Source organism: Persicirhabdus sediminis, assembly GCF_016595495.1.
GTDB classification, from domain to species: domain Bacteria; phylum Verrucomicrobiota; class Verrucomicrobiia; order Verrucomicrobiales; family Akkermansiaceae; genus Persicirhabdus; species Persicirhabdus sediminis.
Map to the genome: position 1 here is coordinate 403,673 of NZ_JAENIM010000039.1, position 219,266 is coordinate 622,938.

175 protein-coding genes, 1 tRNA gene and 2 riboswitches (1 of these 178 cut by a window edge) are annotated in these 219,266 nt (G+C 50.1%); of the genes, 86 read left to right on the top strand and 90 right to left on the bottom strand.

Features of this window, described 5'->3' with window-relative positions:
* From JIN82_RS09170 to JIN82_RS09185, 4 genes are all read left to right on the top strand, one after another.
* Positions 1-5,819: the 3' portion of an NPCBM/NEW2 domain-containing protein gene (locus JIN82_RS09170; RefSeq protein WP_200311328.1), read on the top strand. It extends 1 nt beyond the left edge of the window; the window shows 5,819 of its 5,820 coding nt (coding positions 2-5,820); the start codon is cut by the window's left edge — 2 of its three bases fall inside, at positions 1-2; the stop codon is at positions 5,817-5,819.
* Between the two features lie 310 nt (positions 5,820-6,129).
* A complete protein-coding gene (locus tag JIN82_RS09175; RefSeq protein WP_200311329.1) occupies positions 6,130-11,970 on the top strand; it encodes an NPCBM/NEW2 domain-containing protein in 5,841 nt (1,946 codons plus the stop codon).
* A 135-nt stretch (positions 11,971-12,105) separates the two neighbouring features.
* Entirely contained in the window at positions 12,106-13,155 is a 1,050-nt protein-coding gene (dinB, locus tag JIN82_RS09180) for a DNA polymerase IV (RefSeq protein WP_267906520.1), read from the top strand.
* Between the two features lie 70 nt (positions 13,156-13,225).
* Positions 13,226-13,891, top strand: a complete 666-nt coding sequence (locus JIN82_RS09185; RefSeq protein WP_200311331.1) for a hypothetical protein — start codon at positions 13,226-13,228, stop codon at positions 13,889-13,891.
* Between the two features lie 35 nt (positions 13,892-13,926).
* Here JIN82_RS09185 and JIN82_RS09190 read toward each other — a convergent pair whose 3' ends face one another.
* Positions 13,927-14,820, bottom strand: coding sequence for a Ppx/GppA phosphatase family protein (locus JIN82_RS09190; protein WP_200311332.1), 894 nt, complete (start codon positions 14,818-14,820; stop codon positions 13,927-13,929).
* Positions 14,821-15,070: 250 nt separating this feature from the next.
* On the opposite strand from JIN82_RS09190, the gene JIN82_RS09195 reads away from it, so the two are divergent.
* On the top strand, positions 15,071-15,892 hold the full coding sequence (locus JIN82_RS09195; protein ID WP_200311333.1) for an SPFH domain-containing protein: 822 nt from the start codon (positions 15,071-15,073) through the stop codon (positions 15,890-15,892).
* Between the two features lie 60 nt (positions 15,893-15,952).
* Positions 15,953-16,435 carry a TFIIB-type zinc ribbon-containing protein gene (locus JIN82_RS09200; protein WP_200311334.1) on the top strand — a complete coding sequence of 161 codons (483 nt, stop codon included), beginning with the start codon at positions 15,953-15,955 and terminating at the stop codon, positions 16,433-16,435.
* Between the two features lie 66 nt (positions 16,436-16,501).
* On the opposite strand, the gene JIN82_RS09205 is transcribed toward JIN82_RS09200, so the two are convergent.
* The 3 genes from JIN82_RS09205 to JIN82_RS09215 all read right to left on the bottom strand — a co-directional run bounded on the left by JIN82_RS09205 (position 16,502) and on the right by JIN82_RS09215 (position 19,351).
* Positions 16,502-16,855, bottom strand: a complete 354-nt coding sequence (locus JIN82_RS09205) for a hypothetical protein (RefSeq protein ID WP_234041885.1) — start codon at positions 16,853-16,855, stop codon at positions 16,502-16,504.
* A gap of 61 nt (positions 16,856-16,916) precedes the next feature.
* The gene (locus tag JIN82_RS09210) at positions 16,917-17,486 is read right to left on the bottom strand and encodes a hypothetical protein (RefSeq protein WP_200311336.1); all 570 of its coding nucleotides are present in this window, start codon (positions 17,484-17,486) and stop codon (positions 16,917-16,919) included.
* Between the two features lie 320 nt (positions 17,487-17,806).
* Positions 17,807-19,351 carry a glucose-6-phosphate isomerase gene (locus tag JIN82_RS09215; RefSeq protein ID WP_200311337.1) on the bottom strand — a complete coding sequence of 515 codons (1,545 nt, stop codon included), beginning with the start codon at positions 19,349-19,351 and terminating at the stop codon, positions 17,807-17,809.
* Between the two features lie 131 nt (positions 19,352-19,482).
* On the opposite strand from JIN82_RS09215, the gene aqpZ reads away from it, so the two are divergent.
* From aqpZ to JIN82_RS09235, 4 genes are all read left to right on the top strand, one after another.
* Positions 19,483-20,181 carry an aquaporin Z gene (aqpZ, locus tag JIN82_RS09220; protein ID WP_200311338.1) on the top strand — a complete coding sequence of 233 codons (699 nt, stop codon included), beginning with the start codon at positions 19,483-19,485 and terminating at the stop codon, positions 20,179-20,181.
* 348 nt (positions 20,182-20,529) lie between these two features.
* On the top strand, positions 20,530-22,425 hold the full coding sequence (locus tag JIN82_RS09225) for a PKD domain-containing protein (protein ID WP_325099486.1): 1,896 nt from the start codon (positions 20,530-20,532) through the stop codon (positions 22,423-22,425).
* Positions 22,426-22,773: 348 nt separating this feature from the next.
* Positions 22,774-24,855 carry a PKD domain-containing protein gene (locus JIN82_RS09230; RefSeq protein WP_234041886.1) on the top strand — a complete coding sequence of 694 codons (2,082 nt, stop codon included), beginning with the start codon at positions 22,774-22,776 and terminating at the stop codon, positions 24,853-24,855.
* Between the two features lie 236 nt (positions 24,856-25,091).
* Positions 25,092-28,208 carry a PKD domain-containing protein gene (locus JIN82_RS09235; protein WP_200311341.1) on the top strand — a complete coding sequence of 1,039 codons (3,117 nt, stop codon included), beginning with the start codon at positions 25,092-25,094 and terminating at the stop codon, positions 28,206-28,208.
* Between the two features lie 77 nt (positions 28,209-28,285).
* On the opposite strand, the gene JIN82_RS09240 is transcribed toward JIN82_RS09235, so the two are convergent.
* Positions 28,286-31,333 (bottom strand): efflux RND transporter permease subunit, encoded by a 3,048-nt coding sequence (locus tag JIN82_RS09240; protein WP_200311342.1) that lies wholly within the window; start codon positions 31,331-31,333, stop codon positions 28,286-28,288.
* Positions 31,330-32,457: an efflux RND transporter periplasmic adaptor subunit gene (locus JIN82_RS09245; protein ID WP_200311343.1), complete on the bottom strand. Its 1,128-nt coding sequence runs from the start codon at positions 32,455-32,457 to the stop codon at positions 31,330-31,332. Before JIN82_RS09245 ends, JIN82_RS09240 begins: the two co-directional genes overlap by 4 nt.
* Positions 32,458-32,594: 137 nt before the next feature.
* Between JIN82_RS09245 and JIN82_RS09250 the strand changes: the two genes are divergently transcribed.
* The gene (locus tag JIN82_RS09250; protein ID WP_200311344.1) at positions 32,595-33,182 is read left to right on the top strand and encodes a TetR/AcrR family transcriptional regulator; all 588 of its coding nucleotides are present in this window, start codon (positions 32,595-32,597) and stop codon (positions 33,180-33,182) included.
* 111 nt (positions 33,183-33,293) lie between these two features.
* Here the strand turns inward: JIN82_RS09250 and JIN82_RS09255 are convergent, their stop codons facing one another.
* The 5 genes from JIN82_RS09255 to JIN82_RS09270 all read right to left on the bottom strand — a co-directional run bounded on the left by JIN82_RS09255 (position 33,294) and on the right by JIN82_RS09270 (position 36,104).
* Entirely contained in the window at positions 33,294-33,641 is a 348-nt protein-coding gene (locus tag JIN82_RS09255) for a P-II family nitrogen regulator (protein WP_200311345.1), read from the bottom strand.
* Between the two features lie 100 nt (positions 33,642-33,741).
* Positions 33,742-33,927: a hypothetical protein gene (locus JIN82_RS17210; RefSeq protein ID WP_234041887.1), complete on the bottom strand. Its 186-nt coding sequence runs from the start codon at positions 33,925-33,927 to the stop codon at positions 33,742-33,744.
* A gap of 12 nt (positions 33,928-33,939) precedes the next feature.
* Positions 33,940-35,103, bottom strand: coding sequence for a DNA-processing protein DprA (gene dprA, locus JIN82_RS09260; RefSeq protein WP_200311346.1), 1,164 nt, complete (start codon positions 35,101-35,103; stop codon positions 33,940-33,942).
* A 56-nt stretch (positions 35,104-35,159) separates the two neighbouring features.
* Positions 35,160-35,750 (bottom strand): YdcF family protein, encoded by a 591-nt coding sequence (locus JIN82_RS09265; RefSeq protein WP_200311347.1) that lies wholly within the window; start codon positions 35,748-35,750, stop codon positions 35,160-35,162.
* A gap of 81 nt (positions 35,751-35,831) precedes the next feature.
* Positions 35,832-36,104 carry a type B 50S ribosomal protein L31 gene (locus JIN82_RS09270; RefSeq protein WP_200311348.1) on the bottom strand — a complete coding sequence of 91 codons (273 nt, stop codon included), beginning with the start codon at positions 36,102-36,104 and terminating at the stop codon, positions 35,832-35,834.
* Positions 36,105-36,577: 473 nt separating this feature from the next.
* Here JIN82_RS09270 and JIN82_RS09275 point away from each other — a divergent pair, with 473 nt between their 5' ends.
* From JIN82_RS09275 to JIN82_RS09305, 7 genes are all read left to right on the top strand, one after another.
* The gene (locus tag JIN82_RS09275; RefSeq protein WP_234041888.1) at positions 36,578-37,240 is read left to right on the top strand and encodes a 3D domain-containing protein; all 663 of its coding nucleotides are present in this window, start codon (positions 36,578-36,580) and stop codon (positions 37,238-37,240) included.
* 74 nt (positions 37,241-37,314) lie between these two features.
* Positions 37,315-37,941 (top strand): endonuclease III, encoded by a 627-nt coding sequence (gene nth / locus JIN82_RS09280; protein ID WP_200311349.1) that lies wholly within the window; start codon positions 37,315-37,317, stop codon positions 37,939-37,941.
* 147 nt (positions 37,942-38,088) lie between these two features.
* A complete protein-coding gene (locus tag JIN82_RS09285; protein ID WP_200311350.1) occupies positions 38,089-38,517 on the top strand; it encodes a hypothetical protein in 429 nt (142 codons plus the stop codon).
* 69 nt (positions 38,518-38,586) lie between these two features.
* Positions 38,587-39,429, top strand: coding sequence for a prephenate dehydrogenase (locus JIN82_RS09290; RefSeq protein WP_200311351.1), 843 nt, complete (start codon positions 38,587-38,589; stop codon positions 39,427-39,429).
* A gap of 25 nt (positions 39,430-39,454) precedes the next feature.
* Positions 39,455-40,126 (top strand): (d)CMP kinase, encoded by a 672-nt coding sequence (gene cmk, locus JIN82_RS09295; RefSeq protein WP_200311352.1) that lies wholly within the window; start codon positions 39,455-39,457, stop codon positions 40,124-40,126.
* 20 nt (positions 40,127-40,146) lie between these two features.
* Positions 40,147-40,755, top strand: a complete 609-nt coding sequence (locus JIN82_RS09300; protein ID WP_200311353.1) for a lysophospholipid acyltransferase family protein — start codon at positions 40,147-40,149, stop codon at positions 40,753-40,755.
* Positions 40,756-41,570: 815 nt separating this feature from the next.
* A tRNA-Sec gene (locus JIN82_RS09305) sits at positions 41,571-41,665 on the top strand.
* Between the two features lie 186 nt (positions 41,666-41,851).
* Here the strand turns inward: JIN82_RS09305 and JIN82_RS09310 are convergent.
* The 13 genes from JIN82_RS09310 to JIN82_RS09370 form a co-directional block, all read right to left on the bottom strand.
* A complete protein-coding gene (locus tag JIN82_RS09310; protein WP_200311354.1) occupies positions 41,852-42,853 on the bottom strand; it encodes a nucleotidyl transferase AbiEii/AbiGii toxin family protein in 1,002 nt (333 codons plus the stop codon).
* Positions 42,850-43,461, bottom strand: a complete 612-nt coding sequence (locus JIN82_RS09315) for a DUF6088 family protein (RefSeq protein WP_200311355.1) — start codon at positions 43,459-43,461, stop codon at positions 42,850-42,852. Before JIN82_RS09315 ends, JIN82_RS09310 begins: the two co-directional genes overlap by 4 nt.
* A gap of 140 nt (positions 43,462-43,601) precedes the next feature.
* On the bottom strand, positions 43,602-46,844 hold the full coding sequence (locus tag JIN82_RS09320; protein ID WP_200311356.1) for a type I restriction endonuclease subunit R: 3,243 nt from the start codon (positions 46,842-46,844) through the stop codon (positions 43,602-43,604).
* A gap of 10 nt (positions 46,845-46,854) precedes the next feature.
* The gene (locus JIN82_RS09325; RefSeq protein ID WP_343221740.1) at positions 46,855-47,214 is read right to left on the bottom strand and encodes a four helix bundle protein; all 360 of its coding nucleotides are present in this window, start codon (positions 47,212-47,214) and stop codon (positions 46,855-46,857) included.
* A 65-nt stretch (positions 47,215-47,279) separates the two neighbouring features.
* Positions 47,280-48,323, bottom strand: coding sequence for a virulence RhuM family protein (locus JIN82_RS09330; RefSeq protein ID WP_200311358.1), 1,044 nt, complete (start codon positions 48,321-48,323; stop codon positions 47,280-47,282).
* A gap of 74 nt (positions 48,324-48,397) precedes the next feature.
* Positions 48,398-49,021, bottom strand: coding sequence for an SEC-C domain-containing protein (locus JIN82_RS09335; protein WP_200311359.1), 624 nt, complete (start codon positions 49,019-49,021; stop codon positions 48,398-48,400).
* The gene (locus tag JIN82_RS09340; protein ID WP_200311360.1) at positions 49,006-49,989 is read right to left on the bottom strand and encodes a CBASS cGAMP synthase; all 984 of its coding nucleotides are present in this window, start codon (positions 49,987-49,989) and stop codon (positions 49,006-49,008) included. The genes JIN82_RS09335 and JIN82_RS09340 overlap by 16 nt, the downstream gene beginning before the upstream one ends.
* 2 nt (positions 49,990-49,991) lie before the next feature.
* On the bottom strand, positions 49,992-50,591 hold the full coding sequence (locus JIN82_RS09345; RefSeq protein ID WP_200311361.1) for a Cap15 family cyclic dinucleotide receptor domain-containing protein: 600 nt from the start codon (positions 50,589-50,591) through the stop codon (positions 49,992-49,994).
* Positions 50,588-51,970: a restriction endonuclease subunit S gene (locus JIN82_RS09350; RefSeq protein WP_200311362.1), complete on the bottom strand. Its 1,383-nt coding sequence runs from the start codon at positions 51,968-51,970 to the stop codon at positions 50,588-50,590. The genes JIN82_RS09345 and JIN82_RS09350 overlap by 4 nt, the downstream gene beginning before the upstream one ends.
* 59 nt (positions 51,971-52,029) lie before the next feature.
* Positions 52,030-53,721, bottom strand: a complete 1,692-nt coding sequence (locus tag JIN82_RS09355; protein WP_200311363.1) for a type I restriction-modification system subunit M — start codon at positions 53,719-53,721, stop codon at positions 52,030-52,032.
* A 623-nt stretch (positions 53,722-54,344) separates the two neighbouring features.
* Positions 54,345-55,022: an HAD family hydrolase gene (locus JIN82_RS09360; protein ID WP_200311364.1), complete on the bottom strand. Its 678-nt coding sequence runs from the start codon at positions 55,020-55,022 to the stop codon at positions 54,345-54,347.
* 643 nt (positions 55,023-55,665) lie between these two features.
* Positions 55,666-56,442 carry a DUF6933 domain-containing protein gene (locus JIN82_RS09365; protein WP_200311365.1) on the bottom strand — a complete coding sequence of 259 codons (777 nt, stop codon included), beginning with the start codon at positions 56,440-56,442 and terminating at the stop codon, positions 55,666-55,668.
* A gap of 5 nt (positions 56,443-56,447) precedes the next feature.
* Positions 56,448-57,434, bottom strand: a complete 987-nt coding sequence (locus JIN82_RS09370) for a hypothetical protein (RefSeq protein WP_200311366.1) — start codon at positions 57,432-57,434, stop codon at positions 56,448-56,450.
* A 144-nt stretch (positions 57,435-57,578) separates the two neighbouring features.
* Here JIN82_RS09370 and JIN82_RS09375 point away from each other — a divergent pair, with 144 nt between their 5' ends.
* From JIN82_RS09375 to JIN82_RS09400, 6 genes are all read left to right on the top strand, one after another.
* A complete protein-coding gene (locus tag JIN82_RS09375) occupies positions 57,579-58,337 on the top strand; it encodes an outer membrane lipoprotein-sorting protein (protein ID WP_200311367.1) in 759 nt (252 codons plus the stop codon).
* Positions 58,338-58,571: 234 nt separating this feature from the next.
* Positions 58,572-58,713: riboswitch (cobalamin riboswitch) on the top strand.
* A 35-nt stretch (positions 58,714-58,748) separates the two neighbouring features.
* The gene (locus JIN82_RS09380; RefSeq protein WP_200311368.1) at positions 58,749-60,674 is read left to right on the top strand and encodes a TonB-dependent receptor plug domain-containing protein; all 1,926 of its coding nucleotides are present in this window, start codon (positions 58,749-58,751) and stop codon (positions 60,672-60,674) included.
* A gap of 317 nt (positions 60,675-60,991) precedes the next feature.
* On the top strand, positions 60,992-61,795 hold the full coding sequence (locus JIN82_RS09385; RefSeq protein ID WP_200311369.1) for an ABC transporter substrate-binding protein: 804 nt from the start codon (positions 60,992-60,994) through the stop codon (positions 61,793-61,795).
* Between the two features lie 102 nt (positions 61,796-61,897).
* The gene (locus tag JIN82_RS09390; protein ID WP_200311370.1) at positions 61,898-62,701 is read left to right on the top strand and encodes a hypothetical protein; all 804 of its coding nucleotides are present in this window, start codon (positions 61,898-61,900) and stop codon (positions 62,699-62,701) included.
* A gap of 272 nt (positions 62,702-62,973) precedes the next feature.
* Complete coding sequence (locus JIN82_RS09395; protein ID WP_200311371.1) at positions 62,974-63,297, top strand: helix-turn-helix domain-containing protein; 324 nt, start codon at positions 62,974-62,976, stop codon at positions 63,295-63,297.
* A complete protein-coding gene (locus tag JIN82_RS09400; RefSeq protein ID WP_200311372.1) occupies positions 63,297-64,547 on the top strand; it encodes a type II toxin-antitoxin system HipA family toxin in 1,251 nt (416 codons plus the stop codon). The genes JIN82_RS09395 and JIN82_RS09400 overlap by 1 nt, the downstream gene beginning before the upstream one ends.
* Before the next feature lie 33 nt (positions 64,548-64,580).
* Here the strand turns inward: JIN82_RS09400 and JIN82_RS09405 are convergent, their stop codons facing one another.
* Positions 64,581-65,189 carry a 3'-5' exonuclease gene (locus JIN82_RS09405; RefSeq protein WP_200311373.1) on the bottom strand — a complete coding sequence of 203 codons (609 nt, stop codon included), beginning with the start codon at positions 65,187-65,189 and terminating at the stop codon, positions 64,581-64,583.
* A gap of 383 nt (positions 65,190-65,572) precedes the next feature.
* On the opposite strand from JIN82_RS09405, the gene JIN82_RS09410 reads away from it, so the two are divergent.
* Positions 65,573-65,854 (top strand): hypothetical protein, encoded by a 282-nt coding sequence (locus JIN82_RS09410; RefSeq protein ID WP_200311374.1) that lies wholly within the window; start codon positions 65,573-65,575, stop codon positions 65,852-65,854.
* A gap of 9 nt (positions 65,855-65,863) precedes the next feature.
* Positions 65,864-66,550 carry a hypothetical protein gene (locus tag JIN82_RS09415; protein WP_200311375.1) on the top strand — a complete coding sequence of 229 codons (687 nt, stop codon included), beginning with the start codon at positions 65,864-65,866 and terminating at the stop codon, positions 66,548-66,550.
* A 133-nt stretch (positions 66,551-66,683) separates the two neighbouring features.
* On the opposite strand, the gene der is transcribed toward JIN82_RS09415, so the two are convergent.
* Together der and JIN82_RS09425 are read right to left on the bottom strand one after the other, a co-directional pair.
* Complete coding sequence (gene der, locus JIN82_RS09420; protein WP_200311376.1) at positions 66,684-68,054, bottom strand: ribosome biogenesis GTPase Der; 1,371 nt, start codon at positions 68,052-68,054, stop codon at positions 66,684-66,686.
* Positions 68,055-68,356: 302 nt separating this feature from the next.
* Positions 68,357-68,932, bottom strand: a complete 576-nt coding sequence (locus JIN82_RS09425) for a CDP-alcohol phosphatidyltransferase family protein (protein ID WP_200311377.1) — start codon at positions 68,930-68,932, stop codon at positions 68,357-68,359.
* A 161-nt stretch (positions 68,933-69,093) separates the two neighbouring features.
* Between JIN82_RS09425 and JIN82_RS09430 the strand changes: the two genes are divergently transcribed.
* Complete coding sequence (locus tag JIN82_RS09430; RefSeq protein WP_200311378.1) at positions 69,094-69,564, top strand: peroxiredoxin; 471 nt, start codon at positions 69,094-69,096, stop codon at positions 69,562-69,564.
* A 1,023-nt stretch (positions 69,565-70,587) separates the two neighbouring features.
* On the opposite strand, the gene JIN82_RS09435 is transcribed toward JIN82_RS09430, so the two are convergent.
* The 3 genes from JIN82_RS09435 to carA form a co-directional block, all read right to left on the bottom strand.
* Entirely contained in the window at positions 70,588-70,878 is a 291-nt protein-coding gene (locus JIN82_RS09435; RefSeq protein WP_200311379.1) for a hypothetical protein, read from the bottom strand.
* 251 nt (positions 70,879-71,129) lie between these two features.
* Positions 71,130-72,398: an adenylosuccinate synthase gene (locus tag JIN82_RS09440; RefSeq protein WP_200311380.1), complete on the bottom strand. Its 1,269-nt coding sequence runs from the start codon at positions 72,396-72,398 to the stop codon at positions 71,130-71,132.
* Between the two features lie 21 nt (positions 72,399-72,419).
* Positions 72,420-73,574 carry a glutamine-hydrolyzing carbamoyl-phosphate synthase small subunit gene (gene carA, locus JIN82_RS09445; protein WP_200311381.1) on the bottom strand — a complete coding sequence of 385 codons (1,155 nt, stop codon included), beginning with the start codon at positions 73,572-73,574 and terminating at the stop codon, positions 72,420-72,422.
* Positions 73,575-73,868: 294 nt separating this feature from the next.
* Between carA and JIN82_RS09450 the strand changes: the two genes are divergently transcribed.
* From JIN82_RS09450 to JIN82_RS09465, 4 genes are all read left to right on the top strand, one after another.
* Entirely contained in the window at positions 73,869-74,066 is a 198-nt protein-coding gene (locus tag JIN82_RS09450; RefSeq protein ID WP_200311382.1) for a DNA-directed RNA polymerase subunit omega, read from the top strand.
* A 40-nt stretch (positions 74,067-74,106) separates the two neighbouring features.
* A complete protein-coding gene (gene smpB, locus JIN82_RS09455) occupies positions 74,107-74,565 on the top strand; it encodes an SsrA-binding protein SmpB (protein WP_200311383.1) in 459 nt (152 codons plus the stop codon).
* Between the two features lie 189 nt (positions 74,566-74,754).
* Positions 74,755-75,321, top strand: coding sequence for a CAP domain-containing protein (locus JIN82_RS09460; protein ID WP_200311384.1), 567 nt, complete (start codon positions 74,755-74,757; stop codon positions 75,319-75,321).
* 75 nt (positions 75,322-75,396) lie between these two features.
* Positions 75,397-76,011, top strand: a complete 615-nt coding sequence (locus JIN82_RS09465; protein WP_200311385.1) for a ribonuclease HII — start codon at positions 75,397-75,399, stop codon at positions 76,009-76,011.
* A gap of 64 nt (positions 76,012-76,075) precedes the next feature.
* On the opposite strand, the gene JIN82_RS09470 is transcribed toward JIN82_RS09465, so the two are convergent.
* Both JIN82_RS09470 and JIN82_RS09475 read right to left on the bottom strand, forming a co-directional pair.
* Positions 76,076-77,104 (bottom strand): quinone-dependent dihydroorotate dehydrogenase, encoded by a 1,029-nt coding sequence (locus JIN82_RS09470; RefSeq protein WP_200311386.1) that lies wholly within the window; start codon positions 77,102-77,104, stop codon positions 76,076-76,078.
* A gap of 115 nt (positions 77,105-77,219) precedes the next feature.
* Positions 77,220-77,702: a BAR domain-containing protein gene (locus tag JIN82_RS09475; RefSeq protein ID WP_200311387.1), complete on the bottom strand. Its 483-nt coding sequence runs from the start codon at positions 77,700-77,702 to the stop codon at positions 77,220-77,222.
* Between the two features lie 202 nt (positions 77,703-77,904).
* Here JIN82_RS09475 and JIN82_RS09480 point away from each other — a divergent pair, with 202 nt between their 5' ends.
* Positions 77,905-79,029, top strand: a complete 1,125-nt coding sequence (locus tag JIN82_RS09480; RefSeq protein WP_234041889.1) for an AI-2E family transporter — start codon at positions 77,905-77,907, stop codon at positions 79,027-79,029.
* Between the two features lie 145 nt (positions 79,030-79,174).
* Here the strand turns inward: JIN82_RS09480 and lipB are convergent, their stop codons facing one another.
* Positions 79,175-79,837, bottom strand: a complete 663-nt coding sequence (lipB, locus tag JIN82_RS09485; protein ID WP_200311389.1) for a lipoyl(octanoyl) transferase LipB — start codon at positions 79,835-79,837, stop codon at positions 79,175-79,177.
* A 369-nt stretch (positions 79,838-80,206) separates the two neighbouring features.
* Here lipB and JIN82_RS09490 point away from each other — a divergent pair, with 369 nt between their 5' ends.
* Both JIN82_RS09490 and JIN82_RS09495 read left to right on the top strand, forming a co-directional pair.
* Positions 80,207-82,099 (top strand): MFS transporter, encoded by a 1,893-nt coding sequence (locus JIN82_RS09490; RefSeq protein WP_200311390.1) that lies wholly within the window; start codon positions 80,207-80,209, stop codon positions 82,097-82,099.
* A gap of 185 nt (positions 82,100-82,284) precedes the next feature.
* Positions 82,285-84,282 carry an ATP-dependent helicase gene (locus JIN82_RS09495; protein ID WP_200311391.1) on the top strand — a complete coding sequence of 666 codons (1,998 nt, stop codon included), beginning with the start codon at positions 82,285-82,287 and terminating at the stop codon, positions 84,280-84,282.
* Positions 84,283-84,318: 36 nt separating this feature from the next.
* Here JIN82_RS09495 and JIN82_RS09500 read toward each other — a convergent pair whose 3' ends face one another.
* Positions 84,319-87,015, bottom strand: coding sequence for a sulfatase (locus JIN82_RS09500; RefSeq protein WP_200311392.1), 2,697 nt, complete (start codon positions 87,013-87,015; stop codon positions 84,319-84,321).
* Positions 87,016-87,434: 419 nt separating this feature from the next.
* Between JIN82_RS09500 and JIN82_RS09505 the strand changes: the two genes are divergently transcribed.
* Entirely contained in the window at positions 87,435-87,620 is a 186-nt protein-coding gene (locus JIN82_RS09505) for a hypothetical protein (RefSeq protein ID WP_200311393.1), read from the top strand.
* Positions 87,621-87,734: 114 nt separating this feature from the next.
* On the opposite strand, the gene JIN82_RS09510 is transcribed toward JIN82_RS09505, so the two are convergent.
* Positions 87,735-88,166: a DUF3127 domain-containing protein gene (locus JIN82_RS09510; RefSeq protein ID WP_234041890.1), complete on the bottom strand. Its 432-nt coding sequence runs from the start codon at positions 88,164-88,166 to the stop codon at positions 87,735-87,737.
* A gap of 63 nt (positions 88,167-88,229) precedes the next feature.
* Between JIN82_RS09510 and JIN82_RS09515 the strand changes: the two genes are divergently transcribed.
* From JIN82_RS09515 to JIN82_RS09525, 3 genes are all read left to right on the top strand, one after another.
* A complete protein-coding gene (locus JIN82_RS09515; protein ID WP_200311394.1) occupies positions 88,230-88,706 on the top strand; it encodes a M50 family metallopeptidase in 477 nt (158 codons plus the stop codon).
* 233 nt (positions 88,707-88,939) lie between these two features.
* Positions 88,940-91,714 (top strand): bifunctional aconitate hydratase 2/2-methylisocitrate dehydratase, encoded by a 2,775-nt coding sequence (locus tag JIN82_RS09520; RefSeq protein ID WP_200311395.1) that lies wholly within the window; start codon positions 88,940-88,942, stop codon positions 91,712-91,714.
* Positions 91,715-91,961: 247 nt separating this feature from the next.
* Positions 91,962-92,279: a hypothetical protein gene (locus JIN82_RS09525; protein ID WP_200311396.1), complete on the top strand. Its 318-nt coding sequence runs from the start codon at positions 91,962-91,964 to the stop codon at positions 92,277-92,279.
* A 112-nt stretch (positions 92,280-92,391) separates the two neighbouring features.
* Here JIN82_RS09525 and hemH read toward each other — a convergent pair whose 3' ends face one another.
* Positions 92,392-93,402, bottom strand: a complete 1,011-nt coding sequence (gene hemH / locus JIN82_RS09530; RefSeq protein ID WP_200311397.1) for a ferrochelatase — start codon at positions 93,400-93,402, stop codon at positions 92,392-92,394.
* A 23-nt stretch (positions 93,403-93,425) separates the two neighbouring features.
* On the bottom strand, positions 93,426-94,844 hold the full coding sequence (gene purB, locus JIN82_RS09535) for an adenylosuccinate lyase (RefSeq protein ID WP_200311398.1): 1,419 nt from the start codon (positions 94,842-94,844) through the stop codon (positions 93,426-93,428).
* A gap of 260 nt (positions 94,845-95,104) precedes the next feature.
* Between purB and JIN82_RS09540 the strand changes: the two genes are divergently transcribed.
* The 5 genes from JIN82_RS09540 (at position 95,105) to JIN82_RS09560 (ending at position 99,187) form a co-directional block, all read left to right on the top strand.
* On the top strand, positions 95,105-95,992 hold the full coding sequence (locus JIN82_RS09540) for a PEP-CTERM sorting domain-containing protein (RefSeq protein WP_200311399.1): 888 nt from the start codon (positions 95,105-95,107) through the stop codon (positions 95,990-95,992).
* Positions 95,993-96,143: 151 nt separating this feature from the next.
* Positions 96,144-96,665 (top strand): bifunctional pyr operon transcriptional regulator/uracil phosphoribosyltransferase PyrR, encoded by a 522-nt coding sequence (gene pyrR, locus JIN82_RS09545; RefSeq protein ID WP_200311400.1) that lies wholly within the window; start codon positions 96,144-96,146, stop codon positions 96,663-96,665.
* Positions 96,665-96,985 carry a hypothetical protein gene (locus JIN82_RS09550; protein ID WP_200311401.1) on the top strand — a complete coding sequence of 107 codons (321 nt, stop codon included), beginning with the start codon at positions 96,665-96,667 and terminating at the stop codon, positions 96,983-96,985. Before pyrR ends, JIN82_RS09550 begins: the two co-directional genes overlap by 1 nt.
* On the top strand, positions 96,957-97,892 hold the full coding sequence (locus tag JIN82_RS09555; protein WP_200311402.1) for an aspartate carbamoyltransferase catalytic subunit: 936 nt from the start codon (positions 96,957-96,959) through the stop codon (positions 97,890-97,892). Before JIN82_RS09550 ends, JIN82_RS09555 begins: the two co-directional genes overlap by 29 nt.
* A gap of 23 nt (positions 97,893-97,915) precedes the next feature.
* Positions 97,916-99,187: a dihydroorotase gene (locus JIN82_RS09560; protein ID WP_200311403.1), complete on the top strand. Its 1,272-nt coding sequence runs from the start codon at positions 97,916-97,918 to the stop codon at positions 99,185-99,187.
* Between the two features lie 213 nt (positions 99,188-99,400).
* Here the strand turns inward: JIN82_RS09560 and JIN82_RS09565 are convergent, their stop codons facing one another.
* The 7 genes from JIN82_RS09565 to gltS all read right to left on the bottom strand — a co-directional run bounded on the left by JIN82_RS09565 (position 99,401) and on the right by gltS (position 109,128).
* On the bottom strand, positions 99,401-100,852 hold the full coding sequence (locus JIN82_RS09565; protein ID WP_200311404.1) for a sulfatase family protein: 1,452 nt from the start codon (positions 100,850-100,852) through the stop codon (positions 99,401-99,403).
* A 35-nt stretch (positions 100,853-100,887) separates the two neighbouring features.
* On the bottom strand, positions 100,888-102,357 hold the full coding sequence (locus tag JIN82_RS09570) for a sulfatase family protein (RefSeq protein WP_200311405.1): 1,470 nt from the start codon (positions 102,355-102,357) through the stop codon (positions 100,888-100,890).
* Between the two features lie 769 nt (positions 102,358-103,126).
* Positions 103,127-105,268, bottom strand: coding sequence for a UvrD-helicase domain-containing protein (locus tag JIN82_RS09575; protein ID WP_200311406.1), 2,142 nt, complete (start codon positions 105,266-105,268; stop codon positions 103,127-103,129).
* On the bottom strand, positions 105,269-107,026 hold the full coding sequence (locus JIN82_RS09580; protein WP_200311407.1) for a DEAD/DEAH box helicase: 1,758 nt from the start codon (positions 107,024-107,026) through the stop codon (positions 105,269-105,271).
* Positions 107,027-107,177: 151 nt separating this feature from the next.
* Positions 107,178-107,510: a ribonuclease III domain-containing protein gene (locus JIN82_RS09585; protein ID WP_200311408.1), complete on the bottom strand. Its 333-nt coding sequence runs from the start codon at positions 107,508-107,510 to the stop codon at positions 107,178-107,180.
* Positions 107,511-107,592: 82 nt separating this feature from the next.
* Positions 107,593-107,886 carry a Dabb family protein gene (locus tag JIN82_RS09590; RefSeq protein ID WP_200311409.1) on the bottom strand — a complete coding sequence of 98 codons (294 nt, stop codon included), beginning with the start codon at positions 107,884-107,886 and terminating at the stop codon, positions 107,593-107,595.
* Positions 107,887-107,895: 9 nt separating this feature from the next.
* Entirely contained in the window at positions 107,896-109,128 is a 1,233-nt protein-coding gene (gene gltS / locus JIN82_RS09595; RefSeq protein WP_200311640.1) for a sodium/glutamate symporter, read from the bottom strand.
* Positions 109,129-109,357: 229 nt separating this feature from the next.
* On the opposite strand from gltS, the gene hisA reads away from it, so the two are divergent.
* The 3 genes from hisA to JIN82_RS09610 all read left to right on the top strand — a co-directional run bounded on the left by hisA (position 109,358) and on the right by JIN82_RS09610 (position 111,949).
* Positions 109,358-110,128: a phosphoribosylformimino-5-aminoimidazole carboxamide ribotide isomerase gene (gene hisA, locus JIN82_RS09600; protein ID WP_200311410.1), complete on the top strand. Its 771-nt coding sequence runs from the start codon at positions 109,358-109,360 to the stop codon at positions 110,126-110,128.
* A gap of 800 nt (positions 110,129-110,928) precedes the next feature.
* A complete protein-coding gene (locus JIN82_RS09605; RefSeq protein WP_200311411.1) occupies positions 110,929-111,426 on the top strand; it encodes a hypothetical protein in 498 nt (165 codons plus the stop codon).
* A gap of 22 nt (positions 111,427-111,448) precedes the next feature.
* Entirely contained in the window at positions 111,449-111,949 is a 501-nt protein-coding gene (locus tag JIN82_RS09610) for a hypothetical protein (RefSeq protein ID WP_200311412.1), read from the top strand.
* Between the two features lie 166 nt (positions 111,950-112,115).
* Here JIN82_RS09610 and JIN82_RS09615 read toward each other — a convergent pair whose 3' ends face one another.
* From JIN82_RS09615 to JIN82_RS09630, 4 genes are all read right to left on the bottom strand, one after another.
* Complete coding sequence (locus JIN82_RS09615; protein WP_200311413.1) at positions 112,116-112,556, bottom strand: DUF3806 domain-containing protein; 441 nt, start codon at positions 112,554-112,556, stop codon at positions 112,116-112,118.
* Between the two features lie 145 nt (positions 112,557-112,701).
* Positions 112,702-113,109, bottom strand: coding sequence for a hypothetical protein (locus JIN82_RS09620; protein ID WP_200311414.1), 408 nt, complete (start codon positions 113,107-113,109; stop codon positions 112,702-112,704).
* 399 nt (positions 113,110-113,508) lie between these two features.
* A complete protein-coding gene (lnt, locus tag JIN82_RS09625; RefSeq protein WP_325099488.1) occupies positions 113,509-115,455 on the bottom strand; it encodes an apolipoprotein N-acyltransferase in 1,947 nt (648 codons plus the stop codon).
* 36 nt (positions 115,456-115,491) lie between these two features.
* Positions 115,492-117,423 carry a phospho-sugar mutase gene (locus tag JIN82_RS09630; RefSeq protein WP_200311416.1) on the bottom strand — a complete coding sequence of 644 codons (1,932 nt, stop codon included), beginning with the start codon at positions 117,421-117,423 and terminating at the stop codon, positions 115,492-115,494.
* A 45-nt stretch (positions 117,424-117,468) separates the two neighbouring features.
* Between JIN82_RS09630 and JIN82_RS09635 the strand changes: the two genes are divergently transcribed.
* Positions 117,469-118,362: a class I SAM-dependent rRNA methyltransferase gene (locus tag JIN82_RS09635; RefSeq protein WP_200311417.1), complete on the top strand. Its 894-nt coding sequence runs from the start codon at positions 117,469-117,471 to the stop codon at positions 118,360-118,362.
* A gap of 94 nt (positions 118,363-118,456) precedes the next feature.
* Here the strand turns inward: JIN82_RS09635 and JIN82_RS09640 are convergent, their stop codons facing one another.
* The 6 genes from JIN82_RS09640 to gatC form a co-directional block, all read right to left on the bottom strand.
* The gene (locus JIN82_RS09640) at positions 118,457-119,116 is read right to left on the bottom strand and encodes a 3'-5' exonuclease (protein WP_200311418.1); all 660 of its coding nucleotides are present in this window, start codon (positions 119,114-119,116) and stop codon (positions 118,457-118,459) included.
* Between the two features lie 95 nt (positions 119,117-119,211).
* A complete protein-coding gene (locus tag JIN82_RS09645; protein WP_200311419.1) occupies positions 119,212-120,159 on the bottom strand; it encodes an alpha-L-glutamate ligase-like protein in 948 nt (315 codons plus the stop codon).
* Positions 120,160-120,163: 4 nt separating this feature from the next.
* Positions 120,164-121,723: a UUP1 family membrane protein gene (locus JIN82_RS09650; RefSeq protein WP_200311420.1), complete on the bottom strand. Its 1,560-nt coding sequence runs from the start codon at positions 121,721-121,723 to the stop codon at positions 120,164-120,166.
* The gene (locus JIN82_RS09655; RefSeq protein WP_200311421.1) at positions 121,713-122,252 is read right to left on the bottom strand and encodes an ATP-dependent zinc protease family protein; all 540 of its coding nucleotides are present in this window, start codon (positions 122,250-122,252) and stop codon (positions 121,713-121,715) included. Before JIN82_RS09655 ends, JIN82_RS09650 begins: the two co-directional genes overlap by 11 nt.
* A 122-nt stretch (positions 122,253-122,374) precedes the next feature.
* Positions 122,375-123,802 (bottom strand): Asp-tRNA(Asn)/Glu-tRNA(Gln) amidotransferase subunit GatA, encoded by a 1,428-nt coding sequence (gene gatA / locus JIN82_RS09660; RefSeq protein ID WP_200311422.1) that lies wholly within the window; start codon positions 123,800-123,802, stop codon positions 122,375-122,377.
* Positions 123,803-123,840: 38 nt separating this feature from the next.
* Positions 123,841-124,131 carry an Asp-tRNA(Asn)/Glu-tRNA(Gln) amidotransferase subunit GatC gene (gatC, locus tag JIN82_RS09665; protein ID WP_200311423.1) on the bottom strand — a complete coding sequence of 97 codons (291 nt, stop codon included), beginning with the start codon at positions 124,129-124,131 and terminating at the stop codon, positions 123,841-123,843.
* 204 nt (positions 124,132-124,335) lie between these two features.
* Here gatC and JIN82_RS09670 point away from each other — a divergent pair, with 204 nt between their 5' ends.
* Together JIN82_RS09670 and JIN82_RS09675 are read left to right on the top strand one after the other, a co-directional pair.
* Positions 124,336-124,656 (top strand): bactofilin family protein, encoded by a 321-nt coding sequence (locus JIN82_RS09670; protein WP_200311424.1) that lies wholly within the window; start codon positions 124,336-124,338, stop codon positions 124,654-124,656.
* Positions 124,657-124,771: 115 nt separating this feature from the next.
* The gene (locus JIN82_RS09675) at positions 124,772-125,317 is read left to right on the top strand and encodes a GNAT family N-acetyltransferase (protein ID WP_200311425.1); all 546 of its coding nucleotides are present in this window, start codon (positions 124,772-124,774) and stop codon (positions 125,315-125,317) included.
* Positions 125,318-125,463: 146 nt separating this feature from the next.
* Here the strand turns inward: JIN82_RS09675 and serA are convergent, their stop codons facing one another.
* Entirely contained in the window at positions 125,464-127,062 is a 1,599-nt protein-coding gene (serA, locus tag JIN82_RS09680; protein WP_200311426.1) for a phosphoglycerate dehydrogenase, read from the bottom strand.
* Positions 127,063-127,310: 248 nt separating this feature from the next.
* Between serA and JIN82_RS09685 the strand changes: the two genes are divergently transcribed.
* The gene (locus JIN82_RS09685; protein WP_200311427.1) at positions 127,311-127,487 is read left to right on the top strand and encodes a hypothetical protein; all 177 of its coding nucleotides are present in this window, start codon (positions 127,311-127,313) and stop codon (positions 127,485-127,487) included.
* 66 nt (positions 127,488-127,553) lie between these two features.
* Positions 127,554-127,997 (top strand): hypothetical protein, encoded by a 444-nt coding sequence (locus tag JIN82_RS09690; RefSeq protein ID WP_200311428.1) that lies wholly within the window; start codon positions 127,554-127,556, stop codon positions 127,995-127,997.
* 120 nt (positions 127,998-128,117) lie between these two features.
* Here the strand turns inward: JIN82_RS09690 and JIN82_RS09695 are convergent, their stop codons facing one another.
* The 3 genes from JIN82_RS09695 to JIN82_RS09705 all read right to left on the bottom strand — a co-directional run bounded on the left by JIN82_RS09695 (position 128,118) and on the right by JIN82_RS09705 (position 130,133).
* Positions 128,118-128,765 carry a L,D-transpeptidase gene (locus JIN82_RS09695; protein ID WP_234041891.1) on the bottom strand — a complete coding sequence of 216 codons (648 nt, stop codon included), beginning with the start codon at positions 128,763-128,765 and terminating at the stop codon, positions 128,118-128,120.
* A 156-nt stretch (positions 128,766-128,921) separates the two neighbouring features.
* A complete protein-coding gene (locus JIN82_RS09700; RefSeq protein ID WP_200311430.1) occupies positions 128,922-129,488 on the bottom strand; it encodes a thioredoxin family protein in 567 nt (188 codons plus the stop codon).
* A 69-nt stretch (positions 129,489-129,557) separates the two neighbouring features.
* Complete coding sequence (locus JIN82_RS09705; RefSeq protein ID WP_234041892.1) at positions 129,558-130,133, bottom strand: thioredoxin family protein; 576 nt, start codon at positions 130,131-130,133, stop codon at positions 129,558-129,560.
* A gap of 397 nt (positions 130,134-130,530) precedes the next feature.
* Between JIN82_RS09705 and JIN82_RS09710 the strand changes: the two genes are divergently transcribed.
* The 11 genes from JIN82_RS09710 to infC all read left to right on the top strand — a co-directional run bounded on the left by JIN82_RS09710 (position 130,531) and on the right by infC (position 142,293).
* Positions 130,531-131,085, top strand: a complete 555-nt coding sequence (locus tag JIN82_RS09710; protein ID WP_200311432.1) for a LemA family protein — start codon at positions 130,531-130,533, stop codon at positions 131,083-131,085.
* Positions 131,072-132,067: a DUF3137 domain-containing protein gene (locus JIN82_RS09715; RefSeq protein WP_200311433.1), complete on the top strand. Its 996-nt coding sequence runs from the start codon at positions 131,072-131,074 to the stop codon at positions 132,065-132,067. Before JIN82_RS09710 ends, JIN82_RS09715 begins: the two co-directional genes overlap by 14 nt.
* Positions 132,068-132,085: 18 nt before the next feature.
* A complete protein-coding gene (locus JIN82_RS09720) occupies positions 132,086-132,664 on the top strand; it encodes a hypothetical protein (RefSeq protein WP_200311434.1) in 579 nt (192 codons plus the stop codon).
* Positions 132,665-132,792: 128 nt separating this feature from the next.
* A complete protein-coding gene (locus JIN82_RS09725; RefSeq protein ID WP_200311435.1) occupies positions 132,793-133,773 on the top strand; it encodes a metal ABC transporter solute-binding protein, Zn/Mn family in 981 nt (326 codons plus the stop codon).
* Positions 133,774-133,813: 40 nt separating this feature from the next.
* Positions 133,814-134,626, top strand: coding sequence for a transporter (locus tag JIN82_RS09730; protein WP_200311436.1), 813 nt, complete (start codon positions 133,814-133,816; stop codon positions 134,624-134,626).
* A gap of 46 nt (positions 134,627-134,672) precedes the next feature.
* A complete protein-coding gene (locus JIN82_RS09735) occupies positions 134,673-135,443 on the top strand; it encodes a metal ABC transporter ATP-binding protein (protein WP_200311437.1) in 771 nt (256 codons plus the stop codon).
* Positions 135,440-136,849, top strand: coding sequence for a metal ABC transporter permease (locus JIN82_RS09740; protein WP_234041893.1), 1,410 nt, complete (start codon positions 135,440-135,442; stop codon positions 136,847-136,849). Before JIN82_RS09735 ends, JIN82_RS09740 begins: the two co-directional genes overlap by 4 nt.
* A 7-nt stretch (positions 136,850-136,856) precedes the next feature.
* Positions 136,857-137,792: a metal ABC transporter permease gene (locus JIN82_RS09745; protein ID WP_200311438.1), complete on the top strand. Its 936-nt coding sequence runs from the start codon at positions 136,857-136,859 to the stop codon at positions 137,790-137,792.
* Positions 137,793-137,871: 79 nt separating this feature from the next.
* Entirely contained in the window at positions 137,872-139,416 is a 1,545-nt protein-coding gene (purH, locus tag JIN82_RS09750; protein ID WP_234041894.1) for a bifunctional phosphoribosylaminoimidazolecarboxamide formyltransferase/IMP cyclohydrolase, read from the top strand.
* Between the two features lie 237 nt (positions 139,417-139,653).
* Entirely contained in the window at positions 139,654-141,534 is a 1,881-nt protein-coding gene (thrS, locus tag JIN82_RS09755) for a threonine--tRNA ligase (RefSeq protein ID WP_200311439.1), read from the top strand.
* Positions 141,535-141,675: 141 nt separating this feature from the next.
* On the top strand, positions 141,676-142,293 hold the full coding sequence (infC, locus tag JIN82_RS09760) for a translation initiation factor IF-3 (protein WP_200311440.1): 618 nt from the start codon (positions 141,676-141,678) through the stop codon (positions 142,291-142,293).
* A 188-nt stretch (positions 142,294-142,481) separates the two neighbouring features.
* On the opposite strand, the gene JIN82_RS09765 is transcribed toward infC, so the two are convergent.
* The 6 genes from JIN82_RS09765 to JIN82_RS09790 form a co-directional block, all read right to left on the bottom strand.
* A complete protein-coding gene (locus tag JIN82_RS09765; protein WP_200311441.1) occupies positions 142,482-143,957 on the bottom strand; it encodes a Fic family protein in 1,476 nt (491 codons plus the stop codon).
* Between the two features lie 159 nt (positions 143,958-144,116).
* Positions 144,117-146,492 (bottom strand): DUF2357 domain-containing protein, encoded by a 2,376-nt coding sequence (locus JIN82_RS09770; protein WP_200311442.1) that lies wholly within the window; start codon positions 146,490-146,492, stop codon positions 144,117-144,119.
* A 12-nt stretch (positions 146,493-146,504) separates the two neighbouring features.
* A complete protein-coding gene (locus JIN82_RS09775; protein WP_200311443.1) occupies positions 146,505-148,169 on the bottom strand; it encodes an McrB family protein in 1,665 nt (554 codons plus the stop codon).
* A gap of 92 nt (positions 148,170-148,261) precedes the next feature.
* The gene (locus JIN82_RS09780; protein ID WP_200311444.1) at positions 148,262-149,584 is read right to left on the bottom strand and encodes a DNA cytosine methyltransferase; all 1,323 of its coding nucleotides are present in this window, start codon (positions 149,582-149,584) and stop codon (positions 148,262-148,264) included.
* Entirely contained in the window at positions 149,584-149,808 is a 225-nt protein-coding gene (locus JIN82_RS17215; RefSeq protein ID WP_325099489.1) for a helix-turn-helix domain-containing protein, read from the bottom strand. Before JIN82_RS17215 ends, JIN82_RS09780 begins: the two co-directional genes overlap by 1 nt.
* 113 nt (positions 149,809-149,921) lie before the next feature.
* Positions 149,922-150,656: a CorA family divalent cation transporter gene (locus JIN82_RS09790; RefSeq protein WP_200311446.1), complete on the bottom strand. Its 735-nt coding sequence runs from the start codon at positions 150,654-150,656 to the stop codon at positions 149,922-149,924.
* A 187-nt stretch (positions 150,657-150,843) separates the two neighbouring features.
* On the opposite strand from JIN82_RS09790, the gene JIN82_RS09795 reads away from it, so the two are divergent.
* From JIN82_RS09795 to JIN82_RS09815, 5 genes are all read left to right on the top strand, one after another.
* On the top strand, positions 150,844-152,838 hold the full coding sequence (locus tag JIN82_RS09795) for a TonB-dependent receptor domain-containing protein (RefSeq protein ID WP_200311447.1): 1,995 nt from the start codon (positions 150,844-150,846) through the stop codon (positions 152,836-152,838).
* Positions 152,839-153,262: 424 nt separating this feature from the next.
* Positions 153,263-154,270 (top strand): NADPH-dependent aldehyde reductase Ahr, encoded by a 1,008-nt coding sequence (gene ahr, locus JIN82_RS09800; RefSeq protein ID WP_343221741.1) that lies wholly within the window; start codon positions 153,263-153,265, stop codon positions 154,268-154,270.
* Positions 154,271-154,310: 40 nt separating this feature from the next.
* The gene (locus JIN82_RS09805) at positions 154,311-154,694 is read left to right on the top strand and encodes a DUF2721 domain-containing protein (RefSeq protein WP_200311449.1); all 384 of its coding nucleotides are present in this window, start codon (positions 154,311-154,313) and stop codon (positions 154,692-154,694) included.
* A gap of 158 nt (positions 154,695-154,852) precedes the next feature.
* Positions 154,853-156,493: a cation:proton antiporter family protein gene (locus tag JIN82_RS09810; protein WP_200311450.1), complete on the top strand. Its 1,641-nt coding sequence runs from the start codon at positions 154,853-154,855 to the stop codon at positions 156,491-156,493.
* Between the two features lie 160 nt (positions 156,494-156,653).
* Positions 156,654-158,063 carry an alkaline phosphatase gene (locus JIN82_RS09815; protein WP_200311451.1) on the top strand — a complete coding sequence of 470 codons (1,410 nt, stop codon included), beginning with the start codon at positions 156,654-156,656 and terminating at the stop codon, positions 158,061-158,063.
* 84 nt (positions 158,064-158,147) lie between these two features.
* Here the strand turns inward: JIN82_RS09815 and JIN82_RS09820 are convergent, their stop codons facing one another.
* From JIN82_RS09820 to mfd, 4 genes are all read right to left on the bottom strand, one after another.
* Positions 158,148-160,067 (bottom strand): RecQ family ATP-dependent DNA helicase, encoded by a 1,920-nt coding sequence (locus JIN82_RS09820; protein ID WP_200311452.1) that lies wholly within the window; start codon positions 160,065-160,067, stop codon positions 158,148-158,150.
* Between the two features lie 25 nt (positions 160,068-160,092).
* On the bottom strand, positions 160,093-160,977 hold the full coding sequence (pdxA, locus tag JIN82_RS09825; protein ID WP_200311453.1) for a 4-hydroxythreonine-4-phosphate dehydrogenase PdxA: 885 nt from the start codon (positions 160,975-160,977) through the stop codon (positions 160,093-160,095).
* Between the two features lie 61 nt (positions 160,978-161,038).
* Positions 161,039-162,016, bottom strand: coding sequence for a peptidylprolyl isomerase (locus JIN82_RS09830; protein WP_200311454.1), 978 nt, complete (start codon positions 162,014-162,016; stop codon positions 161,039-161,041).
* Positions 162,017-162,093: 77 nt separating this feature from the next.
* Positions 162,094-165,270: a transcription-repair coupling factor gene (mfd, locus tag JIN82_RS09835; RefSeq protein WP_325099490.1), complete on the bottom strand. Its 3,177-nt coding sequence runs from the start codon at positions 165,268-165,270 to the stop codon at positions 162,094-162,096.
* A gap of 516 nt (positions 165,271-165,786) precedes the next feature.
* On the opposite strand from mfd, the gene JIN82_RS09840 reads away from it, so the two are divergent.
* The 3 genes from JIN82_RS09840 (at position 165,787) to JIN82_RS09850 (ending at position 169,319) form a co-directional block, all read left to right on the top strand.
* Positions 165,787-166,485, top strand: coding sequence for a peptidoglycan recognition protein family protein (locus tag JIN82_RS09840; protein ID WP_325099491.1), 699 nt, complete (start codon positions 165,787-165,789; stop codon positions 166,483-166,485).
* 202 nt (positions 166,486-166,687) lie between these two features.
* Positions 166,688-168,349 carry an alpha-glucan family phosphorylase gene (gene glgP, locus JIN82_RS09845; RefSeq protein WP_200311457.1) on the top strand — a complete coding sequence of 554 codons (1,662 nt, stop codon included), beginning with the start codon at positions 166,688-166,690 and terminating at the stop codon, positions 168,347-168,349.
* A gap of 175 nt (positions 168,350-168,524) precedes the next feature.
* Positions 168,525-169,319 carry a PEP-CTERM sorting domain-containing protein gene (locus tag JIN82_RS09850; protein ID WP_200311458.1) on the top strand — a complete coding sequence of 265 codons (795 nt, stop codon included), beginning with the start codon at positions 168,525-168,527 and terminating at the stop codon, positions 169,317-169,319.
* An 86-nt stretch (positions 169,320-169,405) separates the two neighbouring features.
* Here JIN82_RS09850 and JIN82_RS09855 read toward each other — a convergent pair whose 3' ends face one another.
* From JIN82_RS09855 to JIN82_RS09900, 10 genes are all read right to left on the bottom strand, one after another.
* The gene (locus JIN82_RS09855; RefSeq protein WP_200311459.1) at positions 169,406-169,756 is read right to left on the bottom strand and encodes a DUF6172 family protein; all 351 of its coding nucleotides are present in this window, start codon (positions 169,754-169,756) and stop codon (positions 169,406-169,408) included.
* Between the two features lie 146 nt (positions 169,757-169,902).
* Positions 169,903-170,682: an SDR family NAD(P)-dependent oxidoreductase gene (locus JIN82_RS09860; protein WP_200311460.1), complete on the bottom strand. Its 780-nt coding sequence runs from the start codon at positions 170,680-170,682 to the stop codon at positions 169,903-169,905.
* Between the two features lie 229 nt (positions 170,683-170,911).
* The gene (gene thiC / locus JIN82_RS09865; protein ID WP_200311461.1) at positions 170,912-173,041 is read right to left on the bottom strand and encodes a phosphomethylpyrimidine synthase ThiC; all 2,130 of its coding nucleotides are present in this window, start codon (positions 173,039-173,041) and stop codon (positions 170,912-170,914) included.
* 95 nt (positions 173,042-173,136) lie between these two features.
* A riboswitch (TPP riboswitch) is annotated at positions 173,137-173,250 on the bottom strand.
* 964 nt (positions 173,251-174,214) lie between these two features.
* The gene (gene tnpA, locus JIN82_RS09870) at positions 174,215-174,667 is read right to left on the bottom strand and encodes an IS200/IS605 family transposase (RefSeq protein ID WP_200311462.1); all 453 of its coding nucleotides are present in this window, start codon (positions 174,665-174,667) and stop codon (positions 174,215-174,217) included.
* Positions 174,668-175,675: 1,008 nt separating this feature from the next.
* Positions 175,676-176,218: a hypothetical protein gene (locus JIN82_RS09875; protein WP_200311463.1), complete on the bottom strand. Its 543-nt coding sequence runs from the start codon at positions 176,216-176,218 to the stop codon at positions 175,676-175,678.
* Complete coding sequence (locus tag JIN82_RS09880; protein ID WP_200311464.1) at positions 176,215-176,973, bottom strand: exodeoxyribonuclease III; 759 nt, start codon at positions 176,971-176,973, stop codon at positions 176,215-176,217. The genes JIN82_RS09875 and JIN82_RS09880 overlap by 4 nt, the downstream gene beginning before the upstream one ends.
* 48 nt (positions 176,974-177,021) lie before the next feature.
* Positions 177,022-177,360, bottom strand: coding sequence for a histidine triad nucleotide-binding protein (locus JIN82_RS09885; protein ID WP_200311465.1), 339 nt, complete (start codon positions 177,358-177,360; stop codon positions 177,022-177,024).
* Positions 177,357-177,929, bottom strand: a complete 573-nt coding sequence (locus JIN82_RS09890; protein ID WP_200311466.1) for a hypothetical protein — start codon at positions 177,927-177,929, stop codon at positions 177,357-177,359. The genes JIN82_RS09885 and JIN82_RS09890 overlap by 4 nt, the downstream gene beginning before the upstream one ends.
* Before the next feature lie 16 nt (positions 177,930-177,945).
* Positions 177,946-178,437 (bottom strand): transcriptional regulator NrdR, encoded by a 492-nt coding sequence (gene nrdR / locus JIN82_RS09895; protein ID WP_200311467.1) that lies wholly within the window; start codon positions 178,435-178,437, stop codon positions 177,946-177,948.
* A 346-nt stretch (positions 178,438-178,783) separates the two neighbouring features.
* Positions 178,784-179,845 (bottom strand): acyltransferase family protein, encoded by a 1,062-nt coding sequence (locus tag JIN82_RS09900; RefSeq protein WP_200311468.1) that lies wholly within the window; start codon positions 179,843-179,845, stop codon positions 178,784-178,786.
* Between the two features lie 220 nt (positions 179,846-180,065).
* Between JIN82_RS09900 and JIN82_RS09905 the strand changes: the two genes are divergently transcribed.
* A complete protein-coding gene (locus JIN82_RS09905; protein WP_200311469.1) occupies positions 180,066-180,578 on the top strand; it encodes a GNAT family N-acetyltransferase in 513 nt (170 codons plus the stop codon).
* A gap of 56 nt (positions 180,579-180,634) precedes the next feature.
* Here JIN82_RS09905 and JIN82_RS09910 read toward each other — a convergent pair whose 3' ends face one another.
* Both JIN82_RS09910 and JIN82_RS09915 read right to left on the bottom strand, forming a co-directional pair.
* Positions 180,635-181,861, bottom strand: coding sequence for a 4-hydroxy-3-methylbut-2-enyl diphosphate reductase (locus JIN82_RS09910; RefSeq protein ID WP_200311470.1), 1,227 nt, complete (start codon positions 181,859-181,861; stop codon positions 180,635-180,637).
* A gap of 68 nt (positions 181,862-181,929) precedes the next feature.
* The gene (locus tag JIN82_RS09915; RefSeq protein ID WP_200311471.1) at positions 181,930-182,640 is read right to left on the bottom strand and encodes a YwaF family protein; all 711 of its coding nucleotides are present in this window, start codon (positions 182,638-182,640) and stop codon (positions 181,930-181,932) included.
* Between the two features lie 153 nt (positions 182,641-182,793).
* Here JIN82_RS09915 and JIN82_RS09920 point away from each other — a divergent pair, with 153 nt between their 5' ends.
* The gene (locus JIN82_RS09920; RefSeq protein WP_200311472.1) at positions 182,794-184,071 is read left to right on the top strand and encodes an NAD(P)/FAD-dependent oxidoreductase; all 1,278 of its coding nucleotides are present in this window, start codon (positions 182,794-182,796) and stop codon (positions 184,069-184,071) included.
* A 124-nt stretch (positions 184,072-184,195) separates the two neighbouring features.
* Here JIN82_RS09920 and pyk read toward each other — a convergent pair whose 3' ends face one another.
* Positions 184,196-185,596, bottom strand: a complete 1,401-nt coding sequence (pyk, locus tag JIN82_RS09925; RefSeq protein ID WP_200311473.1) for a pyruvate kinase — start codon at positions 185,594-185,596, stop codon at positions 184,196-184,198.
* 306 nt (positions 185,597-185,902) lie between these two features.
* Between pyk and JIN82_RS09930 the strand changes: the two genes are divergently transcribed.
* The 6 genes from JIN82_RS09930 to JIN82_RS09955 all read left to right on the top strand — a co-directional run bounded on the left by JIN82_RS09930 (position 185,903) and on the right by JIN82_RS09955 (position 195,383).
* Positions 185,903-187,888 (top strand): alpha-L-fucosidase, encoded by a 1,986-nt coding sequence (locus JIN82_RS09930; RefSeq protein ID WP_200311474.1) that lies wholly within the window; start codon positions 185,903-185,905, stop codon positions 187,886-187,888.
* An 83-nt stretch (positions 187,889-187,971) separates the two neighbouring features.
* A complete protein-coding gene (locus JIN82_RS09935) occupies positions 187,972-188,754 on the top strand; it encodes a thiazole synthase (protein WP_200311475.1) in 783 nt (260 codons plus the stop codon).
* 34 nt (positions 188,755-188,788) lie between these two features.
* Positions 188,789-190,372 carry a 2-succinyl-5-enolpyruvyl-6-hydroxy-3-cyclohexene-1-carboxylic-acid synthase gene (gene menD, locus JIN82_RS09940; RefSeq protein ID WP_200311476.1) on the top strand — a complete coding sequence of 528 codons (1,584 nt, stop codon included), beginning with the start codon at positions 188,789-188,791 and terminating at the stop codon, positions 190,370-190,372.
* 90 nt (positions 190,373-190,462) lie between these two features.
* Entirely contained in the window at positions 190,463-192,001 is a 1,539-nt protein-coding gene (gene zwf, locus JIN82_RS09945; RefSeq protein ID WP_200311477.1) for a glucose-6-phosphate dehydrogenase, read from the top strand.
* A gap of 35 nt (positions 192,002-192,036) precedes the next feature.
* A complete protein-coding gene (locus JIN82_RS09950; RefSeq protein WP_200311478.1) occupies positions 192,037-193,098 on the top strand; it encodes a glucose-6-phosphate dehydrogenase assembly protein OpcA in 1,062 nt (353 codons plus the stop codon).
* Between the two features lie 371 nt (positions 193,099-193,469).
* Positions 193,470-195,383 (top strand): alpha-L-fucosidase, encoded by a 1,914-nt coding sequence (locus JIN82_RS09955; protein WP_200311479.1) that lies wholly within the window; start codon positions 193,470-193,472, stop codon positions 195,381-195,383.
* Positions 195,384-195,495: 112 nt separating this feature from the next.
* Here the strand turns inward: JIN82_RS09955 and JIN82_RS09960 are convergent, their stop codons facing one another.
* Positions 195,496-196,851 carry a hypothetical protein gene (locus JIN82_RS09960; protein WP_200311480.1) on the bottom strand — a complete coding sequence of 452 codons (1,356 nt, stop codon included), beginning with the start codon at positions 196,849-196,851 and terminating at the stop codon, positions 195,496-195,498.
* A 189-nt stretch (positions 196,852-197,040) separates the two neighbouring features.
* Here JIN82_RS09960 and JIN82_RS09965 point away from each other — a divergent pair, with 189 nt between their 5' ends.
* Entirely contained in the window at positions 197,041-197,463 is a 423-nt protein-coding gene (locus JIN82_RS09965) for a hypothetical protein (RefSeq protein ID WP_234041895.1), read from the top strand.
* Between the two features lie 58 nt (positions 197,464-197,521).
* Here JIN82_RS09965 and JIN82_RS09970 read toward each other — a convergent pair whose 3' ends face one another.
* Both JIN82_RS09970 and JIN82_RS09975 read right to left on the bottom strand, forming a co-directional pair.
* A complete protein-coding gene (locus JIN82_RS09970) occupies positions 197,522-198,502 on the bottom strand; it encodes a hypothetical protein (protein ID WP_200311482.1) in 981 nt (326 codons plus the stop codon).
* Positions 198,503-198,580: 78 nt separating this feature from the next.
* Positions 198,581-199,153: an HdeD family acid-resistance protein gene (locus JIN82_RS09975; protein ID WP_200311483.1), complete on the bottom strand. Its 573-nt coding sequence runs from the start codon at positions 199,151-199,153 to the stop codon at positions 198,581-198,583.
* 242 nt (positions 199,154-199,395) lie between these two features.
* On the opposite strand from JIN82_RS09975, the gene rpsO reads away from it, so the two are divergent.
* The 5 genes from rpsO to JIN82_RS10000 all read left to right on the top strand — a co-directional run bounded on the left by rpsO (position 199,396) and on the right by JIN82_RS10000 (position 204,955).
* Positions 199,396-199,665, top strand: a complete 270-nt coding sequence (gene rpsO / locus JIN82_RS09980; RefSeq protein ID WP_425511514.1) for a 30S ribosomal protein S15 — start codon at positions 199,396-199,398, stop codon at positions 199,663-199,665.
* 190 nt (positions 199,666-199,855) lie between these two features.
* Positions 199,856-202,000 (top strand): polyribonucleotide nucleotidyltransferase, encoded by a 2,145-nt coding sequence (locus tag JIN82_RS09985; protein ID WP_200311643.1) that lies wholly within the window; start codon positions 199,856-199,858, stop codon positions 201,998-202,000.
* 930 nt (positions 202,001-202,930) lie between these two features.
* Entirely contained in the window at positions 202,931-203,179 is a 249-nt protein-coding gene (locus tag JIN82_RS09990) for a hypothetical protein (protein WP_200311485.1), read from the top strand.
* 186 nt (positions 203,180-203,365) lie between these two features.
* A complete protein-coding gene (locus JIN82_RS09995; RefSeq protein ID WP_200311486.1) occupies positions 203,366-203,629 on the top strand; it encodes a hypothetical protein in 264 nt (87 codons plus the stop codon).
* Between the two features lie 378 nt (positions 203,630-204,007).
* Entirely contained in the window at positions 204,008-204,955 is a 948-nt protein-coding gene (locus tag JIN82_RS10000) for an MBL fold metallo-hydrolase (RefSeq protein ID WP_200311487.1), read from the top strand.
* Between the two features lie 36 nt (positions 204,956-204,991).
* On the opposite strand, the gene JIN82_RS10005 is transcribed toward JIN82_RS10000, so the two are convergent.
* Both JIN82_RS10005 and JIN82_RS10010 read right to left on the bottom strand, forming a co-directional pair.
* Positions 204,992-205,243 carry a type II toxin-antitoxin system Phd/YefM family antitoxin gene (locus JIN82_RS10005; RefSeq protein WP_200311488.1) on the bottom strand — a complete coding sequence of 84 codons (252 nt, stop codon included), beginning with the start codon at positions 205,241-205,243 and terminating at the stop codon, positions 204,992-204,994.
* Positions 205,244-205,521: 278 nt separating this feature from the next.
* On the bottom strand, positions 205,522-206,532 hold the full coding sequence (locus JIN82_RS10010) for a PDDEXK nuclease domain-containing protein (RefSeq protein WP_200311489.1): 1,011 nt from the start codon (positions 206,530-206,532) through the stop codon (positions 205,522-205,524).
* A gap of 589 nt (positions 206,533-207,121) precedes the next feature.
* Between JIN82_RS10010 and tkt the strand changes: the two genes are divergently transcribed.
* Together tkt and rpiB are read left to right on the top strand one after the other, a co-directional pair.
* On the top strand, positions 207,122-209,101 hold the full coding sequence (tkt, locus tag JIN82_RS10015; protein ID WP_200311644.1) for a transketolase: 1,980 nt from the start codon (positions 207,122-207,124) through the stop codon (positions 209,099-209,101).
* 44 nt (positions 209,102-209,145) lie between these two features.
* A complete protein-coding gene (gene rpiB / locus JIN82_RS10020; protein WP_200311490.1) occupies positions 209,146-210,804 on the top strand; it encodes a ribose 5-phosphate isomerase B in 1,659 nt (552 codons plus the stop codon).
* 386 nt (positions 210,805-211,190) lie between these two features.
* Here rpiB and JIN82_RS10025 read toward each other — a convergent pair whose 3' ends face one another.
* The 4 genes from JIN82_RS10025 to JIN82_RS10040 are packed head-to-tail and all read right to left on the bottom strand — an operon-like array spanning position 211,191 to position 217,422.
* The gene (locus JIN82_RS10025; protein ID WP_200311491.1) at positions 211,191-213,431 is read right to left on the bottom strand and encodes a VWA domain-containing protein; all 2,241 of its coding nucleotides are present in this window, start codon (positions 213,429-213,431) and stop codon (positions 211,191-211,193) included.
* Between the two features lie 8 nt (positions 213,432-213,439).
* Entirely contained in the window at positions 213,440-215,443 is a 2,004-nt protein-coding gene (locus tag JIN82_RS10030; protein ID WP_200311492.1) for a BatA domain-containing protein, read from the bottom strand.
* A 27-nt stretch (positions 215,444-215,470) separates the two neighbouring features.
* A complete protein-coding gene (locus tag JIN82_RS10035; protein WP_325099493.1) occupies positions 215,471-216,367 on the bottom strand; it encodes a DUF58 domain-containing protein in 897 nt (298 codons plus the stop codon).
* Between the two features lie 41 nt (positions 216,368-216,408).
* Positions 216,409-217,422 carry an AAA family ATPase gene (locus JIN82_RS10040; protein ID WP_425511515.1) on the bottom strand — a complete coding sequence of 338 codons (1,014 nt, stop codon included), beginning with the start codon at positions 217,420-217,422 and terminating at the stop codon, positions 216,409-216,411.
* Between the last annotated feature and the right edge of the window lie 1,844 nt (positions 217,423-219,266).

A 219,266-nucleotide genomic window follows, 5' to 3' on the forward strand; every position in this document is an offset into this window, starting at 1 on the left:
TGAATCTACCCAGGGGTGTAATGAGGCAGGCACTGCCCATATTACTAACACTTTGCTCGGCGAACGCGCAAAGTCTCGTGCTTAATAACACGAACAAAACCTATACCGAAAAGCAAAGTTTTGGATCTAACGCTGCTTATAGCTCTTTTGAGCTAAAGAATAGAGCAACGGCGGATATCTCAAATACTTTATCTTTGCAGGACGGACAATTATCTCTCAACAACTCAACTCTATCATTGATAGCGCTTGATGTAGCTGATGGAAATATTGAACTAACAAACGGCTCGGTGCTGCGAATCTATCCATCAGAGTATAGTGATTCTGATATAGGAAAGGATGTAGCACTACATAAGTCTGTAACTGATACTACTAGCAGGGCTGCTAATAAAGGGTTTCAGATGGTTACAGGCAACTTGTATAACCAATGGAAAAGTTTAGCTAACACCGATAAATATCCAGCTTACGCGCGTATTGACTTAGGTAAGGACTATATGGTGAACCGTTGGCGTGTTTCACACCACGGCGCTAAGAGCTCTAACGAAACTGACCAGAATACCAAAGGCTATAGACTTCAGTATAGTACGCAATCCAATCCCGGTATCAATACTGATTCGCATTGGAAAAACTTGGATGTTCTTACCGATAACGCTGCTAGTATAACAGATCGTCTGTTTGAGCCAACGAAAACTCGATACCTGCGCATGGTCGTTGACGTGCCAACGCAGAATAACAAGTCTGGTGAAGAGCTTAAAGTTCAGCTGTTAGAAGTTTACTCTTCTTATCCAAATGGTTATCCCGATTGGTATTCTTCATCTGATAGAGTGAAGTTTAGTGGAACGTTCACAGCTGATAGTAGCTCAAAGCTTGAGCTGATTTATCCAAAAAACAGCACGCTGCCTAAGTTTGTAAGGCCGTTCTGCACAGAACAAGAAGCTGCCAAAACCAATGTCTACATTGGTAGAGAGTCTGATAGTAATCTGACCAAGATGGAGTATGCTTATCGCCGTTGGATTATTCCGGGTCAATTTTCCGATCTTTACGATCCTCAGGGGGGAACAGATTATGTCATTTCAGATAACACAAGCTCTTCAGATGAGCTGTGGACTCAGAATGGCAATAACTCAGTGAAGTATACTGGTGGTACACATGTCGTTGATACCGTGATTAACATCGGTGGATCTAATGGCGACAGCAGTAACCATCTAGTACTGAACGGAGCTAACCTGACTGTCTCAGGACAAGAGGTGAGCCTTGGTGGATCTGCGGGTCAAAATACCATTACGGTAGAAAACGATTCTACACTTGATGGTGGCCATTATGTTTGGGTTGGTAACAACTCTAGCGGCAACCAAATTTCAGTTAACAACTCGACTCTGAAAGCATCCAAAGTTCTTGTTGGTGATGGCAATACACTCAGCCTAACGAATGGTAGTAAGCTCATTCTTGATGCTTACTCAGAGACAATGGACTCATCGCTTGGTCATAGTTGGGCAAATAACTCTGCCTATCTTGACATCCGAGGTGATTTCAAAATTGAATCTGGTTCAGCCATTTACTTGAGCTATCCATCAGAGGATGCATTGCCGTTAGCGGTCAACTTATTGCATTATGAGTCGACTTCAGCTGCTTACGATCTCCTGCAGCAAACTCCAGTTTACGCATTCTGTGCACAGACTGGCAAGCAGGTGACCTTGGAATATAATAAGGGTTTCTGGGTTCAGCCAGGCATGCTTCCAGCTAACTTTGAACTGCCATTTAAAGAGACAGGTAAAACTGAGGTTTCTTACATGGCTGAAGATGCATTCTCACCAGAACGTGTGGAAGAAGGGCGTAAGATCTATCAAGAGATGTGTGCTCTTTGTCACGTAGACAGTGGTAAAGATATGCCTATGTTTGGTGCAGCCTTTGGTGATGTTCGTGTTGTTTCTAGTACCAAGAAGTTTGCTGGAGCCTTAGGTGATCCAGAAGCGGGTGAGAAGGTGTATGAATTCCTACGCTATAATCACCCTGGACCATTCCAGGAATTTGGCGATGCATTCCTGCAGCCTGGTCCATTGGCATTGAAACCTGGTAGTCTTAACCCGGTACTTAATACAAACCACGATTTCTTCACCGCTTGGACTGGATATACTTATCCAACAATTGAGGATGTTCACTTTGACTTGAACGATTATAACCGCACCCAAATGCTTACTAACAAGAAGCGTTTGTCATGGATGGAGTGGATGCCACATTCAGTTCCTCCAGCGATTTCAGATGATGCAGTGAAAGCGCATATCGCCTCAAACGGCACATCTCCTAGCTCACTACATGGTGCAGCCGAGCTTAACCGTTGGTTCTGGCGTGATCGATATGGATATGAAGAAGTAAAAAGTGCTGTGAAGCAAGACGGCTGGAGCTATGACGGTATTGTCATGGCGCAGTACGCGCAGGGCTCATGGATTGCCATGCAGTCATATGAACATCACCTGCCTGATTGGGTAGATGGTAAGTGGAGCAAACCTGGTAACTGGCAGTTTGAGTTAGACTCAGCTGTTAACGTTGAAATTCACCAGCACGGTGTACGCAATAAACACAATGACGTTGAGGGTAACTCTCGTCGTAAGGAATGGTTCGCTAGGATGAAACATGGTTGGTGGGATTTCAGTAGTGGAATTGCCCCTAACCGTGACCCATCAAAAGGTACAGCTTACGGCCCGTGGGGTTGTTGGTTAGGAACATACGGACAGAGCATGAAGTTTTTCCACTCCATGACATTGAAGTATTTCACCTACAATAAAGCGGTTGCTGAATATGCGAATAAGGGCACGAAATCTCGTGATAACAGAGATTTACATGCCTATGAGCCTAAATATAACGAAGATAACTGGAGAGTTAGTTATCATCAACACGCGCCATTTATTGAGCATGCTAACTACCTAGATTGGAAATATTATTTAGGTCAAGGTGGTGGCTCTAGCGGTGGCTACGATTGTATGGCCTGTGAAGGTCAAGATTCAAAATGTAGCTATTGTGGTGGTGACGGTTACCTTGCTGATAATGTCTATCACTCTACCTGTGGTGGCTGTGGTGGCGGCGGCTGTAGCTCATGTGACGGTCGTGGTTTTAATGTCAACAGCGGTGTCGCACCTGCTGGTCACGCTGATCTTTACCAGATGAGCGTGGAGTACGGTACTGAGCGTGAGCAGCGCTTCAGACGTGCCTTTGTACAACGTCACAACAGAGACGCAAGCTGGGGTGGAGCACTGACTTCTCCTGTAGTTCTCTGTCGCGGAACAGAACACGTAGGTGTGGGTGATGAATATACTTTGTTTATCATGCGCATGCAGGGGCAGGATGGCGACATTTCTATCACAGCTAGTGATCTTCCTAATGGCGCTAGGTTAGTGAGCCAGAATGATGGTTTTAAGATTAAAGATTACTACGTGAAGTGGACACCTACTGCGAGTGATATTGGAAATCATACCTTCAAGATCAAAGCTTCTAGCTCACAATATTCTGGTACTGATACTCAGACGGTTACTCTTAAAGTTAGCCAGCTGGGACCAGAGCCAACATTAGATCCTATCGATGAGATTCAAACTGTTCGAATCGGTCAGTATCTGACAATGCCATTTTCTATCAACAGCGACTACCGCAAGAAAATGGAATTTGAAATGGTTGGTAATGTTGGCATGGCATTCCAGAATCACCGCAAGCGTGGTGGTATCTATTACATCAAACCTGATGAAAGTGATCTAGGTGTGCACAAACTAACATTTATTGCTAGGGATGAGCACGGTCGTGAGAACAAGCAGACAATGATGCTAGAAGTACTACCTAATAGTGCGCCTAAGATCAGCTTTGTGGAAATGGGCCAAGGACCTGGTGCCTTCAAAAACATCTTCCGCGGTAAAGCGGGGGAAGAGATCCGTATGCGCATCGCCATTTCAGACCCAGAAGGCGACGAAATCAAGATCTCTACGAGCCACGGTTACCCTGGTAAGATTGAGAAAAAATCAGACGGGACTTATGAGTTTGTGATTACTGTCACAGATGACATGGCCGAGCACTTACGTGGACCTAACGTATTTACCGTTGTGGCCCAAGATCATTGGGGCGCAGAAGGTCATCTAGTAACTCTGGTTTACTTTGAACCACGTGGATCAAATGATAACAATCACCCATGGGCAGTTACCCCAAGCGTGCAATACGTGTACGGTGGCGAGAAAGTCTATCTTGATGGATCAGCATCTGATGATCCAGATGGCGATGCTATTTCATATCAGTGGGACCAAGTCAGCAAATCAGGCGTGCCTAATGTGAGTTTGACTAGCAGAAAGCAAGTTGTGGCATCATTCACAGCGCCTAGTGTTAGCGAGCAAAAGATTCTGAAGTTCACTCTTCAGGTGACTGATAGCAAAGGGGCGACTGATTACAATGTGGCACGTGTTGTTGTGCTGCCAGGTGAGCGTCCTCGCATACCAGTGTCTCAGCTAGCAAATCTGAATACTTATTCTGATAGTCAGGCGAGTGATTACAAAATGGTTACTGGTGTGGCTGCAATGATCTACGAAGCCGAAGACGCTTGGTTAGATGGTGTGTCTGTTACTAAGTATTCTGGCGCAAGTGGTGGCGAAGTTGCCCAAATTGCGAATTGGGAAAGCGGATCCATTCTGTGGCACGTTCCAGCTGAAGAGGCCGGTAACTATTCTGTGCGAGTTAATGTACAGAAGGCAAATGCCTCGGAGAATGCTAGCGGAAGAATTAAAATGATGGTCAATGGCAAGTTAGTTGGCACATTTAATCCTTTCGATAAGCAGGGGCCATTTACTGAGATTGGTGCGAAAAACTACGGTGCTAGTATTGGAGCCATCTATACAATCGCAGCATCACAGGGGTCATCATATATTCAACAAGCTCCATTAGTAGCTGGTGTGAATAAAATTGAGTTATTGGTAGAGAATACTAATAACAAGACCTGGGGAGTAGATAACATGATGGTATACTGCGCGCCAAGTAATGAGTACGAATCCGTTGTGATTGAAGATTCAGTGGGCGGTACACTTCCGCCACTAGCTGCTATCCCTGACGGTGCAGTGTACTTGAGCGATCTATCATGGAGCTCTAAGAATGGCGATATGTGGACTGATAAAGTCAACGGCGCTGCCTTAGTCTATGGTAAGCATACCTATAAAAAGGGACTAGGGTTTAGAGTCGACGCTGAGGTCAGCTACAAACTCAATGGCAACTATTCCTTGTTCTCAGCTGATACATTTGTGCCTGCTGCAGGAAATAGAACCATCTACTTTGAGTTCTATGCGGATAATAAGAAGGTCTTCAGCTCGGTGCAATCACCTAGCCAGAACCCAACAAACTGCCTGCTTGATGTGAGTGGTGTGACTACACTTAAAATCGTTTGCTACTTAAAGAGTGGAACGAAGCCATCAGGATATGCCGTTGTGGGCGATGCCTTCTTGCTGAAGCCTAGCGACTATCATGATTGGTTTATCAGTCAAGGTGGTATTGAGAACCTTCCAGCAGCCTTGAGGTTTGCCTATAAACAAGCTAACATTACCTACAAGCGTTATGCCTTCGGCGACCGCAACAGTAAGATCAAGGGGAATGGTAAAGGTCAGTTGGAGTTCGAATACGATTACCGTCCAGGTCTAGACTATCAGATGGAAATTTCCTCTGATTTGAATCACTGGATGCCTTGGGAGCCTGATTCAGGTTCGGTTACCGAGATTGGCGGTAATGGCGATTACAAGACTCGTAAGCTACTCTTTAGTAGTGAAGAGAATGAAAAGCTATTCTTGCGTGTTAGCACGGAAGACTAGTTAGACCACGTCAGATAGACGTTTCCAGTATATTCAGGCAAGGTTGATCTAGCGATTGACCTTGCCTTTTTTTAGCTCCGCGATTTTTCCGCTAAGTCTGCAAATCCCCCTTTTAGTGTAACGTTTTAGTATTGTCGTTACTCGTTTACTGAGAATGAGTTAATGGGGGGTTATTGGGCCGCTCTCTAAACAAATGTTCGGCTAGATTTATCTAGTGTCAAAACTTGTTTTACTTTTGACAAGGCGTGTCTAGCTAGGCGTTATAGATGTATAAAATACCCCATTCCCTAGCAAATAACACAACACTAACATGAAAATATCAAGGGGAGCATGGAGGCAGATACTGCCCGTATTGCTAACAATGTCTGCGGCTCAGGCCAAGGATCTCGTTGTTGATAACGAGGAAAAAAATTATACTAAGCAAATCAGCTTGGGGACAGGAGGGGATTACGGTTCTCTTGAGCTAAAGGGCGAGGCATCGGTGACTATCGATAATTCACTTTATATAAGCGAAGGTGGTCAGTTGAGCCTGAACCAAGCCAGTTTATCATTGATCGCTCTGGAGGCGACTGGTGGTAATGTGCAGCTAGAAAATGGTTCGGTTCTTAGATTATACCCGTCTTCATATGAAGAGTACGCTGGTGTGGATGTTGCGTTTGGTAAAGAAGCTACCTGCAAGACGACTCGGAATAGTAATCTAGCACCGAACATGCTAGACGGGGAGATCAGTTCTCGCTGGAGAAGTCGAGCCATTGAGGATCCATTTCCAGCACATGCAATGATCGATCTCGGGGATGAGTATGCGGTTAACCGCTGGAGGGTAGCTCATCGTGGTGCTAACGAGTCTAATCAAACCTCAAATAATACCAAAGCATTCCGTCTGCAATACTCTACGCAAGAGACTCCTGATAGAGATACTGACGAGCATTGGATCAACTTGGATGTGGTGACAGACAATTCTGAGAATTGGACGGATCGCCGTTTTGAACCAACTCTAGCTAGATTTTTACGTCTAGCAGTTGATGAGCCAAGCCAAGCATGGGATCCGGAGACTGATGAACTCTACATCCAGCTCTTAGAAGTATATGGTGGCTATCCATCTGGTAACCCAGAGTGGTATTCACTGGCTGATAGGATGCACTTCACGGGTTCATTCTCCATGGACGAGAGTTCTCGTATTGAGATCATTTACCCTGACGGCAGTCAGCTTCCAGCTACAGTTACACCGTATTTTTCAGCAGAAATCGCTGAGACAGCAAATGTCTATATTGGTTATGAATCTGACGAAGAGCTCACCAAGATGGAATTTGCCTACCGCCGTTGGATTGTTCCTGGTGCTTACACAGACCTTTACGACCCACAAGGTGATCTTTCTTATGAAATAAATGACGAATCTAGTTTCTCCAATGAGTTATGGACACTGAATGGTAATAACTCTGTTAGCTATTTGGGAGGTTCGCACGAAGTCGGTAGTATTGTCAATATTGGTGGCGGTGCTGGTGATGATAACAACCAGTTAGTTCTGGATGGTGCTGAGCTCGATGTCTTGGAGGATGAAGTGTCTGTGGGTGATGGTGCTGGCAGCAACAGCCTCAACCTCATCAACGGTTCTACGCTTGATAGCGGTCACTATCTGTGGATAGGCAAAGAGGCTGCGGGCAATGTAGCTAACATTGATAACTCTACTTTGAAAGCAGCTAAGGTCCTCGTTGGTGATGGCAATAGCCTTAATTTGACTAACGGCGGTCGACTAGATCTAGACGCCTATGCGGATAGAATGGATTCCCAGCTAGGTAACGAGTGGGCTAACCATTCTGCCTACCTTGACGTGCGCGGTGAAATTAACATTGATTCTAGCTCAGCTATCTATCTGCGTTACCCATCCGAAGACGCATTGCCACTAGCGGTAAACCTGCTGCATTATGAATCTTCGTCGCAAGCTTACGAGCAGCTACAACTCGCTGACGTTTATGCTTATGATGTCGTTACAGGAACTAAAGTATTGCTAAAATATAACAAAGGTTTCTGGGTTCAACCTGGTATTTTGCCAGATAATTTTGAGCTGCCATTTAAAGAGACAGGTAAAACTGAGGTTTCCTACATGGCGGAAGACGCCTTCTCACCAGAGCGTGTCGAAGAGGGACGTAAGATTTATGTAGAAATGTGTGCGACTTGCCACGTTGAAAGCGGCAAAGACATGCCGATGTTTGGTGCGGATTTTGGTGCAGCCCGTGTGGTTTCTAGTACGAAGAAATTTGCTGGAGCGCTAGGCGACCCAGAAGCAGGTGAGAAAGTATATGAATTCCTGCGCTACAACCACCCTGGACCATTCCAAGACTTTGCTGACGCCTTTTTGCAGCCTGGTCCATTAGCTTTGAAGCCGGGTATTCTCAATCCAGTGCTCAATGAAAATGACGATTTTTATGCAGGTTGGACAGGGTATCTTTACCCAACCATTGAAGATGTTCACTTTAATCTGAACAAGTATGACCGCACGCAGATGCTCTCTAGCAAGAAGCGGTTCTCGTGGATGGAGTGGATGCCTCACTCAGTGCCTCCAGCGATCTCAGACGATGCTGTTAAGGCTCATATTGCGGAAAATGGAACTTCACCTGCTAGTTTGTGGGGCGCGGTTGAGCTCAACCGTTGGTTCTGGCGTAACCGTTATGGTTATGAATACGTAAACAAAAATGTAGCTGCAGACGGTTGGAGTTATGATGGCATTGTCATGGCTCAGTACGCACAAGGATCATGGCTCGCCATGCAATCCTACGAGCATCATTTACCAGATTGGGTAGATGGAAAATGGGACAAACCAGGTAGCTGGCATTTCGAGTTAGACTCAGCTGTTAATAGGGAGATCCACCAACATGGCGTTCGTATTGGGCATACTGATGTCGAAAATAACAGCCGCCGCAAGGCATGGTTCAATAGGATGAAACACGGTTGGTGGGACTTCTGTAGCGGTATCGCACCTACTCGTGATCCGGCACTAGGGCCTAAATATGGACCTTGGGGGTGTTGGCTAATGACTTATAGTAAACCAATGTCCATGTTCCATGGGATGACCATTAGATATTTCACCTATCACAAGTCGATGGCCGATTTTGAAAGCAAGGGCACAAAAAATCGTGACGGTAGAGATAACCAGGTTTACGAGAGAAATGGCGGTTATGGTCAGGCTGGTTATAATGAGACTGGCTTTAGACAGCACGCGGCATTCATATTGCATGCTACTTATCTCGACTGGAAATATTTCTTAGGCAAGGATACTGACGGGGTAAGCAATATTGATTGTTTGGCCTGTGGTGGTGAGAGCTCAAATTGTTCTGTATGTGGTGGCGATGGTATCTTGCCAGATGGTATCTATCATACCGTGTGTTCCACATGTAGCGGTGAAGGCTGTGACTCGTGTAATTATAAGGGTTATTTCAGTGGTGAAGGTGATGCACCAGCGTCGTACTCAGAGCTTCACGGGCTCTGGGCGGACTATGGTTCTGCGCGAGAAGAGCGCTATATGCGAGCTTTTGTACAACGTTACAACCGCATGCCTAAATGGGGTGGTGAACTTGATTCCCCAGTGGTTTTGTGCAGCGGTACTGAGCACGTAGCTGTGGGTGAGGAATACACATTGTTCATCTCACGCATGCAGGGACTTGATGGCGATATATCTATCTCTGCTAACAATCTTCCTGATGGCGCAGTGTTAGTAGTCGAGCCAGATGGATTTGGCATCAATGATTATTATGTAAAGTGGACACCACAATCGAGTGATATTGGCAATCATACTTTCAAAATCAAAGCTTCTAGCTCTGAGTATTCAAGCAATGATACCCAGTCGATTTCACTTCAAGTAAGTCAGTTAGGTCCAGAGCCAATCATGGATCCTATCACGGAAACGGTGACTCTTCGCCTAGGTCAGTATCTGACATTGCCATTCACTATCAATCGCAACTACCGCAAGGAGATGGAGTTTGAGATGATTGGGTCGGCTGGCATGGCATTCCAAAACCATCGCAAGCGTGGCGGTATTTATTACATCAAACCTGATGCTTCAGACCTTGGTGTGCATAAACTAACTTTCATCGCTAGAGATGAACACGGTCGCGAAAATCAGCAAACCATGGTGTTGGAAGTGCTGCCAAATAGTGCTCCTAGCATGAGCCTTGTTGAAATGGGAGAAGGTCCTGGTCATTATAAAAACATCTTCCGTGGCAGAGCTGGTGAGGAAATCCGCATGCACATTGCGGTCTCCGACCCTGAAGGCAACAAAGTGAGAATCTCAACCAGTCACGGTTATCCTGGCACGATTGAGGAGCGCGAAGACGGTACTTATGATTTTGTGATCCCTGTCACAGATGACTTAGCTGAGCATTTGCCTGGTCCTAACGTGTTTACTATCGCTGCTCAAGACGACTGGGGGGCAGAATCCCATCTGGTGACTTTGGTTTACTTTGAACCTAGAGATTCTAACTTAAATCACCATCCATGGGCGGTAACTCCGAGCGTGCAATACGTTTATGAAGGGGAGAAAGTCTATCTTGATGGTAGCGCTTCAGATGACCCTGATGGTGATGAAATTACCTATCAGTGGAGTAAATGGTACATTGGTAACTCTGCGGCTGATATTTCTCTGAAGCAGAAAGGTAAGGCCGTCGCGAACTTTGTAGCACCAGCTGCTAGTGAGCCAAGAATTCAAAAGTTCCATCTTCAGGTTACTGATAGTCATGGGGCTAGTGATTATAATGTCGCTCGTGTGGTGATTTTGCCGGGTGAACGTCCAACAGATGAAGAATCACAGCTGGTCAATTACAGTGCCAATGCAGCTGAGCAGTCTAGCAGTTACAAAATGATTACTGGCGTGGCTGGCATGATTTACGAAGCTGAAGATGCTATGTTGGATGGCATTCCTTATGCCACTTATGACCACAGCAATGCGGTCGTGGCTGAAGTTAGTAAAAATACAAGCGGCTCACTCATCTGGCACGTTACAGCTGCCGAACAAGGGAACTATGTGGTTAGGGTGAATACACTTGCTGCTAACTTATCTAATAGCCCTAGTGGCACGGTGCAGCTGTTGGTTAATGGTGAGTTTGTAGATAGCTATGACATCTCCCTGCAACAGGGGCCGTACACTGCTGTTGGCACGAAAAACTATGGCCATAGTATTGGTACCATTTACACCATTGATGCCCAACAAGGCATCGAGCATATCTTAGTTGCACCACTTACTGGTGGGGTTAACAAAGTTGAGCTCCTCATTGAGAATACCGGCGGCTCAGCATGGGGCGTTGATAATATGATGGTCTATTGCTCGCCTAACTGTGAGGAGGAAACTGTCGTGGTGGAAAATTCAGAGATTGGCTGTGCACCTGCGCTGGCCTGCATCCCTGATGGCGCCATCTATCTCAGTGATCTCGAGTGGGATACGAAGTCAGGTAATATCTGGCTCGATACTCTCGATGGAGCGCCGCTAGCTTACGGTAGTCATACCTACGAAAAAGGATTAGGCATTAAAGCTGATACCTCAGTCAGCTATCAGCTAGCGGGTGAATACGCCAGTTTCAATGCGGATACTTTTGTGCCGGCTGAAGGAAATCGAACCATCTATTATGAAATCCGGGCGGATGGTGAGTTGGTCTTCAGTTCGGCGCAAGCACCATTGGCTATGCCTAGTCATTGTAGCCTAGATGTTAGCGGTGTGAATACGCTGAGCTTCGAGTTCTATAGAACAGATGGGAATACGAACAATGCCTACGCAGTACTTGGTGATGCCTACTTCCTCAAGCAAGGCCAGTATGCAGAGTGGATTGCCAGCCAAGGTGGTTGTGCTGATGCTCCTGCAGCATGGAGGTTCGACTACAATCAGCCAAACTTGACCTTCCAGCGTTTTGCCTTTGGTGATGTTAGCGCCAGAATGAAAAACAAAGGTCCTGGTACAGTTGAGTACCAGTATGACTTCCGACCAGGCGTTGAATACAAGACAGAGATTTCGTCTGACTTGTCTAACTGGGTAACTTGGGAGCTAGCAGAAGATGAAGCCTTCGAAGAGGAGGATGCTTATGACGGCTACAAAACCCGCAAATTACTCATGAGCTGCGGCGAAGAAGATAATAAAAAACTCTTCATCCGCGTGAGCGCAGAGCAGTAGTTACATAGCGACGGCTAAGCGTTCTCATCAAACACAGGCAAGGTTGATAGATCAGTCAACCTTGCCTTTTTTGTTTCCATCTAGTAATTGTGAATAGGCTTTGCTGATGGAGCCGATTGATTGAAAATTACTAGTTTGTCTGCTACCCGAAAGATCATCCATATTGATATGGATTGTTTTTACGCTGCCATTGAGGAGCGTGAGAATCCGCAGCTTGTTGGCAAGCCTGTGGGTGTCGGGGGCGGCAGCCGTCGTGGGGTGCTGTGTACGGCTAACTACGAGGCGCGTAAGTTTGGTTGTCACAGCGCGATGCCTATATTTAAGGCGATGCAAAAGTGCCCGCAGCTGGTGCTATTGCCAGTTAGGTTTTCTCTCTATCGCTCGGTTTCCGCGCAGATTAAATCTATCTTTGCGCGCTTTACTGAGTTGATTGAACCATTGTCATTAGATGAGGCCTACCTCGACCTATCACATTGGGAGAGCGACGGCAGTGCGATTGCTAGAGAAATACGCGCTCAGATATTTGAAGAGACGAGCTTGCATGCCTCAGCTGGCATTGGACCAAATAAGTTAGTCGCAAAAATTGCCAGTGATCTGAACAAACCTAATGGTCAATATGAAGTCACCACTGACCAGCTGGATGAATTTATGCGCCAGCTGCCAGTAGGAAAGATCTGGGGAGTGGGGCGCAAGATGCAGCAACGGCTAGATCAGCAAAATATCAAAACCTGCGCTGACCTGCAGAAGTTTTCTCGTATCCAGCTGGCTCAGCAATTTGGTCGTTGGGGCAATGAACTCTACGATTTGTGCCGCGGGATTGATCAGCGTAAAGTGAGTCCTCATCGCGTGCGTAAGTCATTAGGTAAGGAAACGACGTTTTCTGAAAATCGCCGTCATTTCAATGAGCTAGAGTTAGAGCTGAAAAAGCTAGCGGATGAAGTTGAGGCCAGCTGGAAAAATAAACTCGCCGAGCGCGAGGTGAAATCACTGGTTGTGAAGTTGAAGTTCGAAGATTTTACTCAAACGACCAGTGAACGAGTTAGCCGGTCGGTTGACTATCAGCTAGCCAAGGAGTTGCTGGGGGAAGCGCTCAGCCGCGGTAATGGCAAGTCGGTGCGGCTCATCGGCCTGAGTGTGAAGTTTGCCGACCAGACACCACAAGCTCAGCTGGAAATGGATTTTTAAGGTGTTTATTGGCAGGTTGATAGATGTTGTTTTTGGTTGTATTAAATTTGTTAGTCAGTAGATATTTGTCATGCATAAACACTTTATCCTAATAGCCGTTTTTCTATCAGCATGTGAAGAGAAACCAGCTAGCATAGCTGAGTCTGGCAGACTAAAAAAAACAAACGCATCTAGCGAAAGCTATCCCTATCTATCACCTGAAGATCTTGGCATTCAAAAAAAACGTCTATCTATCACGCCGCAAAGCGGGCAAGTCGCTGTATTACGATATGTACGCGAGAATAACAAAGAGGAGCACGATCAGTTTATTTACGATCAAATCAAATGGACGAACGGTGAGCAGGTTCATTGGGACGTCATTGAGGCGCCATTGTCATTTTATAATGGCTACCAGGTAGCTAGTGAGTCTAAAGAAGAGCAATTTCGTGATAGCTGGCGACTCAAAGCTGGCTATGTTAGCGAGGAAATTATTGATTATCATTTTCTAGAATCTAGCTGGAGAAGCTCGGAAGTTGAAGTGATAGGCCGCATGGCCTATAGCAAAAATACGGTGACCAAGAGCGAAGACTTGGTCTGCCATTTTCGACTCTTTGTGCTTAGCCTGGAAGAGGTTAAAAAGTTACACCCTGAGCTGGATGTCGAGCGCGACGAGGGCGTGAGCCAGTGGTCGGCGGCCTTCACATTGACTGCAGAAGAGCTAGCTGAGCGAAGCCAGCTATTGAGCGTCGCCGAGTAGCGACGCTTATTTTGGCAAGGTGGTAAGTGGGGGAGTTAGGCTTCTAGCCGTGAATGATAGACCCAACCTTCACGTAGTCCGCGGCGCAGGACGATAGCTTTTTCTGCGTCGACGTGAGCTAGCAATTCTTGGGCGGCGATAGCTGCCGTTGGCAGCACATCCCAACGTTTTGCTTGCGAGGTCGTTAGGGTGTCTTCAATCTGCGGGTCTCCGTCGATGATGCGCTCGAGAAAGGGCAGCAGGGCTTTGGTATTAAGTCGTAGCGAGCGATTAAGGACAAATGGATAGCCGCTGTGTTTAGCCATCAGCTGACCAATAGATCGCCAAGTGCCGCCGATGAGATAAGCGTTTTCGTGTTCATCTACCCAGTCTAGCGAGTCGATGTAGCTTTTCAGCGCGCTGCGTGGATCTGATTTGCCTAGCAGCATGAGGTAACCAAGTGGCGCGCTTGCTGTATGGGTGACGGTGCCGTGTTCTAATCTAGCTATTTCCAAACTACCGCCACCAAGGTCGGCAATCAGTCCATTCGCTTCAGGGTTAATAGAAAGTACGGAATGGGCGGAATAGAAGGCTTCTTCTTCACCGCTAAGGATACGCACTTTGGATTGCATAATTTCCTCCGTCATGGCGACAATTTCACTTTGATTAGAGGCGTCTCTGGTAGCCGCTGTGGCTAGAATGTCTAGCCGCTGGACGGGGAAGTTATCTAATAGTTGGCGGAATTTTACCATCATAGCGCGGGCTCGTTTGAGGGCGGTTGGTCCGACGGCTCCCGTAGCTGAGACATCTTGGGCAAATTTACAAGATAGCTTGTGGTTATAGAGCGCTTGGTAGCCGTGATCTGAGCCGTCGTAGATTACAAGGCGAAGTGAGTTAGAGCCCATATCCATGACAGCGTGAAGGTTTTCTGGTGGAAAGACATTTGGCATAACAGTTTAATAATGGCACGAAATCGCTTCGTTTCCAACCTCTTCACTCATAATTCTTAAATGTTGTTGGATAATTAGAAATCCCAGCTGTCATTGTTAGTGGTTGATTTTCAATGAGCTCGCTGGAGAACGAACGGGTGTAATCATCAGCTGTAAATGTAATAGCCAGAAATTGGTGTTATTGATAGATTTTGGGCACAGTCGCCCAGCTGGAATCTCTAGCTGGCGGTTGGTCACAAACGATAGAAAAATGAAAAGTATTGTACCTGTTATTATTGTTGTTTTTATGGGATTTTGTTTCCTGTTTGTTGGATTTACCAATCCATCTACACCAGCTGGCCATGAAGGTTATGTGAAAGAAAACCCACGTGTGTGGGGCAAGGGTGGATTCCGCGGCGCGCTCAAAGGGCCCGCTAACTATGGCGTTTCATTCTGGCGCAATGAGGTGGAAAATGTTGATTTTCGCCCGCAGACCTATGCGGAGACCTTCCACATCCTAGCGAAAGATGAGCTGAATATTTCATTCCGCTTCCAGACGATTATCAAGGTGAAGCCTGGCTCTATCCAAGGTGTAGTCGAGGATTACGCCGGTGCGGAGTTTTATCCACGCTACATCAAAGAGCCGCTGCGCGCTATGGTGCGTCGCCATGTGCAGACGCTGGAGAGCCGTCAGGTCAAAGAGAAGCGCGCTGATATTGCCAAGTCGGTGATGACCGAGCTCGAGCAGTATCTAGCGGATACACCATTCATCGTCGTCTCTGGTGCGGTGGGCAATATTGATTACCCTAAGGTGGTCACGCAAGCGGTAGAGAAAAAGTTAGCTGCAAAACAGCTGCTAGACGAAAAAGAAACTCAGCGCGAAATTGCCAAACGTGATGCCGAGATTCGCATTGAAGAAGCCAAGGGGATAGCTGAAGCCCAGCGCATCATCAACTCGACGCTCACCGTGAATTACCTGCAACACGAGGCTATCAATGCCCAGTTGAAGATGGCGGATTCGCCTAACCATACCACCGTGTACATCCCATCTGGAGAAAACGGTATCCCTATCATTAAAAACGTTGAGAAATAAATTTCTACCAGCTGGCTGGAAATTCTAGCCAGCTGAGTTGATGTTTGTTAGTTTTTATTTATGAAACCAAAATACCCGTGTCCGCGTGATGGAGCTGAGCTGAAATTGCATCAAGCAGCGCATTATGCTGCTCATTTTTGTCCAGTCTGCCAAGGGTGTTTTATTGCTTTGAATCAATCCTCGAGCCCACAGCTTTGTGCCCTGCGCATCAAGCCGGAGCAACGATTGCGGGTTCCTGCAAGTGAGGATCTCAAGGCGCTCTCGCCAGCCACTGGAAAACCCATGATCCTTTTCAAATATAAAGGTGTTGAGCTGGACTACTGTTGTGATTCTCAATCATTGTGGGTGGACGCCGGTGAGCTAGATAAGTTGATGGCTGAGAGTGTTAGTAAGCGGTCGTCTAGCTTGGACTCTGGCCTTGAGGGCGCCGTTGATGTACTTGGTGATTTTTTTGAGCAGCTATCTTTTGATGCCGCCTTTGAGGTGGGGAAGATGGTCATTTCTAGCGCCGGCGATGTGATCGACTTTATAGATATTGCTTAGCTAGATTCGATTAGCTAGTGGCGGCAAATGTGCTAACGCATTGAAGATCAGTTTTTTATTAGCCGGCTAGATGTTTATGGATATAGATCGAACTAACAATATGATCGTGATCAATGTGTAGGTGTTCAGGCCGAATAATACGGGCTTCTTTGGCCAGAAAAGATAGAGGATAGCTGAGAGCAGGCTCATGGTGAGTGAGCCTGCAATCAAGATGATAGATCCGCCTGAGTTGTCTGGTGAATAGCCAGTTAGTATCCAGATTTCGTATCCGATGATCAAGCCAGCTAATAGGCTGAATATAGCTGCAATGACAAAATACACGGCTGGGGGAATGGGACGTTTTTCTCCGCTGCGAAGTGCAGCCATTGGCCGGATCGTGTGATAAATGCTCTTAAGGGTCTGCTTATTTATACATCTCATGTGGGCTGAGTATGAGGTGAGGTTTTGGCTGCATGTTTGCTAGCTAGATGACGTGAGGGTGCTAGGTCTGATAGGCGAGAATGGTGCGTTTTTCTTGCAGCTGATAGGGGATGTCTAATCGTTTTGCAAATTGCTCTGCTTTGGTCTTGAGGGTGAGTGAGGGTTCACAAAATATTGGGATCTCTCGTTTGGTTTCGATGTTGTAGAGGGCGAGTATTTGGCAGAACTGTCTGTTGTTTTTGAGATGACGGCTAACCCAGGCTGGGATGAGATGGATTTCTAGCTGAGAGAGTTCTATATCTAGCTGCTGATGCTGAGGGGATGAAAGTTGTTGGAGGTTTTTATCGAACACCAAGATGCTGGGTTGGCGGTTGGAGGAAATTGATAGAGTCAGAAAGGTGGCTGAGATGATGGTCAAAATCGTTGCTGCCGCGACTGCGAGGTGGGTTTCGTTAGTGTATTTAAGGATGACGTAAATGATGCCAGCGGTAATGATCAGGCACCATATCATCAGGGCGAGAATGTTGGTCTTTTTTGCTAGCTGGATGGAAGTTGCATCTTCATTGAGCTGGATGCGCCCAGACAGCCAAGGTTGGCGGCAGATTTGTTCGATGCTTGGGTAGGATGTCATGTTGGTTTTTCTATGGCCGTAGTTAGATGTACTAGCTTATTTTCCGTGATGGTGCACGCCACTTTCTAGCCTACTTTCAGCAGGCGTATGGTTGGTGGCATTATCCCGGGGCTGAAGCCCCGGGCTTTGTTCTTTGGCGCTTTCAGCGCAGCAGCATGATAGTGAGCCGTTCAGGTGTTGAAATGGCAGGAATAGAAAAAGCCAGCTGGGTGGACCAGCTGGCTTTTTTGTGGATGATCTAGCTGGGCGCGTTAGGTGCTCTGCTAGAGTGGGCTAGCTGGAGGTTCTCGCGGTGAGAAATTTCCAGATAGCTAGATGAATTAGACGGCGAAGCTGTCTTCAGCTGGAGTAGCTCCGGCGTTGAGTTTGGCTTGTCCGTTAGCAGCGAGGTGGCTGAGGCAGTGGTAGACGTCTTCGATGTCGTCGCCCAGAGTAGCTGCGATTTGCTCAGCTGACTGTGCGTCTGCGCTGAGAGATTCGCGTACTTTGTTGAGCAGAGTGAGGAAATCACCGGCTGCTTTTTTACCTGCTTCTACACCTGGCTGGTGATAGGCGTTGATGTTTACCAGTAGCGCGTAGTAAGAAACCGCACGCTCGAAGAGAGCGATGAGGGCGCCGAGGCTGCGTGGTGTCACCTTGTCGATAGAGATGGTGATAGACTTGCGATCTGACTGATAGAGTGCTTTACGAGTTCCGCGGAGGAAGCCTTGCAGGTAATCAGCTGATGTGAAGTCGTCTTCTACTTTGATGCTCTGACCGTCGCGGCCTTCGCGTACTTCGATGAAGGTGACAAAGAAGTTGTGCACACCGTCACGCAGCTGCTGAACGTAGGCGTGTTGGTCAGTGGATCCTTTGTTACCGTATACGGCGATGCCCTGATGGACAACGTTGCCGTCGAGGTCGAGCTCTTTACCGAGTGACTCCATAACAAGCTGTTGGAGGTACTTGGAGAAGAGAACGAGTGAATCTTTGTATGGCAGAACAACCATGTCCTTTTCACCTTTGCCGTTGCCAGCGTGGTGCCATGCTGCAGCCAGCTGGATGCCGGCGTTTTTAGCGAAGTCGTCTACGCGAGTGAGTGCGTCCATGTCGGCAGCACCTTGAAGGAATTCGTCGATGTCGATGCCCTGAAGCGCAGCTGGTACAAGACCAACAGTAGACATCACAGAAGTACGACCGCCGACCCAGTCATCCATTGGGAACATGGCGATGAAGCCATTTGCCTTGGAGTAGTCGTCGAGCTTAGAGCCGATGCCAGTGATAGCTACGGTGTGCTTGCCGAAGTCGCAGCCAGCTGCCTCATAGGCGGCTTTGGCTTCGAGCATGGCGTTGCGAGTCTCAGCAGTACCGCCAGACTTAGAAACAACAAGTGATAGAGTTTTGCTGAGTCCACAGCCGATTTTAGCAACGGTAGTATCGATGCCAGCTGGGTCTGTATTGTCGAAGAAGAATGTCTTCAGTGGTGATTTTGCACCGAGTGCATCGTAGACCAGCTGAGGTCCGAGAGCGGAACCACCGATGCCGATAACAAGCAGGTTTTCGAACTTCTCACCATTTTCTGCGACGATCTCACCAGCGAGCACTTTAGCTGCGAAGGCTTTGAGGTCTGCGAGTGGGCCTGTGATGTCGGCCTTGAGCTCAGCAGTAGGTGCCAGCTCTGCATTGCGCAGCCAGTAGTGGCCAACCATGCGGCCTTCGTCTGGGTTGCAGATGTCACCTTTTTCGATGGCTTTGATACCTGCAAATGCTTTGTCTAGTTCGAGCCCAGCTGCGTAATCCGCAGGGATATCCATGAGAGAAGTGTCGATGGAGAAACCCAATTCTGGGTAGCGAATGATTGATTGATTATATTCTGTCCAAGACATGCCGCGCAAGATGCACGCTTATCTCCTCGCTGTGAAGAAGAATCATGTCTTGATTTTAAATATTTTTGTCATTAGATAATGTTATCTCTAGCAAACGTATAGCTGGAATCACGAACAATATACAAACATCTATGAAAAAACTCGCTGCAGAATTTATTGGCACCTTTTGGTTGGTGCTTGGGGGGTGCGGAAGCGCCATGCTTGCCGCAGGAATTCCTGAACTTGGCATTGGTTATATGGGCGTGGCTTTTGCCTTCGGTCTCACCGTGCTAACAATGGCCTTTGCGATTGGTCACATTTCTGGCTGTCACCTAAATCCAGCGGTTTCCGTTGGTTTGTTAATTGGTGGTCGATTCCCAGCTAAAGACCTGTTGCCATACATCGTGTCACAGGTGCTCGGTGGTATTGCCGGTGCGGGTGTGCTCTATCTGATCTGCTCTGGCCAAGACGGATTTGCCATCGATCCAAAATCAGCAGGTGCCTTTGCTTCTAATGGTTACGGCGACTTTTCTCCACATGGTTATAATTTAACCTCTGCCTTCATTACTGAGGTGGTGATGACCTTTATGTTCCTGATTATCATTTTGGGTGCTACTGACGAGCGTGCTCCAGCTGGGCTGGCGCCTATTGCTATTGGCCTCGGGCTCACCTTGATCCACTTGATCAGCATTCCGGTGACAAATACTTCAGTAAACCCAGCTCGCAGTCTATCACAGGCATTGTTTGTGGGTGGCCAGCCGCTGGCTCAAGTATGGATGTTCTGGGTGGCTCCAGTGATCGGTGCAATTCTAGCTGGCGTGACATATAAGTGGTTAGGTAGCGGAAAATAAGTTTTTGTTATAAATTTACCTTTGGGCGTCTGCATATTTTGCAGGCGTCCATTTTTTTTGCCCTTATTTGTAGGATGGATAATGTGTGATAGATTTGCACGTGAGTCTACTAAGTAAGCCGCCTGCAGTGATTTGCTAGTGTTTGAAATCAAACAAGTAGCAGGATTAGCTGGGGAGTTAGAGTTGCGCGACCAGCGCAGAATCATGATCATGCGACTGTTTATGCGGTTTTGGGATATTGAAATAGTTTCGAAAAAATCAATCATATTGGTTTTGGGATTAGTGTGTTTATCGCCATCAGCATGGTCACAGGCTAGTTATAAAATTGGTGATTTCGAAACTGAGGTAGTGCGGCTGAATAATGGGCAGCCTATCATCTCGCGAGCTACCTTTACGGCTGCTGGGTTAGAAGTTGACAATACTGATGCAGGGAAACATGTGGGTGGCTATAACATCAATGGACCTAGCTTGATTCGTGTGCCGAGCTGGCTGGCTGATGATGAGAAGGCGGATCCAACAGCCGAGTATTATCTGTATTTCGCCGGTCACTATGGTCGTAGCATACGCATGGCTTGGGCGGCTAACATTGAGGGCCCCTATACATTATTTAATAATGAAGCTGGCGATGATGATGGTTATCCTGGTTACGGTGTGCTGGACGTTAATAGCAACATTGACTTAGTTGATGATAACCAGCTGAAGGCTAGCGATTGCGCTAGTCCTGATGTGATCGTGGATGAGGAAAACGAGCAGTTGTTGTTATTTTTTCATGTCAATTCGAGTACTGGTGATGAATCGGCGTTAGGCAATAACTATTTTAATACTGGTGGACAAACTAGCTGGGTGGCGACATCGCGCACGGGGCTGAATTTCAATGGTGGCGATGATGTGGAGTCGGACACCTATGGTGATGGCGAGCCTGGGCACGGAATCAAGGCGCAGCGTCTAGCAAATGCCTACATGCGTGTTTTCACAGACCCTAATGGCCACTATCATGCATTCACTAACTACGGGCCAATATGGAAGGCGCCAGCTGAAGGGATTTGGTCAGCAGCCTGGGAGCATGAAAAATGGGCGATCAATTCAGGTACAACTGGCAGCACTGCCGATGCGCAAGTGACTGGCGGAGGAAACCCTGTGTGGATGAACCTTTATAACAATTATCTAATCAACGGACTAACGACCGAGCGCGGTTACGCTGGATTTAGTGGGGATAGCGGGCTTTATAATCAGAATGCGCCACGTACCGGAGCTCCGCGCCACTTTGCCACGCGCCAGCTCAATGATGGCGTGACTCTTGAGGTTTATTATACCTGCCGCGGTGAAAAACCTGAAAGCGTTTATAAAACGACGATGGACATGAGCACTGGTGATTACACCAGCTGGACGACTGATGTCACTGGCGATAGCTGGGTGCACGAGCGCGTTCTTTTTCCAGAAGAGGAATGGGAGGGGGCGATACGCTCGCTGGCGTATTCCAAAAATGGTGGTGAAGCTAACAAGCGCGCTATTCGCGACCCCGATGTGTTCACTGACGTCGACGGTAAAACTTACCTGTTATACTCAGCTGGGCCGGAAGAGGGCATTGGCATTGCGAGCTTAAATAACAAACCGGTTGCTGTGGCAACTATCAGCTCGTTAGAAGTGGAGGGCGGAGAATTGGTCTATTTTGATGCTAGCGAGTCCTACGATACCGATGGCTCTATTGTCAGCTATCAATGGGATTTTGCGGATGCAAGTCGGCCTTCACAGCGTATTGCCCACACCCATGCGTTCCAGCTGGCTGGTGTGTATCCTGTTATGCTCACAGTGATAGATGACCTTGGTGGAGAAAACTCGCTTGTGGTCAATGTGACGGTCAACAGCTCAGTGCAGCATAGTGATGGAGATATCATGCCTGATAGCTGGGAGTTGGCAAATGGCTCAGACCTTAACGCTGCGGATGGTCAGCTGGATAATAACGGCAATGGTTATACTAACGAAGATGAGTATATTTTAGGTATGCAGGCTAAGGCTTCTAGCGCGGTGTTTTTTGTACAGTCACAGATTGACGACGGTAAGAAGGTAACCGTCAGCTGGCCAAGCATACACGATAGATTTTATGCCATTTATAAATCGACTGACTTGTTAAATTGGCAGCTGGTGGCTGAGGATATTGAGCCAACGGTGCCTGTGAACCAGATAGAGTTTGACCTACAAGATGAGGATAAAGTTTTCATCCGCGTGGAGGCGAGCATGCCCTAGCCAATTGGGGTGTACTCTCCGATAATTCATTCCGCTCTGAGCCGCGCAGCTCAGGGCGATTTTTTTGGCCTTTTGGGCTGTTAGTTTTGTGGCTGATTTGACCCAGTTTTGGCGTTGGATGTGGGCAAAATCTGCATTTCTTGCTCGTCTGGTTCATTATTGAAACAGCGATCTATCAGGAAAGACAATTTTTTTTACACCGTGTTTATTGGATTAAGTCGACAAACTCAACGCATTTAGCGTCCTATTTGTGTCATGCGATTTGACCCTTATAGATTTGGGGTAAGTCGATTATGTTTGCTCTGGTGATTTTCATTTATCAAAATTTATCTCAATATGAATTTCACAATGCTAAATAAGAGAGGAGCAGGTTTGTTCGCATTGTCGATGGGGGTAGGTCTGGCATCGCCAGCGCTCTATGCACAAGGAACGCATTCGATTGACGCTTTTGAAACAGAGGTGGTGCGACTGAACGATGGTCAGCCGATTATTAGTGCAGAAAATTTTAAAGATGTGACAAGTGATGATGGCCACAGCATTAATGGGCCGAGCATGATTCGCATCCCAGATTGGATTGCGGAAGAGGATAGGTTAGATCCATCAGCTAAGTATTACCTGTATTTTGGTGACCATAGTGGTAGCTACATTCGCTTGGCATGGGCTGCCGACATCACGGGCCCGTACACACTTTACAACGCAGATAATGACGGTGTGTTAGGTTTGTCTGCGGTGAATACTGTATTTAAGAATGCCTCGAATACCATTAATAGTGACCATATTTCTTCCCCTGATGTGATGGTGGAAGATGGGCGCATTATTATGTTTTTTCATATTAAGAAGAAGTCTAACTTTAGTGCGACAGACAGCACGGATTCGTGGTTTGATACAGGGAATCAGCAAACCGTTTGTGCGGTGTCGACCGACGGGTTGAATTTTACCACTCAGCCAAAATTGATAGGTAATGCCTACTTCCGCAGCTTTAAGCATAACAATAACTGGTACGCATTCACTAACTACGGACCAATTTGGAAAGGACCTAGTACTGATTCTGATCCTTGGGATGTGTTATGGGACCATGTGGCTTGGGCGGGAAATAATGCAACGACTTCATCTAGCGGTAATGGTGAGTTGACTGGTGGCGGCAATCCTATTTGGGATAACTTGATGGCTAACTACGCTGCTAACGGGCTGACTGATGAACGTGGTTACGCTGGTTTCAATGGTAACAAAGGTTTTGCTAACCAGAATGCTCCTCGAACAGGTGCGCCGCGTCACTTTGCCACTCGCTTGCTCAATGACGGCACGACTTTAGAAGTTTATTATACCTGCCGTGGTGAGATGCCAGAGAGTATTTACAAAACCACCATGGACATGAGTTCAGGTGACTATGATAGCTGGACGACTGATGTGACAGGGGATGCATGGGTACATGAAAGAATCTTGTACCCTGAGTATAGCTGGGAGGGTTCTGATCTCACCCCTGCATATTCGCTTAATGGAGCAGAGACCGATGTCAATGCGCTGCGCGACCCGTATGTCTTTACCGATACTGATGGCAAAAGTTACCTGCTTTATAGTGGTAATCCAGAAAGTGCGATTGGCATTGCTAGTATCAACAATAAACCTGTGGCGATAGCTTCTGCTAGTGTGCAAACTGCCGAAGTGGGTGAATCAATCAGCTTTAGTGCTAATGCTTCTTACGATACTGATGGGAGCCTAACTAACTATAACTGGGATCTAGATGATGGCAGGACTGCTAGCGGTAAAAATAGGAGTCGTAGTTTCTCTGCACCAGGAACATACAATGTCGAACTGGTAGTGACGGATAATTTAGGTAGCACCTCTGCTGTTGATACCGTGCAAGTAGTGGTTACCGCGGCGTCTAATTCAGCTCCGGTGATTACAGAAGGTGATTCTGTTACCGTCAATATGAGCCAAGACTCTAACCCAACTGCCTTCAGCCTAAAATTGCATGCAACGGATGCTGATGGTGACGCCATCTCATGGAGCATTGTGTCGTCAGCTAGCAATGGTAACTCAAGCCTAGTTTCTGGTACAGGAACAACAAAGACAGTGCGCTATACTCCGAATACAGGTTTTTATGGTTCAGATAGTTTTGAAGTAAAAGCGAGTGATTCTAATGGAGGCGAAGATACCGTCACGGTGAATGTCAATGTGGAGCGTGCTCCGATTGAAGTTCCACCTAATTACGAGATCGATCTAAGTAAATCTGAGAACGGTAATCTGACCATTTCTTGGCCAACAGAAGCTGGTGTACTCTACTCTATCTATCAGTCTAGTGACTTAGAGAATTGGGATCTCTATAGAGGGGATATTGCGCCAGTACCTCCTAGCAATGAGTTAGTGATTCCAGTTGGAGATTACGACAAACTTTTCATCCGTGTGGAAATGAAATACGACGACGAGTAAGTAGTAGCAGTTACTTCTCTGAAGGTCGCCTCGTTAGTTGTTTGCTAGCGGGGCGATTTTTTTCACTCAATATCTCATCAAGGGGACGTGCGTGTAGTTTGATAGAACGAGCTAATCTATAAATTGTTGGGAAATTTTCTCGGCTTACTCGATTAAACAATTGGTTGTATGTCTTTATGATTGAGGTGAAATTTTTTAATGGCTAGATAGTTAAACACACAATTAACACACACTTAATGAATAAAATAACGAAAGGCATAGGCATGCCGTCAATTAGCTGGGCCAGTGTATGCGCTGGCGTGCTCATAAGCCCCGGAATAATTCACGCTCAGGCGTATAAAGTTGGAGATAGTCCTACCGAGGTGGTGCGATTGAATGGTAATCAGCCTATTATTAGTCAGGCTACATTTGATGTCGTCGATGCCTCTGATGATGGTCACAGCATTAACGGGCCAAGTTTGGTTCGTGTTCCAGATTGGCTTCCATTGGCTGATCGTCCGGATCCTAGCGCAAAATATTACCTATATTTTGGTGACCACAGCGGTAGCTATATTCGCATGGCGTGGGCAGCGGAGGTGACTGGTCCCTATACGCTTTATAACGTGGGCATCAATGATGAAGCTGACGGTGATGGTGTGCTAGACCTCGGAGGTTCATCTATTGTATTCACCAATGGGAAGCAGATTAGTAACAATCATATCAGTAGTCCTGACGTCATCGTTGATGATGAAAATCAACAGTTTTTGATGTTTTTCCATACTGGGAAATCCACTAATAGTCAGGTAAATGGTGATTCATGGTTTGATACCGGTGTGCAAGTGACGCATGTGGCTACTTCAGCGACAGGTTTGAATTTCAATGGCGGTGACGAAGTAAAGAGCTCAGCAGTTAGTGGTGAGGCTGGTCATGGTGTGAAGATGCAGCCATTGGGTAATGCGTATTATAGGACCTTCCAACACAATAACAATTGGTATGCATTTACCAACTACGGTCCGATTTGGAAAGGGCCTAGCACTGATAGTACCCCTTGGGAGTCCGCATGGAGCCACATCAAATGGGCTGGGAATAGCTCAACAACAACTGCTAGTAACGACGGTGTAGTTTCTGGTGGCGGTAATCCTATCTGGGAAAACCTAATGGCCAACTATGCAGCTAACGGACTAACTGCAGAACGTGGTTATGCTGGATTTAATGGCAACAAGGGCGTGTACAACCAAAACGCGCCGCGTACTGGAGCTCCACGACATTTTGCGACGCGTTTGCTGAATGACGGCACGACTTTGGAAGTCTATTATACCTGCCGCGGCGAGAAGCCAGAGAGCATTTACAAAACCACTATGGACATGAGCAGTGGTGATTATGATAGCTGGACGACAGATGTCACCGACGACGCTTGGGTGCATGAGCGTGTTCTCTATCCTGAATTTAGTTGGGAGGGATCTGACCTCACAGCTGCTTATTCGAAGAATGGCGCTGAGACTAACGTCAATGCTTTGCGTGACCCTAACGTGTTCACAGATGTTGACGGTAAAACCTACCTGCTCTATGCAGGGAACCCAGAAAGTGCCATTGGCATTGCTAGCCTAAATAACAAACCAATCGCGGTGGCCTCAGCAGACAAGTATGAGGCCGTAGTAGGGGAGACCATTCAGTTCTCATCAGCAGGGAGCTACGATAGTGATGGCGAAATTTCCTCTTATTCATGGAACCTTGGCGATGGGCGTACGCTTTCGGCTGCTAATCCAGCTCAGTCATTCAGCCAGCCAGGTGAGTACTTAGTTAGTCTGTCTGTGATTGATAATATGGGCAGTGAAAACGTGTCCAGCTTCACCATTGAAGTGTTGGCTCCTGATGTTGCGCCTCCTAGTGGTGGTTCTCTAGCATCTGGCAGCTTGGACCTATCAGGAAACTCCGGTGATGTAGTAGGTACGGTGACTGTAGTTGGTGGAACGGCTGGGGTAGATTACCAGTTTGAGCTGATCAACGACCTCAATGGTGCGGTGGCAATTGACCCAAATTCGGGTGAAATTCGCATTGTTGATCTGTCGCTGTTGGGCGCGCCTGAGTTGATTGCAGTGAGCGTGAAAATTTCTGACCCATACGGCAACGTTGTCACCACAGACATTGAGTTGGCTGTTGCTAACAAGCAGGCGTTTCCAGCTGGCTCTGGTCAGGGGAAAATTGCCCGTGATGTTTGGCATGATGTGCAAGGTAGCTCAGTTGCGGATCTAACTAGCTTGGATGCCTATCCAAATGAACCTGACGAAATGACCGCGCTGACTAAGTTTGAAGCGCCAAGTAATATCTCTGATTATTATGGTCAGCGAGTTTATGGTCACCTTGTTCCACCAGTTAGTGGTTACTACCAATTCTCTATGGTAGCAGACGATCATGCTCAGTTGTGGTTGAGTACAGATGAAGATCCTGCGAATGCGGAGCTCATCGCCTATCTCAATGGCTGGACGAAAAATAACCAGTGGACTAAGTTTGCTAGCCAGAAATCAGCTTACATTTACCTCGAAGCTGGACAGTCTTATTATATTGAGGCACTTCACAAAGAAGGCAACGGTAGTGACCGTTTGCGTGTTGCTTGGGAAACTTCAGTGCATGGATTTTCTATCATCCAGGGTGAATACCTGAGCGAGATTGAGGAAAGTGTGCCATTTGCGCCAGTTGCTCCTAGCGAGCTAGCTGCCACGGTGGTTTCAAATGCATCTATCGCGCTCAGCTGGAATGATCTAGCTGATAATGAATCTTCTTATCTCGTTGAGTATCGTGAACCAGCTGGCAGCTGGAGTGAGCTGGCTACGATCGAGGCAGATTCGACAGCGTTAGAGATTGGTGGCTTGGACGCGTCAACAGCCTATGAGTTCCGCATTTCAGCGGTTAACGCTGGGGGTTCTAGCGATTCGCTAGTCGTTGCGGCAACAACTGCGCCGCTCGATGGCAATGTTACTATATCAGCTAGCATTCTATCTTTCTCAGGCGAGCAGGATGGCAATCCTGTGACTAAGATGATTGATGGCATCTCTGGTGATGATGATAACCGCTGGTCCATTGAGATGCGCTATCCAGTAGTTGAGCTCGACCTTGGTCAAGCATACCAGCTAGCTGGATTTGAGTTTGATGCCTATCTCAATCGCGCCTATCAATATACCGTTGAGGGCAGCGCTGATGGTGGTGATTATAACTTGATCTTAGATCGCTCTGGGAACCAAGAGGCGTCACCTATCCTGGATCTTGTGGAGCCGCAAAGTGTGCGTTATATCCGCCTCAGTATTGTTGGGGCCTATGGATATACTGGCAAATGGGTTTCTGTCAGAGAGTTCAGCGCGCTCACTGTAGTTGAGTAATCCACTTTAAAAAATAAGCGCCCTATCCATGGATCATGGATAGGGCGCTTTTGTTTATAGAGTTTTATCAGTCCAATCTAGCGAGGTCTTCTAACGCGGTAGAGAATTGCGTAGAATACTGGCACCAGTACGGTAGTTAGGACGGTAGCTACTAGCAGACCAAAGACGATAGTTACCGCCATGGAGGCAAAGAAGCTATCAAAGAACAATGGCAGCATGCCGAGGGCTGTGGTAGATGCCGCCATGGCTACTGGGAGGAGACGGCTCGCAGCTGAATTGATGATGGCATCGTAGCGGTCAGATCCTTTTTCTAGCTGAGCATTGAGCTCGTCTAGCATAACGATGGCATTTTTGATCAACATGCCTGATAGGCTGAGGAATCCAAGAATCGCCATGAAGCTGAATGGCTCGTCGAAGATCAGCAGGCCAGCAGCCACACCAATCAATGAGAGCGGCACACACAGCCAGATGACAAGCGGTTGTCTCACGGAGTTGAACAGCGCCACGGTGGTCAAAATCATCAGCAGGAAGAACATTGGGATACCTTGTGCGAGACTCTCTTGAGCTTCTCTGGAATCTTTATATTCACCTTGCCAGCTCAATGTGTAGCCGTCCGGCAGCGGGATGGCTTCGACGTCTTCTTTGAGCTCCATCAGTAGACTGTTAGCGGTGCCGTCAATCGGGTCGCAGAATGCAGTAATGACCTGCTTGCGATCGAGGCGCATCATGATTTCATCGTCGTGGACGATTTCCATGCCGCTGATGACTTGGCTGAGCGGGATGCGTTGGTTAGCTACTGGGCTCCAGATGTGCACTTGCTCTAGCTGGCTGGCGCGCGATCTATCATCAGCTTCAGCTTGGATGACGATAGGCAGAAGCAGGTCTCCCTCGCGGTAGATGCCAACTTGCTGGCCTTCGAAACTAGCTTTGATAGCGCTGGCGATTTCTTTTTTATCAATGCCTAGCAAGATGGCGCGTTCGTCAGCCAGTTGCGGTCGCAGTAGTTTGACTCGCTCGCGCCAGTCTGTGTAGATGGCTTTGCTGTTTGGGTGCGCTTCAAACACCGCGGATGCTTGTTGGGCGAGGTCTCTGAGAACGTTAGGGTCGGAGCCAGAAAACTGTGCTTGGATTTTTCCTTTGCCACCAGGTCCCAGCTCAAAGCGCACGCCGAAGGCATGGGCATCGGGGAATTTCTCGAGGAAATGCGCATCGCCACGTTCGATGAGGTCGGTGATGTAGTCACTATCCTCGACGTCGACAAAGATCTGCGCGTAGGAGGTATTAGGCATTTCTGGCGCATAGCTGAGCATGAAGCGCAGCGCACCTTGGCCAATCACTGAGCTGACGTTGGTGACGCCTTCTTGCTCCATGAGCCATTTTTCGGCCTCAGTGACCTGCTTGCTGGTCTCGTTGATATGGGTGCCTTGGGGTAACCAGAAGTCCACCATGTACTGAGGTCTGGTTGATGGCGGGAAGAAGGATTGTTTGACTGAGCCAAAGCCTATGAGGGCAACCACAAAGGCTGCAAAGGCGAGGCCAGCGGTGACAAATTTGAAGCGAATGCAAAGTTTGAGCAATCCCTTGTAGAGTTTGTAGAATCCATTGCTGAATGGCTCAGCTTCTTCTTTGTCACCTTCTTTAGCCTCTTTCTTTTTGCCAAAGAACATGACGGCCAAGAGCGGCGTGACGGTGATCGCGGTGACCCAGCTGAGGGAAAGTGAAACGCAGATCACGGTGAAGAGTGAGCGGCAGAATTCACCCGCATTGTTGTCGGTGGTGCCGATCGCAGCGAAGGCGAAAATAGCAATAGCGGTAGCGCCAAGCAGTGGGGTGGCGGATTGTTTGACGGTATCAATAGCTGATTGATAGGCGCTGCGGCCACGTTTCATGCCCACTAAGATGCCGTCGACAACAACGATGGCATTATCCACCAGCATACCCAGAGCAATGATGAGCGCGCCCAGTGAAATACGTTCTAGGGCGACGCCGAGTGGCTCGAGCACGATGAAGCTGCCCATGATGGTGAGGACCAGAATGAAACCAATGAGGAGTCCACTGCGCAGTCCCATGAATAACATCAACACGGCAATTACAATCACCAGCGCGAGGATGAGACTTTCGGTGAAACCTGAAATCGCCGTGGTTACTGAGGAGGCTTGGTGGGAAATCGTTCCCAGCTCCATGCCCAGTGGAATGTCTGCACGTAGCTCATCGAGTCTTTCGTCAATCGCTTCGCCCATGTGGACGACGTTGCCGCCAGTTACCGTAGAGATGCCGATGGCGACCCCTCTGTGGCCATTGTAACGCACCATTTCACTTGGTGGGTCGACGTAGCCACGACGGATGTGGGCGATGTCGCGCAGTCGAAACTGGCGACCATTGCTGGAAAATGTCAGCGTTTCAAAATCAGCCACGCTGCTGATCTCTCCAGTAGGATCGATGGCAATGTACTCGGAGTTGACTTGAATGCGGCCAGAATTGCGTACGAGGTTTTGCTGGCTAAGACGTGCAATGATCTGGTCAGTAGAGAGGCCAATCTTGGCCATCACTGCCCATTTTGGCTCGATGTAAATGGCTTCGGAAATGTTACCGTGGATGTCGATTTTGGCGACATCATCAACCAGTAGAAGCTCCTTGCGCAGCATATCGGCGACTTCTTTGAGTTCGGCGTAGGAATAATCATCACCGTAGAGAACAAAGTAGACACCGTAAACGTCACCAAAGTCGTCTTGTACAATGGAGCCAGCGGCTCCAGGGGGCAGCTGTGACTGCGCGTCTGAGACTTTATTGCGCAGTTCATCCCAGACCTGTTTGAGGTCGTCTTGTTTGTACTGGTCTTTAATGTGGACCGTGATGGTGGAAAGTCCGCGCTCAGATTTACTTTCAATCTCTTTGAGCTGAGCCATCTGCTGCAGCGCTGTTTCTAGTCTGTCAGTGACCTCCTCCTGTACTTCGCCAGCTGAGGCTCCAGGGTAGGGGGTGATGACAAGCGCCTGCTTGATGGTGAATTCTGGATCCTCCAGACGGCTCATGTCTTGAAAACTGACATAGCCGCCAATTAGCATGACGAAGGTGAGAACCAGCGTCAGTACTTTGCGTTTGATGCAAAAATCGGCAATATTCATTGCTTCAGGGTGTTGAGCTCAGTTTTGTTTTGCCAAATTCTCACCGACTGATTTTCGGTTAAAAATCCAGTGCCGGTGGTGGCAAGCAGGTCGCCTTGTTTGAGGTCGCCTTCAATGGCAATGAGTCCGCTGTCAGCGGCTCCCAATGTGACGGTAACTGAGCTGACTTTCATGTCCTCAGTGATTTTCCATACATTAGCTGCGCCGTCGTTATTGAAAAATACCGCAGAGCTTGGCACGCCGAATCCAGCTGTTTTAAGCAGTTTGCTTGGTGGAATATTGGCGATCACCTTGGCAGTCATGCCTGATTTCACTGGAGATCCATTTTCTGGAGTGAATTGCAGCCTGATCGTGTAGGTGCGGGTGGCTGGATCTGGGGAGGTGCTGGCTTCACGGAATACCAGCGGGATGGACAAGTCTGGCAGATTGCTCATGACCATACGCGGCTGGCTATTGTTGACCTTTTCAGCGGCGGTATTTCCCTCAATAGGAATCATCAATGCGGACTCAGGAACCTCGATGGCAATCACCAGCTCAGAGTCATCCTGAATGATCAGGACGTCCTGCTTGGCTGCCACGTTGGCAAAGTCATCAGTGAGCACTTTGGCTACTTTGCCGGAAAAGTCGGCGTACATCTTGGTATCGTCGAGCGCCTTTTGCGCGCGGTGCATAGCGGCGGTGGCGGTGCGCACATCTCGCTGTGCCAGCTCGAGTTCTTGTTTAGAAATGGCGCCAGATTGGCGTTCATTGATGGTCTTGATGCGGTTGACCACGCTGATGGCTGACTCATAAACCGCGGTGGCGGATTCTAGATCGGCCTCGTAGTCACGTGGGTCCAGCTCTGCAAGTAGCTGTCCTTTGGTGATGGTTTCACCGTCGCGCACGTGGGTGCGGATGATGCGGCCTGGTACCTCAAATGCCTTGCGGCTCTCGTAAACCGGCTCGATTTGCCCAGCAAATTCAATTTGTCTACTAAGCCCTTGGCTATCTAGGGAAAAGGCTTTCACCAGTCGCGGTTTATTATCCCTGACGACTGGGGAATCTTTTTTACAAGAGCTCAGTGTGCTCAAGCTCAGCCCGCAAGTGATCAATAGGGCTGTTGAGTTGAATGGTGTGTATTTCATTTAGTTGGCAATCCTAAGATTGAGTTAATTTAGTGCCTATTGGCGATCTTGCAATGGTGTGGCGCGCGCAATATTACACCCTGACAAAATTTGTCAAATTGTCAGTTCAAATTCTTGCATTGTGAAAAATATTTGCCATGGTGCAGGAAATCATGCAGCAGGAAGACAAACGAAAGAAGGTATTGGAGTCGGCGATAGACGTCTTCATCCGTCACGGTTACAAGCGAACCACAATGACGGATTTGGCTGAAGCTGCAGAGATGTCTAGGCCAGCCGTTTATTTACTTTTCCGTAACAAAGAGGATATCTTCAAAGCCTCCTTGTCTTGGTACATCGATTGCATCCGCGATCGGACGGCAGCTCGCTTGCTGGATTGTCCGGCTGAGTTGGAGGTTGGCCTGCGCACCATTCTCGATGAATGGGTGATTAAGTCATTTGAGCACCGCATGCAAAGCCCTTACGTTCAGGAGCTCATGGCGTGTAAGTTTACCTTTGCTGTCGACGAGTCGCGTTACTGGCTGGAAGGATTTCAATCTCAGCTATTCGAGTGGATTGAGCCGTTTTGGCGTGAAGAATGCGCAGGCAGAGTTGCCGATTGTAGTCAGCTCGCGCGCTGCACCGTATTTTGTTTTTACGGCGCTGGTGATGTTGTTACCGACGTCGATGATCTACGTGGTCTGGTTGATACCGTAGTTCGCCAGATGGTGATCGCTTTTGATATTTAAGGGGGTTTTCCAGCTGGTGTGAGTTAAAAAAGTAACTGCCAGCTGGAAATAAAAAACGCCCTCCAGCTAGCTGGAGAGCGTTCACATAAATCTATTTGCGAGAAATAAGTATTAGTTGACGGCAACTGCATCGTCACCAGTCTCGCCAGTACGGATGCGGATGGCTTCTTCAACAGGTGAGATGAATACTTTACCGTCACCGATTTTGCCTGTGTTGGCGCTCTTAACAACTGCCTCAGCTACAGAAGCAGCTTCTTCGTCGGCAATGATGATCTCGATTTTTACTTTAGGAAGGAAGTCTACAGTGTACTCGCTGCCGCGGTAGATTTCGGTATGGCCTTTCTGGCGCCCAAAACCCTTGACTTCGGTAACGGTCATTCCCTGTACTCCCACTTCTGCGAGGGCTTCCTTAACTTCTTCAAGCTTAAATGGTTTGATGATGGCTTCGATTTTTTTCATGATGTCACAGTAAGTGTAATTTGGTCGAATCTAGTTTAGCAATCGCCGTGCCAGAATTGTAAACTTATGCTAAATATTTTTGACTCTCTGCCCTTTTTTATTAGCGTTTCTTGATCTTTGGGTCAAGCGTGTCTTCAAATAAAGGCTTGTTGTGGAGTAATTGTGGGCGATTTTTTGGCTTTCCTATAGGCGGATGTATTTTTGCTAGAAAATTTTTCATTTTTTCGACAAAGTTAGCTGATTGGCAGATGATGGTGGTGATTGGTTTTAGCTGGCTAACTTTCACATGGGTGTCGAATTAGCGGATTGTTTGATAGTGGCCGCCGGGTAGTTTTTTGATCAATGATTTGATTTCTAGTTTGATCAAGCTGCTGGCAATCAGTGAGCTGCTTAGCTGGGTTTTTTCAACGAGGTGGTCGATGCTGAGTTCGTCATCAGCCAGGCATTGGTAGATGCTTTTTTCATCGTCGTTCAGCGCGTCAATGGTGGCGGTGAGGGCTGAGCTTGCGGAATCGCTAGCTTCGGCATTTTTTTGTGAGCCGCTTGCTTGTGCTGCAGCTGGCTGGCTGAGTCGGCTCAGGTCGATGGGTAGCATGGACATGTCATCGATGATATCTTGGCCGTCGGTGACCAATGTGGCGCCTTCGCGAATGAGTTCGTTGCAGCCAGCTGAGCTGGGTCTATCGATGGGGCCTGGGATGGCAAAGATGGATTTGCCGAGGTCGCTGGCCATATTGGCTGTGATGCGCGCACCCGACCAGCTCGGACATTCAGCGACTAAGAGTGCCTGAACCCAGCTGGCGACAATGCGGTTGCGCATAGGGAATGATTTTTTGCTAGGTGGTGTGTGGAGCGGAAATTCTGAAATCACCGCGCCGTGGCCATGGGCAATTTTCTCTGCCAACGCCATATTTTCCGGCGGGTAAAGCTGGGCGAGGCCGGAGCCAATGATGGCGATGGTTTGTCCTTGAGCAGCTACAGCGCCTTCGTGGGCAGATGTGTCGATGCCGCGCGCTAGTCCAGAGACGATGGTGAATCCTGCCGAAGCTAGCTGGAAGGCCATTTTTTTGGCCTGCTGGGTGCCGTACATGGTGGTGCGCCTGGAGCCGACGATGGCAATGCTGTGCTGGTGAATTTCCTTCAGCTCGCCCCAGACATATAAAACCAGCGGTGGATCGTGGCTGGAGAGTAGCTGTTGCGGGTAGCTGGGGTCATCCTGAGTGATGATTTGAATGCCGCGCTGTGCGGCTTCCTCGAGCTCTTTTTCGAGGTCAATTTGCTCCTGCCAGCTGGCGATGTGATTGCCGAGTTGTGGGCCAATGCCCTGCACTTGGGTGAGCTGGCTAGCTGATGAGTTGAGGATTTTAGCGGCGTTGCCAAAGTGGCTCATGAGCGCGCGAACGCGAACTGGGCCGATGCCAGGCAACATATTGAGAGAGATGATCGCTTCGCGCTGGGTCACAAGCAGCTATTTGACCACAAATACAGGTCTCGCGACAGCTAAATCAGCCAGTTGAGCTAAAATGCCCGCGTTAAATAATAATGATGCAGCAGGTAGAACTCGCGAAAGATGAAATCGCCCTTGGTTTCCGCCGACTGGTAGCGCGAGCTGGTGGTGGCGGACTGTGAGTTGGGGATATTGAGGTCGCTGGCCATCAGGCAGGCGCGCTTGAGGTGCCACGGGTCGCTGACTATGAGCGCGTCTCTGAGAGCATTTTTCTCCATCAGCGTTTTCGCTTGCTCAAGGTTCTGCTGAGTGGTGCGTGATTTGGTTTCAATCAAGATGTCGCCAGCTGGAATGCCGGCTTTTAGGCAGTAGTCGCGCGCCACTTCAGATTCGGCAAATGGAGCATTGGTGCCGCGGCCGCCAGTGAGGATGAGTTTTTTTACCCGCTTGTCGCGGTAGAGCCCGATGGCGTGGTCAAGGCGGGCGATAAATACTGGTGACGGTTTGTTGTGCCAAGCGGCTGAGCCGAGAACAATCGCACAGTCGGCTGAAGTGCCGTCGTCAGTGTGGCCAAATGCGTCAATGTGCCATGCTTGCCAGCCACAGTAAGCGATTGCGCTGACTAGGCATAGAAGGATGAGGCGCTTGACGAGCCGTTTCATGGGGAGTGGGGAACTAGGGGAAAATAAAAGAGCCCTTCGTTAAGGAAGGGCTCTCGGAAATTAATTTTTTTGATCGGACAATTAAGCTTTGAGCTTTGGCTTGCCTGCACGACGTACAGAACCGAAACGCTGCTGGAACTTGTCAATACGACCAGCTGTATCAACGAATGTACGCTGACCAGTGAAGAATGGGTGTGAATCAGATGTTACACCAACTGAGATGATGTAGTACTCAACACCGTCGATCTCTTCAACTTTGTCTGATTTTGCAGTTGAGCGAGTGATGAAGCGCTTTCCAGTTGTCATGTCTTGGAAGGCTACGTTGTTGTATTGTGGATGAATGTCGTTTTTCATATCTTTTCTTGGGTTCACTACGTTTCCGTCGCAGCGCAGGCGCAAGATGCATTTTTAGCTGTAAATGTCAAGTAGTCTGCTCGTTAAAATCAAACTTTTTGCATGGTCATGTTAAATCACTTTGCCGTGAGCGGGCGAGATAATGTGTAAAATGATACAAAATTTATCTCTCAATTTTGCCGATTTGCGCGACTTGTAGACGGGATATTTGTCGATCCGTTACAGTTCGGGCAAATTTATTTTCCCCTAGAGCTGAACCAGTTTGGTACGATTTCAAAATACAAACTTTTGCAAAGAATTGTCTCTAGCAAAACGTGTCTGTTACCTCAGGTGTTTGAAATTTCGCAAGTGATTGGTCACCAAAAAAGGGTTGCCATGTCGCTATGGATTACGTAGAACTTGGGTGAGGTTTTGTTGCTATTTGTTTACATTCAACAGGTTGCGACAATTCGCCTCCCCGTAACACACTAATTATGAATTTTCCTAAAGCGATTTTCAAAGGACTTGGAGTACTAGCCATGGGCGTGATGACAAGCTGCGGTGAGCAGTTGGTAATTCTCGACCTGGACAATGAAGAGCACGCTAAGCTCGTCAAGATGACTCGTCGTTCCGATGTGAGCCCAAAGGTTCTCTCTAAGGCCGCTGTGCTACCAAAAGACAAACATGGCATGCCAACATACAGCTCCGGCAAACACGACAAGCGTCTTGTGCGTATGACGGCCTATTCTCATTACGAGGCAGATCACATTGCTTATGGCAAAAAGAGCGCCGCGGGAAGTAAGCTGAAGTTTGGCGAAAACGAGCGCAGTGCTGCGGCGGATTGGTCAGTTTACCCGCTGGGGACAAGATTTCAAATCAAAGGCTCACCATATGTGTACATCGTAGACGACTACGGTTCAGCGCTAGTTGGCACCAATACCATCGATATTTACAAGCCTAGCATGGGTCGCATGAATCAGTGGGGCACTAAGCACGAGGAAATCAAGATTCTCGAGTGGGGTTCATTTGAAGAGAGCGAGCGCATCCTGCGTGGCCGCCGTGGATATAAACACTGCCGCAAGATGCATGATGGTATCCTTCATCATCTCGCGCAAAATGAGCCGACTAATAAAGCGCTCAATGGCCGCAGCCTATAAGCTGACAGCTTATTCTAATAAGAAACTGCCTACGCAGTATTGACAAATTTTTATAATCGGCACGTTCTTGCTTTGTGAAAAAGAAAGAACGTGCCGATTTTATTTTGCATCGACTTGAGGAACTCTACCCGGAGACACCTATTCCTCTCGATCACCAGGATCCATACACCTTGCTCATCGCGGTTTTGCTTTCCGCTCAGTGTACGGATGCGCGGGTGAATACTGTCACCCCGGCATTGTTCCAGCTGGCATCCACACCAGAGGAAATGCAGAACGTTGACGTGGAGGCGATCAAAGAAATCATTCGCCCGTGTGGGCTGTCGCCGCGCAAATCCAAAGCCATCTCTGAGTTATCTAAGATACTTGTTGAGCAGCATGGCGGTCAGGTGCCACAGGATTTTGCCGCCCTTGAGGCTCTGCCTGGGGTGGGGCATAAAACCGCTTCCGTGGTCATGGCGCAGGCATTTGGAGTGCCCGCATTTCCTGTAGATACCCATATTCATCGGCTCGCCAAGCGGTGGAAATTGTCCGAAGGGAAAAATGTGGTGCAAGTTGAGCGCGACCTCAAACGGCAATTTCCCGAGGAAAAGTGGAACAAACTGCACTTGCAGATCATTTTTTACGGTCGCGAATTCTGCAGTGCGCGTGGCTGTGATGGCAAAACTTGTGAGATCTGCGCGCGTGTCCGGCTGCCATTATAAACCCATTGAGTTGGATTTGTTTGGTTAAGAAAAGATCAAATATACAGAAATATGAACGAATTTCTGAGACTAGCTTGACTTGAGCATGGAACTCATGAAAGCTGTCGGTGTGCTGTATTCAGCGACAATCACATAATAGGTCCCAAGATGAATTTTTCAGTCAAATCAATGCTTTTGCCAGTGGCGGCGTGCAGCGTGATCGCCGCATGTACCCCACCATATCCTCGTGACTATCGTGAGGGCACCAAGCCAATCGGCGCGCCAGTAGATCAGGGTGTAAACGACCCAAATCAACAGACAATCACAGATAATACGCAGACTCTGCAAACTCCGCAGGATCAAGCAAATGATCAGCTGGCTGGCCCGTTGGGTAATCCACTGCCACCAGTGACGGCTCCTCCAGTCAACAATACCGCCAAGCCAAACTATCCAACCGCATCACCAGTTCCTGGTAAAGATGGTTTTGTATTCAACCCATACACACACAACGTTGTAGATGTGCGTGGTATCGGCAGCGGCAAGCTTGTACGTGATCCAGAAGATCCGGATACAGGTCACAAATTCCGCGTACCATAGTTCGCGGTAATGTAATTTACAAAGATTTCAGCCGGGTCTTTTTAGACCTGGCTTTTTTATGATATTAAGATGAGGCATGTTTCAGTTATCGGCTGTGGGCTGCTAGGCGGGTCAATCGCGCTAGCTGCGGCGAAGTATTTCCCCAAAGTTTCTCTCTGGGGGCGTCGCCAAGAAGGGGTAGATCAGGCATTGGCAAAAGGGATCGCCGGGGCCACCACAGATCTAGCCGCCGCCATTGCTGAGGCGGACTTGATCATCCTCGCCACACCAGTGGGTGCCATGCCCACCGTGCTGGGGCAAATTTTAGCCATCCAGCCGGATCTGGCCTGTCTGCTCACCGATGTGGGCAGCGTGAAAGGATGCCCTCACGAGCTTCTGCCACCATTGCTGGCTGGCTCGCAGATAGAATTTATTGGCAGCCATCCGATGGCTGGCTCAGAAAAAGCAGGTGTGGAAGCATCGCGCCACGATCTGTTTGATGGCGCCGCCTGTGTCATCACTAACGACGAAGGCGTCGCTCAGGACAAAGTCGACCAGCTGGTAGATTTTTGGCAAAAACTCGGCTGTCGATGCTCCGAGCTCGGCGCGTCATGTCACGACGAAGTGATTGCTCGTGTCAGCCACATGCCACATGTGATTGCCTCAGTAGGTGCCACGGTTGGCTTAAAAAATCCAGCTGACGGTCAGCTAGCTGGCTCCGGTTTGCGTGATACCACACGTGTCGCCTCTGGCGATGCCAGCATGTGGGCAGAGATTTTATTGGAAAATAGACTGGCTCTTAAGGCACCTTTGCAGGATTGCCGAGACGAGTTAGATCGTGTTTTGGAAATGCTCGAGCGGGGTGATCGCTCAGCATTAGAGCAGTGGCTGGCAGCGGCTAAAGATAAGCGCGACCAGCTAGCCACTAGCTAGAAATAGTTATAGCGAATTGATAGATATGAACGGACAACAACATATTGCAGTAGCCATTGACGGCCCAGCTGCCTCAGGAAAAAGCACGGTCGCCAAAAAGTTAGCCAAATTGCTAGGATTAAACATGGTGAACACAGGCGCCATGTATCGCGCCGTCGTCTGGGGTGCTCTGCAGAAAAATGTTTCTCCTAACGATCCAGCTGCTGTTGTTGCCATGCTCAGTGATTTTGACTTCGAGTGCAAAATCAACCAAGGAAGCTCAGAAGTGTGGGTGGACGGCCAGCTGCTAGAAAGCGAGCTGCGCTCTGATGCGGTGAATGCCAATGTTTCCGCTATCGCCGCTATTGTTGAAGTTCGCGAGCTGCTCGTAGCCAAACAACGTGGCCTGCTACAGTACGGTAGCGTGATCATGGAAGGTCGCGATATCGGCTCAGTGGTTTTCCCTGATACACCTTACAAGCTCTACATCGACGCCAGCGAAGAAGTTCGCGCCGCGCGCCGTGCCGCAGATGGTGAAGTGGATGCCGTTGGTAAGCGCGACGCGCAAGATTCCAAACGCAAAGTTTCACCGCTCATCGTTGCCGATGGTGCTACTGTGATTGATAGCTCAGAGATGACTCTTGAGGAAGTGATAGAAGCTGCCGTTGCCGCTCTCACAGCTCAAGGATTGGATCAGAGCTTTTTAGATAGAAATTAGAACTCATCCCATTTATCGACATGAAACTTGTTTACTGGTTAGGCCAACGGTTTTTTCGTGCGTTTTCTCGTTCATTTTTCTCCTACCGTGTTGTCAACAAGGAGAAGATGGTAGAGGACGGTTCAGTATTGATTGCCTGTAACCACGAGAGTTTTCTCGACCCTCCATTCATCGCCGCCGCCTACGATAAAGAAAATTATTACGTCGCTCGCCATACTTTATTCCGTGGTCTGGGTGCCTGGCTATACCCGCGCTGGAATGCATTTCCGGTGCGCCAGGGTGAGGCCGACCTCAGCAGCGTGAAAAAAATGATCAGCCTGCTCAAACAGGGCAACCGTGTGGTCATCTTTCCCGAGGGGGCGAGAACATTAGATGGCAAAATCCAAGAAGCGCAAGCTGGTACCGGCATGGTGGCCGTGCGCTCAAAAGCACTCATCCAGCCAATCAGAATCGTTGGCGCCTTTGATGCGCTGCCTCGTGGCTCTGGCCGCATGCGCCGCCATCCTATCAAGCTCATTGTTGGTGATCCATTCTACCTCACCGAAGACGAGCTGAAAACCAAAGGCAGCGACGGCTACAAAAAAATCGCCCAAAAGATCCTCGATAAAGTCAGCGAACTCGAAGAGTAAGCCAGCTTCGACGAAGGGTATTCTAGCTAGACAATGACAGTTCTAGCTAGAGATTTAGCAGCCAGCTTCAGCTGAAATCCTAACTGCTTAGCTGAGTCTAGCAGGTTGGCAGATTTCACCAGCTGGAAATATTAACTAGTTCGTCAAGACTAGCTAGTTGGAAGTTCTAGCCAGTAGGGGAGTCTAGCTAGCTAGAAATCTTATCTAGTTAGGAGAATTTAGCCAGCTGTCGAATCTAGTCGGCGACGAGTTCTATTCGTCCGCATTCATCCACTTATCGGCATCGATCACGACCTATCGCTCGCCATAAAAATAGGTCCGAAGGACCGAGAAACTACAGCCCAGACCAAGGCAGGGCTGAAAGCCCAACGAAGGTCTGGGTAAACGCCCCAAAAGAACATGAGCCCCAAAGGGGCGAGAGAAAGCGAGACGTTTGAAATCGAGCTAGCCAGAAATCCTAACAGTCGACTAAGTTTGCCCGTAGCATGGCCTAGCCAGTTGGAGGTTCTAGCTAATAGGGGAATCCAACCCGTCCGCGTGCATCCACTTATCGGCATCGATCACGATGGATCGCTCGCTATAAAAATAGGTCCAAAGGACCGAGAAATTACAGCCCAGACCAAGACAGGGCTGAAAGCCCAACGCAGGTCTGGGTAAGGCCCCAAGATGACATGAGCCCCAAAGGGGCGAGAGAAAGCTATCTAGCTAACTGCGTTATTAGACCTAATGATTAGACGAATTGAACTTTTCTCACCAGCAGCGGGAATTAATCTTGCCGCTGTGCCTCATAAAGCTAACATTCGTTAACCTTATCCGGAGAGTGATGTGTGCCTGGTGGTCGCCGCGGTTTTCAAAACCGTTGAAGGGCTGTAATGGTCTTTGCTTGGTTCGATTCCTTGCCTCTCCGCCATAGCTTGTAATTACCCGTATTTAAAGGGTTTGAGGTTGCACGAAGGGTTCATTTCTAGCGACAAGTGAAAGAGCCAGTCGTGCCAGTTTGCCCCAAATATGGGGTGATATTGTGTAATTTCTGTGTAAGCTGCTTAAGTTTGATAATGAATTAGTTAGATTGGGCTGTGTTGGTATTCTCTGAGTTTTAAGGATGGTTGATCTCAGTTTCTAGCTTTCCTAACGATGTAATAATTTCGTCAAAAGTAGGTCGATAGTCGCCGAAAATCATCTCTTGCATCGCGTCATAATCTTTTTGCATGGCGGTGAGGACATGCACCGGGGGTACGAGTTTAAGTGACCCCGTAACGGCGTCATCATAGTTAGCCCAGTTACGCGGGTAGAATTTCTTCTTAAAGAGCACGACATCATTAAGGAGCTCTAGCTTTCTTAATGCAGACGCTTTTAGCGATGCATCGGCAGCCATCATAAAGAGATCGTAATAGTGGCGTGAGTAACGTGTGGGGGTAGGGGAGTCTTCGGGGCGGTTAGCTTCCTGATGAAGGATGGTAGCTTTTTCCCAAAAAGTGCGCTCTGCATCAATGGCCTGAACCATGCTATGAGGTTCATTAAATAGCTGCGGAAAATGCTCTGCTGCGTATGGCGTCACCTTATGCTTCGAATGCGGTAACCATGAGGCTAACGGGCCGATTTCAAGTTGGATGTATGGTAGTATGCCTATAGGGTTTTCTATCTTGGGGTATCTGACCCGTACAACGTGACCTTGATCTTTCTCATCAGCTTTGATATCTAGCTCACAATGGGAGCCAAGCGCTTTCTTTAGCCATGGCATCATCGTTTCAGCAATGTAAGTGATGGCGTTGTCGTTGAGGGTTTCGTTGATCTTGCTTTGCTGTCTCTTTGAGCGATCATCCATTGGGTTATGGTCCCGAGTCACTTGTCTCCAATCAAGAACGAGGTCGACGTCTTCTGAGAAGCGAGTGATCAAGCCAAAGACTTTTGATAGACTGGTTCCGCCTTTAAAGATAAGTAGTTTGGAGAGTTTGTTGTGCTCGAAGAGCTGTTTCAGCGTCCAGCAAACCCAAAAATCTTTCTCGATAATAGCCACTGAGCCTATACCCATGTGCGCCGCAGTCATGGAGAAGAGTTCATGGCGTTCCTGCGCGGAAAATGCGGCCACTCGGTTCATGATTCTGTGCGCTTTGAGATTTGTAGGATGAGGTCACTGACCCAGCCAGGGGCTGTTTTGGTGTCACGCAGGATTTTCTTCCACATTATTGGCGACCACTTCGCCGCTAGCTTTTGCTGAATTTCTTCATCGATGCGTGCTTGCCCTAATGCTTTGAGAGATTGAACCACCAGCTCACTTTCCTTGTGCTTGAATACTGATTCTTTGAGTGTTCTTTTTTTGAAGGTGAGCTCAAGATTTCCGATCTCATACGTTTTACTGGGTCCGTCGGAGAGGTAGACGCTTTGCGCGGGAACTTGGCTTGATAGTCCTAGGAGATTGAGTGCGGTATTTTCTGAAGGCTGAATACGCCAACCAGACCTGCGGGCCAGGGCGCGTGCGAGTTGATCAAGGTCTGGCCCCATCTCTGTGTTGAGCAGCTTGCTGATGCGTGGGTAGTCGTAGACCCCTCGCAAAACCCTACGAATGGTTCCTTTTGCCGCCAATTCAGATAGAGCTTTGCGTATGTCGGCATCACTGCCCAGATCTAAAAAGTCAATCTTGGAAAACGCCCAACCCCTATGGTTGCCGTATATCCTTGCAGATGTCTTTTTTTCAATAGATTGCATGCCTTTGTGATAACATTTTTTTTCACAAGTTGAAGGGCGTTTTTGTGAAATTTAGTCGAGATCGGCGGCAGCCTCGCTGAATTTACCGCCTTTGGCGAATGATGAATATTGAGGGCTGAATGGTGATGCGACTTGGCTGGCTAGCGGCTTTCCTGATACTTCTTAAAATTCTCCGCCTGCTCAAAGATCTCTTTATAGACTTCGTCGCGGTCGATCATTGGTGGGTAGCCCTTATCGGCTAGAGCCATGATGAGATCTACTTTCAGCTCGGCCTTGATATCAGCGCGCTGGCTCCAGTCGGTGTATTTGGTTTTGTCGTCGACGATGGACTTTACTTTCTCCGATAGAGGAATGAGTTTTTCCTCTGGGTAGTCGAACTTGTATTTGATCGCTAGAGCCTTGAGTATGTCGTAGAAGGCTTTCACTTCCATATCGGCAATGCCATCTGGCATATCGCCTTGGTTGTATTCTTTGGCCAGCTCATGGAACATTGCCAGCATCTCTTCTGCGAGGTCGTCGATGCCTTCAGCTGTCCAGGCTTCGCTTTCTTTGCGCTCGTTGTATTTCTCGACGAGTTTATTGAATTTTTCGGAGAAATCCACGCCCTTCATTTTGTTCACCTTTTTGAGCTCAGAGATCGCTTTTTTGAGAAGTTGCTGGAGCAGCTTTGCCTTGGTATTTGGCAGCTGGATATTGGAGATCTTGGTGAGGTAGTCTTCATTAAAGAGGTCGATCTGGCTGGCTTGGTCATCGCCGAGCTTGAAGATCTCTTCAACGCCGTCGCTCTTGATGGCTTCGTCTATCATTTCCCGCACCTTGGCATTCATCTGGGCGGTGTCCGGAGCATCGCCTTTGGTGAGCTTTGCAATGATCGAGCGGATCGCTAAGTAGAAGTGGATTTGGTCGCGCTCTGCTTCGGTGATTTCTTCCGCACCACAGCAGACATCGTAGGCGGCTTTCAGGCGCTTCACTAGTTGCATGAAGCGGTGTTCGATCTTGTCGGTGAGCTGGACGAACTCGGAGGCTCGGTTGAGGCAGTCTAGCTGGGCGACGGCATCACCAGCGAAATACGCGGTGCTGTCGAATACGTGAAACATCCTCGCCAGTAGGTCGAGGTGGTTGCGGACTTCGGTAATCGAGAGCTGAACGTCCTCGAAGTTGGTGGCATCCGTTTTTGAATACATAGCCAGCGCTTGATTCATGGCTGACTTGATACCGAAGTAGTCAACCACCAGCCCCTTGTCTTTGCCTTCGAACTTGCGGTTCACGCGGGAGATGGTTTGGATCAAGTTGTGCTTCTGCACGGGTTTGTCGATGTAGATGGTATCGAGGAATGGCACATCAAAGCCGGTCAGCCACATGTCCACTACGATGGCGATTTTAAAGTTCGACTGTGGATTCTTAAATTGGCCGTCGAGCATCTTGCGATATTCCGAGGAGCCGAGCACATCGTAGAGCTCCTTCGTGTCATCCTTGCCGCGAGTCATCACCATCTTGATGCGCTCCATCGGTTTGATTTGTTTCTTCTGCTGGTCGCTCAGTTCCACGCCTTCGGCGGCGACTCGCACCTCTGCCCATTCTGGGCGGAGTTTGATCACTTCCTTGTAGAAATCGTAGGCAATCTCACGGCTGGAGCTGACGAACATCGCTTTCCCCATAATGGTGGAGCCCTCTTCGATACGAGTCTCGTAGTGGGTGACAAAATCCTTAGCCAGTGCTGCCAGCCTATCTTTGTCGCCGAGGATGCTCTTCATGCTCGCCATGACCTTTTTGCTTTGCTCCACAGCGTAGTCGCTAGAGCCAGCCTCCATGCACCGCTGGTAGTAGGCTTCGATCTCCTTGAGTTTCGAGTTGTCAGCCAGCACTTTGGCGGCGCGTCCTTCGTAGACCAGGCGTACGGTGATCTCATCCTTCACCGACTCCGCCATGGTATAGGAGTCGACCACTTGGCCAAACACATCCAGAGTGGCATCAATTGGGGTGCCCGTGAAGCCAACGTAGGTCGCGTTTGGTAAGGAGTTGTGCAGGTGCCAGGCAAAGCCATAGGATTTCTTCACCTCGCTATCGGTGATGGTTAGCTTCTGGTCGAGATTGACCTGGCTGCGGTGGGCCTCGTCGGAAATACAGATCACGTTGCAGCGATCGGTGAGCAACTCGGCATCTTCATTAAATTTATGAACTGTAGTGAGAAATACGCCGCCACTCTTGCGGCCTTTGAGTTTCTTTCTCAGGTCACTGCGGCTCTGCACACTCTCAATATCCGCGTCGCCAATGTAGCCTTTAGCATTAGAAAATTGGTCAGAGAGCTGGGAATCGAGATCGGTGCGGTCGGTGATGAGCACGATGGTAGGGGAGGAGAACTCCACGCTCTTCATCAGCAGCCGAGCCAGAAAGAGCATGGTGAAGCTTTTGCCACAGCCGGTTGCGCCAAAGTAGGTGCCACCCTTACCATCACCTTCAGGTTTACGGTGAGCCGCTATGTTGGCAAACAGCTTGCGGGCGGCGTAGTACTGTGGGTAGCGGCAGACAATTTTTTCCTCGGTGCGTGAGACATCGGGCAGGTAGACAAAGTTGCGGATCACATCGATCAAGCGGCGTTTATCGAACAGGCCATTGATCATCGTGTGCAGCGAGTTGATGCCATCTTTTTCAATCACTTCATCGCCTGTGACCTTGCGCCATGGATAGAAGAAATCGTATTTGGCGAAGATGCTGCCAACCTTGTTATTCACGCCATCAGAGATCACGCAGAAGGCATGGTACTTCATCAGCTCGGGGATGTCGCGGGCGTAGCGGGTGGCCAGTTGCACGTAAGCATCGTGAATCGTCGCCTCTTCGCGGATCGCGCTCTTGAATTCAAAGACCACCAGCGGCAGGCCATTGATGTAGAGAATGCCATCCGGAATGCGTGTCTCGTGGCCGACGATCTCCAGCTGGTTGACGATCTTGAAAATATTCAGTCCACCGTGGAATTTTGCCGGCTCCTCAGCCACGATGGAGGGCACTTCACCGGGCTTCGGTTCCCAGAATGCCTCTAGCTCCGCGTAATCTATCAGCTGGACGTACAGGTCCTTCTGGCTGCGATCCTCCCGCTTCAGCAGGAAACCATCACACACCAGCTTCATGATCGCCTTGTTGCTGGCGTAGAGGTCGGCAGCCGAGTACGCATCCAGCTGCTTGATCACAGATTCTATTTCACCCGCCGTAATCTCATCATCGGCGTATTTTCTTGCGAGGAAGGACCGCAAGTCAGACTTGATCAAGACCTCTTCAGGAGCACGCGTGATCGCGGATCCCAGTACGTGAGGGAACCCTTGCTCGCCGAGGAGGCTGATGATGGCGGATTCTAGGGCAGCTTCGCTGAATTTTGAATGCTGAGTCATGAATGCTGAATTATTTTCGTTGTTGGGCTGTTTTGACGATGCTTGTGAGTATACGCACGACCTCATCGGCTTCGGTTTTAAGACCTTCAATTTTATCGGAAGTTACAAGCTCGGTAGCCTCCAAGAGCTTGATCCAATAAAGTGTTTCTCGGGCTTCTTTCCGTGAGATTGACATTTTCGCGATGAAATCCGCTTTGCTCTGGCCTGCTTGAGCTTCTTCAATGTTAGCTCCAATTGAAGTCCCTGAGCGAAGTAATTGGTTGGCTAATGTGCGAGGAACACCACTCTGCTTTTCAAGAAATTGGCAGAGCTTCACTATTCGCACGGCGAAATCAAAACTACGTTGGCTTATGTCAAATTCAGCATTCATCATTTATAATTCATCATTCGCCCCATGGGCGCCGGCTGATTTGAGTTGGGCTTCGGTGAATTTCATCACTTTGAATCTCCTTCCTTACTGAGATCTTCGAGGGTTTTGATGGAGTCAGAAGCGCCTCGTTCTTCCATCGAGATTCGTCTTCGTTCGGCGAATTGATCGTATTGCGTTTTGGCAGCCTCGTCGGCATCTTTCTTGGTCACTTTACCTCCGTGGGTGAGGACATCGCGGTCATTGAACTTGAGAAATTCGTCGAGCTTGGTTTGCCAGTCTTGCAGGAAGATCTGCTTGCGCCGTTTTGCCTGGTCGAAGGCAAAGTCCAGCCACATCACGACGATGCGGTTCAGCTCGTCGATTTCGTCTTCCTGCAGGTAGTTCTTGGCCACGGTCACATCGCCTTTGCGAACGATCTCTCCCTTCCAGACCGTCAACCCCATGTTCGGCAGGGAAGCGTCGGCGCGCTCGGCGATGAGTTCTGCGGCGGTGTGGCCGGTCGCGGCGAAGTGGAGCTTGTTCTGGATGATCTGGAAGAATTTGACCGAATCTTTTCGCGACGGCTCGTAGTCGGCGGCGAGGGCGAAGATTTCCCGGACTCGGAGATACACACGTCGCTCGCTGGCCCGAATGTCCTGAATACGGGCGAGAAGCTCATCGAAGTAGTCTGGGACGGCCGAGCTGCCTGAGATGTCGGGATTCTTGAGCCGCTCGTCGTCCATCGTGAAGCCCTTGACGAGGTATTCCTGTAGGCGGGTATTTGCCCAGCGGCGGAACTGAGTGCCACGGGGGGATTTTACCCGGAAACCGACGGCAAGAATGGCTTCCAGATTGTAGTGTTCAATCTCCCGTTTGACTTCTCGAGAGCCCTCCAATCGAACTATCCGGAATTTCCGGATAGTTGCTTCTGACGCGAGTTCCCCCTCCTCATAGAGATTTTTCAGGTGCTCGTTGATCGTGCGCACATCTCGATCAAAGAGTTCTCCCATCAAGGCCTGTGAGAGCCAGATCGTCTCGTTCTCGAATCGGCACTCGACCCGCGATTTACCGTCCTCGGTCGTGTAGAGGAGGAATTCGCCGGCTGGTGTGTCTGGTAATTCATCATTCATAACTTAGCATTCATCATTCGAACCCTTGAGTTCGCCTGCTTCGAGTTGGGCTTCGGTTAACTTCATGCTGATTATTAGGGAATTCGGAGTTTAAGAGGGATTTTTCTCAAAAGAGCTAAGTCTCTACTTTTACAGCAAACCTTGTATTTTTTTCCTGAATCACATGGGCAGAGCTTATTTGAATATCTGCCTTTTAATACTTTTGAAGGTACCATGCTCATAGCTTGTATAAGACCAGGATGGCCATGTGCGAAACCATGCCACGGTGGTTCTCCATGATGTTGTAGAAAAGAATACCAGTAGAAGAATGGGATGACTTTTTCATAAAGAAAGTTGGTCACTCCATTCCACTGATATTCTGGGAAAATGCCCAGGCAGCAGCTCCCATCAGATGTATCAATATGGCGCTTGCTGTCATCAATTTCTCCCGCCTTAAGACTCGTAGCTATGCGTTCTGATTCTTCATAAACGACCGGGAAGCCAAAAGTATCCCTATTACTGAAATCAATTTTGATTTCATAGCTGTCCTCGATGTAAGATTCGCCGCAGTTAGAATAGATGATCTTCTGGTCTTTGCGGTCACAGCTACATGCGAAGGATAGTGTCCCCCAAATGCAGTTTCGTGCACGGCTAAAATTTAGACCGGGAAACTCCAGGTCGAGCGCCTGTAGATCACTCTGTTCTACTGTGAACGCCATGGGTTCGATGCTGCGACCGCCTTGTTAGAGTGGTTTGCTGATTTTGTTTCTTCTTCTTTTTTTAGCCCCAGAGGGAACCTATCTCCTAGCGATTTTCTCCACATTAGAGACGCCTCATACTCGCAATCTTCGTTTTTAGCTAGGTCAGCTTGGTTTAGAAGCTTCGTAAACTCATCTTTTACATTATCGGCCTTGTATCCGGACAGTAAGTCTTCGTGGCAAGGTGTGGTAGGTCTGTAGCAGCAGAAAAATCTATCTAACTCTTCCTTGATGGCCCTCACAGTCTCGCGTAGTGCTGCATCATCATTCGAGTTTGAAACGTAGTTGTTGCATGCAAGAATAGTGAGAATAAATCCGGAAGGTAGTTTAAGACTACTATTTTGTGTTTCTCTGTGATCCTTCCAAGCCTTCAGGTAACGTATAATTCTACGCAGTTGTCCCACTTCGCTTGAATCAGATATTTTCTGGTCTACCCAGTTCTTAAACTCTCTCGGGTCGCTATCTGTGTAGCCCTGAGACTTGTGTGCTAGCTGCGGAGTGTCATCGTCATTTTCCATCCAGTAAGAAGGCAAATCGATATGGTGCCCATCGGCATATGTGACCCTTACGCATGTTGATTTATCTATCACTGGCTGGTCAGTATGACCTTCGACAGCCGCCTTTATACGGTCATGATATGTTTCGGGGTTTTTTCTATCAGCCTCCTTACAGATGAAATACACGCCATCATCGAGATCGTACTCTTCGGTAGGGTCTCCATTTACATCCTCACCCTTTATAGGGTTCAAGTTTGTATCAAGAGGGTAAGAACCTTGAGAGTGGAACTTAGGATCGCTCCAATCCTTTTCTTCGAAATAGTCACGAATTTTCTGTCTTAATGCATCTCGGTTTGATTCCAGTTTCTTCTTCTTAGAATCTGTGAGCTTAATTTTTTTATTAAAGCTAATGAATAGGTTGTGGGTGTTCATGTTTATGAGGTTTGTTTTGTAGCTGTCATGCAGCCTTTTGTTTGAGGGTCTCTATTCGTAAAATAGTAACCATCTAAAGTGGTGAGAGTATCGGTTTGATCTATATGCAGAACATTCATTCCATCGTGTGGATTTAAAGTATCTCCATTGAGACAGGAGCCAGGGTTGTGATAGTAAAAATATAGTGAATGGTCTCCAACTTCATCTGTGCTAATGAAAGCCTCTAAGCTTGTTGATTTAGTGGGAGGCTCTTCGGTTTCCTTTTTGGGAAATGCAGTCGTTACCTTGATTTTTGAGCACGTTTGCTTGATAAATAATGAACATTCACGGCTTTCCCTAGTGCCTGTCCTATTGAACTGTATATTGCCTATATATGTGCCGTTTAAGTCTGGGACTGTATTGAGTTTGTCGAGCCAGGGGATGTTCCACAGGTAATTGTCGTAAAGCCACAAAAGGAGACCAACTCCAACGCTCGGGCCAATTCCCAAAAGTATGTCGTTGTCCCACGCATACCTTTTTAAAATTAAAGCTAAACCAGCCCATGTGAGAGCAATTAATGAAACTAAAGGGCCAGATTTATAGTATCTAAAATTGATATTCATAATACCAGTAACGGTTTGCATTCGGGGATGCGGAGTTCTCTAGAGATGAGTTTGGGAAGAAGAGTGTCGCGGAGTTTAGTGAGGGTTTCGGTTGAAGCGTCCAGCTGCAGTTGCTTCTCCTGCGTTGATTTTAGGACTTTGTCTGTAAAGAGTTCGACTAGCTCTAGGTTAGGCGGCAAAGCCACCTGAATCCCAGCGAGGACATCGAAAGTGATTTGCGGGAAGGTTCCTGACCGAGACTCTGCTAGCATTTGCAGGTGATCGATTGTGGAATCCTGTTTTAGAATCAAATAGGCGAACAATGAGCTAATCTCGCTGGTTGCCCTAAGGACCATTAGTTTCGTGGAGACTACATGTTGGGCGCCATCGATATGAACGTAAGCAAAGCGTCGGTTTCTGGGACGAATCTCGCTGTAAAGAATGTCGTGTTTCTGAATCGATTTCTTCGCCTGCCCGGGAAGCCCAGCTGTTGCCGAGTAGTCTGCGTGTAGGAACCTTCCATCTAGAATGTCGCCTGTATTGAGGAAGATGATCTCATCGACAGTCTTCAATGGGTAAGTGTCAGAAACTGAGCGCAACATTTGCCCCATTTGTTTCGCCGCCCAACCCTCAGGAATCCAGCCTAGTTCTTCGGTGAATTGGAAGGCGGCGGGGAAGGCTTTGGCGGCTTCGCGGTTCGCGGTGCCGTTGGCGAGTGCTTTCTTGCGGACTTCGGCGCGGGGGGCGAGTTCGTCGGGGATGGGGTTGCCGGCGGCGAGGGCATTGTCGATCACCGGGTCAAAGTCCACAAACCAGCTTTTGAAGAGCGCCTGCGCCATCCCTTCCAGCGTCGCATTCATCCGCCGATTCAACTCAATCTTGTCATCGAAGGAGTCTAGGATGTCAGTGATTTTTCTTATCTCATCGTCCGGAGGGCACCTAAAATAAAAATCCTCGATCGCATCTTTTGTTATCATGCGAACGGTTGTGCCTTTTGAACACGACAAGATCCGATTCCTGTATTCAGCCCCTCGCAGCAACCAATACAAAAAGCGATTCGGGATATCGGAGTGATTGGTGAGCTTATAGAGGTTAGTGGCGACGATTACATCGCGACCTTCCAAGTATTCAGGGATAATCGCAGGGAATCCGAGGATGGGGAGGTTGTCGGACTGTTGTCTTGTCGCGATGACAATGTCGCCTGGTTTCAATCTGTGGGTCTCGGGGAATTCTCCACCATAGTTTCTACAGCCGTTGTCGAGAAAGCGTTCTGAGAACGAAACGCATCCCATTCCTACAAGTTTTGAGTCACCCTTGCCGATGAAGCTACCTTTGTAAGAGAAACCTCCTCGGATCTCGATCAGATCGCCCAGCCGGACGGTTTCCCAACTATTTCCCATACCCCAAGCCCTCCGGTGCGCCTGCGGCGAATGATGAATGATGAGTTATGAATGTTGAATTATTCTTCATAGCCGAGGGATTTGAGGTTTTGGCGGATCGTTTGGTCTAGTGCGGTCGCTTCCTTCATCTGAGAAAAGAGAGTGGCGCTGAGGTCCTTCATTTTTGTTTCGAATGGAATCCCATCGTCTTCGAGCGCGGCTGCGCCGACATAGCGGCCGGGGGTGAGGACGTAGTCGTGAAGTCGGATATGTTCGAGAGTGGCGGATTTGCAGTAGCCGGGGACGTCTTCGTAGGTGGAATGATGAGTGCTGAGTTCTGAATGCTGAGTTTTCAATTCATCACTCATCATTGATAATTCATCATTCGCGCACGTGCTCGCTCTCCACGAGTGATAGGTCTCGGCAATCTGCGCAATATCTTCCACCGACAATTCCTTTTGCGTGCGCGAGATCATGGAGCCGATCTTGCGGGCATCAATGAAGAGGGTCTCGCCCTCGCGATTGCGGTAGTCGCGCTCGCTGTCGGCCTTTTTGTTTTTGGTCAGGAACCAGAGGCAGACGGGGATCTGGGTGGTGTAGAAGAGTTGGCCGGGCAGGGCGATCATGCAGTCGACGAGGTCGTTCTCGACGAGCTTTTGGCGGATCTCGCCTTCGCCCTTGTTGCTAGTGGACATGGAGCCGTTGGCGAGGACGAAGCCAGCGACGCCGTTTTCGGAGAGTTTGCTCACCATGTGGAGAATCCAGGCGTAGTTGGCATTGCCGGTGGGCGGGGTCTCGTAGCCGTTCCAGCGTCCGTCGTTGACGAGTTCGTCGGGCCCGCGCCAGTCTTTCAGGTTGAAGGGGGGATTGGCCATGATGTAGTCGGCCTTGAGGTCGGGGTGTTGATCCTTGAAGAAGGTGTCGGCGGGGACTTCGCCGAGGTTGGCGGAGAGCCCGCGCACGGCGAGGTTCATCTTGGCCAGCTTGTAGGTGGTGGCGGTGAACTCCTGCCCGTAGACGGAGATGTCCTTCTTGTTGCCGTGGTGGCTTTCGACAAACTTGATGGACTGGACGAACATGCCACCGGAGCCACAGCAGGGGTCGTAGATTTTGCCGCGGTAGGGCTCGATCATTTCGGCGATGAGATTGACCACGCACTTCGGGGTGTAGAACTCGCCACCGAGCTTGCCCTCGGAGGCGGCGAATTTGCCGAGGAAGTATTCGTAGACGCGACCGACGGTGTCCTCCTCCTTGTCCTCGACGGTGTCGATGTTGTTGATGGCATCAATGAGGGCGGAGAGCTTGCTGCCATCGAGCCCGAGACGAGAGAAGTAGTTGTCGGGCAAGGCGCCCTTGAGCGAGGCATTGCTCTTCTCGACGTCGGTGAGGGCGGAGTCGATCTTGATGGCGATGTCGCCCTGCTTAGCATGCTGCTGGATGTAGGACCAGCGGGAGGTCTCTGGCAGATAGAAAACGTTCCGCATGGTGTAGAACTCGACCATGTCAAGGTAGTCCTGCTTGCCCTCGGCCACGAGCTCGGCGCGGCGCTCCTCGAACTTGTCGGAGACGAACTTGAGGAAGATCAGCGAGAGCACGACGTGTTTGTATTCCGACGATTCAACGGAGCCGCGCAGCTTGGTGGCGGTGTCCCAGAGAGATTCCTCGAAGGATTTATTCACGACTTTCTTAGCGGCTTTTTTGGCCGTCTTCTTTTTAACCGCTTTTTTTGCGGCTTTGGTGGCCACCTTGCGGGCGGATTTCTTGGCTGGCATGTATGTGAAGTGAGTTTAGTGACTCTGGGTCAGTGGATTGTGTGAATCGTTGCCCGCGTCAGGTGATAGATGGGGGTAACAAGTTTTATTGATAACAGATAATGTGCTAAATCGAAGCTGATAGGGGAAGAAGAAAATTGTAGGATTTGTTGTGTGATAGAATTGCGAGATCTGGCAATCCTTGAGGTTGAAGTGTGGAGTGAAAGAATGAGTTTTGTTAGATTGGATCTAACTAGCTGGCGGAGTGGTGTTTTCTGGCGTCCCTTCAGGACGCGTTAGGGGGCTGAGTATTCTCGGGGCTGAAGCCCCGAGCTTTGTTCTTGAGCGCTTTCAGCGCAGTGGCGCAATCCCTACGGGATTGAAGAGAGAAGGGTGAGGAGAGAAGAGTGAATTCCTGCACGATGAAACCTGGCTGGCGGCAATCCCTGCGGGGTTGAAGAGAGAAGGGTGAGGAGAGAGGAGTGAATTCCTGCACGATGAAGCCTAGCCTGTGGCAATCCCTACGGGATTGAAGAGAGAAGGGTGAGGAGAGAAGAGTGAATTCCTGCACGATGAAGCCTAGCAGGCGGCAATCCCTGCGGGGTTGGTGGAGGGGGCTATTGTAAGGTCTTGTTAGCTAGGAGCTAAGCGCGGTCCGATTTTTTAGATGTTAGCCAGTCTGCGACTGCGGCTACGTCTGGAAACTCGGGTATCCAGTTGAGTTCTGCGGGCAGGTCGCTGGTGAACTCGCAGCGCAGGCGAACCGGGTGGGCGCCGGAGTCGATCGCTGCACATTGGTTGTAGATGCGATCGTCTACCAGAATCGTTTCTTCTGGCTTGAGATCGTATTTTTCATAGGCCTTCCGAAGGCTGTCGGCTTTGGCGGTATCCTGCATGAATTCACCATGTTGCACGCATTCTATGGTGAGGAAATCGGTGACCGGGGCTAGCACCTCGTTGAGGTAAGCCGTTTTGGCTACGACATCGAAGGTGGCCGACATGGTGAACTGACGGTAGCCAGCTGCGTCAAGGCGTTTGAGGGTTTCGATCACGCCTGGGTAAAGCGGACGGTTGCGGAAAAAAGATTGGTCTGCGCAGAAGTCACGGTCCATCTCCACTCCGAGCTCAGGGTGGGTTTTGAGTTCGAGTGCGCCGTATTCGGGCAGGATAGGCAGAACCTCCGGCAGTTGCTCCCACTTCAATCCTGCATAGCGGTCGCGGTAGTTCGGGTGCTTGGTTAGAAAGTGGAAGTACGCGTAGTTGAGGTCGGCTAAGACACCGTCGACGTCCCAGAAGATGTTTTTGATTTGAGATGGATTCATGAGTTAGGTGAGGTTCTCGCGCTGCGACTCCTTCATAAAGGTTATCCAGCTAGGGCGGGTGACCAAGCTGGATGGCATCGCATATGGAGTTAGCTATTTATACCCCGTAGCTAGCAAGAATATATTTTCAATGATCGGTGATTGAAGAGAGAAGAGTGAGTTTCCAGCACGATGAAGCAATCCCTGCGGGCTTGAAGAGAGAATGGTGAGGAGAGAGGTGTGAATTCCAGCACGATGAAACCTAGCTGAAGGTTCTGGCTGCATTGGTGAAGGGGGGCGATTAGGTGATCGTGTTAGCTTGGGGCCAAGAGTTGGTATTGATCAACTGTTGATCAATACATACCAGATCGTAGATCGCGCTGTCATGTTAGCTTTGAGCCAAGAGCGGTGCTAAAGCACACGCAGTCTAGATGCCGTACCTTCATCCCGCGTCTGCGGGAGAACCTTAGGCCGCAGGCCGTACTTTAAGCATAGCGAACCTTAGGCAAAGCCGTACTTTCAGCGTAGCGCACCTTAGGTGAAGCCGTACCTTCATCCCGCGTCTGCGGGAGAACCTTAGGCCGCAGGCCGTACTTGCAGTGTAACGAACCTTAGGTGAAGCCGTACCTTCATCCCGCGACCGCGGGAGGACCTTAGGCGAAGCCTAACTTTTTAACCCTGGGTGGTAGTCGGCGAGCTGGATGACGTTGCTTGGTAGATCTCGCTGTTGGATTTGTTGTTCAGCTGGATCGACCAGTTGGGTGAGCTCGTGTGACTGGTGGAGGAATTGGTTGAGCTGGCTGGCGGAGACGTCGGTATATTTGCCGATGAAGTCGCTAAAGAATTCGTCCTGCGGCATGAACAGGTCTTGTTTTGCTTTTGTGCTGCGCGGGATTTCGTTGAGTTCGCTGTCGATTTCTGATGCGTCATCGAAGTCTTGTGGCCAGTCGAGTTCATCGCTGAGGATAGAATCGAGAGATAGTTTAAGGCTGTTGAGTGTGCCGATGACTGAGCTGTTGGAGCGTTTGATGATCAATGCTGACTCGTGGCGGTCGAAATAACGGTCTTCTAGCTGGCTGAAGTTGTTGCCATTGTCGTCTATCAGTTTTGCTGTGGTGGCTTGCTTGAACATGTTGTTGAGCAGGCGCATATAAAACTCGTCGAGAAACCCTTCGAAGTCACCTTTTTTGAGATTGGTGAAGCACATGCTATAACGTGTTTTATGGTGCATGGCGACCAGCACATTCTTGCGCTGGAATTTCAAAACATGCACTGCCCACTGGCTGATAAATGGCTGTGGGCTGCCGTCTGGCTGGGGGAGAAGGACTGAGTCTAACTCGGGGTCTTTATTGTCGTAAGGGACTACGGCGCTTCGTTTTTCTCCCTTGCGCACGACGGTGAAAAAGTCGCAGGCGGCTTTTGATGCGTTAAATACGATCATTCAGGTTAGAGCTCGATGGTGAAGTCGCTATAGCTTTTGATTTCGCCCGATAGAGAGCAGTCTGTTAGCCAGTCGATGAGCAAGTTGACCTCTGAGCTATCGCCTTGGATAGATTCTAAGGCAGGCCAGTCGATGTGTGATTTTGGTTTGGACGAAGTGATGCGGCTGATGTCTAACCTTTCCATCAATGCTTCTGTCTCACGCGGGTGAGCATTGAGGATGTTAGCTGGACGGGGGAGTTCGTCTAGCGCCTCAGCGGTGAGGCCAAATGTGGTGATGCCGATGCCGAAGGTGGAGCTGAGCTTACGCATGGATTCAGCTAGTGCTTCGTCTTCAATAGGTGCGGCGTAGAAGAGCTCGCCACTCTGCGACCACTGGGCGGCGCTGAGTGTTTGATAGAAATCTTCGCGGAAAGTATCGTGAGTAGGCTGGATGCGCAGGCGCAGGGCGCTGAGGCGGAATGGCGGCAAGCCGAGGTGGCTTTTCAACCGCAGTACGGACGATGGGTTGTCGATGTTAGCAGTTTCCCAGTCAACCATCACCAGCTCGGGAAATTTCCACAGGTTGCCTAATGGGGCGACGCTAGAAAATGGCTCGCGGAAGATGAATGGGAAGCGACCATTGATTTCACACCAACGAGTCACCACTGCGCGGAATTTTTTGATCCGCATGAGCACGTGGTCGACGGTGCCAGAATCTGACATCAGGTCGTCTAACCGTCCTTGTGAGAATGAGAGCAGCTCTTGGGCGCCAGCTAGAGCTGGTACCGGAGCGGTGCGGCGGTAGTACCCTTGGCCTTTTTCTACCTTAGCAATCGGCGAGGTAGGATCGCACGACATGATAGAAAAGTGATAGCGCAGCGATGCATCTGAGTAATGGCCGTCCAGCTTCATGCGTACCAGGCGAATCAGCTCAGTCCCTTTGATGGCTTCTTTAGGGTGGGCTGGGAGTAAATTTGGCAGGGTGTCGTTTAATTGCTGGCGAAGGCTCATGGTCGTTATGAATGCGTCGTCTCTGTGGGCGAGTGCTCAGTGCAGCAGAAATCAGGATGTGGTTTCGCTCAAGGATGTTTTTAAAAAATCAGCAAAAATCGGCATTTTGTGAATAAGTTTTTGAAACTAGTTGTCTCACTGAGCATGACGTGTTTATTTATGCCCATGAAGTTAGTACGTGTTATTTGTGTAATTTCAGCCTTAGCCGGCTGGCTGACGTTGACGAGCCAGCCGCTTCGTGCGGAGGCGGATGCTTTTGCTGACCAGCTACTTGATGGTGTTAGGCTTTCTACCGTTCTGCAGGGAGACAAAGACATGCAGGGGCGATTGTCGAAGAAAGGTAAAAATACCCGTGTGAGCCTGTTCATGCGTGGCAAAGATATCCAGTTCCAGTACGAAGACAAAGTTTGGCACAAATTCCACATGCGCCTCAGAGATGATAAAGCCGAGCTGTTCACGCTGGACGAAGCTGGCAAAACCAAGAGGTTTGATGATAAACGACTGGCTGAGCCAGTGGCTGGTACGGATCTAACCTATGAAGATCTATCATTCCGTTTTCTCTACTGGCCAAATGCTAAAGTGATAGGCCGCGATAAGATCAAAGGCCAATGGTGCCACAAGCTGAGTGTGCAGAATCCAGACCGCAAAGGGGCTTACGCGCTGTGCCATATTTGGATCGATGAAAAACACAATGCGATGATGCAGGTGGTTGGTTTTGATAGCAAGGGACGTCCATTAAAGCGCTTTAAAGTCGACTCTATCATGAAGGTTGGCAAAGCCTACACGCTCAAGGAGATGCATGTGGAAACCGTGGATCCAGCTACTAACCGTGTCACCGGCATGACCAAGCTGCGCTTCAATGAGGCTAAGGAGGTTAAGCCAGCTGGGCGTGGCGGTTTGTAAATCTATCACAACAAGCTGATTTTTTTCTAATGACCGCGGGGGGAGACCCTCGCGGTCATTTCTTTTATGCGCTTACAGTTAGTGTGTTAGCGTTGAGTTCGGCTGTGATTTTCCAGCTGGAATACGACTAACTGCAGACGTTAGTTTATTGAGCAATATATGCGTTGCTTCTGTATAAATCAGGGTTGATGAATAGAAAAAATGTGTTCAGCTTCCCGAGTCATCCAGCACCCGCTGGATAGACATTTCATAGGACGCTCGTGGCACGAGCAGGAAATAGATGGGGAAGCCAGTGAAATTCTGGCACGGTAGCGCCACTGTGATGAATGAGCCAGCTCGTTCAAGTCAGACATCCAGCCTGTGAAATGGAGTTTTAGGGTCCGCGCATTTACGGACAACTGGACACAAAACATGATAAAAACAAATGACGCACCTGTATCAGGTGCAGGACAGTTGGGCTTTGCTACTTCAGGCAAAGCGAAGGGAGTAGTTTGCACATTCGGCCTCAGCGCTGTGATGGTGATGGCTGGATTAGCCGAAGAACAAGCTGCTAACGAATCTGTATTAGCCGAAACAACAATCTTGGCTAACAAGGTGGAAATGGAACTCGCCAAAGTCGGCAGCCAGACCACCGTGCTCGACGTCGAGCAACTCGACGAACAAGGAATCCGCACACTGCAAGACGCCCTGCAATTTGTACCGGGTGTGATTTCTACTTCTACTTCAGGCCCTAAAGGTCAACCAAGTAGCATTTTTCTGCGAGGAACGAATACGTCCTATACTCAGCTGAGAGTCGACGGAATGCGTCTGAATGATGCTAACGGCTTTAGTTCTAACTTCCTGAGTGCGGCTGGTATGGCTGACTTGCCATATGTGGAAATTTTACGTGGTCCTCAAGGCGCGCTTTATGGTGCTGACGCTATCGGTGGTGTTGTTGGAGTGAATACTCGTCAGGGTCAAGGTGAGCCAAGTGCTAGAGTTCGCGCTGAGCTTGGATCATTCGATTCATTTTTAGGTCAGGCTCAGGCGCAAGGCCAAGAAGGAAACCTTTCATATAATGCAGCGATTGGTTATCAGACGACTGATAACGATAATCCAAACGGAGATGCGCGTTCAAATGCAGCGACCTACAGCTTGCGCTTAGATCACATCGGCGATAATGGCTTGCACCTAGGTGCCACAGTTAGGGGAGCAAATAGTGAGTACTATATTCCTGAAGAAGCCCCGCCAGGTGAGTCACAGGTAAATGAATTAGATTACGTTTTAGGTACAGTGTTTGCCCAAGCTCAAATCAATGAGCTGTGGCACAGTAAGTTGACATTTGGTCTTTATAAAGAAGATCATGACAGTGACAAAGGTATCTGGGGGGCTAACTCCTCAAACTATCAGCGTCACGCTGCATACTGGGATAATACATTAACTTGGAACGAAAATCATACGACAGTAGCAGGTGCCGTCTATGAAAGAAGCCGTAACGAGACATCCTACTTCGGTAAGCAGGCTACTGATCAGTTTGGTGGCTACGTGAACCATGTTTGGCAGGCAACTGACGCGCTTAGTCTAACTGGTGGTTTGCGCTGGGAAGATTACGATACTTACGGTGATGAATTCACTTGGAGATTAGCTGGAGCTTATGTGATTGAGCAAACTGGCACCATCGTGCGCTCAAGTGTGGGCACGGGTTATAAGCCGCCTAGTGAGTACGCAGTGATTCACGCTAAAGATGGCAGAAGCTTGAGTGCGGAGAGTTCCATCGGCTGGGACTTTGGTATCGAGCAGGCATTTTGTGATAGAAAATATGTGGCTTCAGTAACTTACTTTGATACACGCATTGATGATGCTGTGGTGGATGATGGTTATTTCGATTACGATACCTACGAGTCAGTTAGTGAGTACGTAAACCTGAGTGATCGCCAGCAAGCGAATGGTATTGAGGCTGCATTTAATGCCAAATTCCTCAATGATAGAATCTTGGCTCAGCTGACATATACATGGCTCGATAACAATATTGCGGGAAAATCTTCTCAGGGGCAGCCGAGAAATTCAGGTTCAGCTAGACTGCACGGTGTCATCACTGATGAGCTGGGCGCTGGTTTTACTGTCAATTACTACGGTTCACGTGATTGGGGATTTAGTGACCCTTTGAGTGCTTACACATTGGTCGGCCTGTATGCTAACTACGAGCTTACTGAAAACGTCACACTTAATGCACGTGTTGAGAACCTTTTTGACGAAGATTACGAATACGCTGCGCACGGCTATAACTACTTACGCGGCGATCAGGTGATCTCAGGAAATGGTCGTGGGATTTACGGTGGCGTGACTGTCACTTGGTAAGTTTAGACTGTCCATTGATATAGCTTTTACCTTCGGGTAATCATAGGTTGAAAGGTTGCTCACCGGACGCAGAGTAGCCTTTCAGCCTTAATACCAACCTCCCAGTTAACTAGTCGGAATGGTTTTGATTTTAGGCTGTGAAAATAGGCTAGTTTAATAAGCTGAGTTTATTATAAAAACCTCCTGTCTTTTCCATTAGGCCTGTGTTTATCGGTGATCGAGTAGATGTGCTACACGACAGCCTCTCGCCTTGGCTTAAAGGAAAACCCAGTTCGCCATTACGACAATTTAACTGCTCAAATGGTATAACTTTTTTTATGAGAACGATACATTGCGAGTACCTGGACCATCGATTCCAGCTGGAAAAATCACCTATGCGGGTGGTTAGTTTATTGTCTTCAGCCACGGAGGCGATGGATAAGATGGGTTTGCTAGATCGCATTGTTGGAGTGTCTGAGTATTGCGACCGCTATGTGCAGACGGATGCGCCGGTAGTGGGGCAGTATCTAAATTGCGACATCGAGCAGATTAAGGCGCTGAAGCCTGATTTGGTAATCTTGACTACGGGCATTCAACGTAAGCTTGGCATGAAGTTAGCGGCGGCTGGCTTGCCAGTTTACGCGCTGAATTTGCCACAAAGTTTTTATGGTATCCTAGAAAACCAGCGCATTCTGGGTGGTTTGCTAGATGAGATGCAGCTGGCTAACGACCTCAATGCAAAGATGCTAGACCAGCGAGCTGAGCTAAAACTTCATCATCCAGCGGAAAAACCACGCGTGTACGTCGAGCTATGGTTAGGCAAACACGAGCGTGCTGTTGGTGGGTTGAGTTTTATTTCTGATTTGGTAGAAATGGCTGGCGGTATTTCTATCTACGCGGATCGAGCGGAGGCTTACATGCGCACTGATTACGATGAGATTGCGGCGCTCAATCCGGACGTTTATATTTGTTTTTATGAACCCGAATTTGTGGTGAATGGTGAAGAGCTGAGCCGCCAGCGTGGCTGGTCGCCAGAGATTAAGGTGATTCACTCTATTGTCGATTGTGGCCAGAATGTGATTCAAGAAGGACCTAGCTTGCTAGACACCGCTAAGTGGCTACAAAAGCAGCTGTTGGCTTAATCGGTCAGCTATTGCGCGGCAGGAATGATGATATAAACAGCTGTCTTTAAATGGATTGTTAATATTATTTGATGATTCCAGAATCTGAATTATTTAATCTTCATGCAATTTAACGAGTACCGTTTTGCAGCAAGCATGCTGCTAGTAGGCGTGGTGACCACATCTGGCGCCTTGGCTAACTACGATCCTTCAAACCCAGCAAGTACAGGCAGCCAAATTTCGGCGACGCTTGGCTATCGTGACTTCAAACAAGGTGAGGCGATGACCGAGATGCGTATGAATTGGGGGCTGACTGCTAGCCCTAACGATGTGCTGAATTTCGACTTTGGTTACGGCTGGCACGACGGCAATGCTAGAGGGAAAACGGACTCAGGTCTGACTACAACGCATTTCAGCTGGATCCATGATTTTGGCATGGATACGTACATGAGCGAAGGCTATCAGGGGTTAGCGTCGGCATTCGAGTTAGATCTAGCTGGACGCGTGCGCGGTACTGGTGGTCAGAATGTTTTGAGCTTCAGCATGATCCCTGGATTTGGCATGGCTGATGGCGTTTCTGCCTACATGGGGCTCGGTCTAACGAGTTCATGGGATAAAGATTTTGCACGACACAACGGCTTAGGTTTTGATATTGCACCAAGTTTGATTTTCCGTCCTTACCAGATGTGGCAGGGTGGTTACGTTGAGGTGGTTCCGCGCTTTAAGTCATTTTTCACCGGCAATCTGAGCGGCGAAACAGCAACTACATTAGAGATCAATACTGGCGGAAATATTACCCAAACCTTCATGTGGACATGTGGATTCCAAAAGAATTTCAATGTTGATTTGGAAACCTATCGCCACGGTCGTTATACCAGCCCGAAAAACGATTGGCGCCTGAATCTCGGCCTCACTAAGAGTTTTTAATTTACTGACGTCGCCGCTCTGGCGATGGCATGAGAAGCGACTTTTCCAGCTGGATGAGTCGCTTTTTTATGATTTCTTAATAGTTGGTATTTTAGCTAAATGTCGCTTAATTGACCTAATTAGCTAAAATAATAACTATTAAAGTTTGTTTGTATTGTTGACAGTGTGAAATTTTCACCTCCAGCTGGTCATTTTTAGCTGGCTGGGCGAGTGGTGCATGAATTGTGAATTAATAGATGGTATTTTGTCCATAATGCGTTACTTTGACAATTATGGCTAATATACCACCCTTTACCTTCAAAAACCCAGATAAGGTTTTGCGCCAGCTGGGTGAACGATTGCGTATTCATCGTTTGGCTCGTGGCTTGACCCAGGTTGAGCTAGCTGAGCGAGCGGGTTTGAGTTTGTCGACATTAAAGCTGCTAGAAAGCAAGGGCATGGGGTCCTTGCAGCGATTGCTGAAGGTGGCGATGGTGCTGGATTTGGATGTTGAGTTGGCGAATTTATTTCAGGCAGATCCTGTATTTAAGGATTTGCAGGCGGTGGAGCGCTCACAGGGCCAACGTGCTCCGCGAAGAAAACCAAGAGAAGTATAATGAGACTGGATGTTTATTACTGCGGTGCTGGCGAGCATCAATTAGTTGGCGAGTTGTTGGAAACAGCGACTGGCCAGATCTATTTTGAATATGCGGTCGATTGGCGCGAGGGTGCCAGAGAGTTGTCGCCGGTGCATTTGCCTAACGCCACGAATTTTGCGGTGACAACAAAGCATGCTGGCTTTAGCCCCTTGCATGGTTTGTTTGCAGATAGTTTGCCTGATTGGTGGGGCGAGCAGCTGATGCGGCGGAAATTTGAGCTGGCTGGCATTCCGTGGCGGCGAGTGACAGCATTGCAGAAATTGGCCTGTCAGGGAGCGCGCAGTATTGGTGCGCTGAGTTACGAGCCTAGTTTGGCGGATGATTCATTTCGCAGCTCACTAACGGTAGATGTTAGCGAGATGGTGAAGTCGGCCCAACAGGTAGTTTTTGGTCAGCTGGATGACATTGCTCCAGCCTTGTTGCGCGGTGGTATTTCTCCTGGTGGCGCGCAGCCGAAGGTATTGATTTCACTGCGTGAGAGTGATCTAGCTGAGCGCATCGATGGGCATCTGGAAGTTCACGCTTTGGGTGATTCATTAGAAGCTGGATTTGTGCCGTATTTGTTGAAGTTTGATCTCGACGACGAGCTCGGTTTGGGTCGTGAGGAATTTGCCTATGCCATGATGGCGCGTGCCGCGGGAATTGATATGGCGCCGTGTAGTCTGCTAGAAACTAGCGATGGTAGAGCGCACTTTTTGACTCAACGTTTTGACTGGGGGGCGGGCGGTCGCCGCCATCTGCACAGCTATTCTGGCCTGATGCATACGGCGGTGCGCGACGGCTTGGATTACTCGGATTTGATGGATCTAGCTAGAGGGCTAACACGCGACGAGCGCGATGTGGAAAAGTTATTTCGCCGAGCAGTTTTTAATATGCTGGCTGGCAATGATGACGACCATGGAAAAAACCATGCCTTTATCATGGAGGCCGATGGTAGCTGGAAGCTTAGCCCTGCTTACGATCTAACGCGTGCGACTAACCCACTGGTTTCTGGTGTGCGCGCGGCGGCGGTGAATGGTAAGAGGTGTGACCTGTCACGCGGTGATTTGATCAAGCTGGCTGGTGAGCAGGGGGTAAGGCGAGCGGGCGATGTGATAGATGAAGTTCAAGAAGTGGTGCGCAGCTGGCCAGAGTTTGCCCAGCAAGCTGGCTTGCCAGCGCATCTTACTAGTCAGGTGGCTGATGAGATTGGCGAATTCTCCAGCTAGCTGGTTGGCATGGATTTGGGTGATAGAAAATGTCTAAGCCCTGAGCTGGTGCCAGCTGCGCGTATCGGGAAACATGAGCAAACCGAGCTCGCTGTCGGCTAGGTCAAATTCGGCGATGAGAAATTCTAAAATAACCAATGATGCGATGGCGTCGTAGAGCGCGTCGTGCCATTGGCGGTTAGGGCATAGTTGGTCGACTTTTTCGCTCAGTTTGAAGTGGTCGCAGATGTCGCCTAGGGCGTGTGACTCTAGCTCGGGCCAGGCGGCGCGAGCCAGCTGCAGGGTATCAATCCACGGGCCAAACCCGTGCATGGGAAAGGCGTGGAGAAAACGTTTTTCGGTGCCGTGGCCGTGTGCCACTACTGGCTGGTGAGCCAGATAGCTTTTAAATTTTGGCCAGAGCATCATCATGGCGGGGGCATCTAGCAGGTCGTCTGTGGTGATGCCGTGAACTTTCTGTGCGGACCATTTTATCTCCTGCTCGCATTTGATGAATGAGACAAATGGCTGGTTGTGGCCAGCTGATAGCGACCACTGCGCCATGCCTACTTGCACGGGTTGGTCGGTTTTGCCTTTGCTGGCGCCAGCTGACTCGAAATCGATGGCTGAGAAACTGAGCTGGGAGATGGTGGTGTGCTGCATGTGTAAGGATGATTGGGGCAATTAGCTGGCGGGTCGAGTGAATTTTTGTGTGTATGATGAGTCGCCCTCAATCCATCTGGTGGCTTTGGTTTATCGGTGTTATGTGTTAGCTTTTGTGCGTTCTTACACAAGCTCTGGTGGTTGATATGTGGCGTTACACAAATAGTTGTAATATCAGCCGAACAATTGTTTACGCGCTAGATGGTTGTCCCTGCTATATTTACGGGTCTATCAAGAAATTACGACGTGAGATTAGATTTTCCAGACTTGTATGCAGTGGCCACAAGAGTATGAAAGTGCGAGCTTTGGGTGAGCCTGTCATACTATTTTCCGAGTGGTGTGAATGATGGTGGATTTACCCATTCTGAATATGGCAAATGATCATGCAGGCAATTGAACGTATAGACGAGAATGTTGTTAGTAAAGCGACGGTGCGGGCCAATGAGGCTTTTCGCGCGGAAGCTCAATTTGTTCGATATTACACCAATAAGTTAGAGGATGCTTTAAGTTTGGGTGATGTAAAAACAGCCCTGTTGATTGAGTCGGATCATACGGTAGCCGTCGACTTTGGAGATGTTACTGTGGAAAAGACTGAGCGTGAGTATAGCGGTTTTATTTCAGGTAAAAGTAAGCCTTTGGATCAAGCATTGAAAAGTCTGAGCTAGTAGAAATTGATGAGTAAGGAAAATTGGGAGTTTGATTTTCAGATCGCGGCGGTCATTTCTGAAGCCTGTGAGAAGAGCGGAGCATGCAGCGGCTGGATTCAGCGTGCAGATGAGGTGTTAGAATGTACCTGTATCAAGTCTGATGATGGTGTGCAACTGGCGGCGGAATGCATTTTTGAAATGTTATCGTCGTGCCGCACAGTTGATCGCAAGTTGAATCATCTGCTTTTAAATTTCCAAACGAACACCTTGTTAGTGGTCTTTTTATCAGACAATGCGATGGTGTTATGTTTCCAGCCAGATTTTGCGGGCAGTTATGATGCTGCTGTGGAAGTGGCGCGTTTGTCATTGATTGAGCTTGGTGCCAGCGAAGATGCCGATGAAGCGGATCTACCAGCTAGCCGACAAGTGGCTGCAAAAGCTGAGAAAGTGGCTGCACCAGCTAGCCGACCGATGAAGGCGTCGCCAGCTGAGAAAGTGGCTGCAGCACCAGTGGCTCTGACTGATCCAGCCGCTCCAGTGGCACCAAGTGCACCAGCCGCACCGGTGGGGCGCCCTGAGCCAGTGGTGGCGGGACCGCCCAAGGCGATGGCACCAGTGGCCATCGATTCAAGTGCCTTTGGCCAGGGGGCATTTGGTCTTGAATCTGACCTAATGGAGGTGCCCAAAAATAAAACTTTGCCGCCGCTGAATTAGCGAGGCGGCGATCAGGTGAGTCATTGCTTGCCTGCAGCTGGGAAGTCATTCCCAGCTGAGTGGAAAATTTAGCGACAAAAAAAGCCCACTGTCTGAGTGGGCTTTTTTGTTGAATGAAATATTATCCGAGCTTTTAGCGGCTAGGTTTGTTGTTACGTGAGCGCACGGAGAATGTGACGGGCACGCCTGGTGTGTCGAAGTGCTCGCGAATGCGGTTGGCGAGGTATTGCTCGTAGCTTTCAGCCAGCAGTCGCTTATCATTAACAAACAGCACGTAGGTAGGTACTGGGATGGCTGTGTAGTGATCGTTGACGGCTGTGGTGGCGTAGAGCAGCTTCATGCGCTTCTGACCCTTCTTTGCTTGAGGCGGGTACTTTTGCATGGAGTCTTGCAGCAGTCGGTTCAGCTGACCGGTGCCGATGACGTTTTGCGCCTGCTTGCGGATGTAGGTGATTTGTTCAAAAACGAGGCCAACGGATTGGCGATTTTTTGCAGAAACCGCAACAAATGGTGCGTAGGCGAGGAAAAAGAGCTCTTTGCGAACGTGTTCTTCGGCTTCTTCAAGTCGTGCTGAGCGGTTGCCATCCGGATGGTAGAGGTCAAATTTGTTGAGCACGATGACACATGGTTTTTTCTCAGCGAGAACCATGCGGGCAATTTTACGGTCCTGAGCGGTCACGCCAGCGGCGACGTCGATGACCAGCAGGCAGATGTCTGCACGGCGAATCGAGCGCTCTGCACGCATGGATGAGAAAACTTCAACCGATGAATCCATCTTGGTGCGGCGGCGGATGCCAGCTGTATCAATGATGGTGTGTTGTTCGCCAAGGCGCTCGTATGGGATATCGATGGAGTCGCGAGTCGTTCCAGCTACTTCGGAAACGATGGTGCGGTCATCTTTGAGGATGGCATTGGTGAGTGATGATTTGCCGGCATTCGGGCGTCCGATGATGGCAATTTTCAATCCTTCGCGGGAAACTTTTTCTTCTGCATCTTCACGCTCTTGCTCGAGGTGGGCAACATGGCCGTCGATGGTGTCAGCGAGCTGTTGCATGCCTTTGCCGTGAGCGGCGGAGACGGGCAGGCCTGCGCCAAATCCCATGCGGGCAAAGTCACCAATAACGGCATCAGCCTCGGCATTGTCAGCTTTGTTGACGATGAGCTGCACCTTGCCTTTGGCTTTGCGCATGCGCTGAGCTAGTGATTGGTCGATGGTGGTGAGGCCATCTTGAGCGTCGACAACAAACAAAATGAGGTCGGCAGTGCTCATGGCAATATCAGCCTCGGTGGTGACTTGCGCGCCAAATCCATCATCGAGCATGGCGCCAATACCTCCTGTATCAACGATGGTGCAGGCTGTCTTGGTCAGCTGTGATGGTGCGGCGATGCGGTCGCGTGTCACGCCCGGCATGTCGTGAACAATAGCTATGCGACGACCGACTAGGCGGTTAAATAAAGCTGATTTGCCGACATTTGGTCGGCCTACGATGGCGATTTCAGGCATGATGAGATGAGTTGCTACTTATTTTGACCACGACAAATTCCGCAATGGCTGGAAGTTTGTGGTGACTTTGTATTCCAATGATCTGCGGCCAAACTGAAGTAATGGCAGAAAAGGGATAAGGCGTACAGCCTGCATGCCAATTTGCGTTGGTCATGTCTATTGCCAGATGGCATCTGCCAGCTCGGCAGGTATTCATTTTCTGCAACCATCACGTGTATTCATAGAGGTCGCCTAAAGGCGGTGTCTCTTATTAATGTGTAATATTCAAGCCAATCCGCAAAGAAATGATGAATCGCGGGAAATTATTTTGCTTTCGGGCGCATCTGGATACCCATTTTTACATAAATCACACCAGAGACGAGGGTGAAAAATGCGGCCAGCAGTGCGGGGTAGATGGGTGAGATGGGGATGATTTTTAGCATCACCCAGGCGAGCAGAAACATCTGCGTCACCGTGCAAACTTTGCCTACCCAGTGTGGGCTCATGGGCACGTAACCATTGAGGATTTTCAGCACGCTGATGCCGGCAATCATGATGATGTCGCGTCCAACGATGATGGCGAGAAACCACAGCGGGATGTTCCATTCGTCACGGCCCCACGGGAAAAAGGTCAAAACCACCACGCCTGTGAGTAGCAAGGTCTTGTCAGCCAGCGGGTCCATGAAGGCGCCGAGTTTGCTGCGCTGGTTGAATTTTCGTGCGATGTAGCCGTCGAGTCCGTCGCCAAGCGCAGCGGTGATGAAGGTGGCCATGGCGAGGTAGCGCCAAATTTCAGCTGGCTGGCTGCTGGTCACCGATAGACTATAGGCGATGGCAAAGGCGGCAAACACCGGCACCAAGGCTAGCCTAGCAAATGTGATTTTTGTGGCTGTGGTCATGATGTTGGGTGTGTGGGAAAGCTCAGGGGGATGACTGCAAGTTAGTGATGCTGGCTAGCTGTGCAAAGCAAAATTTCTTAGCCTAGCTGATTGTTATTTTTTCTCAGTGATTGGCCATTGTAGCATTGGCAATGCTTGGTCGCCTGATATCTTGCCGCCACATGAAACCTGAAATTGGAAATCAAGCACCCACATTTTCCGCTCGTGCTGTGGGGGGCGCGTATGGTGACGGAGCCGAAGTCAATTCTAGCGAGCTAGCTGGCAAACCAATCGTCTTAGTATTTTACCCTAGAGATAATACTCCTGGCTGCACCAAGCAAGCCTGCGCGATGCGCGACAACTGGAGCCAGCTGGATGGCTTGGCACATGTCTTTGGCATCAGCGCAGATGACGAGCTGAGTCATAAAAAATTCATCGAAAAACAATCATTGCCATATCCATTGCTGGTGGATGTCGAACGCGAGATCATCGACGCTTACGCCGTGTGGAAGGAGAAATCCATGTACGGTAAGAAATTCTGGGGAATCGAGCGCAGCACATTTATCATCGATGCTGATGGCAAGCTGACCCATGAGTTCCGTAAAGTTTCTCCAGCTAAGCACTTGGATTTGATCCTCGAGGCGCTCAAATAAACCATCATAGCGGCTGGCTAGCAGTATGAGGTGACGCAGCTGCATTGAGCATAAGTCATCTAGCCAGCTGCAATTAAAAACTAATGTATGATATTCTCTTGACTCGCTGGACGATCTAGAGATGATGATCTTTCTCACATCCCGAAGGCTAAGGGATTTCATGTTTTGGGAACTGCAGCGCAATCATGCTGAGTTGGCATGAAGGTTGCTTGAAAGACGTTGAGTTCATCATTCGTATGATTATGAACTTTCAGGTGATCTCCCATATCGCGGGTAGTTCAATGTGACGTAAACGTTACTACCTGTTTGTTGTCTGATTGGAGAATAAGCTCTAATTAGTTATGTGATCGCAATGATCCGTGCTGTGAATCAGCGAGGGAAAACTTGCGACAAGAAGAAAAGAGATCTCAAGGTGAGATTTCTGCAGATAGAAAGGAAACGATATTATGAATAACAACAAATTAAGTGCTCTGGCCGCCATCGATTACGATGTGATGCTAGGTAGTGTTGTAAGTGATAACTCGCCGGTAAAGGTGAGTTAGTAAGCAGAGTTGCCGCACTTCATCGTGTGTGCTTGACGAGCAAGTAAGCGCTTGCTCATACCATAAGGGTAGGGGAGTTCATTAACTTGAACCCCCCTATTTTTTTGACCTAATTGATGGCTTTTTGATAATTAAGCACGCTATTGACAAGATTTATCGATAAAGTGATTCGTAATTGAAACTTACGTGTAAATCGACTTGCTTTTGCCGGCTAGTGAGGGTATCAATCACATGTCTCTGGCAGGTTATTGTGCTAATGCCTATTAGAGATGTCGGTCTAATCGACCGAGTGTGAATATGAGATTCAGGTACTTTTTATTAAGTTCTGGTCTTACGTTTTCATTTATTGGTTTCCTCGGTCGTCCATTGGGCGGCCGAGGTTTTTTATGCCCTAATGGTCTAATAGCTAGCTAACAAAAAACCACCACTCTGGTATGAGCGGTGGTTAATTATTGTTTGGTTTATGAGTTTTGCTAGCTGATTAGCTGAGCGCTTTAATGGCCTCCTGCCAGTCGGTGTGTTGGTTGCCCTCGCGGCCCGAGCTCGTGCGCTCGAGGTAGATAAGGTAGGCTTGTTGGGAGATTTCCTCGTGGCTTGGGGTGCTTGATACTGTAGCTGCTGGAGTAGTCGCTTTTTTAGCGGCTTTTTTGGCCACCTTCTTAGCGGCTTTTTTAGCAGTTGATTTTTTAGTAGCTTTTTTAGCGGCTACTTTTTTGGTGGTTTTTTTCGCAGCTTTTTTTGCGGATTTTTTTGTCGTTTTTTTAGCGGCCATAGTATGGATAGGTTAGGCTAATAGCCAAGAGGCTTAGGGAGGGTTAGTTACAATGCAATGAAGCAAATGTTGGACCAGATCTATCTATTGTTGTGTCAATTTTGTCAATAGCTAGTATGTGTTATAAATGTAACAATCTATCAGAGTGTTAGCATTTGTTAACCTGTTGCTGATTCGTTTAACCTAAACGACCAAAAAAATGACCCCAGCTGCAAGCAGCTGAGGTCATTAGAAGTTAGTTTCGCTAGATGCTAGACGAAAATTGTCTGCTCGCGATCAGGGCCAACACCAACGTATTTCACAGGAGCTCCGCAGAGTTCACCGATACGGTTGAGGTAGGCTTGTGCGTTAGCAGGAAGCTCGTCAAATGTGCGGCACTGAGTAGTGTCAGCCTGCCATCCTTTAACGGTTTCGTAGATAGGTACAGCTCTGTCCCATGCTTCACGGTTAGCTGGTGGGAATTCGTGGCGCTCGCCATCGATTTCGTAAGCTACACAGATGTCGATGTCTTCGCGATCATCGAGGCCATCAAGAATGGTCACAGCGAGATCAGTCACACCGTTTACCATGCATGCAAAGCGCACGAGCACGGTGTCGAGCCATCCGCAGCGACGTGGGCGACCGGTAGTGGCGCCAAACTCCATGCCTTTGGCGTGGAAGTAGTCTGAGATGTCATCGTTTTCAGTGATGAATGGACCTGAGCCAACACGTGTGGTGTATGCTTTACATACGCCAACTACACGCTGAACGGCGTGTGGTGGAAGGCCTGAGCCTGTGCATGCGCCACCTGCTGTGGTGTTTGATGATGTCACGAATGGGTAGGTGCCAAAATCAACGTCGAGGAAGCTGCCTTGGGCGCCTTCAAAGAGGATGGTTTTGTCTGCCTTCCAAGCTGCGTGCAGCATTGGAATGGTATTGGTGACGTGTGGGCGAAGGCGCTCAATAGCTGGGCGAACTTCGTCGAGAACTTCTTGCGCGTCGAAAGTTGGCAGGCCAACTTTGCTGAGTGTCGCGTTAGCGTCAACGAGGCGAGTTTCGATGCGCTCAAGGATAGTTGAGTCATCAAGTAGGTCAGCCATACGGATGCCGCAGCGGTTTGCTTTGTCAGCGTATGTTGGGCCGATGCCACGTTTGGTGGTGCCGATTTTCTTAGAACCCAGAGCGGCTTCGCGAGCTGCGTCGAGTTCGCGGTGGTATGGCAGCACGATGTGAGCGCGGTCAGAAATCTTGAGCTTGTCAGCAGTTACGGAAACGCCTTGCTCTTCGATGTTGGTGATCTCCTTGCAGAGGCCGATCGGGTCCATGACGACGCCGTTGCCGATGATGCATTCTTTCCCTTCCCAGAGAATTCCGGATGGGATGAGGTGGAGGATGTATTTTGTGCCGTGTGCGATGACGGTGTGGCCGGCGTTGTTGCCACCTTGACCACGGGCGACGATGTCGGCGTGTTCGGTGAGATAATCAACAATCTTTCCTTTTCCTTCGTCTCCCCACTGGAGGCCGCAAATAATGGTATTCATGAAGTTGGTGTCTAGTTAAGCTTAGGCGTTAGTTTGCGCCTTCGTTGCGTCGATGAGATCTGCGAATTCCTTAAAGAAGTAGGCGGCATCATTAGGTCCTGGAGCTGCCTCCGGGTGATACTGCACGCTGAAGATAGGGTACTTCTTATGGCGAATGCCTTCGCAGGTATTGTCGTTGAGGTTGATATGAGTAACCTCAATGTCTTCGGGAAGTGTCTCTTGGTCGGTAGCAAATCCATGGTTCTGTGACGTGATGGAAATTCTGCCGGTGCGGAGGTCCTTAACTGGCTGGTTGCCGCCGCGGTGACCAAATTTGAGTTTGAATGTTTTGCCGCCAAATGCGTGAGTAAGAATTTGGTGACCGAGGCAGATGCCAAAGATTGGCTTCTTGCCGATGAGTTTTTTGACTTCAGCGTGGATGTAGTCGAGCGCTGCTGGATCTCCTGGTCCGTTGGATAGGAAGATGCCGTCAGGATTTTTTGCTAGTACGTCTTCTGCTGAGGTGCGTGAATTTACCACTTCAACTTCAAAGCCATTCTGACGCAGTGAGCGCAGGATGTTGTGTTTTACCCCAAAGTCGTAAGCGACGATTTTGTGGCGCACAGGAGGAAGTTCGATGTAGTTGCCTACTTGGCCGGTGCTGGCATTAGGAATGGTCCACTGACGTGATTCTTCTTCCCAGAGGTAGCCGTCTTCGGTGGAGACTTCTTTTACAAAGTCAGATCCTTCCATGCTTGGCGCATCTTGAGCGGCCTTGATGGCTTCTTCAGTGCTAAGCTCGGTGGTGAGGCATGCGCGCATGGCACCAGCTGATCGCAGGTGTTTGGTAAGTGCACGTGTATCGATGCCTTCGATACCGATGATGTTGTGCTCAGCGAAGTAATCCTCGAGAGCTTGGTTTGAGCGCCAGTTGGATGCGCGTTTACAAAGTTCACCGATTACAAATCCTCTTACGTGTGGCCCTTTGGACTCGCTATCTTCTGGAGCGATGCCGTAGTTACCAATCAATGGGTAAGTCATGGTGACGATTTGGCCACGATAGGATGGGTCGGTGATAACTTCTTGATATCCTGTCATGGAGGTATTGAAACAGGCTTCGCCTGTTGTGGTACCTGTGTGTCCAAAGGATTCACCTTCAAATGTACGTCCGTCTTCTAGAGCGAGAATGGCTTTCATAGCTGCGACGGGGGACACTAAGGAGATTCTTCCCAGATGCAAGCTTTGTACGCAAATTATCATCGAATTTCCGTGTTTTTTGAGTTTTTGTTTGGTCAAGCGTCGGAATATATATACTTCAAAGAAAGATTGGACTTGATTGTTGGTTGAGATTATGATCTTTCTGCGCGACCCGAAAGTTACTTCGGGTTATAAAATTTTCATTATATTGATTGTATGGACGCCAACTCTGAACCCTCAAACGTGATTCCTTTTGAGCAGCCAGAGCCAGCTCCCGAATATCCAGCCACATCCATGAAAAGTCATCTTGTCGAAAAAGCAGCTGAAGTGATCGAAGATCCACAGATTCTCGTAAATCTCGTATCGAAGCGTGTAGCCCAGCTTAATTCTGGTCGTTCACCATTGATTGATACCTTGCCTAGCATGGGAGCAGCTGACATTGCTCTCACTGAGATTATTGAAGGTAAGATCAAGATTGCCGAGAAGAAGTAAGCTCATTGGCTTTCTTTTCGTGATTCTAAATTAATCCACCATGAGTTCTGAAATATCGACAAACCGCAAGGCGCGTCGTGATTACCATATCGGCGACACTTACGAGTGTGGCATCGAGCTGAAAGGAACTGAGGTGAAGTCAATCCGCGCTGGTAAAGTAAACATCGCGGATTCTTTTGTGCGCATTGAGCGCGGCCAGGCATTTTTGTATGGTTGTCATATTCAGCCGTGGGAAACTGCGGGTGAGTGGTTTCAGCACGCCGTGACGCGTCCGCGTCGTTTGCTGTTGCACAAAAAAGAGATTCTCAAGCTCGACCAAGAGCAGGCGCAAAAAGGCTGTACGCTGCCGTGTCTGCAAATGTACTGGAGTGGCCGTCACGTCAAAGTGAAGGTAGGTGTGGGTAAAGGAAAAACCCACAGTGACCAGCGTCACGACCTGAAAGCGCGCACTGAGTTGCGCGAAGCGCAGCGTGAGATGTCACGATTTAACCAGCGCTAATCTCTCCAGCTAGAAATATTATTTCGCCTTCTGCTTCGCTGCAGGAGGCATTTTTTTGTTTGTTGTCCGCGATGTTGAGGATGTAGGGGAAATTTAATTGATTCGATTTTCCTGACTTATCTGAGCTAGAATATTATCTTCTTTTATCTGCGAGATAGGCGCTGGTATGGTAGGTTTATCCTTTTACATATGAATACACAAACAATGAAATCATGGGCGTCCCTCATCGCGGTAACAATGGGCGCGCTAATTATGAGCTCCTGCTCGGGGTCCGTAACGGCAGATCCGCCATCCAGCAAAGAGGCCGCCATTGCCAACGAGCTCTTTGGCATGGTGAATGCCAAACGCCAAGCTGCTGGGCTGAATAAACTAAAACCTAATGGCACGCTGAATAATCAGTCGCGCAAGCATACCAAGTGGATGATGGAGAATCGCGCCAAATTCCGCTCTGAGGGGCGCGTGAGCCAGCTGCATAATTATGGATCGCACAGCCGCAGTTATTACGCCACCCAGCAGCTGCGAGTGGAGACTGTTTCTGAAAATGTCATTGCTGGCTGGAGGTTGAAAGGTGACATCGCGCAGGGCATCTTTGATGGCTGGGTGAGGAATAAACGTCAGCGTGAGCAAATGATGGACGACTATTATTATACTGGCATTGGTGTTGACATCGACGACGAGGGTTACGTTTTTGCGGTGCAGATGTTTACTTCGGCGCCGCGCCCACGTGGCCGTAGTCTCAACCCAAATGTGCAATAATTAGAATCGCCTGACTGAGGCGAATTCATTCGACTTGAGGTTGGCTGCGTGTATCAACACGTAGCCAATTTTAAGATGCCTGATTTAAGTTACGAAAAAAAATGCCAGTCAGCTGGATATAAGTCTGTTGCTGGTGTGGATGAAGCGGGCCGTGGTCCGCTAGCTGGGCCGGTTTCAGCGGCTGCGGTGATTTTGCCAGCTGGCTACAAAAATGACCTGCTGGATGACTCCAAAAAACTCAGCGAAAAAAAGCGCGAGCTTCTGTATGACGAAATCATGGCTGACGAGCGCATCATTTGGTCGCTGTCATTTGCCGAGCCAGCTGAGATTGATGAAATCAACATCCTCAAGGCGACTCATGCTGCAATGGCGCGCGCGGTTGATGGTTTGGCTGCGCAGGTGGATTATTGCCTGATCGACGGCTTGCCTGTTCCCGCATTTCCCTACGAGCACGAGGGGATTGTCAAAGGGGACTCGAAGAGCTTGTCTATCGCTGCGGCGAGTATCATTGCTAAAGTTTCCCGCGATCGCAAGATGCTCGAGTATGCTGAGCTTTACCCTGAGTACGGATTTGAAAAACACAAAGGATACGGCACCAAGCAGCACCGCGCTGCGCTGGATAAACATGGACCGTGTCCGATTCACCGGCATTCATTTAGCCCGGTGGCTCAGTTGAGTCTGGGGATTTAGCTTTAAAACAAAATCAGCCAGCTGGATGGGATTTCCAGCTGGCTGAAATTATTGAGAAAATGGATTACTTCAGCGACTTGAGGATGTCGTGAACGAGTGGTGGGCCGTGGTAGATGAAGCCAGTGTAAAGCTGCACAAGCTTGGCGCCCGCCGCAAATTTATCTTTAGCATCGTCGGCTGACATGATGCCGCCCACGCCGATGATTGGGATCTGCTCGCCAAGGTGGGAGTGGAATGCCTTGATCACTTCGGTGGATTTCTGAGTGACTGGTGCGCCAGAGAGGCCGCCAGCTTCATTCGCATGTGGTTTGCCTTTGACGGCTTCGCGGCTGATGGTCGTATTGGTGGCGATGAGGCCGTCGAGCCCTTCATCGAGGAATACTTTGGCGAGATCTTCGATGTGTTGTGGCTCGAGATCCGGAGCGACTTTGAGTGCGATTGGGCAATATTTACCAGTCTCTTTGGCCAGCTTGGCTTGCTCTTTTTTCAGCGTCGCAATGAGCTTGGCTGTGGAATCGGCGGCTTGCAGGTCGCGCAGGCCAGGGGTATTTGGAGAGGAAAGGTTGACGGCAATGTAGTCAGCTACTTGCCACGCTTCGCGCAGGCAGATGAGGTAGTCGTCGATGGCATTGTCATTAGGGGTGTCCTTATTTTTGCCAATGTTGAAGCCCTTGATTCCAGTGAATGATTTTGACTGCTCGACGTTGTGTACGCCTTGCTGAATGCCCACATTGTTGAAGCCCATGCGGTTGATGATGGCTTCATTTTCGATGATGCGAAATAGTCTTGGCAGTGGGTTTCCTGGCTGCGGGCGTGGCGTGATGGTGCCCATTTCTACAAAACCAAAGCCGAGGCGACCGAGGGCATCAATAGTGGTGCCTTCTTTGTCCAGTCCAGCTGCTAGGCCCACTGGGTTAGGGAATGTTAATCCCATGCATTCTACAGGCTCAGCCTTAGGAGCTTTTCCAGCTACCGCACCAAGCAGGCTGATTTCTTCTAGGAATCGAAGCCATTTGAGTGAGAAATGATGCACGTCCTCGGCATCGAATCTAAAGAGCTGGTTGCGGACGAACTTGTATTGGCCTGGAGTCATAGTGTGATTAAGTAGCTGGGTGGTGCTTGAGTTTGGAATTTCGGCATAGCCCAAGATCTGGGTTTTGTCTAGGGCTGGGTGAAAATCCCTAGTTTCGCAAAGCCGCTACTGAGCGCTAGAGCTGAGCTTGATCTTTAACCAGCGTGCCCATTTTTTCAAAATCTCCTTGCTCACAGCAGCGCACAAATCCTTCCGCCACACCTTTTAGCTGGTCCCAGCATTGGCGAATGTCTTGCGCTTCGTCTGGGTCGATGGAGTGGTCTTTGGCGGCGTGAGCAATTTGTGTTAGCATGTGAGAAAATTGCGCAATGATCTCGTTAGCCGCTGGCAGAACAGCTAGGTCGTTAGGTTTTTGGTGGTCTGGGTTGGGAACGTAGTAGCCGTCACATTGTTCGCACAGCCATTCGATGATGCCTTCGTGGCTGGTGTGATTGTAGATTTCCACCACGCGATCTAGCGGGTTGCGGCTGCCAGATCCCAGCTCAGATTGTTCCTGAGCCCATTTGTAAACAAGTGATAATGAGACGCCTAACTCAGATGCCACTAACTTAGGGCTAGAGTTATCAAATGCTTCTTTAAGAACCTGGTGTGATTTCATATCACTCGTATAGTGAGAATTTGATGGGCATGCAAGTCCTAGCAGTTGTAATAGCTATTTTAGCTGAAGCCACTCATAGGCATTGCTTGTTTGCAAAGCCGTGTCTATATTAATGCAGGTAGTGTCATACAGGCACTGCGGGCGAAATTAGATTATGTCGACAACTGTTAAGAGCGCAGACGCGAGTAGAGTTTTAATTGCAATGGCAGCCGTGGTCATTGTCGTAGCTGGGCTTAAGGCAGCTTCGAGTTTTTTTGTGCCACTTTTGTTAGCGTTCTTCATTGCGTCCGTTAGTTTTCCTATCACGGCATTTTTGCGCGATCGCAAGTGCCCATTATTTTTGGCGGTTCTGATTACCGTGATTGTCGACTTTGCCTTTCTAGCTGGAATCGTCGTTATTAGTGCCATTTTAGCAACGGATCTAGCGGAAGCCTCACGTATGGACAGTTACAGCCAGCGCATGTACCAGGTGGTGATGCAATGGGCTGACCAGCTAGAAGAGCTGGGGGTGGAAAATGTCCGTGCTGATTTTGAGAAATTTTTCAAACCGGACACCTTGTTGGAGATGGTAGATCCGGTGACTTCGTTAGGTGTTTTCACTGCGGCTGGTGGTTTGCTGACCAAGTTGCTTAGCACCAGTTTTGTGATCTTCATTTTGCTGATCTTCATGCTCAATGAGGCGCGCATGTTTGGTCGTCGTTTTCAGGCTATCTTCGAAGCTAGAGGACCTAACTTGCAGAGCATGCTCACCGCGACAAAGGATATTCAGAAATACCTAGGGATTAAAACTTTAGTTAGCTTGGCCACGGGTATTCTTGCTGGTCTGTTATGTTGGGGTGTTGGCGTTGAGTTTCCATTTTTATGGGGAATCCTAGCCTTTGGATTGAATTACATCCCAGCTGTTGGTTCTGTCATTGCAGGCATTCCGCCAGTGTTGATTGCGCTGCTGATGCACGATGGCAAAACCGCGCTGATCATGGCGGCTGGATATATTGCCATCAACGGGTTTCTCGGCAACTTTGTCGAGCCAGCTCTGCTCGGCAAACGCTTTGGTTTGTCCACTGTGGTGATTGTTATCTCCGTGCTCTTCTGGGGCTGGGTTTGGGGGCCAGTTGGCATGCTTCTTTCCGTGCCGCTCACCATGTTGCTCAAAGTAGCGGTTGATAACAGCTACGAGCTGCGCTGGTTAGGTGTGGCTATTAGCAAGGGGAAAGACAAAGAGCACGATCACGAGGAAAGGCAGATTTTGGCTGAAGTCGTTAGGCCTAATGAGGAAGTTAAAGCACAAAACTCGCAAGATGTCGCTGAAGGCGAAGCGCGCGGTTAACTTGTGATTTGTTTGCTCATCTAGCTGGCGCAGCTTGCGTCAGCTGAAATGATTAGCTATGCGCAACTAGCTGACAATGCGCTGGTGATTGGCGCGTTGCTTATAATCTTTGGGGGTAAATTGGGCGTTTTCAAGCTGGCTGGAACTACTCGGTGAGTTTTTTGCTGATGAACTCCTGCTCCATCTCGTGCATGATTTCCTGCAGGTGTTTGATGGTTTTTTGCGCAAATTTGTGAATATCAACCGGCTGGTTGAGTTCACTTTCCACGCTGGTCATGCTGACATCAGCAATGCCGCATGGGGTGATGGCCTGAAACCCACGCAGTGACTCGCGTGTCACATTAATGGCGTATCCGTGCATGGCGATCCATTTTCTAACGCCCACACCAATCGAGGCAATTTTGCGATTTTCAATCCATACGCCGGTGAGTCCGTCGCGGCGTCCAGCTGTGATGTCATATTCAGCTAGCGTGCGGATGAGTACTTCCTCGAGCGCGCGGATGTATTTGTGCAGGTCGTTGCCAACTGTGCGCAGGTTGATGATCGGGTAGCCAGTGAGTTGGCCAGGTCCGTGGTAGGTTCCTTGGCCACCGCGGTTGATTTCAATATACGGATGTGGCAGTGACTCGGGGTTGCCGAGCGACGATTGATCACGTGTGCGGCCGATGGTGTAGATCGGCTGGTGCTGCAGCATGTAATAATGGTTTGGGCAATCGCCGTCGACGATGGCTTGCAGTTTTTCCTGCTGCATCTGCATGCCGGCGTCGTAGGGGATGTGGGAATCAATCCATTCGCTGCGAATTTCCATACGCCACCGCTAAACGTAGCGCGCCGATTAGGCAAGTCTTCAATGGTTTGTCTCGGCTGGAAGTGTCAGTAGCCAGATGGATTTTTCGCCACCGACTCGGCTAGTTGGCAAGTTTGATTATTTCTTTGAATAGAGCGTCAGCTGGTGCGTCAAAAGTTTGTTCTGCGGGCTATTGGTGCAAGAATATGGCCGATCGTGTGAATTCCCTCGCAAAGTTTGATTTTTGACTGGTGAAGGAGTGATGCTGTGGCAGTGTCTCCACGCAATTGATCATACGTCTGGTGCAAAATGCAAATCTTTGCATAATTGTCAGATGTCATAACGTACATGCCTTTAACAAGAGCAGATACATTAACCTAGAAAAATCAAGTGAGCGAAAAAAAGAGGAAACAACACGTAACCGCATTGGAGGATAGAATCCCGTTGAGTAGGCTGATTGCCTATGGATTTGGCGGATTGATCCCGATTGCTTTGTTCAACATCGCCGGTCAGCTGATGGGCGTCATTGGTAACATCGGACTTGGTCTGAGTGCTTTTTGGCTCGGTGTCATTATGATTTTCCCGCGTCTTTGGGATGCGGTTACCGACCCGCTGATGGGTCATATTTCAGATAATACCCGGACTCGTTTTGGTCGTCGTCGCCCGTATATTCTCTGGGGTGGCCTAGGGGTTGCGATTAGTTTTGTATTGATGTGGTGGGTGCCAGATGGATTGACTGACAACGCCCAGCTCGCTTATATCTTGGCTTTCTTGCTGGTTTTTTACACAGCGTGTACAATGTTTGAGATTCCTCACGGTGCCCTTGGCATGGAGATGTCTAAGGACTCCAACGAGCGGACTCGTTTATTCAGTGCTAAGAGCTTCTTTGGTAATTTGTTTGCCATGGGTACTCCATGGTTGATCGCGCTGGCTACTTGGAGTGCCTTCAGTGGTACAGGCGGCACCATCAGTGACGGCATGAGATACGTCTCCATGGTGATCGCTATGATTTTGATTCCGCTGGTGATTTGGTGGTTCTTGGCGACTCGTGAGCCAGATGCTGAGCTAGTCAATAATATGGAGAAAACTCCATTTTGGCACGACATGAAGGTTACCGTGACCAATAAGACATTCATTGCTCTGGTTGCCATTATCTTCATTGTGGCGCTTGGATTCAACTTTGTAGGTATTTTCAGTTACTACATTAATATTTTCTACCTCTACGGTGGTGACATCGCCGCTGCTGGTAAACTCCTTGGTACCACGGGTACCGTCTGGGCGGTGACTGGTGTATTTGCCGTTCTCTTGCTGCCAACCGTTGGTCGCATGTTTGGTAAATCCAAGGCGCTGATGATTTCTATCTTGCTGATGTGTTCAGCGCAGATTTCTAAAATCTTCTGTTACAATCCAGATATGCCGTATCTGGTTTTGATCCCAACCGTGCTCTTATCTATCGGCATGGTATTCTTCTTCACCATGGCTGCTTCTATGGTTGCTGACGTTTGTGATGAAGATGATTTGAAAACAGGGGTTCGGAAACAGGGTAGCTACTACGCGGTATTTTGGTGGTTCATCAAGATGGGCATGGCTTTTGCAAGTTTTGGTACCGGTGCTCTACTTACTGTCAGCCAGTTTGATACCGATCAGACAACGGAGGTGGACGGTGTGCTCGGGCCAGCAGCTGTGTTGATTGAAAATGTCGACAACGAGCTGGCTAAGGGTCTGCCACCTGTGCCGCCAACATGGCAAGATAAGGCGACAGCGCCAATCGAGAATGCTATTCGTTTTGTGACAGGTCACAGACGCGTGAATGCTAATGACGAATTCACTCAGGAGGAATTGATCGAGCAAACTGATTCAGCGCTGGAAGCGACAGAGAAAACTATCAAGCTATTCAATCAGCGAGTAGACGAGCTGGGTGATCACGAGCGATCCGAGCACTATGCTGAGCTGCTCACTCATTTGGCTGAGATCGAGACATTCTACAAAAAGGTGAAAGAATCACCTGAGCTGCACATGCAAGATCTTGAGGCGCTGAAGAAAGAGCTCGACGTCGTGCAAGTGGATTCCATGAAGCTGAAAATGCAGGCGCCAGACATTCTGCTCTGGATCCGTCTTATCGAGATTGGTGTGCCTCTGTTATTGAGTGCCTTTTCTCTCACCATGATTGCGCGCTACAGACTCACTGAAGACCGTGCCCACGAGATTCAAGTGCTTCTCAAAGAGCGTAATGCGAAGCTTAAAGCTGAGATGGCTGAGAAGTCAGCTGAACAAAATGCTTAATCCAGCCAGCTGGAAATAATTTACCAAAGCCACGGGGTGATTGCCTCGTGGCTTTTTTGTTTTGTCAGCTGGATGATCCAGCTAGCTGGAAATGGGGCGCTTACGAGCTGCGGCTAAACGTCTTGTGCAATGTGGTCATTCTCGATGGTTGACGAGCGGCGGCTGGCTGGCTAAGAACGCGCCGCATGTCGTTTAACTTTAGCAGTCTCAATCCAGCCCAGCGCGATGCGGTATCAAATGTCGATGGACCAGTGCTCATCCTAGCGGGAGCGGGCACGGGAAAAACGCGCACGGTGACTTGTCGCATCGCCCACATGATCGAGCTGGGCGTGAAGGCAGAGAATATTCTGGCGCTGACCTTTACCAATAAAGCGGCGGCGGAGATGCGCGAGCGGGTGGCTGGCATGGTGAGCAAATCAGCAGGCAAAGAAGTGACGGTTTGTACCTTCCACTCATTGTGTGTGCGGCTGCTGCGTCAGGATATTGAGAAGCTCGGGTATAAGAAAAATTTCACTATTTTCACCGGCAATGACCAGACAGGCACGATGAAGCAGCTGATCATTCGCAAAGGTGGCATTCAGGAGAAAATCGAGCCCGGCGTGATCTTGTCGTATATCTCGAAGGAGAAAAATGGCGAGCACGTGCCTGAAATGGCTGACGACGAATTTTTACAAGATCTAGCCAACGCGTATAAAAACGAACTACGCGCGCAGAATGCCATCGATTTTGATGATCTGCTGGTGCTGGGTGAGCGGCTGTTGCGTGAGCATGCCGACGTGCGAGCGGTTTGGCAGGATCAATTTAAGCGCATCACCGTGGATGAGTTCCAGGATACCAATGGCCTGCAGATGAAACTACTGCAGCAGCTGGTGAAGAGCCCTGAGCACCACGTCTGCGTGGTGGGTGATGATGACCAGAGTATTTACGGCTGGCGCGGTGCGGATGTGACCAATATCCTCAACTTCGAGCGCTTTTTCCCAGATCCGCACATCATCCGGCTGGAGGAAAATTACCGTAGCTCGGAGGCCATCATTCACACGGCGAACTCAGTGATCGTCAATAATATTGGCCGCCGCGAGAAGCAGCTGCGCGCGGTGCGAGCTGGTGGTGATAAATTGCGAGTCATCGCCATGCCTGGTGATGAAGAAGAGGCGGAATTCATCGCCGAGGAAATTCACGAGACCCATTTTGTCAATAAACGCCCGCTGGAAGATATCGCGATTCTTTTCCGCACCAATGGCCAGATCCGCAAGCTCGAGCACGCGCTGCGCGAGCTGAAGATTCCTTACCGTATGGTTGGCGCGCAGAGTTTTTACGACCGCAAAGAGGTGCGTGATACCTTGTCCTACCTGCATGTTTTAGCCAATCCAACCAGCGACGTGCACCTGCTGCGTATCCTCAATGCGCCACCGCGTGGCATTGGTAATTCGTCAGCGATTTTGCTCAGCGACCTCAGCCGCGAAAAACAATGCAGTGTGTGGGAAGCGATGGGCAGCCCTGAAGCGAAAGAAAATTTATCCACCCGCGCGTTCAAGGCGGTGCAAGCATTCAGTGAGATGGTCGAGCGCTACCGCGAGGAAATGGAAGCGTGCCGCGAAAATAAATCTGAGATCCTCAAGCGCATGATGGCGGAGATCGAATACATCGAGTGGGTCAAACGTAACTGCAAAACCGAGAGCGAGCGCGACATGCGCCACGAGGGCATGTCTGAGGTGATCTCAGCGCTGCATCAGGCATCGCGCCGCGGGAAAACTTTGCAGAAATTCCTCGATGATACCTCGCTGGAGCGCGACAAGGACGATGATGATTTGGAAAAACAACGTGGGGTCACATTGATCACTCTGCATTCATCCAAGGGTCTCGAGTATCCGCTGGTTTATCTGGTTGGGCTGGAGCAGGGGATTTTGCCTCACAAGCGCAGTGTGGAAGAAGGCACTCTAGATGAAGAACGCCGCTTGTTTTATGTCGGCATCACCCGCGCTGGCGAACGACTCGCCATGACTTGGTGTGCGCGCCGCAAAAAATACGGCGAAGAGGTGATGGGGCAAGCTAGCCAGTTCATGGGCGAAATGGATCCTAAATTCCTCTCCCACGAACATTACGACGATATCATGGGCGCCGAGGCCAGCGAGGAAGATACAGAGAACTTCTTTGCCAACCTCAAGAGCCTGCTGGATGATTAGGCCGTTAGTTTCCGGCTGGTCTGCATGGCTTGTCAGCTAGAAATTTGGCACAATGAGTATGCGGTAAAATCCAGCTGGCTCATCGTTAGATTTTTGATCTGATAGGATTTTAAATTGAACCGGATTGCTGCCGGATTGTTGGTAGATCGTCGCGCCATTTGTAGCGGTGAGCGTTCCTCCAGCTAGGCTCTGGGCGATGGTTGTCCAATCACCCTCGGCCAGACTAGTGGATTGCTGCAGGTAAAGGTTGATGTCATCACGGTTAGCGATCTGGCTAAGTTCTAGCTGTGGTCGATTATTTGGGCCAGCTGGCGTTAGGGTAATCCATGAACCAGCTGACTGTGCTTCCAGCGCGTAGCTGAGCATGGTTTTGTCAGATTGGGTGCCCGATGTAGCTGGGTCTCTGAGTTCATCGATAGAAAAGTTATCAATGCGCCATTGGCCAAAGCTGGTGGCTGGTTCTAATGACATCGTATAGGTTTTGCCGTCGGTCACGGTGTTGAGGCGCATGCCTTCGACGATGGTATTGCTATCGTAAATGGCCTCGTCGTAAATGCGGACTTTTCCAGCTGCGAGTAGAGCGTTGAAGTAGACGCTGGCGTCGCTGCCCGAGTTGATGACGAATCTGGAAACAAAATCTGGCGAGCGCAAGTTGGTAGGCAGGTGTAGCGCCAGCTGGGATTTGATTTCATCGTAGCTAGAATCTCCAGCTAGATTAGTAATTTCATCGGGGTCCTTGATGCGGTCGTAGAGTTCTTCCTCGCCGTTATTCCATAGAATATAACAATAGTCGTTAGTTTTCACTGCATGGTTATTGCCTAGCAGTGTGGTGACGGCTGGGTAATCCCATCTGATCTGTGGGTTGTCGATGAGTGGCTTGATGCTGCGTCCTTCGAGCATCGGGTTTTTGTCTATGCCGGCAAAATCCTGCACTGTTGGATAGAGGTCTAGCAGGCTGATGAGTTTGTCATCAATCACCTGTGAGGGAACGGTGTAGCTGGTATCCACTGTATTGATCTGGCCGGCGACGACAAATGGGATGCGGGTTGAGCAATCCCACAGTGAGTGCTTTTGATAGAGGCCTTTTTCTCCCAGATGGTAGCCGTGGTCAGACATCAAAATGATGATGGTATTATCTGCGTACGGGCTGTCTGCTAGCGTATCGAGCACACGCCCAACTTGATCGTCAGTAAAGGCGGTGCAGGCGAGGTAGGCTTGCATGATTTCGCGGCGCTGTTGCGTAGTGATAGGCTCTCTGCCATTTACCTCAGCTAGGTTTGGGTATTGCGATCCAATGCTCAAGCGCTTCGCCTCAGCTGGCACGTCGTCCATGTCATCAGCTTCGTAGCGCGATAGCTGGAGTGCATCCATGTTAGGAAATCGGTCAAAGTATGCTTGCGGTGTGTACCAAGGCACATGTGGCTGGACAAAGCCGACCATCAGAAGGAATGGTTTGTCGTGTTCTTCTTCAAGACGCGCCACGGCAAAGTTGCCATTTTTGTAATCTGAAAAGTTGGCGTCACTATCGCCATAGCTAGGCACTCCCCAGTCGGTAGAGGTTTTATTTTGATCCCACTCCATGCCCTCGTGGCTGCCAAATGCACGGGTTCCGCCAGACTGGTCTACGGTGTCCGCGTTAGATCCGAGGTGATAGATTTTGCCTCCAGCAAAAACTTTATAACCTTGATTGCGAAAATGGGTCTCCATGACCAAACCGCCTAATTCAAGCGCACGATTTTTCACGGCGCTGTTGCTCATGTGGCCGTCAAAGCCCATTGTCGCAGGGCTCAGCCCCGACATGAGTGAGGCGCGCGACGGCCCGCATAGTGCATAGTTGCAATGGGCATCTTTGAACACCGTGCCTTGCGCTGCCAACTTGTCCATATTGGGAGTTAGCGCATCAGGGTTCTGGTCAGTGAATGCCGGCACGTCCTTGAGATCGTCCACCATGATGATGAGGATGTTGGGACGCTCGCGTTGCGGGGTGAAACCCGTATCGTTAGCTGGTGTGTCTGAGCTTACGGTAAATTGTTTGATTCTTAGGTGATCGCCAGCTGAAGTGGCTGTACTTCCTGCATCTATCAACAATCCAATATTTGTTATTGTTCCTGAGACATCGGTCGCTGCAGATCCAACGGCTAGCTGGCTAGAGGTGCCTAGCTGGACATTATTGAGCAATTTCCAATCATTCGCGGTAGCGGAGCTATTGATCAAATAGCTATCAGATCTCGGTGTGGCACCGCTTCCTGGATTGTTGCGGCTGTCGGTAAATGACGTTTGGTGGACATGCCATTGACCGTCAATTTCAGCCGCGAGCTGGATCTTGGCATTTGTATTGTCGCCAATCCATTCAATGGTGATAGATTCAATTTCTTCTAGCTGGCTGAAGTTATTGGCTTCGGTGAATAATAAGGCTGGTGAATTAATGGTATCGCCGCCGATTGATGGTGCTTTCTGAGGTGCAAAATAGGCATAAGCTCCATTCGATGTGGTGGCGCCGACGCCAGCATTTGATGCGGACAGATCTGTGAGTTGGCTTTGGCCCGTTGCGTTGTGTTGCGCCCATGCGCTCCAGCCGACCGAAGCAATGGACGCATTTGTATTATTAGCGGGAAATGTCGTTTCGTAGAGTGTTGCAGATTTGGCCACAGAGCTGGAAATGATCACGGCGCCTAGGCTAAGCAAGGGGATTAGAAGACGTGTTAGCGGCGCGGCTTTGGGTATGGATTGCATGTGGGATATAGAAGTGGTCAAAATGATCCGGAGGGAAACGGTGATGACATGCTAAAATATTTCCTCAGTGCCAGCTGTCGATGTTAATTTACCTGTAAACTAGGGTTTTGCTGAGGAATTGATGATATGTGCCACATGTGAATGAGGGGCAATCGATTATGTGAAATAACAGCCCTTGTGGTTGATGGTTTTGATTCGCAGGGCAGTGTGATAGTTTTTTACTGGGCGAATCAGTCGATGGATATAATTTTTTTGTCAGCTGGAAATGGCCTATGTCGCAGGCCGTTAGTGGTTAGGGGGCTTTGGTTTAAACGGTCGATAGTGAGAAATAATATGAAATATTAGCGATTGCGACTATGTATTATTGTTACCTCTCGAGTTGGAGGATTAGATTAAAAACTAACACTAACTACAATAATATGATCAAAGCAATTACAGTAATCGGATTCATCATGGCGGCTCCATTCGCAATGGCCTCAGACTGCGGCAAAGAGAAAAGCACATGCGGCGGCAAAGAGAAGACTGAGAAGTGCGACAAGAAAAACGAATCAGGCTGCGAGAAAAAGAAAGACACCTGCACTAAGAAAAAAGAATGCGGTAAGTAATCGTATCTTCTAAAGATTTTCCAGCTAGAGTGATTCTAGCTACATAAAAAAAGTCAGCCCGTAATTGGGCTGACTTTTTTTATTAAATGATCCAGTTAGCTGGATTGTGTGAGCTTAGAACGGTGGCTCGTCGCCACGAAGGTCTTCTACTGATGGCTCGCCGAAGCTGTTATCTTCAACGAAGCTTGGCTCGGAACCAAAGTTGTTAGCTGGAGCTTGTTGTTGCTGTTGTTGCTGGCCGCCGGCTTGGATTTTCCATGCGTTGAGGTTGACGTAGTATTTGCCGTTGTATTCATTTCCGCGGATATCGAAGCTGACGCTGACCTCTTGTCCTACCTGTAGGTTGTCGAGCAGAGCAGTTTTATCTCTAGCAGTTTCAAATTTGATGTCTTGTGGATACTTGCTATCTTCAGTGGTGATAACAAATTCACGCTTGGTGAATCCGCGGTTGAATGTCTGCAGGTCGGAAATGAGTTTGATTTTGCCACGGGCTTCGTACATGCCCATTTCTTCGGTCATGGTTTGCGGATTGTCAACAAATCTCATTGGCGATGTGGGTTTATTTTTTCTGCCCTTGCCGCTGGCTGGCTAGTCATTTATGCCGAGTTGATGGAAGGGAAAAAGAAGCTCACAGCATTTCATGAAGCTGGCCATGCGGTGGTGGCCTTGTTGGTTGGTCGGCCGGTGCAAAAGGTGAGCATTATTCCATCACAGAATCGGCTAGGCTCGTGCCACATGAGCAAGGGGAGAAGTAAAAAAGCTCAGGATGCATTGGAGTCTGAGATGTTGATTTTGTTAGCTGGCATGGCGGCAGAAGGGCGAGTGGCTGGGCGATATAATGTAGCTGGAGCGCAGCAGGACCTAATGATGGTGCAGAAGCTAGCTAGCCAGCGTGCTGGAAATCAAAGACAGATGGAGAAACTTGTTCATCGCACGCTGGATAAGGTGAATCACATGTTGCGCGATCAGGCGACTTGGTCGGCGGTGAAGTCGATTGCTAACGCGCTGCTAGATAGCGAGTCTATCAGCGGTCGGGAAGCCAAGCACTTGCTGACGATGGCGCAGAATAGTAGCGGCGGAAAATAAATTTGGCTGGTGGTTATGTTCTAGCTGGTCGGGCTAGTTATCCATCGTGCTAGCTGAAATTGGCTTGATTGTGGTGCCATGCGGTGGGGCAATTTAGTAAAATCGATGATCGATTCACTGCGGAGTTCAATTTCCGTAATAATCAACAATTCGATTGTTGGTGTCTATCCGCTGGCGTGACGTAAAATCTTCTTGAAATATCGAGGCTCCAGTAGAGACTGCCACGCAGAACGATGAAGCTGTATTTAGACTATTTAAACGAGATTGAAGAGCGTAAGGGCGAAGGCCTGAACCCTAAGCCAATTGACAGCGGTGAACTGACTAGTGAAATCATTGCCCAGATCAAAGATCTTGATAATGAACACAGAGAAAGTTCGCTCAATTTTTTAATTTATAACACCCTGCCAGGCACAACTCCTGCAGCGGTCCAAAAAGCAAACTTCCTTAAAGAAATCATTCTTGGTGACGCCGTAGTTCCTGAGATCACTGTTGATTTTGCTTTCGAGCTGCTTTCACACATGAAGGGTGGTCAATCTATCGAGGTGCTGCTCGACATCGCCCTTGGCGATAATGAGGTGACTGCCAAACAAGCAGCTGAAGTACTCAAAACACAGGTGTTCTTGTACGAAGCGGATACAGAGAGACTAGCCGCTGCCTACGAAGCTGGTAATGCGCTAGCTAAAGAAATCCTCGAGAGCTACTCTAAAGCTGAGTTTTTCACTAAGCTGCCAGAAGTGCAGGAGAAAATCGACGTGGTCACTTATGTGGCTGCGGAAGGTGATATTTCTACCGACCTACTTTCACCAGGTAACCAAGCTCACTCACGCTCAGACCGCGAACTGCACGGCAAGTGCCTGATTTCTGTAGAAGCACAAAAGGAAATCACTGAGCTGCAGAAAGCTAACCTCGGCAAGAGCGTTATGCTCATCGCTGAGAAGGGCACCATGGGGGTGGGATCATCAAGAATGTCAGGCGTGAATAATGTGGCGCTTTGGACTGGTCGTCAGGCCAGCCAGTATGTGCCATTTGTTAATATCGCTCCAATCGTAGCTGGAACTAACGGGATTTCACCAATTTTCCTAACTACCGTAGACGTAACTGGCGGCATCGGCCTTGACCTGAAAAACTGGGTCAAAAAGACTGACGCTAACGGCGAGACTGTAACTGACGAAAGCGGCGAGCCAGTTCTCGAGCAGACATACTCAGTGGATACTGGTACGGTTCTAACGATCAACACCAAGACCAAGAAGCTCTACAATGGTGAGCAAGAGCTAGTTGATATTTCTTCAGCACTCACACCACAGAAGCTTGAGTTCATCAAGGCTGGTGGTTCTTACGCAATTGTGTTTGGTAAGAAACTTCAGACATTTGCATCGCAGACTCTCGGCGTCGACGTTGAGACTGTATTTGCTCCAGCTAAAGAAATCTCTAACGTAGGCCAAGGTCTCACAGCGGTTGAGAAAATCTTTAACAAGAATGCAGTTGGTGTCACTGAAGGTGCTGTGCTGCACTCAGGATCTGATGTTCGTGTTAAGGTGAACATCGTGGGTTCACAGGATACTACTGGTCTGATGACTGCTCAGGAGCTGGAAGCGATGGCGGCCACCGTCATCTCTCCAACAGTAGATGCAGCCTATCAGTCTGGCTGTCACACTGCTTCTGTTTGGGATAAAAAAGCCCAGGCTAACATTCCTAAGCTGATGAGCTTCATGCAGAAGTTTGGTCTCATCACTGCGCGTGACCCTGAAGATAAGTATCACGCAATGACAGACGTGATTCACAAGGTTCTCAACGATCTAGCAGTTGACGATTGGGACATCATCATCGGTGGCGATTCACATACCAGAATGTCTAAGGGTGTCGCTTTTGGTGCTGACTCCGGAACCGTTGCACTGGCGCTCGCTACAGGTGAGGCGACCATGCCAATTCCACAATCTGTTAAAGTGACCTTCAAAGGTGAGCTGAAAAAGCACGTCGACTTCCGTGATGTGGTTCACGCTACTCAGGCGCAGATGCTGCAGAAGTTTGGCGAGAACGTTTTCCAGGGACGCATTATTGAAGTGCACATTGGCACACTGCCAGCTGATCAGGCGTTCACTTTCACTGACTGGACCGCAGAGATGAAAGCTAAGGCGTCTATCTGTATTTCTGAAAATGAGACACTCATCGAGTCTCTCGAGATTGCTAAAGGTCGTATCCAGATCATGATCGACAAGGGCATGGACAATGAAGGTCAGGTGCTTCAGGGATTGATTGATAAGGCTAACAACCGCATTGCTGAAATCAAGTCAGGTGAAAACCCAGCGCTAACACCAGATGCTAACGCTAAGTATTCAGCTGAGTTTGTTGTTGATCTCGATCTGATCGATCAGCCAATGATCGCCGATCCAGACGTTCACAACGAAGATGTTTCTAAGCGTTACACCCACGATACCATCCGTGAGCTATCATTCTACGGTGGTGAGAAAGTGGTTGATCTTGGATTTGTTGGATCATGCATGGTGCACAAAGGTGACCTGAAGATTCTCTCACAAATGCTCAAGAACCTAGAAGCTCAGCAGGGTAAAGTAGAATTCCAAGCGCCACTCGTGGTTGCTGCTCCAACATATAACATCATTGATGAGCTTAAAGTTGAGGGTGACTGGGACATTCTGCAGAAATACTCAGGGTTTGTTTTCGATGACAGCGCGCCTAAGGGCACTGCTCGCACTGAATACGAAAACATGATGTACCTCGAGCGCCCTGGTTGCAACCTCTGCATGGGTAACCAGGAGAAGGCTGAGAAAGGTGATACGGTAATGGCGACTTCGACTCGATTGTTCCAGGGGCGTGTTGTTGCTGACTCAGATCGTAAGAAAGGTGAGTCATTGTTAGCATCTACTCCAGTGGTGGTGCTTTCCGCTATTCTCGGAAGAACTCCGAGCATGGATGAATATAAAGTCGCTGTTGAAGGTATCGATCTGACGACTTTTGCTCCACCTCTTGGCGAGCTGAGCACTAAGCTGTAAGCTCTAATATTTACGCTTTAAGTTAGTATTTCTCACCGTCGAATAGTTAGCTCAGCTGGCTGATTCGGCGGTGATTTTTTTTGATGTGGCAGCTGTGGCGTAGTGGTTTTTATTGGGAGCAGTCGAGCTGGCTATGTTTAAAATTCTATCTGATTCGTTCTAGCTGGAGATTTGTTTGGTGTTTGAGCGCAGAAAAAAGCCAGCTTTTTCACTCGTCAAGCTGACCTGCATCGGGCAAGTGTTGGGCATGAAGAAACTCATCAGCTCGTTGACTGCTATTTGTTTGGTTAGCTCGTGTGCGTATTTGACTCACTCAGAAGAGAATGCCTACAGCGCGCCTGAGCCGACATTGCGCATTGCTTCGGCCGCCGACTCGGATCTGGCTACGGTGACTCGTGGATATATGATCTATCAAACTCAGTGCGGTCAGTGTCACGAGTACAAAATTGCTGATGATATGAGCAAGGCAAAGTGGCATCAGATGAACTGGAATGCCGGCTTGGAGAAAGCTGACGAAAAAGATTTGCTTGCCTATTTGGTGGGTGTTCAGCGCATCCGCGAATAATCGAACTACGTTAGCCTAGCTTGACGTGAAATAAAAAAAGCGACTCCGATTGGAGCCGCTTTTCTTGTTGATAGAGAAATGTGATTCTAGCTGGCTAGCCAGCTGGAATGAATTATTTTGCCCAATCTTCGATTTGGTCGACGAGGTATTTGATCCAGCTCGGGTGCTCGTTAACACATGGGATGAGCTCGAGTGAATCACCACCAGCGGCGATGAAATCTTCTTTTCCGCGCATGCCAATTTCCTCGAGAGTTTCGAGGCAGTCAGCAACAAATGCCGGGCAGATGACCTGGATCTTTTTGACGCCTTCTTTAGCGAAGCGCTCTAGCTCAAAGTCGGTATATGGTCCTAACCATGGATCTTTGAGTAGGCGAGATTGGAAGGATACGGCAACCTTGTTATCGGCTAGGCCGAGTTCTTTGGTTAGCAAATCAGCTGTCGTTAGGCACTGGTGTTTGTAGCAAGTAGCGTGGCACGGGTGCGGATTCACACAGCAATCTGGCTTAGCTAGGCAATGTGAGTGCGACGGGTCGCTGATGCGAACGTGGCGCTCAGGGATGCCGTGGAAGCTCATTAGGAGGAGGTCGGTGTCTTCCTTGAGTTCATCTTTAACAGAGTCAGCTAGGGCGCTGATGTACTGAGGATCTTTGTAGAATGGCTGCAGGAGTCCAGTCTTGATAGATGGCGCTTGCTCAGCGAGTTCTTCCATGACTTTGACCACAACGGTCTCGTAGCTAGACATCGCGTACTGTGGGTACAGCGGCATGATGAAAAGCTCGGTGACACCATCTTTTTTGATCTGGCTGATGATGTCGCGGATAGATGGGTTGCCGTAGCGCATTGCTAGGTAGACTGGGATGTCTAACTCGTTAGCTACTTTTTCCTGCTGGTGCTCACTGGTGACGACGAGCGGTGAACCTTCGTCGGTCCACACTTCAGAATATGCTTCCGCTGACTCAGGTGAGCGTTTTGGTAGAATGATGAGCTTGAGTAGAAGCGTGCGCTTCCACGCTGGCATGTCTAGCACGCGCTCGTCTGATAGGAACTCGTCGAGGTAGGCGCGCACGTCAGCTACCTCAGTAGAGTCAGGCGAGCCTAGGTTTAATAAAAGGGCTGCTTTCATGGGTGATGTAGGGTGTGATGAGATTAGAGAATGTCACCAGGCTGGTAGGCTGCACCAGCTGGGTATTTCTCGCCCACAGCGGTAACATGCTTTACAAATTGGTCAACTTGCTGAGTGGCAGTTCCTGTAGAAGCTTTGTTATTTTCCATGATTTCTTCCAGCTGGCTGAGAGAAAGTGGTACACGATCGTCATTGGCTAGACGCTCGATGAGATCATTGTGTGAGATCTCGCGCGTGCGCAGGGCAGCCACGGTAGCGACGGCATTTTCCTTGATGGCTTTGTGTGCAGATTCGCGACCGACACCAGTTTTCACGGCTTCCATCATGATGGTTGTGGTCATCAGGAATGGCAGGTAGTGAGCATTTTCAGCTTCGATCACAGCTGGGTATGCATCCATCTGGTTGAAGATCGTTAGGTAAGTTTCAAAAAGTCCGTCGATAGCGTAAAATGCGTCTGGCAGCATCACGCGGCGCACGACTGAGCAAGATACATCACCTTCGTTCCACTGGTCACCAGCTAGGCCGCTAGCCATGGTGTGGTATCCTTTGAGGATGGTTTGGAAACCATTGACGCGCTCGCATGAACGTGAGTTCATTTTGTGCGGCATGGCGCTTGAGCCAGTTTGCCCAGGAGCAAATCCTTCAGAAGCAGTTTCGTGGCCAGCCATCAGGCGCAGTGTGGTGCAGAATGATGATGGAGCAGAGGCTAGATCGAGCAGTGCAGAAACGGTGCGGAGGTCTAACGAGCGTGGGTAAACTTGGCCTACGTTAGTGAAGACGTTAGGAATGCCGAGGTGTTTGCAAACGCGCTCTTCGAGGTCAGCTGCGCGTGCGCCGTCGCCGTCGAAAAGTGAAAGTTGGTCCATCTGGGTGCCTACAGCACCTTTGAGTCCGCGAACTTTGTAGCTAGAAATGAGAGCTTCAAGAGAAGTAAGTGAGTCAGCCAGTTCTTCACCATTCATGGCAATGCGCTTGCCGAAGGTAGTTGGCTGGGCGGCAACGTTGTGAGTACGACCAGTGATGACAAGGTCGCGCCACTGTTGTGAGCGCTTTGACATCGCCGTTAGAGCGGCTACGGTTTTGTCGCGGATGATGAGGAGCGAACGGTAGACCTGCAGTTGCTCAACGTTTTCCGTTAAGTCACGAGAGGTCATGCCTTTGTGAATGTGCTGGTGGCCTGCGAGGTCGCAGAATTCGTCGATGCGAGATTTCACGTCGTGGCGGGTGATGCGCTCTCTGTCCATGATAGACTTGAGGTTTACCTGCTCTTTGACTTTTTCGTAGTCATCGATGGCTTGTTGCGGAATGTCCAAGCCGAGGTCTTGTTGTGCCTTCATGACCGCGATCCAAAATTCGCGTTCGAGAATGATGCGGCCTTCTGCAGACCAGATGTTGGCGATGGCTTTGGAGGCGTAGCGTTCGGCGAGTACGTTTGGTATCATGATGTGTGAAATTCTGCGGTCGTTAATGGCCAGGCGCACATCCAGTACGGGCCAAGCGCACTCAACACCGAAATCAGGTAAAGGGCAAACCCAAATCCATACATATAGGGGGCTTGCTCGTTGTTAGTTGATTTGTGTACCAGATTCGCGGCGGAAATTATTTTTTCAGGCAAAATAACAAAATCTCTGTCAGTCTAACGATTTAGTCTTGATTCCATATTTCATATAGGTGTTTATGCTGGAGTAAGTAACATAAAATTATGGATTTATCTAAATTATACACCCTCACTTTTCTTGCGTTTGCCAGTTCTCAGGCCATCGCAGCCACTCCAACATTATTCGACTTTAGTGACCGCGCGTTGTCCAGTGGTGTAGCGTTAACCGAAGGGGCTGTATATCGTTATACCAATATTGTGAATGTTGATGGCGTCTCGGTAGATGCGGTGCTCACGCTGGGGGCAATCATTGATAATGGTGAAGCATTTACAGACTGGAGTCCTGCTGCAGATGGTATCCCTAGGTATAGCAGTATTGGTGGAGATTTCCAAATAAGAGGGAGTTATCAGCTAGACCCTATGGCTACTGCAACGCTCTCCTTTGTTGTTAGCGGGATAGATACAGCTTACACATTTTCAAGCCTTACCTGGGGGGTGACTGACATTGAGTCGCAAGGAGTATTGGGCGATGGGGTAGGACGTAATAGTACGGAAATCTTCAACACAGATTTGTCGCTAGCTGAGTATTATGTGCTCGGCGATAACCTCCAAGTGAGTGGAGACGATGTTTATGTAAAGGCTCAGGGCGACGGTGCTCATGTGCAAGGAAATGTGGGGACAGGAGGCGCGACTCAAGCAACAGGCTCTTACGATGCTTTGAATTATACCACTAGCTATCAAGTGGCTGGTAGTTTTGGTGATGAGAATTCTATTAGCTTAGCCTATACCAATGTCTCTGAGTTGACCTTCAGCTGGGGGGTGGTAGAAGGGGATGACCAATATACACCTAGTGATAATAAAGGTGATGGCAGTGGAAAAGTTAGTAATCGAGGCATGTCCTTTACCATGACTACGGATCCGATTCCTGAACCCAGCGCGTTGGCTTTGGTTGCCATGGGTGCTATGGGGCTTCTGTTGCGCAGAGGTAGATAGTTTCCGCGGAAGTTAGTTTTTTTACGGCTCCACAATATGTGGGGCCGTTTTTGTTATTTTGATAAATTTCTAGCTGTAGACATATGCCAGCTTGCAATTATGTGGACATGTCGATAATCAATGTCAGCGGGCCGAGGCCGAGCACATTGATATGAATATGGGAGAAGACAAAATGGCTGAAGCTGTCGAGCAGCTGGCTGGAGCTATTGTTGAGAAATATGCAGGTGAGAAATTTGCCCTGATAGGTTTGCGCAGCCGCGGTGACGAAGTGGCCTTGCGCTTGAAATCCCAGCTGGAAGCCAAAGGGGTAGAGTTAGACTTTGGTATTCTCGATATTTCACTCTATCGTGACGACCTCAATCACCTCAGCGCAAACCCGAAGCTGCAGGCGAGTGAGATTTCATTTGCTGTTGATGGCGCCAAAGTGATTTTGGTAGATGACGTATTATTCACAGGCCGCACAGTGCGCTCAGCGATTGATGCGCTAATGGATTACGGTCGTCCCGCTGGTGTTGAGCTGGCGGTGTTAGTCGATCGTGGTCACAGAGAGTTGCCAATCGAGCCAAATTATGTTGGCATCTCCATTGAGACAGAACGACTAGATGATGTCGTGGTGCATCTCAAAAATACCGATGGAGTAGATGAGATTCTGGTTCACCGAGCACAAAGTTAATGAATTCCCTCCCCAGTCAGAAACGTAGCCGTCGCGAGTTAGATGAAATTCGCGCACGCAATGCATTTCAGACGCGCCCGCCAATTGCTCATGTCGAGAAGATGGCGGCTCACCCGGTGGTTTTGATCATTGGGTATTTGTTAAGTTTTCTAGCTGGCGTAGGATTACTGCCAGCGCTTTTGATTTATTGGCGCAAACCACGGTCGCGCCACCACGCATGTTTCATGATCATCATCTCGATCTTGGCTGCGGTTTTCTTTTATTTTAAATATTTCAACCCATCAGAAATTAATGATACGCAAGGACCTTTTGGATATTGAATCGCTGAGCCGAGCTGAGATTGAAGAGCTGCTCGATCAGGCTGTGCCTTTTAAAGATTTATTCACTCGCTCGGTGAAGAAGGTTCCCGCGCTGAAGGGAAAAACCGTGCTTAACTTGTTTTACGAACCAAGCACACGCACGCTGTCGTCATTTGAAGTGGCGGCTAAGCGACTATCAGCTGACGTAACTAACTTCGACGTGCCGCATTCATCGGTGGTGAAAGGGGAGTCCGTCAAAGACACGATCGATACGCTGCAGTCGATGCGTACGGACTACATTATTGTGCGCAACAAACTATCTGGGCTGCCAGGCGTGATTGCTAGAGAGACCAAGGCGAGTGTGATCAATGCGGGTGATGGACAACACGCTCACCCAACACAGGCGTTGCTAGACGGCTTTACTTTCCGCGAAGTTTTCCCGCAAACGGACGGCCGCAGAATCCTCATCGTTGGTGATATCTTGCACAGCCGCGTGGCGCGCTCGACGACTAACTTGATGCGCAAAATTGGTGTGGAAGTGGCTTGGTTAGGACCTGGCCCGCTGGTGCCAAAACATGGACCAAAGGGCGTGCGCCGATTTACTAACTACGAAGAAGCGATGGCGTGGGCGCCGGACGTTGTCTACCTGCTGCGCGTGCAGATGGAGCGCCAAGATGTGCAATATTTCCCAAGCCTGCGCGAGTATCACAAACTTTACGGGGTAACCACTGAGCGCTTCAAACAGATTGAAGACAATGGCACCTACATCATGCATCCAGGGCCAGTTAACCGCGGTGTTGAGCTGTGTGATGCGGTGATGGATTACTCCAAGAGCCTAATCAATACGCAGGTAGAAAATGGCATCGCCGCACGAATGGCTGTGCTTTATTCGCTCAAGCCGGGAACCTCAGAAGATTCAGCCAGCTAGAAACCACTCACATATTTATTGTTATGTCATTACTTATCAAAAAGGTGACCATTGCCAATGCTGGTCAAGACGAAATCCAGCTAGCGGATGTGTGGATAGAAAATGGTACGATCAAACAAATCGGCCAGGATTTAAAAACATCAGCTGAGCGCGAAATCGACGGCCAAGGCAAAGTATTGCTTCCGGGCATGTATGATATGCACGTGCATCTGCGCGAGCCTGGAGCTGAGGTGAAAGAGACAATCGCATCAGGCACTGAGGCCGCTATCAATGGCGGCATCACCGGACTTGTGATGATGCCAAATACCACGCCATGTATTGACTCTGCGGCTATCGTTAGGACAATCCGTGAGATTGCGGCAGAAGATTCACGCATCCCGCTGCAGATAGCTGGTAGTATCACTAAAGGTCGCGCTGGCGTCGAACTCTCTGGCGTCGATGGCATGCGTAAGTTAGGCGTGAAAATGCTCACAGACGACCCATCACCAGTTGCCGACCCTTCAGTGTTAATGCGTGCGATGGAGTACGCTAGCGAGCTAGGGTTATTTTTTGCAAGCCACTGTGCCACACCTGAGCTGCAGAATGATAGAGCGATCAACCACGGCGAAATTTCCTACCAGCTAGGTATCAAAGGCACTCCAGCCTGCGGTGAGGAAATGTGCATTGATAGAGACATTCGCCTAGCGCAACACGCTGGTGCTCATGTTCACATCCAGCACGTTAGTACGGCTGCGGGTGTGGAAATCATCCGCCAGTGGAAAGCTCGTGGCGCTAGTGTTAGTGCTGAAGTCACTCCGCATCATCTGATGTTTGATGAGTCGTGCATTGGCAACTACGATACCAATTTCAAAGTTTGCCCACCACTGCGTTTGCGCGATGATTGTGAGGCATTGTTAGCGGGTTTGAATGATGGCACCATCGACGTGATTGCTACCGATCATGCGCCGCACACGCCATTTGAAAAATTGCAAGATTTCATGACTGCGCCGAATGGCATCATTGGTCTAGAAACCGCGCTTATTTCTCTCTTCGATAGATTTGTAAGTGAAGGGAAGCTTAGCTGGTCCACGCTAGCGGCGAGCTTCTCAGCAAACCCGCGTAAGTTGATGGGCGAGGCGCCAGCAGTGATTGCCGAAGGTGAAGCTGCTAACCTTGTTTTGTTTGATCCAGCTGGAGAAACGACATTCTCAGCAGCTAACTTCAAGTCTAATAGCCAAAATACACCCTTCATTGATCAAACTCTGAAAGGGGCCGTCGAGCTCGTTGTGCTTGGCGATAAGACCCTCAAAGCATAGCGGATATACGCATTTGCTGTGGCGTAGCTAGATTGTCTAGCTGCGCCACTTTTTTTGCTGAAAATTACCCTCGCTGGCTGACCGTCAGGTATCGTTAGCTGGGTTAGTTAGCGTATTTTTTTTGCTGGATGTGTAGACGTGAAGAAACCCATTAGTTGTCTAATGGGTTTCTCGCTAGGGGGTATTATTTGATTAGTTCAGCTAGCAGTTAGCTTAGCGTGGGTATGTTTCAAGAAGCGGGTCGTTTTGGCGCTCCATTTCTTCGACGAGGAGTATTTTGAGTGACTGCAGTTTGCCAGCGTGTTCTGGGTTTTCAGCTAGGTCATTCATTTCGTCTGGGTCATTCTTGATGTTATACAGGCGGAATTTTGGAATAGTTGGGTAGGAGATCAATTTCCAGTCACCTTGCAGAATGCTGCGTTGGTCCATCAGGAATCCACCGTAAATGTGGTCGCGTCCTTTGTCAGTCTCGCCAGTGGCCAGCGGCATCAGGCTCTTGAAGAAGACTTTTTCTGGAACCTCTACGCCAGCTAGCTCGAGCGTGCTGGGCATGATGTCCTGAATGTAAACATTCTCGGTGATGCGTTTGCCTTTTTCTAGACCAGGTCCGTTGATGATGAGCGGTGCGCCCATGCTGTGCTCGTAGAGGTTCTGCTTGCCGATAAAGCCGTGGTGTCCAACAGCTAGACCGTGGTCGGCTGTGTAGAAAATGTAGGTATTATCGAGTTTGCCAGAAGCTTCTAAGGCATCGAGGATTTTGCCAATCTGCACATCCATATGAGTAATCAGCGCATAGTATTCCGCGCGGTTTACCTTCACTGAATACTCGGTGCGCGGGAATGGCACTAGGCTCTCGTCACGACCATCTTTGCCGCGGCCGAGTTTGTCCTGATAGGGATAGGCTTCCATGAAGTTGTTTGGCAGCTTGATGCTATCTATCGGGTACATGTCGAAGAATTCTTTAGGCGCCTGACGTGGGTCGTGTGGCGCGTTAAAGGCGATGTACATGAAAAATGGATCATCTTCCTTGGCTGCAGTGTCGATGAAGTCGACTGCCTCATCGCGTAGAACTTCACTCCAGTGGGTGCCGCCTTGCCAGAAGCCACCTTTGGACTTATCCCATGGCAGCCAGGTTTTGTCATTTTCATCTTTAGGGCGGTTGTATCCCTCTGGTGTTTGTCTTGGCATGCCGCCACGAATGGTGCCTACAACATCAAAGACTTCAGCTGGCTGATAGGAATTAACATGCCATTTGCCGGAGAAATAGGTTTTGTATCCAGCCTTGCTCAGGTGCTGACTCCATGAGAGTGGAAGATCAATGCCTTTTGTGGATGGTTTCTTCGCTGGCTTCTTGGAGTCATTTTTGGGTTTGCCTCTTTTGAGGTTTTTACAATCCCAGACTTTGTAGCCGGTGTTGAACATGTGGCGGCTCGCCATGCAGATGGCGCCAGTCCATGATCCCATATTGTAGGCGCGGCGGAAGCTCACACCGTTATCTACCAGACGGTCGAGGCTTGGGGTGATGACTTCACCGCCGATGCAGCCCACTGTTTCCCAGCACTGGTCATCTGCAATGATGAACAGGAAGTTAGGTTTCTCTTGGGTCTCTGCTTGGGCAAATGTTAGCGATGCTGTTAGTAGAATGCTTGAGATGATCTTTTTCATTTAGCTAGAGTGTTGTTAATAGTGATGACTGGGGGTTAATTTGCGCCGAGGACTTCTGGGTAATCTTGCTCGACGCGCTCTAGGGAATCAGTGCCGTACTCTGCACCTTCAAAGCTGCTACGGCATGATGCGTGCCAGGCTTTGATTTGTTTTTTGAACTGCTCAACAATTTCCGGGTGCTGGTCGGCGATATTGTTTTTTTCGTATGGATCATTCTCCATGTCGTAGAGTTCGATTGATTTGCTAGAACGGTAGTATTTGTATTTCTCGCCGTTAAATGCCTCTACGCCTTTGAAGATGAAGCCGATTGGGTCACGTTTGATAGATTCGCCTTTGAGTAATGGGAGTACGCTAACACCGTCTAACTCGTATGGCGGTTTTTTGGCGCCTACAGCCTCAACGATAGTTGGTAGATAGTCTGAGGTTACGATTGGTGCAGAAATGGTCATTGGTGATGATACAACATTTGGCCAAACCATGACGCCAGGGACACGTACGCCACCGTCGTGAAGGCTGCGTTTGCGGCCACTGTATTCGCCAGATGAGCCTGGTGATTTGCCACTGCTTTCAGGACCATTATCACTGCAGAACCAAACCATGGTGTTGTTAGCTACGCCCAGCTCGTCGAGCTTGGTGCGCAGGCGACCAATTTGATCATCCATGGCGGTAATGCAGCCAGCGTATTGCTGCATTTTGAAATCTAAATCTTTATACATTTCGGCGTATTCTGGGCCAGCGACACAGGGAAGGTGTGGTGTGTGGAACCAGATCACGGTGAAGAATGGTTTGTCGTTTTTCACGGCTTCCTCGATGAAAGGAATGGCGCGGTCCATGATGACACGTGAGTCGTCGCCGTCCAGGTTCTCAGTCGCTTTACCTTCAGGTGTCCAGTAGGCGGTGCCGTAGTCTTTGTAGGCTTCACCTTCTTTGATGTACGACCAGCCGAAGCCTTTGCTGCCTGGTTTTTCGATCTTTTCAGGTAGTTTCATCGGGTCCCATGTAGGCACCTTGGACTCAGTAGCGAAATAGGTATCAAAGCCGTGATCAGTTGGCGGGTTAAGTAGGTGTGCTGATTTTGGGCCGCCGCGGTTAGCGTCTTTCTCGGTGGCTGTGAGTGTGCCGAGGTGCCACTTGCCAAAATGACCCGTTGCGTAGCCTAAGGGTTTTAAAACTTTAGCAATCGTGACCTCTTCTGGGCGAAGGATGCCTAAGTTAGCTGAAAAGATACCAGTGCGGTATGGGTGACGACCAGTTAGGGCGCTTGCGCGTGTTGGGCTGCAGACTGGCGCTGCGGCATAAAATCTATCAAGGCGGGCGCCTTGCTCCGCCATCTGGTCGATGCTTGGTGTTTTGATGACGGTATTGCCATTATAACCAACATCTCCCCAGCCAAGGTCATCTGCCATCATGAGAATGATATTGGGCCGAGAAGTGTCTTCTGCATGCAGGCTCCCAGCTGCAATAAATGGAAGTGTTAAGGCTGCGAGGTAGGATTTTTTCATCATATAATAATTTGGGCTATTGATAGTAATTGGTTTCTAGCAATGATTAGTTGTTGATCTAGCACTGGTATTTAGCTGAGAGAGTGGGGAGATTAATTTTGTCAGGCAGCTCGTTTGACTAATTGTTAGTTGGTGTGAGTGATGATGATCGTTAGGAGGGTGGTGCGACTTAGAGTTTTTGCTGAAAAGTCGATAGCGACCCTACCTGCAATGCAACAGGGATCAGCGTAGTTTATGGCAAAGACGGCTTATACTGTCTTTGTAATCATTACCTTTATATCTTTTAAAATACTGGATCGTTACAATTTTTTTTCATGGATCAACCAGTTTAGTAGAAATAAACTCATGGCAGCTGTCACATCTTTATGGATCTGAGATAGATATAGGGGTGATTTTTTTGTGGCAGTGGAAAAAATTCTCCCCACCTGTGCCGATTAAAGCCCAAGAACAATGAAATTAGTAGGCTAGGGCGAGTCTATTTACCCGCGTTAGCGGCCTAATGACTCATGTAATAATCGTCATCGCGCAGGCCAGTTAGTTTCATTAGAGGCAGGTCAGTTAAGCCGATTGGCTCAAGGCGCGGCTTATTTGTATCATCAATCCAGCTGAGCCAGCTAGGCCAGCTACCACCCCACAGGCATCGTGGCGTACAAAGAAACAGACTCAGCTGGAGGGTCAGTAGCTTATATGTGACTTGGCAATGGTATTTGGGGGATAGATAGATTTATTTTTAATCTTAGCCTTGTAGATCTGGCCAGCTTTCTGAGCACGTTCATTTGATCAATGACTGGTCAAGGTGCGACTGAATGCTCTGATCAGTCGCTTTAGCTAACTTTTCTAATGACTTACTGCGTTTGTAGTCATTGCTAATAATAACTAAGTTTTGGCTCGCGCGTGTGATAGCCATGTAGATCTGCCGAGTATGCTTCTGGTGCAGGTCGTGCAATTCATCGTTGTCTAGCAGTGGAGATGACTCCAGATCAAGAAGTGCGTCTATGCCCAGAATAAACACTGTACTGGCTTCTAAACCAGTGGCTGCATTAATGGTGCTCAGCTGGCAAAATGCATTGGCTGGCTGTGGACCACGTTCTGCGAAATGTAGGTGGTGTGCGCCGTCTAGCAATTTGCCTAGCAGGTTGGCAAATTGATCTAGTTCGTATTTTTTTGTATGCAGCACTAGCAGTTGACCATACGGGTGACCATTTTGCCTAAGCTGGGCGATTTCCTTGGCTGCGCGCAGGTGGCAGTCTTGTAACGTTGGACAATAAATGACTGATGGTTCTCTACCGACAAGCTCAATACCATCGATTTGTTCTTGGCTGGGAATGTTTAGATCTTCGATGTCATCAGCATCTTGCTGGTTTCTTGATAGTAGAAATAATCTAGCGAATTTGAGCACCGACTGACTATTGCGGTATGCTTGTCGAAGCCTAGTTGTGCGGCCACGGATGTCGATTCCGCTAGATAGCCACGACTGGCGACGCTTCAGAAACCCTTGTGTTGGATCCGCTGAGATAAACAGCTGGCCATGCGGCTTGATGGCTAGACGTACGATGTCTAACCATGATTTGGCAAAAAATTGCGCCTCATCGATGAGGATGCAATCGTACTTGGGAAAATCTAACTTTCCTGTAGTCGCGGCGATGTGAAAACGCATGGCCACACCGTGCCAGTCGATGAGTTTTCTATCGTTGAGTTTGTGCTGGTATTCACGGAAATGCTGCCAAACTTGTTTGCGCTGGCTGGCTTGTAGGCTGGTACCTCGGCCAGCTCGCGAAATTTCCAGATAATCATTTTCGTGTCTTAGACTGTGGTCTTTGATGAAACCAATTTCGTCTAGCAAGAACGAGCTGGTGAAGTTGGAGTCTGATTTTTCACATATCTCCGCGAGGAGTTGCTCGCATCGGTGAGGGCCTATCACACTCTCTTCTTGCCTGCCAATGCAGCGGCTTGCCCACTGGAAAAAGGTTAACCACTGGATATTTTTTGCGTGACCGTCTAGCTGGGTGAACTTCCTCCTTAGCTCGTTGTTGATAGGCCGGTTATGAGTGAGTACCAAGACTCTAGCCGAGGGGTTGAGTTTGGCATTTAGCATCGCCCGGTAGAGCAGGATCAATGATTTGCCACATCCAGCTACACCAGTTACCAGCTGGCCTTGGCGATTTTTATCAGACTGTCCAGCTGTGTCACCTTCGGGAATTTGCTGAGCAATTTTCTCAGCTGGATCTGGCAGGTAGAGGTTATTTTTGACACACCATTCTTGGTCGAGATCGAGCATGGTGCAGTTGAGATCACGATCAACCTGAGTATTTTTTTGTTTTGGGGCCAGCGGTGAGCGCGCAACTACAGACTCGGGAATGACTGATTCTGGGGCGAAATGCTGGCGCAGCTGGTGGAGGTCGTTGCGGTCTAGCTGAGCATGGGCAATCTTGCTGAGGTGCTGGCTGAATGATTTTTTGTTAAGTGATTTGAGGCAGAGAAATTTCACCTCCATGTCGCCTCGTTCGACGGCTAAGGTGTCTAGCGTATTTTGCTTTACGTTAGGGAATACGACCATGCGATGAAGGGGCATGTTTGTATTGCCTGATTGTGCCAGCTGGCTGGAAAATTCGTGTAAAATTTGCACTTCATTTTCACCGATGTGTTTGGCCTCAATAGTCTGTTCTGGCTGGAATAGCTCGCTCTGAGTGACAGATTCAGCTAACTCTTGGCTGGTGGCTGCCACTTGTACCAAAAAGGCAAACTTCTGTTGGTAGACGATGAGAAAGTGCGGTTGCTTGTGAGCTAGGTCGCGGTCAGCTAGAACCGAGAACCAGACGCAAAAATCATCTGGAAGCTTCTTGAAGCTGCGATGTGTGCGTGCAATTTCCAAGCTGACTCCAGCTGGGATTTTTTCAGGAAAAACGCGTGCCATTTATTTGGAATGTTCGTGGGTGGGGTGGAGTGAAATCTCACGGCTCGCGGCGAGTAGTGAGAGGAAAACAGCTGCTGGCTCGTGGTAGTCAGCAATGGTCTCAGCGTGTCTGCGTAAATTCGCCGAGTGCAGAAGGATGACGAGGCTGCGTGCTCGGGTGACTGCTACATTTAGCCGCTCAGATTGGAAAATGAAGTTATCTAATTTTCTAATGAATTCGCTATCCGATGCGGTGAAGCTGTAAATGATAACTTCACGTTCTTGTCCTTGAAATCTATCCACGGTGTCGACACCAATTTCATGGTAGGCATTGGGAAATTTCACCTGAAATCTATCACTGTGGCGCAGTAGCTGGCGGATGCGGCTGGCTTGCGCGCGAAATGGTGTGATGATGCCAATTTCTTTAGCTGGAATCCCAGACTCTAAAAGGTTCAGCGTAATGTCTGCTGCGAGATCAGCTTCATCATCGTTTCTTGATCGGCTGTCGTCAAAGGCGCTGCTAACATTGACTAATGAATATTCAGTTTGAATAAGCTCACGGTAATTGCGCGGGGTTTGTTTGAGCGGCAGCCTGTGGTTTGGATTGGCTGATTCTAACTCACCTTGGTAGAATGTCTCACTCGGCCACTCCGTGAGCTCGTCATTCATGCGGTAAGTCGTGTCCAGCTTGGTTGGCTTGGACTGTTTGACTAGTCTGCCGAAGATGGATGCGTCCCGTGGGCTATCTCTATGGATATGTGAAACTGGGGGCAGCTGGCATTGGTCACCAAAGAAAAACCATCTATCACTTTTCATCATCACCATGATAGCAGCGGGTATGGTGAGCTGGCTAGTTTCATCAATCACCGCACTATCGAAGCTAGCTGCAGATAGGCGCCGTGACGCAAGTGCAAATGGTGTAGCGCCAATGATGTATGGACCATCTTCTAAATCTAAGCCGCTGGCTGAAAAATCATCGTAGACAGGGAAAGGGAGCCGCTCGCTAACAACGGGTGGCGAGATCTTAACCACTGGGCAGTTTGAATCGACCAGTTGTTGGATTTTTATCAGCGCATTGTGAATGCTGCGGTGGGTGAATCCAGTGACTAGGATTCTATGCCCGTGTATCACCAGTTGGTCTACCAATTGCGCTAGCGTATGTGTTTTGCCTGTTCCTGGAGGGCCTTGAATAAGGTGGAACGGGCTGGATGCTAAAGCGGTAGCTACGGCGTCGACTTGGCTATCATTGAGTTCGTTCTCGTCATTGTCTAGCGATTCAGCAACATCGCTATATGTGTCGCTGCATTCTTCGTTAGTTTGATCCTCAAACAGCACAGGGAACACGTGATCTCGTCCATGGGCGTCTTCAGCTAAGGACTCAATCGCCCGCAGGTAGAAAGGGGATAGGTCAAAGAAATCTTCGTCCAGTGACCAGCCAGATTTTTCATTAAATGCAAAATCCTCCAGCTGGCGGCATTGTACGCTGAGGCCGTTGTTGGTGAGACCCAAAAATATCACCTGAAAGTAGTTGCCTGCTGGATCATTGCGGCTGAGCCGTAGTGGTTCCTGCTCACGGAATAGGGCGAAATCCTCAGCTGGTGGGTGAAAGTGGATTTGCTGGTTTTTGCTATCAATTTCAGCAATGGTCAGATTCCCCAATGCTCGGCAGCTATCGATGCGCTCGCCTAATGGTTTGGCCCATAGCCGGTGGATATTTTGTTCTTGTTGGCTTTTTTCCTCTTTGACTTCTCTGGTCAGAGATTCCAATTCCTTACGCATGATCTAACGATATGAAACGTTAGCTTAGTTGGCAATGATATTTACCGGTGAGAGCCTGAGTTTGCTGGGGGTGAGTTAGAGGCAAAAAATGAGCCAGCTGGTGACCAGCTGGCTGAAAGTGATAGTTTGTAATGTTGGCTATTGAGCTCGGTTACCCTTTGCGGCCACGTTTCATGGACTGCTTTTTCTGGTAATTTTTCTCCTGCATGATGAAGATTGGCAGAAGGTTGGTTTCGATCCAGTCGAAGCCAGCTTGCAGTCCGTCGGCTTTGTAAATGCGACCGATTTCCGCTTCCACGGATGTTGGGTTGCCTTTCACTCTAAGGAAATCGTTAGATGTGAAGCGGACAAACATTTCACCGTCGAGTTTGTTAAACTCACGCAGGATGTACTCGCGTACATAAATGGCTAGCACACCATCGCCGATCCATGCTTCTTCACGTTCCTTGGTCAGTTCTGGGTCTTGTTTTTTAGGTGCAGACATAGTGTTATTAACTGGTGAGTTGGCGCTTTAGTGCGCTAGGATAATGCGATTGGCCAGCTCAAATTCGCGGAATCTCAAGTGCTCACTGGTAAAGAGCAAAATCTGCTTCCTGAAATTTCTCCACCTGCGATTTCCACGCTTTCTCTACAAAGGTGACGTGCCCCGGATGCACGTGGTACGCGTCGTAGGCGGATTGGTCGGCAAATTGCATGCTCAGCGCAAAGTCGTATTCGCATTTCTCGCTGACTTGTCGCAGTACTTGTAGCCCCTGGACCATCGGCAGCATGGCCAGCGCCTTGGCGGTGAGCATGAATGACTTCTCCTCAGCGGAGCCAGCTGGATGCTTGAGCGAGAACATGACGGTGTGGATGATCATGGCGGGAAATTAAAAGTTAGTGAGGAAGAAGGGAATCAAAATCGCATTGGCGAGGTCGATAAAGAATGCGCAGACCAGCGGCACGATGATGAAGGCGAGGTGGGATGAACCGTATTCTTTGGTCACTGCGGACATGTTAGCCATCGCTGTTGGGGTGGACCCCAGCGAGATGCCGCCGAAGCCAGAGCAGACGACTGCGGCGTCGTAGTTTTTGCCCATGGCAGGGAAGACGACGAATATGTTGATAGCAATGGCGATGGCAAATTGCGCAGCGAGGATGGTGAAAATTGGTCCCGCTAGATCTAGCAATGTCCACAGCTGCATGCTCATTAGAGACATGGCGAGGAAGGTGCCTAAGGAAATATCAGCCAGCATGGCGATAGATGGTTTGCGCGCTGGCCACGCGGTGCCAGTGAGTCGAGGCAGGCTTTTGGGCACCAAATTGGTGATCAAGATGCCGGCGAATAGACAGCTGACAAAAAATGGCAGGTCCAAGCCAGTTGAGGAAATCACCTTATCAATACCAAAGCCGAAGATGATACATGCATGAATGGCTAGAATGGCGTCGAGAAAATCCATGTGATCCATAGTCTCAGCTGGTTTGCCATCGTCGTCGTGGGCGAAACCAACATCTAGCGGCTCGTTTTTGCGTGGTACTAGCTTGTGTTTGTTGATGAGAAGTTTGGCAATCGGTCCACCCATCAAACTAGCTAGAATCAGGCCAAAAGTCGCACAGGCGACACCAATCTCAGCGGCATTAGTCACGCCGTAGTCGCTGGCCATTTTTGGTGCCCAAGCCACTGCGGTGCCATGACCGCCAATCAATGAGACCGAGCCGCCGAGCATGCCGACGGCTGTAGGCAGGTCAAATAGCCGAGCAACACCGACACCAGTTAGGTTTTGTATCACCATGTAGCCGATCGTGATGGCTAGCAAAATGAGTAAGGGTTTGCCACCTCTGAGCAGATCCTTGAGGTTGGCATTGATGCCGATAGTGGTGAAAAAGTAAATTAGCAGAATGTCGCGCGCGGCTAGACTGAAGGCAATTTCCACACCAGTAATGCCATAGATGGCGGCAATGAGAACGGAGACTAACAAGCCGCCTGTAACTGGTCCCGGAATGCTGAATTCGGTAAGAAATTTGACGGCGCTATTAATGCGGCGGCCGATAAACAAAACTAAGATGCCGAGAGTGACGGCAAAAAATGAGTCGACTTGAAGAATGCCTTCGTTGAATTCCATGGTGAAGCGGTGATAGTTAGGGTGGCGCTGGGGGCGTTGCGCGTCAGCACTAATCCATTCTGCTACTAGATGCAAGCCACGCATGCTAGCTAATAGTTTCAACACAAACATATGGCCCGGCGAGCTAGCTGTGCCGCGAGGATGTCAGCCAGCTGGGCCAGCTTACTTGCTGGCAAATTCTGACTTCTCACTTGCATCTAGCTAGCTGGCGGATTTAGCTGGCGGCGAGATGAGCATGATTCGACCTTGCATTGACCTGCACCAAGGAAAAGTGAAACAAATTGTTGGCGGCACCCTGAAAGACGAAGGCGCTGGACCGAAAGAGAATTTTGTTTCCGATCAAAGCGCGGCAGATTTTGCCGCCATGTACCGCCGCGATAATCTTCTCGGTGGCCATGTCATCCAGCTGGGACCGGGAAATTTCGACGCCGCTTGTGACGCGCTCGCCGCATGGCCAAATGGCCTGCAAGTAGGTGGTGGCATTTCGGTAGAAAATGCAGTCAGCTGGCTGGAAGCCGGTGCTAGCCACGTCATCGTTACCTCATGGTTGTTTAATGATGAAGGTCAGCTGCTAGAAAATCGCCTCAAAGAACTTGAACGAGAAGTGGGTAGAGAGCGCATCGTGTTAGACCTTAGCTGCCGCAAAACCAAATCTGGCTGGACGGTAGCCATGAACCGTTGGCAAACACTCACTAACATCGATATTACCGCCATGACATTAGATACTCTAGCGGAATACTGTGACGAATATCTCGTCCATGCCGCTGACGTTGAAGGATTATGCGGCGGCATCGATGCCGAGCTTGTCAAAGTGCTCGGCAGTTGGGCTGGCGTGCCGATGACTTATGCTGGCGGCGTAGCGACTATGGATGACGTTAAACTCATCGAAAATAGCAGTGATGGTAAAGTCGACGTCACCGTGGGCAGCGCGCTCGACATCTTCGGCGGCAAAGGCGTGAAGTACGACGAGATCGTCGCGTGGAATCGTAAGCGGCTCTAGTGGTACGGGCTGCGCCATAAGGTTCACTCGCAGGCTCGTTGCTGGTGCGGGCTTCGCCCTAAGGTTCGCTCGCAGACTCGCTGCTGGTACGGGCTTCGCCCTAAGGTTCGCCCGCAGGTTCGTTGTAGGTGCGAGTTTTGGGCTCACAGGTGTTTGTAGTTTTGCTGTGGATCGGAACTGATTCAACGCAGTCTTCTAGCACCCTTTCAGGGTGCGGTTAGTAGGGGCGTTATCTCAGGGCTGAAGCCCTGAGCTTTGTATTTAGCCGCCTTCTTCAGAGCCGCGGATAGCTAAGTTGTCCCAGTTGGGCGCTCTGTCTTGGTAATACGTCAACGGCGCTACACTGCCTAGCCTGCGGTAAGGCAGCCCAGAATGGGCAAAGCAACCCCAGGGGAGGGTAAAACAGAAGACGAACTCTGAAGGAGTTCACCATCTGGGTGGAGTTAGTGTTCACATTCCAAGATAATGCTTTTGTAGGAATGATTATATAGAAGGCTAGCCAATTCGCTAGATGGGGGGGAGAGGGGCAGGTTCGTCCAATTTATTTTAATCTAACTTAGTTTAGTTGCTGCTAAATATTTTAGTTCTAATCTAGCGAATATGAAGATAGGGATTATTTATAAGTCAGGCGCATCAGCTGATAGATGCTAGGCTACTAGGAACAAATAAAGCACAAAAGCATGATCACTGTACTATATAACAAAATAGATGACCCCCAAAGTTTATCACACAGAAGTTTCGGTAATGATTTGAGGCTTTGTCGATCATGTTATCACGTGAAGCCAGAGGCCTTGCCAGCTATGGATAGAAAGCTCATTATGCAAGGCGGCAAACCCAAATGTTTCCCGAAGGCGAATATTCCTTTAGGCTCGTTGGTGCTCGTGCACTCTGACCTGTATGAATTGGTGCAGGATTATCTAGGTGAGACCATTATCGTCTTTGATGTGGAATTTGAGAGAGGGAGGGCAAAGGGCTGGAAAGGCTTGATGGATAGCGAGGAGCTAAATATCCGCGGCGATGATCAGGTGAAGTGCAGGTGCTGTGAAGAATGCGGGGATACACTCTACTATGCCACGGGTGATCAATATATATGTGCACCAGGCGTGAAGTTCGACAAGGTGAGGCTGACGGACCTCCAGCATATGGTCATTCCTGAGCAGCTTGTTGCCGAGGTGAGCAAACTCAAAATGAAGGGTGTGCAGCTAAAGCCGATGACGTATCTTGAAACCCCGAAAGATGGTTTGCCGGCGGATCTAAGGGCATATGTGAAATCATTAGCTAAGGGAAAAGGTGCCTAAGGCATTATTAAGATTGATTAACATGAAGGCACTACAATCTTTTATCCCGCCATGCGGGAAAGTGGTTTTTCCTTTGCCTGCCGAATGGCAGCTAACGCCACCTCCTGAAAAACGCGGCATTCCGAAGCTAGAGGAAGATAGCTGCATGTATTATGGACAAATGGAAGAAGGTGATGTTTATGTCAATACCTTCGATGTAGACCAAGCCGCTGATAAAAGCAAAACGGCCCAGTCGATATTAGATTCGCTGGGTCGTGTGAAGGGAGTTAAAGCCGAGACGCTTGTAACGGGGCAGGCCTTCATGCGCTTTGATTCATCGCAAGGGATTTATCCAAAACACTCCTACATGCTATGTGGTGAATCCAGAGGGCGCTTCATTGTGGCGTCATTCACATACGAGCCAATGGATTTTAAAGACCCTGAAATGCAAACTCGCGAATCTTTCCAAAAGTTCATTGCTGACTTTGCCGACGAGCTGGAAGGGTACTTCAGGCTGGCGCATGTAGGTTACGAGTACTGTTAGTATTATAGAGCCTTGCTCCAGCTGAGTAGGGGTGTTGAAATTTTGTATTTGGTCCAATAGATGGCTATCAACCGATTCAACGCAGTCTTCTATCACACCTTTAAGGGCACGGTTAGTTAAGGGCGTTATCTCAGGGCTGAAGCCCTGAGCTTTGTTCTTTGCCGCCTTAACTGCTGGGGGAAGTTTGCTCTAGCAGCATGTTGTAGTAATTTACAACATTATGAGCAGGTCCATCTACGAGCCTTTGCTGGACCTTGACCCATGGCCAGAATTGTCCCGAGCCACTTGTGAATTGGAGTCCTGGCATGCGTTGTTCTCCTAGGGTAATTAGCCCCCATGTTGCTCCGTGATTGATGCGGAAGGTTTCTCCTAGATAGCATCCTAACATCCGAGAATAGGAAGTGATTTGTTCATCGCTAGGGTTCGCTTCTTTGATTTGTTTGTGAAGTGAGTCGAGAATGGATTCAATGACGGCAATGCTAGCATCCGATTGGTCTAAGGTGAGGCCGCTGGACCGAGCAAACTCAATGGCGCTATTGGCACTATTGGTGGCTAGCTGTTGCATTTTTGCATCTGGCTCAAAGTTGGCGGGCGTATCTTCGTTCATTTTTTGTGGTATTGGGTTCCTTCTTACAAGGTATCGTTGCTTAAAGAGAGGCTGTGTTTCTAGGCTGGTGGATATAGGTGATTAGAAGCCTTAAAAATATAAAACCACCTTCAGTTAGAGGTTGTTATGCTACTCTAAGAGTCATTTAGAGTTTGACCTGTGACAGGTCTAGAGACTTTTTGGCATCTTCTACGCTAACGACAAATGCACTGCCTCTGTGGCCGGCTGCTACGAGATTACCATTGACTGCTCTAGGCGATAAGAAGAGCACCTTGCGGCCATCTTCTAATATACCAAAGCCATTAGGCGAAAAGAGCCAGTCTTCTTCTCCGTGTGATGAGCTGAAGCGCAAATTTTGGTAGCCGGGAATATCACTGATTTGTTTGATGTCTTTTCCCGCGATCATTGCGCCCCACAGTGATTTAACTGAGCTGGTGTTTTGCAATTCTACCATGGCTGCCTTTCGCTCACGGAGCTTGGAAAGGGTGAAAACTCCGCCGCCCACAAGGGTGATGACGATTACGACTAGGGTGATGATGATGACCTTTTTCATGGGATTGGTTGTTTAGGTGGTGATTCTTGATAGGGTGATAGGTAATGATATTATCTGTTTGATAAGCTGTAGGCTGATCAATAACAGATTTCTTCGGGAGCCTTCTTGGTGGATATATTAGAGTTAGAAAATGTTCAATCCTTATATTGGTCGTTTGTTATACCGCTGAATAAAACTGTCAGGACTGTCTGAAGCATTAAATTGCCAGCCTAACAGAAATGCTGGGGTGATTGAAGCCAGCTCGCATGTGTTTGTAGTTTTGCGATGAATCTCAACCGATTCAACGCAGTCTTCTGGCACCCTTTCAGGGTGCTGATATTTGGGGCGTTATCTCAGGGCTGAAGCCCTGAGCTTTGTTCTTAGTCGCCTTCAGCGCCGTTGATTAGTTGGCTTTTGTAGCTACCCTTTGAGCACTTGTCTCATGCCGGCGATGACGAGCGGGATGAAGAGCATGGCGATGACGATGGTATCGCCGATGAGGGCGTATAGGGTGAGCGGGCCGGCTGTGGGCAGATAGGCGGTGCCAAATAGGGTGCCGCGGGTGAATGGTGAGCCATTTTCGTCTTCGATGACTTGGCGCTTGCCGCTGACTGGATCTAGCAGCGATCCGGTAGTGGTGATAATGGCTGAGACGCCGGTATTGGCTGAGCGCACCATCGGGCGACGCAGCTCGATGCAGCGGAATAGCGCGTTGGCGAGGTGTTGTTGGTTAGATTCGCTTTCTAGGAACCAGCCGTCGTTAGTGACATTAACAATCAGCTGGGGCTGATTGGCGCGGAAGAATTTGCGAGTGACGCGCCCCACGGTATCTTCGAAGCAGATGGCTGGGATGATTTGGAATGGTTCACCTTTAGATTCGGCTGTTAGCGGCTCAGTGGACGTGCCCGCTGAGAAATTGCCGCCAAATGATTGGCCAGATGAAAATTCAAATAACTTGGCCAGCCAGGGCATGTCATTGACGAATGGGATGTATTCGCCGTAGATGACGAGGTGGATTTTTTGGTAGGCTTGGATTCCTGATAGATCGGACGGGAAAACTGCCATGGCATTGTAGCTGTCGCCATTTTCCACGCCGTGATAGCGCTCGCCATCGAGGGTGACTTCCATCTGATTCGCGCCAGAAATGAGAGAAAAATCACCCAGCGGCAGGATTTGATTTTTCAGCAGGTGATCAACACGATGTTGGAGGATGTAGCCGTCTTGTTTGGAGAAGAGCAGCCAGTCGAGAATGGCGCTTTCCGGCCAGATGACGAGGTCTGGTGAGCGCAGTGAGACTTGCCCGTGGCCATCTTCATCAGTTTGTTCGGCGAGTGACTTCAGTGCGTCTTCCTCTAGCTGGCTGATGGCGTTTTCGGTAGATTCTACATAGCCGTTGTAGATGTTGTTAGCTTGTGCTGGATCCCATTTCACTTCCTGTGAGGTATTTTCCTGCACCAATAAAACATCAACTGGGGTGGTTTCTAGCTGTTTGATAGATTGGATTCTGAGCGTGCCATAACAGAAAATCACGGCGATGAGGCCGACGCCAGCGGCGAAGTCGAGGTGGGGGCGGAATCTCCCTTTGTGCGCCTCGCTGAGCATGCGCTGGATGGTGGTGACCAGCGTGCAGGCAACAAAGACAACGGGAAATGATAGGCCAATCAGGCCGATGAGGTCGGCAGCTTGAGCAATGACGAGGTTGTCGTGAAAAGCGACACCGAGTGTGTTCCAGCTGAAGCCAGTGAAGAGCCAGCCGCGTAGCCATTCAAGGCCCACCCAGAATGAGGCATTGAGAAAAGCGTAGTAGATCGAACGTAATGAGTTTTTGAAATAAGCGGGCTTGTTAGTTGATGACAATTGCTTGGCTGCCATCTTGCGCTCGATGTTGCTAACTGTCTGGCTGGAGTCATCACCGTCGTCGTTAGGCGATTTGCGCCACGGGTTGCCCCACGAGCTGGCGAAGATTCCCCAGATGCCAAAATAGATGGCGAGAAATAGACCGAGCGCGATGGCGCCGAGTCCACTAACGGTCCATAACCATTTCAGGTTGATGAGCCAGAAAACAGCGCCGCTGAGGTAGGCGATGAAGAAGGCTTGTTTTTTGCTGCGTGCGCACCAGACGCCGGCAATCAATGGCAACATCCAAAACCAAATCAGCCCAGAGTAGCCGAAGTTAGGAAAACACATGGCCAGCAGAACGCCGCTGAGTAGGCCGCCTAGCAATGGTAGATAAGATCTTGGGCTGCAGCGTGATGGTTTTTCTTCTGCTTTATCTGAAGGCGCGGTTGATGATTTTTCCTCAGCTAGGTTAGCCATGATGTGGGGAATGGGTGTGGAGTTGTTAGTATGAAGGCAAAAGAAAGGCACTCAGCCAGCTAGCTGAGTGCCTATCGATGAATTAGATTAGAGACGTGCTTTGGCGTCTGCTTCCAGAGCGGCCCAGAGTGAGTCGAGTCCAGCGGCTACTTTAGCCTTGCTAGCTGCGAGGTCAGCAGCTGGCTCATCTTTTCCGAACAAGTAGAACTTGATCTTAGGCTCGGTGCCAGATGGGCGGATAGCAAATGATCGGCCATCAGCCAGCTCAACGATGATCATGCCTTCTTTTGGCAGAGTATCACCTTCGCTGTCTTCGAAGTCGTCTTTTGAGTAGTCGCGCACTTTAGTTACAGCTACGCCATCAAGCTCTGTTGGTGGTGTTGCTGAGTATGAAGTGGCTAGCGATTTGATCTGTGCAGCGCCGTCGGCACCTTCCATGACCAGTGCTTTACCTTGCTCGAGGTAGTAGCCGAACTCTTTGTAGATATCGTCTAGCAGAGCAGCGATGCTCTTGCCTTGGCTCTTCGCGTAAGCAGCTACTTCAGCAAACATCACAGCGGCTCCGTTGCCGTCTTTGTCGCGTACGAAATCTGCACCGAGGTAGCCGTAGCTTTCCTCGCCACCGAATACGAAGAAGCGTGAGTACTCGAGGCGCAGCGCGCGTGAGTCTTCTTCGCTGAGTTCGCGGTAGTTGCCTTTTTTGTCAGCTGGAATGGCGTTTTCGTATTTCTCTAACTTAGCTGCGATGTATTTGAAGCCAGTCAGCGTGTCGATGATGCCGATGCCGTATTTCTCGGCGATAGCAGCTTGCAGCTCGGTAGTAACCAGAGTTTTGATGAGCACGGCGCGGCTGCGATTAGAGTCGGTGATGATGCCGTCTTCAAACATAGCCATGGTGCGGTACCATGCCATCAGTGAACCAATTTGGTTACCAGTGATGATTTCCATTTTGCCTTCGTCGTTGCGAATGGCGATGCCCATGCGGTCGCAGTCTGGGTCGGTGCCGATAACAATCTCAGCGCCTTCTTTTTCTGCTAATGCGATGCCCATAGCAAGTGCAGGAGCATTTTCTGGGTTAGGTGAGTCGACTGTTGGGAAGCGACCGTCTGGCGCGTCTTGCTCAGGCACGGTGATGACTTCGAAGCCGAGGCGCTCGAGCATGGGTACGGAGATGAGTCCGCCAGTGCCGTGAAGGTTGGTGAATACCACTTTAGTGCGCGCACCTTCGAGAAGTTGTGGGCGCAGCAGCAAGCTTTCCAGCTTGTCCATGTAGACTTTGTCGAGGTCTTCACCGATCAGAGTGGTGGTGCCTTGTTGGTCAGCTGGAAGTGGTTCGTATTTCTCGCTGTCGATAGCATTCACTTCGTTGATCACTGCAGATGCGTGCGGATCTACCAGCTGTGAGCCTTCGTTGAAGTAGGCTTTGAAGCCGTTATCGTGAGATGGGTTGTGGCTAGCTGTGAGAACGACACCGGCGTCGGCATTGAGTTCACGGATAGCAAATGAGATCTCAGGAGTCGCGCGAGCTGACTCGAAGAGGTAGGCATTTACTCCAAGGTCATTACAAAGTTTGGCGCAGAATTCTGCGAAATCTTTGGAGAAGTGGCGTGAGTCGCAGCCGAGAACGATGCTACCTTTGTCGCCGCCGTTAGCTTCTTTGAAGTCTTTGACGTACTTGATCAGTCCACGGATGGCGCGGCCGACGTTGTAGAAGTTCATGCTCGCAGTACCCACACATGGGTGCTCTGGGCGATCTAGTGGGCCACCTTCGCCTTGCTCGGCTTTGGTGATGATTTTACCGATGGTGCGGCCGCGTAAGCCACCCGTACCAAAGGCGAGAGTTTTGAAGAAACGGTCGTTGAGTTCTTGCCATTCGCCAGCGTCGATAAGTTCACGGATGGCGGCTTCTGCTACAGGGCTGATGGTGCCATTGAGCAGCGCGATGATGTTTTCGCGAGAGGATTCCAGAAGTTGGCCGCCAGCAACGGCCTGATCTAAAGATAATTTGATGTCCTGCATTTCGAGCTGGATGATATGAGAATAAAATGAGATTGCAATGCAGCGATGCGCGAATTACTGAAAAAATCTATCGAAAAGCGAACGAGCCTTTTGTCACACAAAACCAATGCCTTGCGACTGGTTGATGGTGAGGGTGATGGTTTGAGCGACCTATTTCTCGACTGTTTTGCCGACCATTGGTTGGTTTCTACGCGTACTGGCAGCTTGCCAAGCGACCTGCGCGAGTATTTTAAGACGACGGGGAAATCAGTTTATTGGAAGCAGCTGGACCAACATCAGAAGGAAAGTCCGAGCCATTTGGCGGGTCCAGCGGTGAATGAGCCATTCACCGCGATGGAAAATGGCGTGCGTTATAAAATCGACTTTCAGGCGGGATATTCGCAGGGGATCTTCCTCGACCAGCGGGAAAACCGTCAGCGGGTGATCGAGCGCAGCTCAGCTGGGCAAAAAGTGCTTAATACTTTTGCTTACACGGGTGCCTTTTCTGTATGTGCGGCGGTGAGCGGCGCGCAGACAACCACGCTGGATTTGTCACAACCGTATCTCGACTGGGCAAAAGAAAATATGCAGCTCAACCAGCTGGATCCAGCTGAGCATTATTTCTGCAAAGGGGATACCTTTCATTGGTTGAAGCGATTTGCGCGTCAGGGGAGAAAGTTCAATGGCATCATTCTCGATCCACCAACATTTTCGCGCGACGATAAAGGGAAAGTTTTCCGTGTGGAGAAAGATTATGGCACGCTGGCTGAGCTGGCGGCCAAATGCCTGGAGCCCGGCGGCTGGATGCTTTGCAGCACTAACTGCCGCAAGTTGCCACTGCATCATTTCACCAAAATGATCAGTCAGGCGGTACCGCGAGCACAGGTGACTAGCGAGATGATGCCACCAGAATACCGCGGCGAGGAATACCTCAAGAGCGTGTGGGTGGAGATGCCGTGATTTGCGCGAGATTCTAGCAATGGGCTGTCAGCTGGGTATTTCCAGCTGGCGTGATTGCTTGTTAGCTTCTAGCTAGAAAACTCTAGCTGGAGAATTATTTCAGCTCTAGCTGCCCTTGTTCTTGCAGCGCGTGCATCACCACGAGGGCGGCGAATGCGTCGTTAGCTGCATACAGCAGCTGTGACTGGGTGAGTTCTTTTTTTGCCCAGTTGCTAGTTGTGGTCGATTTTGATTTCTTAAACCCTTGGCCTAGCAGGACGCCAATGGCGCCGCGTACACCAATCTGCCCGCGGTAGCCCATCTTGCGGAAGGTGAGGTCGAGGTCTAGCTCGTTAGTGAGCGTGATGCCTAGTCGATGAAGGATTTGCCCGCGGTCGTTTTTTAGCCCAAAACCAACTTTGCAGACGTGCTCGGCAGCAATCAGCTCAGAGGCCGCTTTTTCGCAGCAGCTTAGGTGCAGTTGAAAAATGTACGCTTTGTCGGCGAGGGCAAACTGCACGACGTGTGGTCCCTGACTTTTTTCGCCAGCGCGAAATGTTGGTTTGGCTTCCGTGTCAAATCCCAGCGTGCCCGCTGCCATCATCTCTTTGACGGCGGCGTCACATTCAGCTGGGGTTTTGGGAACGATGATCTGGCTAGGGCTTAGCCCAGGGAAGGGCGGGTATTGCGCAGTTTCGGCTTTTGTTGGTGCCGTTGGTCTCGTTGTTTTGTTGGGTTTTTTCTTGGCCCCAGCCTTATCGTTATCTTGCATCATCTACATGTCGCCGCGTGGCGTATTAGCGAGGATTGTTTGCTGGCTAGCGCACTGTGCGCCAGCTAGCTAGCTGGGGGATATTGCTGCAATTTTGTCTATTGGCCAAAATGCTTCATTGAGAACTCGACGCGTTCTTGAAAGTTGCGCTCGGTATCAAGTTGTTTTTCAACTAGATCGAAACGTGTTTTCATGCCCATGCCGTTAGCCATTTGAATGGCAAGGCCTGGGCGAGCATTGAGTTCGAGAATGAGTGGGCCTTTTTTGGCATCCAGCACCACATCGGCGCCGAGGTAACCAAGTCCCGTCATGTCGTAACACTGACTCGCTAGAGTGATGAAATCCAGCCACTGTGGCACGGCGAAGGTGTTGAGGTCCTTGCCGGTGTCTGGGTGATGGGTGATCATTTGACCGTGCTGCACCGCGCGCAGTGCTTTGCCTGTGGTGATGTCGATGCCCAGCCCAACAGCACCTTGGTGAAGGTTGGCTTTACCGTCAGAATCTTTAGTTGATAGGCGAGTCATCGCCATTACCGGATAGCCGTGATAGAGGATAATGCGGATGTCTGGAACTCCCTGATAGGAGAAGCCATCAAAGGCATTGTCGAATTCTACCAACTCCTCAATCATCGCCACATCGTGTGCACCACCTAGGCTGAATAGCCCTGAGATGGTGGATGACGCGTGGTTGCGGATGTCTGCAGGGGTGACTACCGCGCCGCTTGGCTTGAGGAAGTTTTTGCCATCGCGACCAGTGATGACCAAGATGCCTTTGCCGCCAGATCCTTTGGCTGGTTTGATAACAAAGGCTTGGTCGTCTTTGAGGAATTCTTCTAACTCTCTGACGTTAGACTGAGTCTTCACTGTGCCTATCAACTTAGGCGCAGCGATGCCGGCTTCTTTACAAAGCTTTTTAGTGATCAGCTTGTTATCTACCATTGGGTAGAGTTTACGCGGGTTGTTTTGGGCAATGCAGACCACATTTCTGTGATTCATGCCAATGATGCCGCGCTTTCTCAGCTTTGACGGTGTGGTTAGGCGAAACATAGGCTTAGTCCTCGCGGGTCATTGGTTCAAAGCGACGTAGTTCACTCAGTCGGTATCCTGAGTAGCTACCGATCAAGATGATGGTCGCTAGCAGTACTAGCAGGAGCTCAGGGAATGAATAAGTGATGTGGCCAAGCCATGGATTACTCATGACAAAGTAGACAATCACAGCGGTGAATAGGCTGCCGCCACCTTGAACAAAAACATCTCGCGGTCCTTCTTCTTCCCACAGCACCGACATTCTCTCGATCGTCCATGAAATGATGATCATCGGGAAGATGGTGACCTGCAGGCCAGCTTCAAAGCCGAGTTTGATAGAGAGCACGCTGATAGTCACAAAGATGATAATTACAAATACCAAGACCGCGGAGATTCGTGGCACCAATAAGAGGTTGAGGTGGCTGAGGTAGGAACGCAGCACAAGACCAACAGCAACTACCACAACAAAGAGCGCAAGACCCCAAACCAGTGAGGTTTCAAGGAAAGTCATGGCAATGAGGATAGGCATGAAGGTGCCTGATGTGGAGATGCCAACGAGGTTACGCAAGACAACAACTACGAATGCGCCTAGCGGAATAAGTAGTAGAAGTTTGAAGGTGTTCTGTTGGGCGATTGGTAGCGAGTAGATTGAGAAATCAATCAGCATTGCTCCAGCTTTGTGGCCGGCGCCCAGTGAGGCACGGCTAGCCAGCACGTTGCTGGAGTTGGTGGAAAATGTGAGATTGCTCGTATATCTTTTAGCTCCAACAACTTCGAAGAGTGATTCATTGCCAACGAGCCACAGCAGGTAGTCGTCTTCGTTTTTGATTTGAGCTGTTTTTGGGTCTAGCAAGATCCAGTCGCCATCTTTGTAAACCTGCAGCATGGTGGTGAGCTTGCGGTTTCTGGCATTGTCTTCTAGCAGTAGCGCTTGAACGGTGCGCGCCTGGATGCCGGCTTGGTTTAGCAATCCGCTAGTTAGGGTAATGATGCCGCCGTATTCAGATGATTTATTGAGCAGTAGTCTAATGCTGTCAGACTCCTGAATGTTCATCATGCTGGCGAGGGCTTTCGCCATTTCGACAGGCTTTTTATGATATTGCTGTTTGAGTTGGTCGACGATGATTTTAGCAGCTTCTTCATCGGCACCTTCAAAAATGATGAGGGCGCGTGTATTTGGTGGCGCTTCGGTGGTGATGGTGCTGTCTTCGTCGGTGCGGTAGGCGCTAACGCGGTAGTAGATCGTCTGCGTTTCCGCTGGCGTATTGCTATTGATCCATTTCAGTGTATGGGTGCCATCTTTATCCTGATCGCTGCTGAACTGGTAGTTCTTGGCAATATTACGCTCTTCGATGACGGAGAAATTCTCCACATTCATCGCGCGGTTGAGTTTGACGACTGAGGCGAGTTTTTCGCCGTCCACCTTGTTGGGTTCAAAGGTGATCTTGGTTTCAATCGCCCAGACTTTGACGCGGCTGTCTGGTGTGAATGAGAATCCTAATACAAAATATTTATAGAGAGCTGCTCCACCGCCTAATAAGACGAGGATGAGGACGATGAGCCTCAGCTGGTTTTTAGTTTTCATTCTGGAGTTCTTCTTGAGTGATAGGGTGTGTGAGGTGGTCGCCGGCGACATCCACAATGGCTACACCTTTGAGAAAGCTGCGGCCAATGAGTACTGGGTACTCAAACTTGCTGCGATCGGTGAGTGAAAACTCAGTGTTAGAGCGGATCTTGCCCATGGCGATTTGCAGTCTAACGACTGGGCGCTTTACGCCTTCAGCGCCGTGGCGCTTGATTTCTACTGTACGTACAAGTGGCGCGCTCATAGTCGTTTTCTGATCTTTATGTTCGATGGTGAATCTAACCCACGGCTTGCCATCGCGCTCAAACTCTTCGATGTTCTTAGCGGTGATAGATGATGTTTCTGCGCCGGTGTCGATGCGTGCTTCCAGTTGGACGCGGTGCTCGGTCTTCAGCAGGACGACGGTTTCTACCGCGCCGATAGTTGCTAACGATGACTGTTTGGCTGATTTTTTCTCCTGTGATTGAGCTGGTAAAATTGATGGAGTCAGCAGGCAGCACAGTGAGATTGTAAGTAGAAAGCGATTCATAGTTTAGGTGTGTATTGTCTAGTTAGCGGTATGGATAGACAAAGGATGCGGGAGAAAAAATAAATCGAGTGTTGGTATAAAACAACACCCGATTTGATTAGATTCGGAATTTTTGAAAAAAACTAGCGAAGTTTTTCGTAGTTGGCGGCCACTTTGAGTACGGCAGCTTCGCCGAGATGTGGTCCGAGAATCTGCAATCCAACAGGAAGTTTCTCGCCGGTAGCGTTGTCTACAGTGCCGCATGGCACGCTGATGCCGCAGATGCCTGCAAGGTTGGCAGAAATCGTGCAGATGTCGGCGTGGTAGCGCTGCAGTGGGTTGTCGGAGTCTTGGCCAAACTCTGGGGCTGCAGTAGGGCAGACCGGAGTGACGATGGCGTCAACTTTTTCGAATGCCTCAGTGAACTCGCGCTGGATCAATGTGCGAACTTTCTGCGCGCGGGTGTAGTAGGCGTCGTAGTAACCAGATGATAGCACGTAGGTGCCGAGGATGATGCGGCGTTTGACTTCTGGGCCAAATCCTTCCTCGCGGCTGCGACGGTAGAGGTCGAGCATGTTTTCTGGTTTGTCTGCGCGGTTGCCGTAACGTACACCGTCAAATCGCGACAGGTTAGATGACGCTTCAGCTGGTGCGATGATATAGTAGGTGGCAACGGCGTACTGTGTGCTTGGTAGAGAAATTGGCACGATTTCAGCGCCGGCGTCTTCGAGTTTTTTGATGGCGGCGTCGATGTTGGCTTTTACCCCTTCGTCGAGCCATTCACCAAAGAATTCAGCTGGCACACCAAGTTTCATGCCAGCGATGTCTTCGCCGAGGTTGGCGGTGAAATCAGGCACTTCAGCGTCGAGGCATGTTGAGTCAGCTTTATCTTCACCCGAGATGGCATTGAGAATGAGCGCCGCGTCTTCCACGGATTTGGTCATTGGGCCAATTTGATCCAATGATGAGGCAAAGGCAACGAGGCCGTAGCGAGAAACGCGTCCGTATGATGGCTTGAGACCAACGACGCCACAGTGGCTAGCTGGCTGGCGGATTGAGCCGCCGGTGTCGGAGCCTAATGAGGCGATCGCTGTATCAGCTGCAACCACGGCAGCTGAACCGCCAGATGACCCGCCTGGCACGTGACCGAGTGCGTGTGGGTTTTTGGTTGCCTTGATAGCTGAGTTTTCCGTTGTTGAGCCCATGGCAAATTCATCCATGTTGGTGCGGCCCAGCGGGATGGCGCCAGCTGCTTTAAGTTTTGCGGTTACCGTGGCGTCATATGGTGAGTTGTAGGCGCCTTCGAGGAATTTAGATGCGCAAGTAGTTGGCTCGCCGATAACGTTGATGTTATCTTTGATGGCAATTGGGATGCCGCCGAGAGGCAAGCTGAGGTCGGCATTTTGCGCGGCTTCGCGTGCAGCTTCGATGTTATAGTTATTGTAGGCATCGATTTGGCCGTCTTTGGCTTCAATCGCAGCTGCAATGTCGTCGACGATCTGAACGGACGTAATTTCTCCAGCGAGAAGTTTTTTACGCAACGAGGCGATGGTTTCAGTGGCTAGTGACATGGTAAAGAGAAATGGATATGCGTGTGAATGAGAAGAAATTATGCGTCAACCACTTTTGGGACGCGCAGTTGATCGCCACTTGAGTCAGGGGCATTCTTGATCAAAATGTCGGGACCAAATCCTGGGCGGTGGGCGTCTGGGCGGGTGCGATCAAATACAGGTGATGCGTGCGCAGTTGGCTCAATGCCTTCAACGTCTACAGTTTGTAGTTGCTCGATGTGGCCGAGAATGGCCTCGAGTTGTCCTTGGAATGTCTGCAGTTCTTCATCGCTAAGTTCGATGCGTGCCAGATCGGCTACATATTTAACATCAATGTGGGCTTGGCTCATGACCCGCACTCTGGCGCGTCAGCGCCGACTTGTGAAGTGTGAAGTGTGGTAAAATGCGACGATTTTGCCTGTCGCGGCCGAACATGTGGCTGTGTGTCAGCATGTGGTGATTTATTCGGCTGGTGAGGCAGGTTTTGACGAGTGAATAAAAAGTGAAATCTATGATTGCTAATTGAATAATCTCAGGGCAAATAAAGTGTAGTTATGGCCAATGCAACTAACGTTCTCGCAAGCGGTATCGAGATTACAGGTACCATCAAGTTCTCAAACGACATGGTTATCGATGGCATCATCGATGGCGAAATCATCTCGGAGTCAGGTAAAGTCACTATCGGCGAAAATGCCCGTGTGAAAGGTGACGTGAAAGCTGGTGATGTAAAGTTATTCGGCCGCGTTGAAGGAACGATTTCTTCAAACCGCTGTGAGCTGAAGTCTAAGTCACGCCTCGACGGTGACATCAAAACTAAGATGCTGAGCATGGAAGAGGGCGCTGTGCTCTCAGGGCGCACTCAGATCGGGGCGTAATTTCCCTCTGGTCGTAAACCCCACCAATTTTCGAAGCACCCTAATTTAGGGTGCTTTTTTTGTTTTAATCTAGCTGACATACTTGCTAGTTGCATGAATCAGACTACATTGAGAAATGGTCCAGATTCGATTAGAAGATGTCGAAGATTATGGCGCAGTGACAGGCGTTATCGAGAAGGCATTTGCAGCCAGCGACATGGGCTACCATGGTGAGGCTGAGCTGGTAGAAAAGCTGCGTGGCGATGATAGTTTTTCACTCGTGGCTGAGCTAGCTGGTAGAATTGTTGGGCAAATTTTTTATTCACCAGTTTTGCTAGAGAGCGATCAACACATGATCAAAGGGATGGGGCTAGGGCCAATCTCAGTGGTGCCAGAATTACAGCGCGAAGGGGTAGGGTCACTGCTGGTGAATGAATCTATCCGCCGGCTGGAAATATTACAAACTGGGTTTCTAGCAGTGCTTGGTTGTCCGGATTTCTACCCGCGATTTGGTTTCGAGCTCGCCCAACACTATCATATTAATCATGGTTTTGATGGGATCAACCAAGGGTTCTTTATGATCAAGCCGATGGCGATTTTGCCCGCTGATCTACCAGCTGGTGTTGTGCTCTATCAAGATGCCTTTGGCATTCAGTCGCGCGATCTAGCTGTTGGGCTCTAATGGATTTCTAGCGAGCGAAATTTTCCGCCAGCTAGATAGCTAGCTGGCGGCTAAGTGGGTTTATTTTGAGCCATCTTCTAGTGACAAAAAAACGCCGACTGAGCTGGGCTCGTCGGCGTTTTTAAATTGAATAGTGTCAGCGGGAATTACAGCTCAACTGCAGTAACGGCGAGGATGCCTGGTGCTTCTGTGAGCAGGTTGATGACGCTCTCGTCAGCAGCGGAATCTAGCTGGATCACATTGACTGCGTATCCGAGATCTTTGTTGCGGCTGAGTGACATGTTGGAAATGTTGATTTCCTTGTCGGCGAGCACAGTACCTACAGTACCAACGATGCCTGGGCGGTCGTCGTTTTTAACGATGATGAAGTTGCCTTTGATGGCAGTTTCAACCGCTTGACCTTCGATATTAACGATGCGAGGTGCTGAGCCAACAAATGTGCCAGCTACAGTGTAAACTTCGTCACCCTTAACGATTTCAGCTTTGATGAGTTCGGTGAAATCAGCTTCTTCAGCAGAAGTAGACTCAGTGATCTGCAGACCCATGGACTTGGCGATGGCTGCGCAGTTTACCAGGTTCACTTGACCTTCTTGGCGGCTGGCTGTCAGGTAGCCAGTCAGCGCTGTGCGTGTGATGGCAGATGTTTCCAGCTCAGAAACTGCACCGTAATAAGTAACGCGCAGTGAATCTGGCTGATGTGGAGCCAGCTTGCTAAGGAGTTTGCCAAGTGATGTGGCAAGCTCGAGGTAGTCACCAATTTCTTCAGCTGTTTTGGCGTCTAGGCTAGGCATGTTCACCGCGTTGGTGATGGCACCTTGAGTGAAGAAGTCACGCAGTTGCTCAGCAACTTGGATGCCAACATTCTCTTGGGCTTCGTTAGTAGATGCGCCAAGGTGTGGAGTGAAGATGATGCGCTCGTCGCTATCAAATACAGCTTGATCTAGTGTTGGTGGCTCGTTTTCGAATACGTCCAGAGCGGCACCGCCGATGCGGCCAGATTTCACAGCAGCAGCCAGAGCTACTTCGTCGATCAGTCCACCACGTGCACAGTTAACGATCAGCGCGCCTTTATTGAGAAGCTCAATGCGGTCAGCGTTGATGATGTGTTTGGTGTCTGGTGTCATTGGCACGTGAAGAGTCACGCAATCAGCACCTGTGAGTGCTTGGTCAACGGTCTCAGCAAGCTCAACTTTGAGAGCTTCGGCGCGTGCTGCGCTGAGGAATGGGTCATAAGCGACCACAGTCATGCCAAATGCTTGTGCGCGCTTGGCGAACTCAGCACCGATGCGGCCCATGCCGATTACAGCGAGGCGCTTGCCATTCACTTCAGTACCTTGGTACTTTTTGCGATCCCAGCGGCCGGCAAGAATAGAGCCGTGAGCTTGTGGGATGTGGCGTGCGAGTGAGAGCAGGAGAGAAAATGCATGCTCGGCTGTGGAGATAGTATTGCCAGTCGGTGTATTCATGACGACTACACCGTTGTTTGTAGCGGCGTCGCGGTCGATGTTATCAACACCAACACCAGCGCGGCCAATAGCCTTGAGCTTAGTTGCAGCTTCAATAACTTCAGCCGTAGCTGTAGTCTGTGAGCGCACGATCAAGCCATCATACTGAGGGATGATTTTGAGGAGTTCTTCTGGAGCGAGGCCAGTATTGACATCCACTTCAAGTTCAGGGTGATCCGCGAGTAGCGCCACACCTTTTTCAGAAATTGGGTCCGATACGAGAATGCGTTTAGTTGCCATAGACGAGGGCTCTTTACCTGAGGAGCGGGCACTAGTAAAGCATAGTGGTGAAAAATTAGCTAATTAATCGGCGTAGTTGTAATGTGGGGGAGTAGCTATGCGCTGGTATCGTGTGTTTGATTTTTCCGTCAGCTGGCCATGATGACACCCAAGGGCTTGTCTAAATGTATCATTATTGACATGTATCGCGAATGCGCTATCTATCAATTATTCTGATAACTAAATGGAAATCACCTAATTAGAAAACAATGAAATCAGCATTAATAACTATGGGCGCTGTGTGTGTGACCATGGTCTCCGCAGTGGCGGAATACCGTGTGCCATATGGCGTATTTAAAGTCGACCAGCTCGAAGAGGCGAAGTCGCAAGCAAAGGAAAAGGAGCGTCCGCTGGCATTTGTGTGGATGAATCCTGGCACTACATGAGGACCTTGTTTGGCGGCCTGTGAGGTTGCCTTGAAGCAGTTGAAGCGGGTAGCAGTACCTGTTTTTGTGAGCACTAAGAATGACGAGGTGCAAAAGTTAAGCGTGGAGGTGAGGAAAGGCTTCGCAAATGCAGAGAGCGGGAAAACGATTCCCAAGACCTCCATTACTAATGCAGATGGTAGCAAGTACCTATTTGCCATTCGTTATGAGCAATGGAAGGATGACTCGAAAACCATGCGTGAGGTGCGCACTAAGCTCGAGGCGATTGATGTGATGTCCGGGGTGAGCTCATCATCCAGTAGCTCTTCAGCTTCCACATCGTCATCAAAGGCGGTTTTTGAGAAATGGAAAAACATACAAGGCAAGGAGATTGAGGCCAAGCTGGAAGGCGTTGAAGGTGGCAATGCAGTATTTCGCCTGACCACTGGTAAAAAAGTTGATTACCCGCTCAACAAGCTGGATGCAGCTAGCCGCAAGCGCGCGGAGGAGAGGTTTGGATCGGAAGAATAAAGGAGCAAATTCCTGAATATAAAAAAACAGCCTCAATCGCATGATTGAGGCTGTTTTGGGTAAAAGTTGTTTTTCAGCCAGCTGGAAATTGCATCAGCTGGGCAATTTGGCTAGCGCAGCTTATTCGACGACGACTGGTGTACCTTTGGCTACTTTCGAGAATACCGTCGATACTGAGTTGGAGTGAGTGCGGATGCAGCCGTGTGATGCTGGGTAGCGGGGAACACGTCCGCGATGCATGCCGATGCCGTCCCATGAAATGCGCATCCAATAGGGCATGGAAGCGCCTTCAAATCGACCACCTTCCGGGATGGGGTCTTTGCCATTAGTGGCATCAGAGTTCACAACATTGTCTTCGGCGTCGTAGATCTTGCCGTAAAGCGTAGAGCGTTTGTCTTTCTCTAGTTTTTCCAGTACTTGGTATTTTCCTGGAGGTGTTGGGTATTTCTTTTTGCCAGAGGAAATTGCGTAGTCCATGGCGACTTCATTGCCGTTATACAGCCTGCCGCGCTGGTTGCTCAGGTCGATAACGATGCGCGCATTTGAGCCATTGGTCTTGGCTAGCACGCTTTCATTACGATAAGCTCTGCTGGTCTTGCTGTACTCAGGTGAGTGACGGAAGTGCAGGTAGGTGCCTTTTTGGTACGGGTTGACGAAAACAGCCTTGTAGACCTCTTTTTGATTAGGATTTGGGGTGCTTGGTGTAGAACAGCTTGCAAATGTCAATGCTGCGCTAACGGGTATGAGTAATTTCAAAAATATTTTCATCGTCTGGGAGACCCGAGGGGGTCGGCGCGACGAAACTAACGAGTGTACGTATGCATGGCAAGGCAACTTTTTGCCATGATTTCACGAATTGGTCGATAAATGTCCAGCTGGCGGTAAAAATCCTAGTCGATTTGCTGGTGCTGTTTTGCCGGATCACTACTCGCGAGTGACTCCTTCAGGCATCCAATCTGGCCCTAAGTGCATGATTTTTGCACCTGATCCGGCCTTTTTACCAGAGCGTGAGTGTTTGGCCAATTCGGCAATTTTTTCCTCAAGCAATTTGCTGTTATTGAACCTGCTGAACTGTGTGATACGACGATTTTCGTCATAAACAAGAACGGTCGGCAGGGTGCTGATTGAAGCGTAATCAACTGCGTCTGAATGCATCTTGCCGTTGATTTTCACCACCGTGATGTCATTGTACATGCTATTGTAGATCTCTTGAAGATCGGCTTCCAAAGCATCGCTGTCGTTGTCAGGTCCGTAGAAAAGGACGAGTAAAAGTTTATCTTCTGTAGAGATATAATCTAGATATCCGGGGTGATCGAGATCGTAGATTGTAGTGTTTGGGCCGTCGATGGCAACTCGAGTTATATCAACAAAAGCATTGGCTAGTAGCAGCAAGGATGTCTTTAGACCATTAGGGCTGGTGCTAAAAATGGCTGCGCCAAAAACGGCTGATATTACGAGTGCTAGCTTCAGCAATTTGAAAACTGGCAACATGGTATTTGTTCTATGTTATTGTGTGTGTATGTGTTGAAGCTGTGGGGCCAGTTTCAGGGCTCAGGGGGGTTACTCTCTAGTTACACCTGGTGGTAGCCAGTTGGTGTCTAGAGTTTGGATTGTGGGAGGTTCTTCGGGGCTTGCTTCATCGTCCCAGAAAAACGAGAGCATGTCGGGGCTGAGTTCGCGAACCTTTGACCGCAATTGGTCATAAGTCACGGGCCCTACATGGCTGTGAATTTCTTTACCTTTGTTGTAGACTTTAATGACGGGGGCTTGTTGAAAACCTTCCTTCACTGCCCATTCCTTATTTTCTTCGTAGCGGGCTTTAACAACGTGTACGCTGGATCCTAGTTTCTCAGCGGTGGTCTCAATCTCTTTATTCAGGTCTTTGTAAGCGGGTGAGGCTTCACTGTAGAAGTATATGAGAATGAGGCGCTCCTCTTCGCGAACGAGGTCGCGGAACCCTTCTTCAGACACGGAGTCGACATTTGACTCAGAGCCATTAGCGATCGCTTTGGAGACTTCTTGGGCCTTGATGAGCGATGAGCTGACAGCTGATTTAATGTCATCACAACTAGACAGTGATAGAGCGATAGCCGAGGCGACGCTTAATCTAAAACTGCATTGGATAACCTTGCTCATCTTCATAACTATATTGCTATGAGTGTCTTGTGAAGACAAGCGGTTTATTTGATTCTTGTGATTTTCCGGCATGAATGCGAATGGCAAAGGGTGATGGGGCTATTCGCGGGGTACGCTTGTAGGCACAAAACAATTATGTGTGTAACTGATCTGTGTAGTTGCGCAAAAGTTATTACACAGCCAATATGCGTAAATGGATTGAGTAATGCAACCCTTTATTTAGTCATGCTAGCTTGCTGAGTTTTAATCACTTTTTATAAAGCGGCTATTAGCAATCACTTAATCGAGTAAGTTAAACATTCGCTTCGCCTGCTTGTTCTGTTATATAGCTGTTGGTTCTAATTTTTATGACAGCTTGTAATCGTCAGAATGGTCATCATTTGTTAAGGATTTGCTCATGGATTCATTGATGATAGTTGGCGGCATCATTGTCGCCGCATTAATAATGCTGGCTGGCATGTATAATAGCCACATCAACCGGCGCAACCAAGTTGACCTAGCTTTTGCCGCTGTCGACGTGCAGTTGAAAAAGCGCTGGGATTTGGTGCCTAATCTGGTTGATACGGTAAAAGCGTACGCGGCACATGAAAAAGAAACCCTGACGGCGGTGGTGGCGGCACGCACAGAGGCGATGCGCGCTGACTCAGATAGTCAACAGAGGTTTAATAGTGAGCGAGAGATCGCGCGGTTGGTGCCTAGTTTGATGGCGATCTCCGAATCCTACCCAGAGCTCAAGGCGAATGGGCAATTTTTAAACTTACAGCGCACGCTTACTGAGATTGAAGCGCAGATTTCGGCGGCGCGGCGCACCTATAATAGCTCAATCATGGAATATAATAATGGCGTGCAGATGTTTCCGTCGAATATCGTGGCTGGCGCCTTTGGTTTTCAGGCGCGCCAAGCGCTGGAAATTCCACATTCAGAAAGGCAGGTGAGAAATGTCTCAATCTAGGTCAAAAGAAAATGTCAGCTGGGATCAAATATGGTCCAAGTTGCAACCGCTGGCTGGCGAGTTGGAGGTGATGCGCCAGGATCAGCTGCAAAAGCTGCGTGATTTTGCAAAAAAAATCTCCCTCACCGTGCTGGTCATTTCTGCGATTGGCATGTTGATGTTAATTTCTGATGACCTTCAGGTGTTTGGAATGGTTGTCATCGCTGCGTCCATGGTTATTGGCTGCTTGGTATATCACTTCAGCCGTGGCGGACATAAGAGTGATTTTGTATTGCGCTACAAAAGCCAGCTAATGCGAGGGCTAGTGAAGTCGCTTGAGCCGCAGATGGATTACCACCCGACAGCTGGCATTTCTCGGAGTGAGTACAACAGCTACGGCTTGTACAAAACTCGGCCAGACCGCTATCACAGCGAGGATTTATTTATCGGCAGCATTGGTGGTACGGAGCTGAAATTTGCAGAAGTTCATGCCGAGGTGAAGCGCACGCGCAGAGATTCTCAGGGGAGAACTTCAACTTACTGGGTGACTATTTTCAAAGGGGTGATTTTGCAGGCTGATTTCCACAAGGAATTTTACTCATGGACGACGGTGATGCCAGATGTGGCGGAAAAATCATTTGGCTGGTTCGGGCGCAAATTCCAATCACTAGGTGGAAATCTGGTGCGGCTTGAGTGTCCGGAGTTTGAGCGTGATTTTGTGGTGCGCAGCGGCGACCAGATTGAGGCGCGGTATATTCTCACGCCGGACATGCAAGAGCGCTTGTTGAAGTTGCACCGGCGATTTGGCGCGCAATCGCGATTTGTCTTCAGTGGCTCAAAGTTGATGATGAGCTTGCCGGTTTCTGGCAACTTGTTTGAGCCAAAGTATGATAGTGCTGCCAACTGCCAAAACCAGCTCAAGCGCATCACCCATGAGATGCAGGGGCTATTCTCAATTGTAGAAAGTTTGAATTTAAATACCCGCATCTGGTCAAAACAATAACCCTCAGTACATTATATTATGAAAAAATTTCTCCTCATCTTAGCTATTGTTGTTGTCACCGCTGTCATTGGGCTGGGAATTGCCTGGTGGTGGTATAATCGCCCGATTGATCCTGTTGAGCTGAGCGAGCGTGAGCTGGCAGTGGTGGAGGAGAAAATCGAGCCGCTAGCGCCAGCTGAGCCGGTCTATGAAAAGGGCGGCAAGACGATTTTATTGAGTGAGCGCGAGGTCAATGGTTTGCTCAATGAATATACTCAGCTGGGCGATCAGCTGAAATTTGAATTTGCTACTGATGCTTTACATGCTCGTTTTGAAACGATCCTGCCAGCAGACGTGCCTGTTGTGGGTGGTAAAAAACTCAAAGGTCGCGCGCGGTTTTTCATCAAACAAGAAGCCGATGGATTCTCTCTGGCGCTTGATGACGTAACGGTTTGGGGGATTTCTCTGCCTAATGATTGGTTGGCTGGTATGAAAGGGAAAAATCTCATCGAAGAATTTTCTCCAGCTGGAAATGCACAACAAGGCGAGGCCGTTCTCGCTGGTGTAGATAGTCTGAAAATCAGCCCTAAAGGGTTGGAAATTCAACTGAAAGAGTAACATTTCACCGGCTATTCACGGGGGACGTTTGCCCAGTAACTGTGCATATCTTCCCTTCGAGTGATATTATTTTGCTTATGTCTAATTATTACCCTTAAAAATAAAACTTAGCCTAGGCTAAGTTTTTATTGACCTTCACAGATTGTCGTCGTATTGCGGCGGCGATGAAACCATACGCCCTGTTATTACTAGTTGGCGCGCTTCTGTTTAGTGCGTGTAGCTCCGAAGATTCAGCCGTCTTTAAAGACGACAGCAAATTGCCCGTAGTGGCGACATCTCAGATGGTCACCGACATGGTTCGTGTGATTGGCGGTGAGCGCACCGAAGTTTACGGCATGATGGGGGCAGCGGTAGATCCACACAGCTACCAGACAACATTTGGTGATGCTGTGGCGCTGAAACAAGCCAAGGTTGTATTTTACAGCGGACTGCACCTCGAGGGGAGAATGCAGGAGGCTCTGGAAGGACGCAAAGCTAAAGGTGAGCCAGTATTTGCAGTGACCGATGCGCTGAGCAAAGAACAACTGCTGCAGCCGCAGGAAGATTTTGACGGCTATTCTGATCCGCACGTTTGGGGTGACCCATCACTGTGGGTACATTGCATTGATGAAGTAGTTCGTGGCCTCACCGAGGTGGATGCTGAAGGTGCTGAGTACTACAACAAGCGCGCTGATGAATATCGCGCTGAGCTTGGAAAATTACACCAGTGGGCTAGCCAGCGCGTGGCTCAAGTTCCAGTTGAAAACCGCATCCTTGTGACAAGTCACGATGCCTTTTTCTACTTTGGTCAAGCCTATGGCTTTGAAGTACGTGGCCTGCAGGGGATTTCTACTGCTTCAGCAAAGGGCCTGAAAGACCGCAAAGAACTGGTCAATTATATCCGCGAGAAGAAGCTGAAGATGATTTTCCCTGAATCAAGCGTGAACCCAAAAGATATTGAAGCAGCAGCTAAAGAAGCTGGTGTGAAAATCAGCGAGCATGAGCTGTTCTCAGACGCCATGGGTGAAGATGGTGATGTCGTTGAGCTGCACGGTGAAAGCTACGACAAAGGTACCTACATCGGCATGATCAAACACAATGTGAACTCCATCGTTGATGGACTCAAGTAATCGAAATTTTTCCCCATACAAAACAAATTATATTTAACAAATGAAGACCACAAAACTTATCGCAACATTCTCACTCGCGGCAGCAGCAACAGCACTGGCTGGAAGTGACTCGCTCATCATCGCGCCAGAAGTTAAAGAGCTGCGTCCGCTGGCGGCAGATCGTCCAGATGCTACCGAAACACCAATCACCGTAGACAAAGGTCATTTTCAGGTAGAATCAACCGTGCTTGGTTACGCCCGTGATAAACGCGACGGCGTGACTACTGAGCTATGGACATTTGCCGAAACCAACTTGAAATATGGTGTGACTGACAATCTCGACATTTCACTGCTATTGGCGCCATACAGTTACGAGCGAATCTCTGGAGGTGGTGAGGTCGAGCGCAACAAAGGCTTTGGCGACATCGTCTTCGGCGCCAAATACAACCTTTGGGGCAACGACAGCGGCCAATCAGCTATGGCTTTGATGCCATATCTAAAGGTGCCAACAGGCACTGCGCTGAGCAATGACGAGTTTGAAGGCGGCTTGATTCTGCCATTTGCTTTTGAAGTCAATGATCGCTTCGATATCGGCCTGCAAGCTGAGTTTGCCTCTGTGTGGAATGACGAAAGCGGCGAGCGTGAGTTTGAATTTGCTCACACTGCTGTGGTGGGAATCGCGCTGACAGAAAAATGGGGCACTTACATCGAGTACCTTGGCGTTGCTGGTGAAGATGATTACGAGGCTTACGGCAGCTTTGGTTTCACCTACGATGTAAATTCCAGATTCAGCCTGGATGCCGGCGCATTGATTGGTCTCAACGATGCAGCTGAAGATTTGGCTACATTTACAGGTTTTGCGGTCAAATTTTAGTCATCCATACATAGCCAGTTCACCCATAGCATAGTAATTTATTCTCATGAGCAAAGTCGATCACCCACCAGCGCTGGAAATCCATGACCTCAGCGTGACCTATCATAAAAAGCCGGTTCTTTACGGCGTAGATGTAGAAATCCCGCAAGGGAGTCTGGTTGGGGTGATCGGCCCAAATGGGGCTGGCAAATCAACCTTGATCAAATCCGTCATGGGCGTGATTCCTTCCTCCGGCGGGTGGGTGAAAGTTTTTGGCAAGCCGCTCAAAGATAGTTTGCACCGCGTCGGCTACGTGCCGCAGCGCGAAAGTGTCGATTGGGATTTCCCAGTCACTGTGATGGATGTCGCGCTGATGGGGACCTACGGCAAGCTTGGGTTGTTCCGTCGACCAGGAAAAGCTGAGCGAAAAATTGCCTCCGAGGCATTAGAAAAAGTAGGCATGCTTAGTTATGCCAACCGTCAGATTGGTAACCTCAGCGGTGGCCAGCAACAACGAGTTTTCCTCGCGCGGGCGCTGGCTCAAGATAGCGACCTGTATTTCATGGATGAGCCATTTGTGGGTGTGGATGCGGCTACCGAAGCTGCCATCGTCACCTTGCTCAAAGACATGCGCGAGCGCAATAAAACCGTGCTGGTTGTGCACCACGACCTGCAGTCCGCGCGCGATTATTTCGACCGCTTGATTTTGCTAAATATGCGGGTGGTAGCTGAAGGGCCAACACCTGAAGTATTTACCCCTGAGCTGCTGCACAAAACCTACGGTGGTCGCCTGACTATCCTTAGTGAGATTGCTGATCGTACCGCCAAAATGTCATGATGCACCTGCTGAATATGGAAATTTTCCAGCTGGCGCAGATTTTCCAGCTGGCAACCACATTGGCTAGCGGGCTGGCTGAATTGATGCCCAGCTCGGGCACCGGCAAAGCCATTCTCGCCTCCATCTTACTTGGCGCTAGCTGCGGCATGTTAGGGTGTTTTGTCGTCGTGCGCCGTATGGCGCTGATGGGCGATGCCGTGAGTCACGCGGTGCTACCAGGTGTCGTTGCTGGTTTGGTGTGGAGCGTAGACCGCAATCCATTTGTAATTTTCACGCTGGCGTCAATTTCCGGCATCCTCGGCGCAGGTGTTGTGCAGATGTTGATGAAAACGACCCGGCTGAAATCTGATGCCGCGCTTGGCATTGTGCTGGCGGTATTTTTTGCCGCTGGTGTCGTCTGGCAGTCGAAAGAAAAAAGTGCCACAGCGGGGGTTTTGCATTTCCTCTACGGCAATGCTTCATCCATCGACCAAAACGACTTGCTGATGATGCTGGTCACTTCCGTGCTTATTGCCGTAGTTGTCTGGCTGCTATTGCGCCCACTTTTGGTGGTGAGCTTTGATGCTGCCTACGCGATGAGCCTCGGCTATCCGGTGAAATTTCTTAATGCACTCTTTTACACGCTGCTGTCATTCTCAGTAGTGGTAGCTCTACAGGCGGTTGGAGTGATTTTGGTTTCGGCGATGTTGATCACACCGGCGGCCACCGCTTACCTGCTGACTGATCGCTTCAAGCCGATGTTATTGTGGTCGATGACCTTTGGCATCTTGTCCGGTCTAGCTGGCTGCTGGGTATCGATGTCGTACAATAAGATGTCGACGGGCTCAGTGATTGCGCTTGCTGCAACGGCATTTTTTGCCCTGTTTTATTTTGTCGCCCCGCGCCACGGGATATTGGTGAAATACATCCGCGTGGCAAAACGCAAAAGCCGCACGCACCGCGAGAACCTGCTCAAAGAAATCTACAGCATTCTCGAGCGCAAAGAATTTGCCCGCGAGAGTGTGAGTCTGAAAAGCCTTTCTGAGCGTCGCCGCCAAACATTAGAGGCGACACAAAAAGATGCGCTCATCCTGCAGAAATACGCGCTGGCTGATTATTCTGAAGAAAACCGTAGCCTCCAGCTGAGCGAAAAAGGCTGGCGTCGGGCGATGGAGATTGTGCGCAATCACCGCTTGTGGGAGCTCTATCTGACTCGCCAGGCTGATTACGCCGAAGATCACGTGCATGATGATGCGGAGAAAATCGAGCACGTGCTCGGTGCCGAAATCGTCGAGATGCTTGAGCGCGACCTCGATTTCCCTGAAGTCGACCCGCATGGCAAACCAATCCCGCGCCCACAAAGCGAGGTGGTTTTTGTTGAACCTAAAAAACGCGCCAGCCAGCTGGTAAACCCAAACAAGAATTAATTCAGTCATGTACTCACTCACATTACCTTGGGAAGCGCTGGGAATTTCAGCGGTTTGGCTGGTGCTGATGGCCTTTATGGTAGCGCTGCCATGTTCGCAGGTGGGATCATTTTTGATCCTGCGTCGCATGTCCTTGGTCGGCGATGCGATCAGCCACAGCGTGCTGCCGGGCATCGTTATTGCCTTTCTATTTACCGGCGATCTCTCGTCGCCGTGGTTAATCATCGGTGCTGGCATAGCTGGGCTCTTGGTGACCATTTTCATCGAAATGATCCACGTCGGCACGCGGGTGAAATCTGATGCCGCCACCGGCATTGCTTTCACTGCCTTGTTTGCGCTGGGGGTTTTGCTCATGCAGCTGTACGGCGGGTCAAAAGTCGACCTCGACCCTGACTGCGTGCTCTACGGTCAGCTAGATCACATTCTCGAATACGAAGCTGTTTCCATTGCTGGGCTGGATGTGCCGCGCCCGCTGGTCACCATGACCGCGGTGGCATTCTTCACGCTCACCACCATGTTTGTATTCTACCGCGTGCTTGTGCTCAGCACCTTTGACGCTGGGCTCGCCGCCTCCTACGGTTACAAACCCGTGATGGTGCATTACGGCATGATGTTTGTGCTCTCTATCGTCGTGGTGGCTGCTTTCCAGTCGGTTGGCGCCATCTTGGTGATTGCCTTGCTGATTTTGCCGGGAGCTTTCGCATACATGTGCACGCATAAGCTGCCGGTGATGTTATCATTGGCGGCTGGCCACGCGTTGTTATCCGCGGTGTTAGGCCTGTACATCTACGCGTGGTTCGACTGCAACCTAGCTGGAGCCGTTGTGTTAGCTGGTGCTGCGCTGCTAGTTCTAGCGTGGTTATTTGGTCCAGTTGACGGTCAGCTGTGGAAATGGAAGCGCTCGCTGGGTGAGGTTGAGAAGCCAGATGATTTAATTCTCTAGATATTCCGCTTGTATCGGTGCGGTGGTGAGGGTACGGAACTTGTCCCATTAATTACCACTGGGACACACAATTTCCATTATGGCTATTCAACGAGCACTTCTCTCTGTATCTGACAAATCGGGATTGATCGATTTCGCCAAGGGCCTCAACGACCACGGCGTTGAGCTTCTTTCCACAGGTGGCACTGCCAAAGCACTGCGCGAGGCTGGACTTCCTGTTATCGATGTTTCTGAGTTCACAGGCGCCCCCGAGCTTTTCGACGGCCGCGTCAAAACTCTCCACCCAAAAGTTCACGGTGGTCTACTACACCGCCGCGACGACGAAACTCACCTCGAGCAAGCCAAAGCGAATGATATCCCGCCAATCGACTTGGTTGTGGTGAATCTTTACCCGTTTGAGGAAACAATCGCTCGCCCAGACGTGACTCTGGAAGAGGCTATCGAAAACATCGACATCGGCGGTCCATCAATGCTGCGCTCAGCGGCTAAAAACTACAAGTCAGTGACTGTAGTGACTGATCCAGCTGATTACGTCAACGTGCTCAACGAAATGAACGAGCACGATGGTGATACTTCATTCAAACTGCGTGAGCAGCTTGCGGTGAAAGTATTCCTGCGCACATCTCAGTACGACGGCCACATCACTAACTACCTTTCTCAGGCAGCTGAGGGCACTCGCTCTGGCCTGTCAATCACACTGCCGCTCGAGCGCGAACTGCGTTACGGCGACAACCCGCACCAGAAGGCGACTCTCTACGGCACATTCTCTGAGTGTTTCACTCAGCTGCAAGGCAAAGAGCTCAGCTACACCAACGTGCTCGACATCGAAGCTGCGTCAGAGGTGATCAGCGACTTCATCCGCCCAACCGTAGCTATCTTCAAGCACTCCAACCCATGTGGTGTTGGTCAGCACGACGATGACCTGCGTGAAGCATGGCAGCTGGCATTTGAAACCGATACACAAGCACCATTTGGTGGCGTGATCGTTATGAACCGCCCGCTTACAGAAAGCCTAGCTCGTGTGATTTCTACTATCTTCACTGACGTGATCATCGCGCCAGATTACGAGCCAGAAGCTCGTGCTATTCTACAGAAGAAGAAAAACCTTCGCCTCATCAAGCTCAACAAAGACGCTTGGGATATCTGCCGCAAGACACCTGTCGTGCGTTCAGCTCCAGGTGGCCTGATGGTGATGGATCGCGATCACAGCACACTCGGCCTCGACAACCTCGAGACTAAAGTAGTGACTAAGCGCCCACCAACAGACGAAGAACTCCGCGCAATGCGTTTCGCTTGGCGTGTTGTTCGTCACGTGAAGTCAAATGCCATCGTTTACGCTGGCGCAGACCGCACACTCGGCATCGGCGCTGGCCAAATGAGCCGCGTCGATTCATCCCGCATCGCGGTATGGAAAGCTGGCGAAGCTGGTCTGGCTCTCGGCGGTAGCGTTGTTGCTTCTGACGCGATGTTCCCATTTGCTGATGGCCTGCAAAGCGCTATCGATGCTGGCGCGACTGCCTGCATCCAGCCAGGTGGCTCAATTCGTGACGAAGAAGTCATCGCCGCAGCTGATGCAGCTGGCATGGCAATGTGCTTCACTGGTCACCGCCACTTCAAACACTAAGGTGTTTCTAGCTAGTCGATTCCGTATGGAAAATGGCTAGTGAAAACTAATTTCACATCTCCTCGTCAGCCTAGCTGGCGGGGAGATTTTTTTATTTCAGCCAGCTGCGAGCGGGTAGGGCGGGTGATGATTTTGCGCCAGATCATGTGACTTTGCCTATTTTACGTCAGCTGAAAATCACTACCAGATCCAAAAAGTATTGCAAATCCCAGCGTCTAGTGGTTTTTGGAGCACGTCATGTCAGACTCAAAAGAACGGAAAACATTGGAACAGCGTCACCAGATGAGTGACCTCGAGCGCCTGCGTCACTCATGTGCCCACGTGCTTGCCACCGCGATTCTCCGACTCTGGCCGAATGCTCAACTAGCTGGCGGCCCACCGGTAGAAAATGGATTTTATTACGATATCGAGCTCGACCATCGTATCACCCCAGATGATTTTGTCAAAATTGAGGCTGAAATGAAGGCCGTAGTTAAGGCTAATGATACTTTTGAAAAACAAGTGGTTAGCCGTGAGGAAGCACTGGAAATGGCCAAAAGTGGTCGCCTCGGAGCACTTTCTGAGCGCGATGCCGTGAGCCAATTCAAGGTAGACCTACTCGCTGACATCCCAGAGGGTGAAGAGATTTCTATTTTCAAAAATGGCGACTTCTGGGACCTCTGCGCCGGCCCTCACGTTGGACGTACTGGCAACTGCAAAGCCTACAAGGTGATGAGTGTAGCCAGCGCATTCTACAAAGGTGACTCCGATAAACAACAGCTGCAGCGTGTTTACGGAACTTGTTTCAAAAACAAAACTCAGCTCAATGAGCACCTCGAGCGCCTCGAAGAAGCGAAAAAACGTGATCACCGCAAACTTGGCCGCGAGCTTGACCTTTTCCACATCGACGAAGCCGTCGGTCAGGGGCTCATCCTCTGGAAACCAAAAGGTGCGCTAGTACGCCGCGCGCTCCAAGACTTCATCACCGCTGAGCTGGACAAACAAGAATACCAACAAGTATTCACTCCACACATTGGCAAGCTAGACCTCTACCGTACCAGTGGTCACTTCCCATACTATCAGGAGAGCCAGTACGCGCCTATCGCTGATAAGGGTGTGCTCGAAAAACTCTCTGACGAAGGATGTACCTGCTCGCAGCTCAGCAACATGCTGGAAAATGGCGAGGCTGACGGCTACATGCTTAAGCCAATGAACTGCCCGCACCACATCAAAATCTTTGATAGTGAGCACCACAGCTACCGCGACCTGCCAGTGCGTCTGGCTGAGTTTGGTACCGTTTACCGCTGGGAGCAATCCGGCGAGCTCGGCGGCATGACACGCGTGCGTGGATTTACTCAGGATGACGCCCACATTTTCTGTACTCCTGACCAGATCGCTGAGGAAGTTCAAGGATGCCTTGGATTGGTGAAAAAAGTTCTCAGCACACTGGGCATGGAAGATTACAGCGTGCGTCTATCACTGCGTGATCCAGATAGCGACAAATACGTCGGTAGCTCAGAAAACTGGGACAAAGCGGAAGCAGCGCTGCGTGAAGCGGTGCAGACACTCGGTGTAGATTACATCGAAGAAGAAGGGGAAGCCGCATTCTACGGCCCTAAAATCGACTTTGTGGTTAAGGACGTCATCGGTCGCGACTGGCAGCTAGGCACCGTGCAGGTCGACTACAACCTGCCTGAGCGCTTCAACCTGTCCTACGTTGGCTCAGACAATAAACCACACGCGCCAGTGATGATTCACCGTGCGCCATTTGGTTCGCTAGAAAGATTTGTTGGTCTGCTCATCGAGCACTTCGAAGGTAAATTCCCAACATGGCTCGCTCCAGAGCAAGTTCGTGTACTTGGTATTTCAGAAAAATTCACCCCACAAGTGGAAGAAGCTGTAGCTAAGCTCACAGCGATTGGCTGTCGAGTTAGGAAAGATGTTACCGCAGATAAGATTGGAGCTAAAATTCGTCTTGCCAGATTAGAGCGTGTCCCTTATATGCTAATCATCGGCGCACGTGAGGCTGAAACCCAGTCCGCGTCAGTTCGTCACCGAGATCGAGAAGATCTAGGTGCCATGCCTATCGATGAATTTGTCCAGCACATCCAACAGGAACTCATCAACCGCACTCTTTAGTTCTGAGAGCGGGTCTAATAGCGCATGCTTGATTGATTGCATTAACGACTCATTGCAGCTCAGTGTGCGCCATTTATTAACTAACAGGAGGATACGACCATAGCTAAACCAAAAAAGAAGCAAGCCCGTTCGCGTCGCGACATGACGCGTATTAATGAAAAAATCAGAGCCCCTAAGGTGCGTGTTGTCATGCACACTGGCGAGCAACTCGGGGTCATGAGCGTGCGTGAAGCCGTTGAAAAGGCAAAGTCAATCGGCTTAGACCTGGTCGAAGTGGCCGCAACGGTCAGCCCTCCTGTGTGTCGCATCGTCGACTATGGTAAATACAAGTACGAGCAGTCAAAGCTGAAGAAGAAGAAAGCTAAGACAATGACCCGTATTAAGGAAATCAAAGTGCGCGTGGGTACAGATACTCACGATTACAACATCAAGTTGGCCCGCGCTGAGAAATTCCTCTACGAAGGATCTAAAGTGCGCGTGCGCCTGCAGTTCCGTGGTCGTGAAAATGCTCACCGTGAGATCGGTTTTGAGGTCGTTAAGCAAGTTGCTGTCGATCTCGCTGGCATCGCAGTGGTTGACCAGCAAGCTCGTCTTGCCGGACGCGCCATCAACATGATGCTCTCACCGCTGCCTAAAGAGCAACGTCAGCGTAAGTACTTCCTCAGTCACGGTAGCCTCATCGAAAATGATGACGACGACAGTGAATTGCCGGACGACGAAGATGACGTACAAGATGATGCCCCTCAGGCTCAGGAGTAATTTCCTGGTAGCTAGACGCATCCAAGTCCAATAACTTTATAAAGACCGCCACGCAGCTAGCTGTGTGACGGTCTTTTTTTTGTTCCAGCTGGAAAATTCTAGCTAGCTGGACCCGTGGGCCAGCTGGCTAGCCATCGTCCTCAGCCGCGATATTTCTGCAAACCACTGGTGCGCGTGCCAATTTCAGCTTAGCTTTCGCGGCCACTTTGCCATTTGGCAAATTCAGCCGGACGTAGTTTGTAGCGCACGATGCTGCCAACGTGCAGGGCCGCCAGCTCAGCAGCCACAATCTGGCCAAATGACTTTTCTTCGTGGCTTGGCGCTAGCTGGCTCGCGCGCTCGGCGATGAGCGCTTTTGCTTGCTCACCGTGCGCACCCAGCTGGACCAGCTCACGCACGCAGTTTTTTATCTGCTCGCGGTATTTCAGCTGGAATGGATCTGGATTTCCCAGCGTCAGCCGGATGGCATTGTAGCGGGTGCATGACCGCTTGTACGCCCAGATAAACAAATCGCGCAGGTAGTCGACGCGGTTCAGCTCGTACACCGCCAGCACAGCATTGAGGTACTCGCGGGTATCCACATCCACAAATGAGAGCGGGCACAGGTTGTGCTGCACCATCGGGATGTTGGCTGCCAGCCGTGATGTGCGTTTATTGACGTCTGCAAATGGCTGCAGGTAAGGCAGCTGCACGAGCACAAAAAATGCCGCTTCGAAAGGGTCGTCAATGGCTGCCGCCTTTTCCAATACCAGCTGGAAGTTTTCTTCGATCTGCTGCGGGATTTCCAGCGGACGAAAGACGGATTGGCCAATGCCCACCGCGACTCTGCGTAGCCTGCCACCAGCGCCAATCTCACCGAGCAAGTTCTCCGCCAGTAGCGCGTGCAGGTTGCACAGGCTGTAGCGGTTAAATCCCAGCTCGTCACTTGGATCAGCCAGCATTTCTATCGCCGCTTTGTGGTTGAGCAGCATCTGGGTTTCAGCGGTGGATTTGCCTCCGTGGCTCAGCCCATGCTGCATCAGCCGCTCGGTCTCCAGCAGCGAGTAGGTATTGCCTTCTAGCCGGCTGGAGTTCCACGAAATCTCGATGATCATGCGGTCGAGCAGCTTGCGCAGGTAGGTGCCAGGTGGCAGGTCGTTTAAGCCCACGCGACCAAGCTCAGCCAGCTCTGCGCGAGTCGCCTCGTCGAGATAGTAACTTTGGTTGGGCTGGTAGTCGTGGAGAAATTCCGCCCGATAGCCGACGGCTTTGCGCTCAGCGAGCGGGCGCGCAATCAGTTTTTTGCATTCCAGCCCACCGTCACTCAGCCAGCTGTCGTCAGCTGCAGCTGAGTAGGGCGCATGGCTTTCTTCAAGGCGGCTGGCTCTGTAGCTGCTAGCTGAAGGATTTCCGTAGCTGGCGCCATCTTCACTGAGCATGTTGCCATAGTAATGTTCTTTTTCTGGCGCAAATACCGGGGTGATGTAGCGAATGTTGCGGCTGTGGCCACGTGCCACAATCTCCCCACGCGCCACCAATGACTCAAGCCGACGCTGCAAGGTGCGCCGACTGTAATCCAGCTGGTCAATATCAAGCAATTCGCTGATGGAGCGACCATTGGGCATCGCTGCATGAATGGTATCACGCAGCAATTCTAGCTCTTCATTTTTGATAATAGCAGGCATGACTTCCTCTTTTTTTCTTCATAGGGAACACTCACACCTTACCACATTCGCGCCAATTTAAAAGCGTCACGCGCCAATTAAACCAAATAAATGCCACATAAACCAGCTGGCTGGGAATTATTCACCTCGTGATGAGCTGGCCAGCTGTTGACGTTAGGGCTAGCTAGAGGCTTCCAGTATATCAGCCCATGAGCAGGTGACTGCCATGTATTTTGAGCCAGAGCGGTATTTTTGGTGTACTGCAGAAAGATCTTGTTTGGCAAACTTACTAACATGATCAAATTCAAAAACCAAATAATGCGCAGTGGAGCTTGGTTGAAGTTGAGATAAGAGCCCTTTATGCTGGAGATACAATTCGAGCTTTTGCTTTGCCATAAAGCGGGCGGAGGTAACTTTAGCTCGCCAGCCCAAGCTGCTTATTGGCTCTCCTTGACGGCCACCGCACGGAATAAACTCAGAACCTATTTCAGTGCTTAGATTAAGGTCTAATGCATGACTCTCTGTTTGATTGCGTGGTACAGCGTGACAATAAGCAAAACCATTTTCTCGGAATATGTCGGAGTTTGATTTTTTCAGCCAAAGCAATACACATGGGGCATTTTTTCGCGCCACATCGTAGCTCACAGACTCCTCTTCAAGAATCGTGGGTTTGTTTTCGATGATGGCGTGATTCGCGTCACGAATGTAGCTGTGCTGAGTGAACTGACTCCTTTGGCTATTCAAAACGTCGATCAGAAATGATTTAAGTGAGTTGGCGCACTCAGGGTTTCCGGGCTTCATAATATGCGCACCGACACTGGGTGCGATCTCGTGAAACTTCTTGAACTCGCTTCTATGCTCGGACCCTGTTCCTGGATAGAGAACATAGGAGCCGATGGTCTTACGCAGCGCATCGTTATAGGTGTGCATCTTCAGCAGGTCCACTCGCTTGTAGCTGGAAACTTTATTCTTCAATTTCTCCTGAGTGATTGCGTCATCTGTTGACTCGTGATCCTCACCAAAGAGGGCCTGCAGGTTTTGAATGCGGTATTTCGCGTCAAAATGCAAATGAGCTACTTTGCCTTCATGCGCGGCCGCGGCCTCCGTTTTATAGCGATCGGGGAAAAGTGAGAGCGTATAGTCAGGCCTGAATTGCCTTGAGTACGATTGCCCCGAGGTGGCTGATTCACTGTGTGAGAATGTTTTCTCGTAGTGCAGGTCAATTCTCACTCCATCTAATTCGGCATCTGGCTGGTACAAGAAAGATGACTGAGAGTTCTTTCCCTGTTTGAGCTGTATCGAGATCGCTCCAGCGTCGTGTTTGATAAACCTATCACTATCGTCGATTGGATTAGACGTGATGTGAGTGATCCCATCGATACTGGCGAGAATTTTATGAATTTCTAAAAATAGCCAATATTCATAAAGTGTTGCCACGTCACGTGTTTCACCTTGGAAACAGTCTTGTTGGCCCTGCCAATCAAGACTGCATGCGGACTCAACCAAAATCCAGCCACGTAAAAATTCGCGATAGCCCTCGCGCTTTTGCAGTGTCTGATTGTTCAGGGGGAGGTGCTTTAGCTGAGGTAAGTTTTTGTAGAATGGGTGAGCTAGGGTGCTGTCGATCGATACTTGGAGCTCTTCAGCTTGCTTCCTAATTGTGCTGCCGATGCTCTTTAGATTGAGAACGTCAGTAGTGATTTTGCGAAAATGTAGCAGGGCAAATTTCACGAACTGGTTGGGAGGCGTATTGTGTGATTCCTCTCTCCTGATATTGAGCCCTTGTGTAGGCATGCTCGTACCATTGATGTTTCTCCAGTCACGTAGCATTGCGTTTGGATTGCTTAGATGGTGGCTAGATTTCACCATGCTCATAGGCTTCCATTCTCGTTCGCTTACCAGAGCGCTATGTGGGTTTCGCTGAATCAACTCACTCAACCATTGGAGTCTTTCAGGTGATAGGAAGTGACGCAGGAAGATGAAGCTTTCTAAGAGAACCTTGCGCTGCTCGCTTGGAGTTGATGAGAATTTTAGAGAAGTTGGGGCAGTTGCTGACAAGAGTAACTGCTCACAAAACGCAGCGATATCTTCCGTCATTTGCCGATATTCAGTATGAAAATCAATTTTAGGAGAAATGAACTCCAGCTGAAGAGACAAACTCGCTAGCCCGCCTTCATTCATTAGCTGGAATTTTGTATAACCTAGGTGGTTGACGATACAGAACGCGCCACGCTCAACTATTTTATTATATCGCTCGACTGACCATCTTTGACGCCGACTGCTTTCTAGCGAACTGTTAACATTGATTATCTCGTTGTTGCCGTCGATCGCCCAGCAATAACCCAGCGTCTCCTTGAGACGCAGTGCGTGCTCTATGTTTTCTCCAATGACTTCGATAGCGCCATTGTCGGCTAGCCAGCCGCGGCATCCTCTTTGCAGTTCGATAAACCCTTCCTCGCTGGCAGAACGATCAAAGTCAGCAGCTTGTATGCCGAGTAGAAAATAGCCTCCGCCTTTCAGGGGGATTGCAATTTTTGAATATTGCTGAGAGAGCATGGTGGCTAATCACTAATGAATAAAGCTCACAAACTGTTCTTCTTGCAGCGTCTCAGCCATCGACTTGAGTTTAGCAAATGACCTTTTAAATTTGGCTGAATTGGCATCAAGCTTAGCAGCCTCCATCAGTGAGTCATTCAGCTGATCTGGATCCTTTGGTGTGTGGCAAAAGTGAGCCAAGCGAGCGATGAGTTTGCCGACGCGGCCAATGCTACCGTGAAGCTTTGGTAAGATTTTTTGCACGATCTGCTGGTCGAAGCTGTCTTCCCATCCTTCTGCTACCCACTTAGCCTCATCCTCATCATCGAGCTGAAATTGAGAAACTCGCATGTAGCGGGTGATTTCGTTGGCTGTGCGATAAGCAAACTCAAACCGTCCTTGCTGCATGATGGTAAATAGTTGAAGAAGGTGATCATTTAACTTTTCAGCAATATTGGCATCTAGTTGAGGAAGGTCATTTGCACGTGCTTGTTTAGCTAGGGATAAAAAAGCTTCAGCCTGACCTTCAGCAGCTCTTTCCACTTCTGGGTATTCATGGGGCTCCTTGAGGAAATTTTCCAAATCGTCCTTCGCTACTTTGAATTCAATCACATTAGCTCGATCAAGAACCTTTGGGCTGAACATGTAGGTTGTCTCGTCGATATTGACGGTGCCAATGACAAAAAGGTTTTCTGGATACGGCAGTTTCTTTGGAATCTTCTGTTCTCCAGTAGCTGAATTTGTCAGCTCTGCGCCCTCGTCATGTAGATGAAATTGACCGTCTTTTTGCTCCATAACGGAGAGAAAATCGGCAAAGTAGCGCTCTACGTGTGAAAGATTCATCTCATCCAAGATTAAAAAATAGGGAAATGTAGGATCAGCATTCGCTCGAATAAGAAGGTTTAGGATCTCCGTCGATTGATAGACTGGCTGATTTTGTTCATCCTTCTGCAGGTGATTTACAAAACCCAAAGTATTTCGATTATCTGTCCAGTCAGCGCCTACTGCAACAATAGCGTGGTTGTCTGAGTTTTGATTAGAATAGTGCTTGCAGAGGCTTTCAGCCTGTTTGGTTTTACCTGTGCCGGATGAGCCGGTCAAGATAGTGAAAGGTTTGGCCAGAAGAGCAGAATCAAGAGGATGGGTGGATAAATTCGCGGCATTACTTATTGAGCAATATTGCTCGATTATATCTTTTGTAAGTATAGGGTTGGCCTTAAGTGTTGACGTGATTTTATTTGGGTAAGCATCGGCAGCAAGAGTTCCGATATATGTTGCTAGGGCCGGCCCCCATTGATCTCCCTGCTTTCGGTCAATTTGCTTAAAAGGGCCTACACTATCTTCCTTCCTGCGTTCCTTTTTTGAGGATAGCATTTTGTCAATTATGCCAAGATCTTCCTTGGAGCGGGATGATGCCTCTAGCTTACTCATAATCAGAGCTATTTCATCTTTAGTAAGCTCGCTTCCTGTATCAGCGCCAATTTTTGATGTTAAATTGAGTTCATCAGTGTGGGCTTTAATTATTTGAGAGAGCCTCTCATATTCATTATATAGGCTGACGGCCTTAGCGCATTTAAGCAGAAGCTCGTCCGTTAAGGCATATGTTGGTGCTTTTCCTGTATTTGCAATTCGTATTTGTTTATCAACAATAATCGCATTTCCTGCTTCTAGCCACAGCTGAACGAATTGTTCTTTCAAGGCTATTGGAACCTTAGTAAATCCAATTTTCGAATCTAGATGAGAACTGAATTTCGTGAGTTCTTGAATTATCTGTAGCAGGTTCATTGTTGTTATTGTCTACTTTTCCGTATCTTTGTTTGTTTGGTTCTTAGAGACTTTATAATCTCTTCGCCAATTGCAGTAATTACAGGAACTGCGACAGAGTTCCCAAATTGCTGGTAGCCATGTCTCTTCGATGCGTGAGGGACAAACTCTTCTGGATACCCCTGTAATCTAGCACACTCTCTGTGAGATAGGATCCTAGGGTTCTTTCCTTTTTGGGCAATTAAAATTTCACTGCCGTCCTTCCAGTACCTAGCTGAAATAGTGTTAGCGTACTCATCCTCCTCTGTGAAAAGTGAATAACCAAAGCCATTGCCCTTTGTCTTATGTTCTCTTAGCCGACGCTGATGGCCTTCCCATAATTTATCTGAAATGGTGTATTGCTCATCTTGATCAGGCTCTAAGATATCACCGAGATTGTTGTAGAGTTGGTATTTTCTTGGCTCAGGGAAGTTGAAGCTCCGTGGTTCGGAGAAGGCAACAATGAAGATACGTTCTCTGTTTTGAGGTACACCATAATCATGAGCCTTCAGAACCTTGGAGTAAACTGTGTAACCAATTTCTTCGAGTGCGTTACAGATTACTTGAAAAGTTCTGCCTTTGTCGTGTCCCCGTAGGCGCTTAACATTCTCTAGGAATAGTACCTTTGGTCGCTGAGTCTTAGCTATCGTCAGAATGTCGTAAAATAAGGTACCTCGAGCATCATCAAACCCTAACTGCCTGCCAGCTTGTGAGAATGGCTGACATGGAAATCCGCCACATAAAATATCGTGGTTTGGAATTTTTTCTGGAGCGGCGCTGTCGTTCGGGTTCGTGTGTGTAAAGTTAGTTATATCCCCGAATGGAATCTCGCCATAGTTTGAGTAGTATGTTTCTTTGGCATGTTTATCCCATTCAGAAGAGAATACACATTTTCCTCCAAGCGATTCTAGGGCTAGCCGGAAACCTCCAATGCCTGCAAATAGGTCAATGAAGTTGAATTTGGGTTTTTTGTTAACTGGAGGAAGAGGGAAGCCTGAGTAGTCGATTAAAACTTTCTTATCTGCTGTCTTGGTTGATTTTGGGAATAAGCCTACTTTCTCAATGCGTCCGAGAGAGCTTAATATTTTGGTCCATTTGTCTTTATATGACGAATCTAATAAGATTGGATCAGCCTTTGGGTCTTGGAGCCAATGGGAAATAATAGCAGGAAGTTCATCCCGTATTATTTCGGAGTGATCATTTGAGTACTCGACAGCTAAGATTGTTTTTAGAGCTTTTTCAGGAGAGCATACATACGCTGCTGTACTTTTTGCTGGGGGCTTGGCTGTATAATCGATATTGCCCGACATTATTTCACGCCCTCCAAGAGTTCAGATACAGTGACTTCCAGAGGCTTGGCAATGCGTAGCAAGCTCATGATTGTAGGGTTTCTTTCGCCCCTCTCCAGTCCGCCGACGTATGCGCGATCAAGGTCTGCTTGAAGAGCAAGCTCTTCTTGAGATAGTCCAATTTCTTTACGGAAATTTCTTAAATTCTCACCAAATGTGATGAGCGCTGAGTGCTTATTATCCACCCGCACAGTTAAGCTTAAATGATGACTTAAATTCCACTGACTATAAGTATCATTTGGAGCGCTGTTTAACTCTCTAGTTTTGCGCTAGAGAGCAAGATTATAGGCGCAGCTAGCTAGCCCTTTTTACTAATGGCGGATTGGATGACGAGGCCGGAGAGCAGGGCGGCGGCCATGATGATCCAGAAGGTGGTGGGTGATTGGTGGCCTTCTAGGCCGGTGGTCATGTTGGCGCCGAGCACGCTGGCGACGGCGGTAACGGGCAGGAAGATGGCTGCCATGGTATTGAGGTAATGGGTGGTATTGGAGATTTTGGCGGCTTGTTTGGCCTGATCTTCAGCGCGTCTAGCTAGCAGGTAGTCGAGCGCGTTTTTGCAGTCGGCATGCAGCAGCTCGGCGGTGCGTTCTACCTCCATGGCTCTATCGCGCAGGGTGATGATTTTTTTATCATTAGGCAGCGATGTGCGCAGCTGCTGCAGGCAGTGGTGCATGTTTTTTACCGCCCGCTGGATTGGGTTCAGGCGGCTCATCACCTCAAAGAGCTGCTCAGCGGATTGTGCATCATCTTGCTGTTGGTCGAGCTCAGCCAGCACTTCTTCGTAACTTTCAATATGCTCGCTGAGGGCGCTCAGGCCGTTGCCGCTGGCGGTGGTTTTCCAGCTACCTTCGGGGGATCGCCAGAATAAGACCGCCTGGCGAGTAGTCTCTTCGGCGACGGGAACGCGGTGTAAAATCAACAAGTTATGACCGGCGTGTTGCATCAGGCGCTGTTTGCCTGCGCTGGCGCCAAAGCGTGATGAAATCTCCTCAGGTAAGGACCAATTAGCTGGTAGGGTGAATTTTTCAGACATGGTAAATGAACACCTGTTTTCTAGCAAAAATATTTACGCTGTCACGGATAGATTTTGCCAGCTGACTGGAAATCCTCTGGCTGAGAAAGCCGCGATTTCATGGTGATAGAGTTAAACGTCTGACCTTGAATGTGTAGCAGAATTTACTAGTAATTGCGACTGAGTCGCAATAGCAATTCGTGCAGATATGAAAACGCATCTGCAAGGAATCAAATTTGGCTCAGCGAGCGTGCTGAGCATTGGCATTCTCACTATGGGCCAAGCATTGGCGGAAGAGATTGGCGAGCTGGAGCACACGGTGATTGAGGGTGATAGCTCAGCATTGATTGTGATCACTGACCCTGGTGTGGAGGAAATCACTGGTCGCCAGATTGAAGTGAAGCAGCCAGATACATTGGGTGATTTATTTAAAGACCTACCGGGCGCGCAAGTGAGTGGTGGTTATGCTGCAGATCAGAAACTTTACCTGCGTGGTGTGGAGGATAAATTTGCCAACATCAGCGTAGATGGTGTGGTGCAGGGTGGCTATCTCAACTACCACTCAGGCCAGCTATCCGTTGAGCCAGAAATGCTCAAGTCTGTGAGTGTAGGACTAGGTGCAGGCAGCGCGCTGAATGGCCCCGGTGCTCTGGCTGGTGCGGTGATGTTTGAAACCAAAAATGCCGACGACATGCTGGCTGAAGGTGAAGACTTTGGTGGCTACCTGAAGGCTGGTTACGGCAGCGGCGCCAATAGCTACTTTGGTGCAGCTACTGTGTATGGTCGCATCAATGAAGACTGGTCATTCCTCGGTTCACTTACCTACCGCGACAACGACGACTACCGCGCTGGCAATGGCGAAACCATCGACTACACCGCTAGCCAGCAGTGGCAGTCATTATTAAAAATCAATGGCCAGCTGAATGCGCAAAATTCTGTAGAATTCAGCTACGAGCACAACGAGCTGGATGGCATTTTCCGCTACCGCCCACACCTCAGCCAAGACATCACCCACCCGTCAGCGGATAACCGCCCGGGACCACAGGTGAACAAACGCGATACGCTGAGCGCAAAGTGGCGTCATGAAGGTGCTTCTGATTGGCTCGACCTCACCGCTCGTGCTTATTTGAATACCAACTCGATCACTCGCGTTGATCAGTTCCGCCTCGGCTACCAGAGTTACGGGATCGATTTGAGAAATACCGCTGACCTGCAAGATCACCACCTCGTATTTGGTGCTGAGCTGCGCCGCGATGATGCCAAACAACACATCCTCGGACCCAACATCAACTCCGATGGCGATGAGAACTGGCCAACCCAAAGAGGTGGTGAAGAACTTGAGATCGTCGGTCTGTATGCGCAGGACGAATGGCAAATCTCCGAGCGCTGGCGCGCCAGCTACGGTGGTCGCGTAGATCTCTACGACTACACCGACAGAGATGGTAAAAACTTCACCGACATTGGCCCAAGTGGTAACGTCACACTGAGCTACAGCCCGCTGGCTGGCTTGGACATCAATGCCACAGCCGCGCACGTTTTCCGCGGTGTGCAGCCGATGGAAGTGGTGAAATTCTCCCGCGATACGATGAACTCCGATGACTTGTCAGCTGAAACCGCTGATAAGATCGAGCTCGGTGCCGTGTGGCAGTCAGATAGCGGATTTTTTGCTAAAGGTGCCATTTACAAACAACGCATCAATGACGTGATTTTGTTTGAAGGCGACTACCGTGTGAATGGTGGTGAGCTGGATACTCAAGGTTACGAAATGAGCTTTGGTTGGATGAAAGATAACTTTAACGTGACCTTTGGCCTGGAAGATGCTCGTCCTGAGCTCAATGGCGAAGCACTGCAAGACGACGACTTCGGTCTGGGAACCACAACAGGTAGAACATGGCGCGCAAGCACCAGCTACATGTTCGAAGACCAACGCCTGTTGGTTGGCTGGTCCATGCGCTTTGTTGAGTCAGTAGATGACGTGCCGGAAGATGTTCCAGCTAAAGATGCTTACTTCATCAACGACTGCTACGCTGAGTGGCGCCCGTGGGCAGAAAAAGACATCACGCTCAACCTCACCGTGAACAACGTATTTGACGAATACTACTACGATCACGGTACCTGGGGCATGAACAGCGCAACTGGCCTGCAGCGTGGATTTGCCGAGCGTGGCCGCGACATCACATTGTCTGCGACTTATAAGTTTTAATACCATTTGAGCAGTTAAATTGTCGGAATGGCGAACTGGATTTTCTATTAGGCCAAGGCGAGAAGTGGTCGTGTAGCCGGCTACTCGATCACTGATAAACGCAGGCCTAGTGGAAAAGACAGGAGCTTCTCATTAGAAACTCAGCTCGCTGAGCTAGTCTGATAGTTAGCTGAAAATAATAACCATTCCGGCTAGTTGGCTGTGAGAAGGGTATTAGTAGCTAGGCAGACAATTTTCTCATCATTATTTGTCTGAATAATACTGGGTGACCTGTGAGTGCAGGTTGTCGACTCCAGCTGGTTTCGTTTTCCAGCTGGAGTTTTTTTTGTTATTTTGCCGCCGACCATTTGACCGCGGCTGATCCCTCCATAGTTTGTGGGCGTTTCATTTATCTATCTAGCCAACCAGAAACCACAACAAAATGATGATCAAAGCCTACGCCGCCCACGAAGCAGGAGCCGAACTGAAGCCATTTGAATACGACCCCGGTGAACTTGGCGCCGAGCAGGTGGAAATCGACGTCATGTACTGCGGTCTGTGTCACAGCGACCTCAGCGTGATCAACGACGAATGGGCGCTAACAACATACCCGGTAGTGCCTGGCCACGAGGTTGTGGGCAGGATTTCCCAGCTGGGAGAAAATGTCAGCGGACTGCAGAAAGGTGATATCGTTGGTCTCGGCTGGCACGCTGGTTATTGCGGTGAGTGCCCGTCGTGCAAAGGTGGCGAGCAAAATTTGTGCCCTGAGCCGCAGTCGACCATCATCAACCACCACGGCGGATTTGCCGAGCAGGTGAGGGCGGATGCCGAAAGTGTGGTCAAAATTCCCGATGGTATCGACCTCGCATCAGCTGGCCCATTATTCTGCGGTGGCATCACGGTTTTTAATCCACTCGTGCAGTTTGATGTCAAGCCGACCGATAAAGTGGCGGTGATTGGCATTGGCGGGCTCGGTCACCTCGCGCTGCAGTTTCTCGAATCTTGGGGGTGTGAAGTCACTGCATTCACCACCAGCGAATTCAAGCGGCTCGAAGCGATTGAACTCGGTGCTCATCATACGCTGAACTCGCGTGATGAAGAAGAAATCGCCGCGGCAGCTGGACAATTTGACCTGATCATTTCTACCGTCAATGTGAAGCTTAACTGGGACCTCTACCTTGGCACGCTCAAACCCAAAGGTCGCTTGCATTTTGTGGGCGCCACATTGGAGCCGCTGGACATCAATGTATTTTCGCTGATCTCAGCGCAGCGACAAGTTTCTGGTTCACCCGTCGGCAGCCCGCAGACGATTGCGCAGATGTTGGAATTTGCCAAATTACACGGCATCCAGCCAGTGGTTGAGGAATTTCCACTAGCGGATGTAAATGAGGCGATTGCTCGCTTAAAAAGCGGCAAAGCCCAATACCGAGTGGTTTTGCATGTCGCTGATTGATCTTGATCGTCACCGCAGATGAAGACAAACCCGTAGAGTCATGACACTCACCACACCAGCGCTGCTTTTTCCGGCTATTTCTTTGTTATTGCTGGCTTATACCAACCGATTTTTGGTGTTGGCCCAGCTGATCCGCGAGCTCAATGGCAAAAATAAAGCAGAGATGCGCGAGCTGATTGTGCGTCAGATTGCCAACCTGAAGAAGCGTCTGATGTTGATCAAGCTGATGCAGGGATTTGGGGTATTTAGTTTCATTCTGTGCACGTTTTCCATGTTCTGCATCTTTTTGGAATTTGAGACCGGCGGGAAATTTCTCTTTGGTGCCAGCTTGATTTCGCTGGCGGTTTCGTTGATCTGTTCGCTCTACGAGGTGATCATCTCGATGATTGCCATCAATGTTGAGCTGGAGAGCTTGGAGTTGTAGTTGGGCGATTTCCAGCTGCACCCGCTGGCTGGGAGAAATTTCCAGCTGGCGAACAAACATCACCATGGTTGGCTGGAAATTCCGTTGATGGCAGAATGATTTCTTGCTCATTGTCCATCGCTGGCTGATGCTGGCGGCGAGATTAATCTCATTAATTTATGGAAGCCGTTTACGCTATCGCCATTGCTGTGGCCTTTATCTTTGGCATGGCGGCGCGCACGCTCAAGTTGCCGCCGCTGGTTGGATTTCTTGCCGCTGGGTTTGCGGTCAATTTTGCCGTATTTGAATCTGGCTGGATGCACCGCGGTGACGGCATCAGCTTCATTGATGTGCTGGCCGATCTCGGTGTCACTCTGTTGCTGTTCACCATTGGCCTCAAGCTGAAGGTCAAAGATTTGCTAGCCAAAGAAGTCTGGGGCAGTGCCTCGCTGCACATGGTTGCCACCACCATTATCATGGCGCTGGGTGTCAATGCGATGACGGTTTTTGGTCTCAGCCAGCTGGCGGGAATTGATTTCACCACTGCCTTGTTGATTGGTTTTGCGCTGAGTTTTTCCAGCACGGTTTTTGCTATCAAAGTGCTCGACGAACAGGGCGAGTCGTCGTCTCTGCATGCGCGCGTCGCCATTGGTGTGCTCATCATCCAGGACATTGCCGCGGTGATCTTTATGGCGGCGTCAAAAGGTGAACCACCATCCATCTTTGCGCTGGGCCTATTTTTGCTTTACCCAGCGCGCCCGCTATTGCGCTCATTGCTCAACCGCTGTGGTCACGGCGAGCTGTTGATTCTATTTGGCATGATGCTGGCATTCCTCGGCTACCAGCTATTTGAGGCGGTAGGTGTGAAAGGTGATTTTGGCGCCTTGATTCTCGGCATGTTGATTGCGCCATACAAACGCGCTGACGAGCTGTACAAAACATTGATTGGCTTCAAAGACCTCATGCTGGTGAGCTTTTTCCTCAGCATTGGTCTGTCGGGAACTCCAGATGCCAGCCATCTCGGCATGGCGGCTTTGTTATTGGTTTTCCTGCCAGTGAAAATGGTCGCCTACTTTTTTATCCTTTGCCGATTCCGTCTGCGCATCCGTACTGCGCTGCTCACCACCTTGTTATTATCCAACTTCTCCGAGTTTGGCCTCATCGTTGCTGGTGTGGCGGTGAAAAGCGGCTGGCTGACCAACGACTGGCTGGTCATCCTAGCGCTCTCGGTCTCAATGACCTTTTTGATTGCCTCGCCGCTGAATGCCTACGGCAAAAAACTTTACGAAATCTTGCGTGAGCGGTTGATGCGGTTCCAGCGCAGCAAGCGACTCAAAGGTGACGACGTCATCTGCGCTGAAGGCGTGGAGATTGCTATCTTTGGCATGGGCCGCGTGGGCCGCGAAGCCTACGATGCTATGGCTGCCAAATACGGCGCCGACAAGGTGATTGGTGTCGATTTTGACATGCGTGTGGTGGAAAAACACTGCCGCGAAGGACGCAATGTCATCCAAGGTGACTCGACGGATATCGACTACTGGGAACGCGCGCGACCAAATAAGTTCATGAAGATCGTCATGCTCGCCATGCCCAACGTGCAGGAAAATGTTGCTGGGGCAAAAATGATACGCTCGCGCGGGTTCAAAGGATGCGTGGCTGCTACTGCATTGTTTGACGATGATGCCGAGCACCTGCGCGAAGCTGGCGTGAATACCGTCTACAACATTTACAAACAGGCGGGTGAGGCATTTGCCGGATACGTCTGTGAGATAGAACATGATGAAGTGCCAGAAGTGCTCGAAGAAGGTAGCGGAATTTGATTTTCCCGCAAAAATGTCAGCTGGGTTACAAATTCTTAAGGTGAATGACTTAGCTGTGATTTCCTTTAGCTGTGGGCGATTGTTCGTTTTTCTGTGTGATAAATTAAAAAAATCCAAATCTGAGCTATAAATATCCACCCGTTTTGCGTATCAGGTAGATATGCAGAAGAAAAATTCTTCATTTTCACGTCGGCGTCTCCTCCAAGGGGCTGGATTAGCGGGTTTAGGATCATTGATTGGTGGTCGCGCGGTGGCTGACATCGTGCCGAGCCCATCGAGCAACGAACTGAAAAAGGCCGACGGTAAGGCCAAAAATGTTATTTTCTTAGTTGCTGACGGCATGGGCGGCGGCACGCTGAGTCTGGCGAGCCACGCGGCGCAACATCGCGGTCGCGAGCTCGAGTGGATGAAACTCTACGACCAGCCGGATGTTTACCACGGCTTGCAAGAAACCTGTTCTGCAAATTCTTACGTTACCGACTCCGCTGCTGCAGCTAGCAGCTGGGGGTGTGGCCAGCGCATACCTAATGGCCGTGTTAACATGGATGAAAATGGCAAAGCGCTCACTCCGCTGTGCACCTACGCCAATCTAGCTGGAAAAGCGACTGGTCTGGTGACGACATGCACCGTGACCCATGCCACGCCGGCTGGATTTGCTGCCAATGTGCTCTCGCGAAATGATTCACGTACGATTGCCAAACAATACCTCGAGCGCAATGTGGACGTGCTCATGGGCGGTGGTTTCAACAACTTTGCCGCCAATAAGGATGGCGATGAAGATCTCATCGCGCTGGCGGCCAAAAAAGGCTACAAACTGTGCCGTAATAAAAATGACCTCGCTGGCGCCAAGGGTGCGGAAAAGGTTCTAGGATTATTTACCCATGGTGGTTACATCCCATTTGCTATCGATCGTCGCCACCGCGCGGCTCATAAAGATGTGCCCAGCTTGGTGGAAATGAGCCGCGCCGCGCTGCAAAGCTTGAGCGAAAACAAAAATGGCTTTTTGCTGCAGATTGAAGCGGGCCGAGTCGATCACGCGGGTCACGCCAACTGCCCATTTGCCATCCTCCACGAACAACTCGAATACGATGAGGTGATCAAGCTGGTGATGGCTTTCCAGAAAAAGAACCCTGATACCTTGGTGGTGATGACCTCAGACCACGGAACAGGTGGGTTCCAGCTGAATTCTAGCCGCGCTGCGCGCAAGGAAAAAGGCAATGGCATCGACATGCTGCTCAATGCCAAATCTAGCTGCCCGACAATGGAGCGCGAGCTAGGAGCACAATCAGATTTACGTGCGTATTTTGCCGCACAAACTGGCCTAGAACTAGATGACGCAAACTTGCAAAAACTGCAAGAATACATCGACCTGAAAGGGCGTCCAGGATTAGGTAAATACTTCAACGACCTGTTTGCGCGTTCCTTTGGTGTGGGTTGGTCGTCAGGTGGTCATACCTCAGAAATGGTGGAATACATCGCCGTTGGACCAGGCAGCGAAACCATTCCAGCGATGGTGAAAAACTACCAATTCCACAACATCCTGCTGGATGCCATGGGAGTGAAAAAGTAAACGAATTCTTCTAAGTAACTAGCTGGCTGGCGGTGGATGATTTTCACTGTCAGTCAGCCATTTTTTTTGCCGTCGATTTGCCAGCTAGCGGGTGAACTCACGACAATAAATCAAGACGTCGGCGTAGCTGTGGCGTTTGAGCATGGACCATTCCTTACGCATCGCCAGCCGGTAGCGTGAGATCGATGGTGTGTAGATGCCGCAGAGGAATTTGGCTAGCCGCTCGGCAGAGGCCAGCGCGGCGTGTGGTTTGTTGGCGAGCTGCTGGATGACTTCCAGTTCGTCGAGCGAGATTTCAGCTGGCTGGGAAAATGGCAGCTTGCGTGGCCGTTTCTCCTGCAGGCAGCTGGAACAATGTCCACACGGCGCTGTGCGTTTTTCACCAAATGCCATTACCAGCTGGTTGGGCAGGCAGGATTTGCCGCTGGCAATTTTCAGCACACGCGCAAATTGCGCTTCGTCATCGTCGACGTGGGATTGGAAAATTTCCCCCAGCTGGCTGGCCAGATCTGCCAAATTCTCCGGTGGTTTTTTGATCAAAAAATGGCTGAGTCGGTGGGAGAATTGCACCTGTGCGTCACCCGCCAAATCGAGCTCGTAGAGCAGGTCGCAGAGTTCGCCAATGGGGAGATTTTCCGATTCCGTAATTTGCGTAAGATTTATCCGTTGATGGTCGTTTATAAGTAGATTAAGTATCTTTTGATGGCGTGGGGTGTGGCTAGCTAAAATCCCATCCGCTGAGTTGATCAATCGCAGCTTTGCCCACTTCCACGATTGGCGATCTGCCGCCAGATAATTCATCAGCTGCAGGTGGGTGAGGATGAGCTCCACGGCTTCGCGGCTGAGATCGGTGAGCGTGCTCAGATCGTAGCGCGAGACGATGGCTATTTTGCTCTGCGAGAAGATGCGCTCGAGCACGTCGCGGATGAGTCGCGGTGTTGGTTGTTTCACCGCCAGATGGTTTTCGATAAATGTCTTATCATTGCCGCAGGCGAGCAGCTCGCAAGTTGACGGCTGACCGTCACGACCAGCGCGACCACTTTCCTGCACCCAGCTAGCTGGCGAGCTCGGCAGGTGGTAGTGGATCACTGAGCGGATATTGGCAATGTCGACGCCCATGCCAAAGGCGATGGTGGCGCAGATGATGGAGATTTTGCCGCTGGCAAAGCCATCTTGCACACGCGCGCGCGAATCTGGGCTCATGCCAGCGTGGTAGGCGCGTGCGTCAAACCCGTGGCTGGCGAGCATGGCGGCAATCGTTTCCGTATCGCTGCGACGGTGAGCGTAGACGATGGCGGGCAGCGCATTTGCAGAATTCAGCCTATCCAGTAAACGTTGGTCTTTTTCCTCCAGCTGGACTGGGGTGACCAAAAAATGCAGATTCTCGCGGAAGAAGCTGGTTTGGATTTGATTTTTTTTGAGCATGCCAAAGCTCTTGCGAATATCGCTAGCTACCTTGGGCGTGGCGGTGGCGGTGAGGGCTAAAACTGCCCGTGGTTTCAGCTGGCGCACCCATTTTGGGGTATGCAAATACGCTGGGCGAAATTGATTTCCCCACAGGCTCATGCAATGCGCTTCATCGATGGCGACCAGGCTGATTTCCAGCTGGCTGAGAAATTTCCGCAGGCTCAGTTTGCCGAGTTGTTCGGGTGACAGGTAGAGGATTTTGATGCCACCGGCGGCAATCTTCTCCCACAAGTCATCCATTTGCCCGTGGGATTTTTCGCTCGAGTCGATTTTGGCGGCAGGAATGCCGCGTGCGACCATGCTATCGACCTGATCTTTCATCAAGGCGATCAATGGCGAGATGACAATGGTCAGCCCCGGCATCGCCATGGCGGTGTATTGGTAACACAATGATTTGCCCGCGCCGGTGGGTAAAATCGCTAGCGTGTGAATGCCCGCCAATAGCTGGCGAATCACTGGCTGCTGGGCACCACGAAATGAGCGGTGACCAAAACACCGCTCCAGTAATTCGAGATCCAGTGGGGTAGATGAGTCCAATTCAGCTAGTTGAGAAGTGGCTGGATTACGCCAGCTGGACGCACATCTGGATGGCGTGGATCATCGATTCCGCGCTCGCTTTACCCTTGCCAGCCAGCGCAAAGGCGGTGCCGTGGTCTGGGCTGGTGCGTGGGCGTGGAAGACCCAGCGTGATATTTACGCCAGTGTCAAAATCGAGCAGCTTGAGCGGAATTAAGCCTTGATCGTGGTACATGCAGAGCACCGCGTCGTAGTCGCCATCTACCGCTGGACGGAAAATCGTATCGGCAGCGTGTGGGCCAGAGAATGGTGGCAATAACGACGAAGTATGATCCGTCGGCATGTACTCGAAGTTCAGCTGGTTGATTGCCGGCTGGATGATGCGTTGGTCTTCATCGCCAAAAGCACCATTTTCGCCGCAGTGTGGGTTGAGACCACAAACCGCAATGGCGGGCGAGGTGATGCCTCGTTTGAAGCAGAAATCTACCAGCAAGTTGCCAATGCGGGTGATTTCGTCGCGGTTGAGGTGGCTGGAAACATCAGAAATCGCTATGTGCGTGGTCACCAACCCAACGGTCAAACTTTTCCCCGATAGGCACATCGCGTAGTTGCTAACGTCGAGGCGGGTGGCAAAAAATTCAGTCTGACCGGGAAATGAAAACCCGAGGTCGTGCAGCGCGTCTTTGGCAATTGGGCCAGTGACGACGCCGTCGATTTCACCAAACTTCAACAATGAGGCGGCTTCTTCCAGCCCGTCGAGCGCTGCTTGGGCGGTCTCTATGGTTGGTTTGCCGGGAATGACATTGTCGAGCTTGGGGCCGATGATGCGGTATTCGCAGTCAGCTGGAAGCCGGCCAGATTTCAGCGCGGCTTCGATGATTTCCGGACCAATTCCAGCTTGATCCCCTAGGGTGATTCCGATGGTCTTCATTGTTGTGAGAAATGAAATGTGGGTTTCTGTAGGGGATTTGGAGTTTTAGCCAGCTGGCAGATTACATTCTGGAGATCATTGCCTTTTTGCGCAGGCGCTCGATCCAGCGGTCGTGTTTGACTTTGTTTTTCTCAGCACGCACACGGTTTTCCATGGCGCCGCGAACTTCTGACAGCGGCGGCACTGGGCCGTATTTCTTTTTGTTGACGCGCACGATGGTGAAGCTCAATGGTCCGTCGAGCGGGCCAACGATTTTACCAATATCAGCTTCATCCATGAGAATGTTGGCAAAGGCTGGTGACAGGTCGGTGCGTTTGGTCATTGGCCATTCGCCACCTTGGTCGGAGCGACTGTCGACGGAATATCTTTTGGCTAGCTCAGCAAAGTCGGCGCCATCGTTGAGTTGTTTGGCAACGTCTTCAGCTAGCTTGAACTGTGACTCTTGAGTTGAGTCTGGGCGTTCTGGGTCGATTTTTGGAATATCGATCTTGCTGTACTGCAGTTCGTCACCTGAGCGGTCACGCATTTGCAGCTTGTTTTCGTTGTACTCAGCTTGCACTTCCTGCGGCAGTGGCGGCACGCTGTCGGAGAAGAAATTCGCGCGCATCGCTTGCACTTTGATCTTTTTCTCGGTTTCGCGGCGGTGTTGCTGCTGCGTCAGGCCAGCGCTTCTCAGCGCTTTGTGGAATTCTTCTTCGCTGCCGTTGTACAGGTTGCGGATTTCCTTTTTGATTTCATCGTCGATGACGTGTGGCGGAATGAATGCACCACGTGCTTTGAATTCGTAGAGGATGAGCTCGCGGTCGATCAGGTTATCGATGATCTTGTTGCGCTGCTCGGCGATGATTTTGTCATACGCAGGCCCTTTGTTGGGCATCTGCGCGGACAGCGCATCGCGTAGCGGTGTCAGCTGGAAATTGATTTCGTTATTGGTGATAACGGTGCCGTTGACTTTCACGGCGATGCCATTGACTTTAGTAGCCGCTGCCAGTGTCAGAGGCATGCTGAGCATGGCGAGAGCGATAGTGAGGTTGCGCAAGATCATATAAGGGAGATTGGTGGAAAATTGGAAAGGTTCACAGGTCCTGTGAAAGTTGTGAATGGTGGTTAGTTTGATTAAAGTTTTTGCAGCCAGTCGATGGCCTCGTCAAGCTTTCGGCTTGCTACGGTTTCTGTCAACCGAGGGAATCGTTTTCCTGTAAGGGTGATATACTCGCCATTGCGCGTTAGTTTCAAGCGCTGATCGCGTATTTCTACGCTGGTGATTCTATTTCTGGCAGCAATGAGCTTCAGACGGGTGGTGTCGAGCAGGCGGACAACCGGCACGGATGGCTTGCCAAAGCGGTCTTTCCATCTAGCGGTGAGCTTTTTCAGCTCTCTGAGATCTTGGCACTCGGCGAGCTCTTTGTAGGCGGCAATGCGCATTCTTGCGTCAGGCATGTAGTCGCCAGGAATGAAACATGGCAGGTTGGATTTTGGATCGCTGCCAAGGAAGTCGCCTTCGTTGAAACAGAGGAAATCTGCGCGCAAGGTGACGTCGACTCGTTGTTTTACCGTGCCGCCGCGCAGCCTGTCGATGCTCTGGCGCAGTAGCTGGCAGTAAAGGTCGAAGCCGATAGAAACGATGTGGCCAGATTGTTTGGTGCCCAGCAGGTTGCCGGCGCCGCGGATTTCTAGATCGCGCATGGCAATTTTAAACCCAGACCCCAGCGCGGTATATTGCTGAATGGCATTGATGCGCTTGCGGGCATCGCCGTGGATCATGTCGCTCGGTAAAAGCAGAATCGCATACGCTTGGCCGCCAGCTCGCCCGACACGTCCGCGCAGCTGGTAGAGATCAGCGAGGCCAAAGCGATCAGCGCGGTCGATGATGATGGTATTGGCATTGGGAATGTCGATGCCGCTCTCAATGATGGTGGTGGCCAGCAAGATATCCGCTTCTCCCTGCACAAATGATTTCATCACCACTTCCAGCTGGTCTTTTTCCATCTGCCCGTGGCCCACCACGCAGGTGGCTGAAGGAACCAGCTCCTGTAGACGTTTTTGCACCATCTCGATGGTTTGCACGCGGTTGTGGAGGAAATACACCTGACCACCGCGCTTGAGCTCTTTTTCAATCGCCTGCTTGATCACCGCTTCATCGTAGCCGCAAATGCTGGTATGGATGGGCACTTTGCCCGGCAATGGCGTATCGATGGTGGACATGTCACGCGCGCCCATCATGGATAAATACAGCGTGCGTGGAATTGGCGTGGCTGAAAGTGTCAGCACGTCGATCTGGCGGAAGATTTCTTTAAATTGCTCTTTGTGTTTCACCCCAAACCGCTGCTCTTCGTCAACGATGGCGAGTCCGAGGTTTTTGTAGCTGACGTCTTTGGAAATCAAGCGATGTGTGCCAATGACGATGTCGACGGATCCATCAGCGAGCCCCTTGAGGGTTTCGCGCACTTCAGCTGGTTTGCGGAAGCGGTTGAGCAGCTCGATGCGCAGTGGGTAGTCTGACATGCGCTCGCGGAACGTGCGCCAGTGTTGCTCAGCTAGCACGGTAGTGGGGCAGAGCAGGGCGACTTGGCGGCCAGAAGTGGCGGATTTGAAGGCCGCTCGGATGGCCACTTCGGTTTTGCCAAACCCGACGTCACCGCAGATCAGCCGGTCCATCGCCTTGGCGCATTCCATGTCTGCTTTGACGTCTTCGATGGCATCGCGCTGGCCAGGAGTGAGTTCAAAGTGGAATGAATTCTCAAATTCGTACATCCACCGGTTGTCGGCGTCGTGTGGGTTGGATTTTTCTACATTGCGCTCAGCTTGGATTTTCAACAGCTGGGCGGCGTAATCCATGATCGACTTCTCCGCCTGCTGGCGAGTTTTCCCCCAGCTGGTGGTGCCAATTTTGCTTAACTGTGGTGTTTTGCCGCCGATGCCCACGTAGCGGGTGAGCAGGTGCGCTTGATCCAGCGGCACGCTGAGCGTCGTCTGATCGCGGTAGAGGATGTGGATTTCTTCGTATCCATCTTCATCTTTGGCAATGCCATTGAATTTACCAATGCCATACTCGCTGTGGACAACAAAATCTCCGTAGTCGACCTCCTCGAGCGCCAGCTGGCCACGATTGCGCCTTTGGTGGTCTTGGCTGGTGAGTTTGCGTCGCCGCTGGGGTGTTTGGTAGCGACCAAATAGCTCCGATGACGAGAGAAATGCCAGCTTAGCATCCGGCATGGTGAAGCCTTGCACGAGCTCGCCAATCAGCGGCGTCAGTGAGGCATTTTTGAAAAAATCTTCGTCGACGAGTTCCTCGAAGCGTTCTTGCTCAGCTGGTCGGCTAAAGGTGATGAAGATCTGCCAGTCGTCACTGCGCCAGTCGGCAATCTGCTGGAAAAACCTGTGACGGCGAGTTTCCTGTAAAATGAAATCGCCGGCGTCAAAATGACCTAATGGACTGCCAATCACTTCAGGCGCGTTGGTTCCGCCGTCTGAGAGCTCGGCAAGTGCGCGCGCTGGAATGTCGTCGCCAGCTGAAATCACCCAGTCGTCGTCGCTAAGGTAGTCGCCGAGCGTGGCCATTTCCTGCGACTCGGTCACCACCAGCTCGGCCTGCTGGCATTTGTTGCGCGAGACTTGCGAGTCGAGGTCAAACTCGCGGATGCTCTCGACTTCAGTATCAAAAAATTCGATGCGATACGGGAACTCAGCCTGCCACGGGAAAACGTCTAAGATGCCGCCGCGGCGCGCAAACTGCCCGCGCGAGTGAATTTGGTGAACTTTTTCAAATTGCTCACTGCTCAATGTTTTTTCCAGCTGCTCGGGTGGCAGTTCATCACCTAGCTGGATGATGATTTTGCCATCGCTCAGCGATTCTGGCACCGGCGCTGGGCTGTCGAGCGCATCAGGGGAAAATAGAAATACGGTGGGCGCGCTGAGTTTGTCGGGTGAATGCAGCACCTGCAGCGAGGCCAATCGTTCCGCGGCAATTTCCGGCGCGGTGATTTCACCTTCGCCATTGCTTTCCGGAATATCTGGAACCACCGTGGCTTTGATGCCCCAGAGCTCCAGCTCAGACGCTAAACGCTCGCGAACCCGTGGGTGTGGGTGGGTGAAACAGACACGCCGGCCAGAGGGGAATTTCTCCTGTAGGCGAATGCATGCGAGGATAAATGCGTAGCCTGAATCCGCCACGCAATCCAGCTCGACGATTTCAGCTGGATTCTCCAGCGCGTCAATCAGCTGGCGCACCGCTGGGATGCGCTGGGCTTTTTTGATACCCGGGGAATGTGGCTGGATTGGTTTTTTACTCACGATCGAAATGGTCGAACCCATGCAAACGTGATTTCTATCTGCTGGCAATGCCAATCGATTCACTAAGCGCAAAAACAAAACAAGCTAGCAGCTGGAAAGGCTGCTAGCTGGGAGATCAAACAATCAATGCGAGATCTAGAAACCTAATGTTGTAGCGGTTCCTTTGACAATTTTGCCTGGAGCTTTGAGAATATTACCAAGGACCGTGCATGAGCTCAATGAGAGGAGAGCGATTGCAGCTGTAATTAAGCGAAGTGTGCGCATGTAAGAGATAAATAGAAATCCCAGCGGGGCTGTCAATCATCATGATGGGATTTGTTATTGATAATTCGTAATCAAGCTATTGTTTGGAATTCCTTATAAAAGCGGGTGGGATACTTGAAAATTCCTTATTTTAAGTTTCTTATGACGATTGCATCGTGCTATTAATTACTCATGAATGTTTTTTGCTGCCTTAAAAGTTTCTCGCTGATTGCGGTGCTAGGATTGTGCTCCTGCTCACAATCTCCTCCAGTTGTGGATATTAAACCTGGAGGAAATTCATCTGGCTATGGCGCGACGGCAGCAGTTTCTAGCAACTACAACCCTGTGCCAGCTGGCAGCCCAGCAAAGTCGCCAACGCAGTTATACAGCGAGGCTAACGTAAAGCGTGACTATATCCCTAAGGGAACTCACGGCAGAAAAGTGAAACGCACGCTGCGTCCGCGCTACATCACTATTCACAGTACGCAGAACTACAGCTCACAGGCAGATGCATGGCAGCATTCTAAGGCATTAAAAAATGGCGCACTGAGCTGCCGCAAGGTCAAAGGTGGCAACCGCATTGGCTATCTAACTTGGCATTACACCGTCGACCAGAGCGTGGCGGTGCAGCATTTGCCAACTAACGAGCAAGGTGAGCATGCAGATTACGACGGTCCAGGAAACAACTACAGCATTGGCATAGAGATGTGCGAAAACCGCGGCAATGACCGTGCGCGCACACTTGATAGAACGGCTAAGCTGACTGCCTACCTGATGCATCAATACAAAATTCCTATCAATCGCGTGGTGCCACATTACCACTGGCCACGATTTGGCCATGACCCAATGCATAAAAATTGCCCACACTTTTTGCTAGATAATGGTCGCCCAGGTAAAAAATGGAGACAATATCAGGCGCAGATTAAGAAACATTACGACTCTATCACAAAACCAGCTGGAGGTATGTTCTAGCTGATTGTTAGTCATTTCTGTTATATTTCTAGCCAGCTGACGCATTGATATGTCAGCTGGCTAATTTTTTGCCGTAAATTAACAGATTTACGTCTATCAAAATCCGCCATCTCAATTACCTAAGTCATATTAACGATAATGGCTTGGCATTGAGCTAGATTGCCGTTAATAGGATTATGTATTTCAAACAAATTACACAGCAATGAGCTTTTTGCCTGAACCCTTCAAACACTCTTACGAAATCGATCCCAAATATAAAACCAGTGCTGCATACTTCAGCATGGAGTTTGCGATCGATCAAACATTGAAAATCTACTCTGGTGGACTTGGCTTTCTAGCAGGTTCGCACATGCGTAGTGCCTATGATCTCAAACAGAACATGATAGGCATCGGAATTCTCTGGTCATACGGCTACTATAACCAAGCGCGCGGCGAGAACCGCGAAATGGCGGTGCAAAACCGTCGCAAAGACTATCACTTTCTTAAAGACACTGGAATTAAGTACACCATCACCGTGCACGACCACGATGTATGGGTGAAGGTACTTTACATGGAGCCAGATACCTTTGGCTCTGCGCCAATGTTCCTGCTCACTACAGACATTGAGGAAAATGACGTGCTTTCACGTACTATTTCTCACCGACTATATGATAGTGACTTCCTAACACGTACCGCTCAATACATCTTGCTAGGTGTAGGTGGTGCTAGATTGCTAGAAGAGCTGGGTGTTGATCCAGACGTATGGCACCTCAATGAGGCACACGCGCTGTCAGCTGCCTTCCATGTTTACAAGAAAACCAAGAGCCTGGAAGAAGTGAAGAAGCGTTTTGTCTTCACCACACACACACCTGTTGAGGCTGGTAACGAAAAATCATCATTCGACTTGCTTCGCAAATTCACCTTCTTTGGTGGACTGCCAGAAGCTGAGCTGCGTGAACTCTGCGGCATTGACGGTGATGAATTTAACCACTCGCTAGCTGCTTTCCGCATGTGTCGCCTGTCTAACGGTGTCTCTAAGCTTCACGGTGAAGTTTCCCGTAAAATGTGGGCTGGTTACGACAACATTTGTCCAATCACGCACGTCACTAACGCGCAGAATAAGCGTTACTGGGTGGACGAACAGCTCGAAGAGGCGCGCCTCGACAATAATTTCAAAGCGATTGCTAAGCGCAAACGTGAGCTGAAGAAAAAACTCTTCAAAGAAGTAGCTGACCAAACTGGTCGTCTGTTTGATCCAGACTACCTAACGATCGTGTGGGCTCGTCGTTTTGCTGACTACAAACGCGCTGACCTCATCACACGCGACATCGAGCGATTTGAAGAAATCCTCAATGACGCAGACCGTCCGGTGCAGGTGATCTGGGCTGGTAAACCATTCCCGAAAGATTACGGCGCGGTGGATATGTTCAACCGACTGGTCAATCTATCACGTGAGCATCCGCGCATGGCGGTATTGGTTGGTTACGAGCTCTCTCTATCAAAGCTGCTGAAAGACGGCTCTGATATGTGGCTGAACAACCCAATCGTCACCCGTGAAGCATCCGGCACATCCGGCATGACTGCGGCGATGAATGCTAGTGTTAACTACTCCACTAACGACGGCTGGGTTTGTGAGTTTGCTAAAGATGGTGAGAATTCATTCATCATTCCTGAGGCTGATACTGATCTCACACCTGAAGCGCGTGATCACCACGACATGCTTGGATTCTATCAAGTGCTCGAAGATAAAGTGCTTCCCGCCTACTACGATGAGCCAGAGCAGTGGTGGAAAATCGTCAAACAGAGCATGGACGATGTGGTGCCATTCTTTGATGCCGACCGCATGGCTGACGAGTATTATAGCAAAATCTACGACGCTAAATAAGCGATTCGTTAGCATTATTTAATCTCTATCCGTCACTCACCAGCTAGCTGGGGGGTGACGGATTTTTTGTGTTCAGAAATGAAACGGTGAAATAAACTACCGTTTAGGGTATTATTATCTGGCAGGATCTAATTATTTATGATTCACTGATGATGAATTCTTTAACTGGTGAATTATGAGACGAAATTATGACAAATTGAGAAGCTGTATTCTGCTGGCTGCCACTATATGCGGCGGCGCCGCACAAGCAGCAACGGTGATAGCGGATGACTTTACCGCAACTGATCAAGATCCATTTACGGGTTCCTCCACGGCGCTCACTTGGACAGGGGATTTGGCTGAGCTGGAATTGGCTGGCAATAGAATCCAGCAGGATACCAGTCAGGTAGTTAGCACGATTACTACAAATATTTCAACAATTGATAGCTTGGGCTTAGGCGAGATTTACCAATGGGTTGGGCAAGTTGGGCGAGTCTCGGGCTCGATGACTGTGACTGACGAGAACTGGGGTGGGATTGTTATAAGCTCGGACAGCAGTGATGCAGCGGCCATTGAAGCGGGTACCATGAATGGCTATCGTCTGGTATTAAAAGACGGCGATGGGGGGGATTTCGTGGCTCTTGAGCAAGCGTCCGGCTCAGGCTGGAGTCAAATAGCTAGAGACGACCAAGCAAATGCTGCTATCAACATGGCAACAAACCCGGTGATGACCATTACGCTAGATGAGAATGGTGTCTTTGATTTTAATGTCGTTCTGTCGGCAGGTGCTGTAACAAGATCGGGTAGCTTTGATACTGGCGGCGCGATCACTTTGGATAATTTCTCTGGATTTACCATCAGCAGTGGTGCTTCTCCACGCCTTGCCTACCTTGATGATTTCTCACTGTCGATTGAAGCCATTCCCGAGCCAGCCACGTTGAGCCTGATCTCACTAGCAGGCTTTGGATTTATTTTACGCCGTCGCACCTAATCTGGTACCTATCGATCAAAAAACAAAAACACCGCAGCCTATTTGGCTGCGGTGTTTTTCAGTTAGATAACTGTGAGAGCTGAAAACTACGCTTCGCCTTCAGCTGTTTTGTCTGCTTCTTCAGCGGCTGGATTTTCTTCAGCAGCAGGTTTTTCCTTGCTGGTGCGGTAGCCGGCTACAGCGATGATTTCAACATATACAGATTCCAGCTGATCTTTCTCAGCGGCATCGAGCAGGGCATTAAATTGAGACACGTGTACGTCAGCTGCTGACTCGGCATCGGCGCCAAATTTGCATGCGAAGTCGCAGAAATCGACACCTTCAGGCAGCGATTTTTTGCGCTCACGTTTGATGTATTTGCGGATCTCACTTTTGACCGCCTCGACGCGACGGGCTACAGCCATTTTTGGGTCGATCAATGAATAGTTCTTCTTCATAATTTTTGCCACCATGCACAATTGACAGGCAATTGCGAACATGTTTGCGAAATGATTTCTAGTGAGCGCAAAAAATAGCCCACCCAGCTGGATAAATAGCTGAGCGGGCCAGAGGAAAAATTTCCAGCTAGCTGGAGTGGGTGATCTTAGATAGACAGCGATGAATACCCGCCATCAACAACGATTTCTTCACCAGTGATAAATCCGCCAGCTGAGCGCGATGCTAGCATCAGAATGGCGCCAGTGAGTTCTTCAGCTGAGCCAAAGCGTGACATCGGCGTGCGGCGCAAAATTGCCAGCGCGCGTGATTCGTCGATCTTATTCTGGTTTTCCGGATTCGGGAAAAACCCTGGAACCAGCGTATTCACACGGATTTCTTGGTCGGCCCATTCGCGCGCTAGGTTCTTGGTTAGGTTGTGCACCGCTGCCTTTGCCGCTGAGTAGTTAAATGCCCAGGAAACCGGACGCAGGCCACTGAGTGAACCGACATTGATGATTGATGCCGGCTCGCCGCGATCAACAAAATAGCGACCAAAGATCTGGCAGGCGCGAAATACCGATTTGTAATTCACGTTGAGCATGTTCTCCAGCTCATCTTCAGTAGTTTCTAAAAAGGGAGTGATGATGTTAGCACTGGCGCCATTGATGAGAATGTCTACCTTGCCGGAGCGGTCGACCACACGCGCTAGCAGCTGCTCGAGGTCTTCGCGGCTGGAAGTATCCGCTTTGCAAAACCATGCGTTGCCGTCAAAGGCGTCGATTTCAGCTAACTTTTCAAAAGCATTCTCAGGATTGCGACCAACCAGAATGACTTCGGCACCCGCTCTAGCCAGCGCGATTCCCATGCGTCCGCACAGATCACCAGTGCCACCAATCACCACTGCGGTCTTTCCCTTGAGTCCAAAAATACTTTCTAAAAAATCCATATATATTAACTATACCCATCTTGAAATTGTGCCAATCAGATTATGCAGAATCTCACCAGCCGAAGCTACAAAGCGCTAGTTGTGAGATAGAAGCGCTTAGCAGAAAATGGCCTAATGGTTTATCGTTAGCTAACCTAGCTGGATTGGCATTAGCAATCGATGACGATGTAAATAAAAACGCCGCAGATTTCTCTGCGGCGCTTTTAAATAAATGAGCTAGCTAGAATGCTTACGCTTGGCCGGTGAGGGCGGCGGTAGCTTTTTCTAATCCTTGCTCTTCGATGGCTTGTTCGGTAAAGCCATTTTCTTCGGCGTACTTGCGCACGTCGGCAGTGATCTTCATCGAGCAGAATGTTGGCCCACACATTGAGCAGAAGTGAGCGGTTTTAGCGCCTTCAGCTGGTAGTGTTTCATCGTGGAAGTCGATCGCGCGAGCTGGATCGAGCCCGAGCGCAAACTGGTCGCGCCAGCGGAACTCGAAGCGTGCTTTAGAGATCGCGTTGTCGCGTTCTTGCGCAGCTGGGTGGCCTTTTGCTAGATCAGCCGCGTGAGCTGCTAGCTTGTAGGTCACTACACCTTCGCGAACATCATCACGGTTAGGCAGACCGAGGTGCTCTTTAGGAGTCACGTAGCAGAGCATCGCACATCCGTACCAGCCAATGTTAGCGGCGCCGATGGCTGAGGTGATGTGATCGTAACCAGGTGCAATATCAGTCGTTAGTGGCCCAAGCGTGTAGAATGGAGCTTCGTGGCACCACTCGATCTGCTTCTGCATATTTTCCTGAATGAGGTGAAGAGGAACGTGGCCAGGGCCTTCGTTCATTACCTGACAACCTTTGGCCCACGCACGTTTGGTGAGTTCACCTTGCACTTCTAACTCAGCCAGTTGGGCGTAGTCGTTAGCGTCGGCGATAGAGCCTGGGCGAAGTCCGTCACCGATAGAGAAGGAAACATCATAAGCGGCGCAGATGTCGCAGATTTCATCCCAATGGGTGTAGAGGAAGTTTTCCTTCTGGTGGGCGAGTGTCCACTTAGCGAGGATAGAGCCACCGCGAGAAACGATGCCTGTCATGCGGCGTGCGGTGTGCGGCACAAAGCGCAGCAGCACAGCAGCGTGGATGGTGAAATAATCAACCCCTTGCTCAGCTTGCTCGATCAGCGTATCGCGGAATAATTCCCAAGTGAGATCTTCAATTTTACCATTCACTTTTTCCAGTGCCTGATAGATTGGCACAGTGCCGATAGGGACTGGTGAGTTGCGCAGGATCCATTCGCGAGTGGCGTGGATGTTTTTACCGGTGGAGAGGTCCATCACGGTGTCGGCGCCCCATTTGGTAGACCAACGCATTTTTTCTACTTCTTCATCGATGGTAGATGCGACGGCTGAGTTACCGATGTTAGCATTGATTTTCACCAAGAAATTGCGACCAATAATCATTGGCTCGTTTTCTGGGTGGTTGATGTTGCATGGGATGATAGCGCGACCGCGTGCCACTTCTGAGCGAACAAACTCAGGAGTGATCAGCTCTGGGATTTGCGCGCCAAATGGCTGACCCGGGTGCTGGTGGTTCATCACATTGCGTGAGACTTGTTTGAATGGATCAATCTCAGATGGACGTGGCATTTCATAACCTTCAGGAGAGCTGTTAGCGCTCTCGCCGTATTTCTTGGCAATGAATTCTTTGATCTGCGGTGAAGCGTCTTCTGGTAGATCGTCTGGGCTCGGGTAGCTGTCGTGAATCGTATTGAACTGCTCGAGGCGGCCAAGGTTTTCACGGATGGCAATGAACTCCATCTCTGGAGTGATGATGCCTTGATCCGCGTACCATTTCTGCGTCACTGGATGATCTGCTGAGGCGCGCAATGGCTTGCGCTTGAGGCCTGGGTATTCCTTCAGCTTGTTTTTCGCCGCCTTGGCTTGGTTGTATGTCTCGGCGTGCTTTTCTGATAGGTAGCCATTGTCAGATGGTTTTACTTCGCGGCCGTCGTATTCTTCCACATCACCACGGGCGAGAATCCAGTCGCGGCGCAGTGCTGGCAGACCTTCGCGTGGGTTGCCTTCAAATTCAGGATTGCCCCACGGGCCAGAGCAGTCGTACACGCGGATCGCTGGGTTTTTCTCGATGCGACCATTCGGGTGCTCGGTATCAGACAGGCGAATCTCACGCATTGGCACACGCAGGTCTGGGTGGATGTTGCCCTCAACGTAGATACGTGTTGAGTTAGGGAAAATAGTTGGATCTTTTTCGATGGCGGCGAGCTCAGCTGAGTTGTCGATGTCTTCGATAAAGTTTCCGGTATAGTCGGATCGCTGCGTTGAGTTTTCCGGTGTTGGTGTAGATTCGTCTGGTGAAATCATAGAGAATGTGGTGGTCAGATTTTGAGCGGGCAATAAAAAACCTGCCGAGAATCAAGCTGGGCAGGTGAGGCGAAGTTGGGCATGAGCGGGGAGCTGAAACCACAATTTCGACTTCCTGCGACGGCATGATCCGCATCAGGTTCTAAGGGTTACGTCTCCGCGGAAAACGCTCTCAGCACGGCGATCGCCGCACACCCCTGTCGATTGATGAAGCAGAGAATCATACAGCCAGCTAGGAATGTCAAGTGACCAGTAGCCCACATCTTTGTCAGCCAGAAAACCGCGACGGCTAGAAAACCAAATGGTGATTTGGGCTGGGTTCGTGGAACGCAGGGCGGGTTGAAAGCAGCTAGAAATTTGCCAGCTGCGAAAGCGCTTTGGTTACTCACTTTGCTGACTGCGCGCATCGCGCAAGCTTAGCCACGGAGTGGCGGTCGATCGAAGCCCAGGGCAACGCCCTGGGGTTGGCATGTGCTAGAATAGGCTAGCCCCGTAGGGGCGACCATTTAGCCGATGACTGCTGGCGCCAGATGTCCATGTTTATAGGGTTCGTCACGGGTGGCACTTGGTTATAAAGCTCATTAGCCTGAGAAGATTCACTAACTTGAGAAGACTCATTGGTCGGAGGTTTCATCAGTTCTAGCCACGGAGTGGCGGTCGATCGAAGCCTAGGGCAACGCCCTGGGGTTTGACATTCGCTAGAGTAGGAGAGCCCCGTAAGGGCGACCATTTAGCCAATGGCTGCTGGCGCCAGATGTCTTGTTTATAGGGCCGTCGCAGGTGGTACCTGGTTATAAGGCTCATTAGTCTGAGAAGATTCACTAACTTGAGAAGACTCATTGGTCGGAGGTTTCATCAGTTCTAGCCACGGAGTGGCGGTCATTCGAAGCCCAGGGCAACGCCCTGGGGTTTGTCATTCGCTAGAGTAGGAGAGCCCCGTAGGGGCGACCATTTAGCCAATGGCTGCTGGCGCCAGATGTCCATGTTTATAGGGTTCGTCACAGGTGGTACTTGGTTATAAAGCTCATTAGCCTGAGAAGATTCACTAACTTGAGACGACTCATTGGTCGGAGGTTTCATCAGTTCTAGCCACGGAGTGGCGGTCGATCGAAGCCTAGGGCAACGCCCTGGGGGGGCATGTGCTAGACTAGGAGAGCCCCGTAGGGGCGACCATCATTCCCAAAGATAGCGATTATCGTATTCGATCTTGTTTTTCTTCAGGAAACTAACGAATTCCTGTTTGAAGCTTAACTTCTGATGATGCTCTTCTTGTCGAGCAATGTAGTCTTTCACGCACTTTACATTCGACTCACTAACTGAGAAGGCTGCGTAACCTGCCTGCCATTGGAAATTGGCTAGACTAGTTAGCTGAGTTTTCAGCCACTTTGAGGAAGATTTTTTCACCTCCTCGGCGACACTAGCTGGGGAACTAGTACGCGCCAGCTTTAATAAAATATGAACGTGATCTTCTACTGAGTTGATAGCACATACCGAATTAGATGCGTTAGTTAGCACCTTTGCCATATATTGATGCATGGCTGGCCGTATAGATTTAACTAGCCACGGGTGACGGTTTTTGGTGCTGAAAATCAGGTGGATATAGATATTCGAATACGAATGAGCCATTTTTGAAACTAACCGATATGGGCGCCTGTTGCAAGTAGTTGGGGTTTCTGGCTGGTGGTCGCCCCTGCGGGGCTCATGTCGTGGAGGCACCTAACCCCAAGGCGTTGCCTTGGGCTTCGAATGGTCGCCACTCCGTGGCTAGCGATGACATCAGCCTTGGCTGGGTTAGTAGTTTTATTCCGTGGCTGAATTTATGATTTTTGCCCGCGATTGTGTTTCTCCGTGTGGTTGATCGTTAGTTGCCGGCTAGAGTCGATGGTGTTAGTTCTCATCTGCGAGTGGTCGCCCTACGGGGCTCATGGTCGTGGGGGCGTCTAAACCCAAGGCGTTGCCTTGGGCTTCGAATGGTCGCCACTCCGTGGCTAGCGATGACATCAGCCTCGGCTGGCTTTGTAGTTTATTCCGTGGCTGAATTTATGATTTTTGCCCGCGATTGTGTTTCTCCGTGTGGTTGATCGTTAGTTGCCGGCTAGAGTCGATGGTGTTAGTTCTCATCTGCGAGTGGTCGCCCTACGGGGCTCATGGTCGTGGGGGCGTCTAACCCCAAGGCGTTGCCTTGGGCTTCGAATGAGCGCCACTCCGTGGCTAATAATGACCTCTGCATCGGCTGGCTTTGTGGTTTATTCCGTGGCTGAATTTATGATTTTTGCCGCGATTGTGTTTCTCCGTGCGGTTGATCGTTAGTTGCCGGCTGGAGTCGATGATGTTAGTTCTCATTGGCGGGTGGTCGCCCCTACGGGGCTCATGTCATGGGGCACCTAAACCCAAGGCGTTGCCTTGGGCTTCGAATGGTCGCCACTCCGTGGCTAACGATGACATCAGCCTTGGCTGGGTTTGTGGTTTTATTCCGTGGCTAACAATGACCTCTGCCTTGGCTGGCTTTGTGGTTTATTCCGTGGCTAGCAAGAAGAGTCCCATCTCGGCTAGGTTTGTGGTTTTGCTTCGTGGCTAAATTATGATTTTCGGCTAGCTGGAGGCTTCCAGCTAGGTAACAGTTTCGCCCAGTGGCTAGAAAACCAAATGGTGATTTGGACTCGGTTCGCCTATGGCTGGTGGGCCAGGGAAATGGTCGTTGATGAACTTATCCCAAACATCCTTGGTGTGATCAGATAGGCATTGATAGACTTCTTCTTCGCAGCTGGAGCAGATCATCAATGGAAAGGCGCCTGTGAGCATGAGGCCATTGTGAAATACGGCTGCGGTAGAATAACTTTCCGCCAGCTGGCGGTCTAATCCGCAAGTAGCGCAGCTATCTAGCTGGAGCTGATAGTTTGCGGCATTTTTGTATTTTTCCTCGCGCTGGGGCATGTTCACGCGGTCGTGCATGAAATCAAACATGGCGACACGCGAGTCATCGGAGAGTTCATTGTGGATTTTCTCCCGGCAATCCATGCAGATGGCGTATTCGAAGGTGCATTCGTCACCGCGATACGCCTTGCTCACCATGAATAAGCCAGCTGTGGTTAGCTGGCATTCGCAGTGGATGCACTGGCGGAAAACCTCATCGGTTTCCGCTGAGAGAAAATCTAACTCTATCTCTGAGTTGCTCATTTTAGAGTGATCGACACGGGGCAGTGGTCGGACCCTAACACGTCCTGATGGATAGCGGCGGACGCCAGACTATCAGTGAGCGAGGCTGAGACGCAGAAGTAGTCGATTCTCCAGCCAACATTCTTGGCGCGAGCACCGCCACGGTAGCTCCACCAGCTGTATTCATCGACTTTTTCTGGGTAGAAATGCCTGAAGGTATCAACAAATCCAGCTGCGACAATTTGATCAAATCCAGCTCGTTCTTCGTCTGAGAATCCAGCGCTCTTGCGGTTTGCCTTGGGTCTAGCGAGATCAATCTCAGTGTGCGCCACATTCAGGTCGCCACAGAAAATGACTGGTTTATTCTTTTCCAAATCTTTCACAAAGGCGAGGAAATCACGGTCCCAGCTTTGGCGGTAAGGCAGGCGCTTGAGTTCGTTTTGTGAGTTAGGCGTGTAAACAGTAACTACGTAGTAGTCAGCAAACTCTAGTGTAACGACGCGTCCTTCGCGGTCGTGCTCGTCGATGCCAATTCCCTGCTGCACGCTGATAGGCTCAATTTTGCTAAAGATCACAGTGCCTGAATAACCTGCTTTTTCTGCACTGCACCAGTAGTGGCTGTAGCCAGCCATTTCTAGCGGCAGGTCTACCTGCTCTGGGCGAGCTTTAGTTTCTTGCAAGCAGAGGATGTCAGGGTTGTGTTCGCTAACAAATTCGGCAAAATTTTTCTTAATCACGGCGCGCAGGCCGTTGACGTTCCAGGAAATGAGTTTCATGCAGCAGCTAATAGATTCGGGTGTGGGCTGGGGATGCCCGTGTATGGACTAGCCTGGAGGCCAAGTCAACTTTCGGCCAGCAAGCACGTGGACGTGCAGGTGCGGGACTTCTTCGCCGCCGTCCGGCCCGTTGTTGATGATGAGGCGGAACCCGTCATCGGCAAATCCTTCTTGCTCAGCGACTTTTCTGGCGACTAACATCAGGTGACCTAGCACCTCTTTGTCGGCATCGTCAGCCAGCGCGACACGGGTGATGCATTTTTTTGGAATAACTAACAAATGCACTGGTGCCTGCGGGTTGATGTCGCGGATGCACATGCACAGGTCGTCTTCGTAAACGAAGTCAGCTGGAATCTCTCTAGCGGCAATTTTTTCGAATAAGGTCATCTCGGTGAATTCAGATTGAGTGAAATTTTCTGCGGGTGATGTCGCGAGCTGCGTCCATGGGTGCGCAGGAAGGTGAGGATTTCTTCGCGTAGCTGGTCGCACGAGTCATTCCATTTTTCCTGACCGCGCAGCACCATCACGCTGTGACGCACGTCGTTAAACTCGATCATGCTCACGCCGTAGCTTTTCAGCTCGCCGATTTCTTTTTGCAGGTGGTCGAAAAAGGCTAGCTCGTAACCATTGCCGGCGGACTCAGCGGCGTCGCGCAGTGAGATTTCTATCGCTGGAGCACGGCGCGGCAGCACCTCAGCCATCGGCTGGTGGCCGATGCGCGTGAGCATGTGCTGAATGCGCTTGTGCAGGTCTTCGATTTTGAGCAGCTGCAGTGGGCAGTTGTGTTCAAGGTAATGCAAGATGCCGCTGTGCAAATCATCAGCGAATGGGAAATCATCGCGGCCAGATAGCTCGGCAGCGGTGATGATAGACTCGCGAATCCACTCAGTGTCGTAGCCGCTCACTTGGTGGCGGCCGACCTGTAGCACGGGGCGATTTCCAATCAGACAAATCATAATAGGGTATGGGGTGTTATTCTTTGAAAAGTTTCCGCTGGCCGACGTCGCGTGCGCTGCGTTGCTCCAGCTCTTGAATCTCGCGGATGAACTCGCCAACATCATCAAACTGGCGGTAAACCGAGACGTAGCGCACGTAGGCGACGGGATCGATTTGGTGCAGCTTGCTCATGACTTTGGCGCCAATGACTGAGGAGGGGACTTCGCTGAGGTGATCTTTGTGCAGGTCGGTGAGGATTTCCTCTACCGCGCGGTCCAGCCGGTCCATAGAAACCGGTCGTTTTTCGCAGGCTTTCACCAGCCCGCGGAATAGTTTCTCACGGTTCACGGTTTCGCGCGCTCCGTCACGTTTGACCACGCGCAGTTCCGTGCGCTCGATCTGCTCGTAGGTGGTGTAACGATACCCACAATCGAGACATTCACGGCGACGACGTGTCGTCGTGCCGTCCTTCGACATTCTCGAATCAATGACCTTATCTGTTAATGAACCACAGCTGATACAGCGCATAATGAACTCCTCCTGCTTTGACGCTAGAACGGAATATGTGGCAGACTCAAAGCAAAAATTACACTATATTTGGTAGTAGGTGCTGATGATTAACATGTCTTAATAAGTCTTTTTTAGAATTCATTCACACGCCGCCAGATGCCCCTTCGTTTACTTAAAATTTTAAAATTTACTCAACACACACGGATCATCGGGCCAGCTGAACCAATGAAAAATCGGCAGGATTTTGGGCATTCGAAGTGGCTGCAAATGCTCTGTTTGCCCGCGGCGTGACAGGTCACACTTGGGTAAGATTTTAGCAACTAATGCAGAATTTCCAGCTAGCTGGCACTGCCTGTGGTTTTGTTCAATACGGGAAATGTGATTTCAGCTGGTAGGCAGGTTTTTCGATGTATTTCCACGACAGTCTGGCCATTGCGTATGAGGTGCCACCGAGGATGGCGAGCCGTAGCGGGAAGAGCATGATTTCCCAGCCGTCGGCCCAGAGAAATGGGGTGATGTACCCCATCATCAGCGGTGCGAGGTTATGATAGAGGTAGAGCCCGTAGCTCATTAAGCCGATGTGCTGCAGGGTGGCATTGCCGAGGATTTTTCCCGTGAGCCCCGTGAATCCGGCAGAAGCATTCACCACGATACCTACGCAGGCGATAGTGAGGAAACTTTGCTGAAGCCACTGCCAGCTGGGAATGGTGGCTTCAGAATACCAGCGGAACCAGAAAAAGAGGTAAATGAGGCCGCTGGTGACGTAGATGGTATTGAGTTTGCGGCTAACTAGCTGGATGCCGTTAATACTCATCACGGCGGTGATGGAGCCAGCGGCGAGGTAGTCGAGGCATTTCCATGTTGGTTTGCCCGGCATTGCCCATGAGTTGATCCAGCCAAGCATTTCTAGACAGCGCAGCGTTGGTGAGATGAGAAAGATGCCAGCTAGCGCGGGCAAGATCCACCGGCGCGGCAAAATGAGCAAAACCACTGGCCAGAGGAGGTAAAATTGCTGTTCGATGGCCAGCGTCCAAAACTGCGACGCGCCAGGTGACCATTGGCCAGTGGAGGCAAAGAGGAAGTTGCTCGCCTGACATAGGTACCAAAATAAGTTGTCGTAAACGTCGGCGAAACCAAAAACCAAGTACAGGGCGATGGCGACAAGGAAGCCTGGAAAAATCCGCAGCAGCCGACGAGCGAAAAATGACTTGGTGAAGTTGGGTAGCGTGGTATCACCGGCGTCGATTTTTTCCCGTCCGCGCAGCAAAATCTGTGTGATGAGGAAGCCGCTGAGCACAAAAAATAGAAAAACACCAATCGAGTAGGGTACTGGTGCGTGGTGCAGCGGCTCAGGAGACCAATGGTGGATGGATACTAGCAAGATGGCAATGGCGCGCAGCGAGTGAAGTTGTGGCATTTGATTCATGCCCGCGCATCATTGGCTGGCGGTATGCAGGCGGCTAGCTCGAGAATGTGCCAGAATGGACACGTCTCAGCGATTTGGTCAGGCTGGCTGATCTTTTACGTCTATCTTGGTCTAGTTAGGTTTATCTGACAGCTTGCCTATTTAAAAACTACTTGCCTGTTTGAATTTGTATTTTCAATGATGCTTGCGTGATTGGGTGTGGCTGCTAGTGATTAGAGTTGTGCTAACCCTGCCTATAGAATCTGAGCGCATTCGGCTACGACGATTTGTCGAGCGTGATCGTGCTAGCTTTGTGAGTTTCATGCAAAATGAGACATCAAATCGCTATTTGATGTTTGATGCCGATGAATGCTCGGACGAAGGGGCAAACCAGCTGGTGGATCGTATCATGGCGTCCTATGCTGACGAGGTGGAGATTTGCTCTTATGTGGTGGCTGATTTACACAGCGACCGCTATCTCGGCACCGCTGGGTTTACCAGCTACGATGTTGGCGTGATGGAGTGTTATTTTGGCATCAACGAGGAGTTTTGCGGTCACGGCTATGCCACTGAGGCGCTGGTGATGTTGCGCGATGTGTTGATGCCCAGCTACCAGCTGCGAGTTTATTGCCACGATGATAACCAGCTAGCTCACCGCGTGGCGCTGGCGGCTGGGTTTAAATTGCGTGGTGCAGCGGTAAACAAAAATAGCCAGCTCAGCGGCCAGCTATTTGTTTACAAACAAGGTGTGTAGTGAGGGAATTTTCCAGCTGGGAATAAATCACTCCAGCTGGAAATAATGATTGAGAATTATTCGATCAGATCGGCAGCGCTAAGTCCACGCAGCTCGAGCACACGTAAGATCGCAGATTCGATCAGGTTGTTTGGGCATGATGCGCCCGCGGTGATGCCGACGGTGCATGGTTTATCCGGGTTGAGGATCTCAGTGTAGCTGGATTTGATCTCGGCATTTTTTTCGAGGTCAAAGTGGATGATTTCCTCTAGCGATTCGATGCATGATGCCTTGCGGATGAAGAAGGTAGGTAATTCTTGCTCAGCAATTTCCACCAGGTGAGTGGTATTTGAGCTGTTGTAGCCGCCGACCACTAACATCATGTCCATTGGCTTCTTGAGCATCTCAAAGAGCGCGCTTTGACGCTCCTGAGTGGCGCCGCAGATGGTATCAAAAACGTGGTAGTTCTGGGTATGTCCGTCGCGTTTTTCTAGCGCTGCCTGGATGTGGCGTTGCAGTTCTTCGGTCTCGCTTTGCAGCATGGTGGTCTGGTTGGCCACACCAACTTGCTGAAGGTGGACGTCTGGGTCAAATCCCTCTGAATAAGCGCCGCTGAATTTCTCCAACAAGGCCGCTTTGTCGCCACCATTGATAATGTAGTCGCAGACGTAATCCGCATCAGCCAGCGTGAGGATGACTAGGTAATGACCGTCTTTTTTATCGCCGAGCGCACGTGACGCAGTGGCTAAAGTTTCTTCATGGCCAGCTTTGCCGTGAATGATGGAGGTGACTTGTTGTTTGGCGTAACCACGAACGCGGCGCCAAACTTTCATCACATCACCACAGGTGGTATCAACGACGTGGCAGCCGACCTCAGCGAGGAAATCCATGAAATGCGTAGGCGCACCAAATGCTGGCACGATCACCACATCTTCGTCGGTGAGATCTTTGTATTCATCGCTGAGTTTTTTCCACGGCAGAGAAACGATGCCCATGTCGCGAAGTTGTTTGTTAACCTCTGGGTTGTGAATGATTTCACCAATCAAAAACAAGCGCTGGTCAGGGAAAACTTTATGGGTGGCGTAGGCGAGGTCGATGGCGCGCTCCACACCGTAGCAAAAACCAAACTGCTGGGCCAGCCGGATGGTGGTATTGCCAATCTGCACTTCGCCGTGAGACGCGCGGATTTTCTCCACTAAAGACGAGCGGTAGTGGTTTTCCACTTCAGCTTGGACTTTTTCCATCACATCGGGGCGGCGAACATTTACGCGCTTACGCTTAGGGCTATCAGTTGGCTTGCTCATGAATTTGGTCAAAATTTTGCGTCGGGACGCTGAAAGAAAAGAAACCAGTTTGCCCGAAAAGGCACGTATTATTTTTGCTTTGTCTGACGAAATGGCAAACTCAGTAGCCAAAATAGCAAACTGGCGATGGCGCCGAGCGACAAAATGTACCACGGCCACGGGCCCATCACGTCAATCAAGCTGGATTCGCTGGGTTTGGCAGCAAGGAAACCAAAGTTGGCGCCGAGTAAGAAATTCAGAGCTCCGGCGATGGTGGCGTAAACTGCCAGCCAGCCCACGGCGCGTCTTACTGAGCCAGCGCGTGGCCTCCAGCCAATGCAGATGGGCAAATACAAGGCGGCGCAAACGACGCCGAGGTGGGAAAAATAAAAGGCCAGCGCAACCGGGTGAGTGAATGACTCGTTGATGTCTGGCGTGAGCATCGCCTGAGTGGCGCCAGCTAGCCCCCAGTAGTAAACAAGCTCACGCAGCGTGGCTTGTTTGTAGATCATGGCAAATCCAGCTAGGATCACCGACAGGTCGCAAAGGTGGTAGGGGATCTTGATCTCAATGGGCATGTGGTAGCCAGCGAGCTGGTAGGCCAGCAGCGTGACCGGATAAGCCAATAGGCAGCTAATGCCAATGGCATAGCGCAGTGGTTTGGCTGAGCCCGCGGATTCAAGTCGGCGGCCAATAAGCAAAACCACAGCAATGGACGCAAATGATAGCGCTAAACAAATTAGGTGGTGGCTAGAAAATATTTCCATTGCTGTGAGTTCTTCGGCCCAGTTATACGTCAAGCTTGGTGCGAATTAAGCAGCTAAGTGTCATAAAATTGATTTTCTCTATCTGCCTAGTGGCACATTTGTTAATCTATGTGACTATCGGCTAGGTACGTGCAGATGCAATCAGCTGTTTGGTTTTGCGCTGCATTTATAAAACCTACTAAAATTATGGTCGATAAGCACATTATTATCATTGGCGCGGGGTTCGGGGGGATGACTTGCGCCAAGAAGTTGGGCAACAAAGAGGGGGTTAGGGTGACTATCGTTGATAGAAAAAATCACCACCTCTTCCAACCTTTACTCTATCAGGTAGCGACGTCGACTCTGGCGGCGCCAGATATTTCGCGCTCTATCCGGTCAATTTTTGATAAATATAACAATATAGACGTCGTCTACGATCATATCGAGCGGGTTGATCTGGCTGGAAAAGTTCTACATGCGTCCTCTGGTCTTAGTTTGAGCTACGACTACCTCGTAGTCGCAACTGGAGTGAAGACGAGCTTTTTTGGCAAAGCTGAATGGGAGAAACACGTCTATTGTCTCAAATCATTAGATGATGCCTTTTCTATCCGCGAGAAGTTGCTCAGAAGCCTGGAGGTTGCCGACCGTGGAACTGAGCCGCAAAATATCGCCAAGCTCTCAACGACCGTGATTATCGGCGGCGGCCCGACTGGCGTGGAGCTAGCTGGCGCATTTTCGGATCTGGTGAAGCGCACCATGAAGCGTGGATTTAAAAACTACGATACCAGCCAGCAGCGGATCATTTTGATTGAGGCACAAGACCAGCTGCTGGGTGCCTTTCCTCGCGACCAGGCAGAATACGCCGTCGAGCGATTAGAGCAACGCGGTGTTGAGGTGAAGCTGAATTCTATGGTCAGCCACATTGACGAGGGCATCGTTGAGTTGAAATCTGGCGAAATCATTGAGGCGGGTGTGATTATTTGGGGTGCAGGTGTGGAGGCGACTCCAATTACCAAAACTCTCGGTGTTAGCCTGAATCGTGCGGGTTTGGTTGAAGTGGAGAAAGACCTGTCGATTCCTGGCAATCCAGAGGCCTTTGTGATTGGTGATGCGGCGGCGGTAAAACAAGCCAATGGTAAACTCGTTCCTGGCCAAGCGCCAGCGGCGATGCAAGAAGGTGGTTTTGTTGCTACGATCATCAAAAATGAGCTGGTCAGCGGGATCGGCAAGCGGCCTGATTTTGACTATTTCGACAAAGGTTTCATGGCCATTGTGGGGAAAAACTCAGCAGTGGTGAATTTCCGCGATGTGCTGAAAGTGAAAGGATTTTTGGCTTGGATGATGTGGTTATTCATTCACATCATGTTTCTGACGAATTTCCGCAGTCGCATTGGAGTTCTCATCTCATGGTGTTTTTCTTACCTAGCCGATAAGCCTGGCGCGCGCGTGGTGACTGCCGCGAGCGACGATGAATGGAAGGCGTAGTGAGCCAGCGGGAATTGGTGGTTTGTTATCGTCGCCAATTTTCTGGCTGGAATTTTCCATAAGCAAAAAAAAGCCGGACTCATTGCTGAGTCCGGCTTTTTTGAAATGGTTGTGATCCAGCTAATTAAGCGTGGATGATAAGAATGGAGTCCACGGTGTGGTCCTTCTGCAGTGTGTCTGAGATGACGATGAGTGGAGTGCCTTCTGGAACTTCACCTGTGCCACGCAGAACTTCGAGAGCAGCTGCTTGGTTGGTATCGTGATCTTCGCTGAATGGAATCTGGTAAGCGCGAACGCCACGTGAGAGAGCCATTTTGCGGCAGATGCCAGACTTACTTGTGAATGCGTGGATGCGTGACTGTGGGCGAAGCTGTGCACAGGCAACTGGAAGGAATCCGCGACGTGTGAAGCAGATGATCTGCGCGTCCGCAATGGAGTCAACCAAGTTAACTGCAGCGCGAAGTGTTTTCTGACGCTCGGTGCGCAGGATAACTTCTTTGCCGTAGCCCATGCCGCCACTGCGCTCGATGCGCTGGGCGATGCGGCTGAGTGTTTCCACACACTGCACTGGGTATCTGCCCATGGCAGTTTCACCAGAAAGCATGATGGCGTCAGCTTCTTCAAACACAGCGTTAGCAACGTCAGTTACTTCAGCACGTGTTGGCATTGGGTTCTCGATCATGGACTCAAGCATTTGAGTTGCAACGATAACGCGGCGGCCGAGAACGTGACATCTGCGAACGATGCGGCGCTGGATGAGTGGAAGTTCTTCGAATTCAACTTCAACACCGAGGTCACCACGAGCAACCATGATGCCGTCAGCAGCATTGATGATGCCATCGATGTTGCGGATCGCTTCTTGGTCTTCAATCTTAGCAACGATGTGTGCTTCGCCACCGAGTTCTTCCATGGCTTTGCGCAGTTCATCAACGTGAGCAGCGTCACGCACAAATGAGCCAGCGATGAAATCAACACCAGCTTCAACAGCTGTAGCGAGATCGCCGTGATCTTTAGCAGTCAGGGCAGGAAGGTTGAGGCGAACACCTGGAAGGTTGATGTGGCGGCGGCTGCCGAGTTTACCTTCAGTCTTCACTTCACATACGATGCGGTCAGGAAGTACTTCTGTGATGGTCATCAGCAAGTAGCCGTTGTCGACCACCAATGGGTCGCCAGCGCGCACGTCGTCCATTAGGCCTTCATAGTTGACAGTAGACGAATACTTTTCCTTCTGCTCAGCGTCGCGTTTGCGGAATTCAAGAACGTCACCTGGAACCAACATGTACGGCTCATCGAGGTCACCTGTACGGATTGATGGGCCTTGCAGGTCGCAAAGCACGGCGGTGTGGCGCTTCTTTTCTTTGGCAATAGCACGAATGCGAAGTGTAACGTCTTTGACCCACTCGCGAGGCGCGTGACTCATGTTGAGACGGAAAATGTTTACGCCAGCGTCGATCAATTGGCCGAGCATCTCGTTGGAGTCGCTCACTGGGCCTAGTGTAGAAATGATACGGGTCTTCTGGGACATGCGCGCAAGCTACGTTTAATATAGGCAATTAGCCAATAATAAAATCCCGACAATTACAATTTCTTCCAGCTCGATTAACGCAGTCTTGTTTAATGTGTTGAAAATGAATGAGTTTGAGTCATGCCATAAAACGACAGCAAAAGCAGGCATTATTTCGCAATGAAATTAACGATTAATTTTCACCGCCATGTAGTGGTCAATTCCAGCCAATAGCCAAATGTAGAATAAGCGACATTTCTCATATCATTGAAAAATGAATTTGTACTTTAAGTACTTTAAGTAAAGTTGATAATTAATTTCCAGATCATGATGAAAAAAATTAAATTATTGCCACGAGCGATGGCATTGGGTGCGTTAGCAGCCATTTCAGCGTCCGCAATGACGAGCGCGCATGCTGAGTCGGCAGCAGGTCCAGTGAAGCCAGAGTTGAAGTCATTACAGCAACATTTCAAAACTCCCGAGTGGCTGCAAGATGCCAAACTTGGTGTTTATACTCACTGGGGTCCAGTGACTCAGGCGATTCGCCACCACGATCAGGGGAACTTCGGCTGGTACGGACGATTCATGTACCAGCAAGGGCACGCCGCCATGGAGTATCACAAAAAACATTTTGGTGACCCCAAGGACGTGCCGTACACCAAGATCATGGAAGAATTCACCGCGGAGAAATTTGACGCCGCTGAGTGGGCTGAGTTAATTGCTGGTGCGGGTGCAAAGTTTGGCGGTCCGGTTTCCATCCACCACGATAACTACGCCATGTGGGATAGCGACATCCACGCGTGGAACTCGGTAAATATCGGCCCCAAGCGCGACATCACCGGTGAGCTGGAAAAAGAATACCGCAAGCGTGGGATGAAGTTCCTCGGCGCATTCCACCACGGGTTCACTTATCATTTTTACAAATACGCACGGCAAAATGGCTACCAAGGGACAGAGGCGGAATTTGCCAAACTCTACGGGCCAGTTGATAAACGTGACGAGAAAAAGGAATTCATTCCGCGCGCATTTCAGGAACAATGGCTGGCGCTGGTGAATGAATACGTCACCAAGTACAACCCAGACTTGATCTACTACGATTTTGGCCTCGGCTGGCAGGATCAAGATGTTCAGTACCAAATGTATGCGGATTATTATAATTACGGCATCAAAGAGGGGAAAGAGGTCACCGTGCTGCAAAAAGAACGTGCGCCGATTTTGCGCAGCTACTCGACGATGGATCTGGAACGTGGTCGCATGGACGAGCTGACGCCGTACACTTGGACTACGGACACCTCAGCTGGCGCGTGGTTTTACCATCCAGATTCCAGCTGGGAGGATTCCAATACGATGATCGATATGTTCATCGATATTGTTTCTAAAAATGGCATCATGTTGCTCAATGTGGCACCTGATTTTGAGGGGTCTATCCCGCCAGAAATGAAGTCATTGCTGAAAGATTTTGGCAGCTGGACGAGCCAAAATGGTGAAGGTATCTACGAAACTCGCCCGTGGCCAATCTACGGCGAAGGAAGTGTGGGCGCTGACTCAGGGCATTTTAAAATTGAAAACTCAAAGGCGCGCAAAGAAGCCAAATACGGCGGCGACGACATCCGCTACACGGTGTCTAAAGATGGCAAAACTCAGTTTGCTTTCTTCCTCGGCTGGCCAGAAAGCGAGCAAGTCATCCTCAATGGATTTGATGTCAAATCAGCTGGCGGCAAGGTCACCTTGTTTGGTTACGACAAAGCTATCAACTTCGAGGTATTGGCTGACGGTCGCATCCAGCTGGATATTCCAAAGCTGGCTGATTTGCCAAATGATTTTGCCTACGGGTTCAAATTTGACGGTTTTGACATCCAGCCGCGCAAACAAGGGTTATTTTACCAGCCAAACTCAAAAACCATTGGCGCGGAGATGGCAGCCATTCACGGCTACCATATCAGTGAAGGCGAAAATGCCGACGGTCAAACCGTGATCAATAATTGGACGTCATGGTGGGGAAGCGTGAATTTCCTCTGGAGAAATAAATTCAAGGATAGTGATTTCACGCTGCGTGCCAAAATGCGCAATTTGAATGATACGAACGAGTTGAGCGTGAAGATATTCAACGACGGCGGCGAAGTGGTCACCCTGCAGGTAAACCCGCAGGTGACTGGCGATGAATTTGTTTACGTCGATCTAGGCGATTTCCACCTCAATGCCGATGGTGTTTTCCAAATCAAAATTGGCTCTGAAGAGGGCAAATTTGCGCCACGTTCGATGGAGATCGAGGCGATACAAATTGCGCCGATTCCGGTGCAGATGAAACGCTAATTTCCAGCTAGCTGGAAATTGATTAACGCGAAACCCGCCGCCATACTTGACGCCGGCGGGGGTTTCGCTAAGTTCGCCGCTAAATGAATGAGAAACTCACGATAGCTGGCCGTCAATTTGGCTCCCGTCTGATGACAGGAACTGGGAAATTTGCCTCAAATGACTTAATGCGCGACGCACTGGCGGCCGCAGAAACAGAGATTGTCACCGTGGCCTTGCGTCGCGCTGATCTAAGCGGCGGGCAGGATGCCTACGCTAACATTTTAGAATATGTCGATCGCGACCGTTACTTGCTGCTGCCAAATACCAGCGGGGCAATGAATGCCGAAGAGGCTGTGCGCCTAGCTCGGCTAGCGGAAGCGGCTGGTCTGCCAAAGTGGATCAAGTTGGAAATCCACCCAGATCCAACGTACCTGCTGCCAGATCCTATCGAGACATTAAAAGCAGCTGAAATCCTCGTTAAAGAAGGGTTCACGGTATTACCATATATCAATGCGGACCCAGTTCTCGCCAAGCATTTGCAAGAAGCTGGCTGTGCCGCGGTGATGCCACTTGGCGCACCAATCGGCTCCAACAAAGGCATCATCACCCGCGATCAAGTCAGCATCATCATCGAGCAGGCCACCGTGCCTGTTGTGGTTGACGCTGGTATCGGCGCGCCGAGCCACGCAGCCGAAGCCATGGAGCTTGGCGCTGACGCGGTTCTGGTCAATACCGCCATGGCCATTGCTAGTGATCCGATCCGCATGGCGCGCGCCTTTAAGCTCGCTGTGGAAGCTGGCCGCGATGCATATGAAATCGGCCTGCCACAAGCGCAGCTGAAAGCGTCCGCCACCAGCCCGCTGACCGCATTTCTCTCTGAGTAATCCAGCTGGCAACCATCAACTTATCATCGATAGCATGTCTGATACCGTATTGATTGAAACCAGCATCGAGGCTTGCCTCGCCGCTGGTATTGGCGAATTTGTCATCTGCGCTGGTGCGCGCAACTTGCCCATCGTTACTGCGCTGGCTGAGCTGACCGACATCCAAGTGTGGTCACATTTTGACGAGCGCGCAGCTGGATTTTTTGCCCTCGGGCGCATCATGGATAGTGGTTACCCGTGCGCGGTGATCACCACTTCTGGTACCGCTGTAGCTGAGCTCTTGCCGTCGGTGATCGAAGCTCACTACCAACAACGACCGCTGGTTGTTATCACGGCTGACAGGCCGAAATCATACCGCGGAACTGGCGCGCCACAAGCTATCGAGCAAGCGGGCATTTTTGGCCCATACGTAGAACATGCCGTCGACCTCGACGCCTCTGAGTCAGCGGATGATGTGCTGGCTGATTGGTCTGGCGCATCGCCGTATCACATCAACCTGTGCTTAGATGAACCATCGCTGTCAACTGAATGGCAGCTAGCTGGCGAGCTGGCTGATTTTGAGCGTGTGCGCGAGCCGCTGAGCAATGTCACTGAGCTGGTGAGTTTTGTTCACGACCACTGGCGTGGGCTGGTGGTCATGTTGGGCGGTCTCGAGCCAGAAGATACTGAAGAGGTGCTGCATTTCCTCAAAGAACTTGGCGCTCCAGTGATTGCCGATGCCACGAGCGGACTGCGCGAGCAGCTAGGCAAGCTGGCTTTGGTGCAGGGTGATGCCTTGTTGAAAGCGACCCCTCCGGGGAAAGTATTGCGCATTGGTGAAGTTCCAGTCGGTCGATTCTGGCGCGATCTGGAAAACATGCCCGACGTCGATGTTCTTTCAGTCACCCGCACTGGTTTCAGCGGGTTGTCCCGACCGAGCACGGTGGTCACCGGTGGCATCAGCCGCTGCCTTAGAGGTATGGGTGAACCACCAAAAGTGGGCGATGTGCTAGATATCTTGCGACTCAGCAAGCGCAACCAAGCGCAGGTGCTCGAGCTTCTCGAAGCTTATCCAGAAAGTGAGCCCGGCATGATTTATCAAATTTCCATGTTAGCCACTGAAGGTGAGAGCGTTTACTTGGGCAATAGCCTGCCAATCCGCGAGTGGAACGACTTCGCTCAGCGCGAAATCCCACACGAGCTGGTGCGCGCTAACCGTGGTGCCAATGGTATCGACGGGCAAATTTCCAGCTGGCTGGGAACGACAGCGGTTGATTCAGGCGCATGGGGGATCTTTGGCGACCTTACCACGATGTACGATTTATCTTCCCTGGCGATTTTGCCGCAGATCAATCGCGAAAAGCGTGTTCTGGTGGTGATCAACAATGGCGGAGGCAGAATTTTCGAACAACTGCCCGCTGTGCGTGAGTTAGATGAAGCTTTGGTTAAGGTGATTGCTAACGAACATAAGACACATTTTTCCAGCTGGGCTGAAATGTGGGGGTTAGACTATCACCAAATTACTGGTATTGAGCAGCTTGACGTTGAGCTGTCAGAAGAAACTTCTGTTATTGAGGTGATTCCGGACGCCAAACAAACCGCAGCATTCTGGCAATCAATCAAACGTTTATCATCATGATATTATTTTATGCAGCTATGATTTTGCGTCATGCAGAGCAGAATTAACTTGGACGCAACCAAACTACCGAGGTATTGACAGCCCAGACGTATGGCAAACACAAATCCTTTTAGAGAAGATCTAGTGACTCGCTCGCAGGCCGCGCCCTGCACAGTGGTCATTTTTGGCGCAACTGGTGACCTGACTCACCGCAAACTTGTGCCTGCATTATACAACTTAGCGGTCGAGGGAGAACTCCCTCCCGGCGTTAAAATCATTGGTTTTGCGCGTCGTGAGAAATCCGACGAAGTATTTCGCGCAGGCCTTAAAGAAATCAACCCAAAGGTTTCTCGCAGCGGTCACGAAGCGAAGATTTGGGATCCATTTGAAGAAAACATCCACTACCACCAGAGTGAATTCCAAGACGTCGACGGCTACCAGCGCCTAGCTGATCGCCTCGACGAGATTGACAATGGTCGCGGCGGCAAAGGTAACCGTTTATTCTACGTTGCCAGCGCGCCTGAGTTTTTTGATGACATTCTAGAAAACCTCAAAAAAGTGGGCCTCAACGAAGCCGCTGACGGCTGCTGGGCACGGGTGATTGTAGAGAAGCCATTTGGTACTGATCTGCCATCCGCCAAGCACCTCAACGAAGTGGTGAGCCGCACATTTGCGGAGAAGGAAACTTACCGTATCGACCACTACCTGGGCAAAGAAACTGCGCAAAACATCATGGTGCTGCGCTTTGCCAATGCTATTTTTGAGCCACTCTGGAACAACCGCTACATCGAGCAGGTGCAGATTACTTGTTCTGAAAACCTCGGCATGGAAGGTGGCCGCGGTGGTTATTATGATAAATCTGGCGCCATGCGCGACATGATCCAGAACCACTTGCTCCAGCTGCTTAGTTTGGTGGCTATGGAGCCGCCAACTGACCTGTCAGCTGACGGTGTGCGTGATGAAAAAGTAAAAGTCATCCGCTCGCTGCGCCAGTGGGACACTCCGGAAAAAGTAGCTGAAAACGTCGTGCGCGCTCAGTACACAGCGGGCACCGTTGATGGCGTCAGCCGCGTTGGTTACCGCGAGGAAGATCGTGTGGATCCAGAAAGCATGACAGAAAGTTATGTGGCCGTCCGCTGCATGATTGATACTTGGCGATGGAGTGGCGTACCATTTTACGTACGCATGGGTAAGCAGCTGCCAAAGAAGGCAACTGAAATCTCCATCCACTTCAAATCACCACCATCCGTTCTCTTTAACTCCGACTCAAGCGGCACACCGGGCGGCAACGTTCTAGTGATTCGCATCCAGCCGGATGAAGGCATCTCGCTACGCATGATGTCCAAGATCCCAGGTGCAAACCTGCGTCTTGAGCCAGTGAAGATGGATTTCCATTACGCCACAAGCTTTGGCAAAGGAAGCCCAGAAGCTTACGAGCGCCTCTTGCTCGACTCCATGGCTGGCGATGCCACATTGTTTGCGCGCCGCGACGAAGTCGAAGAAGCGTGGAAGTTTGTGGATCACATCGAGCGTGCCTGGCACGAATCTGACAATGCACCACCTATGGCTGAATACACAGCTGGATCGTGGGGGCCAAAAGAAGCAGACGATTTGCTCAAGCAAGACGGCAACGAGTGGCGTAGACTGTAATCGTCAGCGCTTGAAATCTAAATGATTCAATCACCATGACGATTCCTGAAAATACCATCGCCTTAGGCAAAGAGGTTGCCATTGCTAGCATCGATAAAGAGCTGCACCGCCTCTGGGAGCAGGACGATGCACGCACTAATGCCTCATTGACGAATCTGGCTGTTTATTCCGAGCACCCTGGTGGGCTGGAAAAAAATACCCAGATCATTCAGTCGATCACCCGCGAGCACGCATGTCGCTCGATTTTGATCGGCATGGATAGAGAGTCACCTGAGACATCCATCACCGCATGGATCACCGCGCATTGCCATCTGGCTCACGGGCGCAAGAGCGTGTGCTGCGAGCAGCTGTCATTTCACCTGACTGGCCGCGCGACAGGTCGACTTCGCAATACTGTATTTGCTCACCTCAATAGTGACCTGCCATTGGTTTTCTGGTGGCAAGGAGAACTCAGCGACATCTTCAGTGATCGCCTCTACACGCTGATCAACCGCTTCATCTTTGATAGCGCAGAGTGGGAGAAGCCAGCTGAAGGGTTTGCTAAAGTAGCGACTGCTAGCCAGGCGAGCCGATCGTTTTTTGCCTTCGATCTCGCATGGATGCGCAGCCACAGCTGGAGACTTTCTCTCGCAGCCTTGTTTGACGATCCATTGGCGCTGGCATCACTGCCAAAAACCAAGGAGCTCAACATCACCGCGCACCGCAACCAGCGCACCACAGCTTTGTTTGTGCTCGCGTGGATCACTCAGCAAGCTGGCTGGAAACGTAGCTTAGAGCTGGACATTGCAGCTGACGGCGACGTGTTCCATTTCGAAACCCAAGAGGGCAGCGAAGTGGTGGCTAAAGTCAGCTATGACGAAACTTCACCATTAAGCGAAGTTGAGTTGATTGCACCGAACTGCAAAGTGCGCCTGCACCGCAATCCTGATTCAGAATACCTGCATCAAGAAATCTGCGCTGGTGATCATTGCATTGGTCAAAGAGCGCCAGCTGGTGCCGATGATCCTGCTCAGTTGCTCACGGATCAACTTGCGCTGGGGACAAAAAACACCCTGTATTCAAAAATATTACCTAGCATGCTCGAATTGCTCGGGTAAGGGGGTATTTTTACTTAATTTTCATAAACGGAAAAATCCACCTGTGCGATGTGCGCGGGTGGATTTTTTTTGCTTATTTTCGCAGCAGATCCGGCGAGGAATTTATCTAGCGAGCGCAGGTATCTAGCGGAATTGCCTTGATCTGCTGTGGCGATCTTCCCAGTGTGGTAAATGATCGCGCTTTTGAGTTGTCTTATAACTTTGGTTTATTAAGCTTATCATGATTATCGATACGCCGTTATTGGTGAAAGATAGTTAATCAAAACCAGCTCTAATTAACACCCATAGAGTTAAACAAGCAGCCAACTCAAAGTTCCTCCAGCTGCTGACTTGCGTTCACGCGAGCCAGCAATGAATCGAACCAGATACCTATGAACAAATCCACCTTATTAGCCGTGCTCGTGTGTGGAGCGGCCAGCGCTCACGCTGAATCACCATACCAAGCGAATATTGATTCACTGAAAAAACACAAAACCCCCGAATGGCTGCTCGATGCCAAATTTGGTATCTGGACGCATTGGTGTCCGGTGACCAATGCCATTTCCAACTCAGCTGAGCAAATGGGCTGGTACGGCGGGCAGATGTACATTGACGGTTCGCGCGAGCAGCAATACCACCTCGCCAATTTTGGCACGGTTGAAGATGTTGGTTACGGTGACCTTTGCGAGAAATTTAACCCAGAGAAGTTTGACCCCGCGAGCTGGGCTGAGCTGTTTGCTAAGTCAGGCGCAAAATTTGCCGGTCCCACAGCTGTGCACCATGATAATTTTGCCATGTGGGATAGCGAAGTGACGCCGTGGAATGCAGTGGCCATGGGGCCAAAACGCGATATCGTTGGCGAGCTGGAAAAGGAAATCCGCGCTCAGGGCATGAAATACATGCTCAGCTACCACCACGGGTACAGCTGGTTCTATTACCGCGACGTTTACAAACACGAACAGCCATCCGAGAAGAATATTTTGTTATTTGGTGAGTCGCGGCCAGCTGATATACACGAATTTCAAATCGCGCCCGTGACTTACCAAGACCGCTGGCTGGGCATGGCAAATGAAGCCAATAATAAATACCAGCCGGATGTCATTTGGCACGATTTTGGATTAGAAAAAAACATCTCGCCCGACTACCGCGATAAGTTTCTAGCTGAGTATTTCAACATGGGCGAGAGGAATGGCAAGCAAGTGGAGGCATTGATCCGCGACTTCGACCTGCCAAAAACAGTGTGCATGAATAGCATGGAAAAAGGGGTGCGTGGTTACCTCGATCCAATTCCGTGGAATGTCGTCACCTCCATTTCTCAAGAATGGTTTGCCTTTTCGCCCAAAAATGGCGTTGAGCTCTTATCGCTGGGTGACATTGTTCACCAGCTAGTGGATACGGTGTCGAAAAATGGCACCTTCATTCTCAATATCGGACCCAATGCCGACGGCACGATTCGCCAGCAATATCAGGACCGACTGCTGGAGCTCGGCGGCTGGCTGGAGGAAAATGGTGACGCCATTTACAATACTCGTCCGTGGGACGTTTATGGCGAATTTCCGCGCGGCATTCCGCGCTGGCGTTTTGTTGGTCATGTCACGCCTAGCTACGACAGCCGTGATATTCGTTACACGCGCAGCAAAGATGGCACTAATGTTTATGCTATCACGCTGGGGTGGCCAAAAATGTCTCAGCTCGAGCTGCAGGCAGTGAAGGTTAATAAGGCGCCAGCTGGAGCCGCCGTCACGTTGCTCGGGTCGGCCCAACCGGTGGCTTTCAGCAAATCCCAAGCGGGAAATCTAGTGCTCGATCTCAGCAGTGTCGATTTGCGTAAGCTGGATCATAGCTCGCCCGCATACGCATTTGATCTCAGTGGTTTTGATCTCGCCGCCTCAGATCGCGCGCATGATTACTCGCCAAATGCCATCGGTCTCTACCCGCGTGAAGCGGCGTATTCTGGCTGGGGTTTGCACGCAGCTCCGGAAGAACGTGGCGCGGTCATTACCCGCTGGGTGACTGAAAATGAGCAAGCTCATTGGCAAAAAAACATCCGTGAAGCGAGCCGTTACAAAGTGGTTGTGCGCTACAGCATGCGCCACGAGCACGGTTTTCCGCTGCAGCTGGTGAATGGTAATCAGGTGCTTAACTTTGATGTCGAGCACACTGGAGCTGGCGATATCAAGGAGGTGACTATTGGCTCGATGCAGCTTGAGCAGGGTTTCCAGGAGTTTGTGCTGCGAACTAAAGATAAAACGCGCCCGACCTACAAACACCTCAAGATCTACGGGTTTACGCTGGTGCCAGAGTAATGATGAGTCCAGTTGTTTGAGGTCATTTCATGAATACAAAATCACCCGCGGCAGCTAGCTCGCGGGTGATTTTTTTGTCGGTATGCCGTCTGGTAGTGGTGGGCGAAAATATTTACCACTCTACCGTCGTGACGGATGATTTGACCCTAAGCTCAGCCGGTATCGAGCAGCTGAATTTGTTTTCGCCCTTAGCATCTTTGGTCATTTTTACCGCCATGCCCTCAAATGAAAATTCGGCCTCTGCGAGTTGGTAGGCGCTTCTTAATTCAGCTAAGCTCGCTGGCTGGCGGTTATGGTCGATTTTAAACAGCGCGTTAGCCAGAGCGAGCTTGCTTAGCTCGATGGATGCTTGCTGCATAGCTATGCTCTGTGCGGATCCGCGTAGGGTGGATAGATAGCAGTCGCCCAGCGCATAAGTATTTAACTTAAATGAGTTTGGCTCCGGTCGCTCGGTCCAATATTTTAATAACTCAAGCTGGCTCGTGGTGACATTGGGCGACTTTTCTAGCAAACCGCTGGCATCCAGCTGGCGGCAATAATTAGATTTCTGCAGGCTAGCTATGATTTTTCGTGGCAATTGTCGTGGCAGCGTGGGGGTGCCGTGTGCATATCCACAAAAAGCATTCATATCAGCAATGAATTGAGCCCGATTTGTCACTATTATATCTCGCAAATTAGCCTGGTCGACCGGCTCATTTTGCATCATTTGCAGAAGTGTGAGCAATTGATCGCGTGAAAATTGATTAGTTTCCATGCCGTGCCATATGTAATTGCTTACGCTGCGAATCATGGCTGTAGCTGTGACGGCTGTCATACCCTTAGGGTTGGCGGCAAGTTTGCCAGCTAGCCGCCAGATCAGCTGAATATCGGCCATGGCGGCGTCGCTATTTTCCATGATCAAATGGCAGCTCACCCGCATATTTAGAAATTTCAATAAATAGATAGGGGATAAGTCGTGATCGATACCGCCGCCGAACATATGTGTGGGCTCCAGCTGCCAATAGCTGGCTGGATTTTCTAGCTGGCTGGCTAGGCTGGAGAATGGCTCAGCTAGGGCATCGAGTTCGTCGAGTACAAGTTTGGCGGCGGCATGTTGCTCTGCGGGTGATTTTCCTGCCGAGCTGAGTGCAGCGAGTTGATTATCCTCGCGCGATAGTTTGGTGAAGCGTGTGTGCTCTTTGATGTCATTCGTCAGAGCCTTAACGTCGTTGAGGCTAGTCGTTCCCGCGCTGAGTTTATTAGGATCTTCCAGTAGTGGGTGACGCGCTAGATTGACTGCAGGATCGGCATCAGCTGGCGCGAAACGCATCACCTCAAGGCTGAAATCTTGTCCCGCGGCTTCTTGTTGCGCTTTATATTTCATCCAGCGGCTCTCAGCTTTCAATAACCACGCTAAGGCTGCGATGATGGGTAAAACAATTCCAGCTAGTAGGCAGAGGGTGATGAGTTTGGTTTTGCCACGTTTCATGCATGTAGTATTGCTAGAATGATAGACTTGGCTAGAGAATTCCGTTAGGAGAGTAAGTTTAGGCTAGACGTTCACCTGTTGTTTGTTAGCGTGACTGCGCCATTGCCGCTGGCTAGCTGGTTCTGACGTGATACTTCGGGCGTGGATGTGTTGATAGAAATTATGCTGAGATCTCTAATTAGATTGTTTTTGGCCTTCATTTTGCCACTGCTCATCATGGTGTTTTTGTGCCTGCTGATTGCCGAGCTGTTCTATTTCAATAAGGTGCACGGTGAGAGCAAGCTGCGCGATGGCTCTCTGATGTTCATGCTTCGGGCTTATGTTTGGTTCCTATTGCTGGCTGCCAGTATTTTTTTTGTACCCGGGCTGCTGTATGCCGCGGCTTTGGAATATAAAAGGTGCCATGGCGACAGCTATCAACCGTTCAGCTGGGTTTTTGGCATCATTGTCGGCGTTTTTGCTTTTTATATGTTCCTGCCGCCCTTGCAGGCATGTTGCCCGTGGGATATCGCCGAGGGATTTGCGCATCTAGCTGGTGCGACCATCACGCTAGGCTGGCTGGTGCCAAAGATTTTGATGCAAATCGGCGCCAAAGCAAAACCGGCAGAGTAGCTGGATGCTGTGGTCGATTTTTCGATAGTCGCTAGCTAGCTAGAAATGGTGTAGCTGGCTAGAATCTTAGATTGAAGCCAAAGTCGATGAAGGGTGCGGCTTCCAGCTCAGATTCCAATAGCGTAACGCCATCGAGGTCCTCGATGTCCACATTTCTCGCAAAGTGGTAACCAGCGTAGCCGTACACCCACGCTTTAGAATACAGGTGGTGTTCCACTCGTAGGCCAGCCTTGAGTCCATACACGCTGACGTTGCGGTCGGGTAGTCCATCTTTGCTCTGCACGGTGGATGTTTTGGAGTCAAATGACCCCGCTAGGCTGAGGATCCATCGTTCCGCTGGCGAGTAGGTGACGCCCGCAAATGGTGGTAGCAGGTAGATCTCTACGTCGCGACACGGGCGGTAGTTAAAACCAATGCCGGGCATGAAAAAATCATCCATCAGACCTTTAGAGTAAAAGGCGCCGGCGTAGAAGTTGAACTGCGGCCCAAATGAATAGCCAGCTGCAGCTGCCGCCCAGTAGGACATGCCGTCAGATGTGCTGCCGCGGAAATCGCCCGTATAGCCAGGGGTGAAAACACCACCGATGAGCCAGTCATCAAAACCATCGTAGAGTAGGGCGATGGGCATGGAAACGGAGTGAAGGGTATGGTCGGGTACGAGTGGCTGGTTAGGCGAATCGTACTGGGTGCCGCGGTAGTTGATAAATACTAAGCCGTGCCAGTCGCCCATGTTGATTGGTAAAATGGGCGTGAATAAGGCGACTTCTTTGGCGGACAGCGAGCCGTCAGAGCTTTTGTAATCAGCTTCAAAAGTGTGGCTGTAGCGCATGTTGCCAAAGGCATAACCAGGCAGCAGCGAGTACTCGTTCTGGCGGCCAAAGTTGAGCACCGGCACGCTGACTAAGCTTTGCTCGGATTGATCAGCTGGTTCACTCAGGTAGTCGCCATTCTGGTGTGATGGATTCTGGCTGGATTCTCCAGCGGAAGCTTGTGATAGACCTACGCTAGCGGTGAGCAGGCAGAGGGTGAAAATTTTCATGGTAAGGATGTTTTTGGAGTCGAATGATAGCTGTGCTGGCGTTGTCGTTTGATGTAGCCAGTGGAAAAATAGGAATGATTATTTGGCGATTTTGGCGGCTGTTTTCGCGCCGAGCCCAATCAAGAGCATCATCAAGCCGGCAAAAATCAGGTGAATGCCAATCAGTGTACCAACCAGCCAAGCAGCGGACAATGGCCACTCGGTGCAGACAAAGATAGCTAGGCCCAGCGAGGCGATGCCGCTGATGAGTACCCAGATCCAGCCGGGCACCGGACGCATGGCAAAGGACTGGGCGATCTTGCCAAATCCATCAACAAAGAAATAGATCACCAATATGATGGTGACGATGCCGTAGCCGATGCCTGGTTTGGTCAGCAAAATCGCGCCGCAGATGATGGTGGCTGCGGAGGAGAGAAATAACATCACAGTGGCTACCGAGCCGCGCGCTTTGATGGCAAAAATTAGCTGCAGAATGCCACCAGTTAGCAAGACTCCGCCAATAAACTTGAAAATGAATGTCGCCACGGCATCAGCTGAGCTGATCACGCTGATGCCGAGCAGGGTGATGATGATGCCAAAAATGATCGCTGTAGTGCCACCTTTCTGCGCAAGGGTGACCAGTGGGTTAGGGGGGAGTGAGGATGAATTCATGTGCTCACGTTAGGCAAGCGGCCAGATATGTCAGCAATTAATTAGAGGAAATGGAGTCAGTTGATTGAACGTGATAAACATGCCGTCACGCGATCGTTTGTGCAAAAACTAGCCCGTCTGCACGACTGCTTAGAAAATTATTGTCGATTCGTTCATTGTGGCTTGCATTTCTGGTTGAATCTGTTCTATTTCCCGCGTCCCGCACAAGGGCGGAAGGGTCAAGGTGACGCTTCCTGATGAAAATATATACTGCTATGAGCGAAAATACTATCAATCCACAAGACTACCGTTTGCACGAAGGTGACACAGGTAGCGCAGACTACCAAGTTGCTGTTCTTACTAAGCGCATCATCGAGCTTACAGAACACCTCAAAATCCACAAGAAAGACTTCGCAAGCCGCCGCGGTCTTCTCAGCATGGTAGCTAACCGTCGTAAGCTTCTCGACTACCTTAAGAAGCAATCACCTGAGCGCTACCAGAAGTGCCTTACAGGTCTTGGCCTTCGTCGCTAATGAAAATTTCCGCAAGACGGTCACGGTAACTTACCGTGGCCGTTTTGTTTTGAAGCCATGTTGCGGATAACCAAGGTCTCACCTGCAACGTGGTCAGCTAGCTAAGCATTGATTTCAATGGTCCAGCTGGCACTCCCCACGAGACACCCCCGGATAGCCATCCGGGATGAAGACTTAGAAGAATATGAATATGAACATCCATAAAGTAACGGGCCAGGTCGGCGCGAATCCTATCAGTTTCGAAACTGGTAAAATGGCGAAACTCGCTGACGGCGCAGTTGTCGTTTCATCAGGCGAGACAACAGTCCTCGTGACTGCTTGCTCACTGACAAAAATCAAGCCGGGCCAGTCATGGTTCCCGCTTTCTGTTGAATATAAAGAGCGCGCATTTGCTGCTGGTGTTTTCCCAGGTGGCTACTTCAAGCGTGAAGGTCGTCCAACTGAGAAGGAAATTCTCACTTGCCGCATGACTGACCGTCCACTCCGCCCACTTTTCCCAAAAGGCTACCTCTACGAGACACAGATCGTAGCGCTGATGCTTTCAGCTGACGGCATCAACGATGCTGACATCCTCTCCATGAACGGCGCTTCTGCTGCACTGGTTATTTCTGACATCCCATTCGCTCGCCCAATCGGCGCTGTGCGTGTTGGTCGCGTTGACGGCGAGTTTGTTGTTAACCCAACATTCGAAGAGCGTGAAGAATCTGACCTCGACCTCGTTTACGTTGGTGACAAAGAAAACGTCATCATGATCGAAGGTGGTGCTGACCAGATCCCTGAAGAAGAATTCATCAAGGCGCTGCACTTCGCTCAAGAGAACGTGCAAATCCTCGTAGCTGCTCAGGAAGAACTCAAGGCAGTAGCTGGTAAAGAGACTCGTGAATACGACGTTACTCTGGCCAAGCAAGACCTCCTTGACATCGCTTACGAAATCGCTGGCGACCGCATCGAAGATGCCATCTACGCAGCTACTAAGCACGAGCGCGGCAAGAAAGTTGGCGCCCTTCGTGACGAAGTAGAAGCTACTATCCTCGAGCGTTTCCCAGAAACTACTGATTTCGAGATCGAGCAGGCATTCGAATTCCTGCAGAAGAAAGCATTCCGCATTTCTATCCTCGACAAAGGTCAGCGTGCTGACGGTCGTACTCCAGCTGACTTACGTCCGCTCTTCGCTGAAGAAGGTCTGCTTCCACGCGTTCACGGCTCAGCTCTCTTTGCCCGTGGTGAAACTCAGGCACTTGCCGTTTCTACACTCGCTCCAGCTGACGAACGTCAATACTTCGACAACTACGCAGGTGGCGAAGACAGCAAGCGCTTCATCCTTCACTACAGCTTCCCTCCATTCTCAGTAGGTGAAGCAGGTCGCTTTGGTGGCCTCAACCGTCGTGAAATCGGTCACGGTAACCTCGCTGAGCGCTCAATCGCTCCAGTGATTCCTGACGAGAAATCATTCCCATACGCAGTGCGTACAGTTTCAGAAGTGCTTGAGTCAAATGGCTCATCATCAATGGCTACTGTTTGTGCTGGTACCATGTCACTCCTCGGCGCTGGTGTGCCACTGATCGCACCAGTTTCTGGTATCTCAGTTGGTCTGGTTACTGATTTTGATGAAAATGGCAACATGCTCCGCTACGAGCGCCTTCTCGACATCATCGGTTCTGAAGATTTCTACGGCGACATGGACTTCAAACTCTGTGGTACTCCAAACGGTGTGACATCATACCAGCTCGACCTCAAACTCGACGGTATCCCACTTACCATCCTCGAAGAAGCCATCTACCAAGCTAAAGACGGTCGCGCACTCGTGCTCGACAAGATGCTCTCAGTTGTCAGCGAAGCTGGTGACGTTTCTGAGCACGCTCCACGTATCGAGTCCACTAAGATCGATCCAGATCGCATCGGTGAACTCATCGGACCTGGCGGCAAAAACATCAAAGGCATCCAGGCTGAGTCTGGTGCTGAGGTGAGCATCGAAGACGACGGTACTGTAAACGTATACGCATCTAAGAAAGAAAGCCTCGACCGCGCAATGCAGATGATCAAGCAGATGTTTGCTGAAGTTGAAGTTGGTGAGATCTACGAAGGTCCTATCGTTTCTACTACAAACTTCGGTGCCTTCATGCAGGTGCTTCCTGGCAAAGACGGCCTCATTCACATCTCTGAGCTGGCTGAAGGCCGCGTTGAGAAGTCTGAAGACGTTGTTAAGAAAGGTGACATCGTTACCGCTAAGTGCATCGGTGTTGATGACCGTGGCCGCGTGAAGATGTCTCTTCGTGCCGCTCTGCGCGACGCTAAGCAAAAGGAAAAAGCTCCTGCTGCTGACGCTGCTGAGTAATTCACCTCGCTGAGCCAATTCATTTCCAAGCGGTGGTCCCAATCGGGCCCACCGCTTTTTTGTGCCTAGCTGGCTGGAGGTGACCCGAATATAGCGAGCAGGGATGATGTAAATTGGATAGGTGTCTCTAGCCAGATAAATGAAAGGCATCCAGCTGGATAAAAGGAAGCTCTGGCTGTATGAGTTATCCGGTATCTCTGTCGGGCGTGGCTACTAACTAGATTGCACCACACATCTGAGCCCCGGAGGGGCGGTCGTTCGTAGCTCATGGCGCAGCCATGGGGTTACGGCATGACGAGGAATCTAGCCCCGGAGGGGCGACCACCCGCCATAGACTGTACTGGCGCGAGAAATCATCTGCACGACTGCTTACGCCACTGGCGAACGACCGCCACTCCGTGGCTGGCCATTCAGTTGGTTAGCTGGTTAGGTTTCAGTAGCCATGACTACTAGCTATATCGTGATACGCATCTGAGCCCCGGAGGGGCGGCCATTCGTAGCCCATGGCGCAGCCATGGGATTACGGCATGACGAGGAATCTAGCCCCGTAGGGGCGACCACCCGCCATCGACTGTGCTAGCGCGAGAAACCAATCAACTGCGACACTGGCTACACCGCAGGCGGACGACCGGCACGCTGTGGCTCGCTCATGCAGCGTGACTCCAACCCAGGGCGTTGCCCTGGGCTTCGAGCGGTCGCCACTCCGTGGCTGGGCATCCAACTGAAGCTACTATGTAGCCGTGTTCTGCAGATTGAGCCCCTTTGCCTGCGTCATTCTTCTGGCCGAGTTCTTAGCTGTCAATTTGCCAGTTCATCGGCAAAAAAACCGAGGTCAACTTAGCTAGCTGGCTAGTTAGAGGTATGTATTTATGACTACTAGCTAGATCGTGACACGCATCTGAGCCCCGGAGGGGCGGTCATTCGTAGCCCATGGCGCAGCCATGGGGTTACGGCATGGCGAGAAATCTAGCCCCGGCTGGGGCGATCACCCGCCATCGACTTCACTGGCGCGAGAAATCAATCAACGGCACGACTGCATACGCCACTGGCGAACGACCGCCACGCTGTGGCTCGCTCGTGCAGCGTGACTCCGACCCAGGGCGTTGCCCTGGGCTTCGAGCGGTCGCCACTCCGTGGCTGGCCATCCAACTGAATCTACTATCTAGCCGTGTTCTGTAGATTGAGACCCTTTGCCTGCGTCATTCTTCTGGTTGAGTTCTTAGCTGTCAATTTGCCAGTCCATCGGCAAAAAAATAACCGAGGTTAACCTAGCTAGCGGGCTAGCTGGTTAGAGACATGTATTTATGACTACTAGCTAGATCGTGATACACATCTGAGCCCCGGAGGGGCGGTCATTCGTAGCCCATGGCGCAGCCATGGGGTTACGGCATGACGAGGAATCTAGCCCCATATGGGGCGACCACCCGCTATCGACTGCACTGGCGCGAGAAATTAATCAACGGCACCACTGGTTACACCGCAGGCGAACGACCGCCACTCCGTGGCTCGGTCATGCAGCGCAACTCTAACCCAGGGCGTTGCCCTGGGCTTCGAGCGGTCGCCACTCCGTGGCTGGCCATTCAGATGTTGGCTGTTAACTTGCAGTTGGTTAGGTGTCATTGGCTATGACTACTAGCTAGATCGTGTCACGCAACTGAGCCCCGGAGGGGCGGTCATTCGCAGCCCATGGCGCAGCCATGGGATTACGGCATGACGAGAAATCTAGCCCCGCACGGGGCGACCGTCCGCCATCGACTGCACTGGCGCGAGAAATCAATCAACGGCTCTACGGGTTACACCACTGGCGAACGACCGCCACGCTGTGGCTCGCTCATGCAGAGCGACTTTATCCCAGGGCGTTGCCCTGGGCTTCGAGCGGTCGCCACTCCGTGGCTGGCCACAATTCCCCCAACCCAAAACCTTCATCTGGCTGATCATCTGCTTGTTGGCTAGATTTTTTCCTCTGTGGTTTGCAATTTCAAATGCATTCATTAGAGTGGGGGATCTATGCCAAATCCACCCTCATCGTCGAAGCCGCGATACGCTGGTTTGTTGCCCAAAAAAGGCTGGCCGCAACGCAACTATCGATTTTTCCGTCACCGTGTGATCCCACAGGTGGTGCAGGCGCGCGATGGTGAACGCAAGGCTCCGGTGCTGCATCCGCCAGCGCAAGGTAGCGCGCGCATCACGTGGATTGGCCACGCCTCATTTTTGGTGCAATACGCCAATCACTCGCTGATCATCGACCCTAACTGGGCGCTGTGGCACGGGCTAGTAAAACGTCAGCGCGAACCGGGCCTCGAGCTGGACTTAATCCCGCTGGTTGATCTCGTGCTCATCACGCACGCGCATTTTGACCACTTGCACAAAAAGAGCCTCAAGGTGATCGATTCCAAAGAAGGCATCATCGTGCCGCGCGGCAGCGGCAACTTGGTCAAGCGCTTAGGATTTCATGCAGTTCACGAAATGAAAGTTTGGGACCAGCTAGTTTTTAACGAGCTCGAGGTAGTTCACACACCCAGCCACCACTGGGGCGCGCGGTATTTGCACGATACCCACCGCGACTATGGCGGTTATCTAGTGAAAGCCGACGGGCTGAATATTTTCCACTGCGGCGATAGCGCGTATTACGAGGAATTTGTAGAAATTGGCAAACGTGAGCGCATCGACATCGCGCTCATGCCCATTGGCGCCTACGACGCGCCAAGCGGTCGCGATGTGCACATGAACCCAGAAGAAGCGGTGCAGGCATTTTTAGACCTCGGCGCCAGCGTACTCATTCCCATGCATTACGGCACCTTCCCGCTGGGCAATGAACCGTACGACGAGCCAGTCGAGCGGCTGCTCGCCGAAGCCGACCGCCGCGGCGTGCTCGACAAAGTTCTCGTATTAGCTGAAGGCGTCGGGGTAGAAGTCGACGCCGACTTCCGCATGAAACACAGTGATGAGATCTAGCCAGCTAGCTGGCATTTTATGATTGAAAAATGGCGTTTATAGCTCGTCGAGCGCGAGGCTTGTGGCGCCAAACTTTTCCGCTTTTCGTTGATCAATGATCTTGGCGATATTTACATCATCGAGTAGTTCGCAGATTTCCTCGTAGCGCTCCGCGGGCACAAGATAAGCGGTTGGTTTGTTGTGATTGAGAATAGCAATCGTCTCACCACCCGAATCCTCGATAAGCCGACTTGGGTTTTTCTTTAGCTCGGAAATACTAGCTGAATAATGACTTAATATCGTATTCATTTATGGTCATAAATTAGCTCATAATTACCAGCTGGCAAGGGCAATTATATTTGCTGTCGCGAGCTCAGACGCAAAACTACGCGATGATTAACACCGCCGCGGCGTGCTCGACAAAGTCCTTGTCTTAGCTGAAGGCGTAGGGGTGCAAGTCGACGCCGATTTCCGCATGAAACATAGTGATGAGATCTAGCTGGCTGGGGAGCGCCATCTCCGTCGGCTCTTAGGCACATTGAGAGTCTCCGGGTTTCTGAATTTAAGAATATCGGCAACGGAGAAAGTTAGTCAAGCAAGCGTCTCTCACGCTCGAGCTCTGCTATAAGCTCTTCTTCAGTAGGGAGGATAGTGCGGTATTTTGAGGCAAAGAGTTGCTCACTTTCCTTTAGCACGGAGTACTGCACCATGGTTTCGTCTTTGTCGGCGCAGAGGATGATGCCGATTGTGGGATTGTCGTCTTCGCCACGTTTGAGGTCGTCAAACATGCGCACATACATGTCCATTTGGCCAATGTCTTGATGAGTGAGTTTGGTGGTCTTGAGATCGATGACCACAAAGCATTTTAGCAGGTAGTTGTAGAAGACGAGGTCGAGATAGAAGTGGCTAGTTTCGGTGCTGATACGCATCTGGCGAGCAACAAAAGAAAATCCTCCGCCAAGTTCGAGGAGGAACTTTTGCAGGTCGTTGATCAGAGCAGTTTCTAATTTCTTTTCTTGTAAATTCGGATCTTCAGGTAGATCTAAAAATTCGAGCACATAGGGGTCTTTGAGAATCTTGAGGGCAGCGTTTTGGGTGCTGAGCAGGCTCTCTTTTGATTGAGCTTTGTTGTCTTTTTGGGTTGAGAGTAGGCGCTGATAAGTTTGTGCTTTTATTTGGCGCTCGAGCACTCGCGAACTCCAGTTCTCATTGGCGCATGTATCTAGGTAATAGAGTCTCGCTTTAGGATCATCGACTCGCATAATGGTGCGGTGGTGCGTCCAGCTCAATTCTCTACGCAGTGCGTAGAGAAAGTCTTCTTTATCATATGTGAGGTAGAATTGGCGCATATTCCATAGATTTGCCACGGAGAATCCTTTGCCAAGCTCATTCGAAAGATATTTGGAAAGCTGTTTTACTGTTTCTTTTCCATAGTCTGCTTGCGCTGAGCCGCTTTGCTCTTCTTCAACAATGCGTTTGCCAATCAGCCAATACGCCTCCACCATTGCTGTGTTCACCGTCTGAGCTGCTCTCTGCCGTGCTTGATCGAGAATCTGGCGAATTTCGCTAAAGAATGGTTTTGTGAGTTCGTCGCTCATGGATTTGAAAAATGAAGTGAATGTTAGTCCGTCTGACGCGGGTGATAAATTCGATTAGTAGCTGATGAAGATTCGAGTGTTGGATTAGAATCATCAGCCCTCACATTTGTGCCATATAATGCCAGTGACGTAAATGCCGTGTGTCTTAAATTTAGACAGATAGAGGAGTCAAATCGCGACAGTTCGGTTAAATTTCCATTGTAGTTTAATGCTTGTAGCCGATATGGTGAAAATAGCAGCCCCTGTTGGGGCTTGGCTTTTTGCTCTCTAGCTCACTCAGTTAGTCTTCCAGCTTGTTGGAGTTCAATAGCCGGTGTGACCTGTCACAAATTCCTGTAAATTTCCAGCTAGATATTTCCAGCTGGTATAAGATAGTTTCAGCTTAATATAGCTGGTGCTGGCTGCGCGGGAAGATAGGGGAGATTGGTGGCAAATGTGGTCAGTGAGTCAGCTGGCTGGGTGATTTGCGGCAAAAATTTGTCTGAATTAGTCGTTGAGTCCTATCAGCTGCGGCAAAATTGACAAAAAAGTGCGACATCTGTCGATTGATGCTTGCGCCATTGGTGATGATTATGAATTCTGCGCGCGTATGAAGATTCCAGCTCAGACAGCAAACGAAGCACGTGGTCTCGCAATTGACGCCGTGCATAAATGTTCTTCTGGCCACCTTGGCCTCCCACTCGGCTGTGCCGAAATCGGCTCCGTTCTCTTTGGCGGTGGCTTACGCTTTAACCCAGCTGCTCCAAAGTGGCTCAACCGCGACCGCTTCATCCTCTCAGCAGGTCACGGCTCTATGTTCATCTACTCATGGCTGCACCTTTCTGGTTATGCCGTTTCACTGGAAGAAGTGAAAAATTTCCGTGTGCTCGACAGCATCACACCAGGTCACCCAGAATTTGACGAAACACCAGGCGTAGAAGCAACAACTGGCCCACTCGGACAGGGTATCGCCAACGCAGTAGGTTACGCACTTAGTGGTAAGCGCGCTGCAGCTCGTTACAACACAGGTGAACACGAAATCTTTAACCACCACGTAATCGCCCTACACGGTGACGGCTGCCTGCAAGAAGGTGTAGCTCGTGAAGCGATTGCATTTGCTGGCAATGCTCAGCTGGACAACCTCATTCTCATCTACGACAGCAACGACGTTACTCTTGACGCGATGGCTGACGTTTCTCAAGGCGCTGAAGATTCAGCTGGCGTATTCAGCTGCGAAGGCTGGGACGTCATCACTGTGGATGGCCACGACATGGCTGCCGTAGCTAAAGCTGTGGAAGAAGCTAAGTCTAATGACAATGGCAAACCAACTGTGATCATTGCTAAGACTGAGATCGGTCGCGGCATTCCTGAAGTTGCTGGTACAGCAGCTGGCCACGGTGAAGGCGGCGCTAACTACGCTGAGTCTGCACGCAAAGGCCTCGGACTTCCTGAAGAAACATTCTTCGTATCTGAAGAGACACGCGCATTCTTCGCTAGCCAACAAGAAGCACAAGCTGCTGAGTTTGCTGCTTGGGGCGAAACATTTGCTGCTTGGGAAGCTGCTAACCCAGAACTCGCTGAAGAGCTCAAGGCTGGCGTAACTAAGTCAGTACCATCAGATCTTCTCGACCAAATCCCTGAATTTGGCGCTGATTACAAAGATGCAACTCGTGGCTCAGGCGGCGCAGTGATTCAGTCAATCGCTAAGGCAATGCCACAAGCGATCACTGGTTCAGCTGACCTCTACGGATCTACTAAAAACTACATCAAAGACGGCGGCGATTTTGGCGCTGACGACTACGAAGGCCGCAACATCTGGTTCGGTATTCGTGAGCACGCTATGGGTGCCATCTGTAACGGTGTAGCATACGACGGTCTGTTCCGCATTTCTGGCGCTACTTTCGCAGTATTTGCTGATTACCTGCGTCCATCTATCCGCATCGCGGCTCTGGCTCACTTGCCAGTAACTTACATCCTCACACACGACTCAGTAGGTGTGGGTGAAGACGGCCCAACTCACCAGCCAGTTGAAACTGTTTCAGGTCTGCGCGTGATTCCAGGTCTCGACGTGATGCGTCCAGCTGACCCAGAAGAAACTGCCGGCGCATGGGCAGCATCAATGCACCGCACTGACGGACCAACTGCACTTTTCCTCACTCGTCAAGCTGTGGCTAACATGTCTGAGCTACCAGCTCAAGTACGTCGCGAAGGCGCTTACAAAGGTGGTTACGTGGTTAAGCAAGAAGAAGGCGATCTCAAGCTCATCCTCATCGGTACAGGTTCTGAGCTTCAGCACTGTGTTGAAGCAGCTAAAGAACTTGGTGCAGGTGTACGTGTTGTTTCTATGCCATGTGTTGAGCGATTCGATCGCCAGAGCGCTGAGTACAAAGAAAGCGTTCTGCCAGCAGCATGCACCAAACGCGTTGCTATTGAAGCAGGTGTGAGTGGTCTGTGGTGGAAATACGTCGGCACAGAAGGTGAAGTGATCGGCATCGATCGCTTCGGCATCTCAGCTCCAGGCAATACCGTAATGGAGAAGCTTGGAATGACAGCAGCTAATGTAGTTGCAGTTGCCAAGAACTTGGGCTAAGTCGTCCTTGTCGTCCGACCTCAACACTCAGACTTAAGGAAACTATGAAAATAGCGATTGGCGCCGATCACGGCGGATATGAACTGAAAGCAACAATCATCTCTCATCTTGAGGCCGCTGGCCACGAAGTGGAAGATTTCGGAACTGACTCTGCCGAGTCATTTGATTATGCAGATGCAGCAATGCCTGTAGCCAAGCAGGTTACTGATGAATATGCCGACCGCGGCATCTTGATCTGTAGATCTGGCATCGGCATGAGCATTGCCGCCAATCGCCATCGCGACATCCGTGCCGCGATCGTTCGCTCAGCGAAGGAGGCAGAAGTAACACGTCAACACAACGACGCCAATGTGCTCTGTCTCGCCGCTGATTACCTTACAGCTGAAGATGCCACTGCTAGCGTAGATGCTTTCTTGGCTGCTGAATTTGAAGGTGGACGCCACGAGGCTCGCCTATGTAAAGCATCTGGCAGCACCCTCGCGGTGAATGACCCAGAGGTTTTCTCATGCATCGTTAAGGAAGAAAAACGTCAGCGCAAAAACATCGAGCTGATCGCTTCTGAGAACTTCACCAGCCCAGCTGTGATGGAAGCTCAAGGTAGCGTGCTTACCAACAAATACGCCGAGGGATATCCTGGTCGTCGTTGGTACGGTGGTTGTGAAGAAGTTGATGTGGTTGAGCAAATTGCTATCGACCGCGTTAAGGAACTTTACGGTGCAGATCACGCTAACGTGCAGCCACACTCTGGTTCACAGGCAAACACCGCAGTTTATTTTGCAGTGCTGAAGCCAGGTGACAAGATCCTCACTATGGATCTGGCACACGGTGGTCACCTCACACACGGTCACAAAGCAAACTTCTCAGGCAAGTTGTACGAAGTAACTCATTACGGCGTTAGCGCTGATGATGAGAAAATCGACTACGATGCGCTGGAAAAAACAGCCGAGGAAGTCAAACCTGCTTTGATTACTTGTGGTGCTAGTGCTTACCCGCGTGAGATCGACTTCGAGCGCATGGGGCAAATTGCCAAAAAAGTAGGTGCTTACCTGTTTGTTGACATGGCGCACATTGCTGGCCTCGTTGCTGGTGGTGCTCACAACAACCCAGTGCCACACGCTGATTTTGTAACTACAACGACTCACAAATCACTGCGTGGACCACGTGGTGGTGTGATTCTCTGCAAAGAAGAATACCAGAAGAAGATCGATGGATCCGTCTTCCCAGGTGTGCAGGGCGGACCGCTCATGCACGTGATTGCCGCTAAAGCAGTTTGTTTTGGTGAAGCACTCAAGCCTGAGTTCAAAGACTACCAAGCACAAGTAGTGAAAAATGCGCAAGCATTTGCCGCTCGCCTGACTAAGCACGGTTACCGTGTGGTTTCTGGCGGTACTGACAACCACGTTCTGCTGGTTGACCTTCGTCCAAACGACCTCAACGGCGCGATCGTTCAGGAAGCACTCGACGAAGCGGGTATCACCGTGAACAAAAACTCGATCCCATTCGACACAGCCAGCCCATTCAAGCCAAGTGGCATCCGCATCGGCACTCCAGCGGTAACCTCACGTGGCATGCAAGAAGCTGACATCGAGCAAGTGGCTGATTTCATCCACGCAGCGATCGAAAACCGCGAAGACGAAGCCAAGCTTCACGAAATCCGCGAGCAGGTTTATGCCTTCAACAAGGCATTCCCAATGCCAGTCTAATCAAGTATTCAGTTCCAAACTGAGCAAAATTTCCAAAGCCGTCCGTGAATCTTCACGGGCGGCTTTTTTTTACCTTTGCGCGCCGCAGATCTGCCGCAGGCTTTTGAGTGCGGAGATCCTTCTCCGCTTTTGACTGACAGTTGGCTAGTTTTCAGTGTTCAGTTTTCAGAATGCGAAAAAATCCGCGTCTCAAATGGACTCAGATCAAATAAATGATTGGAGCAGGAAATCCCTAAGCCCGCCACCGCATCTTGACTGAGCTAGTAGCTATGAAGTTTGCTAGCTGGGCTGAGCCATTTCCAGCTAGCTGAAAATAGACGCATGCGGGTGTAGAAAAACCAGCCACGCGCTTGCGTCACTGATCACAGCACACTGCTCACTGACCACTAAAATGTCCCATTAAGTTTGCGGCCGATCCAAAATAGTCCGAGCAGGGAAATGATCACCACGGCGCTGAGCCAATGCGACCACAGCGGCGTGCGTGTTTCCAGCGGTTTTGGCGCTGGCAGCGAACCAATCTCGCGGATCAAATCGCTGAGCTTATCGGATTGTAAAACTCGTCCTTGAGAAATGCGTGATAATTCATCCAAAACTTCGGGTCTAGCTGGCTGGCCGATCATCTCGATAGCGGCACCCTGAGCGATGAGTGTGGATTCCACCACCTTGTCACTAGCGAGCGTGGTGAAAGCATTCACTTTCCACGCGCCGGTTTGGTTGATTTTCACCCGACCACTATAAGCACCCCAAGCACCTTCCGCGCGGGTGAGTGCCATGCGCTGGGTTTTTCCAGCTGGATCGATGACGTCCACAATGACCTCGCCAGATTCTAGCGGCGCGCCATTTTCATCAAAGGCATTGGCATTGATGGTAACGGTTTCGCCGGGAGCTGGACGATCGGGGGTGAAATACATGCGCACACGTTCGCCAGCTGCCATATTTCGCTGGTATGACATCCAGCGGGCGACTTGCCCCCAGAATCGATAATGATAGAGGTCTTCCACGCCGCGGCGCCACCGCCATGCTGAGTCGTGACCGAGGAAGAGCACTTTGCCATTGCCAGATAGCTGGGTGACCAAAAGCGGAATGCGGTTACCTGATTGGTTGCGACGGTTGGCGTGAACGCCCAGCACATCGGTGCCGCCTTTGGCTTTGATCACTGGCGCGTGCCAATAAAATCCCGGAAGGTTTTTCCAGATCTCTGGGTTTTCTTCTTCCGTATCACCGAGCATGGTGAGCAGTGAGCCGGCACCTTGGCTGGTCAAGTTGAGTTTGGAGTCGACCGAATCACGAATGCCTTCTTTTTGTTTGGCGTCCATGATCACTGGGATCAGATCTCCCAGCGGGCTGTCCATCAGGGTGAATTGATTTCCCTGTGGCCCGGGGATGAAAACGATGCCGCTGGCTTGTTGTTCAACCAGACCGCGTAGCAGCTCAGCTTGCTTGCTGGTCAGCTGGTCGTTGCCAATGCCAACGTCGCCGAGGAAAACCACATCGTATTTCTGCAGCTCTTCTAGGTCTTCGGGAAATTGCTGAATGTAGCCAGGCCCGTCACCAGTGCCCAGCTGCGGGTGCAGCATCAAGCAATCCACGTCCACGCCGGGGTCGCGGTAAAGCGCGTTGCGAATGAATCGATATTCCCAGCGCGGCAGGGTATCGATGACCAGCACTTTGATGGATTCATTGCGGCCAGAGATGGTGAATTGGCGGCTATTGTTGCTTTCTACTACTTCGCCTTGCGCTACTGGGATGGAAATTTCCAGCGTAGCATTTTGTTCATCCTGAATGCGCCAGAGCACGGCATCGTGGTATTCGGCGCCAGCTGGAATGGTGATGGATTTGGAAACTTCTAGCTTTGAGTTGATGTCGCGCAGTCTCACTGTGGTGCGCACGTCACGCTGCAGCGAGCTTTTGATGATAAAGGGAATCTGCACGTTTTCGCCAATGATACCATAGGTGGGTGCGGTGACTTTGGCGAGCTCGAGGTCCGGCAGTCGTGTCTGGCTGCCTACGGGGATGGCAAATAAAGGTACTTTGCGACTGCGCATTTTTTGCGCGGCTGCGACGGGAGCGCCACCTTCATTCCAATCGCCATCGGTCAGCATGATCACGGCGAGCAGGTTGTCGCGTGATTCGAGTGTATTTTCCAGCGCGGCGCGTATATCTGTGCCGCTCATGCTGGCGAGTTCATCGTCGGCATCAGCTGGAGGCGCAGAGAATGATTCCTCGGTGATGGTGAATTCGGATTGTTCATTGAGGCCAGCAAACATGTCGGACTTCATGATGCGATCGATCCAGCTGGAGCGCGAAACCACTTCCTGACGCGGATCCACAGCCATCGGCAAACGTGCGTCGACGGTTTTCATCGATAGCGAGGCGTCGGTTAAGATGACTACTTCTGGTTTGCTTGTCGGGATTTTTTGCGTGCGCCATTCCGGCTGCCACAACAAAGCAACCACCAAACAGCCAACCAAAAATCGAGTTCCTTCCAGCAATACCGCGCGCACTGGCCGTTGAGATCGGCGAATGGCCACAACACACAGCGCGGCCAGTATTGCCAGCGCAATCAGGCTGAGGGCAAATACCCACGGGCTGGCTGAAAAGTGGACTTGGAAAATGCGAAAATTCACGAGTTAAACTAGAGTGGTTTGGATTCGGTTGACGGCACGAATGGTGGCGCAGGTGGGCGAGATTTTCTTGGCTGCAGGCAGAGCAATGCTTCCGCAATCATGAACATCAACATGGCAAAGAGGAAGGCGCGCCACGCTTGCTCAACTTGCGCTGAGCTGCCGGCTTGGTCGGCAAATAATAAATAATCGACGCCGTCGAGTAGCTGAGCGAGCTGGCTATCTTCAACCATCAGCCAGTCGTTTTCGCCAGCTGGTCGGTTGGCTGCCAATGTGCGATCACCCAATTTCCACACACCAGCGTGGTAGGCGGCTTGTGTGGAAATTGTTTCACCTTCAGTGCGGGTATCGAGACGCTCGCGGATTTCGCCCGGCTTGAGCTGCATTTGATTGCTGCCTGCGGTGGCTGAAAATGCCGAACCAAACCGCTGGCTGCCATCTTCGATGAGTCGCTGAACCAGCGGCAATAAAACATCACCGTCAGCTAGGTTGGACCATTTGTAATCTGGCAGGGTGGTGAAGAAGATCGCCGTGCCATTGCCCTGAATGCGACGTAATAATAGGGGCGATTTAGATTTGTCCCACTCAGCAAGAATGGCAGCGTCGCCAACTGGACGACGGTAGCGAATGGCTCGCAATTTATCAACTCCCACGGCGCCGCCTTCAATGCCATTGCGCAGCGGGCCGTCGCCGCGGTCCCATTCGCTAACGATGTGGTAGCTGCCGCTAGCGGCTTGCACGACATTTGCCCATTGGATGCCCAAAAAGCTTCCTTTGTCTTCGCCGTGTGGTGGGAAAAATAATACTTGGCCACCATTTTCGAGGTAGCTGGAAAGCATGTCGGCATTTGCGCCCGTTGGCAGCTGAGCTTGCCAAATGATCATAGCGGCATCCTCCCAGCTGATGGTGTGGGCGCGAGTAGCGGTGACAACTTCCACTTCTTGGCTGCCGTAGCCAGGAGGCGCGGCAGCGATTTTCAGCCAATCAGCGGATTCACCAATGCTCTCGGTGACCACCCAGCTGCGTGTTGGTGCATCTTCGCCGTAGGCAAAATAATAGACGTTATCGCTCGGGTTGGTGTCAGCTGGAATGGCAACAAATCCATGACCGCCATCGGCCTGACCGCCGAGCGGTAGGCGTTTTTGGAAGCGGATCGAGCCGCCATTGATGGTGACTTTATCTGAGTTGCGCGAGCCATTAATGCTGTAGGTGATTGGGATCGAGGTGGCTACCAGCTCGCTGCTGCGTGTGAGTTCGATGTCGAGCAATAATGCATCGTCCTGACGTGTGGTGGAGGTCACTTTGATGCTATAATTTGAGCTAGAAACTTCTGGCTGTCCGAGGATGCGCAGTCTTGTGGTAGCTGGCAGATCTTGCATGCCAGCGCGCACAGCTGCCCACCGGCTTGCTTGTGGTTCCCAGTCATTGGCCTGCAAATCTGAGGCGACCCAGATTTCTGTGCGGCCCGTATTTACATCCATCATGTAGTCGATGGCGCGCAAGATGAGCTCGGGGATATTGGCTGCGGTATCGGTTGCTTTGGCGGCGTCGAGCTCAAGCAGAACCTCTGGCGAGTCGACGTCGATAATTTCGCCGCCAGCGCTTTCAATAAGCACCAACTTTGGATGGTTGAGCTCAGCAATCGCAGCAGCCGCTTTTTCCAGCGCAGCTTGGCGTTTGCTGGTGCGTCCGTCAGCGGATTGCATTTCCATGCTAGCTGAGCGGTCGAGAATGAGAATGACGGTATCAAGTTTGCTGCCGCCCCAGCCAAATAGCCCACCAACAATGGGCTGAGCTAGCGCAAGAATGAGTCCGGCGATAGCCAGCGCGCGACAGGTGAGGATGATGATGTATTTGAGTTTCTTTTTGCCACGCGACTCACGAGTGGCTTTGAGAAGAAACTCCATCGCCGCCCACTGCACAGTGCGGTGGCGCCGGCGGTTGAGCAGGTGAATGATCACCGGCAAGCTGACAGCTAGCAGTCCCCATAGAATGGCTGGATTTAAAAAACTCACGCGTTGGCTTCTGGGTTACTCGGGTTGTTAATGGGATCCTTTGCGGCGGATGCGCGCTTCAAGGAAATCGTGGATGACTTTTTCAAAACTTTGATCGCTGGTGACCAATCGATAATCGGCAGCGACGTCGTGACATTTGATTTCTACCTGCTGGAGGAAGGCTGTCATGGCGGCTTTGTATTCGTCGGCAATTAATACCGGCTCAGCTACCACCGTGGTTTTATCTTCCATGTCGACAAACCGATGTGGTCGCTGGAAATTGAAATCAATCTCCGCGCGATCAATCAGGTGGAAAACCGCGATGTCGTGTTTGCGGAATTTGAGGTGCTGGAGCGCATCGGCTAGTTCTTCGGTATCGCAGAATAAATCCGACATGATGAAAACCATGCTGCGCTGGGGAAGTTTGTCCGCCAGTAGATGCAGTGCATCAACAAGCCCAGTTTGGCCAGCTGGTTTGGTTTTCGCCAGGGTATCAAAAATATGGTTAAGGTGGGCAGCGCGGCGGCTCGGTGGCACTTCGATGTTGATTTTATCTGAGCAGACAGAAAGGCCAGCGGCATCACCTTGATCGACCAGCAAGTAGGCGAGGTGAGCAATCAGCTGGCGCGCCATCTGCACACGCGAATCATTGGCTCCTTGGAAATCCATCGAGCCACTAGAATCGAGTACAAAATACCCACGCATGTTGGTATCCGCTTCAAATTCCTTGATATAGTAGCGATCTGAGCGCGCGTAGGCTTTCCAGTCGAGTCGGCGAGTATCATCACCTTGCACGTACTTGCGGTACTCGGCAAATTCTACCGAGGACCCGCGGTGCGGCGAGCGGTGACGACCAGCGACATTGCCAGACATCGGCTGGCGCGACTCCATTGGCAAAATGCCAAGTCGCACAAGAACTTCATGATCGAGGAAATCGTATTTCACAGGAAAGTATTTTCAGCCGGTATGGGTTTGCTGCGGGTCGATTACTGGGCGCCGTCGTGCATTTCATCCACCAGACGTTTCACCACGACGGTAGAATTCATGCCCTGAGATTCAGCAGCGAAGTTGGTGATCACGCGGTGGCTAAGCACTGGGCGAGCAACCGCCTCGATGTCTTCCAGCCGTGCCATGTACGATCCATGTAGCGCAGCGCGAGCTTTTGCACCGAGAATGAGATACTGCACCGCACGTGGGCCAGCACCCCAGCCGACGTAATCTTTCACCCACTGCGGAGTGGTTTCCAGACCGGGGCGAGTTTTGCGCACGATCTCCACGGCATACTCGTAGATGTGCTCAGGCACAGGCACGCGGCGAACTAGCTCTTGGAAAGCAATGACCTGCTCGGCGTGTAAAATGTGATCCAGAGTGACTTTGCCAGCGCCTGTGGTTTCACGGGCAATGCGCAGTTCTTCTTCGTGGCTTGGGTATTCAAATTCGATAAGGAACATGAAGCGGTCGAGCTGCGCTTCCGGCAGCGGGTAAGTACCTTCTTGTTCGATCGGGTTCTGGGTAGCTAATACAAAAAATGGAGGCGCCAGTTTATAGGTATCACCAAGCACGGTCACCTTGTGTTCCTGCATCGCCTCAAGCATCGCTGACTGAGTTTTAGCGGGCGCACGGTTGATCTCATCAGCCAGCACCAGATTGGCAAATACTGGACCTTTGATGAACTCAAACTGACGCTTGCCGCCAGCGGCTTCCTGAAGAATGTCAGTGCCTGTAATGTCAGCTGGCATCAGATCCGGTGTAAACTGGATGCGGCTGAAGCTCAGGTTCATGGTCTCGGCTACAGATGAAACCAATAGCGTTTTAGCTAGTCCAGGCACACCCATAAGCAGCGCGTGACCGCGAGCGAAAAGTGCAATCGCCAGCTGCTCAATGACTTGCTCTTGGCCAATGATGACTTTGCCTAGCTCGTCTTTAAATGCCTGGTAAACACGACCCAGTTCATCAATCGCTGCTACGTCATCGTCAGGTAAACCACTTGGGTTACTAATGCTTGGTGTTTCTTCAGCTGGTGATAGATCTTCAGCTGGTGTATCTGGGGCAGGTTTAAAATCGTCCATGTAATGATTGATGAAAGTTAACTTTTAATACAAGTACACTACGGAGATGTGTTCATTTGTCGAGAGGGGAAAGGTGAGAAATTTTTGTCTGATGCAGAATTTCCACTGAGCGGCAATGGATGATACGCATTATCTAGCTGATTCCTTCTAGCTAAATGAGTCAATGACTTGGCATTGGTTTGTAGGTGATGAATCGATCGGTAGCTGGATTTCTAGCTAAATCGAGTCCGTATTTGTGCCTCGATCTGCAGGGCGCCGAGATGTTGGTTTCTGCCTATTAGGCGATGGCTCTGCATCTGCGTAGTCGGTAATCGTTGTGACCTGTCACGCGCTCAAATTACCTCAATCGGCGCGTAAGCCAGCTGATGATTGAGATCAAATTTTCTCAGATCAGAATATTCATCATTTCTAGATTTCCAGCTAGCTTTTACGGGGTGAGCGCGAAATGACACGGGGCAAATGTGATGCCGCAGGGGCGAGTGGCCGCGTTTTCATCAAATCGTCGACCAGCTGAAAAGTTAAAGAAGAAAACTGCGGCTGTTAGGATGAATCGGTCCGCGGATAAGCATTGAGCATGGGGGCTAACAGAAAGTGATGGGCCTTTATTGATACCCATTGGCTAGCTTGTTTGCATGAGGCTCAAATCAACAGCGTCCAAGGCGCTCGATCACCAGCCTGCAGAGTGTATTACAAATCTTCAATCAATCCCCCGTTAGTGCTAAGTCACTCTAAGCGGTCTACTTATGCATCATTGTTACTAAATAAAGTAAGCGTGACGGGGCTGAAATCCACCGAATCATTATGTGCTGCGCCACGACATCATAGCTGACTCAAGATTTCAGCAAAGATTACACGCTCTAAGTTATGCAAAATAAGTAAATATAACGCGTAAGATCACGAATTATCAATATTAGCGACGATTTTATAAATGGCGACAGCTGAAAAAATAGTAATTTGCGACAGGCGGAATCCTTACTTCAGCTAGATGGTCAAGATATGGTTGATCTGTAGCCAAGCTCATTCATTCAGCCCAAATCGTACATGATGGGTCTGTCAACTGGCTTCGACGCCGGCCTGTTCATTATTGGTGACAAATCGGCATGTTGAAAATCCCATCTGTTAGTCATCTCATGCCTATAGTGTAGGTTTTTTGTATTTAGCTCTGCGGGTAATACCGATTTCAATGTGCTGGTGATAAGCTTGCTTGATGTGAGTTTTGAACAAATCCAGTGTGTCTGCCGGAGGTGACGAATGATGCAAAATGGATTGCGGTTTGCTCGTGGCAAAATCTGACAGCGAAAACGAGCTGTGACAAGTCACAATGTTCATTAATTATTTATAATTAAGATTACCAAAATACGCTGATTTCACCGCCAATCTGTGAATGGTAATCCAGCTGATTCTCACCAAAACCCCAGAGGCCGATTCACACCATGCAGGCAGAAACAAGCTGTATCCTAGCCAGCTGGAAGTATCTGTACTATACAGGTACTTTTTACGATCTGGACTGGGAGTGGTCCGCGCGTGGAGGGATTGATCCTTTGCTTGAAATTGGCAGATGAAGCAGGGGGAGAATTTTTCCGACGCACTCGACTCGCTACATGCGCTCGAATGGGCGAATGGTTGAGTATCTGCACGAGCCCAAGTTTCTACATGAGATGCATAAGCTTGCGATACTCGTGATGCTCGTGAAACTGGTGAGCCCGACTTCTTGCACACGAATTGGCATAGATCTCGATTGAGAGTCAGCCAGCTGGAAGTATCTGTACTATACA

Coding starts and splice junctions, on each gene's coding strand:
- JIN82_RS09175 (WP_200311329.1), top strand. CDS start 6,130: ATGAAAATATCAAGGGGAGCATGGAGGCAGATACTGCCCGTATTGCTA.
- JIN82_RS09185 (WP_200311331.1), top strand. CDS start 13,226: ATGCATAAACACTTTATCCTAATAGCCGTTTTTCTATCAGCATGTGAA.
- JIN82_RS09190 (WP_200311332.1), bottom strand. CDS start 14,820: ATGCCAAATGTCTTTCCACCAGAAAACCTTCACGCTGTCATGGATATG.
- JIN82_RS09195 (WP_200311333.1), top strand. CDS start 15,071: ATGAAAAGTATTGTACCTGTTATTATTGTTGTTTTTATGGGATTTTGT.
- JIN82_RS09200 (WP_200311334.1), top strand. CDS start 15,953: ATGAAACCAAAATACCCGTGTCCGCGTGATGGAGCTGAGCTGAAATTG.
- JIN82_RS09205 (WP_234041885.1), bottom strand. CDS start 16,855: ATGAGATGTATAAATAAGCAGACCCTTAAGAGCATTTATCACACGATC.
- JIN82_RS09210 (WP_200311336.1), bottom strand. CDS start 17,486: ATGACATCCTACCCAAGCATCGAACAAATCTGCCGCCAACCTTGGCTG.
- JIN82_RS09215 (WP_200311337.1), bottom strand. CDS start 19,351: ATGTCTTGGACAGAATATAATCAATCAATCATTCGCTACCCAGAATTG.
- aqpZ (WP_200311338.1), top strand. CDS start 19,483: ATGAAAAAACTCGCTGCAGAATTTATTGGCACCTTTTGGTTGGTGCTT.
- JIN82_RS09230 (WP_234041886.1), top strand. CDS start 22,774: ATGCTAAATAAGAGAGGAGCAGGTTTGTTCGCATTGTCGATGGGGGTA.
- JIN82_RS09235 (WP_200311341.1), top strand. CDS start 25,092: ATGAATAAAATAACGAAAGGCATAGGCATGCCGTCAATTAGCTGGGCC.
- JIN82_RS09240 (WP_200311342.1), bottom strand. CDS start 31,333: ATGAATATTGCCGATTTTTGCATCAAACGCAAAGTACTGACGCTGGTT.
- JIN82_RS09245 (WP_200311343.1), bottom strand. CDS start 32,457: ATGAAATACACACCATTCAACTCAACAGCCCTATTGATCACTTGCGGG.
- JIN82_RS09250 (WP_200311344.1), top strand. CDS start 32,595: ATGGTGCAGGAAATCATGCAGCAGGAAGACAAACGAAAGAAGGTATTG.
- JIN82_RS09255 (WP_200311345.1), bottom strand. CDS start 33,641: ATGAAAAAAATCGAAGCCATCATCAAACCATTTAAGCTTGAAGAAGTT.
- JIN82_RS09265 (WP_200311347.1), bottom strand. CDS start 35,750: ATGAAACGGCTCGTCAAGCGCCTCATCCTTCTATGCCTAGTCAGCGCA.
- JIN82_RS09270 (WP_200311348.1), bottom strand. CDS start 36,104: ATGAAAAACGACATTCATCCACAATACAACAACGTAGCCTTCCAAGAC.
- JIN82_RS09275 (WP_234041888.1), top strand. CDS start 36,578: ATGAATTTTCCTAAAGCGATTTTCAAAGGACTTGGAGTACTAGCCATG.
- JIN82_RS09285 (WP_200311350.1), top strand. CDS start 38,089: ATGAATTTTTCAGTCAAATCAATGCTTTTGCCAGTGGCGGCGTGCAGC.
- JIN82_RS09290 (WP_200311351.1), top strand. CDS start 38,587: ATGAGGCATGTTTCAGTTATCGGCTGTGGGCTGCTAGGCGGGTCAATC.
- cmk (WP_200311352.1), top strand. CDS start 39,455: ATGAACGGACAACAACATATTGCAGTAGCCATTGACGGCCCAGCTGCC.
- JIN82_RS09300 (WP_200311353.1), top strand. CDS start 40,147: ATGAAACTTGTTTACTGGTTAGGCCAACGGTTTTTTCGTGCGTTTTCT.
- JIN82_RS09310 (WP_200311354.1), bottom strand. CDS start 42,853: ATGAACCGAGTGGCCGCATTTTCCGCGCAGGAACGCCATGAACTCTTC.
- JIN82_RS09315 (WP_200311355.1), bottom strand. CDS start 43,461: ATGCAATCTATTGAAAAAAAGACATCTGCAAGGATATACGGCAACCAT.
- JIN82_RS09320 (WP_200311356.1), bottom strand. CDS start 46,844: ATGACTCAGCATTCAAAATTCAGCGAAGCTGCCCTAGAATCCGCCATC.
- JIN82_RS09325 (WP_343221740.1), bottom strand. CDS start 47,214: ATGAATGCTGAATTTGACATAAGCCAACGTAGTTTTGATTTCGCCGTG.
- JIN82_RS09330 (WP_200311358.1), bottom strand. CDS start 48,323: ATGAATGATGAATTACCAGACACACCAGCCGGCGAATTCCTCCTCTAC.
- JIN82_RS09335 (WP_200311359.1), bottom strand. CDS start 49,021: ATGGCGTTCACAGTAGAACAGAGTGATCTACAGGCGCTCGACCTGGAG.
- JIN82_RS09340 (WP_200311360.1), bottom strand. CDS start 49,989: ATGAACACCCACAACCTATTCATTAGCTTTAATAAAAAAATTAAGCTC.
- JIN82_RS09345 (WP_200311361.1), bottom strand. CDS start 50,591: ATGAATATCAATTTTAGATACTATAAATCTGGCCCTTTAGTTTCATTA.
- JIN82_RS09350 (WP_200311362.1), bottom strand. CDS start 51,970: ATGGGAAATAGTTGGGAAACCGTCCGGCTGGGCGATCTGATCGAGATC.
- JIN82_RS09355 (WP_200311363.1), bottom strand. CDS start 53,721: ATGCCAGCCAAGAAATCCGCCCGCAAGGTGGCCACCAAAGCCGCAAAA.
- JIN82_RS09360 (WP_200311364.1), bottom strand. CDS start 55,022: ATGAATCCATCTCAAATCAAAAACATCTTCTGGGACGTCGACGGTGTC.
- JIN82_RS09365 (WP_200311365.1), bottom strand. CDS start 56,442: ATGATCGTATTTAACGCATCAAAAGCCGCCTGCGACTTTTTCACCGTC.
- JIN82_RS09370 (WP_200311366.1), bottom strand. CDS start 57,434: ATGAGCCTTCGCCAGCAATTAAACGACACCCTGCCAAATTTACTCCCA.
- JIN82_RS09375 (WP_200311367.1), top strand. CDS start 57,579: ATGACGTGTTTATTTATGCCCATGAAGTTAGTACGTGTTATTTGTGTA.
- JIN82_RS09380 (WP_200311368.1), top strand. CDS start 58,749: ATGATAAAAACAAATGACGCACCTGTATCAGGTGCAGGACAGTTGGGC.
- JIN82_RS09385 (WP_200311369.1), top strand. CDS start 60,992: ATGAGAACGATACATTGCGAGTACCTGGACCATCGATTCCAGCTGGAA.
- JIN82_RS09390 (WP_200311370.1), top strand. CDS start 61,898: ATGCAATTTAACGAGTACCGTTTTGCAGCAAGCATGCTGCTAGTAGGC.
- JIN82_RS09395 (WP_200311371.1), top strand. CDS start 62,974: ATGGCTAATATACCACCCTTTACCTTCAAAAACCCAGATAAGGTTTTG.
- JIN82_RS09400 (WP_200311372.1), top strand. CDS start 63,297: ATGAGACTGGATGTTTATTACTGCGGTGCTGGCGAGCATCAATTAGTT.
- JIN82_RS09405 (WP_200311373.1), bottom strand. CDS start 65,189: ATGCAGCACACCACCATCTCCCAGCTCAGTTTCTCAGCCATCGATTTC.
- JIN82_RS09410 (WP_200311374.1), top strand. CDS start 65,573: ATGCAGGCAATTGAACGTATAGACGAGAATGTTGTTAGTAAAGCGACG.
- JIN82_RS09415 (WP_200311375.1), top strand. CDS start 65,864: ATGAGTAAGGAAAATTGGGAGTTTGATTTTCAGATCGCGGCGGTCATT.
- der (WP_200311376.1), bottom strand. CDS start 68,054: ATGCCTGAAATCGCCATCGTAGGCCGACCAAATGTCGGCAAATCAGCT.
- JIN82_RS09425 (WP_200311377.1), bottom strand. CDS start 68,932: ATGACCACAGCCACAAAAATCACATTTGCTAGGCTAGCCTTGGTGCCG.
- JIN82_RS09430 (WP_200311378.1), top strand. CDS start 69,094: ATGAAACCTGAAATTGGAAATCAAGCACCCACATTTTCCGCTCGTGCT.
- JIN82_RS09435 (WP_200311379.1), bottom strand. CDS start 70,878: ATGGCCGCTAAAAAAACGACAAAAAAATCCGCAAAAAAAGCTGCGAAA.
- JIN82_RS09440 (WP_200311380.1), bottom strand. CDS start 72,398: ATGAATACCATTATTTGCGGCCTCCAGTGGGGAGACGAAGGAAAAGGA.
- carA (WP_200311381.1), bottom strand. CDS start 73,574: ATGAAAGCCATTCTCGCTCTAGAAGACGGACGTACATTTGAAGGTGAA.
- JIN82_RS09450 (WP_200311382.1), top strand. CDS start 73,869: ATGAAAAGTCATCTTGTCGAAAAAGCAGCTGAAGTGATCGAAGATCCA.
- smpB (WP_200311383.1), top strand. CDS start 74,107: ATGAGTTCTGAAATATCGACAAACCGCAAGGCGCGTCGTGATTACCAT.
- JIN82_RS09460 (WP_200311384.1), top strand. CDS start 74,755: ATGAATACACAAACAATGAAATCATGGGCGTCCCTCATCGCGGTAACA.
- JIN82_RS09465 (WP_200311385.1), top strand. CDS start 75,397: ATGCCTGATTTAAGTTACGAAAAAAAATGCCAGTCAGCTGGATATAAG.
- JIN82_RS09470 (WP_200311386.1), bottom strand. CDS start 77,104: ATGACTCCAGGCCAATACAAGTTCGTCCGCAACCAGCTCTTTAGATTC.
- JIN82_RS09475 (WP_200311387.1), bottom strand. CDS start 77,702: ATGAAATCACACCAGGTTCTTAAAGAAGCATTTGATAACTCTAGCCCT.
- JIN82_RS09480 (WP_234041889.1), top strand. CDS start 77,905: ATGGCAGCCGTGGTCATTGTCGTAGCTGGGCTTAAGGCAGCTTCGAGT.
- lipB (WP_200311389.1), bottom strand. CDS start 79,837: ATGGAAATTCGCAGCGAATGGATTGATTCCCACATCCCCTACGACGCC.
- JIN82_RS09495 (WP_200311391.1), top strand. CDS start 82,285: ATGTCGTTTAACTTTAGCAGTCTCAATCCAGCCCAGCGCGATGCGGTA.
- JIN82_RS09500 (WP_200311392.1), bottom strand. CDS start 87,015: ATGCAATCCATACCCAAAGCCGCGCCGCTAACACGTCTTCTAATCCCC.
- JIN82_RS09505 (WP_200311393.1), top strand. CDS start 87,435: ATGATCAAAGCAATTACAGTAATCGGATTCATCATGGCGGCTCCATTC.
- JIN82_RS09510 (WP_234041890.1), bottom strand. CDS start 88,166: ATGAGATTTGTTGACAATCCGCAAACCATGACCGAAGAAATGGGCATG.
- JIN82_RS09515 (WP_200311394.1), top strand. CDS start 88,230: ATGGAAGGGAAAAAGAAGCTCACAGCATTTCATGAAGCTGGCCATGCG.
- JIN82_RS09520 (WP_200311395.1), top strand. CDS start 88,940: ATGAAGCTGTATTTAGACTATTTAAACGAGATTGAAGAGCGTAAGGGC.
- JIN82_RS09525 (WP_200311396.1), top strand. CDS start 91,962: ATGAAGAAACTCATCAGCTCGTTGACTGCTATTTGTTTGGTTAGCTCG.
- hemH (WP_200311397.1), bottom strand. CDS start 93,402: ATGAAAGCAGCCCTTTTATTAAACCTAGGCTCGCCTGACTCTACTGAG.
- purB (WP_200311398.1), bottom strand. CDS start 94,844: ATGATACCAAACGTACTCGCCGAACGCTACGCCTCCAAAGCCATCGCC.
- JIN82_RS09540 (WP_200311399.1), top strand. CDS start 95,105: ATGGATTTATCTAAATTATACACCCTCACTTTTCTTGCGTTTGCCAGT.
- pyrR (WP_200311400.1), top strand. CDS start 96,144: ATGAATATGGGAGAAGACAAAATGGCTGAAGCTGTCGAGCAGCTGGCT.
- JIN82_RS09550 (WP_200311401.1), top strand. CDS start 96,665: ATGAATTCCCTCCCCAGTCAGAAACGTAGCCGTCGCGAGTTAGATGAA.
- JIN82_RS09555 (WP_200311402.1), top strand. CDS start 96,957: ATGATACGCAAGGACCTTTTGGATATTGAATCGCTGAGCCGAGCTGAG.
- JIN82_RS09560 (WP_200311403.1), top strand. CDS start 97,916: ATGTCATTACTTATCAAAAAGGTGACCATTGCCAATGCTGGTCAAGAC.
- JIN82_RS09565 (WP_200311404.1), bottom strand. CDS start 100,852: ATGAAAAAGATCATCTCAAGCATTCTACTAACAGCATCGCTAACATTT.
- JIN82_RS09570 (WP_200311405.1), bottom strand. CDS start 102,357: ATGATGAAAAAATCCTACCTCGCAGCCTTAACACTTCCATTTATTGCA.
- JIN82_RS09575 (WP_200311406.1), bottom strand. CDS start 105,268: ATGGCACGCGTTTTTCCTGAAAAAATCCCAGCTGGAGTCAGCTTGGAA.
- JIN82_RS09580 (WP_200311407.1), bottom strand. CDS start 107,026: ATGCGTAAGGAATTGGAATCTCTGACCAGAGAAGTCAAAGAGGAAAAA.
- JIN82_RS09585 (WP_200311408.1), bottom strand. CDS start 107,510: ATGTCTGCACCTAAAAAACAAGACCCAGAACTGACCAAGGAACGTGAA.
- JIN82_RS09590 (WP_200311409.1), bottom strand. CDS start 107,886: ATGATCATCCACACCGTCATGTTCTCGCTCAAGCATCCAGCTGGCTCC.
- gltS (WP_200311640.1), bottom strand. CDS start 109,128: ATGGAATTCAACGAAGGCATTCTTCAAGTCGACTCATTTTTTGCCGTC.
- hisA (WP_200311410.1), top strand. CDS start 109,358: ATGAGCATGATTCGACCTTGCATTGACCTGCACCAAGGAAAAGTGAAA.
- JIN82_RS09605 (WP_200311411.1), top strand. CDS start 110,929: ATGGATAGAAAGCTCATTATGCAAGGCGGCAAACCCAAATGTTTCCCG.
- JIN82_RS09610 (WP_200311412.1), top strand. CDS start 111,449: ATGAAGGCACTACAATCTTTTATCCCGCCATGCGGGAAAGTGGTTTTT.
- JIN82_RS09615 (WP_200311413.1), bottom strand. CDS start 112,556: ATGAACGAAGATACGCCCGCCAACTTTGAGCCAGATGCAAAAATGCAA.
- JIN82_RS09620 (WP_200311414.1), bottom strand. CDS start 113,109: ATGAAAAAGGTCATCATCATCACCCTAGTCGTAATCGTCATCACCCTT.
- JIN82_RS09630 (WP_200311416.1), bottom strand. CDS start 117,423: ATGCAGGACATCAAATTATCTTTAGATCAGGCCGTTGCTGGCGGCCAA.
- JIN82_RS09635 (WP_200311417.1), top strand. CDS start 117,469: ATGCGCGAATTACTGAAAAAATCTATCGAAAAGCGAACGAGCCTTTTG.
- JIN82_RS09640 (WP_200311418.1), bottom strand. CDS start 119,116: ATGATGCAAGATAACGATAAGGCTGGGGCCAAGAAAAAACCCAACAAA.
- JIN82_RS09645 (WP_200311419.1), bottom strand. CDS start 120,159: ATGTTTCGCCTAACCACACCGTCAAAGCTGAGAAAGCGCGGCATCATT.
- JIN82_RS09650 (WP_200311420.1), bottom strand. CDS start 121,723: ATGAAAACTAAAAACCAGCTGAGGCTCATCGTCCTCATCCTCGTCTTA.
- JIN82_RS09655 (WP_200311421.1), bottom strand. CDS start 122,252: ATGAATCGCTTTCTACTTACAATCTCACTGTGCTGCCTGCTGACTCCA.
- gatA (WP_200311422.1), bottom strand. CDS start 123,802: ATGTCACTAGCCACTGAAACCATCGCCTCGTTGCGTAAAAAACTTCTC.
- gatC (WP_200311423.1), bottom strand. CDS start 124,131: ATGAGCCAAGCCCACATTGATGTTAAATATGTAGCCGATCTGGCACGC.
- JIN82_RS09670 (WP_200311424.1), top strand. CDS start 124,336: ATGGCCAATGCAACTAACGTTCTCGCAAGCGGTATCGAGATTACAGGT.
- JIN82_RS09675 (WP_200311425.1), top strand. CDS start 124,772: ATGGTCCAGATTCGATTAGAAGATGTCGAAGATTATGGCGCAGTGACA.
- serA (WP_200311426.1), bottom strand. CDS start 127,062: ATGGCAACTAAACGCATTCTCGTATCGGACCCAATTTCTGAAAAAGGT.
- JIN82_RS09685 (WP_200311427.1), top strand. CDS start 127,311: ATGAAATCAGCATTAATAACTATGGGCGCTGTGTGTGTGACCATGGTC.
- JIN82_RS09695 (WP_234041891.1), bottom strand. CDS start 128,765: ATGAAAATATTTTTGAAATTACTCATACCCGTTAGCGCAGCATTGACA.
- JIN82_RS09700 (WP_200311430.1), bottom strand. CDS start 129,488: ATGTTGCCAGTTTTCAAATTGCTGAAGCTAGCACTCGTAATATCAGCC.
- JIN82_RS09705 (WP_234041892.1), bottom strand. CDS start 130,133: ATGAGCAAGGTTATCCAATGCAGTTTTAGATTAAGCGTCGCCTCGGCT.
- JIN82_RS09710 (WP_200311432.1), top strand. CDS start 130,531: ATGGATTCATTGATGATAGTTGGCGGCATCATTGTCGCCGCATTAATA.
- JIN82_RS09715 (WP_200311433.1), top strand. CDS start 131,072: ATGTCTCAATCTAGGTCAAAAGAAAATGTCAGCTGGGATCAAATATGG.
- JIN82_RS09720 (WP_200311434.1), top strand. CDS start 132,086: ATGAAAAAATTTCTCCTCATCTTAGCTATTGTTGTTGTCACCGCTGTC.
- JIN82_RS09730 (WP_200311436.1), top strand. CDS start 133,814: ATGAAGACCACAAAACTTATCGCAACATTCTCACTCGCGGCAGCAGCA.
- JIN82_RS09735 (WP_200311437.1), top strand. CDS start 134,673: ATGAGCAAAGTCGATCACCCACCAGCGCTGGAAATCCATGACCTCAGC.
- JIN82_RS09740 (WP_234041893.1), top strand. CDS start 135,440: ATGATGCACCTGCTGAATATGGAAATTTTCCAGCTGGCGCAGATTTTC.
- JIN82_RS09745 (WP_200311438.1), top strand. CDS start 136,857: ATGTACTCACTCACATTACCTTGGGAAGCGCTGGGAATTTCAGCGGTT.
- purH (WP_234041894.1), top strand. CDS start 137,872: ATGGCTATTCAACGAGCACTTCTCTCTGTATCTGACAAATCGGGATTG.
- thrS (WP_200311439.1), top strand. CDS start 139,654: ATGTCAGACTCAAAAGAACGGAAAACATTGGAACAGCGTCACCAGATG.
- infC (WP_200311440.1), top strand. CDS start 141,676: ATGACGCGTATTAATGAAAAAATCAGAGCCCCTAAGGTGCGTGTTGTC.
- JIN82_RS09765 (WP_200311441.1), bottom strand. CDS start 143,957: ATGCCTGCTATTATCAAAAATGAAGAGCTAGAATTGCTGCGTGATACC.
- JIN82_RS09770 (WP_200311442.1), bottom strand. CDS start 146,492: ATGCTCTCTCAGCAATATTCAAAAATTGCAATCCCCCTGAAAGGCGGA.
- JIN82_RS09780 (WP_200311444.1), bottom strand. CDS start 149,584: ATGTCGGGCAATATCGATTATACAGCCAAGCCCCCAGCAAAAAGTACA.
- JIN82_RS09790 (WP_200311446.1), bottom strand. CDS start 150,656: ATGTCTGAAAAATTCACCCTACCAGCTAATTGGTCCTTACCTGAGGAG.
- JIN82_RS09795 (WP_200311447.1), top strand. CDS start 150,844: ATGAAAACGCATCTGCAAGGAATCAAATTTGGCTCAGCGAGCGTGCTG.
- ahr (WP_343221741.1), top strand. CDS start 153,263: ATGATCAAAGCCTACGCCGCCCACGAAGCAGGAGCCGAACTGAAGCCA.
- JIN82_RS09805 (WP_200311449.1), top strand. CDS start 154,311: ATGACACTCACCACACCAGCGCTGCTTTTTCCGGCTATTTCTTTGTTA.
- JIN82_RS09810 (WP_200311450.1), top strand. CDS start 154,853: ATGGAAGCCGTTTACGCTATCGCCATTGCTGTGGCCTTTATCTTTGGC.
- JIN82_RS09815 (WP_200311451.1), top strand. CDS start 156,654: ATGCAGAAGAAAAATTCTTCATTTTCACGTCGGCGTCTCCTCCAAGGG.
- pdxA (WP_200311453.1), bottom strand. CDS start 160,977: ATGAAGACCATCGGAATCACCCTAGGGGATCAAGCTGGAATTGGTCCG.
- glgP (WP_200311457.1), top strand. CDS start 166,688: ATGAGCTTTTTGCCTGAACCCTTCAAACACTCTTACGAAATCGATCCC.
- JIN82_RS09850 (WP_200311458.1), top strand. CDS start 168,525: ATGAGACGAAATTATGACAAATTGAGAAGCTGTATTCTGCTGGCTGCC.
- JIN82_RS09855 (WP_200311459.1), bottom strand. CDS start 169,756: ATGAAGAAGAACTATTCATTGATCGACCCAAAAATGGCTGTAGCCCGT.
- JIN82_RS09860 (WP_200311460.1), bottom strand. CDS start 170,682: ATGGATTTTTTAGAAAGTATTTTTGGACTCAAGGGAAAGACCGCAGTG.
- thiC (WP_200311461.1), bottom strand. CDS start 173,041: ATGATTTCACCAGACGAATCTACACCAACACCGGAAAACTCAACGCAG.
- tnpA (WP_200311462.1), bottom strand. CDS start 174,667: ATGGCTCATTCGTATTCGAATATCTATATCCACCTGATTTTCAGCACC.
- JIN82_RS09875 (WP_200311463.1), bottom strand. CDS start 176,218: ATGAGCAACTCAGAGATAGAGTTAGATTTTCTCTCAGCGGAAACCGAT.
- JIN82_RS09880 (WP_200311464.1), bottom strand. CDS start 176,973: ATGAAACTCATTTCCTGGAACGTCAACGGCCTGCGCGCCGTGATTAAG.
- JIN82_RS09885 (WP_200311465.1), bottom strand. CDS start 177,360: ATGACCTTATTCGAAAAAATTGCCGCTAGAGAGATTCCAGCTGACTTC.
- JIN82_RS09890 (WP_200311466.1), bottom strand. CDS start 177,929: ATGATTTGTCTGATTGGAAATCGCCCCGTGCTACAGGTCGGCCGCCAC.
- nrdR (WP_200311467.1), bottom strand. CDS start 178,437: ATGCGCTGTATCAGCTGTGGTTCATTAACAGATAAGGTCATTGATTCG.
- JIN82_RS09900 (WP_200311468.1), bottom strand. CDS start 179,845: ATGAATCAAATGCCACAACTTCACTCGCTGCGCGCCATTGCCATCTTG.
- JIN82_RS09910 (WP_200311470.1), bottom strand. CDS start 181,861: ATGAGCAAGCCAACTGATAGCCCTAAGCGTAAGCGCGTAAATGTTCGC.
- JIN82_RS09920 (WP_200311472.1), top strand. CDS start 182,794: ATGGTCGATAAGCACATTATTATCATTGGCGCGGGGTTCGGGGGGATG.
- pyk (WP_200311473.1), bottom strand. CDS start 185,596: ATGTCCCAGAAGACCCGTATCATTTCTACACTAGGCCCAGTGAGCGAC.
- JIN82_RS09930 (WP_200311474.1), top strand. CDS start 185,903: ATGATGAAAAAAATTAAATTATTGCCACGAGCGATGGCATTGGGTGCG.
- JIN82_RS09935 (WP_200311475.1), top strand. CDS start 187,972: ATGAATGAGAAACTCACGATAGCTGGCCGTCAATTTGGCTCCCGTCTG.
- menD (WP_200311476.1), top strand. CDS start 188,789: ATGTCTGATACCGTATTGATTGAAACCAGCATCGAGGCTTGCCTCGCC.
- zwf (WP_200311477.1), top strand. CDS start 190,463: ATGGCAAACACAAATCCTTTTAGAGAAGATCTAGTGACTCGCTCGCAG.
- JIN82_RS09950 (WP_200311478.1), top strand. CDS start 192,037: ATGACGATTCCTGAAAATACCATCGCCTTAGGCAAAGAGGTTGCCATT.
- JIN82_RS09955 (WP_200311479.1), top strand. CDS start 193,470: ATGAACAAATCCACCTTATTAGCCGTGCTCGTGTGTGGAGCGGCCAGC.
- JIN82_RS09960 (WP_200311480.1), bottom strand. CDS start 196,851: ATGAAACGTGGCAAAACCAAACTCATCACCCTCTGCCTACTAGCTGGA.
- JIN82_RS09970 (WP_200311482.1), bottom strand. CDS start 198,502: ATGAAAATTTTCACCCTCTGCCTGCTCACCGCTAGCGTAGGTCTATCA.
- JIN82_RS09975 (WP_200311483.1), bottom strand. CDS start 199,153: ATGAATTCATCCTCACTCCCCCCTAACCCACTGGTCACCCTTGCGCAG.
- JIN82_RS09985 (WP_200311643.1), top strand. CDS start 199,856: ATGAACATCCATAAAGTAACGGGCCAGGTCGGCGCGAATCCTATCAGT.
- JIN82_RS09990 (WP_200311485.1), top strand. CDS start 202,931: ATGGCGCAGCCATGGGGTTACGGCATGGCGAGAAATCTAGCCCCGGCT.
- JIN82_RS09995 (WP_200311486.1), top strand. CDS start 203,366: ATGGCGCAGCCATGGGGTTACGGCATGACGAGGAATCTAGCCCCATAT.
- JIN82_RS10000 (WP_200311487.1), top strand. CDS start 204,008: ATGCCAAATCCACCCTCATCGTCGAAGCCGCGATACGCTGGTTTGTTG.
- JIN82_RS10005 (WP_200311488.1), bottom strand. CDS start 205,243: ATGAATACGATATTAAGTCATTATTCAGCTAGTATTTCCGAGCTAAAG.
- JIN82_RS10010 (WP_200311489.1), bottom strand. CDS start 206,532: ATGAGCGACGAACTCACAAAACCATTCTTTAGCGAAATTCGCCAGATT.
- tkt (WP_200311644.1), top strand. CDS start 207,122: ATGAAGATTCCAGCTCAGACAGCAAACGAAGCACGTGGTCTCGCAATT.
- rpiB (WP_200311490.1), top strand. CDS start 209,146: ATGAAAATAGCGATTGGCGCCGATCACGGCGGATATGAACTGAAAGCA.